Source organism: Halorhabdus sp. BNX81, assembly GCF_029229925.1.
GTDB lineage: Archaea > Halobacteriota > Halobacteria > Halobacteriales > Haloarculaceae > Halorhabdus.
Genome location: NZ_CP107254.1, coordinates 2,290,925 through 2,512,620 on the forward strand (window position 1 = coordinate 2,290,925; position 221,696 = coordinate 2,512,620).

Genomic DNA, 221,696 nt, shown 5'->3' on the forward strand with positions numbered 1-221,696 from the left:
GCTGCTCACCGAGGACGACAGCGCGACCGGCCCGCGGCAATGGGTGGTCTGGAACCCGCCCGAGAAACGGGATGGCGGGGGCCACGGACAGCGTCGGTCCCACCACGTCGAGGCCAAGCGACTGTTCGCCGATCTGGTCCAGCGCGGGTTGCAGACGGCCGTGTTCACGGGTTCCCGGCAGGTGGCCGAGCGCTACGCGACCGAGAGCGAGCGGGAACTCCGCGAACGCGGCGAAGGGGAGCTGGCGACCCAGATCGGCGCGTACCAGGCCGCACTGAGGAGCGACCGCCGCCGGGAACTGGAGGCGGGCTTGCACGACGGGTCGATCCGGGGGGTCTGGACGACGAGCGCACTGGAACTCGGGGTTGACGTCGGTGGGCTGGACGCCGTCATTCTGGACGGCTACCCCGGCACGCGCATGGAAACGTTCCAGCGGGCGGGACGGGCGGGCCGGGGCGAGGACCCCGCGCTGGTCGCCTTAGTGACCGGCGAGGACCAACTCGACCAGTACGTCGCCCGCCATCCCGAGGCGCTGTTCGACCGCGAGCCCGAGCAGGCGCTGACCAACCCCGAAAACGACCAGATTCTCCCGGCACACGTCCGCTCGGCCGCCCGCGAGAACTGGCTGTCGGCGGGCGACGATCGCCACTTCGGCGAGACGTTCCCGGATGTCGTGGCCGATCTCGAATCTCGGGGCGACCTGGAGCGCCGGACGACCGACGCCGGAATCCGGTGGCTCTACGACGGCGGCGGCAGTCCAGCCCACGAAACCAGCCTGCGGAGCGCCGACGATCGGGAGATCAAACTGCGCGAACGTGGCTCGAACGACGTGATCGCGTCGCTGCCCTTCGGCGACGCCCTGCGTGACGCCCATCCGGGGGCGATCTACCACCACCAGGGGACGAAATACGAGGTCGTGGATCTGGATCTGGATCACGACGTGGCGACGCTGGACCGGACCTACGCCGATCAATACACGCGTGTCCTCCACGAGAAGACGATCACCGTCGAGGAGGACCTGCGGGAGAAACCGTTCCCCGGGCGGGCGGACGTGCCGGTCCGGTTCGCCGAGGTGACCATGCACAAGCAGATCACCGGCTTCGAGCGTCACGACGCCCGTTCGGGCGAGGCGATCAGCCGGGAATCCCTGGACGTTCCCGAGACGAGCCTGCGGACGCGGGCGCTGTACTACGCGCTCGACCCCGACTTGGAGCATGAGTTGCGGGCAGCGGGCGACTTTCCGGGCGGGATCCACGCCGCCGAGCACGCCATGATCGCGACGATGCCGCTGTCCTTTCTGTGTGATCGTCGGGATATCGGCGGGCTGTCGACGCCCCATCACCCCCACACCGATCGGAGTACGATCTTCATCTACGACGGCTATCCGGGGGGCGTCGGGATCGCGGAAGCCGGCTACGAATCGATCGGTGACCTGGCGGCGACGACACAGGAGCTAGTTGCTGACTGTGACTGCGAGGACGGTTGTCCGGCCTGCGTCCAGTCACCGCACTGCGGGAACGCGAACGATCCGCTTGAGAAGGGACTCGCGATCGAATTGCTTGACGCGTTGGTCGAGGGAGACAACGCCAGCGAGTAGTAATGCGACCGCCGTTTGCAAGCGAGTCGAATTGGCGACAGCGTACGTGTGACGCTATCGTTCGTTGTCGATACTATCGAGGACGAGTGCCAGGATAACGAACGGGAGCAGATACACGAGCAAGAGTGCAAACAGCCCGATCATCCTGACGAACAGCCCGGACCCACCGGACTCCGTTTGCAGGAAAATCGCGGCGACGAACCAAAGCGTCAACAGCTGGACGATCGGAGCGTCGGCCATACAGCCAGGAACTGTCGACAGCGAATATAAAATTTCTGTTCTATTGGCGGTGAAGCGACCGATGACGCTCGGTTGGTTGCTCGCGATCGGTGCAGTGCTGAGGTTTGGATCGCTTCCGGGGTGCTCAAGCGCGCTCTCCAGTAGCCAATCGAGCGCAGCAGCGGGGTCGCTGGTCGACGGACAGGAGGGCCAGGTGAGGCAGGGTTCCAAGTAACTGGCTGCCGTATGGATCCATATGTCGACCGGTAACGCACGAAAAGACGTCGAGTGCCGTTGCACGCGGTGTCAGTACAACAACAACGGAAGCTGTGGCTACCAGGGTCGCATCTTGATCAATCAAAACGGCGAGTGTGAAGTCATGGAGACGGGCTTCGGTGGCGACCGCGGGCCATTTGGGTAGGCCGAAGGGAACGGCACCGTCCAGTCTCCGATGCGGGCCTGTTGTGGCGTCTCCACTCACAGTCCATCGTTTGTGACTGACCGGCCACGTCAGGTCGAGTACTTAAAAACGGCTTTGGCTATCATGCAAAAGTTGTTTTATTGATAGGATAGATGTACAGATGCTGGAGAACAATTCAGGACGGGCATTCGATTGCCCCCACCCGGATGTCCGGCCTGAATTCCATTCCGGACGACGTACCCCCACCATTCCACGGCACCCTCACACAGGGTCTACCGCTGTCATCCGTCGTCGGGATCTCTGTCTCCAGCGTTTCAGCTCTCAGATACCCGACCCGAATCACTCGTTATCGAGTGTCAACAACGTATTCGTGACCAGTGTTGAGATTCCCCGGCGGAGTCGCTCGGTGGCGGCCTGATCCGAGATGTCGAACTCCGCGGCGAGTTCCTTCGTCGAGATAGTTCGTGGGAGCGAATAGTAGCCTGCCTCGACCGCGTGCGTAAGCGTCTCCCGCTGGACTGGTGTCAGCCCGTACCACGGCCCTGCGTCAGGTTTCGTCGGATTGTAAATCTTCTCGACGGACACCGGGATGTCCTCCTCGATGTAGTACTCCTGAAACGTAGAGAGCGCATCGTAAGTGGGAAATCGAAGCTCGATCCGCCATCGATCGGCGGTCCCGGTCGCATCGAGCAAGGCCGCCCCGATATCGGTAAGTCGATCAAACAGCGATCCGTCGGGCGGCTCCCACTCGAGTGCGTACAGCGTCTCCTCGTCGTGTGTATTGACCGGCGTAATATCACGGACGGATTCGTGTTCCCGAACCGAATTCTCGAAGGACCGCCGCGCGCCGTCGGAGATCCGAACGAACGGGGTCGGCTTCCCCCCGAGGGGGACCATCGTTTCGAGTGTGACCTGTGTGGCACCTTCGACGCGGAGGATCTGCCCCAACTCGAATGCCTCCGAGGGGATTGTGAGCTCGACGATGACACTCATGGGATATTCGCGTCTTCACTGGCAATACCGTTAAAGTCTCCCCGGTAGCGACGTGCTCGCCGACGTTCGGGCATGATGCACCATGCTTTTCGGTAGTACTATCCCTCGCGAGGGGCTACCGGGTGGTACAGAGATGACAGTTGGGCTGGCGAGATCCGCCAGTCAGGCGACGATCCATCGTGACGACCGGTTGCGGCGTCGCCGACCCGAATCGGTCGGCGACTTGCTGTCTTCTGTCCACCGATCATGAACCCCGATCTTCCCGACGACGAACTCACGAATTCCGAGGACTTCGAGCGGACGCTCGGGCGGGTACTGCTCTCGGCACTCGCCGGCGACGTCGACCCGCGCGGATCCTGGGTGTACCGAACTGACGGGGCCGGCCCTGATCTAGAGGTCATGGTCGTCGAACTCGAAGGGCAAAGCGGGAGCGACTAGCCGGTCCGATTCCCGGACAGCCGATCGGGCGCGCATGATTTCTGCCAGAGTTGACAGCCAATCTGTCTTTACTGCCATGGTGTGCCACCTGCTGTCTTCTTGCAATCGGGCATCGGATCAAACGTATGGGAAACACGCCAGTGGGCCATGAACGGGCCGAGCCGAGCGATGACGTGGCACCAGTCGCCCAGCGCCTCGTCGAGAGTATCGACTCACATGCCATATTCATGTTAGACAGCGACGGTGCGATCACGGAATGGCCGCCACCGGCGACAGCAATGTACGGCTACGACGCGGAAAGGGTACTCGGCGAAGACGTGAGTAGCCTGTTCACTGACGGTGACGGGTCTGAAGCCGGCGATCCGCCGGACGGCTTCCTCGATGACGCGACCGAAGGGACCGTCGAGGTCGAGCACTGGCACGAACGCGCCGACGAATCCGTGTTCTGGGGAACGCTGACGCTATCGCCGCTTTCGGGCGACGACGAAGGGTTCGCAGCCATCAGTCACGACGAGACGACGGCAAAGGAGTACGAGCGGATGCTCGAACGCCAGAACGACCGTCTCAAGGAGTTCACGGACATCCTCGCCCACGACCTCCGGAATCCCCTTTCTGTCATCGACGGAAACCTGGCACTCTACGAGGAGACCGGCGACGACGCCCACATCGAGACGATCAAGGAGACGACGGACCGGATGGCCCGCCTCGTCGAAGACTTGCTCCGGGTGGCCCGACAGGGGGATGTCGTCACCGACCCGGAACCGACCGACATCGGCGAAGTGGTCGAGAAGGCCAGACCGGTCGTCGACACCACCGCCGGCGGGACCTTCGTCTATCACGAGGTCCCGACGGTGAGTGGCGACGCGGACAGGCTCTGTCAGCTGTTCGAGAACCTCTTCCGGAACGCCGTGGAACACAGTTCCACGAGCCCTGACTCGCAAGCTCGTCAGAACGCGGTCGAACACGGCTCGGCGAGCCCGGACACCCACACCGGAGGAGGAACACCGGGCAATAGCGGGACGGTGACGATCACCGTCGGACCGCTCGAAACCGGGTTCTACGTCGAGGACGACGGCCCCGGGATTCCGGACGAACAAAAAGAAGACGTCTTCGACCACGGGTTCACGACGAGTGGCGACGGCAGCGGCTACGGACTCTCGGTCGTCCGGACGATTGTCAACGCCCACGGGTGGGACATCCTGGTCACGGACAGCGACACCGGCGGTGCGCGCTTCGAGATCACCGGCATCGACTTTCTGGAGTGACCGGGACGCGACGAGCGTCGACCGTGGTTGTTTAAGGTCCGCCCGTCCGCACCGGGAGACGTAATGACTGTACCCAACGACTACGACGTCGAGGGCGAGGTGTGTGTGATCACCGGCGGGGCAGGCGTGCTGTGTTCGGAAATGGCGATCGCGCTCGGTGAACAGGGCGCGACGGTCGTCGTACTCGACATCGATAGCGAGGGACTCGCCGAGGTCGCCGCGGCGCTTGAGGATGTCGACGCCGAGTACATGACACTGGAGGCGTCGGTGCTCGACCGGGCGGAACTGGACGCGGCGGCGGAGACGGTCGTCGACGAATACGGCCGGATCGACGTGCTCATCAACGGCGCTGGCGGCAACAGCCCCGAGGCGACCACGGACGAGGAGACGGACTTCTTCGGGCTCGACGCCGCGGGCGTCGAGAACGTCTTCAATCTCAACTTCCTGGGGACGTTCCTGGCGTCCCAGGCCTTCGGCGAGTACATGGCCGAGCAGGGCGAGGGCCACATCCTCAACGTCTCCTCGATGAACGCCTTCACGCCGCTGACGAAGATCCCCGCCTATTCGGGGGCGAAAGCCGCCGTCTCGAACTTCACGGAGTGGCTGGCCGTCGACATGGCCCAGAATCACTCGCCAGACATCCGGGTCAATGCGATCGCGCCTGGCTTCCTGCTGACCGAGCAAAACCGCTATCTGTTGCTCGACGACGACGGCGATCTGACCGAGCGTGGCCAGCAGATCATCGATCACACGCCCCAGGACCGCTTTGGCGACCCCGAGGACCTGCTCTCGACCGTGCTCTGGCTGATCGCCCCCGGCTCCGAGTTCGTCACCGGGGCCGTCATCCCCATCGACGGCGGCTTTGCGGCGTTTAGTGGGGTTTAAGGAGAGGGATTTGCGACGGGGCGAGATTTTGCAGTAGTGGTGAGATATGGATTTGGATCGATTGAGACCACTCTGAAAGCCCTCCCCAGTTCCGGTCCCGCGACTCGTTGCGGTCCTCACTACGTTGCGGTCCTTACGTCGTCGAGGTTCCCGGAACTGACTCGCCCTTTCAGTCCACCAGGATTCGGCTGGATAGCCGTCAGAAAGGAGTTCTTTGACCGGCGCTTATCTGAACACCGCCGGACAGGCCTCCGTCATCTATTTGTGGTTGCCAGCGGCCAGTATGACCCATTCAATGAGTCAGGCGACCCTGTCCGACCGGCCGTACGTCAACTCGGCCCTGTTTTCGAGTCACTATCTGGACGAGCGCGTGATCGAGCGCGAGGAGTGGGACTGCGACGAGGAAGCGCGGGAAGCGATGGAGCGCCTCCAGTCGCTCTACGATCTCGAGGGGGGCGTCGTCGACGGGTACGGCGAGGACGCCCTCGTCGACAACTGGATCGACGGGGTGCTCGACGTGCTCGGGTTCGGGACACAGAAGGAGGTTACCCTGCCGGACGGTGACGGCTACGTCGACGAATTGCTGTTTGGCAGTTCGGCCGAGCGTCGCGAGGCCGCGAAGGTGAACCTCGACACGGACGACACGACGGACCTCTTTACGCGCGGGGTCGGACTGGTCGAAGCCAAGCAGTGGGATGCCGACTTCACCGCGGAGTTCAGCGAGCGCCGGCCCTACCGCAACGCCTCCCACCAGATCAAACACTATCTGGAGAAGACGCCAGCGAACATCCAGTGGGGCGTGCTGACGAACGGCCGGAAGTGGCGGCTCTACGGGACCAAGGACTACGAGACCCAAACCTACTTCGAGATCGACCTCCCCGAGATTCTTGAATCAGGTGATCTGGAGGCGTTCAAGTATTTCTACGTCTTCTTCCGGCCGGACGCCTTCCGGAAAACTGCCGGGACGACGTTTCTCGACGAAGTGCGCTCGGAGAGTGAGACTGCCTCCCAGGAACTCGGCGAGGACCTGCAGGACAACGTCTTCACGGCGTTGCGGGTGCTCGGGCGTGGGTTCGTCGAATCGAACGACATGGACATCGATCCCGACGACGAGGCGGCGCTTGCCGAACTCAAAGAGCAGTCGCTCGTGTTGCTCTACCGGTTGATGTTCGTCCTCTACGCCGAGGCGCGCGAGCTAATCCACCCCGAGGAGCCGTCGACCCAGGACGAATACGAGGAGAACTTCAGTCTGGACGCGCTGCGCATGGAGATTCACGACGAGATCGGCGAGGTCGACGAGGGCTTCGAGTCGGCGTTCAGCGAGCACTCGACGACGATGTGGACTCGACTGGAGGACCTGTTCTCGCTGATCGACGAGGGCGAAGAGGACCTCGGGATTCCGGCGTACAACGGCGGGTTGTTCGATCACGACCAGCACGCGTTCCTGACGGACCACGAGGTGAGCAACCGGTATCTCGCGGAGGTGATCTACCGGCTGTCGACGACGGAGAACGACGACGGGCGGTACGTGCTGGCGGACTACGCCGACCTGGACACGCGCCACCTCGGCAGCGTCTACGAGGGCCTGCTGGAGCATCACTTCCGCATCGCGCCGGAGCAGTACGCCGCTGTCTCGGCGGACGGCGGGCAGGTCTGGAAGCCGGCCGGCGAGGTGACAGTCGCCGACGCGGTGGAGACGGTCCCCGAAGGTGGGCTGTACGTCGTCAACGACGAGGGCGAGCGTAAGGCGACGGGGGCGTACTACACGCCCGACTACGTGGTGACGTACATCGTCGAGGAGACGATCGGTCCCCTCGTGGCGGAGATTCACGAGGATCTGCAATCCCAGGGGTTCGAGCGCGGGACCCAGGAGTACATCGGGCCGTTCATCCGGCGGGTGACGGATCTGCAGATCCTCGATCCGGCGATGGGGAGCGGGCACTTTCTGACGCGGGCGACGGAGTACCTCGCCAACGAGGTGATGGTGGAGGTCCGGGAGGTCGAATCGGCGATGGGCGTCGCCATCGACGAACAGCAGATGCGCCGGGACATCGCCAAGGAGTGCATCTACGGCGTGGACATCAACGGCATGGCCGTCGAACTCGCGAAGCTGTCGATGTGGCTGGAGACGCTGGCGACCGACCAGCCCCTGGCCTTTCTCGATCACCACCTCAAGGCCGGGAACTCCCTGGTGGGGTCGGACGTGACGGACGTGCTCAGCGAGGACGACGAGGAGGACGATAGCGGGCAGTTGACGCTGACGCAGGCCTTCGGTCGCGTGCGTCGGGACACCCTGGATCACGTGATGGACCTGATGGCGGACCTGCTGGCGATGGACAACGAGACCTTAGAGGACGTCCACTCGATGGAGGACCTCTACGAGCAGATCCAGGACGACCCACTCTACCGCCGGTTGTTCGAGTTGACGAACGTCCACACCGCCGAGCAGTTCGGGGTGGACGTGCCCGAGGACGCCTACGAGCAGATGGCCGACGCCATCGAGGACGAGGCGGAGTGGGACGAGATTCAAGGGGAAGACTGGTTCGAGGACGCCCAGGCGCTGGCCGACGAGCAGACCTTTTTCCACTGGGAACTCGAGTACCCCGGCGTGTTCTTCGACGAAGACGGGGAAGAGCGTGCGGACGCCGGGTTTGATGCGGTAATTGGGAATCCGCCATACATTAGGATCCATCGTGTTGGACACGATCTTACTGACTATCTATTTGACAGTTATGGCACTTGTTCAAATAAATCAGACCTCTCAATCCCATTCTTGGAAAGAGGATTTAAATTAATCTCACAGAGAGGATTCACCGGCTATATTTCTACTTCACAGTGGGTTTCAACTGATTACGGAGAGAGCGTTCGATCCTTTATGTCCAACGGGAAAGTTGCTAAAGTCCTCGACTTTGGAACGTTACCTGTTTTCAAAGGGATCTCGACCTACCCTGCGATATTCATCTTGTCTGGTTCAGCATCAGAGAACATGGAGTATGCAAAAGTAGAGAATGAATCACAGTTGACTACCGACGCAATTGATCGCTTACAGTTTCGGAAACTATCATATGAGAGATTTGATCGTGAGCCCTGGGTGTTTGATGGTCTTGACCTCCGAGCAACGATTTCAGAGAGATCGAAAACTGCTCCTCTCTCCTCTCTTGGAGAGTTCAAAATTGGCGCATTAACTGGGATGGACGACGTTTTCGTGGTTGATCAGGACACCATTGATGAGCATGATCTTGAAGAGGACTTGATTTTCCCATATGCATATCAAGGAGAAGAAATACAGCGATATGCGACTGTCGAACCTGATGAATTTGTTATTTATCCCTATTCCGAAGGCGACGATGGAGACAGTAAACTTCTCCCAGAACAGGTTTTAGAATCCGAATATCCAAATATCCACTCATACTTTGAGCGTCATAAACAAGATCTTCGAGAAAGGCAGGACTCTAGAAAGTTCTACGCAAAAGGTCCAGATTGGTATCGGTTCTTGCGACAGGGTCGTTTTGACTACATCACCCCGCCTAAGCTACTGATTAAAGGAGTCGCCACACACTCTTGTGTTGGATTTCTTCCTGACGACACTCTTTTCAGCGGGGCAAACTGCCCCGGCCTTATATTAAACTCAGAGAATATATCTCAGGATATACTACTCGGCATATTGAATTCGAATCTTATCTCCGAGTATTTGGTTCAAGTATGTCCTGCAAAGATGCAGAACTATACTCGATTTAATGCGAATAACTTGAACGATATTCCGATTGTTGTCCCAGAACAGGATGTTGCACTAGATATGAGTTCACATCTCTCAGAACAATCTCAGAAAACTCTTAAGGATCTTATCGGCTCCATGGAGACTTCGTTCTATGTTTCGATTGAGAGAGGGTCTGAGGAACTGCGTTCATTGAGAGATCAACTGATTTCGCTTAATCTCTCCCTCCTCGACCACCTCGGCTCCTACTCGGATGGCCCGACCCTCGCGGACGTGGGCCTCACCCAGCCGCCGGAGGGCGCGGCCGACTCGATCCTCACCCAGACCACCGAGGAGCGCCCGAACCTCCGCGTCGGCGAGGCCACGGTCGTCCGGGAGTCGCCCACGGCGGTCGAGATCCGCCTCACAGCGCGGTACAAGCCGGACGATAGCGAGACGCGACCGGCGGGAGCGTCTCGTTCAGATCGAACGGGCGAAGCCCGTGAGATAGCTCATGAGACCGACCAGTGGGGCTACACCGAGACCGAGCCGTTGCCGGCGTTGCGGATTTCGGACCTCACCGCAGCGGAGGCGGACCTGCTCGAGCACTTCGTGCCCGTTGCCGTCGACGAGGCCGGTGGGTTCGCGGACTTCCGCGAGACCGCCACGAAGACCAACTCGCCCGTCGATCGCCTGCGAAAGCTGACGCTGCCCGCCGTCGATGACGTGCAGGCGGGGCTAGAGAGCTACGTCGAGACGAAGGAACGCGCCGACGAACTGGAGGCGAAGCTCGAGCGCACCGACGACCTGATCGATGAAATTGTGTATGAGTTGTACGGGTTGACCGACGAGGAAATCAGGATCGTCGAAGAAGCGGTTGGGGAGTAGCATCAGCAGAGCGGAGTGAGGCTATTGCCGCCGAAAATATGACGTAAGTGCCATTAGAACCCACTACGTCGAATCTTCCAATGTGTGAGACAGCCAGCGAGAAAGGGGATGAGATGGTTCAGGAGACTATCAACCAGGCTGTCGAAGACGTGAAAGCGCTCGACTTTGCGACGTTCGCAGAGGTCACAGAAGCGTTCCGCCGGTAGAACCCAGTCCAAGTGAGAGCCAGGCCAGAGGATGCAAACAGCGTGAAAGCCCCGAGTCGTTCGAGTCGGGAGACTCGCTGCGCGCTTCCCTCACTACGTTCGGTCCAGTGCTTGCTTCGCCTGCCTTCCCCGAACGACTCGCCCCTTTCATTCCCACCCATGTCAGCTGGTTAATCGGCCGACACGGGTGGGAATGAAAGGGGCCGGCCGTCTGCGGGAACCCGGGCGAGACAAGCACCGCAGCAACGCGAGGAGCGCAGCGAGCCCCGGGACCGCAGACGGCCGGGGGCTTTCACGCTGTTCATGGCTGAAATAGCAGTGTCTCCGAACATCACCATATCTCACACCCCAATGAATTAAGCGATCCCCCTCACAACACGGAACCAGTCCAGATGTCGGAACGCCTCCGAGACTTCGTCGCGGACGAACTCTGGCTGGCGATCGGTGCGCTCACGCTGGGAGTCATGATGCTGTTCGACACGGTCGAACTGGAAGCCCTCTCAGAAGTCTCGTTGATCCTCGGCTGGTTCGTGCTGACGCCCCTGTTTCTGTTCTGGGGTGAGGAAGTCGCGGCTGTACTCTTTTCGAGCGACGAGAGTGAATCCACAGATCAAAACGAGGCGGCGATCGAGCGGCTCAAGCGACGGTACGCGGAGGGCGAGATCGACGAGCGGGAGTTCGAACAGCGCCTCGATCGGCTGGTCGCGACTGAGGAAGGAGGTCCGACTGACTACGATGACCTGACGGCGAGCGATCGCTCCAGTGCGTCGACCGGGGCGGATACACGCGACGGTGCCGAGCGAGAGCGCGAGCTGGAGTGAGACGGACGAATCTCCAGGTATCCCACGACGGCAGTCGCTACTGAAGGCTGTTCGCGACGGGAATGGGACAACGCGGATATCAACTCCCTTGTCCTACGTCGCTTGAGAGAGCACATCGCGAAACACGCACTCCTTGGATATCGAACGTCCGCCGAGCGAAGCGAGGCGGTTCACTGCGACGGAGCGAAGCGACCGAGCAGGTGTTTTTGGTCCAGATTTTTGCGAGTCGAGCGGGACCGGAGGTCCCGCTGACCATGCGAACGGACGCTTCGCGTCCGTGAGCAGAAGGGGTTCCCGCAACGAGCCATCGGCTCGTGAGGAAACCCTCCGAAGTAAAAAGGTGGTATAGTGGGCCAAACCGGATTTGAACCGGAGCAAGACGTTCCGGGGACGCTCACTCCGTTCACGTCCCGGGCTGCGACTTGCAGGGTTCAAATCCGCTCGGATCAACGAGTTCGCGCTCACAGGCTCGTCGCTACGCTCCTCGCATTGTTCGCGCAGAATAGTGGGCCAAACCGGATTTGAACCGGTAGCCTCCCGGTTATCAGCCGAGCGCTCAACCTGATTGAGCTATTGGCCCAGGTGAGCGCATCAAGGCGTACCGGAGGGCTACCATTAAGCGTTTCTTTTCGCTCCCGTCGTCACCCTCGTGGCTGGCGATCACTCGGTGCGATCGTCCCCGTCCTCAACGTCGTCGAGGTCCTGGGCCTCACCGATGTCGCGGACCCCATCGTCCGTCGCGCCGCCGATACCCCCGATCCCGCCGGGCCCACCGAATCCACCGGGACCGCTGGAATCACCGCCGACAGGGCCGTCCCCGTCGTCGTTCGGAAAGCCACCGACGTAGACCGAGCCGGTGGCGAACCCGCCGGTCTTCTTTTCGAGGTAGGGCGTGACGACCCACTTCTTCAGTGCGAGGCGGACTGGATATCTGGTCGGCGGGATCACGAGGACGAAGCCGATCACGTCGGTCACCAGCCCGGGAGTCAACAGCAGCGCGCCGGCGATCAACAGGAGCGCGCCGTCGAGCAACTCGTCGGTCGGTGCCTCCCCCTGGAGGACCTTCCGCTGGATCTTCGCGATCGTGTGGCGGCCCTCCGCACGGACGAGCAACATGCCGATCAGTCCCGTCAGCACCACGAGCAACACTGTCGGGACGGCACCCAGCTCACCGGCAACCACGACTAGCATCACCATGTCGACGAGAGGTATCAACAGCAGGAGCGCGATGATCCGGAGCATGCCGCCCCCTACCGGGCGGGGCCTCAAAACCCTTTTCGAGCGAGTGCGACTGCCGGATTACCGGTCGCCGGAGCCGTTCGTCCGCCGGTCGACGCTGCCGGTCTCCGGATCGGGATTCCCACCGCTTGCGTCACCGTTGACCTCGTCGATGAGATCGGCGAAGCGGGCGACGCGCTCGGCGTGAGCGTTGTGCTGGTGGATCGACTCGTCGTTGGACTGCTCCATCCGAATGACAGCATCCGCGGGCAAGCCGGGGAACGTCTCGACGACGCCCTCGGCCAGCGACCGGACGCAGTCCTCGACAAACTTGGCGTCGCTGTGGGCCTCGTAGGTCATGTGATCCTCGTCGGGTCGCTTCGCGAGGTTGTAGATGTGGGCGCTCATCGCATCGCGGGCGACCTCGATGACGTCCCGAAGGTCAAGATCGGGTGCGCCGTCACTTTCGATGGTGAGCGTGGCGTGGCCGCGCTGGGAGTGGCCGGCCTGGGGGACTTCATCGAGGAATGTGTCGATAGTCTCTCGATCGACGTCGAGGTCGTTCAGCGTCTGGCGGGCGCGTGACTCACTCATTCCCTGTGAACAGGGACAGACCGTCATGCCGGTGACACGCGCGCCGAGTTCCTCCCGAGTCCCCTCGTCGGTCGCGGTCGCGGAGGCGATGATGTCGGCAGTGCTCTGGGTCGGGCGGTCGCTTTCGGGCGTGCGCTCGCGGGTGACGTACTCGGCCTCCATGCGCACCTCGGCGCGGTCGGTGTAGTCGTGTTTCCCGAGGAGGCGCTCGGCGGCGTCACCACAGACGTCCTCGACGCGATAGCCGGTGTTGTCGACGGCGGCTTCGAGCGTCTCGTCGATGACCTCCATGTTGCGACTCATGTCCGCCCCTTTCCGCCAGGTGGGGAGGTCGACGAAGACGTCGAACGTCGCCATCAGGACGATCGGTCGTCGGTCCTCGCGGTCGATCTCGACGAGTTTCTCGACACCGGTGACGCCGACGCGGTTGAGTCCGACGGCGACCTCCGGACTGTTCGCCTGCACGTCCGGGAGTTGCTTGCTCATTCGGGTCGTCGTAGGGCTGAATCCCGGTTAGGGCTTTCGAAAGGGGTGGTGCTGGCCGCACTCCAAACGTACCGAAAACCGCGAGACTGAAGTCGGAAATCACTCACTCGAGGTCGACGACGACTTTCCCCTGATGGTCACCACGATCGACGTACCGATAGGCATCCCGGACCGCGTCGAACGCGAATACCCGATCGATAACGGGGTCCATCTCGGCCGTCTCCATGGCGGCGAGCATGCGGTCGAACATCGCGCGACTTCCCACGCCAGTGACACCCTCGACGTCGACGGCTTTCCCCAGGATCGGCCCCGGGTGGACCAGTCCGTCCTGCCCGGCGAGGACGCCGATGAGATGGACGTGCCCGCCGAAACCGACGGCCACCAGGGACTGTTCGAGCGTGCCCGGGCCGCCGACCTCGACGACGTGGTCGACGCCGCCGGTTGCCTCGGCGACGGCTTCGCCCCATTCGGGGGTCGACTCGTAGTTGATCGTCACGTCGGCACCGAGGTCGCGGGCCCGGTCGAGTTTCGCGTCGCTGGAGGAGGTGACGACGGTGCGTGCGCCGTGCATCGTCGCGAACTGGAGCGCGAACGTCGAGACGCCGCCGGTTCCCAGCGCGAGGACCGTCTCGTCGGCACTGAGCCCGCCATCCTCGATCAGCGCTCGCCACGCCGTCAGCCCCGCACACGAGAGTGCGGCACCGCCCGTATACGAGAGGTACTCCGGGAGGCGCGGCAGGCTCTCGGCGGGGAACGTGGCGTACTCGGCGAGGGCCCCGTCGACGTTCCCACCCGTCGTCCGCCGGGTCTTCTCGGGAGTCGCGGGGCCGTCGATCCAGTCGGGGGCAAACGGCGTCGCGACGCGATCACCTTCCGAGAGGCGCTCGACCCCCTCGCCGACCGCGACGACCTCACCGGCCCCGTCGGAGAACGGGACGACCGGGAGACTCGCGCCGGGATACGCGAGGTCGGCGTTGGCGATCGCCAGATCGCGGTAGTTCAGCGACGCCGCGTGGATCCGGACGAGCGCCTCATCGGCGGCCGGGGTCGGCCGGTCGCGATCGACCTGCACGACACCCTCGTAGTCGGTATCGGGTTCAGTGACTTCGTAGGCTCGCATCGGTCTCCGGAAGAAGGGGCGGTTCGTACTTGAGTCCTGTGCCGGGGATTCAGGGGACGACGCCGACGGTCAGCAGCGTGCCGTGCTCGCGGAAGTGCTCGACCATCGCCTCGCGGGTCTTCCAGTCCTCGGTCGGAAACTCCGCGGCGGGCGGGATCTCGACCTCCTCGTCGGGGATCGCCTCCTGTTCGGCGACGTGAAACCCGGCCTCACGGAACGCCTCGCGGTACTCAGCCCGCGACCACCGGGTCATGGCGACGTCGACGTACTCGTCCCATTCGGCGGTGTGGGGGTTGTCCGCGACGTAGTCGACCGCACAGTAGAAGGTCCCGCCCGGGCGCAGGACGCGCCGGAGTTCCCGAAGCGCTTCGACGGGATCGGGGGCGTAGTAGATGGCCTCCATCGAGAAGGCGTGATCGACGCTGTCGGTCCCAAAGGGGAGATGTTGAAAGTCACCCACCAGGAACCCGACGGCCGCGTCGTCGGTGTACTCGCGGGCGTTGGTCGCCATTTGAGGCGAGCGGTCGAGCCCGTAGGCGCGCCCGGCCCCGCCGGCCGCCCGGAGCGCGCGGGCGGCGTAGCCGCTGCCACAGCCGAGATCGAGCACCACGTCGCCGTCCTCGACCGGCATCCGACCGAGCGCGTGTTTGGCCGTGTGCCAGTGTCGTTGTTCCATCCCACGATCCTTCCCTGCCTCGGCCCACTCATCGAAGGCGTCGCCGACGCTCATACGCACACTCGAAGCGCGATCGGCAAAACCCGTTCGTCTCGCGTCCTGATCGGGACCGGGACGTGTGGCCTTTCCCGGCCGTCCGTCGATGGGTATTTGGTGATTGAACGTTTACTCAACGGCGGACACACGACCCATATGGACACCATTCAGGTCCAGGATTTACGCAAGGAGTTCGAGTCGGTCACGGCCGTCGACGGCGTGTCCTTCGCCGTCGAGGACGGCGAGGTGTTCGGGCTACTCGGCCCCAACGGGGCAGGCAAGACCACGCTCATCAACATGCTGGTGACGTTGCTGGCCCCGACCGGCGGCACGGCGACAGTCGCCGGACACGACATCCACACTGAGCGAAACGCCGTCCGGGATAACCTCGGGATCGTCTTTCAGGAGCCGGCGCTCGACGAGGAGCTAACCGGCGCGGAGAACCTGGCATTTCACGGCCGACTCTACGGGATGGACGCCGCGACGCGTCGCAAGCGGATCGACGAGGTGCTTGGCCTGGTCGGCCTCGACGCGGAGCGCGACGACCCGGTCGGGACCTACTCGGGAGGCATGAAGCGCCGGCTCGAAATCGGCCGCGGACTGCTCCACCGACCGACGGTCCTGTTTCTCGACGAGCCGACCGTCGGGCTCGACGCCCGGACGCGCCGGGACACCTGGGAGTACATTCAGAGACTCAACGAGGAATCGGGCGTCTCGATCGTGATGACGACGCACTACATCGAAGAGGCCGAGAACCTGTGTGATCGCGTCGCCATCGTCGACGACGGCGAGATCGTGGCGATCGACACGCCGGGGACACTCAAGGACGATCTCGGCGGTGACGTCGTGACGATGGACGTCACCGGGCCGGTCGACCAGCTTCTGGGCGAGCTCGGCACCCGCGAGTGGGTCGAAGACGCGACCCGGTCCGACGACAGCGTCCGCGTCGTCCTCGAACGTGGCGAGACTCGAATCGCCGACCTCGTCCGGATCGCCGACGACGCCGGGGTCACGATCGACGCGATCGAACACCACGAGACGAGCCTGGAGGCGGTCTTCCTTGCGCTCACCGGGAACACCATCGCGGACGCCGAGGGCAACACCACCCAGGGCGCGGATCCCACACTCGGGGACGGGGCCGATGGGCAACGGGTGACCGACCCCGCCGACATGCCCAACCAAGAACCAGTGCGGACGGAGAGTGACCGATGAACCGCATCGACCCGCGGAGCATCTACGCGCTGTGGCTGCGGGATGTCAAGCGCTTTCTCCGGACGCCCTCGCGGATCATCGGCTCGATCGCGCTGCCGCTGCTGTTTTTGCTGTTCCTGGGCACGGGCTTTAGCGGCGCGGCGATTCCCGGCCTTCCCGAAGACGTCGACTATCTTCAGTTCCTCGTCCCGGGGATGGTCGGCTTTACGATGCTGTTCGGGGCCTCCTTCGCCGGGATGTCGATCCTCTCGGATCAGGAGGTCGGCTTTTTGAAGGAGATCCTCGTCGCGCCGGTGAGCCGGACGTCGATCGTTCTCGGGCGGACCGCCGGCGGGTCGACCACCGCGCTCGTCCAGGCGGTTCTCATCCTCGTGCTCGCGATCCCGCTGGGCTTCCGGCCAGTCAGCCTGCTCTCGTTGCCGCTGGCCGCCGCCTTTCTCGTCGGGATCGCAATCACGTTCGTCGGCTTCGGCATCGCGCTGGCCTCCCAGTTCAGCGACACCGAGGGGTTCGGACTCATCGTCAACTTCGTGATCTTCCCGCTGTTTTTCCTCTCGGGTGCGATGTTCCCGATCGACAGCCTCCCCGAGGTGATCCAGCCGCTGGCGTACCTCAACCCGCTGACCTACGGCGTCGACGGCCTCCGGGCGGTGCTGGTGGGGACCGCCGCGCGATCCGTCGCGATCGACGCCGGTGCCCTCCTCGTCTCTTCGGTCGTGATGGTGCAACTCGGCGCGGCGCTGTTCGAACGCGTCGAGTCAGTCTGAGTCGTGCGCGGTGTCGACGAGTGTCTCCTTGTCAGTACGCGACAGTTGCTTGATCTCGTATTCGCGTGACATCGCGGCCGATTTCGAGTCGAACCCCTCCAGATGGACGAGTTCGACCGGCGTTCGGCCACGAGTGTACTTCGCCCCCTCGCCGTCGTTGTGTTCGGCGACACGGCGCTCCGGGTCGGTCGTGTACCCCGTATAAAAGCTTCCGTCCGCACACGAAAGGACGTAGACGTAGTGGTCGGGGTCGGATCGCGTCATCCGTCGACGCCCTCACAGTTCTGGCGCGCGTTCCCTGGCAGTCTCGGCGATGCCGGCCGTCGATGAACACGCGGGACAGGCGCGCAATCGGCCGTCCGCGTCCGCGAACACCCGTTCGAACTGATCGGAGACGTGTGCGCCACAGTGATCGCACTCGGGCATGGGTGACTGTCGGGGGTGGTGACCGACGTGGTATGTAAGTCATCCACAAGCATGAACAGTGGGGTCTCAGGCGCGCTTGCCGCGAGCGGCGTCGAGTTGGCGGGCTATCAGGCCGGCCTGGGCACCGGCGGTGAAGCCGGCGTCGACGTTGACGGTCGTGAGTGCGGTACAGGACTGCAACATGCCGAGGGCGGCCGCCTCGCCGTCGCCACCCTGGCCGTACCCCGTCGAGACCGGGAGCCCGATCACTGGCACATCGACCAGGCCGGCGACGACGGTTGGCAGTGCGCCCTCCCGGCCGGCGGCGACGATGATCACGTCGTGGGCCCGGATGTCATCGAGGCGATCGAGCAGGCGGGCGATGCCGGCGACGCCGACGTCGTCGATCCGGCCGACGCGGGCACCCATCTCGCCGACGATGGCGGCCGCCTCGCCGGCCGGGATCGCGTCGGAGGTCCCGGCGGTAACGATCCCGACATCGGCGTCGAGTCGCGGCGGCTCGAAGTCGGGGCTATGGCCGACCACCACGTTCGAGCGCTCGCGCCAGCGGATCGTCGTGCCGGGGTGGTCCGCCGCCAGTCGACGGCGGATCGCCGCGACTTGTTCCCCCGTGACGCGGGTGGCGATGACGCGGCCGGTCGTCTCGACGGCCGTCGCCGCGAGGGCGGCGACCTCGGCGGGCGTCTTGCCGTCGCCGAGGATCGCTTCCGGAACGCCACCGCGGACCTCGCGTGCCGCGTCGAAGCGACCGCCGTCGTTGCTGGCATACCCGCGAAGTTCGGCTTCGGCCGCCTCGACGCTGATATCGCCGTCTTCGAGGGCTTCGAGGATCTCTCGCATGCGACACATTCCGGGGCCAGGGTACTCTTAGGCATCGATTCCGTGTGCGGATCGCACACTCGACTGTCCCACACGGAGTCCTCCTTTGACCTTCCAAGCGGGTCTCAAACCCGTCTAACCGTCCCGAGAGCGGGTAGAATTGGGAACGCTTATAAATGATCCTGTGGAACACAACCCTGTATGGCAGACCTAATCGTCAAAGCCGCCGTCAAGGAAGAGCTCGATGACATGAACGTTGCCTCGGACTTCTACGCTGCCCTCGACGACGAGGTCGAGGAGCTGCTCGCCGACGCAGCGCGACGTGCCGAGGAGAACGACCGCAAGACCGTCCAGCCGCGCGACCTGTAAGGTCGTCGCATTCGCGGTTTTCGTTTTCCGTGCCGAATGTCGGTAGTAGTCGCTGATGTCCGACGAGTACTGACGGACTCTTTTAGTGGCCACCCGACGATAAGTGTGACATGTTCGGAACGAGCGGTATCCGCGGGCCAGTCGGCGAGGACGTGACAGCCGAGCTGGCGCTTTCGGTGGGGCGAGCACTCGGTATCGACGCCGACCGCGTCGTCGTCGGTCGGGATCCACGTGAGAGCGGCGAGTTGCTGCTGGACGCAGTAACGGCCGGATTGCGTGAATCAGGCACCGACGTGATCGACCTCGGCGTGGCGGCGACGCCGACCGTCGCGCGCGCCGTTCGTGGCGAGGATGGCGACGCCGGCGTCGTGATCACGGCCAGCCACAACCCGCCAGCGGACAACGGCATCAAGCTCTGGCAGCCGACGACCCAGGCGTTCGATACGGCTCGACAGAATACTATCGCCGACCGGATCGAGTCCGAGGCGTTCGATCTCGTCGCGTGGGACGATCTGGGAACGCGACATCGACGAGACGGCGCGGACGCCCACGTCGAGGCGATCCTCGACGCTGTCTCCGTCACCTCGCCGCCGGACGCCGTCGTCGATCTCGGCAACGGTGCCGGCGCGGTCAGCGTCGAGGCCCTCACCCAGATGGGGTGTGACGTCGAGACGCTCAACGCCCAGCCGGACGGGGCCTTCCCCGGCCGACCCAGCGAACCGACAGCCGAGAACTGTGAGTCCCTGACGGCGCTGGCTCGCGAGACTGGGCGACTCGGGATCGCCCACGACGGTGACGCCGATCGGCTGCGCGCCGTCACCGAAGACGGCGAGTTCCTCAGCGGGGATACCCTGCTGGCGATTCTGGCGCGCGACGCGGCTGCCCCCGGCGAGACGGTCGCCGCCCCGGTCAACACCAGCCTGGCCGTCGACGATTACCTCGCGGCCGACGACATCGACGTCGTTCGCACACGGGTCGGCGACGTCTCCGTGGCCGAGCGGGCCAGTGAACCCGGCGTCGCGTTCGGCGGCGAACCCAGCGGCGCGTGGATCTGGCCCGCCCAGGCACTGTGTCCCGATGGCCCGCTCGCGGCCGCAAAACTGGTCGAGCTCGCGGCCGAGCGCCCGCTCGCCGATCGCGTTGACGACATCGAGGCGTACCCAATTCACCGGGACAGCGTCTCAGTGACGGAAAAAGGCAGAGTGATGGACCGCGTCCGGGAACGCGTCCACGACGACTACGACGACGTCACCACGCTTGATGGCGTCCGTGTGGATCTGGGGGACGCGTGGTTCCTGCTCAGAGCGAGTGGGACACAGCCCCTCATCCGTATCACGGCCGAAGCGCGTGACCCGGAGCGCGCCAGCAGTGTCTTCGAAGAGGCGCGGGAGATCGTCACCCGAACCCAGGGATGAGGGCACTGGGGGGACAGCGGGAACGCGGAACACGGACAGGAGGGCTTATCCGCGCCGGGTCGACCGCGCCTCCCGCACGTCGGCTCCGTCACGGATCTTGTCCTCGCACTGCGGACAGACCCGGGGCTGATCAACTCCGTTCGGCGTAAAAACGCGTGCGTATGCGGCGGTTACGAACGCACCGCAGTTCTGGCAATGCGGCATACGACTTGTTGTTTCTCACTCGTTCCCTTAACTGTTGGTGGTGTGATAGAAGTTACCAACCCTCACGATTTATCGTACTTTTCGGCCGTTCTTACCGGCTCTGCTCAAAACGAGGCCGTCATCGATCCATCAGTCTCCAGTTCGATGACGCCGTCGAACAGCGACCGGAACCGGTCGAGGCGATCTTCGTCGTGGACGCCGCGTGCGAGGTGGAACAACCCGACCGCGTCGTGCTCCCCGAGCAGTTCAAGCAATCGGTCGATAGCTGCCTCAGTCTGCTGTTCGTCAGCGTAGTACAGCATCTCTGTCAGGGAGTCGACACTGATGCGTCGCTTGCCGTCGTGATTCGACAGAAACTCCCGTGTCTCCGCGACGATCCCGTCGAAGTCATCGGGCGCAGAGACGTATCGGACGTCGTCGCTCCGGCGGCGCGTGTACCCGCGCTCGACCGAAAGCGCGTCGAGGATCGTCGCCGTCGACTCGTCGACCTCGTAGTGTTCGATCTTCTGGGACACCTCGCGGGCAGTGGTCCGCGTCGAAACGACCAGGAAGTGATCGGTGTCGGTCGAGAGGAAATCAGTGTCGACGCGGTCGGTTTCTCCAGTGCTCGGGTGAATCAACAGAATGCCCGTCCCGCCCGGGACGGTCTCCGGCGCGCCGTCGATCGCCAGGGTGTAGTCCATCTCTGGCCGTTCTGGGGGCGGGGATCGCCTTAAGGATGCTGTTCCCCGCGATTAGAACACGCTGTCGGCAGTCGCCGCCCCGACGACGCTGAAGATCGCGCCGACGCTGACCACCCGGAGTGTGATCTCGAATTGTTCGAGCAGAGACTCCCCTTGAAGGAACGACGCGGGCGCGTTAAGCAGGATCGCCAGCAGCGCCACCGAACCGAAAGCCACTGAGATAAGCGAGAGAAACCGAAGCGGCAGCCCGGCGACCTCCGCTTCCGAATCCGGGTCGCGGTCGTCGTCGGCCTGATAGAGCGCACCATAGCCAATCACGGCGACGAGGACGGCCGTCGCCAGGGCGTGGACCCGCGTCATTCCCCGGGCCAACGTCCAGACCTCCTCGGTCACGACGAACGGCCCCGCCAACAGGAACCCACCCACGATCTGCTGGGCTGTGTCTGCCAGTTTGTATCGCGGCGGTCCGACCATAGCTACGTGCACACGCCGTCCCGAGTTGAATCCGTCGCTCTCCGGAAGCCTGCCGCCAGGACTCGAACCGATGCAAGACGTTCCGGGTCACTCGCTGACGCTCGCTTCCCGGGCTGCGACTTCCGTGTTCGACCCTGGGGTACGCCGTCCTTGACGATAGCTATCGCTCGGCGATGAAACGCCTCGCAGAATCGTCAAGAGACGCCGTCCCGAGAACTGCGCAGCAGTTCTCGTGGGCCGGAAAATCGCTTCGCGATTTTACGCCGCCGTCAGAGCAAGCTCTGACGTGCCGTGAATTTCACAGAAATTCACGCCGCCGCCAGGACTCGAACCGATGCAAGACGGTCTTGCTCGTTCGCTGCGCTCACTGCGCGAGCTGCGACTTCCGTATTCGAGTCCTGGATGATCTCGTATTCACCGGCGACGATGCTCGGAGCAGACGCTCCTCGCGAGTTGTCGCCGGTAGAAGTACGCCGCCGCCAGGACTCGAACCTGGGACAACCACGTTAACAGCGTGGTGCTCTACCATCTGAGCTACGGCGGCAGACACTCCAGGGTAATCGGAGTTATTTGATAGGGCTTTCGCTTTCGTCCGGTCGCCGGGTGGCGGTCGCGACGCATCGATACGCTTTCCCGTTCCTGCCGGTACGGTTTCTGTATGTCTGAGGAGCTTACGGGCGTTCTCCAGGCGGTTCGACAGCGCGTCGAACCGACCGACGCCGAGCGGGAACGCCTCGACCGGGCGGCAACGGAGGTGATCGACCGGGCCGAAGCGGCGCTCGAGGAGCAAGGCATCGACGGCGACGTCATGCTCGTCGGCTCCACCGCCCGAAACACCTGGATCGCCGGCGACCGCGACGTCGACGTCTTCGTCCGATTCCCACCCGACACTGAGCGCCAACGGCTCGAATCGGTCGGCCTCGACATCGGCCACGCAGTCCTCCCTGACGGCCACGAGGAATACGCCGAACACCCCTACGTCGTCGGGGAAGTCGACGGCTACGACGTCGATCTGGTCCCCTGCTACGACGTCGAGGATGCGACCGCGATCCAGTCAGCCGTGGATCGCACGCCGTTTCACACCGAATATCTCCGGACCCGCCTCGACGACGACCTCGCCGACGATGTCCGGCTCTGTAAAGCCTTCCTCAAGGGAATCGGCGTCTACGGGAGCGACCTCCGAACCCAGGGGTTCTCGGGCTATTTGACCGAACTGCTGGTGCTGGAACACGACGGCTTCCGATCGCTGATCGAGGCCGCGGCCGAATGGCACCCACCCGTCCGCTTCGATCCGGAAGATCACGGTACCGCCACGTTCGACGACGAACTCGTGGTCATCGACCCGACTGATCCCGAGCGCAACGTCGCCGCGGCGCTGTCGACGGCGAACCTCGCCCGCTTTCAGCACTACGCCCGGGAGCTACTCGCCGAGCCACGTGGGTCACTGTTCGACCCATCCGAACCGGAACCGCTCGATCCGGTAGCAGTCCGGGCAGCCTTCGACGAGCGCGGGACCACACCCGTCGCACTCACGTTCGAAACGCCGGCTCTCGTCGAGGACGATCTCTACCCCCAACTCGAGAAGTCACTCGATGGGGTCGGCGGACTGCTCGATCGTCACGGCTTCGACGTGTTGCGATCGGCTGCCTTCGCCGACGAACGGGCCGTGCTCCTGTTTGAACTCGAAGTCGCCCAGCGACCGGCGATCGAGCGCCACGTCGGCCCACCGGTCCACGTTCGCGAGCACGCCGATGGCTTCTACGAGAAATACGCCGACACGGACGTCTACGGACCGTTCGTGAGCGACGATCGCTACGTCGTCGAGCGCGAGCGGGCCTACCGGACCGCGGCCGAGTTACTCGAAAGCGACGCGCTGTTCGATGTCGCACTCGGGACGGATGTCGAGAGTGCTCTCAAGACGGACCATACGGTGCTGATTGGGCCAGCCGTCGGCACACTCGCCGAGACTTTCGGGCGGGAACTCGCCGGCTATCTCGACCCGAAGCCCTGATACACCAGCGAGTCGAGGACGTTCTGTCCCCCGTCGGTCGGCACTGCCTCGATCGACTCAGCCTCCGCACCATTGAGGACCTCGTGAATCTCCCGAACGCCGGCCGAGAGCGTTTCGAGCCCGTAGCCGCCTTCGAGAACGAACGCCAGGCCAGCGCCGATGCGATCGGCGAGGTCGCGAAGTCGCCCGGCGAGAGCGCCGAATCCGACAGTCGAGACCAGCATCCGGGAGATCGGATCGTTCTCGTGGGCGTCGAAGCCGGCACTGGCAATGAGAAGGTCGGGATCGAACCCCTCGAACTCGGGAGCGACGACCTCGTCGTGGACGGCGAGGTAGTCGGCGTCGCCACACCCTGAGGGGAACGGGACGTTGAGCGTCCGGCCGCGCCCGGCGTCGGCCCCGGTTTCGCCAACGTCGCCCGTACCGGGATACAGTCCCTCCTCGTGGAACGATGCGTAGTAGACATCGCTGCGATCGTAGAAGATGTCCTGGGTCCCGTTGCCGTGGTGGACATCCCAGTCGAGGATTGCCACGCGGTCGACGTCCTCGCGGTTCAGAGCGTGCTCGGCCGCGACGGCGGCATTGTTCAGAAAACAGAAGCCCATCGCATCGTCTTCGACCGCGTGATGGCCCGGCGGCCGACCGAGCGAAAACGGAGTTTGGGCCCCATCGGCACCGTCCACTGCCTCGTCTGCAGCCCATGCGGCCAGCGTGGCGCTCGCCACCGCCGCGTCCCAGGTCGCCTCGACGGCGACGGTGTCGGCGTCCCAGTTGCCGCCACCGTTGGCACAGAACTGACGGACGTTTTCGAGATACTCGTGGTCGTGAACAGCCCAGACGGCGTCGCGAGGAATGTCAGTTGCCGGAACGTATTCGACGTTGTCCGAATCAGCGAGGGTCCGTTTGATCGCGCGCAGTCGGTCGGGACTCTCCGGATGCCGACTGCCGGTGTCGTGTTCGAGGCAGATTTCGCGGTAACCAAACTTCATTCAACGTAGTGTGTCAGTTGGGCGTAGAGTTCAACGTCCTCCGCCTTAATCGTTCGGCGGCCGGCGTGCTCGGCGAGCAGCGCCGCCGCGGCCGCGACATCGTCGGCCTCGCGCTCCAGGATCGAGGCCAGCGCGATACGTGCATCCATCGCGACCCGATACCGGTCATCGATATCGAGGCGTGCGATGCGGTCGACCGGCGCGATCGGCAGTTCGAGTGCGTCCTTCTCCGGGACACCCTCGACGCCGAAATCGGTCGCCATCAGCGTCTTCCGTCCGTCGGCGTTGGCCGCCGCGGCGGCGTCGACGGACAGCGCCGCCCCCCGCGACTGGATGCGGCGGGTGAGGGCTTCGGTCGCTTCGGCGCTCACCCGCAGTCCGCCGGCGTTTCGCCGGATGATCGAATCGATAGGGGCAAACGGTAGCTCGACGCTCATACGCCACAAGCGGGCGGTTTCCGTCTTAAGCGTTTCCTCACGCCGCCGACGGATCTAGAACAGTTCCTCGGCGTCGATCTCGCCATCGCGTCGTTGTCCCCGAATCGTAACTTCCTCGCCGAGCCGGACTGACTCGCCGGTGTCGACGGTGACGGTCTCCTCGCCATCGTCGAGGATCACCGGATCGCCCGTCTGGACGACGGTCCCCGTGAACTCGACTGCTTCGGCGTCCCCGCCGGCATCACCCGTCGCATCTTCGTCCGCTGGTTTGCGCTCGCCTGCCTCGTCATCCGCTGTCTTCCCGCCAGCCCCGTCATCGGCGAACGCCGAGAGCCCGGTCGACGCGCTCGCGTCCTGGCCATTGCTGTCGCCCGCAGTGCCTGCATCGTCCGCGTCGGGCGTCGTCGCCATCGACGCGCCGTCTTCGAGGACGACGACCGTCGAGCCCCATCCGGCCGAGGCCTCGAGGTCGTCCTGCCAGCCGTCCTGAATATCCACATCGGCACAGACGACCTCGTCGCCCGGTGCGAGGTCGCGGTCGGCCTTCTCGCCCCACAGCGCCACCCGGATGTCGCCGGTGTCGTCCTGGATCCGGATGTTCTTGACCTGCCCCTCCGAGCCGTCGTCCCGATCGAACGTCCGTGTTGGATCGGTCGAGCGGACGACGCCGCCGATGTCGACCGTCTCCTCCAGCTCGACGGCGTCGATCGGCGTCGTCTCCGGGGCGTACTCGATATCGGCGTCGTCGAGTTCGTCGATCGCCCCCTCCTCGCCGACGTGAACCTCCAGATCGCCCTCGCGTTCCCGGACGTAGCCGTCGACGACCTCGACGGTCGCGCCGGCGTCGATCTCCGTCACGCGGTCGGCGCGCTCGTCCCACAGCGTTACCCGGACGCGGCCGGTCTCGTCGCCGATCGAGAGATTCGCGACCCGTCCCTCCGAGCCGTCGTCGCGGTCGAACGTCCGCACCGGTTCGGTGTCGAGGACGACCCCCTCGACGGTGACGTTGGATTGCCCCATCGTGAGCGCATCGATGGTCTCGCCGTCACCGGGTTCGACGTCGATCGTCGCGTCGAGATCCTGTTCGGCCTGATCGACGCTGACCTCCAGGCCGTTGTAGCCCTCCTGCGGGCGACCCTTCACCCGGAGGACGTCGCCGACTTCGACTTCCCCCTCGTCGACGGCGACAGCTTCCCCATCCCAGAACGTCAGTCGGAGGCTGTCGGTCTCGTCGGCCGCCTCGACGTTGATCACGCGGCCGTCCTCGTCGTCGCCATCACGCTCGAAGGTCCGCAACTCGCCGATCGAGAGCACCTTTGCCAGAAACCGGACCTCCTCCATGCCGGCCTGGACATCGGCGACCGTCTGGGCCTCGTTCTCGGTGAGTTCGTGGGCGATCAGCATCGCGGCCGTCTCCTCGTCGGCCAGTCCCCCCATCTGTTCGACCTTCTCCTCGACGGCTTCCCTGAAGTCCTCCTCGGAGACGTCGGCGTCGAGATCCGCGTATACGTCCTCTATCGCGCCCATCTGTCTACCGAGGCCAGGGTTGCGCTCCGTTTAAGCGTTGTCGTCGACAGTTCGACCCACCGCATTCGGGTGGTTCACTCGCGAAATGGTGAACGGACATGATCGACGCTGGTCGCCCTCTCTGTTAAAAAGGTACGGTGAACCCACCGTCCGGACGGGTGTGGAGCCCCACCCTTTCGACGGGCGTGAAGCCTCACTCCTCGGGTGGCGCCGCACTCGAAGAGCCGTAGGCGGCACTCATACCGAAGCGGTCGCCGTGACTGATCGCAACCTCGGATGGAATGTCGTCCTCGAAGGAAAAGGTCGCCTCGTAGGGGATGTCCACGAGACACTGGCCGCCGACCCCGCCGTCCTCGCACTCCTCGCGGTCGACAGCGTCGACGGACACAGCGAGTCGTTCAGCGTCGGTGTCGTGGGAGACATCACCCAGCTGGGCGCGCTTACAGAGGTCGCTCCCGCGGCGGATCCCCTTGACGACGATCCGACCCTCGTCGGGCTGGAATTCGACGTCGGCGTCGTCCTCGCCCTGGCCACATTTGGGTGCGTGTGAGGTGAACTGGAAGGTGACGCCGTTCATCTCGCCGCCCGCGGTCCAGGCCTGTTCGGCCGATCCGGAATCGGGCGTCGAAATCTCGTCCTCGTCGGGTGTCGACGTCGGGGACTCCCCGTTCGATCCAGTTGTCTCGTCTCCCTCCTCCGGCGTCGCGGTGGGGTCGTCGCCGGATTCGCCACCCTGGTCGTCGGTGGTGTTCGCGGGCGAATCAGTGGGCGAGGGAGTCCCGTCGGGATCTTCGCTCGGTTCGTCGGTCGGCGAATCGGTGTCGTCAGGGTTGTCGGTGCTCGCACCGCCGAGACAACCGGCGAGGAGACCGATCGCACCGGTCGATGCGCCGATCTGGAGGAATCTGCGTCGGTTCATGTTCGTATGGAGGGACGAATGGGAAAAGGGCCTTCCGTAGGGTCAAACGAACGTTTGTTCCGTCCGGCGGATGGGTCGGTGAATCGTAACCCCTTTATTTGCAACCGCGGTAGAGAGAGTCGAGTCCGGGTAGGGTAGTGGACTATCCTCTTGGCTTGCGGAGCCAGGGACCGGAGTTCAAATCTCCGTCCGGACGTTCACTCTTCGCGAGTGCTTCGCATTGCTCAGCACTCGCTCTGTGGTTCACGCCCGGACGTGCCCCACGCTCGCTTCGCTCGCGTGGGACTCCGTCCGGACGCTACATTTTCGCGGACCAAGATCGCGAGCGACTCCTATGTCGCTCGCCTCAGTCCGCGTTATGCGTCAATGACGGAGATTTGAGCAGGGAAGTCACAGCCCGGGAAGCGAGCGTCGGGAGCGACCCGGAACGTCTTCACGAGTTCAAATCTCCGGTCGAACTCCGTTCGACCGTGCTCAGCGCTCATTTCATTCGCGCTGAACTCCGTCCGGACACGTTGGTTCCCGGGTTTATTTCTAAAACGGCGTGGAAGATCATGAACGCACAATGGGTGAGCACTCAGCGTCGTCGGATTCGGACGGTGGAGACAGCCGGGTGAGAACCGCACGGGAGCGACCTCGGCGAGCAGTCGATCGGCGGACGGTCCTCGGGGCGATGGGGAGTGCAATCAGCGTGGGTGCGGCCGGCTGCAGCATGCTCGACGGGGGATCATCCCCGACTGACGCTACCGAGTCCGCGACGCCGACTGACGGGAGTGATGCCCCGACGTCGCCCGAAGCCGCGAGTGCGGAACCGAATGGAGATTCCTGGGATCTGTCATGGAGCGACGAGTTCGACGGCGAGGAGATCGACGAGGCGGTCTGGAGCTTCGAGACGGGGAACGGACACCCGGACGTGCCGGGCTGGGGCAACGAGGAGCCACAGTATTACCAGCGCGAGAACGCGTGGGTCGAGGACGACCATCTCGTCATCGAGGCCAGGGAGGAACACGTCGAAGACGACTACGGCGAGTACGACTACACGTCCAGCCGTTTGCACACACAGGGCACTGTGGCAACGAAGTACGGCCGCGTCGACATCCGGGCACGGCTTCCACGCGGCCAGGGCATCTGGCCACGAATCTGGATGGTGGGGTCGGACGTTGCCTTCGCAGGCTGGCCCGATTGTGGCGAGATAGACATCCTGGAATTCCGCGGTGACGAACCCGAAACCGTTCGCGGGTTCGCCCAGGGTCCCGGCTACACGGGTGCCGACCGTCTCAGGGACAGCTACACCGTCGAGGAGGGGGCGTTAACCGACTCCACCCACGTGTTCTCGATCCGCTGGCAGTCCGACCGGATCGAGTGGTACGTCGACGAAACCCAGTATCACACGGTGAGTCGCGAGACGGTCGAAGACGCCGGCCACGAGTGGGTCTTCGACACCCCCATGTACTTCGTCCTCGCCTTCGCCTGTGGCGGCGACCCGGCGAGCTATCCCGACGAGACCACACCGTTTCCACAGCGGCTGGAGGTCGATTACGTCCGCCACTACGAACGGGTGTGACGACACGGCGACCGTGTCGAGGCGGCGCGCCGTCGCTACGGGTCGAGTCGGTTCCGATACAGCGCTAGCCGGAGGGCAATGCCACCTCGTGCAACTCCCGGATGCGATCGGCGTCGGCAGGGCGACACCGGCGGATCTCCAGTTCTTCAGGCATAGATGGGATGGGCTTCGGCGAGATCGGCCACAGTTTCGCGCGCTCGCTCGCGGACGCCCTCGTCGTCGGGCGCGTCACAGACGTCGGCGATGGCGTCCGCGAGTCGGCGGGTCGCCGCGGCGTCGAACCCGCGTGTCGTGATCGCCGGCGTGCCGATCCGGATGCCACTGGTGACCGTCGAGGATCGCTCCTCGCCGGGGACCGTCGACTTGTTCAGGACGAGACCGACGTCCTCCAGCGCGGTCTCGGCCACCGCACCGGTCAGCTCCGGATGGGTCTCCCGGAAGTCCACCAAGGCGAAGTGGACGTCAGTGCCGCCCGAGACGAGATCGAACCCACGGTCAGCGAGGCGGGCAGCGAGGGCACGAGCGTTCTCGATGGTTTGGGCGGCGTCGGCATCGAATTCGGGTTCGAGCGCCTCGCCAAACCCGGCGGCCTTCCCGGCGATATTGTGCATCAGCGGGCCACCTTGCGTGCCGGGCATGACGGCCTGATCGATCGCGTCGGCGTACGCCTCGCCACAGAGGATCATCCCGCCGCGGCCGGCCCGGATGGTCTTGTGGGTCGAACCGGTGACCACGTCGGCAACGCCGACTGGGGTGGGGTGTTCGCCCGCCGCGACGAGCCCGGTGATGTGCGCGATGTCGGCAACGTGGACGGCGTCGACCGCCTCGGCGATGGCTTGCATGGCATCGAAGTCGACCTGGCGAGGATAGGCCGAATAGCCAGAGACCAGCAGGTCCGGATCGACGGCCTCGGCACGCTCGCGGACGCGCTCGTGATCAAGGCGGCCCGTTTCCACGTCGACGCCGTAGTGGGCGACGTCGTAGACGTCATCGACCATGGTGTAGGGCTGGCCGTGGCTGAGGTGGCCGCCGTGGGAGAGCGAAAGCGAGAGGATCGCATCGCCGGGTTCGAGCAGCGCCTGGTAGGTTGCCAGATTCGCGCTGGTGCCGGAGTGGGGCTGGACGTTTGCGTGTTCGGCGTCGAAAAGGGCTCTGGCGCGGTCGATCGCCAGTTGCTCCACTTCGTCGGCGTACGCACAGCCCGCGTAGTAGCGGTCTCCGGGCGAGCCTTCGGCGTATTTGTTCGTCAGCACCGACCCCTGGGCGGCCAGAACGGCGTCGCTCGCGTAATTCTCGCTGGCGATCAGCGAGAGCGTTTCCCGCTGGCGGTCGCGCTCGCCCGCCAGCGCCGCGGTCAACTCTTCGTCGACGGGAGTCAGGTCCGTCACCATACGACTGGCTGCCCGTCGTACGGGGTTAAGCTCTTGGCAGTAATGCCGTTACAGACGTCACGATCATTACTGTGTCGTCATTATGTCACAGTCGTTAAGGGCGCACGGGGAGGAACACGAACATGGACGTTCCCGAGCGCGTGCACCTGATGCCAGTGGGGTACGAAAACGACCGGATCGCCCTGCCGGCCGAGCGACTGCGAGCCGATCGCGTCGTGCTCCTGCAATACGCCGACGAGACTGACCATCCCTCCTACGCCGACGTCGTTCGCGACCGCCTCGACGCGGCGGGGATCACCCACGAGACAGTCGCCTGTGACATCTTCGACCTCTACGATTCGATCGGGACCGTCGCCCGCCTTGCCAGCGAGTTCGAGGAAAGCGACGTCTACGTCAACCTCGCGTCCGGTTCGAAGGTGACGGCGATCGGCGGGATGATCGCCTGCATGGCCACCGGGGCCACGCCGTACTACGTCCGGGCGGAGCACTACGCCGCCGAGACCGACGGCGATGTCGCGGAGGGGGTCGCCGAGATCGCGGAACTCCCGACCTATCCGATGGACAGCCCCGACCGCCAGCAGGTGGCCGTCATGGCTTTCCTCGACAGCGACGGCCCGGCCGCCAAACGCGACCTCATCGCCTTCGGCGAGGCTGAAGGCCTGCCGTTCGTCGAGGGCGGTGCCGACTCCCGAAAGGGCCAGTACCGACGGCTGGACGCCCGGATTCTCGACCCGCTCGAAGCGCGCGGATACGTCGACAGCGAACAGGCTGGCCGGACGACACGCGTCTCGCTGACCGACCGCGGCAGCGACACGCTTCGGGCGTTCCGCTATCTGATCGAATGAGCGATACGGACAGTCTGTCGGAGGGCCGGAGATGGGGCGTCAGCGGCGGAGTCAGGACAGGTCGATCGTCCGGTCCACGCTCTCACGGAGGGACAGTAGCACCTCGCGCTCGCGTCGGGACACCGGATTTTCGGTCCCGAGTTCGTCGCTGTCGAGGGCGTTGAGGACGGCACAGTGGGCGGGCTCGCAGTAGTCAATCAGCAGCGCGGGATCGTTCGTCTCGTGCTGGAAGGGGATGGTCGCATCGTTGACGAACACCGCCCGTGGCCCCGGTGCGTTCTCGAACAATGTTCGGGCACGCTCCGCATTCTCGCGAGCCAGTGTGACAGCCTCCGCAGCCGAATCGGACGCCGCCCGGGGTGCGTGGGCGTCCAGGACGCCGTGCCAAACACCGTCAGGAATCTCGACGAAGCGGTCCAGCCGACCGCCGAGGATCCGCCCGTCGCGCTCGACTTCCGGCGCGAACTCCAGGACGACGACGCCGTCGGTGCCGTGACGGTCGAGCCAGTCACCCAGCGCCCGTGCCGTGGTTGCCGTCTTGCCGACCTGTGAGGGGCCGACCAGCAGCGTCGATCCCGACAGCGAGATGTCGGTCATGGGACAGTGCCGGCGACCCGTTCCTGGAAGAACTTCACGAGCAGCCCGAGAGTCGCGATCGAAAGGATCACGCCGAAGGAAAGCACCGCGGCGGTGAGGACGTCAACATTCCCGGCGGTCGCTTCACGGAAGAACTCGATGGTGGCCGTTTCACGGAGGAAGTTCGCGGCGAGCCCGCCGGTGACGCCGAGCAGTGCGAGTCCGGCGAGGTTCGCGGCGAGGGAATTCACCCGCGGGACCGCCCCGGAGTTCAGCAGATAGAGGACCACCGCGATCGCAAAGGGCGTCCCGACGGTACCGATCGCGAGGACGAGCACCAGTTGCCCGAGTACCTCGCCGCCGATGAACGCGCCGGGGGCCGACAGCAGGGCGAAGGCGGCGAGCAGTCCACGGTAGCGCGAGTCCTCGACAGTCGTCCCCCAGCCGAGTTTGTCCGCCAGCAGGAACGGCGGGACGATGGTGTTGCCGCCGAGCGTCGAGACGGCCGCACCGCCGAGGCCGAGCAGGAACAGCACCTCGGCGCGCTCGCCGACCAGCGGACCCAGCGCCTCGGCCGCCCCGACGGTCGAGAGGTTCGGGTCCGAGAGGACACTCGCCGTCACGAGGAAGATCGCCACGCTGTAGATGCCGAAGGCCACGAGCATCGAGATCCCGACGTCGAAAGTCGCCAGATCGTACTCGTCGGCCGTCCACTCGCGGGCGCGCATCGTGTAGGAGTGCATCGTGATCAGCGTGATGTGGACCGCGCCGCCCAGCACGCCGGCGGCCACGGCCGCGCTGCCGCCGGGGACCGACGGGACGAGTCCGCGCGCCGCCGCGGCGGGGTCGATCGGCACGACGAAGACGCTCGCGACGAACGCGAGCACGACGGCGCTGACCAGCACCTTCGCGAAGAGTTCGACGAAGCGGTAGCCGCTCCCAGCCAATCCGACGGCGAGGATCACCGCCCAGATGATCCCCCAGATCCCGGCATCCAGCCCAGTGATCGTCGCCGAGACGGATGCGACGGTGTTCATGATCACCAACTGGGCGACGCCGGCGGCGATCACCGCGTCGAGAACCAGGATCCACGCCCAGGAAGTCCCGAGGTGGTCCTCGACGACGCCGACGATCCCGCGCTCGGTCAGCAGGCCGAGTCGCATCGCGAGGTACTGCGCGAACGCACCGGCGAATGCAGAGAGCACGACCACCCACAGCAGGTCGTAGCCATATCCCGCGCCGGCGGCGATCAGACTCGCCATCGTCGCCGGCCCGGCAGCGATCGCCCCAGCGACCCATGACGGCCCCATCTCCCGGAGATGGGATCTGACAGTGCCACTCGTGTCTCTCGATGTTGCCATAATCGAGTGATACCACTAGGTGGTTATAACCGTAGCGGCTTCCGTATCGAGAGACAACAGCGGAACAGATCGGTCTACAGAACTGTGAACTCGGCCCTCACTCCATGTACCCGAGTTGCTGGAGGCGGTCGGCGACTTCCTCGCCGGCCTCACCGCGTCCCCCCTCGTCGATCCGGATCGGCTCGCGGCGACTCCAGTCGGGATCGCCGACGACGATCGGCAGCACCTCGCCAGTCATGTCGTGGGGGACGTCACACCCGGCCGCGACCAGCAGCGTCGGGGCCATGTCGAGAATGCTGATCCGGTCGAGTTGCCCGCTGGCGGTGAAGTCCGGGCCGTTCGCGAGGAAGATGCCGTGGCGGGTGTTCTCGGCCGCCCAGCGGTCCGGGCCGGCCGTGATCTCGCCGCCGCCGACGCCGTCGTTGACGTGGACGCCCGGGCGCATGTCGAGGACGATCTCCGGACCTTCTTCGACGTACGGCCCGGAATAGACGTGCTCGCCACGATAGACGCCGTCGAACAGCGGCCCCTCGCTGTCCTCGACTGCTTTGAGGTCCGCCATCAGCGACTCGCGGACCGATGCGTCGTCGAAGGCGGGGTTGAGATAGATCGGTCCCTGCCCGCTCGCGACGGCCTTCGTCCGGTCGAGGTCGATCGCTTCGAGCTTGCGATCGCGCTTGAGTCCCGCCTGCTGGGGCACGAGTGCCTGGAGGCGTTCGGGGACGACCGTGGCAAGGATGTCGACGATCCCGAGGCGCTTGGCCACGCCGAGGGCGGTCTCCCGATCGAGGCCGACCCGCCGGAGGACATCGTCGACCGTCGCCGTCCGGGCCTGATAGCCGTGCTCGGCGAGCCACTCGTTGACGTAGAACTCCGTCGTGGTGGGGGCGCTGCCGTGGTCGGACATGAGGACGACGTTGAGGTCGTCGATGTCCGCCAGGCGACCGAGGTACTCGTCGACGAGTTGCCACGCCCGATGGGTCGGTTCCGCGTCCCAGAAGAAGTGATGGAGGACGTTGAGATAGAACAGCGTGACGTGGACGAAATCACGCTCGCGCTCCTCGAGCAGCCACAGCGCGACTTCGAAGCGCATTTCGAGAACGTCGAGGATCGCCTCGACCTCGGCCCCACGTTCGTCGTTGCTCGAGAGCAGGGGGTCCGGGTGGACCTGGTAGTCGAAGCGCGATTCGATCTCGGATTCGAGTTCCGGCGGGTGAGTGTAGCCGCCCGAGATCGAGCGGTACTCGCCCTCGACGGCGTCGGGACCGCCGGCGACGATCGACGCGTCGTCGATCTCTCGTGGCGGGTACATCGTCGGCATGTTGACGACACCCGTCGATTGGCCGTCAGCCGCGAGATAGTCCCAGAGTTCGGCGGTGTGGTAGTCGCTGCCGTCGGCGACGGTGATCTCGCCGGCCGCGAGGTCGACGTGCTCGAACCAGAAGACACCGAACCCGCCAGGGTCCTTTCCCGCGGAGTAGCACTTCCAGTTCGGGAAGGTCACGGGCGGGAGACAGCTCTCGGTCTCGGCCCACGAGCCCGAATCCCGGAGTGCGGCGAGGTTCGGGAGGTCGCCGGCATCGATCCAGGGGTCGAGCAGCCGCCAGCTCGCGCCGTCGAGGCCGACGACGACGGTCCGATTGCCGGGCATTGTCTCGCGGGACGCGGGCGAACCACTAGTGGGTTTCGAAGGATCCGCCGGTATGGTGCGTTATCAACGATGCGCCCGTGTGATGCGCCGGGAACGATACGCCTAAGTGATCGCACGGAGGCGATCCTACCGTGCGAACGGTCGCCGTCATCCCCGCGTACAACGAACGTGAGACGATCGAGTCTGTCGTCGACGGGACGAGTCGTCACGTCGAGGAGGTCGTCGTAGTCGACGACGGTTCGACGGACGGGACACCCCAGCTCGCCCGGCAAGTGGGTGCGACGGTGATCGAACACGTCTACAACACGGGCGTCGGTGGCGCAGTCCGGACGGGCTACCGGTACGCCATCCGGAACGACTTCGACTTCGTCGTGCAGGTCGATGCGGACGGCCAGCACGACCCCGAAGAGATTCCACGGCTGCTCTCGGTGGCCGAGGACGCGGACATGGTGATCGGCAGCCGGTATCTCAACGAGAGTTTCCAGGAGTATTCGTGGCTCCGAGACCTCGGGATCCGGTCGTTTACGGCGGTCGTCAACGTCCTGGGCGGCGTCAACGTCACGGACGTCACGAGCGGGTTCCGCGTCTATCGTGTCACCGCCTTGGAACGGTTGTTGCATCGCTCGGACAAACACTGGGCGGTCGAACAGACCCTGGAGGCCGCCAGACGCGAGATGGACATCCGGGAGGTCTCGATCGCGATGCCGACCCGGGAGACGGGGTCCTCGCAGTTCACAGTCGAGACCTTTGCACTCTACCCGCTGCGCATGACCGACGCCATCCTCCGGGTCCTGCTTTTTCGAGATTCATGACCTATAGCCTCGTCAACGTCCTCGCCGTGCTCGTGGGAGTCGCCTTCCTCTGGAACGCCTATCGCCTCGTCGATCGCGGCCGGGAGGATCTTGCCATCCTCGCACTGTCGCTCGTCCTGGGCGGTGGGTTGATCTTCGTCGCGGCCTTCCCGAACACCTTCGAGGTCGTCGCGACGGTGCTGGGTCTCGAATGGAAGGCCCGGGCGATGCTGGTGCTCTCGAACCTGACGCTGTTCGTGGTCGTGACGTATCTGTTCGATCGCCTCGGCCGGCTCGCGGAGCGCGTCTCGACGCTCAACGAGGAGCTGAGCCTGCTCCGGGCCGAACTCGACGAGCGCGATGACTGACCGGCGGGCGGTCCTCTCGATCGACGTGGAACTGTTCTCCCAGACGCCCGCGTACCGTAACGCCAACGGCTCTGCTGAGAGGGAGGGGATCGGTTTCGACGGCCTTTCGTTCCTCAGGGACGCACTCGCCGAACACGACGCGCGATCGACGGGCTTCATCGTCAGCGAACTCGCCGACTCCCATCCCGGGGCGATCCGGGCGTTCGCCGACGCCGGCCACGAAATCGGTTCACATACGCATACCCATCGGCTGCTGTCAGCTCTCGACCCGGCAACGCAGCGCGAGGAGATCGAGCGTTCACGGAAGATGCTGATCGAAACGACCGGCCGGGATGTCCATGGCTTTCGCGCCCCCGCGTTCGATCTGGCCGACGATCACTTCGAAGTGCTCGCGCAAGCGGGCTACACCTACGATTCGAGTATCGTTTCGAGTCGGGCGATCCCGGGCTGGTACGGCGGCGAGTACGACGTCCATCGACCGACGCCGGCCACGGGGATCGACGCCGACGCACCCGCGGATATGCGGGAACTACCGGTCAGCGTCATGCCCGGGCTGCGGCTGCCACTGACCGGGACGTGGCTCCGGTTTTTCGGCCCGCGATATACGATCCTGGGAATGCGATGGCTGGCCCGCCGCGGAATCACGCCGATCCTGTACGTCCACCCCTGGGAGTGCGTGGAGTTGCCCGACGTCGAGGGCGTCCCCTCGCGAGTATACTGGCACACCGGGGCGTGGATGCGCCGGGCCATCGAGCGGATTCTGTCGAGCGACTTCCGGTTCGTTTCGGCCCGTGAGGTTGTGGAGAGTGGGGCAGGCGAAGATGGACCCAAAGCCGACGGTGGTGAGTGATGTGACCGAAAGTCAACTCCGCGACATGGCCGTCACGCTCGCGCAGTACGTGATTGCGCTCGTCGCTCTCGCGTGGGCGGCCTCACAGACTGATCCCGCCGAAGCGGCGTCGTTGCTCGCCGGCCTCGATCCGCTCACGGCGCTGGCGCTGCTCGCTGTGACCGTCCTCGGGCTGCTCGCGCGTTTCGACACGTGGGCGGCGACGCTTGCCCCGATCCAGCCGACCGACCGCCGGACAGCCGGGCGCGTCGACCTGATCGTCAACTTTGTCAACCAGCTCCTCCCGTCGCGGTTGACGGGCCGACTCGCCGCGCCGTTCGTCCTCCGGAGCAAGCTAGGGATCTCCTACGCCGACGCGACCGCCGTCTCCGGCGTCCACACGGCACTGTACGCAGTGCTGTACGGGGCGGTCGCGACCGTCGGGCTCGCCTTGGCCGTCGGGCGCCTCTCGATCGGTCTCGCTACCGTCCTCGCGCTCTCGATCGCGCTCTATCTGCTGGCCGGGGCGGTCGTCCTCGCCGCCGGGACGAACCTCGAACGGCTGGACTGGGTGTTCGGCGGCGTGACGCGCTTGCTCGGCTATCTCCCGAAGGTCGGCGATCGACTCGCTGCCCAGGCCGAAGACGCAGTCTCGTTCACGGCCGACGCGACGGTCGCGTTCCGGAGGATCGCCCTCGATCCGGGCGTCTGGGTCCGGTACACCGCCGGCTGGGTCGTGGCGATGGTGCTCGCACCCGGCGCGCGTGTCCTGTTGCTGTTGGCCGGCTTCGGCGTCGCCTTCGAACCCGCCGCGCTCGTCCCACTCTACCTCGTGATGGCCTACAGCGTGACGCTGTTGCCGCTGACGCCCGGCGGGTTCGGCGTGACAGAAGCGACGACGACGGCGGTCTTCGTCGCGCTCGGCGTCCCGAGTGCGGCGATCGTCCCCGTCGTCTTCGTTGACCGCTTCCTCGGCGTCTACCTCCCGGCGCTCGCCGGGTGGTATCCCGCCCTCGGGATCGATCGGGCGTCGCTCCGGAGTGGCGAAGAAGGGTGACGCGGTCGGGGACCGGCACTCAGAACGGTGGCCCACGGTCCGACCGACACTCGCCAGTCGACTGGAGGATCACCGTGAACTGATTGGGCTGGAGTTCCTGTTCGTCGCCGTGCTGATCGACCTGCGGGACGATCCCGTATGGAAGCAGTTCGAGCAGTGACCCGGGCGTCGGTCGCTGTGGGACGTACGCGGGCGGTCGCGACCCGAACTCCGTGACGATCTCGTAACTGTAGTTACCGTCGAGTAGCCCCCGGATGTACGCCTGTCGCCGTGGCGAGTTCCGGAGGTAGGTGTCGTCGAGATACACCAGGTCGCGATAGGTCAGCATGATGTACTCGGGACAGGCGGTGAACTCGCCTTCCCGGTAGGTCACGGTCGCACCGTGCGGGACAGCGGTGTCCTGGAAGTGCCACCGATAGGACTCGATCGTCTCGTTGTCCCCGACGCGGTCGTCCATCCATGCGGCAGCCTGGTCGCGTGGCATGTCGGCATACCCCGCGACGCCGACGCCGGCGTAGACGCCTGAGGAGATCACTAGGCCGACCGTGAGGACGCGGGCGACAGTTTGCCGACGGTCGCGCAGCCGGACGAGCCAGGTTGCGACGAGGATCGCGAGCAACGGGAACGTCGGCAGGAGGTGGTGGACACGGAAGTCGTGCCAGGGGACGTACAGCGCCAGGAATCCGCCGACCCCGGCCAGGACGAGCAATGTCCCCGCGTTCGCGCGACGGCGACCGGCGCGGACGAGGGCGGCGACGACGCCAGCGACACTCGCGGCGAACAGCGGGAGGCCAAGGCCACTGAAGTAGCCACGGGCGAACCACCACCACACCGGCGCAGTCGGTCCGTGTGGGCTTCCCGGGCGGCTGATGGAATGGCCGCCGATCCGGCTAAGAACCGGTTCGAACGCGCCGACGAGCGTCGTCGGGAGCCCGACCACGATGGCAAGCACGCCAAGCGCCCCACCGATCCCGATCAATCGCGGACGGTACAGCGATGCCGACCAGTCGTCGCTCCCGCGGGCACGAAGCAGGTGGGCGACCACGATCAACCCGATCACGGGGGCGGTCGTGAGTTTGAACGCCATCGCGACGCCGCCGGTCGCGCTCGCGCCGTAGAACGTCCACGTCTCCCCCGATCTGACGTACCAGATCAGCAGATAGAGAGCGATCAACAGGAAAAACAGCGCCGGCATATCCTCGCCGCCCTCGTGGGCGATCGTGAGAAACCCGAAGGTCAACGTCAACAAAAGCGCCGCGAGCCGGCCGGTCGACCGGTCGGCGATCGTCGTCGCGATCCGGTAGGTGAGATAGACCGAGCCGATCGCAAAGGCGACATTGAACAGCCGGATCAGCCCGATGTAGCCGGTCCAGAACCACGCCGGAATCCCGTCCCAGGTCGGGAAGTGACCGAAGTCCCAGCTGATCTGGACGGGGCCCATGATCGCATCGAGGGTGCCGGTCAGGACTGCAACGGCAATCATCGGAATGAGGGCCAGTCCGAACAGGTAAAACGTCGCCCCGAACGGGACCCGACCCCACGCGACGCCCTCCTTGAGTCCCTCGTAGCTCGGATCGGCGACGACCGACCGGAAGGCGACGAGGGGATCGAGCGCCCGGCTCCACTCGTCTCTGGTAGCGACGTTCGGGAGCCGGTGCCAGAACCAAAAGCCCGACAGCACCGCCGCCAGGATGAGCACGGCAGGGAGATACGGGTCCGTCCGAAGGTCGTCGAGGACGCGGGCTTTCGCCCGGCCGAGCAGTGCGCGAACGGGGACCATCTACCGGCCCTTTCCCCGAAGTGTGCAAAAATCTGTCTGACTCGGGCAGCCGGGAGGGCTGCCATCAGTCGGGCACGGGACTGCAGACAGAGGCGTTTTGTCGGAGCAGGCCCGAACGAAGCGCATGGACGCCGCTTTGCGGGCCGGGATCGCGCTCTACAACGCCGGGTACTATCGGATCACCCACGATGCCTGGGAAGCGCCGTGGATCGGGATGGGAGGCCGCCAGGAGCCGAAGGACTTCCTCCAGGGACTCATCCAGTTCACCGTCGCGATCCACCACGCTACCGTCGACAACGAATCCGGCGCTCGCAAACTCGCCGGCCGCGCACAGACGTATCTGGAGGGGTATCCGGAGGAGTACCAGGGCGTGAACCTCGTCCCCGTGCGGGAGTACCTCGCTGCACTCGAAGCCGACCCCGCTCACGTCGAGGACACCGACCCGCCGACGATGACCCACCACGGCGAGGGGGTCGAGCTGACCGATCTGGACTTCGAAGAGACGACGCTGGCTGCCGACGCGATCGCCGAGGTCGAGGGCGACGAGGACCTGCTGGACGCAGCGATCGAGTACGCCGAAGCCGACCTTGAGGCCGGCGACGAGGGCAGTCAGTTCGTTACGTTCGTCTTCGATTACGTCCGGAGCCCGGACGATCGGGGGATCATCCGGCAACGACTGAGCGAGCACGTCGACCGGCGGGAAAGTCGGGAAGCGGACGTCGAGGGACTGTTCGAGTGAGGTAAGTCACCGCCGGAAAAATCGAGCCGCCCGCCACCGGCGCGTCAGTACGCCGGCCGCTGGGCGCGGATGGTCGAGGCGAGTTGCTGTTCCTCGTCGGCGATGAGTTCCGTCAGGTCGTCGGCAGTGACGATCCCGGCGAGTTCCGCCCCGTCGATGACCGGCAGTCGACGGACGCCGCTCTCGCTCATCAGGTTCGTCGCCTCGTAGAACCCGGCGTCTGCCTCGATCGTCTCGAGGTCCTCCGTCATGACGTCCGCGGCCGTCGTTTCAGTCCGGTCGCGTTGCTTGCCGAGCACACGGATGGCAAGATCACGGTCCGTGACGATTCCGACCGGTGTGTCGTCGTCGGTGATGACGACGCTGCCGACGTCTTCGGCATCCATCCGACCGGCGAGTTCGGTGACCGGCGTCTCCGGCTGTGCTGTGACTACGTCGCTTCGGGCGAGGTCTGTTACTGGCATGTGGGCACCCCGTTAGATGTTCAGCCGGCACCAACATAATAGTTCATTATATTTTTCGGAGGGAAAGACTGCGGAGAGAGACGAATCAGCGCCTTAGAACCTCCCGAAGACGAGCGGAAACCGATCAGGCGAACCCGGAAAGGACGCCGCGCCCGTCTGTCCCGCCGATGTCGGCGAGGGCCATCCGTTCGGGATGGGGCATCATGACGGCGACGTGATCGGACTCACCGGTGACGCCCGCGACGGCGTGTTTCGAACCGTTGGGGTTGGCCTCGGGCGAGACGTTCCCCTCGGCGTCACAGTACCGGAACAGAATCCGATCCTCGGACTCCAGGGCGTCGAGGCGATCGTCGCTGATCTCGAAGCGGCCCTCGCCGTGGGCGATCGGTAGCTCGATGACCTCGCCTTCCTCGTACTGACTCGTCCAGGGCGTCTCGCTATTCTCGACGCGGAGGTGGACGTGCTCACACTGGAAGCGCGCGCTCTCGTTGGTGGTGAACGCGCCAGGGGTGAGGGAGGCCTCACACCCGATCTGGGCTCCGTTGCAGATCCCCAGCACGGGCGTGCCATCGTCGGCGGCCGCCCGAACCTCGGCCATGATCGGCGAGTGGGCCGCCATCGCGCCCGCCCGGAGGAAGTCGCCATACGAGAACCCGCCGGGGAGGACGATCCCCTCGGCATCGTCCGGCAGGTCATCCTCGTGCCAGACGAGTTCGGCCGCGACGCCGACGGACTCCAGGGCCTGGACGGTGTCTCGATCGCAGTTGCTCCCGCCGAACTGAATGACGGCGACGGTCATTGGTCCTCGATCGCAACCTCGTAGTCGTGGATGGTCGGATTCGCGAGCAGGCGCTCGGCCATCGCCTCGACGCGGTCTCTGGCCGCCTCGCTGTCGGCTGCCTCCAGATCGATCTCGAAGCGGTCGGCCGCGCGAAGGGCATCGAGCTCGAAGCCGAGCCGTTCGAGCGCCTCCCGGGTCGTCTCCGCCTCGGGATCGAGCACCCCCTGCTTGAGCTTGACGGTCACGGTCGCGGTATAGGTACTCATCGGGTGAAACGCGGATGTCATCCGCGAAAACTCTTGTGACTCACGTCAGCCGGGGTCTACCACAACAGAATCACATACATATTGTGATATGATCGGACGTGCCTGCTCTTCCTTCCCGATTTTTCACGACGGAAACCAAATATCTACAATCGAGACAAGCTTTATTGGCTAGAATATCGTATTTTTAACCCGAAATGGTGATTGATATCCTTCTCGCACCACCGCTCGCATTTGCTATCTTTCTTCTTATAGGTCTGGGTATTGATGATGTGGGTGACCGGATCGCATCCGACCGCGAGAAGACGGACGATGAGTTTCGGACGGCGTGGGCCAGCGGTGAGGAACCGCCGAGCAGCCAGGGACAGCCGCGATATCGGCTCTATCACGTCGGGATCGGCTTTACGATCATTCACGTTGCCGTCTTGCTCGTCGCCACGATCCCGCTTGACGCGAACGGGGCGTTGCTGGGCGTGCCGCTGCTCGCTGTCGTCGGGTTGGCGCTGTTTGCGATCGTCGAAGCGGGTCGACCACAACCAGGGAGATAACACACATGGGACGGATCACCGACTGGGCGCGGAACCGATCGCCGTGGATACTCCACCTGAACTGCGGGAGTTGCAACGGCTGTGACATCGAGACGCTGGACGCGCTGATGCCCAGATACGACATCGAGCGCTTCGGCATCCAGCAGAAGGACACGCCCCGGCACGCCGACATCCTCGTCGCCACGGGGCCGGTGACCAAACAGATGGCTCCCCGGCTGAAGCGCATCTACGAGCAGATGCCCGAGCCGAAGCTGGTGATCGCCGCCGGGTCGTGTGCCGCGACTGGCGGCGTCTTCCAGGACTGCTACAACTGCCACGAGGGCATCGACGACGTGATTCCCGTCGATATGTACATCCCCGGGTGTCCGATCTCGCCCGAGACGCTGATCGACGGGATCGTCACACTGCTAGAAGAGGCTGGCCAGGAGGCCAAAGCCGAGCGCCTCGCCGAGAACAAACCCGAGATCGTCGAAGAAAGCAACCGTATCGACGGGACTGTTCCGACTGAAGCGACAGACCAGCAAGCAACTGACCCGGAGACACAGGAGGGATCGGATGACGCCGAGCCAGCTGAAGCGTAGGCTCGACGACGAACTGTCCGGCCTCATCGCCGCCTCGACGGCACACGGCGACGGTCGCCTGGAGTTCGCCCTCGCAGACCGCAGCGACCTGGTCGATGCAGTCACGACGCTGCAGGAACTGGGCATCACCCACCTCGTCACGATCACCGGCGTCGACGCCGGCGACGAGATCGAGGTGCTGTATCACTTCCTCAAGTACGGCGAGTACGACGACGGCAATCTGGGTGAGGGCGTCGAACTCACGATCCGAGCGACCGTCCCGAAGGACGATCCCACGATCGCGACGCTCACCGACGTCCTCCCCGGCGCGACGCTGTACGAGCGGGAACTCATGGACATGCTCGGCGTCGAGGTCACGGGCCATCCGAACCCCGAGAAACTCTTACTGGCCGACGACTTCGACGGCGGGCCGCCGCTGCGAGCTGAGAACCTGGAGGTGAGCGACTGATGTCCGAAGACGTCTCAGGCACGGAAATTCCGGTCGGTCCCCAGCACCCCTCGCTGAAGGAACCTGCGAACTTCACGCTGACCGTCGACGGCGAGGTCATCACCGGGGCCGATCTCAAACTGTCGTACAACCACCGCGGGATCGAACAGGCCGTCCTCTCGAAAAGCTATCTGGAGAACATCTATCTGCTCGAACGCATCTGTGGCATCTGTTCACACGCCCATACGTCTTCGTTTGTGATCGGCGTCGAGGACCTCCTCGATCTCGATGTCCCCCGGCGGGCGAACTACATCCGGACGCTGATCGGCGAACTCGAGCGCATCCACAGCCACATGCTCTGGCTGGGGGTCGCGGGCCACGAGATCGGCTTCGACACCCTCTGGCAGTACGCCTGGCGCGACCGCGAGATCGTGCTGGACCTCTTAGAGGAGATCACGGGCAACCGGATCCACTACTCGATCAACACGATCGGCGGCGTCCGCCAGGATCTCACAGCGGAGCAACGCGAGACCGTCCTCGAAAAGATGGACGAACTCGAGGAGCGCATCGACTTCTACCTCGAGACGGTCCCCAACGAGGAGACGGTTCGGATGCGGTGTGAAGACGTCGGCACCGTCTCGACCGAACTCGCCCGGGAGTACTGTGCGGCCGGGCCGGTCGGGCGCGCCTCGGGACTCCCTGTCGACGTTCGCAAGGACGCTCCCTACGCTGCCTACGACGAGCTGGACTTCGACGTCATCACGGAGACGGCGGGGGACCTGCTGGCACGCACGACGGTTCGGATCCGCGAGATCGCCGAGAGCATCTCGATCATCCGCCAGGCCGCCGCGGATATTCCAGACGGGGATCTCAAGGCCAGCCCGAAGCCGGTCCAGGCGCTGCTGGCACAGATCCCCGAGGGCGACGTCGTCAGCCGCTACGAGGCTCCGCGCGGCGAACTCATCTACTACATTCGGGCCGATGGCACTGACACGCCCGAGCGCGTCCACATCCGGGTGCCGACGCTCGCCAACTGGCCGACCGTCGTCGAAGCCTTACGCGGGAGTTACATCGCCGACACGCCGATCGTCGTCGCCGGGATCGACCCCTGTATCAGCTGTACCTCCCGGATCGGCGTCGAGACCGACGGCAGCCACGGCGGCGAGGACTCGTTCAACCTCGAGGAATTGCGTGAGTACGGCATGGAATGGTACGACGAGCGCGCCGAGGGTGGCGTGACGGGCGACTCGGAAATCGATCGGGGTGACCGACCGTGAGCCTCGAGATCGACCTCGCGACCGGGTTGCTCTACCTGCTTGTGTTCCCCGGCTTTGCGTTCCTGTTCACCTACGCGCTGGCCGCCGAATACGTCGACCGGAAGCTCTACGCCCGCCTCCAGAACCGCGTGGGGCCGCCGCCGCTGCAGCCGCTGGCGGACTTCCTGAAGCTACTGGCCAAGGAGTCGGCCGTCCCCGAGAACGCGACCGAACGGATCTACCGGGCCGCGCCATTGACGGGGCTGGCGGGCGTGTTGACCGCGATGCTGTACATCCCCGTCTGGAGCGAGACGGCGGCGATGTCCTTCGAAGGCGATCTGGTCGTCGTCCTCTTTTTGCTCTCGTTGCCGTCGTTCTCGCTGTTCTTCGGCGGGTGGTACTCCGGGAACGTCTTCAGCCAGGTCGGGACCACCCGGACGATCACGCAGCTGTTTGGCTACGAGATCCCGTTCTTCCTCGCGTGCTTCGCCCCGGCGGTCGCCGCGGGGACGCTCGAACTGTCGAGCATCGTCGCCTTCGTCGGGTCGAACCCGCTGCACATGCTCGTCTTCGCCCCGGCGTTCGTCATCGGGCTGCTCTCGTTGCAGGCCAAACTCGAGCGCATCCCCTTCGACGCGCCGGAGGCCGAGTCCGAACTCGCGACCGGGGCACTCGCGGAGTACTCCGGCCGGAAACTCGCGCTGTTCCGACTCACGAAGGACGTCGAACTCGTCGTCGGCGCGGCACTGCTGTCGGCGCTGTTCCTCGGCGGTCCCTACCCGGTCGGATCGATCGAGGGGATCGCCGGGGCCGCGCTCGGGATCGCGGTCTTCCTCGTGAAGACGCTCGCGATCGTGACCATCCTCTCGATACTCAGGGGCGTGCTCGCGCGCCTCCGGATCGAACAGGTCGTCGACGTGTTCTATCGGTGGCTCGTGCCGATCGGACTGGTCCAGATCGGCATCGTGCTCGCGGTCGGGCTGTACGCGGAGGGACTCCTATGAGCTTACCAGGCAAACTCCTCCCCGAGGCGCTGAAAACCCTCGGGAAAGACCGGGCGACCGTATCGTACCCCAAAGACAAGCGGACGCTCCCCGAGCGCTTCCGGGGGGCCGTCGAGTTCGATCCCGACCCCTGTACTGGGTGTGGGATGTGTGAACGCCACTGTGCCGCCGACGCGATCGTCGTCGGGACCGACGACGACGGCAACGTCACCTGGGCGTACGACGTGGCCAAATGCATGTTCTGTGGGCAATGTGAGGAATCCTGCCCGACCGACGCGATCGTGATGGGCAAGGACTTCGAGCTCGCGGACGGAGACCGAGAGTCCTTCACGGAATCCTACACCTTCGAACGGTGACGGGTGGCACCCGTCTACTGAGTAGCGCCGAGCACATCGCTCAATTCCGCCACCAGATCGTCGAGTCGCTGCTGGACCGCCGACGACAGGTCCGTCCCGAATTCGATCCGGGCCGGTTCGACGCCAAATAACGCCACGTCGGCGTCCATCTCGCGAGTGAGAAAGGTTTCCAACATCGCCGGGGTTGACTTATGCGACGAAAAGGACTCGCCACCGAGGTCGTCGGACTCGATCCACTTCGAGTCGCCGGGGTCGCCGCCGAAAGCGATAGCGTCGACCAGGACGATCCAATCGGGTTCGAACCGACGGATCACGCCCGTCTGATTCTCGGGCGCGACGCCGCCCTCGATCACGCGGAGTCGGTCGGCCCCGATCCCGTCGAGTCGACGGACAACTTCGAGGCCGACCGCGTCGTCGCCGCGGAGTTCCGAACCCATGCCGACGAGAGCGACGCGATCGGCGGCGTCGATTTGCGGTGGCGTCGTCACAGGTCCAGACAGGACGCCAACCGTCTAAAGCGACTCGTTCAGGATGGACGTTGGTCTCCGGGATGCAGGCGATCGGCGAGCCGATCACGGTCGGGAGCAAAAATGTACGATTCAGCCCCTGGCATCCGAATTAAGTCGAATGATTCAAGAAGTATTCGCCGGAAAACCCACGGTATGTCTGTGATTGCTCGAACGCGACCCGTTCGTCCGGGCCGATACGCGAACGGGGCGAGCGGTGTGCATCGAAAACGCTCGCCGGGAGGACAACCGTGAGCGAGACGGCGCTTGCGGTAGTCCCACTGGTCGCCCTGTTCGCGGGCATCTTCGCGACGTACCTGGTCGGGCGAGTCAATCACGACCGGACGACCGAGGCGACTGGCATCGTCGCGGTCGCGTCGCTGCTCGTCGCGCTCGGGGCGACCTGGACGCTGTGGACGACGTCGCTTCCAGTCGCATACGCGCTCGGCGGGTCCGGCGTGGGCATCCAGGTCACGGCCCTCAGCATCTTCCTGTCGGTCGTGGCGTGCCTGCTCGGGCTGGCCGTCGCGGTCTATGCGATGGCCGGGACGGACGACGAGGGGGCGACCGAACTCTACTATCCACTCGTGCTGGCGGCGGTCGCCGGCGTCGTCGGCATCGGGGTTGCGGCGGATCTGTTCTCGCTGTACGTCTTCTTCGAGGTGATGGCCGTGTCGACCTACGCGCTGGTCCCCTTCGCTGTCTCCCGGGCGAGTGCCGTCGAAGCCGGCTTCAAGTACGTCGTGTTGAACACAGTCGGCTCGCTGCTGGCCATTTTCGGTGTGTCGCTGGTGTATGCCGAGACCGGCGGCACACTCGCCTTTGACCCGGTCGCGGACGCACTGTCGGGCACAACGGAGGTCGCGACCGCCGCCGTGCTCTTCCTGGTCGTCGGTTTCGGCGTGAAGGCCGCGATCGTCCCGCTCCATACGTGGGTGCCGGACGCCTACGCCGAGTCGCCCGCCAGTGCGAGCGCGTTACTCGCCGGCCTGGCGACGCCGGCCGCCGCCGTGGCGATGGTGAAGGCGCTGTCGGTGTTCCCGGGCACGGTCCCGGTCGGCTTGCTGCTGGTCGTCTTCGGCGCGATCACGATGACCGTCGGGAACTTCCTCGCGCTGGGCCAGCGCGACCTCAAGCGGCTGCTCGCCTATTCGTCGATCCCCCACGTCGGCTACGTCATCTTCGGCTTCGGGATCGGTTTTTACGGCGACTTTGGCGTCGCGGTCGATGGTGCACTCTTTCACGTCCTCGCCAACGCCCTCATGAAGGGCGGAGCCTTCCTCGCTGTCGGTGCGATCGGCTACCGGCTCGCGAGTGGGGACGTTGCGAATCCGCGCCACCTCGACGATCTCGCCGGGATCGGCTACCGGATGCCGGTCGCCGCCGGCGCGATCGCGGTCGCGGTGCTGGCGCTGGCCGGCGTCCCGCCGCTGGCGGGCTTCTGGGGCAAACTCCTCATCGTGGTCGGTGGCGCGGAGGTGTCCGGCTGGCTCGGCGTCTCCCTGGCCTTGCTCGTGATCGGCAACTCGTTTCTCTCGCTGGGGTATTACCTCCCGGTTCTCCGGAGTCTCTTCGCCAGCCCGGACGATGCCGTGGGTTCGGCCGCTCGGACGCCGACGCTGCTGGCGCTCCCGATTCTGGCATTGACTGCCGGAACAATTCTGCTCGGGATCGTTCCCTCGGTCGGGTTCGACCTCGTTGAGCCGGCCACTGACGTCCTGCTCTCGGGGGTGATGCCATGACGGCGCTGACGACGGCGGCGCTCGTGGCGACGGTCGGCCTCGCGCTCTCCGCGGTCGCCGCCCGGGACTTCCTCGTCTCGATCCTCTCGCTGTCGGGCGCAAGCGTCGCGCTTGCGGTGTACTTCTATCTGGCCGGTGCGCCGATCGCGGCCGTCTTCGAGGCGGTCGTGGCCGCCGGGCTGGTAACGGTCCTCTTTTTGTTGATGATCAGCCTGACCGACGCCGAGACCGCCACGCTGATCGACCAGCGCAAACTGCCGATCGTCGGGCTCGCACTGGGCGCGTTACTCGGCGTCGGCCTGGTCGTCTGGGGCCTGCTTGGCAGGCTCTCGTCCGGCGGGGGAAGCGAGATGGAACTCGCCGAGGCGCTGTGGAGCCGCCGGTCGATCGACCTGCTCGCGGTGACCGTCCTGCTGTTCGTCGGCGTGCTCGGCATCATCCGCCTCACCGCCGAACGCTTCGACGCGACTGATCGGGCCGTCACGAGTGAAGGAACCCCGATCGGGCGGGGCAGAGAATCCGAGAACACGGAGGGAGAATCATGACTGCACTCGCCTACGGCGTGGCGATCGCGCTACTTGTCCTGGGTCTGGCGGCAGTCCTCAGCGGGGCCAACGCGGTGAAGACGCTGATCGGGATCGAGATCGCCTCGAAGGGCGTGCTCGTGAACTTCGTCGCGACCGATCCGGCCGGCAGCCAGGGGATCGTGATCCTGTTGATCCTGATCGACGCCATCGTCGTCGCCGTCCTGCTGGGGCTGGTCGTTGCGGTGTATCGCCAGTACGGAACCCTCGATATGGACGCACTCGGGAGGTTAACATGGTAACGAATCGACGGACACTGCTCGCATCGACACCCGGTCTGCTCGTCGCCGGTGCACTGGCGCTGGCAGTCGCGCTGGTGGGACCAGGACTCGAAACGCCCGCCATGCTGGCGCTCGGGGCGGTCGCCCTGCCGTTCGTCGGGGCGGCACTGTTGCCGTACGTCGCCGTCGCCGGTGATCGAATCCGGAACGCGGTCGCTGTCGGCGTCGGCGTCGTCACCGCGATGCTGACGCTATCGCTGATTCCGCGAGCGCTATCTGGCGAGCCATCGACCGTCCACTACGACCTGAGGTGGGTGCCCGCCATCGACGTCTCCTTTGGCCTGTATCTGGACGTCCTCGGCGTGATGATGGCGACCATCGCGGGTGTCGTCGGCGCGCTCGCGCTGGTCTTCTCGACGCGCTTCATGGAACGCGAGGGCGGGCTCACGCGCTACTACGTGCTGACCCTGCTGTTCGTCGGCGGGATGATCGGCTTCGCGCTGACCGACAGCCTCGTCGCGCTGTACGTCTTCTGGGAGGTCCTCGGGCTGTGTTCGTTTGGCCTGATCGCCTTCTGGCTCGAAGACGACGCCTCCTTCGCGGCGGGCGTAAAGGCGTTCGTCACGACCCGTTTCGGCGACATCGGCCTGCTGGCCGGGATCGCCACCCTGTACGTCGGCGGCGGGACATTCTCGATCCGTGGGCTGATCGACCAGGCGGCCGCGGGCGCACTGCCGGAGTGGACGCTCGCGGCCGCTGGCGGGCTGTTCATCGTCGCGGCCGTCGGGAAGTCCGCGCAGTTCCCCTTACACGTCTGGCTGCCGGACGCGATGGAGGCCCCGACCACCAGCACGGCGCTGATCCACGCCGCCTGTATGGTCAACGCCGGCCTCTATCTCCTGCTCCGGACGCGACCCATCTTCGACGGAGTGGCGTGGTGGACGACCGCCGTGCTCGCCATCGGGACGATTACGGCCTTCCTCGCGGCCGTGCTCGCGACCGTCGAGAACGACTTCAAGCGGGCGCTTGCGTACTGTACGATCAGCCAGCTCGGGTACGTCACGGCGGCCATCGGACTGGCCGGCGGGGTCCTGCCGGCGACCGCCCACGTCCTGAGTCACTCGATCTTCAAGGCGCTACTCTTTCTCGCTGCGGGGTCGGTCATCTTCGCGCTGGGCGGCACCGTCCACAAGCACGTCGACATGTACGAGTTTCGCGGCGTGGGGAACCGCCGGCAGATGCCGATAACCAACGTCGCCTTTCTGGTGGGGATTCTCGGCTTGATCGGCGTGCCCGGGTTCAACGGCTTCTGGAGCAAGGAGTACATCTTCGCCACGGCGATGGACGGGAGTCCGATCGAGATGGCGGCCTTCGTCGTGCTCGCGATCACGGCCGTGCTGACGGTCGTCTACTCGTTGCGGATCTACTATCTGATGTTCCTCGGCGAGCCGAGCGAGTCTGTCACCGAATCGCCACTGGCGATGACTGGCCCGCTTTCGATCCTGGCTGGCCTCACGCTCACCTCGTGGCTCGCGATCGGCCCGCTCTCGGAGGCCCTGAAGACGTACTTCCCCGGCGCTGACGTTCACGGCTATACGATCATGGAATTCGTCGAGCACACGCTCACCGTCCAGACACTGGCGCTGACCGCCGGGATCCTGGGCGTCGGCTATCTCGGCTTCCACTTCCGGCAGTCGATCAACGACGCCGCCCCCGAGAGCCTGCTGTCGGTGCTCGCGCTGGGCTACGGCTTCGACGCCGTCTACGAACGATGCGTCGCGGCCTACCGCTGGTGGTGTGCCCGGACGCGGGTCATCCAGACTGGCGACCTCAACTACAACGTCGTCGGCATCGTGGTGGCGCTGGTGATCGGCGCGGTCGTGCTGGCAATATGATCTGATTTCGTCTTTTCCGTCGCACTCGTTGATCGAAGACGGACCAGTCTTTTACGGACATTACGAGACATCCTCGACGTACTCACCGATGCCGCCAGTCATCGCGATCTCTGCGGGATCGAGATCGACGTCGAGTTCGTTTGCCAGTGTCTGGAACTGTCGCTTCTCGTCAGTGCCGATTTCACCCTTTGCGGCCGCGACCTGGGCTGCCAGCGCGAGAACTGCCTCCCTGGCCGGCCGCGTTAACAGTGCCGATAGCCCGTCGGTAGCGGCCTCAAGCGAGCCATCCCGCTCGGCCGCCGACTGGATCCGGGACTCGATCTCGTCGGCATCGTACTCGGGGAAGGTTTCGAGGACAGTATCCCGAATCACGGCTGCCTCGGATTGCGAGGGAGTCCCGTCGGCCAACATGACTCGGCAACCGACCTCGATCAATGCATCGACGAGCAGCTCGTCGCCAGTGTTTTCTTCAGGATCGAAATCCGCCCGATCGGTGAGCCAGTCCCGGGGGAGACCGGACTCGGCCAGCGCGGTCGCGAGTGCGTCAGTCGGCCCGCGGTTGTACAGGCTCCGACCGAGATTCCAGACGATCAAGAACGGGTTGACCAGAAACGTCGTGATGCTCCACCAGCCCGTGACCATCGTCTTGGCCGCCGTCCGGCGAAGCCGACTCGACACGCAATCGTGACAGCCAACCACCCGGATCGAGCGCCAGCGGTATAGCAACACCAACCCGGTGAGTTGGTACGCTCGGGTCCCCTCCTCGATGGGGCGTTCGCCGCAGTGTGGGCACGGGATGTTCACGGCCACGGCGTCGTCGGGAGCAGTGACATCCTCGGTCTGGGCCGGATGCTCGGCGTCGTACTTCGAAACAGTGCCACAGGCGTGACACCGTTCGTGACCTGGGTCCCCGATTGCGCCACACGACTGACAGCGGATTCCATAATCCCCTTCGTACGGTTCGTCGCCGAACAATCGACGGAGACGTTCGGGCCACAGCGGCGGGACGCGACGGGAAGACTGTACGTAGTAGGGCTGGCAGATGTACGAACCAATACCGAACAGGATCGGAAACATCGCCACGAGGGCCACCCCCTCCGTCGAATCCAGGAAGCGACTGATCACGTCGGTGCCGACAGCCGCCAGATAGAGGAAGTAAAACCCGATGGCTGCAAGGACCGGAACGGCACCTGTGGCGGGGACCAGCGCCGTCCGGGGGAACCGCCAGGCGATGGTGGCCAGGCCGACACCGAGTCCGGCACCGACGGCAATACCAGCCAACGGCGACCAGATCAATCCCAGGAAAACCCCGACGCCGAGACCGAAGCCCCCGGCCGTGACGAGGGAGCCACCTCTCGGATGATATCGGGCCGCAGCGACTCCCCCGACCGTACCGACGAGCCCACTGGCTACCACTCCGTATCCCGATGCGGCGACGACGCCAAGGAGCGACCCGCCGGCGAAACCGGCGAGGCCAGCCATCACTGTCCGGTAGTTGTAGAACGCGACGTACCCGAGCGCGATAGCGGAACAAATGGCAATTGTCAGACCGATCGTCCCGAGGGCGGCCAGGATCTCAATAACGAGCATAAACTGTTAAATCAGATGTCTCCGTAGTAAATATTATGATCTCGTTACAATATCAGCTGGACTGTTCGGGAATCGATCAGTGTCTTCAGTTCTGAGCGTCTCGGCCGAGTTCCGAACACTCCCGGATACGACAGACATCGCGACCACCGCCGGTCAGCCGGAAAGCGCACCCTTTTTGCTCGCGTGGGCGCCATAGCGTGACAATGATCGCCAGCACGCGACTCGCGAGGTGGTGGCCGTGACCCGTGAGTTCACCGAGATTACTGTGGTCGGCGACGACGAGACGGGGCTGATCGCGAACGTCACGTCGTTGCTGTTCGAGCGCGGTGTCAACATCGAGGATCTGGATCAGGCGGTCCGGGAGGGCGTCTTCCGGATGACCACGATGGTCGACACCAGCGAGATGATCGTCACCGAGGAAACGCTCCGGAACGATCTCCAGGATCTCGCGGCGGAACTCGACGTCGACATTACGGTCCGGTTCCCGAAAGATAGAGAGACCCAGAGCATCGCCGTCCTCGTCACGAAGGAAAGTCACTGTCTGGAGGCGATCTTCGAGGCCTGGGCGAGCGGCAATCTGGGCGCGGACGTCGAGGTCGTCATCGGCAATCATCCCGACCTCCAGCCCCTCGCCGAGAAATACGAGGTGCCCTTCCACGACATCGGCGACGAGAAGGGCACGCCCGACGAGGACGAACTGCTGGACTTGCTTGCGGAGTACGACACTGACCTGATCGTCCTCGCGCGGTACATGCGCATCCTCAGCCCGGACGTCGTCTTCCGATACGAGAACCGAATCATCAACGTCCACCCGTCGCTGCTGCCCTCCTTCCCCGGTGCCTCGGCGTACATGCAGGCCATCGAGGAGGGCGTCCGGATCGCGGGCGTCACCGCACACTACGTGACGACTGACCTCGATCAGGGGCCGGTCATCACCCAGCGGGTGTTCAACGTCCCGCCGGAGGCCACCGAGGAAGAACTCCAGGAGATCGGCCAGCCCCTGGAGGCCGAGGCGCTACTCGAGGCGATCGACCTCCATCTCAACGACGAGATCTACGTCCACCGCGGCCGGACTCGGCTCCGGGAGCCGGAGGAGACCGACGCCCAGCTCGGCGCGCCCGAGCAACTCGACGATCTCAATCCCGACCGGCCGATCGATGGGCTGGGCGAGATCGTCAGCGAGGGCGAGTGAACGAAGTGAACGAGCCCTCGGAATGAACGAACGGGGAACGAAACGACCCGCGAGCAGCGAGGGCGACCGCAGGGAGCCCTCGGAGTAAGCGAGCGGGGAACGAAGTGACCCGCGAGCGAGGCGGACGATGTGAAATCACGGGACAGCCGGCCGCGATGGCTGTCCGGGGAGCAAAGACGAAGAAGGCGGAGCGGATGTTCCGTTATTCGAGGCCGAGATCGGCCAGCGAGTGGGTGTGCTGCCATGCACCGGCGACAGCGTCCACGTCGAAGGTGAGAACGCCGTCAGTGAGTTCGAGCCGGACGGACTCGTCGTCGATCTCCGTGTCGTGGAGGTGGAGCTCAAGCGGCTGACCGAAGTCCGCGACTGCAACCATCAGTTCACCGTTCGCTTCGAGTTTTTCCTGGAGTTCATCAGCGTCCATGATTCGTTTTAGAGGTACGGGAAACAGGCCCAAAAAGATTGCCATACGTCGGATTGAGCCCCGCCAAACGCCGAAGATTCGTAGAAATTTTCGTGGTATTTGTTTTTGGCTCGCCTAAAAAGAGGCAGAGTCGGCTCCTTCTGGAAGGGCTAAACCCCGCTGGTGCTGTAGCTGACATAGTCATGCAAGTAACGCACTACGACACGTGCCAGGAGTGTGGCAGTGACCTCGAATCCCCGACGAGCTACCGGCGTCACGCCTACTGTTCGGGCTGTCAGAACTAGGAGGGCATCGATACCGCTGGCGCTGCCGGCAATGAATTACGGCTGTGAACCAGCTGAGAGCGTCCCCGCCTAGAGACTTCGGGCCGCGTCGATCGCGTCGTCGATGGACGGCGCATCGAAGACTGCCTGGTCGAGATACGCGTTCGTGCCGGCACAGTAGAGATCACGCGCGACGTCGATCACGTGCTGGTCGAGCGGTTCGGGCTCGCGATCGCACAGCGACTTCCAGTCGGCGATCCCCGCCTCGCTCGCCCGCGTTTTGGCTTCGCCGACGGCCTCGACCCATGCTGACTGCGTCCGCTTGTGGTACTGCCGGATGACCTCCTTGCTGACCTCCTGGCCGTCGTAGGAAAAGCGATTCTCGTCGAAGGTCCCCACGACGTCGGCGACGCGGATCTCCCCTTCGTAGTAGAGACACTCGATCTTGCCGTCCTCGTGGACGAACCCTGCCTCCACAGCCTGGCGGTTGAGCAGGTCGTTGACCTCGCGGGCGACCGATTCGAGGTCGGCGACGTTCGCACGGCCGGCGATCCGGTCGGCCTCCGCACGGGAGAGATACCGGTCTTGCTCCTCGTACTTCGTCGAGAACTCGACGACGGGTTCCGGTAACTCGACGGGCTCCTCGGGCCAGGACTCCCGGTCGAGGCCGTGGTCTTCGGGTTCGGATCGCTTTCGCAGACTGGATCCGACGGGGACGGTATTGCGAAAGACGATTTCGAGGGGGATCAGGTAGTTCTCGCCCGCCGCGTCGTGATAGGCGTCGTAGTCGTAGCCGTCGCCGTCGTGGGGCAGATCGGGCACCTGCGTCAACTCGATCGCCATTTCGCGAGGTTGCTCGCCCACGTCGATCGCCGTCTCGATTGACACCGGCTCGCCATCGACGACGACACCCTCGTAGTGGGTGGGGATTCCGTCGTCCTCCAGGGCCTCGAAGTTGGCTGCGCCCATCGTACACAGCGCGGCCCCTTTCTGTGGGATTTCATCGGGCATCTTCCCCCAGTCGAACACCGAGTAGTCGTCGGTGAAGACGAACGCGCCCCGACCAAGGTCGGTCGCGGTCGGCTCGTCGTCGATCCGGAATTCCTTGACGCTGGTCATTGAGTCGGCGTTTCGGGCCGGCGACCTTAGAGGTTGCACATTACGACAAAAGCGGCTGTGGCCGACCGACGAACGCCTGGCCGTCTTCGAGTGGCTTATGTCGCTTGCGCTACAAAGTTCCCGGAGATGAGCGAACCGGAACGCGACGTCGTGGAGTTCGTCCTCACGACGGACGTCTACTCCGAGCGAGAGGATCTCGAACCGGACGATCTGCCGTCGATCTATCGGACCGTCTTCTGGGAAAACGGCACGATCGAGCGGCCACTCGTCCCGACCGTCGAGGCCACCAGTGAAGCGGCCGACGTCGAGGATCCCTGGGAAACCGTCTCGGGACTGATGTTTACCAGTCACGACGACTTCTCCGAGGAGATCAAACTCACCGACCGTGACATGGCCAAGGAGTGGCTACAGAAGCGAATCGAGCCCGACGAACTCCTCGAAAACCCGACGCTGGCGTCGATCTTCGAGGACGAATTCGACGAGGTCAGCTACGAGAAGGCCCGTGAACAGGTCAGACCGGCCCGCGCCGACCGGGCCTGGATCGACAGCCTGCTCGACGAGTACTTCGAGGACGAGGAGGAAGAGGAGATGCTCGACCTCGTGGACATCCGCGCGCCCGAGGAGGTCGACATGCGCCTGGACGATCTCGTGCTCACCGAGGACCAGGAGGGCGAGATCAACAAACTCGTCAAGGCGATCGAGCACCGCGATTACCTCGCGCGGATCGGCCTCCGGGAGATCGGCAAGCTCCTGTTCGTCGGGCCGCCGGGGACCGGCAAGACCAGCGTCGCCCGGGCCTTGGCCCACGAGCTCGACCTGCCCTTTGTCGAGGTCAAGCTGTCGATGATAACCTCCCAGTACCTGGGCGAGACGGCCAAGAACGTCGAGAAGACCTTCGAGGTCGCCAGGCGGCTCTCGCCGTGTATCCTCTTCATGGACGAGTTCGACTTCGTCGCCAAGACCCGCGCCAGCGACGAGCACGCCGCGATCAAGCGCGCGGTCAACACCCTGCTGAAGTCGATCGACGAGATCAGCCTCATCCAGGACGACGTCCTGTTGATCGGCGCGACCAACCATCCCGACCAGCTCGACGCGGCGGCCTGGCGGCGCTTCGACGAGATCGTCAACTTCCCCAAGCCAGACACGGGGATGCGCGCCGACATCCTGCAGGTCGTCACTCGCGACATGGAGATCGACGACTACGATCCGGGAGAACTCGCCGGGATGACCGAGGGGCTGACCGGCAGCGACCTCCGGCTTGTCCTCCGGGAGGCCGTCCTGAACGCGTTGACCGAGGAGCGGACCACGCTCACACAGGAGGACCTGGTCAATGCGGTCGCGAACTTCGAGGAGCGTGACAATCTCAAGAACCTCGACATGATCGAGGGCGATCACGACGCGCTGGTCGCGGGCGGGACGCCGAGTGCGGACGGCGGAGAGGACCACGGTCACGACCACAGCCACTCGGACGACTGAGAGCTCAGGCGGTCGTGACGGAGTCGCTTCCAATACCCTACTGATTCCAGGGGGCGAAATCGGGGTCGATGACGCGGTGTTCCCGATCGATGGCATCGATCGCCGCGATGTCTTCGTCGTCGAGAGACAGCTCGAACGCTTCCAGATTAGCCGCCAGATGCTCGCGGCTGCTGGCTTTCGGGATCGGGACGACGTGCTCTTTCGCGTCGAGCCACGCGAGGCTGACCGCGGCCGGGGAGACGCCGTGTTTCTCGGCGATCTCACGGATCGTCGGGTCCTCGAACACTTCGCCCTGGGCGAGCGGCGAGTACGCGACCAGCCAGTGGTCGTGCTCGCGGGCGTCCTCCCGAAGGCGGTCCTGCTGGAGCAGCGGGTGACACTCGACCTGGTGGGCAGTGATCGGGACGTCCAGAATCTCCCGGGCCTCCTCGAGCAACTCCGGCGTGAAATTCGACAAGCCAATATTCTTGATCGTGCCTTCGTCGTGGAGTTGTTCGAGGGCAGCGAGCGTCTCTTCGGCGTCGTAGGTGTGGGTCGGCCAGTGGACGTACAGGAGATCGAGGGAGTCAGTCCCGAGCCGATCGAGACTCGCCGTCGTCGACTCGATGAGGTCCTCGCGGGCGAGATTTTCGGGATCGACTTTACTCGCGAGGAAAACGGCATCACGATCGACCGACGAAGTGGCGATCCCCTCGCCGACGTACTGTTCGTTGTCGTATCCCTGGGCCGTATCGACGTGACGATATCCGACATCGAGCGCCGTCCGGACGTTCTCGACCCACTGCTCGCGGTTTTCGTCCGAGTAGGTGCCGAGACCGGGGACTGGCAATGTAGCAGGTGGCATCGGCCTGAATTGGCGGCCCGTCGGTTTCGGTCTGGCGGTCGCGACGGGGACAGCGTGTCGCCGACGGTCCAACCGGCGAGCGTTGCCCACCGGGACCGTCACATCCTTAGCCGACCGCCGCTACGCTCCCGTCGATGGAAGTCACGCTGCTCGGGACCGGCGATACGACCGGGACGCCGACGGTCGGATGTGGGTGTGACGTCTGTGAGCAGGCGCGCGATCCCGATGACGCCCTCCGTGAGCAGTTGCGCGACCGCGGTGTCGAGGTCGGCGATCGTGGCGTCGAGCGGACCCGCTTTTCGGTCCACGTCCGCAACGAGCGCACCGACGAGACGCTGCTGATCGACGCGAGTCCCGACTTCCGGACCCAGTTCCTCCGGGAAGACCTCGACGCTCCCGACGCCGCGGTGATCTCCCACATCCACTTCGACCACCTCGACGGGCTGGGCAACTTCTATCGGCTGACGCGGGACATGCCAGTCTACGCAGCCGGCGAGGTTGACCCCGCGACCGGGCAAAGCGTCGCCCAGAGCGTCCGCGAGCGCTACGACTACCTCGACGTGATCGACGTCAAGGCTCGCGATCCATTCGAATCGTTCCGGGTCGCCGGCCTCGACGTCACGCTCGTCCCCGTCGATCACCCGCCGCTTGCGTGTTACGGCCTCGTGGTCGAGGATCCCGAGACGGGCACGAAGCTCTCGCTGTCGGGTGATACGAGTTACGAGGTCCCGCAAGCGAGTCGGGACGCCCTCGCCGGGGCCGACCTGTTGCTCGTCGACGGCATCCTCCCGGCCGATCGGTGTGATACCCACCCGGCCGGCGGGTCACACCACGACGACGGGGGGGTCCCGATGACCTACGGGAGCAAGCACATGACCATCGAGGGGGCGACGCGGTTCGGCGAGGAACTCGACGCCGGCGAGTTGCGGATCGTCCACCTCTCGCACTACCTACCGGTCGAGACGGCCTTCGACGCGCCGCTTGCTGTCGACGGCGAGCGGTTCGTGCTGTGAGAGTGGTCGACGGGGAGCGATTCGTGCTGTGAGAGTGGTCGACGGGGAGCGATTCGTGCTGTGAGAGTGGTCGACGGGGAGCGATTCGTGCTGTGAGAGTATTTGACGAGACGGAGTCCCGACGGGTCCGCAGCTACGGCCACCGCAACGTTCGAGATGCCGATCTTATTGAGAGAGTTGCCCGTTGACGAATCCGTTCACCTGGTGGAGGAGGTCGAGCAGTTCGCTGTCGGCAGCGACACGATATCGCTGCGGTGATGAATCCGCGACGGGTTCGAGGACCTCGAGTGCGCGAAGCAACTCCAGGTGGGTGTATACCGACTGGCGGCTGACACCGGCTTCGGTGGCGAGTTCCGACTTCGTAAATTCGCGTCCCGGGAGCGCGTCCATCAGTGCGTCGAGGATGTAGCCAACGCTCTCGTTCTGTACGATGATCCGCCACCCGCTGGGATACTCGTCGCGCAGTTCGTCCATCGAGGGTATTTCTGTTGTCTTGTCTGGGGGCTGCTGGCTCGACATGGTGTGTTCCCGTTGTCTCAACAATCATGTCGCCGGGTGTTAAATCTGTTGGACACTCATGTCCATCAGAACTGAGCGAGTATAAATAGGAAAGCGAGACAGTGTAGGCAAATGACAGACCCACGGGCGAGATTCGTCTGGAAATTAGCTCGCCGGCATTCGTGGGGGTCGCCGATACCGGCCCGGCAATTGATCCGGCTGGTGGCGGGGTCAGCGGACCACGACGAATTGGCAACCGTACTCGAAGAGGACGTCCTCGAGCTCCCGTTCGTCGTCCGATCCCCCAATGGAATCCATATCCCGAACGGACAGGATGCCCACGTCGCCGCGGCGAACTGGTTACGGGAGAATACGGAACTTGACGATTTCAAGATCAGTGCGACGCTATCGCGCCTGCCGGCGGACTGGCCAGTCAGAAAATGACCGTCACCGACGCCCAACATCTATGTGCTGGCGGGCGAAGGGCCGGCATGGACCTCGATCCGGCGTCGTTGAGTGATGTTCCGGCGGAGAACCCAGCCGTTGCAGTCGCGATCAGTGCCGTGGTCGCCACGGTCGTCTACCTCGCGATCCAGTTGGTGATGGACGGCACGGTCGACCTCGTCGAAACAGCGGCGTTCGTCATCGTTTTCACCGGGGTCTACGCCGCATTCCTCTACCTGCGACGGGAAATTGCGGAGTGAGAACACAGAACGGGTGGCCTACTCGAAGCGATCGAGACCGACCTGCCGGCGCTGTCGGCCGGCCGGATCGCGGACCCAGGGCGACTGCGAATCGCGGACGGACTCGACGTCGACCGCCGGCGGTTCGGCGGACTCGTAGCCCGGGCAGGACTCCCCGCAGTCCTCGACAGGGTTGACGATCCGGTCGTGATAGGCGCAGTACGGCACCGTGGCTGCCGGTTCAGCACCGTCGGGGTCACACCGGGTACACGCCGGCCAGGCGAAGGTCCGCCAGCCCTTGCCGTAGGCCCGCTCGGCGATGCGTCGGCGGGCGCGGGCCTTCGCCGCGGGATCGACCGGCTGGACGGTGGCCTGCCCGGCCTCGCGTTCGATCAACTCGAGGCCCCACTCGTCGGTCGGGAGCGTCGTCGGTTCCCGGAGAACTTCGCGCTCGCCGGTGTCGGGGTCGAACCGCCAGATCCCGACTTCATCGGGAAGGCGATTGCGGTGTGCGCCGGTGACGTGGGAGGCCGTCGCCAGAATGACTTCGTCGAAGAGGCCGAGCGAAACGTCGATCCGGAGTTGGGTCTGGAGGTCGCCCGGCCGGTCGAGGTCGGGCTTGTTCTCGATGCCGAGAAGGCGGTCGAACCACCGCTCGGGATACCGGGCGACCTGCCGGACGTACCGATCCCCGTTCCGGCGCTCGGACTCGAAGAAGGCGGTCTCGACCGCCCGGTCGGCGATCCGATGGCGCTCGTCGGGCCGGCGGTCGGGGAAAACGTCCCGAAGCGGTCTGGCCTGACCGGGGCCGACCGGCGCGTCGATGGCTGCCGGCGGAATGGTCTCGTCGGTGATCGCGGCTCGCTGGTCGAACTCGGGGCCTGGGTCGATGGTCACGATATCCGCGATCCGCCGGCCGTGAACGTGCGCGCCGAGCTGACGGGCGAGCAGGCGCTTGCCGTCCTCCAGGGCTCCACACAGCGCGAGTTCGAAACCGTACTCCCGCACGGGTGACTTTCGGGTGGCGAGGCACAAGAGCATCTCGGCCGGCGAGGCCGGACGGGGCTGGCGGTGGTGTGCCAGCCAGCTATCACCGGGCAGTAGCGTTTTACCGCCCGACGCCGATCCGCGTCACATGGCCACAGTACTCGCGGTCGGGGTGATCGAGACAATGATCGAATCGTTCCAGGCGGACATCATCGGCGCGGTCCCACGGGCGCTCTCCGGGCTGGTGTTTCTCACGGTCGCGTACGTCGGGATCAAGCTCGTCACGACAGTCGTCCGGTCGGTCCTCGAACGGGTCTACCCCGCCGATCAGCGGCTCATCGTCGACTTCCTCCTGCTCGTCGTGGGGACGTTCCTGTGGTTCGGGGCCGGGTTGGCGCTGCTCAACGTCCTCGGCCTGGGGAACGTCGCGGCGAGTCTCGGGACTGCCGCCGGGTTCATCGGGCTGGGTGTCTCGTATGCGCTCTCGAACATGATCGCCGACACCGTCGCCGGCGTCTACCTGCTCAAGGACCCGGACTTCAACAAGGGCGACACCGTGACGACCGCCTCGACGACGGGGACTGTCACGGACATCGGCCTCCGGAAGAGTCGGCTCCGGACCGACGACGGGTTGGTCGTCCTCGCCAACCGCAACGTCGAGTCCGGTTGGACGTACCGATCTGGCCCCGACAAGGAGTGAGGGGGCAGCTTTCGGGCGCTTCGTGACGGCGATTTCGAAGTGACGAATTTCCCGCTGCGCCGGACCAGCGGGCCGAGAACAGTACCTTTATGACTGCCAGGCGGGAAAGATCGGTCACGATTACTCTGGAGATGACAGGAAACAACGGACACCCGGAGGTGAACATCGGACTCGTCGGGCACGTCGACCACGGGAAGACGACGCTCGTCGAGGCTCTCAGCGGGGAGTGGACGGATCAGCACTCTGAGGAGATGAAACGCGGGATTTCGATCCGGCTGGGATACGCCGACGCGACGTTCCGGCGCTGTCCGGAGTGTGAGGACTCCGCGGCGTACACCGTCGCCGAGGAGTGTCCCGAACACGACGTCGAGACCGACGTCCTACGGACGGTCTCGTTCGTCGATGCGCCCGGCCACGAGACGCTGATGGCGACGATGCTCGCCGGCGCGGCCATCATGGACGGGGCCGTCCTGGTCATCTCGGCGACCGAAGACGTCCCGCAGGCACAGACCGAGGAGCACCTGATGGCGCTTGACATCATCGGGATCGACAACATCGTCGTCGCCCAGAACAAGGTCGATCTGGTCGACGCCGACCAAGCGCGACGGAACTACGAGCAGATTCAGGAGTTCATCGACGGGACCGTCGCCGAGGACGCACCGATCGTCCCGATCAGTGCGGGCCAGAACGTCAACATGGACCTGCTCATCGAGGCCGTCGAGGAGGAGATCCCGACGGAGGACCGGGATCTCGATGCCGATGCCGAGATGCTCGTCGCCCGGAGTTTCGACATCAACCGCCCGGGGACGACCTGGGACTCGCTGTCGGGCGGCGTGCTGGGCGGGAGTCTCGCCCAGGGCAGCCTCGAAGCCGACGACGAGATCGAACTCCGACCTGGCCGCGAAGTCGAGGAGGGCGGCCAGACGGAGTGGCGACCGGTCACGACGACGGTCCGGTCGCTGCAGGCCGGCGGCGAGGGCGTCGATGAGGTGACGCCCGGCGGGCTATTGGGCGTCGGGACGGGACTCGATCCCTCGCTGACGAAGGGTGACGCGCTGGCGGGCCAGATCGCCGGCCCGCCCGGCACGCTCCCCCCAGTCCAGGAGGAGTTCACGATGGACATCCAGTTGCTCGACCGGATCGTCGCCGAGGACACCGACGAAGTCGAGGAGATCTCGACGGGCGAGCCGCTCATGCTCACGATCGGGACGGCGACGACCGTCGGGTCGGTCACGAGTGCCCGCGACGGCGAGGCCGAAGTGGCGCTGAAACGGCCGGTGTGTGCCCGCGAAGGGGCGAAGATCGCGATCAATCGCCGGATCGGCGCACGCTGGCGGCTGATCGGCGTCGGGACGCTCCGTGAATGACTGCGGTGCTTGATACCAACGCACTGATGATGCCGGTCGAATGTAACGTCCGCGTCTTCGAGGAACTCGATCGGGTGATCGGCGAGACGGACCTGGTCGTCCCCGAATCCGTCGTGGCGGAACTCGATCGGTTGTCCGACGGTGGCGGCGAGGAGGCGACGGCGGCGAGCGTCGGTCGCGACCTCGTCGAGCGGTGTCGGGTCGTCGATCACGACGCGACAAACGCCGACGATGCGGTGCTGGAACTCGCCCGCGAATTAGAGGCTTACGCGGTCACCAACGACGGGCCGCTCCGCGAGGCTCTCCTCGCTGCGGACGTTCCAGTAATTGGTTTAAGGGGCCGGAACAAACTCGCGATCACTCAACCATAACATGTACAAACGGGTTCGATTGCGCGACACGGTCGAGGTACCGCCCGAGCATCTGGCAGACGTGACGCCGGGGCTCGTGAAACGACTGCTACAGGAGAAACTCGAAGGCCGCATGGACGAGGATGTCGGCAGCATCGTCAGCGTCACGGAGGTCCACGACATCGGCGAGGGGGCGGTCGTCCCCAACGAGCCCGGCGTCTACTACGTGGCCGAGTTCGACGCCCTCACCTTCGATCCCCAGATGCAGGAGGTCGTCGACGGCGAGGTCGTCGAGGTCGTCAACTTCGGCGCGTTCGTCGGGATCGGCCCGGTCGACGGACTCCTCCACGTCTCTCAGATCTCCGACGAGTACCTGGCCTACGATGGCGAAAACCAGCAACTCGCCTCCCGGGATTCCAACCGGACGCTCACGGTCGGGGACTCGGTGCGCGCCCGGATCGTCACCAAGTCCATCGACGAGCGCAACCCGCGGGATTCGAAGATCGGTCTGACGGCCAAGCAGGTCGGCCTGGGCAAACACGGCTGGCTCGACGAGGAGCGCAAGGCACGCGCGGAGACGGGTGAGAGCTGATGGCCGATCGGTACGTCTGCCGGGAGTGTCATCGGGTGCAGGACAACCCGGAGGCCGACGTCTGCCAGGGCTGTGGGTCGAGTTCGCTCACCGAAGACTGGGCCGGCTACGTCATCATCACCCACCCCGAGGAGAGCGAGATCGCCGCGGAGATGGAAGTCACCGAACCCGGCAAGTACGCGCTGAAGGTTCGATAGACCGTGTCGGAGGAGCCATCGACGCCGCCTGCGGGCGAGTCGGCCGACCTGGAGGGAGAGATCGTTCTCTCCCTGCCCGAGTCCCAACGAAGTGCGCTGAAAGACCCCTTTGGCCCCGTTTTCACGGACGCCGAGTCGTTGCTGGCGCAGGCGGGCGACCCCCTGATCGCGGTCGGTGACATCGTCACCTATCATCTGCTCGAGGCGGGCCGACCGCCGGACGTGTCACTGATCGACGAGCGAACCGAACGGAGTGCCGTCGATGCCGAGATCAGAGAGCGGATCGTCGGCTGTGATCCGGGCGAGGACTGGTACGACCACCGGATTCACATCGAGAACCCGCCCGGAACGTTGACCGCTGGCCTGCTTGAAGCACTGGTCGAGGCACTCAGCCGCGAGAAACCGTCGACCATCGTCGTTGTCGACGGCGAAGAGGATCTCGCGACAGTGCCGGCAATGGTGCTCACCCCGCCCGGTGGAAGCGTCGTCTATGGCCAGCCGGGCGAGGGCATGGTCCACGTCGCCGTCGACGCGGAGATGGCCGACCGTGCGCGGTCGATCCTCTCGCGGATGGACGGCGATCACGACCGGGCGTTCGAGTTACTCGGCGTCTAGACCGGACACGGGGACCGACGACTAGGCCTCGAAGTGCCTGACGCCGTGAAACTCGAAGCGTGCGCCCCCGTCCTCGTTGTCAGTGAGTTCGATCGTCCAGTTGTGGGCGTCGGCAATGGTCGCGATGAGCGCCAGTCCAAGCGTCGAGGTATCCGACCCCGAAAGGCCCGGCTGAAAGACCGCCTCGTGCTGGTCGGCCGGGATGCCGATGCCGTCGTCGGCCACAAAGAACCCCTCGTCGTCGGACAGCGCACCGACCGTGATCGTGATGTCGTCGGTTCCGTCACGGCCATGTTCGATCGCGTTTGCAAACAGGTGATCGAGCAACAGCCGAAGTCGACCGGGATCGACGTAGATCCTCGCGTCGGTCGATACCTGGAGTGTCGCACCGTCGCATTCGTGGTTCGCCCAGACGTCCCGGGCGATTTCAGCGAGGGGGACGTGATCGAGATCCGTCGCGGGTTCGCCCTGCCGCATCACGGTGATGATGTCGGCGACGAGAGCGTCGATACGATCGAGTGCGCGCTCGACGGCGGCGAACTGATCGGTCTCGTCGGTTTCCCGGGCGACCTCCAGCCGGCCCATCGCCACCGAAAGCGGGTTCCTGATGTCGTGACTCACCATCGTCGCGAGGCGTCTGAGCCGCTCGTTTTGTCGCTGTAATTGGCGTTCGTACTGCTTGCGCTCGGTGATGTCCTGGGTCACGCCGACGGTTCCGACGATCGCCCCGTTCCGGTCGTACCAGGGGACTTTCGTCGACATGACGGTCGTTCCGACGCCGTGCTCCCCATATGACGCCTGGACGCGCTGCTCGACGGACTCACCGGTCTCGATGACAGCCTGTTGGTCCTCGGTACTCTCGGCGGCGAGCCCAGACGAGTACAGGTCGAAGTCAGTCTTCCCGACGATGTCGTCCGGATGGTGGTGACGCTTTCCCTCCGGGTTCTCGATGTACGGCGGGCCGATCATGTCGAGCAACGCATCGCTGACAGCGACGTGGCGACCCTTGCGGTCCTTGACGTACACCGACATCGGGACGTTCGCGAGCAGCGAGTCGAGTATCGACTGCTCACGGCGAGTCGTGACGTGTTCGTCCACGAGGGATGCGAGTTCCGAAAGCAACTCGACGCGGTCGACGTCCGGCGGCACCGTGAACTGACTCGTCGCCCCGTCGGGAGCCACCGCATCCAGCGCCGGCAGTTGCCCGACGGTGACGACGATGATCGGGACCGAGCCGACGCGATCCTGGATCTCGTCGATCCACCTGCTAACATCGGTGTCCGTGTCTGTTTCGACGACGACACAGTCGACCGATACCCCATCGGCTGCCGCCGAGCGAACAGTCTCCCAGGACCGGAGGACGAACGGGCGGTCGGACCCGTTCCACCGCTCTACCAGTGTCTCGGCAGCCGGCCCACGATAACCCACGACTGGCGCGTCGTTCAGCACCGACGTAGCGGATGACAGGACACCACCACCTGATTACCAACTGTAGTGTAGGTCCCTGTTTAACCCTTCTGGCAGGATTGCGTGGGTCGGGGGCTGATATTGTGACATGGGAACGACCGGCGACACGAAAGTGACCCAAATATACGGGGATATCGGTTCAAGGATGCATCACGAAAACATGAATAAAAAAGTCCGTGATGCATTCCGGCCTTGTCGATAAAGAAGTCGTGATGCATCACGAGATCGGTCACAGGCCGTTTTCACGCGCTGGGAATAGCGCTGTCATTTACTATCGTTAGGATCCCTTCTCCCGGTGTGAACCGAATCGCAATCCCACTATATAGGGGGTCAAAGCAGAGATGACCGACGGCTGGAACATCGTCGTCTGCGTCAAGCAAGTGCCTGATGCCGCGGAGGTTTCGATCGATCCCGACACGGGGATCCTCAACCGAGCGGACGCGGAGGCAGTGATGAACGCGCCGGACTACAACGCCGTCGAGGCGGCCCTGGAGGTCCGTGACGAAGTCGGCGGCACGGTCACGGCCCTCACGATGGGGCCGGCAAGTGCCCACGAAGTCCTTCGTGGGGCTGTCGCGATGGGTGCCGACGACGCCGTGTTGCTGACCGATCGGGCCTTCGGCGGCAGCGACACCTGGCCGACGAGCCTCGCGCTGGCCCGGGCAGCCGAGGAGCTCGACGCCGACGTCGTCTTCGGCGGCGAGGAAACCACCGACTCCTCGACCGGGCAGGTCCCGCCGGGGATCGCCGCCCACAACGACTGGGCCCAACTCACCTACGTCGAGGACCTCGAACCCCGCCCCGACGAGGACCAGCTGGTCGCGAAACGCGACGTCGAGGGCGGCTACGAGCGAGTCGCCGCCGATCTTCCGGTGGTCGTCGCCATGGAGTTCGGCGAGAACCAGCCCCGGACGGCGGGGCTCCACCGGAAAATCTACGCCGAGACCGACTTCGAGCCGGTCGAGTGGTCAGCCGCCGATATCGACGTCGAAGACGAGGTCGGGCTGGCCGTCTCGCCGACGCAGGTCGGCGGGATGGCGACCGCCGAGCCGGTCCCGCGCGAACAGGAAAAGGTCGACGACGTCGAAGAGATCGCCGACCAGATCGCGGAGGTGCTCTAAATGGCCGCTGGAGCGAACGCCGATACGGCTGCCGAGGTCGACGCCCACAGCGACGTCTGGGTGTTCGTCGAACAGCACGACGGCGAGGTCGCGAAGGTCGCCTGGGAGTTGCTCGCGAAGGGGCGGGAGCTCGCTGACCAGAAGGACGAGGACCTGGTCGCGCTCGTCATGGGCGAGGACATTCGCGAGACGGACATCCCACAGCAGGCGATCGCCCGGGGCGCGGACCGCGTGCTCGTGGCCGACGATCCGATCTTCGAACCCTATCGCGCCGATCCCTACGGCGAGCAGTTCCGTCACCTCGTCGAGCAGCGCAAGCCGGACATCGCCCTGATCGGCGGGACCCACACCGGCCGGGACTTCGCCGGTCGGGTCGCCGTGCCGACTCATGCCGGCCTGACCGCCGACACGACGGAGTTGGAGATCACCGACGAGCGCTACGAGATGCGCCGCCCCGCCTTCGGCGGGGACGCCCTGGCGACGATCATCTGCCCGAACCACCGTCCACAGATGTCCACCGTTCGCCCCGGCGTCTTCGACACGCCCGAGCCCGACGAAAGCCGGGAAGGGGAGGTCGAGGACGTCGAGACCGTCGTCGGCGAGGACGAAACCCTCACCGAAGTGCTCGAACGCGAGGTCGGCGACGTGGCCGACATCACGGACGCCGAAGTCGTCGTCGCCGGCGGGATGGGGCTGGAGGGGGATTTCGATCCCCTCTGGGAACTTGCGGACCTGCTCGGTGGGGAAGTCGCGGCAACGCGGGAGGCCGTCGAGGAGGGCTGGATCGAACCCGCCCGCCAGGTCGGCCAGACCGGCAAGACCGTCCGGCCGAAACTCTACATCGCCGTCGGGATCTCGGGAGCCATCCAGCACGTCGAGGGGATGGACGACTCCGAAACGGTGATCGCCATCAACAACGACGGCAACGCGCCGATCTTCGAGAACGCCGATTACGGCATCGTCGCCGACTACGCCGAGGTGCTGCCGGAACTTATCGAACTACTCCGTGAGCGACTCGACGACACACCGGAGGTGTCAGCATGAGTACCGACGCTCAGTCAGGCGAGGACGCCGGCGTTGAACCCGAACCCAAGGAGAGCGAGGGGCCGCCGATGCCCCAGCCGACCAGCGAGACGCCCAACTACGACGGCGAGTTCGACGCGATCGTCGTCGGGGCCGGACTCGCGGGGAGTGCCGCCGCGCTGACGATGGCCGAGGAGGGCCTGGACGTGATCATGCTGGAGCGGGGCAACGCCCCCGGGACGAAGAACGTCTTCGGCGGGATCATGTTCACCCCGCGCATCCGCGAGCTGACGGACTTCGACGACGCGCCCAAAGAACGGTTCGTCGCCGAGAAGACCTTCTCGATGCTTAGCGAGGAGGGTGACGCTACCGAGGTCTCGATGCAGCCGGCGGCCTGGAAAGAGGAACCGCACAACGACTCCTGGATGGTCCTCCGGGGTGACTTCGACGAGTGGTTCGCCGAGCAGGCCGTCGAGGCCGGCGCGACGCTGCTCACCGAGACGACCGTCACTGATCTCGTTCGCGAGGACGGCACCATCGCGGGCGTCGAGACCGACCGCCCGGACGGACGGCTGCACGCGCCGACGGTCGTCCTCGCCGAGGGGGCCAACTCGCTGGTCAGCGAGGGGGCCGGCCTGGCCAAGCCCCAGGAGCGCACGGACATCGCCGTCTCCGCGAAGGAGGTCCGAAAATACGACCGCGAGACCATCGAGGATCGCTTCCACCTCACCGACGACGAGGGTGCGGCGATCCACTACTTCGGCGACGGCGCAGTCGGCGACGCGGTCGGCGGCGGGTTCATCTACACGAACAAGCGGACGCTCGCCATCGGCGTCGTTTACTCCATCGAGGACGCCGTTCACGATGAGCGCACCCCCGACGACGTGCTCGACGACTTCAAGTCCCACCCGGCGGTCGCGCCGCTCGTCAAGGGCGGCCGGATGGTGGAATATTCCGCCCACGCGATTCCGGAAGGCGGCCCGGATGCGATGCCCGATCTCGTCCACGACGGCGCGGTGATCACCGGCGACGCCGCCGGATTGGTGCTAAACAACGGCCTGCACCTCGAAGGGACGAACATGGCCGTCGAGAGCGGGTATCACGCCGGAAAAGCGGTCGCCGATGCAGTGGCGTCCGGTCGGACGGACGCCGCGGCCCTCGCCGACTACGAGGACGACCTCACCGACTCGTGGGTGATGGACAACCTGAACCACTACGGGTGGTTCTTAGACGCCGCCGCGGAGGACAAGGAGTTCCTCTTCGACGACCTGCCGCGGGCCATCGCCGACGCCGAGACCGACTACTTCCGGATGAACGACGAACCGAAGACCCGCCACACGAAATCCGCCCGCAAGCGCCTCGTCGGCGCGATGGGCGGGTACCTCGGCGCGGCGAAGAAAGCCTGGAAATACCGCAAGATGTTCATCTAGACCAATGAGTGCACAACCCGGAACCCCCGACGTCGAACAGCCATCGATCGAAGACCGCCTCTACACCGTCAAGTACGAGGACCCCGGCGAGTCCCACCTCGACGTGGAACTGGCCGGCATCTGCGAGGAGAAGTGCGTCACCCAGGACTGCGTCTCGGTCTGTCCCGCCAACGTCTGGCGGATGGAGGGTGACGACGGCGTCCCAACCATCGCCTACGAGAACTGCCTCGAATGTGGCAGTTGCCGGTGGGCCTGCTCACATGGCAACGTCGTCTGGGAGTACCCAGAGAACGGCAGCGGCGTCTCCTACAAGTTCGGATAGTCCTGAATCGTCGGACGACGACGTTATCGTTGCGCTGTTTCCGGTTTGCACCGTCCGAGGCGAGTCGTCGATCCGCCCAGAATTGATAGCTGTCTGCAAACATATGGCCCCCCATGGCCACACAGTCGTCTGCCGATCTGCTCGCGTCGTCGATCCAGCGAACGATTCTCGGGGTCTTGCTGGCGATGGTGTGGGTCGGGCTGGGAGTCACAGTGCCGGCAGTGCTCGGTGGAGGAGTGCCCGGGACGATCGCGGTGGTGGTGCTGACAGTGCTGTTCGTCGCGGCGCTCGTTGCGTTGTTCGTCGAGGGGATTCGCGAGGGTCAAAAGGGATAGTTTCATACGACCGACGCGTGAGGAGTCGCCTGAACGATGGGACTCTTCAGACGCATTTCGATCGGGTTCGGACTGGCACGGCGCAGTGGTCGGGTATTGCGGGCACACCCGAATCTGCTTGCGTTCCCGCTGCTGGGTGGGCTCGCCGGCTTGGCGTTCGTCATGACGGTCTTCGGTGGGTTGTTCGTGGCCGATCTCGGATCGGGGGTAGTCATGTACGCCACGCTGTTCGTCGTCTACGTCGTCGAGACGTTCATCGCCTCCTTTTTCACGGCGGCGTTGGTCGCCGCGACGCGAGAGACCTTCCGGGGAGAGGAGCCCACGGTCCGGGCAAGTCTGGCCATCGCCTGGGAGAAGCGCTGGCAACTGCTGGCGTGGTCGGTCATCGCGGCGGTCGTCGGGGTGATCATCCGGGGAATCGAAGAGTCGAGTGAGATCGGCGGGACGATCCTGGCAGCGGTGTTTAGTTTCGCCTGGGGCGTCATGACGTACTTCATCGTCCCCGTGATCGTCTTCGAGGAGCCCTCGATCACGGGCATGTTCAAGCAGAGCGGCCGGACGATCAAGCGCACGTGGGGTGAATCCCTCGGGACGCTCTCGGCGATCAGTATCGTCACCGTCCTGCTCGTCCTCGGCGGGTTGGGGGTGGCGGTTGTGACGTTCCTGACAGTCGGCAGCACGGGCCTCCCGGGGCTCGTGGCGACAGTCGTGATCGGCGGCGGGGCGGTCCTGCTGGCATTCCTCGTCGGCCAGGCACTGACGGGCGTCGCCAAGACGGCGCTGTACGTCTACGCGACCGACGAGGAGGCTCCGGAGTTCTTCGAGGATATGGACTTCAGTCAACTTGGCGGCGGGAGTCAACGCTCGGCCGGGATGGCCGGCGGTCGGATCTGAGCGACGACGCGCAGGGACACACGGCACCGCCGGGGTCATATCACCCCAGCGCCACGTCCAGATACAACATCACGAGCACGCCGGCCATCGTCCCGAGCGTCGCGACGCGTTCGTTGCCACGAGTGTGAGTCTCGGGAACGATCTCGTCGCTGATGACGAACACCATCGCACCCGCCGCAAAGCCCATCGCGTAGGGAAGGAGAGGGGCAACGACAGTCACGGCGAGTGCGCCGAGAACGGCCAGCGGAATCTCGACGACGCCCGCTCGGATCCCGGCGACGGCGGCGTAGAGTCGCCGATCGAGACCGGCGTTGATGGCGGCGATCGAGACGGCGAGTCCTTCGGGGATATTCTGGATTCCGATCGCCAGCATGAGCGCCAGGGCAGCGCCGACGTCACCCGAGCCGAACCCGACGCCGACGGCGAGCCCCTCGGGAATGTTGTGCAGCGTGATCGCGAGGATGAACAGCACGACGCTCGCGACCCGTGGATCGTCGATCGGAAGCTGCTCGGACTGGCCGGCCGCGTCCGCCCGCTTGCGGCCCGTCAACAGGATGTGGGCGTGGGGGACCAGGGCGTCACCGCGATCCAACACGAGGACGCCCAGGGCGATCCCGATCAGGACCGGGAGCGGCCGGAGCAACCCGTCGGCGGCGACACCCGGCACCAGGATCTCGGTCGCGTCGATGCCCGGGACGATCAGGCTGGTGAACGCCGCGGCCATCATCACGCCGGCGGCGAATCCCAGCGCGCCGTCCAGGGCACGTTCGCTCGGATCGCGCCAGACCAGGACGAGCGACGCGCCAAGCAGGTTGAGCGCCGCGATGACGACACCGCCGATCAGCGCCTGGACGAGCCGGTTCTCGCCCACGAGATCGACGAAGAGACCAGTCACCATCGCCGATCGTTCCCAGGAGTGATCATCGTGTTAGCACTCGTCGGGTCGATATTTGAACCTTGTCCGTCGAGCGGACGTCGCTCCCAGAGAAGCCTGGACGCGGACAGTTTCGTCGGTTCTGTAATCAGCCGTCACCGTCGTGCAGCGCCCGGAGCGGCGTCACCCGTGGACCGCTGTCGGTCACCGTGACCCGTGCCTCGACGCCGAACACCTCGGCCAGCAACCCCTCAGTGATCACCGCCTCGGGGGGGCCGCGATCGTAGACCGCCCCGTCCCGCAACGCGACGACGTGATCGGCGTACCGGGCCGCCTGCTCGATGTCGTGAAGGACGATCCCGACCGTGACCTCCCGCTCGTCGCGGAGTCGCTCGACGATCCCCATCACCTCCAGCTGGTGGTGCATATCCAGAAACGTCGTCGGCTCGTCAAGCAGGAGAACGTCGGTCCCCTGGGCCAGCGCCATCGCGATCCAGACGAGTTGTTGCTGGCCGCCGCTGAGGCTACCGACCTCGCGGTCACGCAGGTGGCCGACCCCCGCCAGGTCGATCGCCTCGTCGATCGCTTCCCTGTCAGCCTCCGTGAGCGACTCGAAGAACCCCCGGTGTGGATACCGCCCGTGCCCCACCAGGTCCGCAACCGAGAGGCTGTCGGGTGCGACGTTCTCCTGAGACAGCAGTCCGAGCTTGCGGGCGAGTTCCTTCGCCTCCAGCGTGTGGACGTCCGTCCCATCGAGCAGAACGGTCCCGTCGTCGATGGAGAGCTGGTCGGCGAGGCCGGAAAGCAGCGTACTCTTGCCGCTGCCGTTCGGGCCGATCAGCGCCGTCACCTGCCCGGGCGGGAGTCTGATCGTCACGTCGTCGATCACTGGCTCCTCGCTCCCGGGATAGCCGGCGACGACGTCCTTGCCGAGGAACTCGCTGGCGTCGGGGGAAGGGTCGCCGTGATCAGCGTCGTTCTCACCGGTGGCGTCCCCGGCAATTTCGCCGGTGGTTCCGGAGGGTGGCTGTATCGCCTGGCTTCCGCCATCCGTCTGTGGTGTGTCTTCGTCCATCAGATCTCACCCATCGATTCCTGTCTGCGCATCAGATACAGAAAATACGGCCCGCCGACGAGCCCGGTCACGATCCCGACAGGGATCTGGACCGGCAGGGCGAGTCTGGCCCCGACATCGGCGGCGACCATCAGCGCCGGGCCGACGAACAGACAGCCGATCATCAGCTTCCGGTAGTCGCTACCGACGATGTTGCGCACCATGTGCGGGACGATCAACCCGACGAACCCGACGATACCCGCGACGGCGATGCTCGCCGCGGCCGCGAGGACGGCCACGCCCGAGAGCGCAAAGCGGACGCGTTCGACGCGCATGCCCAGCGAACTTGCGGTTCGCTCGCCGAGCAGGAGGACGTTCAGCTGTCGAGCACTGAGGACGGCAAGTACCAGCGCCAGCACCGACCATGGCAGGACCATCCGGACCTGCTCCCACTCAGTGCCAGTCAGCGAGCCAGTGATCCACGCGATCGCCGACTGGACGATCCCGAGATCATCAGCGAAGAAGAACATGGCCCGCTGGAGGCTGCCAAAGACCGTGCTGACGATCACGCCCGCAAGCACCAGCCGGACCGGCGAGGTGCCGTTCTTCCAGGCGATGGCATAGACGATCACGAACGCGAGGACGCCCCCGGCCGCGGCGAACACCGGCAACAGCATCGACGTGCTGACGTGGAGTTCGGCGACGAGCAACGGGACGACGAACGTCACGCCGGGGATCGCGACGAGCGTCAGGAGGATCGCGAGCCCGGCCCCGGAGGACACCCCGAGGATGAACGGGCTCGCGAGTTCGTTGCGCGTCACGGCCTGGAAGATCGCCCCCGAGACGGCCAGATTCATCCCGACGAAGACGGCGACGATCACCCGCGGGATCCGCATGTTCCAGACGATCAGGCTCTGGTTCGAGAGTTCGGGAAGTTCGCCACCGAGCAGGAACCCCTGCCAGGCCTGGAGACTGAACAGCACTTTCGGGTCGGAGACGGCCGCCCAGGCCTCACCCCACGTCATCGCGAAGTCCCCGTAGCGGATCTGGACGAACCCGGCGACCAGCACCACGACGACGCTCGCGAGACAGAGCGAAAGCAATGCGCTGTCGACGCGATCGAGCCACCCCAAGCGCGAGGCGACCCGGTCGCGCGTCGTCGGTTCGCCCGCCATGGTCAGGTGTCCACCTCCAGGGTGTCCCGGTCGGCCGCGATCTCCGCGGCGCGTTCGAGGACGAGTTCGTCCTCGAGGTGCTCGAGCAATCGCCGCTGGCCGCGGTCGGCCGTCGATTCGATCTCCGCCTCGGAGCGATACGCCGCGAGTCGACGGTCGATCTCCCGTTCGCGGAGTGCGACGTAGCGGCGGCGATCCACCTCGCGATCGGCGGGCCACCGGTCGGCGAACACCCCTCGCCAGGTCTCGCGCTCGCCCCACTTGTCTTCGCGCGATGACTCGGGGCGGACCCAGTCGTAGTAGGGGGCGAGCGCGGGCGGGTACCCCTGATCGCAGCGGACGGCCTCGACGACTTCGATCCCGACACGCGCGCCGCGACCGGCGGCCACGATCGCCTGTCGATCCGCCGCTCTCGAGGGCGAGGCGATATATAGGCCGTCGACGGGTGTCCCGCCGTCACGATCGGGATACGAGCGGTCGAGTCTGGTCCGGCCGTCGGCCCCGTCGAGCGTCTCGAAGGCGTCGTCTTCCAGAACAGGCCGGAGATATTCCCCGCCGTAGCGCGTCGCCGCGACGACCCGGTCGGCGGTGTGGGTGTTTCCAGCCGCCGTCTCGACGACGAATCCGGAGTCATCCGAGCGGTGTTCGACACGTTCGTCCGGGCGATCGATCCGTTCGACCAGTTCCGGGACGACATCACAGCCGGCTTCGGTGGCGTGGTCCTCGAACAGTGTCGACAGTGTCTCCACGCCGATGCTGACCGGGAATCCGGGGTAGTTCTCGACGACGGCGCACTGCTGGAGGGATGAGCGCCCGCGGTCGCAGACGAGCGTGTCCAGCCCGTACCGGGCCGTGAACACGCCAGCCGAACAGCCGGCAGGGCCGCCGCCGACGACGATTACGTCGTAGTCGGTGGCCGCCGTGCCACCTTCTCCGCCGTGACCGGCGCTCGTCGTGTTCGTGTGCCCGCGCCCGTCACGTTCGGTACTCGTCGCGTGACTCGATTCCTCGTGGTCGGTCATCGCTATCGGTCTCCGGTGATCGTCCCAGCGACGCGATGGTGATCGAATAGCTGTTCGTCCGCCGAGAGGTCCGGATACGGACCGGACTCGTAACGTGGCCACGTACCGAACTGCTCGGGATAGAGCTGTTTTGCGCCCATCTCGAGTTGGAAGAGGTTCATGAGGGGGCCCTGATGTCTCCCGCCCTGGGCGTAGATCCGGTCGTTCCGGACGGCGCTGACCGCACTGGCGACGGGATCCTCGGCGAGGGTCTCCCGGATCGCAGGCATGTCGTGGTCGTCGACGATCCCGCCGAGGATCACGAGGACATCCGGATCGGCTTCGAGCAGTCCCTCGTAGTCGATCTGGGTGCCGCTGCCGACGGCGTCGTCGTCGGCGAAGGCATCGACCGCGCCGAGCGGCCGGGTATGGGCAGCGTGATAGCCCGGGCCGTTCACGTCGTAGACCCACATCGTGTCGTTGCTCGTCGAGGGGAGGACCATCGTGACTGTCGGCCGCTCCGATTCCGGCGGGAGCCCCTCCCGAATCGTCGCCACCAGCGCCTCGTGCTCGCGTCGAAGGGCCTCGTAGCGCTCTTGTTCCCGAAGGACCGAGGCGACGTGGCCGAAGGTTTCCCAGAGCGTGTAGTACTCGTAGCTGTCGGCGTAGGCTTCGGGTGGTGTGGCGTGTTCGGCGCTGAACTTGTTGCCGAACCACGGCGCGACGCGTTCTGCGACCTCCTCGACATCCGCGCGCTCCCACTTGCCCATCGTGACCACGTGAGCGGGATCGGCGAGGTGAACGTCGCTGTCGAGGTCGTAGAGTTTCTCCTTGCTCGGGTTCCAGGAGTCATAGCAGTCGCTCCAGTCGACGGAGACGCCATCGAGTGGTGCGGTGATGGCGTCCATCAGCGAGTTCGTGTACTCGACGGCGTAGACGGCGTTGACATCGTCGCCCCGACCGAGGGCCAGCGCCATCTCGGCGTAGGGATTCATGATCGTGAAGATGTCCTCGGGGGTCTCCTCGAAGGGCACTTCTCCCATGGGGGCCATCGAGACAGAATATTCGCCTGCATCTTCGTCACCGTCCTGCTGGTCCGTCTGTGTCGCGGTTTCGTCGGTCGGTGTCGTCGATTCGGTCGGCGTGGCGGTCGCCGTCGGATCTGCCTGGCTGTCGGTCCCCGTGGGTGTCTCACCTGCCGGCGTCTCGGTCCCGTCCCCGTCACCCAGACAGCCGGCCAGCAAGCCACTGCCCAGAAGCGCCGTTCCGCTGGCGAGCCACGCGCGTCGAGTCAGTCCGGCGTCCCCATCTTCGTCCGCCGGGAATCGGTCGTCGGACATTTCAGAACTCCCCATTGACGACATCGGCAACGCGTTCACGGTCGAACAGTTCCGCCTCGACGCCGTAGAGGTGGCGGGCGGTCCGCTCGGTCAGGACCATGTTCGTGATCGGCCCCTGGTAGAGCCCGCCGGCACGGTAGACATCGCCGTTGTCGACGGCGGTGAGTGCGCTCGCCGTCGCGTGTTCCTCCAGGGAGGCGACCACAGTGTCCTCGAACGCGGATTCCGAGAGACCCTCGTATCCACGCAGGAGGAGGACTTCGGGGTCGACATCGAGCAGGGTTTCGAGATCGATCGCCGCGCGACTCCCGTGGAAGTCCTTGATGTCGGTGCTCGCCAGGGCGTCCCTGACCTTGAGATCGTGGAGGTGCTTGAACCCGGTACCCTCGCCGATGACGTAGGGGTAGAACTCCACGGGCTGGTCGCCGACGCCCCAGAGGACGGCGACTTCCGGGCGCTCGCCCTGACCGGGGACAACCGGCGCGAGGTTGGACTGAAAGTCGTCGTGGATCGCCTCGAAAGCCTCGAAGTACTCGGTGCGCTGGAAGACCTGCGCCAGCTTCTCGAAGGCCTCATAGAGCGTGTAGTAACGGTAGTCGGAATGCCAGGGATAATGCTGGGCGTAAATACAGTTGCCAAAGAAGGGGCCGACGTCGCGTTCGATCGCGGCGATGTCCTCGTCGTCCCACCCGCTGAAGCGGTTCATCAGGAAATTCGGGTCGATGACGTGGATGTCGGCATCGAGGGCGTAGAACCGTTCCTGGCTGACGCTGTCCTGGTAGAGTGAGACCATCTCGCTCTTGTCGACCGAGACGCCCGGAATCGCGTCGTAGTAGTCGGTGTGATATCGGTTCGTCAGCCAGACGGCCTTCGGGGGTTCCAGGCCAAGCGCGATTCCCATGTCCGCCCAGCTGCCGTTGTTCGCGACCCAGGTCTCAGGGACTCCCTCGAAAGAGACCTCGCCGACCGGTACGAGCGAGACGGAATACGACTCGGACGGCGACTCACTGGCAGCAGGCGTGTCCGTTGCCGTGGTGTCAGTCTCCGTTGGCGTGTCTGTCGGTGTTTGGGTCGCCGTGTTTGTCGGCGTAGCACCTTCAGAAGTATCGTCGTTCGTGCCCAGACAACCGGCGAGCAGACCGCCGGCGATCGCCGCGCCACTGTACTGCAACAAACGTCGTCGAGTCGGCGTTCGGTCTCCGTCGTGTTCGGGCTGCATATGAATTAGGGCAGCCTAAAAACATAAGACACTTTCGAAAATTTTGGCTCGCCTAAAACCCGAGTGAATGATCAGTACAGACGATCACAACGGCTATCACTGTCCAATCCAGGTGACGCGAGAACGGGGAACTGCGTGGCCACTGAGCCCCCCTACCGGCTGATTCGACGAGATCGGGGCCACTGATCGATGGCTGGACGTAACTGGCATCGCTCCGCCCAGCCATAGATTGATTAGCTATCCCTTCTAATCGATCATGAGGAAGCATGAAAGCATTTGTTATGAGCGAAATCGGCGAGACGGCGATCATCGAGAAGGAGCGGCCCGAACCCGGTCCCCGGGACGCGATCCTCGAACCCACGGAAGGACTAATCTGTACCTCCGATTGCCACACGGTCCACGGTGCGATCGGCGAGCGTGAGGATCTGACACTCGGTCACGAGGTCGTCGGCGTCGTCGACGAGATCGGCAGCGAGGTCGAGCACTTCGAGGCGGGCGACCGTGTCGCCGTCGGCGCGATCACGCCCGACTGGAACTCCCTGGCCGCCCAGGACGGCCATCCTTCCCAATCGAACCAGGCACTCGGCGGGTGGAAGTTCGCCAACGTCAAGGACGGCACCTTCGCCGAGTACGTCCACATCAACGACGCCGACGGGAACATGGCGAAGATCCCCGAGGGCGTCAGCGATCACGAGGCGGCCTACGTCGCGGACATGCTTTCGACTGGCTTTGCGGGCGCAGAGCGCGGCGACATCCCGATGGGCGGGACCGTCGCCGTCTTCGCCCAGGGCCCCGTCGGCCTCATGGCGACGAAAGGGGCCGAACTGCAGGGTGCCGGCCGGATCATCGCTGTCGAGACCGTGCCCGAGCGCAAGGAACTCGCCCGCGAGTACGGCGCGACCGACGTCGTCGACTTCGGCGAGGTCGACGCCGCCGAGGAGATCATGGACCTGACCGACGGCGAGGGCGTCGACGTCGCCATCGAGGCCCTGGGAGCCGACGAGACATTCCAGGACTGTATCAAAGTCACCAAGCCCGGCGGCACGGTCTCGAACGTCGGGTATCACGGCGACGGCGAGTTCCGCCACATCCCGCGGGCGGAATGGGGCGTCGGCATGAGCGAGATCGACATCGTCAACGATCTCTGTCCGGGCGGGCGGCTGCGCATCCAGCGCCTGCTGCGCTTGCTCGATCAGGGCAAGGTCGACCCGACGAAGATGACCACCCACGAGTTCGAGTTCGACGATATTCAGGAGGCCTTCGAGATGATGGAGACGAAGGAAGACGGGATGATCAAGCCGCTGATCCACTTCTAGGCCGGTTCGACGGCCTTCGTCGTGGGGATCACCCGTCCGAGATCGTTCAATTTCGGCGTCGTGAATCACGTCACTCGGCATCGGGGAGGATGACCGACACTGTGGTTCGATCACCCCGTCGTTCGTAGCCGAGTTCGCCGCCGTAGCTTTCGACCAGCCATTTCGCCAGCCACAGCCCCAGTCCGCTGCTGTGTGAAAGCTGGGAGATGGGCCGATCGTCGAAGACCGCCGCCCGGGCGAACTCCGGGATCCCCGGGCCGTCGTCGGTGATCGTCGCAACGGCCTGCTCGCCGTCATCGTGGGCCGCGATCCGGATGGTCGAGCGTGATTCGGACCGTGGGCGCGTGACAGTCGGCGGTGTGGGATTGTGCTCAACGGCATCCTGACGAGCCTGCGAGTCAGGGGTCGTGGAACCGTGTTCCACGGCGTCCTCCGGAGCCTGCGACGGAGGGCTTGTCGAGCCATGCTCGACAGCGTTTTCGACGAGCGCGTCGAGCGCCTCGAAGAGACGGCGATCGCCAGTGACGGGGAGTGTCTCGGGGAGATCCGTCTCGAAGGCAACCGCCTCCGCTGACACGGCGTGTCGATCGACGACGTTCCGGAGTGTGCTCGCCAGGTCGACTGTGGATCGGTCGGGCGACCCGTCGCCGAGGATGTCCCTGACGCGTCCCGCCGCCGCGCTCAACTCCTCCAGATCGTCGGCGGCGGCCCGGATGCGCGTGAGGTGGGCTCGCAGATCGTCGTCCTCGATCACATCGAGAAGCGCATCCGTCGACAGCAGGATCTGTGAGAGATCGTTCCGGAGGTTGTGTCGGAGGACCCGATGGAGGACCTCGTGATGGCGCTGCTGGCGGTTTCGGTCGGTGATATCGGTGTAAATCGCCAAGCCGTGACTGCCCCCCTCGTGCTCGAAGGGGACGCCGCGGTACCGAAACTCCCGCAAGCCGTCGGCGGTCTGGCGGGTGACCGTCGCCCAGTTGGCCTCGCCATCGGCAGTCCGCTGATCGAAGGTCGCGGCCTCGCCCGTTCGGTGGGTTGGAACGATGAAGTCGTTGAGCGACTCGCCGACGATCGTCGCGCGGTCGTACCCGAAGGTTTCGACGAATCCGGGATTGACCGTCCGGACGACGGGGACGTTCTCGACCATCTCGATCTCGGCGACGGCGTCCTCCGTGAGTTCGAACAGGAGCCCGTATCGATCGGGCGCGTCGGTCATGCGCTCGGGGGCGTCGTATCATTCGTTCGGGGCACGACCGCGACCGATCCCGGGCGATCACCGGTCCGGAGCGCGCCCCGAACCGGCGTGTCGGCGGTGGGATCGGTGTCGACGGTCAGGACGCGACGATCGCCGGACACGTCGAGGGTGAACGCCTGATCGGCGGCCCCGACGTAAAACGAGGCGACCGACGCCGCCACAGCCCCGCGATCGACGACGTTGAGGACCGTGTCGGTGGCCTCGAAGATCCCCTCGTCGTTCTCGAAGCGGGCCGCGCGGGCGGCCTCCTCGCCCAGTGTCGCGATCTCGCCGGCGATGTTACCGACGATCAGCAGTGGCTGCTCGCGCCGCCGGTCGGTCTCGCGGTTGACCGCGCCGAGCGACCGGGCCCCAAGATCGAAGACGTTCGTGTCGGACTGCCAGGTGTCGAACGCATCGAGAACGAACAGCCGATCGTTCGCCAATGTCGCCGAAAGGGAGACGTCCCGATGGGCGAGCGCACCATCGAGCGTCTCACGATCGAGCCCGGGCGGCGGCGTCACCGAGACGGCGTTGCCGGTGGCGATCGCCCCGGCGACGAGCCCCGCGATCAGGTCGGCGATCGCCACATCCGAATACTGGAGGACGACCTGCCCGCCCTCGATCAGCCCGCCAGTGAGATCGTCGAGTCCGTCGAGCCCCGTCGAGATACGCGCGTGGTCCCGGTCGGTCGTGACGCCCGAAAGCGCATCGCCGACTTCCCCGAGCATCGTCGTCTGTTCGGCCCGGCTCTCCCGGATCGAAGAAATATTGCCCCGGATCGACTGTGCACGGTCGGCGACGTCTTCGGCCGTCGTGGCGATCTGTTCGCTGGAGGCGGCCAGATCGTCAGTCGCCGTCGAAACGGACTGGACATCCTGGGCGGTCCGGTCGACGGAATCCGAGACAGCCTCGAAGCGCTCGACGGCGGTCCGAACCGACGAGACCCCGGTCTCGATCTCCTCGACAGTCGTTTCCAGGGCGTCGACGGTCTCGTCCGTCGCAGTTCGCACTTCGGTCAGGCTCGTTTCGATGGCGTCGGCCTGCTCGCGTGATTCCGCGGCCAGGCCCTTGATCTCCTCGGCGACGACGGCGAACCCGTCCGCCGAGTCGTCGTCGGCGCGTGCGGCCTCGATCGAGGCGTTCAGCGCCAGCATGTTCGTCTGCTCGGCGACGTCGTCGATGCCGGCGACTGCCTCCTCGATGGCCGCGATGCGATCCTCGAGCCGGCGCACCTTCGCGGCCAGGTCCGAGCTGGTCTCCCGGACGCTCCGCACGACAGCCATCGCTTCCGTGGCAGCGTCGTGTCCCTCAGCGGCACGCTCACGAGCGTCGGAACTCTGTCGGGCAACCTCGTCTGCGGTCGCCGCGACTTCCTCGATGGTCGCACTCAGCTCCGAGACCGCCTCGACAGTGCTCGCCGCCTCCTCGGCCTGTGTGGCGGCGCTCTCGTCGATCGAGGAGAGTTGCTCGTCGACATCGGCCGACGTGGCTCGAAGCACCTCGATCGCCCCCTGGGCCGTCGCGATCGGGCGGTCGTTCGTCCGGTCCGATCCGTCGGTCGTGCTGTCCGCCGTCCCCCTCATGCAAACCCCTCGTCCAGTTCGGTTCTCGTTCCGTTCGGTTCGTCCAACTGAGACGTCGTTACAGCACACATTCGCACACTGAATCGGGACGAACCGGGAATAGTTGAAACTGCGCGGGCGCGTCAAATCTTGCCCGGCCGACCGGGGAAACTCCACAGGTCGACAGTTTCCGACCGGCCGACCGGGTCGTTCCGAAGGGCGTTTATCCCTCGCCCGGCGACCGGAAGACAATGCGCGTGACGTTTCTCGGGACGAGCGGCGCGGTGCCGACGACCGAACGCAACCCTTCGGGAGTGATGGTCCGCCGGGAGGGCGAGCGACTGCTCTTTGACTGCGGCGAGGGGACCCAACGCCAGATGATGCATTTCGGGACGGGCTTCGACGTTGCGCACATCTTCGTCTCGCACATGCACGGCGATCACGTGCTGGGCATCCCCGGCTTGTTGCAGACGATGGACTTCAACGACCGCGAGGACCCGCTGGCGATCCACGCGCCACACGGGACCCGGTCTCGGCTGGAGGAGCTTCTCTCGGCGACCGGCGATCGGCCGTCCTATCCCCTCCGAATTACCCAGAACGGCCCGGGTGACGTGGTGCTCGACGCCGAGGGCTACGAGGTCCGCACGATCGAGACCGAACACCGGACCCAGTCGCTCGGCTTCGCACTGGTCGAAGACGACCGGACGGGACGTTTCGACCGGGAAAGGGCCGAGAACGAACTCGGGATCGAGCCCGGACCGAAGTACTCGAAACTCCACGCGGGGGAGCCAGTCGAACACGACGGGCGAACGATCCAGCCCGAGGAGGTCGTCGGCCCGCCGCGGCCGGGTCGGACGGTCGTCTACAGCGGCGATACTCGCCCCGTCGAGGCGGTCCGCCGAGCCAGCGAGGACGCCGACCTGTTGATCCACGACGCGACCTTCGCCGACGACCGGGCCGAGCGCGCCCGGGGGACCGGCCACTCGACGGCGCGGGAAGCCGGATCGCTGGCAGCCGAAGCCGGCGCGAAGCGCCTCGCGCTGACGCACATCTCGACGCGATACGCCGGACAGGCCGACCGACTCGAAGCGGAGGCCCGCGAGGCGTTCGGCGACGCCGCCTTCGTCGCAAGTGACGGCCAGGCGGTCGATGTCCCGTACCCGGATGACACACGAGACGAGTGACATCCCGGACAATGTCCGAGACGGGGAGTAAGATGTTCACACGGTCTCACGGATCACAGAACAATTACACCACCGTATCCACAGACTAGGGCAATGGCAAAACAGCGGGCCGACGCCGCCGTCGCGAGGGCGCTCGGTTCGATCTCGCCGTGGGGCGTTCGCCTCGCCTGTGGTGGCGTTATCGCGGCGGCAGGACTGGCGGGCATTCTCGTCCCGCTGGTCCGTCTGTTCGCCACGCCCGGCGGTGTTTCCGGTCCGGTCGCGGGTGTGCTCGTCCCGGCCGTGTTCGGTCTTGTCGTTCTCGCCAGTGGCTACTGGCTCGGGGGGAGCGACCTCGACGGATCGCTGGCTGCTGCGGTCATGGTATGGTGGTTCCTGGGGACTGCCTTCGGTGCGTTCACGGCACTCGGCCTCGTCGGCTATCAGATGGCGGCGGGCCTCGGTGTGGCCGACGCGGCGATCGTGCTCAGCGGGATCGCCTCTATCGGCGGCGTCGGTGGCCTGCTCGTCGGTCACTACGACGCCCGGAGTCAGCGTCGCCGACGCGAACTCGAACGCGAACACGAGCGGCTCGCCGACGAACGCCAGAAGCTCGCGCTCCTCAACCGGATCGTCCGCCACGACATCGGCAACGACCTCCAGATCATCAGCGGCATGAGCAGCCACCTCGAAGCGTACGTCGATCCCGATGGCCGTGAGCATCTCGATCGGGTACAGCGAACCACGGAAGAGGCCATCCAGTTGACCGAACAGGTTCGGGCGTTCGTGGCGTCGCTCGACGAGAACGAACCTTCCGAACGCCGCCGAATCTCCCTCAAGCGCGTGCTTGACACCCAGATCGAAAACACCCGGGAAGTCTACCGGGAAGCGACAGTCACCCTTGCGGGCGAGGTTCCGGACGTCGCGATCCACGCCGACGAACTCCTCTCGACGCTCTTTCACAATCTGCTCTCGAACGCAGTCGAACACAACGACCGGGACAGTCCGTCCGTCGAACTGTCGGTCGAACGCGACGCCGAAACGGTCGCCGTCTCGGTGGCCGACGACGGCCCGGGCATCCCCACCCAGGAGCGTGAGCGCCTCCAGGCCGTCGACACCAGTCCGGATCCAGCAGGCGAGTCAGGGCTCGGGTTGTACATCGTCGGCATGCTCGTCGATCGCTACGGCGGGACGATCGCGATCGACGACCGGGAGTCCCGTGGGACGGTTGTCACGGTCAACCTGCCGATCGCCGACGGCGAATAGCACCCCTCGACATCACGCTCGGGACGCCGACGGCAAGTTGCCAGCCCCCCGACGCGAACCGACACCCGTTACTGTCATCTGTGCCGGCGTGGAATGAAACGGCATGGAGCTTTCACACGTCGCGATATGGGTGACCGACCTCGACCGATCCCTCGACTTCTACGAGGCATTGGGCTTCGAGCGGGCGTGGTCGTTCACCGCAGACGGCGTCGAGAACGTCTACGTCAGCGGTGACGGTGGCGAACTCCAGTTGCGTCACGATCCCGACCGAACGACGCCGATCGCACCGACGCGGGCCGACACCGACCACGTTGCGCTGGGTGTCGAGGACGAAGCTGCTGTCGAGGCGGCTGTCGAGCGGAGCCGCGACGCTGGCGGCTCGGTCATCGACGGCCCACACGTCGTCGAACCGGCCGACGCCTACGCCGCCTTCGTCGAAGACCCCGACGGCTACACCCTCGAGTTCGTCACATCGCTGGAGGGAGACCAATGACTGATCCGCGCCTCGCGCTCGTCTTCGACGACGGGTATCGCAGCGACTTCGACATGCTTCGACCGGCACTCGCGGACCTCGACGCCCCCATGACGCTGGCGATCGTCCCCGGGTGGCTCGGCGGCGAGGACCACATCACAGCCGACGAACTCGCGACGCTCGCCGCCGAGGGACACGAAGTCCTCTCACACGGCCGCCGTCACCGCTACCTGGGAACCCATCGGGTAACGGCGGACGCGTCGGCTGGCGACCGTCGAGTTACCCTGGACAACCACGTCTTCCCCGATGACGACCACGGCGTCTACGTCGGCGACACCTACGAGATCACCAACGGCGAAGACGCCGAAACGCTGACCCTTGCCGAGAAATTGGGCACCGACGACGAACCGATCATGGAATTCGAGACGGCGATTTCGGGCGATTACACCGCCGGCGAAGCGGTCGTCCGCCCGACGATGGCGACCATCGAGGACGAGATCGTCGGCGTCCGCGAGGAGTTCGACGACCTGGGCTTCGATCCGACGGGCTTTGTCTTCCCGTATGACGCCACTGACCCGCGAGCTTGGGACGTCGCGAGCGAGGAATACGACACCATCGCGAACGCCGGAGTCAGGTCGCTGCCGAACCCAGCAGGGACGCTTCCGACGAACTGGCGACGGTACTACCTCCAGACGAGCCATCAGACCCGGCCGGAACTCGCGGCGTACCTCGATACGCTCGCCGAGCAGGGTGGCGTGGGGATTCTCGCGGGCCACAGCGACTGGGAGTCGGTTCCCGAAGAGCGCGTGATCTGGACCGTCGAGGCCGCCCGCGAGCGCGGGATCGAAGTGACGACGCTCCACGAGGCAGCCGAGCGCTAAACGAAGCACTACCGTCTCACTGGCGGTGTTCAGATAAGCACCGAGTAAGAAGCCTGTTTTCTCTGCTAATCAGCCAAATCCTGGTGGAATGAAAGGGCGAGCCAGTTTCGAGAACCCCGACGAAGTAAGCACTGCAGGGCGCGAAGCGCCCGAAGCGCGCAGCGAGTCGCGGGACCGAAACTGGCGAGGGCTTTCAGAGTTGTCTCACTCTCGGCAGATCCTTATCTGAACACTACCGTCTCACTTCGGCGAGGTTTCAAGACCCAGGAGCGCCTATACCTCTGTAATGGCGACCCAGCAGTATCGAATCGTCTCCGCGGAGGACTCGGAGATTCACGGGGAGCCCCACATCGAGGGGAGCCGCGTCACGGTCCGAGATGTGCACGCACGCGTCGAACAGCGCGGACTCGCCCCCGAACGAGTCGCCGAGCGGTACAACCTGGACATCGCAGACGTCTACGAGGCACTCGCGTATTATCACGCCAATCCCGAGGAGATGCGACGGGTCGAGAAACGCCACGACCGAGCCGCCGCCGAGGCCAGAGAGCGGTCGTCGCTCACGCCACCCGACAGCTGACCGATGGCGTATCGGCTCATCCTCGACGAGAACGTCGAGCACGAGGTGGCCCATCGGCTCGGGAACTACGGCCACGACGTCGAGCACGTCGATTTTGTACCCGAGCTCGGGAAGGGGACTGCCGACCAGCCGATCGCGCGGTATTCACTCGACACCGATCGCGTGATCGTGACGTACGACGACGACTTCGTCCTCGAGGTGGACGAAGGCCAGTATCGGGCGGTGTTGTATTTCGACGACGCGGCGCTGTCCGTCGAGCAGGTCTCGGACATCATCCACACTGTTTCTCGGAACTACCCACAGGAAGCGTTGCAGGGCCTCGAGTACGTCGGCGAGGAATGGCTCTGAGCGACGGCCCGGTCACCTCTCACCGCGAATGGAATACGCTCCGTGGGTGAAAACCGTCTCTGTATATTTGACTCAGCCTGCCCGAGTCGCGCCCTGTGTCCCCCATGAGAGGACTGACTGTTGCAGATCGTGCGAAATCAACGTGCCTCGTTCCCGACAATCGGCATCATGAGGAATTTTAGCGCCCGCGGCGTCATGGGTTTATACTGCTGAGACACCTAGGTACCACCGTGCAACGGACGGCTGCCCTGGACGACGTGATCTTCGGCGTGGACGTCCAGAGCGGGGACGTGCGGGGGGATGCGCCCTCCTACGCGCTGGTCATCTTCGACGGCGAGAGCATCGACCGGGACGTGGTGAGCCGCCGGAAACTGCGGCGACTCATCGAGGACGAAGAGCCCGCCATCGTCGCCACGGACAACATGTACGAACTCGCCGCGGACAAGGACGCCCTCGTCCACTTCCTCCGGGAATTGCCCGACGGAACCCGGCTCGTCCAGGTGACCGGCGACGAGCAGCCCGAACCGCTCTCCAGGGTCGCCTCCCGCCACGGCGTCCCCTACGGCAAAGACCCGATGAAAGAGGCCGAGGCCGCGGCCCGACTCGCGGCGGGCAACGTCGGTTACGCGGTGTCGGCGTTCTCCGAAACGACCGAGGTGAAGGTCTCCCGCGGCCGCTCGACCGGCGGCGGTGGGGGCTGGAGCGAGGACCGCTTCACCCGACGGATTCACGGTTCGGTCAAGAAGCTCGCCCGCGAGGTCGAACGCGAACTCGAGGCCGCGAATCTCGAATACGACCGCAATGTAACCGAGAAGTACGGCGGCTTCTCGAACGCGATCTTCGAGGTCGAGGCCCCACCGGAAGACATCCCCGTCTCGCGGGAACGGTCGGGCGACACCAGGATCGAGATCGAGCGCGAGCGCTTAGAGGGCATCGAGTTCGAGCCGCTGGCCCACCGGCGCGATCACGTCGTCGTCGGCGTCGACCCGGGGACGACCACCGCCGTCGCCGTCGTCGGACTCGACGGCGAGGTCCTTGAGGTCCACTCGACCCGGACTGCGGACACCGCCGCAGTCATCGAGTGGATCATCGAACGCGGGCGGCCGATCGTCGTCGCCGCGGACGTCACGCCGATGCCCGAAACCGTCGAGAAACTCCGCCGGAGTTTCGACGCGGCCAGCTGGACACCCGACAGCGACCTGCCCGTCGACGAAAAACTCCACCGGACGCGCGAGGAAGCCTACGACAACGACCACGAACGCGACGCCCTGGCGGCCGCCCTCGAGGCCTTCGACGATCACGAAGACCAGTTCGAGCGCGTTGCCGCCAAGGTCCCGCCGCGCGAGGAGGTCGGTCCCGTCCTGGCCCGCGTTGTCGCCGGCGAGGAGTCCGTCGAGAGCGTCCTGGACGACCTCGCGGACGACGACGGCGAACCCCCGGAGCCGACCGAACACACCCCACGCGAACTCACCGCCGAGGAGAAGCAGATCAAGCGCCTCCAGGACCGGGTCGACCGACTCGAGTCCCACGTCGCGGATCTCAACGAGACGATCGAAACGAAAGACGGGACGATCAGCGACCTCCGGGACAAACTCGAATCGGCCCGCAGCGAGCAGCGAGCGGAGACCCGCAAACGGCGGGAAGTGACCCGCCTCGAACGCGAGAACGACCGCCTCGAACGCGAACTACAGAGCGAGCGTGAGCGAGTCGAGGACCTGGAGGGCAAGCTCGAACGGCTGAAAGCGCTCTGGAAGCTCGACCACTCCAATTTCGCCGAGGTCGAGGAGACCAAGGAGGGGCTCGTCCCCGTGAAGGTCGTCGAGAAGTTCACGACCGCGGCGATCGAGGACGCCGACGACCGGTTCGGACTCGCGGAAGGCGACATCATCCTCTTCCGTGACGCGACGGGTGCGGGCCGCTCGACGGCCGAGCGACTGGCTGATCTCGACCCACGGCTCGTCCTCCGAACGGGTGGTCTCTCGGACGTCTCCGACGAAGTGCTCTTCGAGGAGGACGTCCCGGTCGCGCCGGCCGAGAACGTCACCGTCCAGGAGGTCGACGAACTCGCCGTCGCCCGCGAACGTGAGGTCGAGGAAGCCATCGAAGAGTGGAAAGAGTACGCGAGCGAGCGCAAGAAGGCCCGGACCGCGGAGATGGTCGACACGCTGATCAGCGAACACCGGGCGTCGGGCCACGGCGGCAGCGTGTGAAGGTGTCGTCCGGGCGAACGTTTTTGTCCCCCGAAGTCCCGGTCGATATCGAGAGATGTCCCAGGACGTCACGCTGGCAGTCGGCGACAGCACGTATCCCGGACGACTGAACACGCCCGAGGAGCCTTCAGATCGCGGGATACTGATCGTTCCCGGCGCGGGACACGGGCCGTTCGGCGACGTGTTCCTCCGTTTTGCCCGGAGAGCAGCCGAGGACGGACACTACGTTGCCCGATTCGAGACGTGGATATCCCCCAACGACCTGGAGGCTAAAACCGACGAAGACTTCCGGGCGGAACTGGCGGCCGGCGTCGAGTTCCTTCGTTCGCGGGGCTGTTCGACGATCACGGTCGTCGCCAAGAGTTTCGGCGGCCGAGTGGCTCTAGAGCACCTGCCGGACGGCGTCGATCGGCTGGTACTGTGGGCTCCCGCAGTCCTGGCCGAAAACGCCGAGAACGTCCCCGAAGACGCCTGGGATCACCTGCCAGCCGTGACTCCCGGCGAATTCGGCGTCGACGTTCTGACTCGGATCCTCCAGGGTGACGACGACGGCATCCCCGTCGACAGTGCCGAGCGGATCGCCGAAGGATTGCCAGACGGCGAACTCGTGGTCCTCCCCGACGAGGATCACTCGTTTTTGCGTAACTATACACGCGTCATCGAGGAGACGGTAGCGTTCTTGCCGGAGTGACGGCAGTCGGCGGCGAGTCACCGGGATCCGTCTGTCTTCGGGGTGAGAATATTTGTGTCTCAGAACACGAGGATATCTCATGGAACAATTCGTCGCCGAGAACCTCGATCGGTACGGAGACACCCAGGGTGTCCTGCCCGAGCGGCTGGAGGACTTCGGTGAACAGTATCGCGAGCAGGGATACCTGACGCGCGACCAGCTGTACGAACTGGCCTACGAGACCGCGACCCGGAGCGCCTATCACGTCGAGTCCAACCCCGAAGCGCGCTGTATCGAAGTGACGCGAAACGTCCGAACAGTCGAAGGCGATTTCTCGAAGGTGCAGCTGCTCTCCGGCCTCTCGGGATTCAAAGCCCCCGTCGCCTCGGCGGTTTTGACGGCGCTGGATCCCGAGCGCCACGCCGTGGTGGACACCCGCGTCTGGGCCGCCCTAGAACGGCTGGAGTATCTCGACGGGCGCAAGGAGAACTTCGACGCCGCCGACTACGTGACGATGATCGAACCGATCCGCGAAATCGCCGACGAGACAGGGTATTCACCGGCAGACGTCGGCTACGCGCTGTTCGCCTACGACGACCACGTCCGGGAAGGCACACTTCACTGACTGTCCGTCGTGAAGACTCGGATAAGCGCGCTGAATCGAACGGCGTCGGACCTTACTCAGGGCCAGGTTCCTCGGGAGTCGATTCGCCGCCACGTAGTTTGGCGGCGACGACGGCGATGGTTGCAAACAGTACAGCACCGACAGCGAGTTTCTTTTTCGAACGCATACTCGGCCGTTGGTCGCTATGGGATATAAACCGACGACCAGAGCTTCCGAGCCAGCAGTACGGGGGATCAAGGACCGTGGTGCCGACGAGTTGTCCGCCAGTCGGTCGCTGTGATCACCAAACGGAATTCTTAGGCCCGCCGATCACCCAGGACGGCTATGCGCGATCACTTCGAACTCCAGGCGTACGACGCCATGGGGCGGCTCGGCGAGTTGACCGTCCCGCGGGCGGACGTCACCGTCGAGACGCCCGCACTGCTGCCGGTCATCAACCCCCACCACGAGACGATCGATCCCGGACGGCTGGCGGAGTTCGGAGCCGAGATCCTGATCACGAACAGCTACGTGATCTACGGGAGCGACGAGGTCCGAGAGCCGGCGCTCGACGATGGATTGCACGACCTGCTGGATTTCGACGGCGCGATCATGACCGACTCGGGATCGTTTCAGCTGGCCGAGTACGGCGAGATCGACGTCAATACGACTGAGATCCTCGAATTCCAGCGTGAGATCGGATCGGACATCGCGACGCCGGTGGACATCCCGACACCGCCCGACGCCGACCGCGAGCAGGTCGGCCGGGAGATGGAGACGACACAGGCTCGACTCGAAACGGCCGCCGACTTCGACGCCGGGGAGATGCTGCTCAACGCGCCAGTCCAGGGGGCGACCTACCCCGATCTTCGGGAGCAGGCCGCTCGGGACGCGTACGCGACGGGGCTCGATGTCTTTCCGATCGGCGCGGTCGTCCCGCTGTTGAACGATTACCGGTACGCCGAGATAGTCGACGCCGTTGCCGGGGCCAAGCGCGGCCTGGGCGAGGACGCCCCGGTCCACCTCTTCGGCGCGGGCCATCCCATGATGTTCGCCCTCGCCGTCGCGGCCGGCTGTGATCTGTTCGACTCTGCCGCCTACGCCCTGTACGCCCGCGACGGCCGATATCTGACCGTCCGCGGGACCGAACACCTCGACGAACTCGAACACTTCCCGTGTGAATGCCCCGTCTGCTCGACCCGAACTCCCGCGGAGCTGCGCGACCGGCCGACTCACGAGCGCACCAAACTGCTGGCCGAGCACAACCTCCACGTCTCCTTCGGCGAAATGCGCCGTATCAAGGGGGCGATCCGGCAGGGGAATCTGCTGGAACTTGTCGAGACCCGCGCTCGCGCCCACCCGACAATGCTCGACGGCTACCGGGCGCTGCTCGACCACGCCGAACAGCTCGAACGCACCGACCCCGCCTCGAAGGACGCCTTCTTCTACCTTTCGGGGGAGAGCGCCGACCGCCCGGAGGTCCGGCGACATCACGATCGACTCGCGCGGCTGTCACCGCCCGCGGACCTCGTGCTCGCGGCCGATCCCGACGCTCACGCTGGATCGGACGCCGACGTCTGGGCGGTCGAGCCTCCCTTCGGGCCGGTCCCGCGTGGCCTCGATCAGACCTATCCACTCACGGCGGAGCTGCCCGAGCGACTCGACGGCCGGGCCTACCGGGCCGCTGCTCGTGGCGTGAATCGTCTCGCCGAGACGAGTGACGCCGCGATCACGCTCGTCGACGACGGCTGGCCGGCGAGCGCACTCGACCTCGTCGCCGAGGGCGTGGACATCGACACGACAGTCGAAGAGTGACAGACGCTTACCGGATCGCTCCGCTGGATCGACTGCCGGCATCGCCGAACCCGGTAAGGTCTGACAGCACCCGTGCGTTTTCCCGTCGGGTCGCCGTTTCGCCAGTATGAGTCAGTTCGACCGGACCAAAGAGTCCGGCAACGAATCGGGGGCAGGGACCGAGACCGGTCCGGGACCGGCCCGGACCGAGTCGCGGATCCCGCCGGCGGAGGTCTTTTCCATTCTGGGCAACGACACGCGGGTGGCCATCCTCCGGGCCATGCTGGAACTGGACGCGGACGAGCAGCCGGTCAGCTTCACGGCCATCTTCGAGCAGGTCGACATCGCCGACAGCGCCAACTTCAGCTACCACCTCGAGAAGTTGACGGGTCATTTCGTCGCCCAGCGCGAGGACGGCTACGTGTTCCGGTATCCCGGCCGGAAGGTCGTGAGTTCGATCTTCACCGGGACGCTGACCGAGCGCGCCCAGCTCGGCTTTTTCCCCGTCGATGGGTCCTGTTATGCCTGTGATAGATCTCTGCACGGGTGGTACGTCGACGACGAACTCACCATCGGCTGTATCGACTGTGGGACGATCCAGGTCAGCTACCCGTTCCCCGCCGGCGGCCTCGACGACCGCACGACCGAAGACGTCCTGGAAGCTTTCCAGCACTACGTCCGTCACCACTACTGTCTGGCCGCCGACGGCGTCTGTCCGGAATGTACCGGCTCGATCGAGTCGGATCTCGTGGCCGACCCTGACGAGGACGACCTGGAGGTCGCCGTCGAACACGTCTGTCAACGCTGCGGGTACCGCCTGGAGTCAACCGTCGGTATCACGCTGCTCGATGTCGCCGACGTCCTGGTGTTTTTCTCCGAGCGCGGGGTCGATCTGAACGCGACGCCGTTCTGGCACTTCGACTGGTGCGTCAGTGACAAGCGAACGGAGATCGTCGACGACGAGCCGCTCCGTGTCCGGCTGACTCTCCCCTGTGCAGGCGACGAACTCCGCGTCCTGCTCGACGAAACCGTCTCCGTGATCGACACTGCAGTCGTCGAACGCCTCCCGGAGTAAGCCGGCTCAACAAAGTATCAAAAAATAAACTGTAGTTGGGTGGAGGAAGGGCTCATACCGGTCGAGTCCGTAGTCGTGGATATGACGCAGTCACTGACTGGACGGATGGCATCGACGACCCAGGCGAGCGGACGGAGTACTCGGTAACGATGGTCGACGCCGAGCAGTTCCGGGCCGTCCTCGGGCAGTTCGCGACCGGCGTGACCGTCGTGACGCTGCCGGGCGACCCGCCCCACGGCATCACCGTCAGCGCCTTCGCCAGTCTGTCGATGGACCCGCCGCTCGTGTTGATCTCGCTCGACCACGACACCGACGCCCACCGGCGACTCGCCGACGGGGACGACGACGGGTTCGCCGTCAACATCCTCGCCCGCGACCAACGCGAGGTCGGCGAATTCTTCGCGGGGATGACCGACGATGGCGATCCCCTCGCCGAAGCGACCGACGCGCCGGCCACGGGTGCACCCGTCTTCGACGACGACCTCGCGTTCGTCGACTGTTCGGTGTACGATAGCTTCGAGGCGGGCGATCACACGGTCTACGTCGGGAAGGTCGAAGCGGCCGAGTTGTTGAACCCCGAGGCCGACCCGCTCACGTATCACCGCGGCGAGTGGGGCACGATTCCGGCGGCGGCGGACAACGCCTGACTACCCAGCGAAGCCACTTTTCGAAAGCGAACGACGCCAGCCCACCGCGAGCCACGACTATCTCGACCGTCGCCGTAGTCGGGTGAGTCACGGCCGCGGCGTTGCATCCTGTCTTTCGCGAAAAAATGCCCACTGCAGTGTGTTCGAGACGACGTCGCGTATCTACTCGAACAGTTCGACGGCCTGCTCGAAGCGCGCGGCGGGTTCCTCCCAGTCGACGACCTCGAAGAAGTTCTCGACAAACTCGCCGCGGGCGGGCCCGTAGTCGTGGTAGTAGGAGTGCTCCCAGACGTCCAGCGCCAGGACGGGGTGGCTGCCCCAGAGCGCGCCCTGGTCGTGTTTGTCGACGACGACATTGCGAAGCTGGTTGCTGAACGAATCGTAGACCAAAAGCGCCCAGCCGCCGGCCCCGCTGGCGGCGGCCTCGAACTCGCCCTTCCAGGCGTCATAGGAGCCGAAGTCCTCCTCGATTCGCTCGCGGAGGTCGCCCGCGGGTTCGTCGCCACCCTCCGGGCTCATCGACTGCCAGAAGAGGTCGTGCAGGACGTGGCCGGAGCCGTTGTGCGTGACGTTGCGGATCGCGCCGGCCGAGGAGTCGAACTCACCGGCCTCGCGGTTCGCCGCGAGGGTCTCCTCGGCGGCGTTCCAGCCGTTGACGTAGCCCTGATGGTGGGTGTCGTGATGCCAGCGCAGTACCTGCTCGGAGATGTGCGGTTCCAGTGCGTCGTAGTCGTACGGTAGCGGCGGTAGCTCGTAGTCGCTCATGTTACGCATTTCCGAGTAATGCGTGGGACGGATATGAACGTTCTCTGTAGCGGATTTTAGAAGGATACTTGATATTCAAATTTCGTCTCTTGAACGGTTATTGGCGGATATAGGCCATCGATACGAAATACCTATACTCGTTTTGATTGTTTTCACTTGCCGCAACGGAATGCCGGATATGGTCGAATCAGATCAGATAGCGTATATATGGCGTATCGCCGGGCTGAGACAGACGATCGGGAGGGCGGCGGATCGGTTTCGGACTGAGAGCGTTCGGGACTGGAAAGATAGTTGTGAGCGCGTCTCCGAATGGGTTCCATGACCGAGTATTTCGAAGTGATCGACCGGGACGGGGCCGCCAGGATCGGCGACCTCCGGCTGGCCGCGTCGATCACTACGCCGGCGCTGATCGACGACGTGCTCGTCGACGCCGGTGACCTCTGGACGGAAGATCGCCAGGTCCCCGATGGCAGCGACGACGAGTTGACGGTCCTGCCCCACCGCGGGTTCCCGGCCGGGACGCCCGAGGAAGTCCAGACGGCCTTCGACCCCGCCGTCCCGGACGTCGAGTATCCCAGCGCCGCCGTCATCTCCCCGGAGACGGCTGCCGATCACGGCACCGACGCGTACGTCCTCGCCGGCGGGGCCGGCCTGGTCGGCCACAGTGAGGCGTTCGTCGACGCTATCGTCGAGACTCGGGAGTCGATCCCGCCGGATGCCGGCCTCTACCTTCCGGGCGTCGCCACGCCCGGCAACGTCGCCACCCTCGCGTACGCCGGGGTCGACCTCTTCGACACGGACCGCGCCGTCGTCCGTGGGACCCAGGGGTGGTATCTCACCCGCGACGGCGAGTATCGCCTCGCCGACCTCGACGAACTCCCGTGCTCGTGCCCGGCGTGTCAGCAGGCTGTCGAGGACTTCGACCGCGAGGACTGCGTCGAGCACAACGAACGCGTCCTCGACGCCGAGCTCCGGACCGTCCGCAACCGGATCCGTGATGGGGAACTTCGGGACTACATCGAGGGCCAGGCCCGCCACGAGCAGTGGCTGACTGCGACGATGCGGCGACTCGACGACGAGTACACCTACCTCGAACAGCGCACGCCGCTGCTCCGGAAAGCCGAGATCACGGCGTCGACCGACGACACGCTCCGGCGGGTCGAGATCCAGCGCTTCGCCGAGCGCGTTACCGACCGCTATCGCAACCGCTTCGATGCCCCCCTCGTTCTGGTGCCGTGCTCGGCGACGAAGCCATACAGCGACTCCCAGAGCCACGGCCAGTTCCGCGAGGCGATCAACTACCGCGGGCACGTCGCCTCGATGACCTCGCCGATCGGCGTCGTCCCCCAGGAACTCGAACTTACCTACCCGGCCCAGCACTACGACACCGTCGTCACCGGCCGGTGGTCCGAGACGGAGATCGAATTCGTCGCGGATGTGCTCGAAGCCTACCTCGCCGCCAACGACTACCCGCGCGTGATCGCCCACGTTCCCGAGGACTACCGGGCGATCACCGAGCGCGTCGAGAAGCGCCTCGACCGGGAGTTCGAGTACACCGTCGCCGATCACCCCACGACCGACGAATCGCTCGCGAACCTCTCGAAAGCGCTCGCGGGCGAGCAAAAGTACCGCAAGCGCGAGCGCCAGCACAACGTGATTCGCGCCATCGCCGACTACCAGTTCGGCGCGGGCGCTGGCGACGAACTCTTCGGGGACTTCAGCGTCGAGAGTCGCTATCCGAAGCTCCGGGTTCGAGACGACGACGACGAGCAACTCGCCGCGATGGTGCCCGAGTACGGCGTCCTCGCGCTGACGCTCGCCGGCGCTCGACAGTGGGTCGACGCTGACGTCCCGACCAAGCGCGTCGAAATCGACGACTTCGTCCCCCACGGCAGCGTCCTGGCGCCGGGGATCCTCGACGCCGACGAGTCGATCCGGGTCGGTGACGAAGTGGTCTTCGAGGGGCCCTCGGCGTTCGCGATCGGCCGGGCGAACATGAGCGGGCCGGAGATGGTCGCCAGTTCGCGGGGGATCGCCAGCGAGGTCCGCCACGTCGAAGAGAAATGAGCGCGGGGGCCCGGCCGGTCGATCGACCGCTACGGTGGCTGATCGTCATCGTCGTCGCGGCGATCCTCTTCGTCGCGGCGGTCGTCGAACCTTCGTCGGATATCGCCCGATCGGGACCGTTCGGCCTGCTCACACAGGCGACCTGGCTGCACGTCTTCGGCTACGCCTTTTTCAGCCTGACGCTGGTGTACGCACTGCTGGATACGCCCGACGAGCCGACGCTCCATCCAGCGGTCGTCCCCATCATCGTCGTCGCCTACGGCATCCTGCTCGAACTCGTCCAGATGTTGATCCCCTACCGCTCCTTTGGCGTGGGGGACATCCTCGCGGACGCGGTCGGGGCCGTCGTGGTGGTCGCCGTGTGGGCCTACGGCCGGGCCGCGCTGGCGGCGCTCGGGTTTCGCCGGTCGTGAGATGATCTTGATGGGATCATCGATCACAAGGTAGGGACGCAGGGGCTTTAGGGACTGACCGGCTATCCGTTTCCAATGAGCCAGCCGAGTCCGGACGTCTACGAGCAGGGACGGGGCATGGATGCCCACAATAAGGTGATGCGGGAGATCCGCTCCCGCAACGACGCCTCCTACGAGCCCGACGAACCAACCCGGGTCTGGATCGACCGGGACAACACGCCCGACGGCGTCGTCGATTCGCTGACGATCGTCCTCAACACCGGCGGGTGTCGGTGGGCCCGGGCCGGCGGCTGCACGATGTGTGGCTACGTCGCCGAGAGCGTCGACGGCGGGACGGTCGCCCACGAGGACCTCCTCGCCCAGATCGACGCCGCTCTGGAACAGGAACGCGAGACCCACGACGGCACCTGCCGGCAGGTCAAGATCTACACGTCGGGAAGTTTCCTCGACGAGCGCGAGGTCCCCGCCGAGACCCGGCAAGCCATCGCCGACGCCTTCGGTGATCGGGATCGGATCGTCGTCGAATCGCTCCCGGACTTCGTCGATCGGGAGAAGATCGCGGACTTCCGCGAGCAGGGCCTTGCCGTCGACGTGGCGATCGGTCTGGAGACGGCGACCGACCGGGTCCGCCACGACTGCGTGAACAAGTACTTCGACTTCGCCGACTTCGAGGACGCCTGCGCCGAGGCCCTCGCCGCCGACGCCGGCGTGAAGGCCTATCTCCTCATGAAACCGCCGTTCCTCAGCGAGAGCGAGGCCATCGAGGACATGATCTCCTCGGTCGAGCGATGTGCGGCCGTCGATGGGTGTCACACCGTCTCGATGAACCCGACAAACGTCCAGCGCTACACGATGGTCGAACAGCTCTATTTCGACGGCGGCTACCGCCCGCCATGGCTCTGGAGCGTCGCCGAGGTCCTCCGGGAAACGGTCGAGGAGGACGTCACCGTCGTCTCGGACCCCGTCGGCCACGGCAGCGACCGCGGGCCGCACAACTGCGGGGAGTGTGACGAGCACGTCCAGACGGCGATCAAGGACTTCAACCTCCGGCAAGACCCGAGCGTGTTCACGCAGGTCGAATGTGAGTGCGAACGAACCTGGGATGTCGTCCGCGAGCGCGAGAAGAGCTACTCGTTGCCGCTCGCGCAGTGAGTCAGGTCGAGTCGTCGGTGACGGCCATGATCCGCGGCAGGGCTTCGTCACGGATCAGCTTCGCCCCCGCGATCAAGAGGAGCGCGCCGACGACGATTTCCCAGACGCCGACCATCTGCTGGCCGGCGGTGAGGTTTTCGAACCCGGCGGATTCCGCGATAAATCCCACGAGCGTCAGCACGCCGGCCAAAAGCGCCATCGCGACGCCAGTGAGTTGCTCGACTACAACATCTAACATACACCCTCCTACGAGAACCGGCGATTATGACTCTTTTCGTTCCGTCGTCGGGCCGAGGACGTGCTCGCCAGCCTGCTGATGCGTTGAGCGACCATCGTGCCCGATCCGGGCGACGCGTGACGAAATCGTTATATTTTCTCCCGAGATATGCGACGAAGATGGCACCTACTCGGAATATAAACTATGCATCGTGGACGAAAAACAGCTTTCTCCTCGGCGTTGCCCTCCTGTCGATCGGCGCGTTGGGCCACATCGTCGGTCCAGCACTCGTCGGTCAGTTAGAGGGGTGGGTATCGACGCTGCTGCTCGACCTGGAAATCCTCGGCGTGTTGATCGGCCTGATCGCGCCGCTCGTGTTCGGCATCGTGCTCCCGCTGACGGAGTAGCGGCCTGGCTCACGGCGACGGTCGAGACAAAAATCAGCCCAGCTCAGAAGAACGCGGCCGCTTCCGTGGCGTAGTCCTCTGGCGGCACGTCGACGACGCTCTCGTCGTGGAGCGTGGCGAAGAACGGTGAGTCCGACCAGTAATATTGCTCGAAGACCGCCCGGGCGACCAGGTCGATCACCGGCGGGTTCGCCGGATCGCCGTCCTGGAGCGTGATCGCGAGGTTGAAGCTGTTGTGGCCGGCCGACCCGTAGTACTGGAGGCCGTTGACGATCCCGGCCGCCAGGTCCTCGACGACCGGATCGGTCGGATCGGGGACGTCCACGCCCGGCGCGACGCCGCGGACGTGGCGGTGGTGTTTGGGCGCGTACGGCGCGACCCACTCGACGGCGCCGGTCGAGCCGATGTATCGGTCGGTCTCGGTCGTCTCCGAGACCGAGTCCTCCCAGTAGGAGGCGTCGTGTTCCTCGCGGTAGGCGCGGGCCGCCTGGGCGCGGTCGGTCTGGAGGTTCGTCCCGCACTCGTCGACCAACGTCTGCATGTGGGGATGGATGATGCTGCTGCCGGCCGGCCGCAGGAAGTTCATGTTGATCGAGGCGTACTCGTCAGCGGCGTCGGACTCGAAGGCGGTGGTGACGAACTCCAGGGCAGCCGCCAGCCCGTCGGTGAACTGCTGGACGGTGAACTCGTCGATCGGGACGTAATGATCCTCGGTCAGGACGACCACGTTGGAGTGGTCGCCGTAGGGGTTGAGGTTGGGGAACGATGTCGCCTCGCCCCACTCGCCGCGGTCGAACCCGACCCAGTCAGGATAGGTCGGCGTCGCCTCTGTGACCATGTCGGGACAGAAAAAACACCCTTCGCTGTCCCCGACGACGGCATCGATGTCGGGGTCGCCCTCCGGCCGGACGAAGTTCTCCGAGACGATCCGTGACTGGCGTCCTGTGAGCGGATCTTCGCGGATCTCGGTCTCGACTGAGACCTCCTCGAAGTCCTCCAGCGGACTGTGGAACCACGTCGTCTGTGTAGCGGGGTCGAAGTCGAACGTCATCGATTCCGACTATACGGAGAGCGCTAAAAAAGCTACCCGCAGCGCGTCCGGGCCACGCGTTGTAACCGGACGCGACGAGTTACAGCCAGGACCCGGCGGTTTTTGGGACGGGCGGTCGTTCACTCGGATATGCCAGACTGCGTGTTCTGTGCGATCGTCGACGGCGAACTGCCGAGTCACACCGTCCACGAGACCGACGACGCCCTTGGGTTTCTGGACGCCAACCCGCTCGCGAAGGGACATACGCTCGTGGTTCCCAAGGACCACCACGAGCGACTCGATGACCTCCCCTCCGAGACGGCGACGGGGTTCTACGGGGCAGTTCACGAGGTCGTCCCGGCCGTCGAGGCGGCCCTCGACGCACCGGCGACGACCGTTGCCGTCAACAACGGCGAGTCCGCGGGACAGGAAGTCCCCCACGTTCACGCCCACGTCGTCCCGCGCTTTCCGGACGACGACGCCGGGCCGATCCACGCACTCTTCGACGATCGCCCACACCGTTCAGCTGCCGAGCAATCGGACCTCGCTACCGTGATTGCCGCCGAGATCTGACTTTCGGCAACCTCAGTTTACAGTAATATCAATAGATTAATTACGTTGAGTTGTCTTTTCATAGTTGCTGTGCACGCTCCAGGCACATCGGGGGAATGCCCGGAATGTTCGGGGGAACTGATGCGTGACGGTCGTGAAGCGATCTGCCAGGACTGCGGGCTGGTCGTCTCGGAAGTGCAGGTCGACCATGGACCGGAATGGCGATCGTTCGATGACGACTCGACCGACCGACGACGGACCGGACCGCCGATCTCGCGGTCGCGTCACGATCACGGGTTGTCAACCCGGATCGGGCGTGATCGTGGCGCACCGCCGCGACGCCGACGCCGGATCGCGCGGTTGCGCCGCCAACATCGTCGGTCCCAGACGTCTTCGAAGGCCGAGCGGAACCTGATGTACGGCATCATGGAGATCCGCCGGCTCGTCGGCCGGTTGTCACTGTCTCGAAACTTCCGTGACGAGGCGTGCGTCCTGTTCGAAACAGCCCAGGGGGACGGGCTGTTGCACGGGCGCTCTATCGAGGGGATGGCTGCCGCCGCGGTGTACGCCGTGTGTCGCATCGCCGGCGTCTCGCGGACGATCGAAGAGATCACGACGGTCGCCCATGCGAGCGAAAGCGAACTCACAGTGGCCTACGCTGCCATCAACCGCGAACTGGGGCTGGAAACCGGGCCGATCGATCCCCGGGAATACCTGCCCCGGTTCGCCAGTCGGCTCGACCTCCACGTCGACATCGAGCGTCGGGCTCGTGAACTCGCGGCGTTCGTCTCCGAGGAGAATCTGGCCGGCGGCCGTGCGCCGAGCGGGGTGGCAGCAGCGTGTCTATATACGGCGGCCTGTGAGCGGAACATCGACGTCACGCAACGCGAGGTTGCGGATGTCGCCGGGGTGGCACCCGCAACACTCAGGTCGACGTATCAGGACGTGCACAGCAACGCCTAACGCGCACAAGCGGCGGAGAACGGGGGAGTAGAAACCGGTCGTAGAGACGATCAGGTCGTCCGGAGATGGTCGGTACGGGGTTCGTACACCTCGCCTTGCTGTTTGAGCTTCTCGATCTCGTGTTCGGCCTTTGAGGCCTCCATCCCGACCTCCTCGGCGCGCTCGATCACCACGTCGACGGGTGCGCCCTCGTCGTACTCTTCCTCGATATCGGCGATGATCCCGCGGATGTTCTTGATCCGATCGCGCTGTGACTTGGAGGTGCCCGTCTCGACCACGTCAGCGTCGAGTTCGCCCGTCTCCGGGTCGATCCCGATGTCCTCCAGCGACGAGCGGACGATCCCGATGACGCGTTCGGCGTCTTCCTCCTCGACGGTATCCGAGAGTCGCACCCTGGCGCTTGCCTCGGCGAGCCGCACTAGCGCCTCGAGTTTCCGGGCCGTGACGGGCACCGGCGCGTCCTCGCCCGAGCCCTTCGTCCGCAACTCGACGTAGAAGTCCCGGATCGCGGCTTTGGCCTCCTCGGTCATCGTCGGGAAGCAGTCCCGCTTGGCGAAGGCGACGTACTTCCGGAGGAGTTCGGGGTCGATCTCCGGGGCGACCGTGTCGGTGACGTTCGCGACCTCCTCGGCGCTGTAGTCCGAGGTACTGTTTTGCTCACGGTGGGTGTTGAGTTCACCCGCGTAGTTCGTCCGGAGGATGTGCTCGGCCAGTTCGGCGTCCGCCTCCTCGTCGGGCTCGTCGGTGACGGTGAAGATGAGGTCGAACCGGGAGATGAGTGCCGGCTCGAGGTCGATCTGCTCGCCGATCGGCTCGTACTGGTCGAAGCGGCCATACTTGGGGTTTGCCGCCCCGAGCAACGAACAGCGGGATTTGAGTGTGGCGTTTATTCCAGCCTTGGAGATGCTAATACTTTGTTGTTCGAGGGCTTCGTGCATCGCCGAACGATCTTCGGAATTATGAACGACCATTCCGTTGGCGAGGAAATTGTGGGTGCCTTCGACAGTCAGGTCGTACACTGAATCGTAGTCGTGGTCCGGGACGCTCTCGACGTGTTCCACCGTTCGAAGCCCGATATCGCCGAGTCTGGATTCCGCCGGGCCAAGGCGATCGGATGAGGTGTCGATTTGGGCTATTCCACCGTCAGTTGCCATCTCTGAGCCTTCCGGGACGAAAACGAGATCGCCCGGTTGCAGGTCTTCGGCAGGTGTCTCGACTCTCCCGCGGGCCTGTTCGATGAAGAACGGATGATCCGGCGTGACAGTCACTTCTTCGCCAGTCGAGAGCGTCACCTCGTGGAGTGTCTCGGGTGCGTCGTACTCGTGGATGGCCGTCACCGGGCGTTTCGTCAGCGTATTATCGTCGGTCATCGTCCACACGTCGAGATCGACATCCCGTATCGTGCGCCCGTTCGGGAGTTCCTCGATGGAGCCCGCTTCGGCAGCCTCGATAGCCAGTTCGCGTATTCGTCGTTGTCCATCACCCGTCTGCACGAGAGTATTTCCGATCACACAGCGCATCTTGTCTAACTCGTCCACTGCCGCGATCCCGCGATCGGCCAGCACCAGTGCGCCGGCTTCGAGCGTCCACTGTTGGCCGTCCCCGAAGTCGTCCCTCACAGCCGCAGCGGTGTTGTGCGTGACCAGTCCGTTGCCGAGGAAGTTGTGCGTCTCCGGGACGGTCAGGTCGAAGACTTCCTTCTCGCCCGTGTCGACGGCGGCGACGACCTCCTCCCACCGGAGATCGGCCTCGACGGCCTCCTCGACGAGCGGTTCGACCGGCCCGAGATCGATGTCCGCGAGCATCGATCTGGCGCGAGCCCGGCCCGGGTTGTCGCCGCGGTTGACGTTCTGATAGTAGTCGCCGGCAACACCGTCGACGGCGGCGAGCGCCGACCCAACCGGAATCTTCTCGCGCTGGCGTCGCTCCTCACGGACGATCTCCTCGAGAGCGGTCTGTTTCTCCACACTCTCGAAGCCGATCGCCTCGGCGTAGTTGTCGATCTCCGCACCGTACAGCTCCAGGAAGTACTGGACGTGGCCGGATTCGATCTCGTGGCCGTTGGCCAACTCGGACGTTCCGCGTCGATCGCGCTCCCGGTTTCGAGCCTTCACACTGTAGGACTCCAGCATGAGCTGGACCTGCTCGGCCAGCGTCTCGCTGATCGTCGACAACAGGACGCTCGACCCACCGTTCTCCCCGCGCACCGAGACCGAACCGTCGGCGTCCATCAACCCGCGGAGGAACGCGTCTCCGTGTTCCGCGACGGTGAGTTCAGGAGCGAGTGCGAGGTCTTTTTTCGGACTCTCCATGCCGGCGTTTTCGAACAGTCGAGCAATCGTGACGCTGTTGACCCGAATGCAGGGCACGCGATCGTCCTGGCGTTCGATCGCCGGCCGCTTGTCGAACTTCGCTTCGAAGATGTCGGCCGCTCGTTCGAGCAGCGCCTCGTTTCCGTTGGAGATCCGAACCATCCCGCGATTCCCGTCGCGGCGGTCCAGTGAGATGTCGCCGTCGCCGAAGACGAGCCCGAGCAGGTACATGAGGTCCGCGTCGAAGGTCTCCGGGATCGTGATGCTGTCGCCGTGCCGGACCATCAGGCGCTCGAAGTCGACGGCCGACCGTGTCGCGTCGATGGCCTCGAGCATTCGATCGAGTTTCTCCAGCGGAACGTGGCGGTTCTTCAGGTGAGCGTAGATGAAGTCCTCTGAGAGATCCAGGGCGTCGGCCGCATCCCGGAGGGTGCCGAATTCCTCGGTGAGTTCCGTCCGGAGGAACTCGATGGACTCCTCTGTAAGCCTCACTTTCTCCGTCGAAAGCGTCAAGAAATCCCGGACCTCGACTGCGGAGCGATCGAGGTCTGCAAAGCGCGGTGCGGCGATGAAATCGCCGGCCTCGACATCCGAGATTTCGGTCCACTCGATCCCCTCGCTCCCGCAGGTCAACACCGGCGTGTTCACCGAGGCTTCGAGTTCTTTGCCGTACTCGGTCTCGATCCGGCGGGTCGGCTTCTCGGGCATCCGCCAGACGTGACTCGACGTCCGGGCATCCATCTCGCCGTCGTCTCTGTCGAACGTCTGGACGTCGATCGCTCGCTCGGCAGCCGTTTCGGTGGCGACTGGTTCCGGGAGTTCCTGCGTCACGACGTCCCGAATCTGTCTGAATCCGTCCTCGGTCTGGATCCGGGTGTCTCCAGTGACGCACAACCCTGCCGAACTGGATCCCTTCCCCGAGGTGAAAACTGATCGTGGTGCGATATGTCGGATATACTGGAGAATCTGTGAATTGTGAGAGACGACACCGTTGGAAACGTAGCTGTGGGTCCCCTCAACTTCGAGGTCGTACACCCACTCATCGTCGGGTTCGACCGTTTCGATCGAGGAGATGCGATCCCAGCGAACGTCGTTCGTCGCGAGATCGCCCAATCGGTCGACAGTGGGTTCGACGGCGAGTGCCTCCTCGAGTCGGTCGCTGACGACCCCGCTGGCGGCGACTGTCTCACCGCCGTCGGGTGCGACCGCGTTGCGCTCGTAGTAGCTGATCGCCGTCTGGGTGACGTCCATCCCATCGGCGAGCGATTGCTGTGAGATCCCGAGTTCGTCCCGCAGTTCGACGATCGTCTCCCAGTCCTCGCCAGCCAGCCCGTCGCGCTGGTCTTTCAGCCACGCGAGTCGCTCCTCGAACGCATCGACGACGGCGCGGAGCGATTCGCGACTCGGGTTTCGGTCGCCGCGCTCGTAATGCTGGTAGGTGGTTCTGGGAACGCCGCAATCTGTTTGTGTGAGCGCGAGAGCTTCACGGACTTCACGTAGCGTTTCCGAAAGGCCTGGAATGACGTCTGTATTCGTGTTCGATGGTGTGTCTGTGAACGCACGTGACGCCGTTGCTTTTCGGTCGGTAACAAATCCGATTCGATCCACGTACGTGCGGAAATCAGTCCCACTGATCCGAAGACGGTAACTTCCGTTCTGTCGGGATTCGAGATGTGCGTTGATGCCGAACGCGAGAAGGAGCGCTTGGACACCGTCTAGCAGTTCCCGACTCATTGAGGCGACAGCGATTTCACGCTCCTTCGGTGAGACGGTCCCTTCGCTGTCGACGTATGCGCGCAAGAACGCCCGCTTGTTTTCGAGAGATGCACGGAAGAGAGGATCCGGAACGCGCTGTTCGGCGGATCGTTCGTGGATAGCCGGTTCGAGTTCGTGGAGGAAATCGACGAACTCAACGGATGAACATGTGACGATATCGACGGAATCACGGGTGTGATGTGCACGTCTCGTGGTCCGCAACCCCAACGACTCACAACAGGCAGACACGTCCTCGAGGATTTCTTCGTCGGCATTCGTGACGACGACCGATCCGTTAGATTCGCTATCAGTCACGTGTCCTTCCGCGATTATGTACCCGAGTAAGCGCGAAAGACGTGGTGTGATCTCGGACGGTGTCTCGAGGTGATTCGCCAGATCTCGATCGACCGTATAATGTGATATCGATAGTCGATCGTCTCCACTCTCAGCTAACCGACGAGGGGCCGCAAGAAAGTCCCCCTCAGCCAACGTTTCTGCCGTGCGGGGTTCGAGACCGAGGCCAGATTGGACAAACAATGGATGAGACGGCGTCACGGTTACTTCACGACCGCTTCGACTTCGAATAGTGTACAACTTCTCGGGGGCCTCCCGCTTCCAAACCTTGGTTACTCGCTTTCGCGTGACTGTTCCATCGTGTCCGAGCGTTTGTACCTGGAAGTCAGTCGTATCGTACCATCCATCGTCAACAGGAACAGGATCGTCGAGATTCGATTCGACGATGTCTCCCAATGCTCGCCGTGTCCCATCGGCCAGTGTCACATTAGTGTCATATTTCTGGCACTTACCTGTACCAGGGTCCCCGATTAGAAGCACGTGGAGGTCCCCCCGAATCCGAGACTCGTCAGGCAGATGTTTTGTCACGCCAGAGAAGAGTTGGAGCGCGATCGCGAGTTTCTCCTGGTCGTAGCCGTAGATCGAGGGCGCGATGGAGTCGGTCATCTGCTCGTAGATGTCCCGCTCCTCAGAGAGGGCGACAATCTCCTTTTTGTCGTCTTCGTCGATGTCCATCTCCTCGAACTCCTCGTCCTCGATCTCGACGCTGACGCCGTTCATGTAGACGTCGAACATGGCCGACTTCTCGCGGTCGTTGCCACGCTGATCGAGTTTGAGCACGCCGGTCACCCGGACGTGATCGCCCGCGGTGACGTGGCCGGTGATGTCGTCCTCGATGTTGACGTCGATGTTCTGGGGCGTCTCCCCGCCACGCAGCCCTTCCGGGGATTCCTGCACCCGGAGCTTCTGGGCGTCGATGAACTCCGATTGATCAAAGTTGATCCGGAAGGGCCCCTGGCGTTCACAGCCCTGGCACTCGTGTGGTTCCTGGAAGTCGCCGGTCGATTGGGGGATGCGAGTGAGCGTGCCACAGCGCTGGCATTCGAAGGCGGCGTCGGTGATCTTGGGTCTGACCTCGGTGGCCTTCCGGATGATGCCCTGGATGCTGACGAGTTGGCCGCGGTGGTCGGCTCGAATATCCCGGATGTCCGTGGATTCCGGGAGGTTGGTCATCCGGACGTGAGCCTGGCCGAGCTTCACGTCGATCGGCAGGTCAAAGAGTCGGAGGGCCTCCTCGGCGTACTCCTGCAACTGGTCGGGTTTGTTGCGGTAGTCCTCCGCCAGGTCGGGGTCGAACCGGTAGAGGTCCTGGTAGTCGACGAACAGCGACTTCTGGTCGTTGGGGTATTTCTGGGCGAGCTCGCCGATCTCGTTGCGGTAGTAATCGCGATAGAACTCCTCGAAGAGATCGATGAACTCCGTGTTCTCCGCGCGAGCCATTATAATAGCCACTGTTGAGCGCACTGCCCCAAGAAGGTTCGCAAACCAGGGTGGAAGTGGACGGACGGCAAAAACAAAACGACGGCGGCGACCGACGCGTCCTCACTCGATGGCTTCGAACCAGTCCTCGACGCGGCCCGGCGGGGCCTCGGCGAGCTCGGCGACGGTCTCGCGATCCGAGGCGGCCAGGTCCTCGACGGTCTCGATGCCGGCCGCCCGGAGGCGCTCGGCGTAGGTCGGGCCGATCCCGTCGACGGTCTCGACGTCAGGCGAGCCGCGGGACCGGTCGCTGAACCACTCGGCGACCTGGGGCCAGACATCCTCGTGAGTGCTCGAGGAGACGGCCATGCCGACGTGGCCCGTCGAGTACTCGATGATCTCGGTGTCCTCGCTGGGGATGACGTCGTTGAACGGCTTGCTCGCCGTCGGCGGGACGAGATGATCGTACTCGCCGACGATCTGCAGGACCGGCATGTCGATGTTCCCGATGTCGACGTGCTGGTCACCCAGATAGAGTTCGTTCTCGTAGAGCTTGTTACCCTGGTAGATGTCCTCGAGGAACTGGGCGTAGGTCGCGCCGGCGACGTCGACGCCCTCATCGAGCCACCGTTCCATCCGTGCGAAGTTCTTCACGAAATCCTCGTTGTCGAGGTTCTCGACGAAGCGGACGTACTTGGTGACGTAGTTGTCGATCGGATCCATCAGGGCAAAGCCCTCGTCTAAGAACTCCGAGGGGACGTTCCCGAACGTCTCGATGACCTGCCGGGGATCGTAGTACGCCTCGGCACCCCACTGTTCGAGGACGCCGCCCGACTCCTCGAAGTGCAGTCCGGTGGCCATCAGTCCGAGAGCATTGATTTTCTCGGGATGGAGGGCGCTGTACATTACGCTCATCGTCCCGCCCATGCAGTACCCGAGGATGTTGATCGCGTCCTGGCCCGAGCGCTCCCGAACCGTGTCGACGCAGTTGTCGATGTAGCGCTCGACGTAATCCTCCAGGGTAAGGTGCTGATCGAGCCGCGAGGGCTCGTTCCAGTCGATGAGGTAGACGTCGTGGCCCCCTTCCAGCAACCGACGGACGACCGAGCGGTCGGGCTGGAGATCGAGGATATATGGCTTGTTGATCAGCGCGTAGACGATCAAGATCGGAACGTCCTCGCGTTCGTCCTCCGGAACGTCGATGCCTGCCGCCTCGGGATCGTAGTGGAGGAGTTCGAGTTTGTTCTCCTCGTAGACGACGTCGGCAGGTGTGGTGCCGACCTCGACGTCGGCCATCGTTTCGAGACGGTCGTCGAGCACCTCGGCGGTCTCGCCGGCTGCAGTCATCTCCTCGAGCGCCCGGCGTTGGACGTCCATCGCGGCACTCATTGGGTCTGGCATGTCGATCACTCCTCTACGGCCTCGAGAACACGGTCGAGTTTCTCCTCGACCGCGTGCTGACGGCGTTCGAGTTCGACCAGCCGTTCGCCGACTTCCTCGACGTCCCCGCGGGTCGGAAAGCCAAGGTCCGCGATGGCCTCCTGGCTGAGGTCGTCGGCCTCCTGGCGCATCTCGAGCATGGACTGGATGAGTTGGCCGTTGGCGGCAGCAAACGCGCTCGTGCCCATGATCTCCTTTGCGGCCTCGTTGGCCGAGGACAGCCAGATATCACGGAACTCGGTGGGATCAACGTCCTCGCCCTGAGCCGCGTCGGCCGACCGTTCGAACATCCGTTCGGCGGCGTCCATCCATACCTCCGCCGCCTGGTTGTACCCCTCCATGCCCTCGGTGAGTTCGTCGTCTTCCATCACCGAATCCGACAGAGTTTCCGACCAGGACTCGACGAACGCCGCCTGGGCCTGCATGTTCTGCTCGACCGATTCGGCGACGGCCTCGTTCATCTCCTCGACCATCTCACTGTACTCCGCGCCGATGTCCGCGTTCTTATCGCTCATGGTTTATCACGTGTGCGCTGGTAAGAAAAAACTACGTCCCTCTCAGGCGTCGACGGCCTCGGCGGCCTGTTCCTGAACGTCCTGAATCTGCTCGCTGACTTCCTCGACTTGTTCCTGGAGGTCCGCTACCTGATCGGCCATCCCCTCGACGGCTTCGACCGACTGCGTCTCTAAGTCCTCGTGGGCCTCGATCAGCATCGAGATCTGATCGTCGAGGGCGGACAGCGAATCGGCGGTCATCTCGTCGTAGGCCTCGGCACCCTCACCGAGTTCCTCCTCGACGGCGTCGAAGGCCTCGGCGTGGTTCTCAAGCAGGAATTCGAACTGCTCGTCGACGGTCGAGCGCAGTTCCTCGACGGCCGGCTCGACGCCGGGGACGCTCGATTCGATCGCATCGAGGTACGTGTGGACGGCCGTCTGGCTCAGTTCGACGCCGCGACGCTGGACGGACTCCTGACTCTCGAAACTCCCCATGACGGCTTCGTTCATCCGCTGCTGGAGGGAGACGGTCTGTTCGAGGGCCTTCTGGCTCTGTTCGATGGTTGCGCGCTGTGCTTCGAAGACGGTCGTTACGGGCGTGGTGTAGTCTGCCATTGTTAGTCACTCCGGTTGCGTTTGACCGGGAGGACGACGGCCTGGACGATGTCGCCTTCTTCGATGTCCAGCGCCTCGCGCTCGGCATCGGGGATGGAAAGCCGACCGCCGCTCTGCACACGGGTCTTGAACGTCGCCAACTTACTCATCGTCCCGATCTGGTTCATGTCCAGTCCGGTCGCGCCCCCACCAGTCATCTGGCGAAGTAGCTCCTGCTGTTGTTCGAGCGCCTTCTCGCTCGCTTCCGTGAACATCGTCGGCGGCCATGGGAAGCCGTCGTCCTCGTCTGTCATCGGTCAACTGTAGATAGTCCTTTCAGATACTTAAGCTTTCCTCTCAATACCATTGAAAACCATTAGATGGCAGCGAACGCACGACTCGTCCAATAGTGCAGTTGCCACCGGGGGCGATCGGCCGATCACAGTCCTACGGCCCACCACATCCGGAGTGATACACCGATCGAAGACATCGCCATCCCGGCCCACGCTCCGGAGGCGATCGACCGATGGGGCTGTAATGGCGGGAATATACATATCTATAGTATATTCAAAATGTATATAATCGTGAACTACTTGGCATTGGATTTCGTTACTGGAAATGGAATTGATACTATGGTGGGTACGAGCCCTGTGTCCTTGGTGGAGGGGACAACCGATTACAGATCCGTCTCGTGGGCAAAACGGAGCGAAGCAACGCGTGTGGCGTTGGACCGGCCCGGTCAGCACACCCGACCGATCAGACCAGCAGACGTAGGCAGGCCCGACAGGGAGGACGTGTCTGACCCGGACGGACCAGCACAGACTGGAACCCATTGGGGTTTCCCACGAGAGCAATGGTTGATGCGCTGATCGTTGAGGACGACGAGACGACCCGGTCGGTCCTGGCCGAGCGGCTAGCATCCGACGGCTTCAAAGCAGTTGCCAGACCGTTCGCCAGTGAGTGTCGCCAGTTCATCGCGAACAACGGCCCGCCGGAGGTGTTCGTCATCGATGCCGTCCTCCCGCGGGCGGATGGCGTCGCGTTCGGACGAGAACTCGCTGACGGGTACTCCGGGACCGTTGGGGTGTTTCTGTTCAACTATCGTAGCCGGGTCGATCTGAGCCTGTCAGGACAGGACGCGACTCTCCTGGCAGTGTCTGAGCGCCCGGGACTGGAAGTCTTTCCATCGGTCGACCCGGAGCGGATCGCCCAGCGAATGTGGAGGTACGTATGATCGAAGGAGCCGTTGCGGACGCATATCGGCTGTTCGCTGTCCTATCGGCTGCCGGGTTGGTGACGACGGGGACCCTTCTCGTAGCGATCTCGGTGATCCGTCATTACCGGGATCGCTACGTCGAATCCGTGATCGGGGACCTCCGGCCGGAAATCGTCGCGCGGGCCACAAGCGACGATCCTGAGTGGGTGCCGTGGATTACCGAGCTCTCGTTTGTCGAGCGATACGTCCTTCGCAGGGAGACCCGAAAGCAACTGGAGAGCGTCTCAGGGGCCTACCGGGAAAATATTTCGACCCTCGCTGTCGCACTCGATATCGACACTCGAGCCCGCCGACAGCTTGCCTCCGATAATGAAACGCACCGACATCGCGGACTCGTCACGCTGTTGTTGCTCGACGCCAGGCTTGATGTCGATCGTGCCATAGCCACTGCCGAGACCCAGTATGAGCGGGCAATAATCGCAAGACATATGCAGGATTCCGGCGATCAGTCCCGTGCGGTTGAACTCCTGGTAGAGCCGGGAGAACCGCTTCCCGGGTTCGCATTGTACACACTATATCATATCGTCCGTCAGAACCCCGCGACCCTCATCCGTGAGACACCGGCCTGGAAATCATGGGACACCACGCTGGTCGTCCAACTGCTCTCGATCCTGCGTCGCGTCGAGTGGGTTGAGACACCGGAAGTCACGTCGTGGCTCCGGGTATGCCTGAGCGCCGATTCGCCGGCGATCCGGGCTGGGGCCGTCAACGCGTTGGAACCGTACATCTCAGCCACCGGAAGCGTCCCACCCCGTCTCGATATCGACAGCGTGCTCCTCGATCCATCGATACGGGTCCGTGCTGCGGCGTTTCGTCAGCTGTCCGACGTCGATGATCTCCGGACCCAGGAGTTGATTCGTTCGATCGCGGATCGCGAACCGAGCAAAATCGGACGACACGTCGTGGCCACGGAGCTCGATCGAAACCACCCCGAGACGGACATCCAACCGCCCCGATGGTCGATCAACTGGCGGGCACCCTGGGATCTCGAATGGGAGAACCAGCCGCTTCTCGCGCCCGAGGAGGGCGAGGCAGAACGGCGGGAGGTCCGAATCTAATGTGGCTGCTCGATACGTTTCTGCCGGTGATCGGCATCACGTTTTTGGTGGTGATCTGTGGGTCGTATCTGCTCATCCATCTAGCGGCAGTGATTCGAATGCGAAAGCAAGTAACTGGTCGGGCCTGGGAGCCGGTCTATGACGTGCTCGAGGATCCACTGGTCCCCGATATCGCCGTCGTCGTTCCGGCGTACAACGAGGAAACCGTGATCGTCGAGAGTGTGCGGTCGTTCCTGAATCTGAACTACCCGAACTTCGAGATCGTCGTCGTCAACGACGGCTCGACTGATGGGACACTTGCGGTACTCGACGAGGAGTTCTCGCTGACGGAGTTGGAGGTTCCACCGATGCTGTCGGATGCACCCTGTGAACCAGTCCACGGCGTCTACCAGTCGAACGCCGTCGAGAATTTGCGCGTCGTCGACAAGGAAAACGGCGGAAAGGGCGACGCCCACAACGCGGGTATCTGGCTCACGGACAGCGAATTGTTCTGTATCGTCGACGCCGATACGATCATCCAGCCGACCTGCCTTGCGAACATGGTCCGGCCGTTCCTCGAACATCCGGACGAAATGGTTGCGGTGGGTGGCCCCATCCGCGTCGCCAACGGGTCGACCATCGACGAGGGACTGATGACACGGCCACAACTGCCCTCGAACCTGCTGGCGGGCCTCCAGCAAGTCGAGTACATTCGGGCGTTTTACTCCGGTCGACTCGGCCTCGATCAACTCCGGAGCCTCATTCTTATCTCGGGCGCATTCGGCCTGTTCCGGACCGATCTGGTCCGTGAGATGGGTGGCTACGATGAGGACTCGATCGTCGAGGACATCGAGTTCACAGTTCGATTACACCGCCACCTGATCGATCGGGATCGCCCCTATCGTGTTGGCTACCTGCTTCACCCGCTCGTCTATACACAAGTGCCTGAGGACATCGCCACACTGGCGAACCAGCGCCGCCGCTGGTTCCGTGGGCTCGTTGAGACGATGGTCAAACATTACGACGCCATGTTCGATCGGCAGTACGGCCGGATCGGCATGTTCGCGCTCCCGTTTTTCTGTATCGGTGAGGGGATCGGGCGGATCCTCGAAGCGATCGGATACCTGCTGTTGCCAGTGATGTTGGCCGTCGGTGTAGTCTCGCTGAAACCCATTTTGTTCGTGTTCGTCGGCACGATGTTTTTCGGTGTGTTGTTGACGTGGATCAGCATCTTCACCGAAGTCTGGAGTTCGGGACAGTACGGCCATCCCCGACAGGTGCTCAAGCTCATGGGCCTCGCCGTGGTGGAGTTCATCGGCTATCGCCAGTGGCGAACGTTCGTGGCCGTCCAGGGACTGTTCGAATATGTCCGCGGCGAGAACTCGTGGGGTGAAATGGAACGGTCCACCCTGAACACCGATTGAGGGCTCGCTTCACGGATCGATACATACGGCGGTGACCTCCCACGCCGATTCTGTCGATTACCCCACAGTTTTGTATCAGGCCATCGAAACACCAGGCGAAATGAGCGATACACCGGACACAGCACTCGAAGGCGGTACCGATCTCCCCGAATGGGAGTGGAGTCGAACCGTCGAAAACAGCGACGCCGTCGGCGTCGGCGATACCGTCACCTTCAGCAAAGAGATCACCGACGACGACGTCACCAGTTTCGCCAGGGCCAGCGGCGACACCAACCCGCTCCACCTTGAGGACGAGTACGCGGCCGAAACGCGGTTCGGCGGCCGAATCGCCCACGGCATGCTGGTCGGGGGCCTCATCAGCGCTGCACTGGCGCGGTTCCCGGGCACCGTGGTCTACCTCTCCCAGGAGTTCGAATTCAAAGGCCCCGTGGGGATCGGCGACCGGGCGACCGCCGAAGTCGAAGTCGTCGATACCCTTGATGGCGGGCGGTATCGACTGTCGACGCAGGTTCTCGTCGCGGACGAAGTAGTCATCGACGGCGAGGCTGTCGTGTTGATCGACGAGGAACCCGCCTGAGGGGAGCAGTCCGGGGCTACTTCTCGACCACCAGCATCGCAACACGTTCACACACGAGATCCGACAGCGTCGCGTCGGTCGCGGCCCGTTCAGCGTCGGTGATGTCGAAGAAATCGGCGATCAGTTCTGGGTCAGAGAGTCCAAGCGTCTCGGCCGACCCAATACATTCCATCGCCTCGACGACCGTGCGGGCGGCCCGTTCGCGTTCGGTCACGCTGTCGCCCCCGCCCGCGCTCTGCCGGCCACCCACGGCGTGACAGACGACGACCGCCGGCTGCTCACCGCGGGAGACGCCCATGGTCAGGGCGTCCTGGATCTGGCGGCGACCGGCCGCGTACAGCAGGATCTCGACGCCGGGATCGCGGGCGATCATCTCATCTCGCGCGTGTGCGCGATCGGCCAGTTCGCAGGCCCGTCTGAGGTGCTCGCGACCGGCGACGTATCGCGCGTCGAACGCCTGGACCGCCACGCCGTGCTCGTTGCCGATCGCATCGAGTCGATCGAGAAACGCGTCCAGCTCGTCGATCCGAAGCGTCCCTTCGATTACCTCCATCAGAAGTCACCCAGGCTTGACTGATCGGCAGCGTCGTCCTCGTCACCGTCCCGTTCGGCGGTGCCAGCGCCGTTGGCGGCTGTCTCGCCGTCGCCGCCCCCCGCCGTCGAGGGGGTCCCGTCCGGTTCGACCGGCGTCACCTCGTCCATCGAGGGATCGCGATGGCCGGCATTTTCCAAGATATTCTGGGCCGTTTTCTCCCGGCCGCGAAGTGCCCCAAGCACGACACCCTTCTCTGCCTCCCGGAGGTCCTCGCGGGACTCGATGCCGGCGGCGAACAGTCGGCGGGCGCGCTTGCGACCCACGCCGCGGACGCCCGCGAGGTCGACGAGTTCCGCCCGGACGCCGTGTTCGACGCGCACGCGAGCCTCCCGGATCGCCGGCGTCACGTCCAGGCCAACCTCGCCGGCCAGCCGCTCGGCGGCGTTGAGCAACCACGACGCCGTCTCGACCTTCCCACGGATGTCGCCCGGCCCGACGCCGTAGCGCTCGGTGATGGTTCCCTCCTCGACCTCGTCGGCCCAGTCTTCGAGGAGTCGGGCGGTCTTCAGCGCCGACAGCCAGTCCTCGAAGCGACCCTCCTCGAACTCGCTTGGCATCGCGCCGAGGAACTCCGCTTCGCGCTCGTAGGCTTCCATGGAGTACTCCTCCTCGTCACCAGACCGGAGGTAGAGTTCGTACATGTCCGGCGTCCGGGAGACGAGGTGGTACAGCCCCATCGCGGTCGGCTGGGGGGTGTCGTCAGTGTCGTCGGAGTCACCGATGTCGTCGCCCGCGTCCGACACCAGTTCGCTGGCCGGCTCGAAGCCCGGCGGCTCGTCGTCCCGCTCCCCGTCGTGGGGTGATCGAGTCGATCGCTCCCCGGCCGTTCGCTCGAACTCGCGCAAGCCGTCGAGCATCTCCGCCGCGCTCATCGGGTCGAGGTAGAGTCGCGAGACAGTCTGGCCGATGGATGTGGCCCGAAGGGTGCCGTCCCCGTCGTCTTCGCGCGTGAGGAAGTCGTTGGCCTCCAGATAGGCGATCACCTCGTCGACGACCGTCTCCAGGCGGCCGCCCTCGGTCGTCTGGCTGGCATAGAGCGTGGCTTCGAGGAAGTCCAGCAGCCCCGCGCGGGAGTTTGCGAACCCCGAAGCCACCGTTGAGAGAATGTGCGTCCGGAGTGCGGGTTCGGCGGCGAGTTTCGACTGGACGGGTTCGGGGTCGGCCCAGACGTAGCGCTCGAACAGTTCGTCGAGTTCGTCGTGGCTGCTCGCCAGCAAGAGGGCCTCCCCGTACGGATCCAGCCCGGGGCGGCCGGCCCGGCCCATCATCTGGTGAACTTCCAGCACCGAGAGGGGCTGCATCCCGCCCGCAGTCCCGTCGTAGCGCCGCCAGTCCCGGACGACGACGCGCCGGGAGGGGGTGTTGACCCCGGCCGCCAGTGTCGGGGTCGCCGAAATAACCTTCACGAGACGCTCCTGGAAGACGTCCTCGACGAGCGAACGATGTTCCCGGGAGAGCCCGGCGTGATGGAAGGCCGCGCCACCCTCGACAGCGTCGGCCAGATCGTCGCTGGTCTCGGTGTCGCTGACATCGCGGATCTCCGCGGCGATCTCGGCGAGTCGCTCGCGTTCCTCGCCATCGAGGTGCGGTTCGGTCGTCGACGCGAGCCGGCGGGCCGCGGCCTCGGCGTTCCGCCGTGAGTTGACGAACACCAGCGTCGAGCCGTCGTCCTCCAGCGTGTCCCGCACGATGGCTGCCGTCTGCTTCTCGCTATCCCTGACCGGGAGGCGCTTCTGGTTGCCGTCTTCGAGATGGAGCGCCTGCCCGTAGTGGACGCCTTTTTTCAGGTCGATGGGCCGCCAGGTCGAGTCGACGAGTTCGGCGTCGAGCCACTCGGCGAGCGCGTCGGCGTTGCCGATGGTCGCCGACAGCGCCACCGTCTGAAGGTCCGGGTTGCGCTTTCGAAGTTTGGCGAGCGTGACCTCCAGGGTCGGGCCGCGCTCGCCGTCGTCGACGAGGTGGACCTCGTCGGCCACGACGCAGTCGAGGTCGTCGATCCATGGCGCATCGTTTCGCACGAGGGAATCGACCTTCTCGCTGGTGGCGACCACGACGTCTTTATCGGCGAGCCACCCGCCGTCGCTCTCGTAGTTGCCCGTCGAGACGCCGACCTCCAGGCCGTAGGCCTCGAACTGTTCGAACTCGGTGCGCTTCTCGCTGGCGAGCGCCCGGAGCGGCACGATGTAGAGCGCGGTACCGTCAGTTTCCGCTGCGTGGTCTACACCTTCGTCGCCGGCTTCATCGCCTTCCCCGTCCGTGATCGCCGAGAACATCGCGAGTTCGGCGATGAGGGTCTTGCCACTGGCCGTGGGCACGCTCGCGACGAGGTTCGCCCCATCGGTGACGCCCCGTTCGACGGCCTCGGCCTGTGGTGGATACAACTCCTCGATGCCCTCCGCCTGCAGGTGCTCGGGCAACCACGCGGGTACCCCCGGAATGTCCGCAACGTCCATTGGGCATGTTTTGGGTCGGCCCCCGGTTTAAGGGTTCGTCTGTCGGCGGAGAGTCTTATGTATGGCCGGCCCCGAGGGAGGCCCATGCGCATTGAATTCGACCGCGAGACTTGCATCGGGATGTTCCAGTGCGTCGTCGAGTACGATGCCTTCGAACGGGACGAGGACGCCGGGAAAGCCGTGCTCGTCGATGGCGAGGAGACGGACGACGGCATGGTGACACTCGACGTGGCGGCGGACGAGGAACTCGACGCGAAGTTCGCCGCCCGGACGTGCCCGGTCGACGCGATCACGGTCTACGACGACGAGGGCGAGCAGTTGGTGCCGTGAGTTTGTAGAAAGCTATATTTTGTCGTGTCCGCTGACAACTCGTATGGCACCGACTGTTCCAATCATCGCGGAGACGAACGAGAAGCTCGAACAGTTACAGGGAGAAATCGAACGCGAGACGGGCCACAGCGTGTCGAAAAATGAACTCCTCGATCGGATGGTCGATCGGGCGTTCGAGTCGAAATCGGAGCTGATCGAGTCGTTTCGAGCGGAATAATCGAGTCTGCAGCGGCCTGAACGCCCTCACTCGATCGTCAGCTCGGTCTTCTCGGCGACCTCGTCGGCTTCTTCGAAGTCGCCGCCGCCGAGCAGGCCGCGGGTGGCCTTCTTGCCCCATTCGACGGCCGGCTGGACGAATGCATCGACATTGTAGAGTTCGCCCGCGAGGATCGTCGCCGCCTCCATGCTGTAGAGCAACTCGCCGATCGCCGCCTCGTCGACGCGGTCGATCTCGATGCGGACGTTCGGCAGTCCCGCATTCGCGAGGCTGGCCTCCGTCGCTTCGAACTCGGCGTCGATCAACTCGCCCAGCGTCGAGCCACCGAGATACGAGAGTCCCGCCAGGTCTGTCTCGGGAATCGTCGTGTCCGCCCGCTCTTTGGGTCGAATGAACGTGACCATCTTGTCGTGGGGGCCGGCCCGGTAGAGCTGGAGCTGGGAGTGCTGGTCGGTCGCGCCAAGCGCCCGGACGGGCGTCTGGCCGACGCCGTCCTTGCCGACGCTCTCGGCCCACAGCTGTGAGTACCATTCGGCGTAGGTCTCCAGGGATTCGGCGTAGGGCAGCAGGACGTTGATGCCGGCACCGCGCTGGTCGAGCGCGTAGTTGACCGCGCCGTATGCGTAGGCGGGCGAGTCGAACAGCGAGGGGCCGAGCGCGTCGTCGGCGTCACGGGCACCGTCGAGGATCGCCTCGATGTCGTGGCCCTGCAGTGCGGCTGCCGCGAGTCCGACCGTCGAGAGCACCGAAAAGCGGCCGGGAACGCCGTCAGGAACGGGAAGCGACGGCAGGTCGTGTTTCTCGGCGAGATCCCGGAGGTTGCCCTCCGGTCCGGTCGTGACCCAGGTTCGTTCGGTCCAGTCGACCCCTGCGTCTTCCATCGCCTCGCGCACGACGAGGAAGTTCGACAGCGTCTCGGCGGTCATTCCGGATTTGGAGACGACGTTGAGTGCGGTCTTCGAGAGGTCGATGTCGTCGAGATGATCGGCGACCCACTTCGGATCGACGTTGTCGAGATAATAGGCGTCGACATCACTGTCCAGGGCGGCCGAGATCGTCGCCGCGCCCAGCGCGCTGCCGCCGATCCCGACGTTGATCAGCGTCTCACAGTCCGCGAAGGGTTCGACCGCTTTCTGAATCGCGTCGACGTCGACGTTCTCGGGCTGGTTCAGCGTCGCGTAGCCGTGTTCGTCGTTCGCTCGGCCGTCCTCGATGCGGGCGTGGGCCGCGGCGACGCGATCGTCGAGTCGTTCGAGCGCTTCACGGGGAATCCCCGGCGTGGCGACCTCGGCGAGTGCGTTTCCGATGTCTACCTGCATACGAACGTCATCCAGTGGCTCCCACCTACCTTTGTCGATCAGCGCTGGCGGAGTGGCTCGACTACTGCAATTCGATCTTGTGGACGAACGCCAGTTCGCGGATCTCGTTGAGCAGGTCGCCCGGCACGGCGTCGTCAGTGATGACGTACAGCCGTGGCTGGTCGGTGAACTCCGGGTCCTCGGTGATGACCTGCCGGATGGAGATGTCCCGGTCGGCGAGGAGTTCGGTCACGGTCGCGACGATGCCGGACTCCTCGGCCTCGCGGACGGCGACGGTCATCACCGCCAGATCCAGCACCGGCGCGAGGTCCATCAGGCTCGGGATCGCCGAGATGTTCTGAAAGATCCGCCGCAACTGCGGGTCCTCCAGAATGGCATCAGTCGTCGCGTCGACGACCCGCCGGTCGACATCCACCTCGCGAGCGATACCCGTGTTCGGGATCTCGATCCCGCCCGAAACGACCCGGCCGTCGTCGTTGACCGAGAAGCCACGTTCGAGTAGCAGACGGATGACCCGCTGCTGGCTCGGACTGTCCTCGAACTTTTCCATGATCGCTTCGAAGGAGGCGGACTGGTCGGCTGTCATAACTGCCCCTTCGTCGAGGGAGCGTCGGCGCGCCGGTCGTCGATCCGGGTCGCGTCATCGAGTGCCCGGGCCAACCCTTTGAACAGCGCCTCGACCTCGTGGTGGGCGTTTTCGCCCTCGACGCTCGCGTGCAGCGTGAGGCCGGCGTTCATCGCAAGCGAGCGCAGGAAGTGCTTCGCCATGACACTGGTGAACTCCCCGACGGTGGCCTGGGAGAACTCGCCCTCGAAGTCGAAGTAGGGGCGGCCGCTCACGTCGACGACGACGCTCGCGACGGCCTCGTCTAAGGGGACCCGCCGGTCGGCGAAGCGGTCGATCCCGCGTTTCTCGCCCAGCGCTTCGGTGAACGCTTCGCCGAGCGTGATCGCGACGTCCTCGACGGTGTGGTGGTCGTCGACAGCGAGATCGCCGTCACATCGGACGGTGAGATCGAACAGGCCATGCGTCGCGAAGGCATCGAGCATGTGGTCGAAGAAGCCGATCCCCGTCTCGACGGTCGACTCCCCGTCGCCGTCGAGATCGAGGGTCACCTCAATGTCGGTCTCGCCCGTCTCGCGGGTGACTGCGGCGGTCCGGTCGGTCATGGATCGATACACACCCCCCTCGTATTTGGTGATTGTGCCTCCGAGCGCGGGATCTCGGGAGCCGAATCATGCACCGCGGAACGGCGTGTCCCTAGGTGGTGGATTGTTCGCTCCCGGCCGCAAACGAGAACGGGAGAAAGGCGATCGTGGCGTATCGGAGCACGTCCGTGTCAGTGTCGCCCGTGATCGTCACCGTGGCTCCGTCGGCGGCAACCGTCGGGTCGGGGACGTTCAATAGGGTTTCCTGCGCCCATTCCGTCACCGCCTCCTCGTCGACGACGGCCGCGTCCTCGAAGACGAGAACCGCTTCGATCGACGCTGTTTCCCCGGTGAAATCGTAGCCGAACCCCTCGGCGACCTGTCCCTCGATGGTTCCGTCCTCGACGTCCGTCCGCTCGTGGCGGTCGTGCTTGGTCGCCGAGAGGAACGTCGCATCGGCGAGTGTAGTCACGACCGACTCGATTGCCGGTGTGGTTTCGACGTGTCGCGCTACAGCCCCCTGTCGAGCATCGACGACAGTTCGAACGGCCGGGTCGAACCCGCAGACGAGCCAGCCGTCACCGGCCGCATACGACAGGTCGCCGTCGCTGAACACGACGACCTCGCCGTCGTCGTTGCGCCGGAATTCATCGCCGACGGCGTCGACGACATCGCCCTGATCGAAGTCGCCGACCGTGATCGAGGCCACGAGTCGCCCGAGGTGATCGACGCCCCGTGGAACCGCATTTATTTCGGGAGTTCCAAGGAAGACGATGTCGTCAACCGCCCCGTACTCGATTCCGAACTCCGAGTGCGAAACGCCGTTTCGGGCCGGGATTTCGACGTCGAACTGGGAACGGGCGTCTTCGGATAGCGACTCTACCTCGGAACGGAGGGCTGCGGCGTCGACGCTCCAGACGGTATACTCGTTGTCCCGGAGCGTTGGGCCGTACTCGCTCACTGCCGTCGCTTGCGGTACGAACCGCTCCACAGGATGGGGGTCCACACCGCCCGTTCCGGGGATAGCTGTACACCCGGCGAGCGCTGCAGTCAGCACCGTCCCTGAACCGAGAACGAAACCACGTCGATCGACCATACCGACGACGTAATCTGGCGGAGTAATATGTTTTACCGTCGTAAGGAAATCCCGGGTGAGACAGTGCTACTTCCCTGACCGCACGGTGTCGCTCCCCGAACCCGTCCCGGGTCGAGATCAAGCGCCGGACGACGGGGATGGATGAGGGAACACCGATTCCGGTGGCGACCGGGAAGTACATGACAAGTCAGGTACCCGTCGCCGGCTCACTCGACGGCGGCGATCGCCTCTTGCAGTGTGAACGCGCCCTCGTAAAGTGCGCTGCCGACGACGACTGCCGCCGCGCCAGCGTCTTTCAGATCGCGAACGTCGTCGATGGTCGCCACGCCGCCGCTGGCGATCACGGGGATGTCGACGGCCTCGACGACGCGTTCGACGGGCCCGGTCCGGACACCTGCCAGTTGCCCCTCGACGTCGACATCCGTGAAGAGGATGCCCACCGCGCCCAACTCGGCGTACCTGCCGGCGGCTTCGGCCGGATCGAGACCGGTCGATTCGGTCCACCCCGAGACGACGACCTCGCCGTCGCTGGCGTCTAAGCTGACGAGCACGCTGTCCGGATGGGTCTCGCTGATCTCGGCGACGATCTCGGGATCCTCGACGGCGGCCGTCCCGAGGATGACGCGATCGACGCCCGCATCGAGGAGGGCCCGGGCGTCCTCGGCCGTGCGAATGCCGCCGCCGAGTTGGAGGTCGACATCGACGGCTGCCCGGATCGCCGCGATGGCGTCGGCGTTGGCGCGTTCGCCCTCGAACGCACCGTCGAGATCGATCAGGTGCAGGGTTTCCGCGCCCGCCTCGACCCACCGTTCGGCCGCGCTGACGGGGTCGCCGTACGTCTTGCCAGTCCCGCGCTCGCCGCCGACGAGCTGGACGACCTGCCCGCCCTGCATGTCGACTGCCGGGATGACCGTAAAGTCCGGGAACATGCGCCTGGATCGGCCGGCACAGGGGGAAAACGTATCGATCGAAGCCGCCCTGACCCACCATGAGAACTTCCAAAAGGTATGAAAAGTACAGCTATATAGCCCTCCCTTTTTGAAATCATATTTGAAATTGGGAGGACGGCGATTAATAGGCCCCAGAAGATAACAAGCCCAAAGTGAAACAGTCGTTCCCCCGAACACCGACGTGAGGGGTCGACGTGTTCCACTGATAGTGAGACCCATGCCACCGACAGATGACGACGTGATCGATGCACAGCGACGGGGTCGGGTCGATGGCTCGACCCTCACCGACGAGATCGGGATCGACCGGGAAGAGATCTCCTGGCGAAAGGGCTTCACCCAGTTCGACGAGAAAGACGCGAGGCGGCTGGCCGACATGGAGGCGGAGTTCGATGAGCTCGCCGACGAGCTCGCCGGGGAGTTCTACGATCACCTCCAGGAGTTCGGTGACGCCGTCGACGTGATGGGGCGCTCCAGCAAGGGTATCGAGGCACTCAAACGGACCCAGTCGGCGTACCTCCGGGCGCTAGGGGACGGCGAGTACGGCCAGGACTACTTTGATCGTCGAGCCAGGATCGGCAAACTCCACGACATGCTCGAAATGGGGCCGAAGTTCTACCTCGGGGCCTATGTCATCTACTACCAGGGCATCATGGAGATGATCGCCGACGACGTCAAAGCCGAACTCGCCGGGCAAGGGGAGCCTGCCGGCAACGACACGGACGAACTGAACCCCGAAGAGGCGGTCGACGCGGTCGTCGAACGGTCGCTCTCGGCGCTGAAGTTGCTCAACCTCGACCAGCAGGTGGCGATGGACACCTACATTCACGCCTACAACCAGCGTGTCGAGGCGGAACTCGACCGTCGACGGACAGTCGCCAGCGAGGTCGAGACGGCAGTCGACGAAACACAGGCGGCGGCCGACGACCTCGCAGACAGCGCGGGGCAGATCAGTTCGATCGCCGACGAACAGGTCGACAGTGTCAGCGAAGTCTCGGGGGAAGTCTCGAACATGAGTGCAACGATCGAGGAGATCGCGGCGACGGCCGACGACGTCGACGCGACAAGCGCCGAGGCCGAGCGCCTCGCTGAAGACGGACGGGACGCAGCCACCGACGCGATCGACGTCATGCAGGCAGTCGACGACTCTGCGGCGGACGTCGCCGAAGACGTCGACCGCCTGCAGGATCGCGTCGGCGAGATCGACGAAGTCGTCGAGGTGATCAACGACATCGCCGAGCAGACGAACATCCTCGCGTTGAACGCCTCGATCGAGGCCGCCCGTGCCGGCGAGGCCGGCGACGGCTTCGCCGTCGTGGCCGACGAGGTCAAGAGTCTTGCCGGGGAGTCCCAGGAACACGCGGGCGAGATCGAGGAGATGGTCGCGGCGATTCAGGACGACACCGACGAGACCGTCGAGAGTCTCGCAGAGACGACCGAACAGGTCCAGGACGGTATCGCCCGCGTCGAGGCCGCCATGGAGAACCTAGAGGACATCGTCGAGGCCGTCACTGAGACGTCCCGTGGCATCCAGGAAGTCGCCGAAGCGACCGACGACCAGGCCGCAAGCACCGAGGAAGTCGCCTCGATGGTCGACGAACTCGTCGGCCAGGCCGAGACGATCGCCGAGGAGGTCAACGACATTGCGGCCGCAAACCAGGAGCAATCCGCCAACGTCCGTCAGATCCGTGAATCGATCCGGGAATTGAACCGGGAATCGTAACCGGACGGGCGCTCGTTCACACCTCGATTTCTCATATAAGTATATTTGCCCCAGTCTCTGGAGGCGTGTACCCCGAACTGTGCAATTCCGGCATCTAATCGCCGCTGTAGCCATTATAGTGCATTTCATTGGTTTCGTGATTGCGTTGTCGTCGGTCCACGAGTCGATCGAAACCCGCACACTTATATAGAACCACAGACAAACATGCTACCGACTTATGAGCCAGCGCATGCAGGGACAGCCGATGATCGTCCTCGGCGAGGATGCGGATCGCCTCAAGGACGAAGACGCCCAGAGCCACAACATCTCGGCCGCCCGCGCGGTCGCCGAGTCGGTCCGCTCGACGCTCGGACCGAAGGGGATGGACAAGATGCTGGTGTCCTCGATCGGGGACGTCACCGTCACGAACGACGGCGTGACGATCCTCGAGGAGATGGACATCGAGAACCCGACGGCGAAGATGATCGTCGAGGTCGCCCAGACCCAGGAGGACGAGGCCGGCGACGGCACGACGACGGCAGTCTCGCTCGCGGGCGAGCTCCTGAAAAACGCCGAGGAGTTGCTCGAACAGGACATCCACCCGACGTCGATCATCCGCGGGTACGACATGGCGGCAACGCAGGCCCGCGACGAGATCGACGACATCGCGGTCCCGGTCGAGCCCGACGACGAGGAGATGCTCAAAAGCGTCGCGGCGACGAGCATGACCGGCAAGGGCGCGGAACTCAATCTCGATCTCCTCTCGGATCTGGTCGTCGAGACGGCCCAGGCCGTCGCCGTCGACGCCGAGGACGGCTCGACGGTCGTCGACCTGGAGTTCGTCGACATCAAAGCCAAACCCGGCCGACCGGTTGCTGATTCCCAGCTCGTCAATGGCGGAACCATCGACACGGATCCCGACCACGAGGACATGCCGGAAGAAGCCGAAGACGCCGACATTCTGCTGCTCGATGCACCCTTTACGGTCAACGAAATGGAGAACGACGCCCAGCTCAGCGTCGACGATCCCGAGCAGCTCCAGGAATTCATCGAGCAGGAAGAACAACAGCTTCGGGAGAAGGTCGATGCGGTCGTCGATGCCGGTGTCGACGTTGTGCTCTCGAAGAAGTCGATCGACGAGATGGCCCAGCACCTGCTCGCGCGGGAGGGGATCCTCTCGATCAGCCAGATCAAGCGCAGCGACATCGAGTTCCTGAGCGAAGTCCTGGGGACCCAGCTCCACTCGGACCTGGACTTCGAGACGCTCTCGGACCAGGATCTCGCGACGGGCGACATCACGCGTGACCCCGAAGACGGCTGGTATATCGTCGAAAGTGACGACAGCCACGGTGTGACGCTGGTGGTCCGCGGGTCGACCGAGCACGTCAGTGACGAACTCGAACGCGGCATCACCGACGCGCTCGACGTCGTCGCGGCGACGATCTCCGACGGCCGGGTACTGGCCGGCGGCGGAGCGACCGAGGTCGAACTCGCCGGCCGACTCCGGGAGTACGCCGACGGCGTCAGCGGTCGCGAACAGCTCGCCGTCGAGGCCTTCGCCGACGCCTTCGACCTCATCCCGCGCGTGCTCGCGGAGAACGCCGGACTCGACTCGATCGACACGCTCGTCGAACTCCGGGCGGCCCACGAGAATGGCGACGGCCACGCCGGGCTGGACGTCTTCGACGGCGATGTCGTCGATACGTTCGAGGCAGGCGTCGTCGAACCGGCCCACGCGAAGTCCCAGGCGGTCTCCAGTGCGGTCGAGGCCGCGAACCTCGTGCTCAAGATCGACGACATCATCTCGGCCACCGCGCTGGGTGAGGACTACGAGGACGAACAGGAAGGTCAGGGCGGCGGCATGGGCGGTATGGGCGGCGGCATGGGCGGTATGGGCGGCATGGGCGGCATGATGTAAGCGGGGTTCCGTCCTGCCGTCGACGAACAGCGGCTGATCGACATCCTTTTCGAGGTCGCCGAAACCAGGCACCGAGCCGCGGCGAAGGACGTGTGGATATCGGATGGTTCAGACCGGCCCGTTGAGAGTGACGCCACCGCGATCAGAAATTCCGTTTGCAGTATAGAATCGCGACGCCGCTGAGAAGCGCAAACGTCCCGAGACCGAACGCGTTGAGCGCAGAAACGACGTAGACGGCCGAGGTCGGATCCAAAATAAACAGGTATGGGACCGTGAGCAACAGAAAGAACAGCGAAAACGCAAAGATATAGAAAAACTGCATCCGACGATCACAGATCTCAACCATGAACATCGATGGCCCGTCCGTCATGATTCATCCTCCCACTCGAAGGCGGTCTGGCCCGTGGACATGCGTATGAGTCTCGCCTTCGGTTGAAAAAACGTTTCCCCTTGGCGTCTGTGGTATATCTGTTCGCACACGCACACGCGAGAACACCGTTGGGAGATGCGTACCCATCTGCTACAAGTTATTTTTCTTACAAATTATACGTATTACATTACGCTGAGAGAGGATCGGCTTCGAGACGCGCCGATAAGAAACAGTTCTGGACCGAATGACCCCACATCACGTTCCCCCGTGGTTTCGTTATTAGAATATCGGAGTGAAATTATAATGGAAAGCTTTATTAATGTCTGATTGAGAATATCGTACCATGCGGAGACCCAATAATCCGCTGGATGAACTGTCCAGACGCCAATATGTTCAAGCGATCGTCGCGGCCAGCGTCGCCGGTGTCGCTGGGTGTGGCGACGACGGGAGCGGCAACAATACCGGGGAAGAGAACGGCAACGGGGGCACCGACGAAGGCGGGGAAGAGCCCGTCAGCCAGACGTTCAACGTCGTCGACAACAACGTCCTCGAGCAGGCCAACATGAGTACCTGGCAGACGGGAGACGCCTCTACCGGGAAAAACTGGATGACGGAACTCTCATCCGCCCGGACCCAGGAGATCGACATCATCATCGACGGCCACACGTACTCGATGCCCCACGTCGACGGGCTCGAAGAGGTCGAGATCCCGGCGATGATCACGGATTACACCGCGGAACCGCCGTACGACATGTACAACACGTACAACCAGGACCTCTACTACTGGGACGAGGAGACGCCCATCGACGCCGAGGCCCGGGTTGAACACGACTACGTCTACTACGGGTACGACGGGCTGATCTTCAACGCGGACGAGGCGTTCAAGTCCGAGGCCGTCGAGCAGTTCCGACATCACTTCTGGTACAATGATGGCACGCGGCGGCTGGAGCCACGCAACTCCAACGCGCCGACGGGCGAATCCGAACTCCCGGACGACGGTACCAACGCCTACGTCATGCAGAGCGACACCGTCGAAGGTGTCGCCCAGACCGAGGCGATGCCGATGCACCCGTCGTTCACCACGCCGTACGCCGAGAAGTACGCGGACACGGCAAATCAGGAAGCGATGACCGAGGTCACCAACGAACTCGAGGGTGACAGTATCTCCGTGGGACGATACGCCGACGAGGGCTGGGGCGGCGGTCCCTACAAGATCGAGTCCAGCGACGACGTCAGCGGGACTGAAGTCCTGATGAAGCTTCGTGAGGACCACCCCAACGACCACATCAACATCCCCGAACTCCGGATCCAGTTCGCGACCGAGGACCGCGCACAGATCGTTCGCTCACGTGGACAGGTCGACCTCGAAAACGGCGTCCTGCCGGAGTCGACGGGGTCGATCAACCGTCAGTCCGTGCCGGACCACATCCAGGAGATCTCCCGGTGGCTCCAGGTCGGCGGGGACAACCTCATCTTCAACTTCAACAACAAGCACCTCGGTCGCCTGTGGGTCCGACGTGCGGCCGTCGCCGCGATCGACTGGAACCAGGTCGGGGCCAACGGCTGGGGGCCCGAAGTCTCGGAAACCAACCCCCACCACACCGGACTGCTCGAGACCGTCAGCGAGGGGAACTTCGATGACGAATTCCTCGACAGTCTCTACACCTACCCGATCGAAGCCGATCAGGAACTGGCCGCCGAGTGGATGCGGAAGGCCGGCTACGAGAAACAGTCCGGGTCCTGGGTCGGACCGGACGGCGACAGTCCGGACTGGGACCTGACGTTCAACTCCGGGGAATCCTCCTGGATCGGTGGCGTCCAGACCGTCATGGCGAACCTCGAGGACTTCGGCCTTGGCGTCACGCTCGACGGGCAAGCCTGGGACACCTACACCGATCGACTCTCGCCGCCGGACTACGATTACGACATCGCGCTGCAGTGGGCGAACTTCCAGACGATCACCGGTGCCTACGACTACAACGGCGCGTGGTGGTCGAACCCGCTGCTCTCGGGCAGCCCCGACACGGCTCCGTACTTCGACCTGCAAGAGGAAAACGAGGTCGACGGGCTGGGCCGGCCTGTCCAGGAGGTCCCGCTCCCGTCGGAAGTCGGCTCGATCGAGGCACCGGATGGCTCCTACAAGGTGCCCGACAGCATTCCGGGCGGCGCGGACACCTACGACATGAAGACCGTGACCGAGAACCTACGCGAGCCCGGGATCGACATCGAGGAGGTGCGCAACCGGGCGAAAGTCGCCGCACGGTACTTCAACTACTACCTCCCGAACTTCGTCTTCCACTCCTACTACAACGGAGTCTACGGCGACGTTCGCGGGTTCAACTTCCCGCCACACGATCACGAGATGTGGGGCCACACCAAGGAGTACGGGTCACGCAACTACAGCGTGATCGCCGGGATGCCCCAGCTCAAGTACGACACGAACTTCCCCGATCCGCCCGCGGATCACAAGGAATAACGCTCGAAACGGTCTCACCGGTTCGCTGATTTCCGATCGCGTTCGGTTTTTTCGCGTTCGACGTCAGGAGGTGCTCCTGTCGCTTTGGTCCGGTCGCCTCACGCTACGTCCACAGAGAACCAGCACGTCGACACCGTCGAGGACGACCGACCTCGATTGCCGTCGACGATACGAGAGGGGGACGAGTCGATCACCGGTCGGCGAGCGCATCCGCCGCGGCTTCCCGGACGAAGGAGACGTCGTCCTCGGAAAGCGCCTCTAATTCCGCCCGAACGTCGGCGATCGCATCGGGATCCCGATCGGCGGCCAGCGCCAGCAGCGATGCGGCACTGGCCCGGACCGGTGGTGAATCGTGGTCGAGCAGATCGGCGATCGCCTCGACGTGATCGAGCGCGGCCGACGCGACGGAATCGCTCGCGACGGGACTGATAGCCGTAAGCGCCTGCGATGCGCTGGCCCGGACCATCGGCACATCGTCGAGACAGTCAGCGATCGCCTCGACGTGTGCATCGACTGCGCCGGGGTCGTCCTCAGCGAGGGGAACCAACACGTCGAGGGCGACCTGGCGAACCTGGGGGTCGGGATCCGCAAGCAGGGCCAGGAGGTCGTCGACGGCGGGTCGAACCACGTCTGGGTCGACAGTCGCGATCCCGAAGACGGCATGCCCGGCGGCCTGTCGCTCGCTACGTTGCCGTTCGCGGGCTCGCTCGGCCATGTCGTCGACGCGCGAACCACGGTCGGGTGCCTGTCGCCGGACTGTGGCATCGATCCCGACGTCGACATCGCCCGCCGATAGCAGGATCTCAACGAGCCGGTCGGCCGCCGGCACGACTGCCTCGGGCCGTTCCATCGAGACGACAGCCAGAAACCGGACCGCATGAGCCCGGACGTGATCGGTGTCGGCGTCGAGGAACGCCATGACGTCCTCGACGTACGCCTCACAGGCGGCAGGGTCAGTGCGGGCCGCTTCGACGAGGGCTTCGAGGGCGTTCCATCGGACGATCGGATACGAATCACTGAGAAGGTCAACAAGAACGTCGGCCGCCGCCAGGACCGGGTCGCCCGAGAGCGACTCCGCGTAGATCGCACTCGCCCCGGCCCGGACCTCACGGTCGGGGTCTTCGAGCAACGCGGCGATCCGGTCGACGCGGGCGGTCAGGACTGACGGATCCCGGCGGGCGAGTATTTTGAGGCCGTCGAGGCCGTACCGACGGAGTGTCGGATCGTCAGCCCCGAGCATGGTATCGAACTCGGATGCGTCCGCAGGATCCGGGTCCGAGCGGGTCTCCCGAAGGAGCGTCGTGGCACGCTCACGTCGATCGTCGGTCATTACCACATAGCTCGACTGCCGGCCCAGTAAACGCTGTCGCTCGCGTCGACGGAACATCCGGTGGACGACCGTGCCGAACCGGACCGTCGGCCGGGACCACCCGCGAACTACCGGAAACCTTTTCGTCCATATGGTAATTTATATGCCACGAATTGGACACAGTAAAAAGGAGTCGATGACGGAAAATATAATAGGTGGAATTCACCATATACGTGCATAGCATGGGTTACTACACACGTCGTATCGCACAGGCGGTAATAACGCTGATCGCCGGGACGTTCATCACGTACGCGTTATACCGGATGATGCCCGGGAGCCCCCTTGATTCGATCATGGCGGACCTCATTCAACAGCGGATCGGACAGGGGCGGCCGCCGGATCCATCGGAGATCGCTGCGCAGGCCGAACGGATGACGGGAATCAATCCCGATTCGGGGATCATCGAAGGGTTCCTCGGGTACACCTCCGACATCGTCCTGAAACAGAACTTCGGGGAGTCTATCTACTACAACCAACCGGTCTTTGACATCCTCTTCCGGGCGATGCCGTGGTCGGTGTTCATCAGCGTCTACGGCCTCCTGCTCGGATACACAGCCACTATCGTCATCGGTGCGGTCATGGCGTGGTACGAGGGGACCAAGATCGACTCGGGACTCGTCGCGTACGTCCTGGCGATGAACTCGATTCCCTACTACGTCGTCGCGGTCGTGATGCTCGTCTTCCTGGGGTACCAGTGGGAACTTCTCCCGAAAGGCGGGAAATACCCGCCGACTGCCGAACCAGGGTTCAACGTGGAGTTCATGGTCGGCCTGGTCCGGTACGGGGCGATGCCCATCCTCTCTAGTTTCGTGGTCGGCTTCGCATCCGGGTCGCTCAACATGCGGGGGAACGCGGTCCGGGTCATGGGGTCGGACTTCATCCGGTCGGCGAAGATCCGGGGGATCAGCGTCAACCGGATCCTGACGCGGTATCTCACGCGGAACGCCATCCTGCCGATCTACACCGGCATGATGATGGGGATCGCGAGGCTGTTCAGTTCGAACGTCATCACCGAACGGATCTTCCAGTACATCGGGCTGGGATACTACACGTTCGAGGCGCTGGAACGACAGGACTACCCGCTGATGATGGGGGCGTTCCTGTTTTTCACCTTCATCACCATCCTCGGGATCCTGTTTGCCGACCTGACGTACGGGCTGATCGACCCACGTGCAGGAACCGGTTCCACACGGGAGAGTTTCTAACATGACTGACAACGAAACGGAGATGCGGACGGACGGTGGGACGGCAGAAGAGATGATCTTCGGGACGGGCGAGGATCTAGAGGCGGCCCGGATGTCGACCCGGGAGCGTCTCAGACGGTTTGTCGACCGGTACATCCTCGCTCCGCTCCGGATCGGATGGAGCGACTGGCGGACCCGCGTCGGCGGGCTCGGCATCCTGTTTTACATCCTGATGGGGACGGTCGGTGTCGTGCTCGTCAAAGAGCCAGAACTCAACGAGGGGCCGCGGAAGCTGCCCGCGTTCATCGACTGGTCGGTGCCGCTGGGGACCAACTCCAACGGTGAGGGGATATTCGGCCTCATCGTCCACGCGACGCCCGCAATGTTGAAGATGGCGACGGGTGGTGCACTCACGACAGTACTGGCCGGCGTCATCATCGGTTTCATCGGCGGGTACAAAGGCGGCATCGTCGATCGGATCATGATGACCATCACCGACATCCAGGCCGTCCTGCCCGGCCTGCCGCTGATCATCGTGCTGTCGGGAATCTTCGCAGATTCGATGCGGGACCCCTTCGTCGTGGGGGTCGTCCTCGCCATCGACACCTGGCCCGGACTGGCGCGTGCGATCCGGTCACAGGTGCTGACGCTGCGTGAGGAGGATTACGTCGAGGCAGGCCGGTCACTGGGGCTTTCCTCGTCGACGATCATCAGACAGGACCTGTTCCCGCAACTCGCCCCATACATTCTGGTGAATATGGCGGGCGCAGCGACACGGGTCCTCAAGGCCTCGGTCGCGCTGTATTTCCTGAGTATCCTTCCGGTCTCGACGCTCAACTGGGGCGTCATCATGAACAATGCCTACGACCAGGGACAGGCAGTCTCACAGATCGGGGCCGCGGGCCACTGGTTGTTCTTCCCCGCCGTTGCCCTCTCGGGGATGACGTTCGTGTTCGTGCTGTTCGCACAGGGGCTCGACCGGGTGTTCAACCCGCGACTCCGTGCCCGCCACGCACAGACCACGCCAGACGAGGATGACGAGCCACAGGCCAGTGGTGAGGTGATGTAGGTGCTGGAAATACCGGCACACACGATCGAGCGAATGGTACTGGAGCAGCCCAACGAGAGCCGGAGGTGCTAAGCATGGCAACCGAAGAACAGACGCAGTACGGACGGCAGGCATCGGCCGGGGATATCATCCTCGAGGTCGAGGACGCGACCGTGCGCTTCGACCTGGAACGCGGACAGTCGACAGTGCTGGATCACGCCAGCCTCGACATCCGCCGCAACGAGATCATCGGCATCGTCGGCGAGAGTGGCAGCGGCAAATCGATGTTCGCCGCCTCGCTGCTCGACGTCGTCGAGGATCCCGGGCTGTTGACCGGGGACATTACTTACTACCCGGAGAACCCGGAGACGCTCCCGCGGGGGATCACCACCGACGCGAACGGCGCGGTCGACATCCTCGAGTTGAACGACGAGCAGAAACGGCGCTACCGGTGGGAGGAGGCCGCGATGGTCTTCCAGGGCGCGATGAGTTCGTTCAACCCCACGATGAAGATCGGGGACCACTTCAAGGAGACTATCCGCGCACACGACGCCGATTTGGACGAGCGAATGACCCACGCCCGGGACCTCTTCGATGCCTTGCACCTCGATGCGGATCGGGTGCTTGGCGCCTATCCACACGAACTCTCGGGTGGGATGAAACAGCGGGCGCTGATCGCGCTCAGCCTCGTCCTCGAACCGGAGATGCTGGTGATGGACGAGCCGACCGCGGCCCTGGACATGCTGATGCAGCGGTCGATCATCGCAATGTTGCGGGAACTCCAGGAGGAGTTCGAGCTGACGATCCTGTTTATCACCCACGACCTGCCGCTGGTGGCCGGACTTGCCGATCGACTCGCCGTGCTGTACGCCTTCGAGTTCGTCGAGGTCGGCACGGCGTATAAGGTCCTCAAGAACGCCTCTCATCCCTACACGAGGGCGCTGCTCAGGTCGCTGCCGAGCATCGACTCGGTCGTCGAGGAGATGCAACCGATCGAGGGGTCGGCCCCCGACCCGGTGAGTATCCCGTCGGGGTGTCGATATCACCCGCGGTGTCCGATCGCCGACGAGCAGTGTACGGTCGAGGACCCGGAGCTGATGGACGTCGAGGACGAACAGGTAGCTGCGTGCTTCTATCCGGAGGAGTCACGGGAAACGATCACGTACAATCTACACGCAGGCGTCTTAGAGGAGGATATGTAACATGAGCGAAACTGAATCAGACGAACCACTGCTCTCGATGGACGACGTCGAGGTCCACTTCAAGCCCGGCGGCATCATCCGGAGCGCACTCTCCGAGGAGGTCGTCCGAGCCGTCGACGGCATCTCCCTGGACATCGAGGAGGACGACATCATCGCGCTGGTCGGCGAAAGTGGCTGTGGGAAAACCACACTCGGCAAAGCCGCGATCGGCCTCCAGCGACCGACCGGCGGGTCAATCAAGTACCGCGGCCAGGACATTTGGGACGCGAAGGATCGGGCCGACGACGTGAAGATCCCGAAGGATACGATCCAGCAGGCGCTCCAGATCATCCATCAGGACCCCGCGAGCGCGCTCAACTCTTCGCGACGGGTGCGTGCGTCGCTGGCTGACCCACTCAAGAAGTGGCGCAAGGAGCTCGGGCCCGACGAGCGACTCGAGACGATCTATCACTACCTCGAATACGTCGGGATGACGCCGGTCGAGGACTACGCCGAACGGTTCCCCCACCAGCTGTCGGGTGGCGAACAGCAGCGGGTCGTCCTCGGGCGGGCGCTGTTGACGAATCCCGACCTCGTGCTTGCGGACGAGGCGGTCTCGGCGCTGGACGTCTCCCTGCGCGTCGAGATGATGGACCTGCTGCTCGAACTCCAGGAGATGTTCGGGACCTCCTTCGTGTTCGTCTCCCACGACCTGGCGAACGCCCGCTATCTCACGAAGAAGTCAGACGGCCGTATCGCCGTGATGTACCTCGGGGACATCGTCGAGATCGGCGGCCCCGACGAACTCATCGAGAACCCGACCCACCCCTACACGAAGGTGTTGCGGTGGTCGACGCCGCCGGCCGATCCGGACGTGGCCAGCGAGACCATGCACATGCAGCCGCCGGTTCGCCGGATCGACATTCCCGATCCGTCCGACCCGCCGGAGGGCTGTAAGTTCCACACCAGGTGTGAGCACGCCCGCGAGGTCTGTAAAAAGCAGGAACCGGACATGTACGACGCCGACGGCACCGAGACGAAGTGCTTCCGGGCGCTGGACAACCACGAGTACTGGCAAAGCGAGGAACTCACGGACCGCGAGGAACTCGGCTTCACCTCGAGCCTCGAAGACGAAGAGCCTGCGGACGACTAGAGCCCACCCGCCTTTTTTGTCGCCGTGTTTGTGGACGAAAAAACAGATTTATAGCCGTCGAGTGGCCTCCTAGACAATATGGCACAACAGGCTGGCGACCCGACGCTTTCGGTGCTCTCGGATGAGTCCCAGCGCATCGACGGTCGGGACGCGCGTTCGATGAACCTGACGGCGGCCCAGGCGATGGGCGAGGCCGTTCGGACGACACTCGGCCCGATGGGAATGGACAAGATGCTCGTCGATTCGACGGGCGACACCGTCGTCACGAACGACGGCGTGACGATCTTAGACGAGATGGAAGTCGAGCACCCGGCGGCCGACATGGTCGTCGAAGTCGCCCAAAGTCAGGAGCAGGCGGTCGGCGATGGGACGACCTCGGCCGTGATCCTCACGAGCGCACTGCTCCAGGCTGCCGAGGAGCTACTCGACAACGATGTCCACCCGACAACGGTCGCCGCCGGGTTCGAGCAGGCAGGCGAGCACGTCGAGGACGTCCTCGATGACGTGGCGATGGACCTCGACGTCGACGACACGGATGTCCTCGAAGCGATCGCGTCGACGGCGATGACCGGCAAGGGGGCCGAATCCGAAAAGGACCACCTCACGTCGCTCGTCGTCGAGGCGATCCGGACGGCCGTCCGGGAGGACGGCACAGTCGATCGTGACGCGATCACGATCAAGCCCTTCGCGGGCGGCAACCTCGCGGACTCCCGGCTGGTCGAGGGCGTCACGATCGACAAGAACCCCGCCAACGACGCGATGCCGAGTGACTTCGAAGACGCCAACGTCCTCATCTACGAGGGGGCGATCGAGACACCGGAACTCGAGACATCCACCGAGACCACCGTCTCGAATTTCGACGACGTCACGGAGTACGTCGAACGGGAGCGGGAGGCACTTCAAGAGGACGTCGATCGCGTTCTCGATACCGGTGTGGACGTGCTGTTGACCGAAGGCGGGATCGACGATCCGGCCCAGGAGCTGCTCGCCGAGGCAGGCGTCATGGCGCTGCGCCGGGTCGACGACGAGGACCGACGCCGACTCGCCGAGGCGACGGGTGCCTCGCGGGTCTCCGATCTCGAAACCGCGACAGCTGCGGATCTGGGCGAGGCCGGCACGGTCGGCCAGGAGCGGATCAGGATGCCGCTGTGGCGTGGCGACGCCCGACCCGAGCGGATCACTTCCTTCACCGACGTCGACAGCGTGGCTGGAACGATCGTCCTCCGGGGTGGGACCGACCACGTCGTCGACGAGGTCGAACGTGCCCTCGAGGATAGCCTCGACGTGCTCGCGGCGGCCATCGAGGACGGCGAGATCCTTCCGGGTGCCGGGGCCGTCGAAATCGAACTCGCCCTCGCACTCGAAGACGCAGCCGACGGGATCGGTGGGCGCGAGCAACTCGCCGTCGAGGCGTTCGCCGACGCGCTCGACATTTCGCCACGGACGCTCGCGGAGAACGCCGGCCACTCCCCGATCGACGCGCTGGTCGACCTCCGGGCGCGCCACCACGATGGCGACAGCACCGCCGGGGTCGACGCCGAGACCGGTGCACTCATCGACGCAGTCGAACACGGCGTCGTCGAACCCCGTCGCGTGAAGGCAACGGCGATCGACGCCGCGATCGAGGCGGCACGGATGATTCTCCGGATCGACGACGTCGTCTCCGCCGGCGACCTCTCGACCAGCGGCGACGACGATGGCGGCGCACCCGGAATGTAGCGCCCTCAAGGAACCACTCGATGCTGTCGTCGACTTGCGGTTTCGACGCCGACCCGTGTGCGGATCGGCTGGACTCCACAAGATACAAATACCCGATTACGTATGTTTGAACTATGGTAGAGATTCGGGCACTCAATTCGGCCAGGCAGGAAGCGACCGGGATCCAGATGGTACTGTTGGCCGTCTGGTACTGGACGAGCAGTCACGTTTCGCTGACGGTTGCCATCTTCGGGGCACTGTTCATGGTGTTCGGTGCGTTGGTCCTCCAGGGAGTCAACAACGTCCTCGCCGGCATGTTCGGCGTGTGGGGCTTTTCGTTTATCCTCCTGGGGCTGTTTTTCGACATCCTCCTTCGGTTCATCGCTGCCTGGCAGAAACGGCAGGCGTCGGCCTGACGGACAGGTTCCGAAACCCCACGGACCGGTTTTCTCGGCCGCTGATTGTCGCCCAGTTCGCTGTTCGCTGAACGGTCACCACGCTTAACTCGGTCGTTTTCGTACCCCGAACGGTATGACCGGCCACCCGGGACCGACCGAACAGTACCGACGGATCCGCCGACTCGAAACGGGTTGGCGATTCCACCAGGGCGAGATCGACGGGGCGGCCGCCCCCGATTTCGACGACGCCGAGTGGCGATCCGTCGACGTGCCACACGACTGGAGCATCGAGGGACCCTTCGACCCGGACAACCCGGCGGGCGCGGCGGGGGCGTTTCTGCCCGGGGGCGTCGGGTGGTACCGTCGCTCGCTCCCGAGCGACGTCGAGGGCGAGACCGTCTACCTCCGCTTTGACGGCATCTATCGAGACAGCGACGTCTATCTCAATGGCGAGCACGTCGGCAACCGGCCGAACGGATACACGAGTTTCAATCACGACGTCAGCGGGGTCGAGAGTAGCGAGACACTCGCCGTCCGGGTCGACAATACCGACCTGCCGAACTGCCGGTGGTACTCCGGCTCGGGCATTTACCGGCACGTCCACCTGATCGAGACCGCACCACTCCACGTTGTCCCGTGGGGCACAGACGTCCGCACGCCGGCCGTGACGGACCGTCGTGCGCGAGTGGACGTCCACACCACGGTCGCCAACGACGCCGAGGAGGGGGCCGTCTGTACGCTCTCGACGACTGTCTACGACCCGGCGGGCGAGGTCGTCGCCGAGGCCGCGACCGAGCAGCGACTCGCCGCCGGACAGCAACACACGTTCGAGCAGGAACTCGCCGTCGCGGATCCCGCGTTGTGGTCGCCGGAGACGCCCGAACGGTATCACGTCCGAAGCGTCGTCCACCGCCAGGACCCGGACGGGACAGCGGAGACGGCGGGCGAAGCGGTCGACGACTACGTGACGCCCTTCGGAATCCGGACGGTCACGTTCTCGGCCGACGAGGGGTTGTTGCTCAACGGCGAGCCGATGACCCTCAAGGGAGTCAACCTCCACCACAGCGCCGGGGCGCTCGGGGCCGCCGTGCCCGAGCGTGCGCTCGAACGCCGCCTGGAGACCCTCGCCGAGATGGGCGCGAATGCCATCCGGACCGCCCACAATCCGCCCCAGCCCGAACTCCTGGATCTCTGTGACCGCATGGGCTTTCTGGTCATCGACGAAGCGTTCGACAAGTGGCGTCACGAGAAGACCGGGAAATTCTTCGACGACTGGTGGCGCGAGGATCTCGAAGCGATGATCCGCCGGGACCGCAACCACCCGTCGGTGATCGCCTGGAGCGTCGGCAACGAGAGCTACGACCACGGCGACCCGGGAATGCTCGACGATCTGGAAATGCTGGTCGAGGCAGCCAACGACCTCGATCCGACGCGGCCGGCGACCTACGGCAGCCCGGCCTGGGGCGACGGGCGCGAGGGGATCCTCGAGAACGCCGAAGCTGTCGCCGAGCGGGTCGATCTCTTCTCGGGCAACTACATGGAACACCACTACGACGACCTCCGCGAGCGGGGCGTCGACGTGCCGATCGTCGGTTCGGAGTGCCGGCCGTTCTTCCGGGGGTCGGGCGACGATCCGCTGGCGTTCGTCCCGGAGAACCCGTGGTTCGACGTCGCCGAGCGCGACGATGTCGTCGGGCAGTTCATCTGGAGCGGCTTCGACTATCTCGGAGAGGCGCGCGAGTGGCCGAGCAAGGGCTGGCCGACCGGCTTGATCGACACCTGTGGCGTCCCCAAGCCGCCGGCCGCCTTCCATCGGAGCGTCTGGAGCGACGAACCGATGGTCGAGATCGCGGCGTTCGATCCCGCCCGCGAGCGCGCGCCGGCCCGGCCGGCGTGGTCCTGGCCGGCGCTCGCCGGTCACTGGACGTTCCCCGACCGCGAGGACTCCCGCGGGTTCGTCCACGTCGTGACGTTCACCAACGCCGAGACGGTGACGCTCTATCAGAACGACGAGCGCCTCGGCGTCCAGCACCTCGCGGACAACCCCGACCACATGATCGAGTGGTACGTCCCCTACGAGTCGGGGACGTTGCGGGCCGTGGCGGAGACCGACGGCGAGGTCGTCGCGACTCACGAACTCCAGACGGCGGGCGAGCCCGCCCAGGTCGAACTCGATCCCGACCGCGAGGCCATCACGGCCGACGGGCAGGATCTGGTGTACGTCGACGCGCGGATCGTCGACGACGGGGGCGTCGTCGTGCCGCGGGCCGACCACGAGATCGAATGCTCCGTCAGCGGCGCTGGCGACCTCGCCGGCGTCGACAACGGCGACCTGGCCAGCAACGAGTCCTACACCGACTCCCGGCGGTCGGCCTACCACGGAACGGCGCTGGCGATCGTCCAGGCCGGGCGTGAATCCGGCGAGGTGAGGATCACGGCCGACGTCGAGGGCCTCGAGGGCCTCGAGGGCGACGAAGTGACGATCCCGGTTCAGGCCCCGGAGTGAGCGTCTCTGTCTTCCGGATTGATCCAAATTCGTTCGGTCTGTCCACATTGATTGCGTGGTATTGTGTATATCGCAAAATATAATTGCGCTGTAGCTGCTAGCGAAGGTACGATGTCAATACTCGACGACGACGATAGAGCGGAAGTCTCGGAGCTACTCGAAGACATGGACGAGCCGATCGACATCCACGTCTTCACCCAGGACGATTGTGAGTACTGTGAAGAGACGGTGGCACTGGTCGAGGACGTTGCCGATCTCAGTGACGCGGTCGAGATGGGCGTCCACGACATGGACGACCCGCTGGCGAGCGACCTCGGCGCTGATCGCTACGAGGGCGGCCCCGTGACGGTCATCACCCGCGAGGATATCGATGGCGTCCGGTATTTCGGGATCCCCTCGGGTCAGGAGTTCAGTTCGTTCCTCCAGGACATGATCACGGTCTCAACCGGCGAGCCCAATATTGACGAGAGCGTCCTCGAAGAGATCGCCGAAATCGACGACCCGGTCGAGATCACCGTCTTCGTGACGCCGACCTGCCCGCATTGCCCGAAGGCAGTCCAGACGGCGCACAACTTCGCCGTGGCCAACGAGAACATCACCGCCAACTCGGTCGAATCCCAGGAGTTCATGGAGCTCTCCGAAGAGTTCGGCGTCCGGGGCGTCCCTCAGATCAACGTCAACGGGACCGACGGCGAGTTCACGGGTGCGCTCCCGCCCCAGCAGTTCCTCCAGGAAGTCAAGGGCGCGCTATAAGCCACCCAACCAACGGCCGGTCGACCGATCGAACCCCTTAATCCCCCTGCCGGCCTATCCTCGAGTGGCAGCGGGAGCCCGGCTCCCGTGCCCGGGACGTGCGTTCCGACAGCGTCGGAACGCGGCCAACGGGCATGAGGAAAGTCCCCCCACCGTCCGGGCAGGCGACCGGGCGCAAGCCCGGGGCGGGAGACCGCCGGCGCTGGAACAGAAACGAGACCACTCGCCCCGACCGATGAGGTGTGTGACCCCTGAGTGACAAAGTGCGGTCGATCCCCGTCGCAAGGCGGCCGGTCGGCCGGGCGAACAAACGACGGGAAGCCCAACCCACCGAGGGCGCGTCGCGACGTGGAACCCTACGGGCCCCACGCTCGCGACGAACTGGGCGCGCCATCCGGCGCGTCGACGGGCGAGAACGGATGGAACGGCGAATCCTCGCCGGTGCAAGTCCGCGTGACTGGTAGCCCGGACACGACGCGGACGCGTAGCCGAATGCCGACAACAGAAGGGGGCTTACTCCCCGCAGCCACCGTTTCTACCTCAGGAGTGGTGAGGCTGACCAGGATCGATCGCTGCCGTGACCCACTCGCTTATCCGGGAGCCACCGCTACGGACGCGTATGCCCGAAACACTCGAAGTCGCCTGCGAGAACGACGATTGCGAACTCGACATGGTCGAACTCCACTACACCTACGACATGCCCGAGGACGTCACCGTCGCGGACTTCCAGTGTCCCTACTGCGGGGAGACGGAACCACTCCGCAAGATCGAGGTCTGACGGCGAAAACGAGCGGTCACCGTCTGTGTGTCGCTCGCCGCTCAGAGATCCTCGATCGCCACCGCGATCGCGTCGTAGTCCGGGAACTCCGGCCATTCCGCCGCGACCCACGCGTATTCGACAGTCCGGTCTCCGTCGATGAGGAACGCGGCCGGGCGGGGCTCGCTGACGCCCGCCATCCCGTCGAGATCGTGGACGATGCCGTAGGTCTCGGCAACACCATTCTGTGGGTCGCTGAACAGCCGATAGGGCAGGGATGCCTCCGCGATGAAGTCCTTGTGCTCGTAGGGCGAGGAGATCGAGAGCCCGACGACGGTCAGGTCGTCGTCGCTGCCCCACCCGCGGTCGGTGATCTCGTTCCAGATGTACGTCGCCGGGAAACTCCCGTCCATCGGGAAGAAGACGAGCAGGACGGGACCGTCGGCCGTGAGATCTGACAGCGCGACGTCCTCCCAGTACTCGTCGGTGACCAGCGGGCGCTCGAAGTCCGGGGCCGCTTCGCCGGGCTGGGGATGCTCGGCCGGGCCGAGGTCGACGACGTCGAAGGGCAACTCCATGTCAGGCCTCCCCGTAGGTCCGATCGAGGTACTGGACGATGCGCTCGCTCTCGCTCATCGTCACGCCGGTCCGGTCATCGACGATCACCGGGACCGCGCGCTGGCCGCTGACCCGCTTGACGGCGTTGCGCTCGGAGTGCAGCGGCTCGACGAAGCGTGACTGATAGTCCAGGTCGTATTCCGAGAGCGTCCGCGCAACGCGCTCACAGAACGGACAGGCCTGGAGTCGGTACAGGGTGATGGTCGCGTCGCCTTCGTCGGACGCGTCGGTTGTGGACTCGCTCATGGCGTTCTATGCTGGCTTGGGGCGAGCAACGGGTAAACACTGTGCTGGCTGCAGTTTTCGAGGACGGTACGAAACGCCGCCATCAACCGGGTGGTGTTTTATTAAACAGGTCGCGGTTGCGAACAGCCAGAAAGCCCCCGCGCTCGCAGCTCCCGCGACTCGCTGCGCTCCGGTGGGTGCTTACGTCACCGGGAGAGCGAAGCTCTCCCGAGCCACGCGGCAGAGCCGCGGACGCCGGGGGTCGCTGCGAGCGCGGCCCCTTTCAGTCCCGCCCGATTCCGGTTGATCAGCCGGCCTGGGCGGGACTGAAAGGGGCGAGTGGCTCCAGGAAGACGGCCGACGCTAGACGCGAGGCGGCAGAGCCGCCTCAGCACGCGCGAACGGGCCTGTGGCCCGTGAGCGGACACCGTGGTTCGAGAGAGCGAAGCTCTCTCGTCATCACGAAAGGCGCAAAGCGCCTTTCGAACGACAACGAAGTGAGGAGCGTGGTTCGAGACGGACTTCGTCCGTCTCGTCATCCCGGAAATCTTCGATTTCCGGAGACAGCGAGGTCGTCGGACGGCGTCGCCGTCCGACTGTCCGAGGGACCGGCGGTCCCTCGCTACCCTCGACCGGAGCCACTCGGGGCTTTCTGGCACTCACATTCCATTCCTGCTAAACTAAACGCTACGACCAACCGAGGCCAAACCGTCATGTAGCTCCCGCCCGGACCCGAGTTATGGACGTACTGATTATCGGCGGTACTGGCGTCATCTCGACCGGCATCACGCGACAACTCGTCGAGGCAGGCCACGGCGTGACGATCTTCAACCGCGGAGAGACTGACATCGACATCCCCGATGCAGTCTCGGAGATCCACGGGGATCGCTTCGATCACGACGCGTTCGAATCGGCAGTCGCGGACGTCGAGGTCGACGTCGTCATCGACATGATGTGTTTCGGGAGCGAGGACGCCGAAAGCGATATCCGGGCCTTCGCCGGGGAGATCGAGCAGTTCATCTTCACCAGTACGGTCGACGTCTATCACCGCCCGCCCGAGCGTAATCCGGTCACTGAGGACGCCGCGCGCGAGCCGCCGGTCAGCGACTACGCCGAGGGCAAGGCCGCCGCCGAAGATCGCTTCCGGGAAGCAGAGGCCGAGGGTGCCTTCGACGTAACGATCATCCGCCCGTGGAGCACCTACGGCGAGGGCGGGGGAATCTTCCACACCTTCGGCGGCGGGACCTACTACATCGAACGGATTCGCCAGGGCAAACCCATCGTCGTCCACGGCGACGGCACCTCGCTGTGGGGCTCGTGTCACCGTGACGATGTCGCCGCGGCGTACGTCAACGCCGTCGGCAACGAGGTCGCCTACGGCGAGACCTATCACGTCACCAGCGAGGAAGTCATCACCTGGAACCAGTATCACCGCCGGGTGGCGGCCGCGCTCGACGCACCGGAGCCCGACCTCGTCCACATCCCGACTGACGTCCTCCGGGAGGTTGCGCCCGACCGCACGGAGATGCTCCGGGATCACTTCCAGTACAGCACGGTCTTCGACAACAGCAAGGCCAAACGCGATCTGGACTTCGAGTACACGGTTTCCTTTGAGGAGGGCGTCGAACGGACCGTCGCATGGCTCGACGAACACGACGGGATCGAGGTCGGCGAGGGTGACGCCTTCGAGGACGAACTTGTCGAGGCATGGCGGGCGTCGGCTGAGGACTTCCTCGCCAACTTCGAGTGAAGGACAGCGCCAGAATGTCGCATGTCGAACCCTATAAATAGCTGTCTATCATTATTACTCATCACTGATGGATTCGAACACGCTCGATCTGTCCCCGCCACACCAGAGCGCGTTGACGACCCTGGTCAACGAGTATTCGGAGTCCGAGTCTCCGGTCAAAAGTGCCCGGATAGCCGAGAAGGTAAACCGAACGGAAGGGTCGGTCAAAAATCAGATGCGGAAGCTGTCAGCGCTCGGACTCGTGGATAGCGTCCCGGGGCCACGTGGCGGATACAAGCCAACCGAGATGGCCTTCCAGGCGCTCGAGCGCGACCAGGAGGCCGACGGCGAGAAGGTCGTCGTCGCCCAGAACTACGAGCGCGTCGACGTCACTGTCGACGAGGTCACGCTCACGAACGTCCACCACCCGACCGACTGTCGTGCCCGGGTGCACTTCCAGAGTATTCTCGAGGAGATCGAGATCGGCGACGCCCTCGCCGTCGGCCCAACGCCCGAGTTCGACCTCGTCGTGGTCGGCGAGGTGATCGAGATACTCGGCACCGGTGACGAGGTGATCCTCGAAATCGGCAAGATGGAAGCACCGTTCGTCGACGAGGGGCTATAAGAGGGTCGCCGGAACAGTCAGGCCGTCGCGGTTGCCGCGAGCGCTTTCTCGATGTCGTCACCGATTTCGTCGACGAGCGCCGGCACAGCCTCGCTCACGGCGTCGGTCATCCCCTCGCCGTACTCGAACGGGTTCTCGACCTCGATCGCGAAGATCGTGATCTCGGGCATGGATTGCCCCATCGCCTCGCCGAGCGTCTGGAGCGTCCCCAGCCCGACGTTGTGGGTTGCCAGCCCGCCCGAGTCATCGCCCGGCTCGACCTCGCTCGGGGAGAACTCGTAGTAATCGCCGGGAGTTCCGCCGTCGGTCTTGATCGCGTCGACGAGGAACACCCGGTCGTACCCGCTGAGTTCCTGGATGAGCATGAGCCGGCCGGAGGTGTAGGTCTCGACGTCCAGCCGGTCGCCAAAGCGCTCGCCGAGCGCTTCCGTGACGTCCAGACCGACCACGTCGTCGCGCTTGATATCGTTGCCCAGGCCGAGTAAGAGTGCGTTCATGATGGGGATGCGGTGTTGTGGTGTCGTGTCGTGGGACGGTGTCGTGGTGTCGTGTCCGCCGTTCTCAGCGACTCGTCGAGGCGACCGTCTCGCCGCCCTGTTCGAGTTCGAGTTCCAGAGGCATTTCGCCGATGGCGTGGGTCGAACACGACAGACACGGGTCGTAACATCGGATGACGCTCTCCATCTTGTTGAGAATGTCCTCCGGGATTTCGGGGCCCTCGACAAACTTCTCGGCGGCCGAGAGCACGCCGCGGTTCATCGCCCCGTTGTTGTGCGTGGTGGCGACGATGAAGTTGGCGTCCTCGACGATCCCGCCGTCGTCGATCGTGAACTCGTGGATGAGCGTCCCCCGTGGAGCCTCGATGACGCCGACGCCCGTGCCCGCTTTGGGCTTGGTCGGGACGTTCGTCGCGCCCTCGTAGACATCATCGTCTTCGAGGAGCTCCTGGATGCGCTCGACGCAATAGAGCATCTCGATGAGCCGCGCCCAGTGGTAGTACGTCGAGCGTTCGTGGACGGCCCCCTCGGCCGCGTCCATGAACTCGACCCACTCCTCGCGGGCCTGCGGGGTCGCGATGTCGTCGACGGCGTTCAGGCGAGCCAGCGGCCCGACGCGGTACTGGCCGTCCTCGAACCCGCGCTCCTTGTAGTAGGGGAACTTGAGGTAGCTCCACTCCTTGGAGCGCTCGGCGATGATGTCCCGGTACGCGCCGTCGTCGATCTCTTCGAGTTGGTCACCACCCTCGTCGACGAGCCGGATGTCGCCGTCGTAGTGTTCGAGGCCACCCTCCTCAGTCACGAGGCCCATATAGCCCGTCGGGTAGGTGGCATAATCCAGCGTGTCGTCGTCCATGTCCTCGAAGATCCCCTTCAGGAGGTCGATCGTCTCCCGAAGGTATTCGGGGAGGGGCTGGCTCTCTTCGAGCAATTCCTCGCCGTCTTCGCGGTCGAGCGTGTTCGAAACGCCCCCAGCCACCGCGAAGTCGGGGTGGACCTTCTTCTCGCCCAGCGCGGCGATGACGTTCTGGCCGAAGCTCCGCAGGTCGATCCCGCGTTCGGCCAGCTGTGGATTCTCGTTCAACACGCCCTCGATGTTACGCTCGGCGGGGTCGGCGTCGTAGCCAAGCACCAGGTCCGGACTGGAGAGGTAGAAGAAACTCAGGGCGTGACTCTGGAGCACCTGCCCCATGTGGAGCAACTCCCGAAGCTTGTGGGCGCTCTCGGGGACGTCGGCATCCATGACGTCGTCGGCGGCCTTCGCCGCGGCCAGTTGGTGGCTGACCGGGCAGATGCCACAGATGCGGGCCGTGATCTCGGGCATCTCCCAGATGGGACGGCCCTCGACGAACTCCTCGAAGCCACGGAACTCCGTGACGTGGAACTGTGCGTCCTCGACGCTCCCCTCGTCGTCGAGGTGGATGGTGATCTTGCCGTGCCCCTCGACGCGCGTGACCGGATCGATTACTTCCTTCTTGCTCATGTTTTCCTCGTTAGTCGTACTGCAGTTTGTCGCCTTCGATCTCGGGGGTTTCCCCACGTGCCAGTGCTTCGAGGCTCTCTTTCATGACGTCAGCGTCGGGCGGACACCCGGGGACGTAGACGTCCACGTCGATGTACTCGTCCAACGGTCGGGCGTCTTCGAGGAGTTTCGGAATACCTTCGTCATCTCCGAAGGGCACCTCGCTCTCGTCGTCGGCCTCGCCCATGAAGGTCTCTTCGAGCATCTCGTCGCGATCCTGATAGTTTCGCAGGGACATGATGCCACGGAGTGCCGCACAGTCCCCCCAGGCGACGACGGTGTCACAGTGTTCCCGGAGTGCCTCGGCGACCTCGACGTTCTCCTCGTTGGTCACGACGCCCTCGGCGATGCCGATGTCGGCCTCCGGGACGCCTTTCTCGTCGACGATCATGTGGCTGGCGACGATGTCGACGTCCTCGACCAGATCCACGAGACCGTGGTCGATGTTCAGAAACTCCATGTGACAGCCCGAACAGCCGCCGAGACACACCGTCGCGACGGTCGTCCGGTCGTTGTCCTGGGCTTCCGCGTCAGTCTGTGCGCTCATGCGGCCACCTCCTGTAGTTCCGCGATGATCTCACGGTCGGAATCGATCTCCCCCCGCGGGTCGAGAACGCGCTCGACCGCGCGCTGGTCGTCGTCGGCGTCGACGGTCGTCCCCTCACGCTCGAACCAGTCCAGCGCGGGAAGGACGATATCGGCAATCTCCGTCAGCGCCGACTCACGAGTGGCCTGGACGATCACCGTCTCGGCCCCCCGGGCGAGTTCGATCTGACGGTCAAGATCCTCGCCACGGTCGTCGGCGGCCAACAGGTACGCGACCTCGGCGTCGGCTTCGAGGTCGTCAGTCGGGACGTCCGCGACCGCGCGGTTACGCCCCGGCCCGAGGCTGAGGACATCGTTGTCGCTGGTCGCCGCGAGTCCGAAGACGTCGACCATCGTCTCGGCGTCGTCGACATCCGGCCCGAGGACAAACGTCGCATCCCCGGACAGTTCCAGGGACACGTCGACGACATCCTCGATAGCCGCGTCCGCAAGCGCCTCGGTCCCCGCCTCGAAGACATCGGTCACCTGCTCGGTGACCGTCGCGGTCGGGGCATCGAGTTCGATCGAGTGATCCGCGAACCGTTCGAGGCGATCCGTCCCGTCGTCGATCGTAACCAGCGTCGTCTCGCCGTTGGCCGCCCGGCGGACGTAGGAAGCGACGACCGGATGGGTTTCGACGATCCCCGTGTCGTAGACGACCAACGTGTCGCTGTCCTCGATGTCGTGCAGCGAGTCGACGAGGAGATCGGCCGTCTCGACGTCGAGTTCCGCTTCGAGGGCCGCGAGGACGTCCGATTCGAGTGCGGCGCGTTCGGCCCCCGGAATCTCCACGCTGGCGTCGTATTCGGAAAGCGTCTCGGACAGCGCCTCCAGGGTCTCACGTGGCAGGCGATCGGAGGCGAACGCGTTGACGCCGTTGGCCTCGGTCAGGGCCGTCCTGGCACGGTCGATCGCGTCCGCGAGGTCGACCGTCTCGCCGTCAACCCGCGGCTCGGTGATCCGCTCGCGGCCGTCGGCGAGCAACTCGAAGCGCCCCATCTCACACAGCTGCCCCCCGGCCGGGCCGTCCTCGTTGCCCTCGATCTTGACGATCCGCCCGGAGTTAGTGAAGACCTCGAGCTCACAGCCGACCGAGCACTCGCTGCAGGTCGTCGTCTCGACCTCGCAGTCCCGTTCCCGGCCCTTGTAGGCGCTGAGTGGGCTGTACAGCGCGCCGGTCGGACACGCCTGGACGCATGATCCACAGGAGATACAACTGGACTCGCCAAGCGGGACGTCGTCGTCGGCGACGATCGTCGTCTCCCGGCCCCGGTTGCCGAAGTTCAGCGTCCCGTTGCCGACGATCTCGTCACAGGTCCGGATACACCGTCCACATCCGATGCACCGATCCAGATCCATCGTGACGTACTCGTTTGAGGTGTCCGGCTCGATATCGGGGTACTCCAGGGGAACGCGACTGCTGTCGAGGCCGGCGCGGTTGAACATGTCCTCGAGTTCGCAGTCGCCCTCCATCTCGCAGTACATGCAGTAGTGGTTCTGGTCGGCGAACATCATCTCCAGCATCGTTCGCCGGTGGTTCCATAGCTCGTCGGTGTCGACGGAGATGTCCATGCCGTCCTGGACGGCGGTCGTACACGCGGTCTCGTTGCGCTCGCCGTCGACCTCGACGAGGCACATCCGGCAGGCCCCGACGTTCGAGAGGTTCGCGTGCTCACACAGTGTCGGAATGTCGATACCGGCCTCCCGGGCCGCCTCCAAAATCGTCTGTCCATCGCGTGCCTGTACCTCCCGGCCGTCGATTTCGAGAGTGACGCCCGTCTCGGCCTCACTCTGGGTTGCCTTGCTCATGCTATCACGTCCTCATGTCGATGGCGTCGGTCGGACACGCCTCGACACACTGTCCACAGCCGACGCAGGTTTCCGGATCGATCGTGTGTGCCTCGCCGGTCTCCCCGGAGATGGCGTCGACCGGACAGACGTCGACACACTGTCCACAGCCGACACACTCCTGGGCGGCGATCTTGTACGTGCCCGCGTGATCCCCGCCGCCGATCTCGCACTCGCCGGCGGGACACTCGTCGTCGTAGATGTGGGCCTCGTACTCGTCCCGGAAGTGTTCGAGCGTGCTCAACACCGGGTTGGGCGCCGTCTGGCCCAGCCCACACAGGGAACTCTCGGCGATCGTCTCGCCGAGTTCCTCTAAGCGATCGATGTCGCCGGGTTCGCCCTCGCCGTTGGTGATGCGCTCGAGAATGCGCAACATCTTGTGGGTCCCGATCCGGCAGGGCGGACACTTGCCACAGGACTCGTCCTGGGTGAAATCGAGGAAAAAGCGCGCGACGTCGACCATACAGGTCTCGTCGTCCATCACCACGAGACCACCCGAGCCCAGCATCGCCCCCTCCTCCTGGAGGGAGTCGAAGGTGACCGGCATGTCCAGGTGTTTCTCCGCGAGACACCCGCCGGAGGGCCCCCCGATCTGTACCGCCTTGAACTCCTTGTCGCCCTCGATACCGCCGGCGACGTCGAGGATCTCCTGGAGGGTCAGTCCCATCGGGATCTCCATCAGCCCCGTCGCCGAGCAGTCCCCGGAGACCGCGAAGGTCTTGGTACCGGGGCTGTCCTCGCTACCGTACTGTTTGAACCACTCGGCACCGTTGGTGATGATCAGCGGGACGTTAGCCAGGGTCTCGACGTTGTTGATCGTCGTCGGCTTGTCCTCGAGGCCGGACTGGGCGGGGTAGGGTGGACGCGGGGACGGCCGGCCGGCCCCGCCCTCGATGGAGGCCATCAGCGCCGTCTCCTCGCCACAGACGAACGCGCCGGCTCCCTTCTCGACCTCGAAGTCGAAGTCGAAGCCGGTGCCCATGATGTTCGTCCCGAGGTAGCCTTCCTCGTAGGCGTCCTCGATGGCCTGCTGGATGCGCTCGACCGCAAGCGGGTACTCCGCGCGGAGGTAGATGATCCCGTCGTTGGCACCGGTGGCGTAGCCGGCGATAACCATGCCCTCGATGACGCGGTGGGGATCGCCCTCGACCAGACACCGGTCCATGAACGCCCCGGGGTCGCCCTCGTCACAGTTGGCGATGACGTATTTCTCGCTGGCGTCTTCCTGGTGGGCAAACATCCACTTGTTGCCCGCCGGGAACCCGCCGCCACCACGACCACGGAGGCCGGCGTCCTGAACTTCCGCGTAGACGTCTTCGGGGTCCATCTCGGTGAGGACCGTCTGCATCGCCTCGTAGCCGCCGGTGGCCTCGTACTCCTCGACGCTCTCGGGGTCGATGCGCCCACAGTTGCCCAACGCCAGACGGCGCTGCTCGGAATAGAACGGGATGTCGTCGGTCCGGGACTGGCGTTTGCCGGTCTCGTCCTCGAAACAGAGGTCCTCGATGACCTCGCCGTTCCGGATCGTCTTCTCGACGATCTCTTCGACGTCGTCGACGTCGACCTGCGTGTAGAGGACGTTCATCGGGTCGATCCGGACGAGCGGACCGAGTTCACAGAACCCGTGACAGCCACTCTTCTTCGGTTCGACACCGAGTTCCTCGTGATCGATATCGCCCTCGCTCCAGGAAAGAGCGACGTTGTCGACCCCGGCGAGCGCGTCGATCTCCGCCCGGAGTGCCTCGTACACTTCGTCGGAGCCAGAGGACATACACCCGGTTCCCTGACAGACGACGACGCGGATCTGTCCGTCGACAGTGTCGATATCGGTCGGTCGCTGGAGTACTTCAGCCATGATCACTCACCTCGCTCGCTGTATTCCTCGATGATCGTCTCGGCGTCGTCAGGCTCGATCGGTCCGTGGACATCGTCGTCGACGGTGACGACCGGCGCGAGTCCACACGCCCCGACACACCGGACGTGCTCGATCGTGAACTTCCCGTCGTCGGTGACCTCGTCGAGGCCGACGCCGAGTTCGTCCTGCAACTCGTCGGACACCGCATCGGCCCCCGCCACGTGACAGGCTGTGCCGGTACACACCCTGATGCTGTAGTCGCCCCGTGGCTCGAGGTGGAACTGCGAGTAGAACGAGGCCGTACTGTAAATGTCGGCGAGTGACTTCTCGCAGTGATGGGCGATCAGTTCGAACGCGAACTTCGGCAGGTAGCCGTATTCGTCCTGAACCTGTTGGAGTGCCGGGATGACACCGCGTTTCTCCGGGCGAACGTCCGTGAGTATCTCCTCGACCGTCTCGATCTCCTCGTCACAGACGTCCTCGACCCCGGCGTCGGCCGGAATGATGTCCGAATCGGCCCCGATTTCGGACTCCTCCGACTGCAACGATTGCTTGACGCGTTCTAGCGTTGCCATATAAGAGAGTCTTACCGGTACATCCTGTAAAGGAATGCACCGTATTCTCACTCCATGAAAACATATATGGTAGAATGTGATGGACTGGTCGCGATTCAAGATCCATCCGGGATGTTGGACGAGAGAAGCTATTCAGAGGGCACACGGATATTTGTTATGTGAACAGCTCCCAGGATTGAAGAATATTGGCAAACATAGCCACCGGTCGGGGGACACGGTCCGGACCCAAAAAAGGTTAAGCGGGTGCCCCGAGAAGGAGGGACATGCCGCCGTCTCGCCGCGTTCTCGTGTTGGTGGGTCTGTTCGGAGCGATAGTCACGCTTGCGGTACTGACGCTGTGGAGTGTCTTCTGGACGGTCTTTTTTGCCATCACGGTGGCGTACGTCCTGTATCCGGTGCGGCGTCGACTGTCGGCCAGGGGGGTCGGCCCCCGAGTCGCCGCAGGCCTGAGTACGGCTGTCGCCTTTGTGGTGGCCCTGGGCGTGCTTACACCCCTCGGATACGCGGTATACGTTCGGCGGTCCGTCTTCTTCGAGCTGATCGAAAACCTTCCCGAGGAATTCTCCGTGACAGCGCTGGAAACGACGTATACGGTCGACCTGTCGACGATGATCCAGACGGCACAGCAACTGGCCGAGGACGTGGCGATCAGCGCGGCGAGTGCGGCACCAGCGCTCGCGTTGAAGTTCTTCCTGTTCGTTCTGCTGGTGTACGCGCTGTTGCTCAAACCGACCATGCCCGCACGGGCACTCCGTCGAACCGTTCCCGTCGAGTATCACGATATCGTCGAAGCGCTCCACGAACGACTCCAGGACACGCTCTTCGGGCTATACGTCCTCCAGGGGGCAACCGGTGTGGGGACGTTTCTGATTGCGCTGCCGGTGTTTTTCGTCCTCGGGTACGACGCGACGCTCACGCTCGCCGTTCTGAGCGGCGTGCTGCAGTTCGTGCCGATCATCGGGCCGAGCGTGTTGATCGGCGTGCTCGTCGTCACCGAAGTCCTCGCCGAGAACGTCACAGGGGCGATCCTCGTGGGGACGGTCGGGCTCGTGTTCGTCGCCGGTTTGCCGGACGTGCTCATCAGGCCGCGGCTCTCGGAAGTCGCCGCCGATCTACCGGGGAGTCTCTACTTCATCGGGTTCACCGGCGGGATCCTCTCGACGGGGGCGATCGGGATCATCGCCGGACCGGTCGTGGTGGCGCTGCTCGCGGAATCGGTGGAACTGCTGGCATCGGAACAACACCCCGACGCCGAGGCCTGACGGCCGCAGGATCGAGAGTGACCTACTCGACAGTCTCGATCGGTTCGCCCGCAGCCTCCCACTCCGTCAAACTTCCCTCGTAGAAGGCAAGGTTCCCATAGCCCAGGTGCTGGAGAACGACGTAGGTGTGGCTGATCCGCCGGGCAGTATTGCAGTAGAGGACGATCCGGCTGTCGGGCGTGATCCCCTTCGGTTCGAGGATCGCCTCAATCTCCTCGCGTGGTTTGATCCCGCGCGTCTCGTCGTCGACGAGGTCCCGCCAGTCGAGCTGGACCGCGCCGGGGATGTGTCCCTCCTCGTATTCCCATCGCTCGCGCGTGTCGACGATCACCGCGTCGGTGTCGATGGCCGCCGCGACGGCTTCGCGACCGACCAGCGTCGACTCGGCCGGTCGATCGACTTTGTACTCGGTGAGAGTTACATCGGGCACCTCGTCGGTCGTCGGGTGGTCGCGCTGCCAGGCGCTGAAGTCCCCGTCGAGCAGATGCAGCCGGTCGGGATCGTGGCCGTACAGCTCCGCAGTCACGAGAAACCGCGCGGCGAAGACGCCGTGGGTGTCGTCGTAGGCGACGATGTCGTCCTCGGGTGCGATCCCCGCATCCGACAGCAGGTCGGCGAAGACATCCTCGCCGGGCAACATGCCGTCGTCGCCCTCGCTGGCCCGGAACGAATCGAAGGGGATCGAGACCGCACCGGGCAGGTGGCCGATGCCCTCGTACTCCCAGGCGTCCCGGACGTCGACGAGGCGGACATCCGACAGTCGATCGGCGACCCAGGCTGTCGAAACGATATCAGTCATTACCTGCCGTTCGCTCGCCCGTGATTTGAACGTGTGGACGCCACCCCCACCTGCCAGTGCTCGGAGATAGCGGAAACATTTGCATGTCGGGGGGACGCCCCAGCCGTCCCAGCGCGGGTTCGACGGGCGGGCATGGGTTCGTGTTCGACCGACGTATCGAGTACTGCCGCCAGACGGCAAGACCTGCCACTACGGGCGAGGAGTGGCCGTACCTGCCGATACGTCAGCAGCTTTATTAGTCCCGTGTGTAGGGTAGGATGCATCATGACTGAGTACGCAAACGACGTTCTCGTCTCCGCGGACTGGGTCGAGGACAACCTTTCGGAATTCGAAAGTGACGATCCGGCGCATCGACTGGTGGAAGTAGACGTCGACACCGAAGCATACGACGAGGCTCACGCCCCCGGCGCGATCGGGTTCAACTGGGAGAGTCAGCTCCAGGATCAGACGACGCGGGACATCCTCAGCAAAGAGGACTTCGAGGACCTGCTGGGTTCCCACGGCATCAGCGAGGACTCGACGGTCGTCCTCTACGGTGACAACTCCAACTGGTTTGCCGCCTACACCTACTGGCAGTTCAAGTACTACGGCCACGACGACGTGAAGCTGCTCGACGGCGGTCGCGAGTACTGGGTCGAGAACGACTATCCGACGACGAGCGAGGTGCCCGACTTCTCGGCCGTCGAGTACGACGCAAGTGGGCCGCGAGAATCCATCCGTGCGTATCGCGAGGACGTCGAGAACGCCATCGAGCGTGGCCTGCCGCTGGTCGACGTTCGAAGCCCAGAGGAGTTCCGCGGCGACATCCTCGCGCCGCCGGGCCTCCAGGAGACCGCCCAGCGCGGCGGTCACGTCCCGGGTGCCCAGAACATCTCCTGGGCGGCCGTCACGAACGACGACGGCACGTTCAAGGACTTCGACGAGCTGGCAGAGCTCTACAGCGACTACGGCATCGACGGCGACTCCACGACGGTCGCCTACTGCCGGATCGGCGAGCGCTCCTCGGTCGCCTGGTTCGCCCTGCACGAGCTGCTGGGCTACGAGGACGCCATCAACTACGACGGTTCCTGGACCGAGTGGGGCAATTTGGTTGGTGCCCCGATAGAGAAGGGCGAGGCTGAGTGAACGCAGTGAACTCCGCCTCGAAGTGAGGCGGGGAACGAAGTGACCCGCCGAACAGGGCAAGGCAGACGACTGACGCGAGACGCGACCGCAGGGAGCGTCTCGGTAGGAGCGAGCGGGCTTTTGGCCCGCGAGCAACGAAGTGAAGGAGTCCACCTCGAAGTGGGACGGCGACTGTCTGCGTCGATTCGCCATTGTCCAATCCAAGACACAGCCGGTGATCCGAAGATCAAGCAGGGTAGAGCAGATGAGACACTTCGTTTTTGGTCACTTCATACCGTCCTAATGCGTCAAGATGATTCAGCGACACGTTAGGACGGCGGACGGGACATGGATCGTCGTGGATACGCATGCCGAGGAACAAGCCGTCTACATCTACGAGCAGTGAGTCCAGTGGATATGCGATCGAAAATCGACCGTTTTTGACGTGAGAGAGGGGAAAACAACTGTATCGGACAGCTTCGTGCCGGAAGTGGAACGAATACTCTTTCCATTCGGGGAACCTGGGCTCTCGCATGGCCGGAAAATCCGACTTCGGGCAAGAGCTCGAAACGCAGACGGACGCGTACCTCGATACCCTCAAGGACTGTCTCGGGTTGCTCCCACAGTTACTCGAAGAGTACGAGGCCGGTGAGGACTTCGAGGCGACCGTCGAGCGCATCGGCGAACTGGAGAGCGAGGGCGATACGATGATCCGCTCGATCATCAGTTCGATCACGAACTCCGACCCCGAGGACATGGGGCTACTCAACACCCGGATCAACTACAACCAGTCGGGACTCATCGAGTTCTACAAGCAGGTCGACTCGCTGGCGAACGTCACCGAGCGCATCGCCGACGAGATCGCCATGATGCAGCCGCCGACTGACACCGACTGTTACCAGGGACTGCGCGAGATGGCCGAACACGTCGCCGACATGACCGAGACCCTAGAGGAGGTCGTCGAGCGCTTCGTCCACGGCCTCGGGACGACCAGCGGCTCGGACACCCTCTACGGTGAGATCAAGGCGATCCGGGACATGGAGAGCCGATGCGATTCGATCAAAAACGACGTCATCCGGACGGCCTTCGCCGACGAGGGGACCGCGGAGGCGCTGATGTACCGTGAACTCGCCATTCTCTTCGACGACCTCGCCAACACGATGGAGGACGTCACCGACCAGATCATCGTCATCGCGAGCGACGAGCCGGGGCTGGTCACCGAAGTCGATCCAAGCGAGGAATAGCGCACCGAGACGGACGCCGACTTTCGGCACGAACGGCCGCGACCATCGGTTTTTATCAGTCATGCACAAAAACTGCCAGCCGCATGACCGACGACAACCCGCTGGCGGATGCACGCGTTCGCAGGCTGATCGGCCTCTCCGGTGCTTTCGCACTCGCGGCGATCGCGATCCTGTTTCTCGATGGGACGATCCGGTGGGTCGTCCTCGGGATCGCCGTCCTCGACGCGATCGTGACGCCGTACATCCTTGGGTTGGCAGTCGAGAACGCTGAGGACGGGGACGACCAAGAGGTGGAGGAGTACGGCTTCTCGACCTGACTCTCGACCCGAACTGTTCGTCGAGTCGAATCGATCGCGGGCGGAACGATTCGCAGTTCGGCCGTGAGCCCGTTCGTGACTCCGGCGCACCAACGATACCCGATCCAAACTGGACACGGGACGGTCGTTTCCAGGTGGTCGACGGAGATTGCCCGCCACTTCTCTCCCCTACTTCGGGTCGATGGAGAAGTGACTCTCGCTCGACATCCATGAAAAACCCGCCGCGTCGCCAGCACCCCTAGAATACGTGCAAGCCGTGAGCGTCTCGACCGTGTTCGAGAAGGTCCTCCGTCGTTTCGAAGGACGCACCACAGCTACAGGTGTGATACCCCGACTGGGATTGCTGGCTTGTCGCCATACACAACAGTGAGAGCGGAACCGTAATAATTGTTTATGTAGGTTTGTTACCGATGCACATACGTCATGGTATCCAGTCACAATATGTCGTGACCAGCGAGAAATTCACGAATTTCGATAGGGGCTGGTCTATACCCTAGTAATTCCCTACATTCGTTTGATTTCATTTGTCTCCGGGATCACCGTCGACTCGACGCTGGCGTCGAAGCTGGAGATGATAGTTCTTATAGCCGGCCTCGGCCAATCAATCCCAATGACAGTCTTCGGAATCGTGGGGCTGCCGGGCAGCGGGAAGAGCGAGGCCGCGGCGGTGGCCCGCGAGCTGGACGTGCCGGTCGTCACGATGGGCGACGTGATCCGGGGGGCGTGTCGCGACCGCGGACTCGACCCGGCGACCCACCACGGGGAGGTGGCGAAGGCACTCCGGGCGGAGAACGGCCCCGCCGCCATCGCCGAGGCGTCGCTCCCCCACATCGAGGACGGACTCGAAGACAGCGAGCACGTCGTCGTCGACGGGATCCGGTCGGACGTCGAAGTCGAACGCTTCCAGGCGGCCTTCGGCGGGGATTTCCTGCTCGTCAGCGTCGAGGCCCCATTCGAGACGCGGGCCGACCGGCTCGACCTCCGCGGCCGGGATGCGAGCGTCGAGGACGGGGGCGAGAGCCTGCAAGACCGCGACGAGCGCGAACTCGGTTTCGGCATGGGCGAGGCCATGGAGATGGCCGACGTCACGATCACGAACACCGGAAGCCTCGCGGACTTCCAGGAGCGCATTGAGACACTATTGACCGACGGCCCGTCGGCGCTGGCCGACGACGAGCGTGTCGAACTCGCGGAGGGAAACGCATGAGCGAAGTCTACAGCGTCGACGTCGAGATCACGGCCCCCGTCTACGACACCGAGGTGACCGACCGGGTCGCCGACGCGATCACGAACGTCTTCCCGAACGCCGATGTCGAGCAGCGACCCGGCGAACTCCACGCCGAGACGCACGATCTAGCGCACTTTTCGGAACTCCTCCACCGGCGGGAAATCCTCGACACCGCACGGGGCGTGTTCTTCGACACGCTGCAGGGCGATCGGTTCAGCTTCACGCTGAAGAAACAGGCGGCCTTCGAGGGCGTGGTGACGTTCTCGGTCGGCGAACCCGACGAACTCGGCGAGATCCACGTCAGCGTCCGGGTGGAAGAGCCCGACGTGGAGTCGTTCATCGACCACATCGCACCGCCGACCCAGGACGGCCGGCCGATCGATCCCGACAGGAGCGCCTAACATTACGTCGACTCATGCGGGTACAGAACTGATTATTGCCACATACAGCTGGAACGGCTGCTGGATTGCTCAATGAGAAGTTCGAAAACGTACGCTAGTGATCAGCAGATATTATTTTTCAGCGATCGTCTTCGGTGAATCCGACGGCTTCCGACTCCCGAAGGTCGCCCTCCTGTTGTCGTCACTCCTCGTCATCGCCGCCTGCATCTTCCGCTTTACTGCCACCCTTTTGGATGTATTCGAGTTCCATCCGGGCACCGTCTTCCCCCTCGATCACGCCGTCAGCTTCCGTCAGATCCCCCCTCGGCTTTGCGTTCTGTTTCTGATTCTCTGTTGCCATTGTTCTTGACAAGATTTTCGGCTTCAATTGTTAAGTAGTCTTTGACGCCGATATAATACGCGACAATCCCGCCAGCGGCCCCAAATACTGCCAGAATCGGCCACTGAAAAATCGAACCGATTTCGAGGACAGAAACGACAAGGAGGATTCCGGACGTGAGCAGGTAGATCAATCCAGCCATCAGCACGGCAAGTGCTTTCTTGAATCGGCTCGCATTCTTGAAAATCACCGTTTTGTTTTCACGGACTGCCTTACTGTAGGTTCGCAACATAATATCGATATATTGCTGGCTCTCGACCTGATAATTCGCCATGTAGCTTCCGACCGAGGCTGTGGGTCCATGGATGATCGTGCTACTCAGATAGGTAGTGATACTTAACAGAAGGGCAAGAAGAAACGTCACGAGTGAAAGAGCAAGCATCACGAAAAACGGTATTGACGTATCTGAAAGCTGAACGATCTCCGTCGTTACTCCGAGAGAAACGGCTGTGAGGGTGAGACTAAAGAGAATTCCGATTAACTTCGCTGTATTCGAGGCTTTGTTATCGATTTCGTTGATGGAATTCATCTGCGTATTGAGCATATCGTGATACCGACGGAGGAGATCTACTTCGGGATCAAACTCGTCGTCGCTCCCACTCATCATATTCCATTTACACATACCCTATATAAAACATTGTGAATGACGTTTCACCCATCACGGACAGCGTGGATTTCCAGAAATTGAGTCAGAAGACCCGTAGATCGAAGAAGAGAAACATAGCGGTGAGAATTATCAGCCAATCCTCTCATGGGGACGGCCATCTACTTCGACCTGGACGGGACACTACTCACGTTCGCAGAACCGTACGAGGAGGTCGTCGCGGACGTTCTCGCGGACTACGTCACCGAACCGAGCGAGGCAGCCGAGACGTACTTCGCGACGTTCGACGAGCACTTCGACGCACTCGAATCCGACCCCTACCGGGCCGGGATGGTAGCCGTCTGTGAGCACGAGGACATCGAGGCCGACGCCGACCCGGATGCGCTGGTCGACGCCCTCCGCGAGGCCGAGTGTGAGCGCACGCAGGTCAGCGACGACGCTCGCGCAAGCCTCGACGCGCTCGGCGACGCGAACGCGCTGGGCGTGTTGACTGACGGCGTCGCCGATTTTCAGCGCGCCAAGCTAGAACACCACGATCTGCTTTCGTACTTCGAGACCGTTATCGCCTCGTACGACGTCGGCGCACACAAGCCCGACGCGGCGATGTTCGACCGCGCACGCGAGGCGATCGAGGCCGAGCGCTACGTCATGGTCGGGGACAGCGACGCCGATATCGACGGTGCCCGCGCGGCCGGATTTACGCCGGTCCGGGTCGAGCGCGGCGAGGACGTACCGGACTTCTGGAGCACGCTACGGGCGCTGGCCTGAGCGATGTCGGGGCCTAGACAAGCACTCTGACGACGACGAACAGCACCACCACCCCCAGCACGTCACAGACGTTCGTGACGACGGGGATCACCACGTCGTCGGGGTCGAGTTCCAGCCGGTAGGCGACGTACGTCGCCACGACGGTCACCGCGACGGCCAGCACCGACAGCACCGCGCCGCTGGTGACGGCGACAGCCAGCACCGTCGTCACCGGGAGCGAGGGGCCGCCGGTGAGGACGCCCAGTCCCCAGGCACCGACGCCGATCACCGGGAAGACCGTCAGCGCGAGCGCGACCGTGGCAACGGCGTTGCCCAGCAATCGATCGTCGTCGACGGCAAAGGTGAGCGTCCCGAGGTGAAACGCCGTCGAGAGCCGCGCGGCGAGGATCGATCCGAGGTTGCCCGCCGTGCCGATGGTGACGGGCACGAGAATCAGGAGGGATGGATAGGCCAGCAGATCGGCCTCGAAGGTTTCCAGGACGAGGCCGCTACCGATCTCGATCGTGGTCAACACGAGCAAGACCGGTAACATCGCCCGCGTGATCGCCCGCACCGTCCAGGCCGTGCGGGCCACGGTTAGCCCACCCCCCAGATGACCACCCTGGCGGCGATCAGCAGGGCGGCCATCCCGAAGACGTCGCCCGCGGTCGTCACCAGCGGGCCGACCAGCGTATCGGGGTTATATCCGCGCCGGAAGCCCGCAAAGACGACCACGACGACGGTCGTCGCCAGCGCGATCCCGGAGAGCAACCCGGAGATGACGGCGACAGTCACGAGGACTGGCAGGCCGGCGGCAGGCCGGGCCAGCCAGGCAAGCGCGGCCGTCGCGACGACCGCCGCGAAGGCACTGGCGAGCAGGCCGTTTCCGATCGCCGCCGCCACTGCCCGGAGGAGTCGGTCGTCAGCATCGCCCAATCGCGGTTCGAGAAACCCCTGGTGGAGCGCGGTCGCGATCCGCGCCCCAAGCGAGCCATAGACGTTCCCCCGGGTGGCGAGCAACGCCGGAACCAGAACGAGCAACCCGTCGATGGCAGTGAGTTCCGCCCGCATCCCGCCGAGGACAACGCCTGCGAGCAGGCCACCCACGAGGCTCGCAGACAACGCCGGCAGCCCCTCTCTGTAGGCCCTGACGGCGACCTCGCGGACAGTCATTGCCGGACAGACGGTCGGCCACCTCAAAAAACGACCGAGTGGATTGGCGCCACAGTAGCGAGCAACTCTGTGTGTCTCTCACCCACTGTTCTCACTATCTTGGAAAGATTGCGAAATACTATAAACTCGGCGGCCCAATCATGACCTGTGAGACACCAATGACAGGATATGCAGTCGTGCTTGCATCCGGCGAGTTAGAGCGCGTACAGGCGGTCAGCATGATCAGTTCGATCGCAGCCTCCTCGGACATGCCGGTTCAGGTGTTCGTGACGATGAACGGCCTTTCGGCCTTCGAGAAAGACCGCGTCGAGAGCGGTGACTTCCAGGTCGCCGGGCCGGCCGGCGAGGCGATGCTCGAAGGCGGTGGCGACGAGGTCCCGCTGTTCACCGAACAGCTCGAGCGTGCAAAGGGGATCGGTCCGCTGGAGGTCTATGCCTGTGAGATGATCATGGATCTCATGGGGACTGATCTCGACGATTACGTCGACATCTTCGACGACACGCTGGGCGTCGCCGGCTTCCTGAATCGTGCGTCCGACAAACAGGTGCTGTTCGTCTGAGGTGACTATCATGAGTGACACACCAACCCCCGACGTCGAGATCGATTCCCGCGGTGCAGCCTGCCCCGGTCCGCTGATGGACCTGATCGGCAAGGTCAAAGAGGTCGAGGCAGGGACGACGATCGAGTTGCTCACGAGCGACGAGGGCTCGAAGAACGACGTACCCGAGTGGCTCGAGGAGGCCGGCCACGAGTTGCTCGAAGTACAAGCGGAAGACGACTACTGGGCCATCTACATCGAGACCACATGACCGAAGACATCGTCGTCGTCGGTGGCGGCACCGGCGGCACCGTCCTGGCGAACCGCCTCGCCGAGAAACTCGGTTCGGCGATCGACGCCGGCGACGCCAGCGTGACCGTGATCAACGACGGCGAGCACCAGCACTACAAACCCGCCTACCTCTACGTCCCCTTCGGGAAGAAGACCGTCGAGGAGGCCAAACGACCGCTTTCGGATCTCCTCGATCGACGCGTCGATCTGCGCGTCGACCGCGTGACGGAGATCGACACCGACGACAAGGCCGTCGCGCTCGAAGGCGGCGAGTCACTCGCCTACGACCACCTGGTGCTCGCTACAGGCGCGAACCTCGATCCCGAGGCAGTCCCGGGTCTCGCGGAAGGCGGGCATCACTTCTACGGCCCCGAGGGTGCCGAGTCCCTGCGGGACGAACTCGCCGATTTCGAGGAAGGTCACCTCGTGCTGTCGGTCATCGGCGTCCCGCACATGTGTCCGGCGGCCCCCCTGGAGTTCGTCTTCATGGCCGACGACTGGCTCCGCAAGCGCGGGCTCCGGGAGGACGTCGAGATAACCTACACCTATCCCATTCAGCGGGCCCACGGCCTCGAATCCATCGCCGACTGGGCGACGCCCAAACTCGACGAGCGGGACATCACCCTCGAGACGTTCTTCAACGCCGAGGCGGTCGATCCCGACGAAGGAGTCTTAGAGACGATGGAGGGCAACGAGCTCGAGTATGATCTCCTCGTCGCCATCCCGCCACACACGGCCAGCGATCTCGTGAGTGAGGCCGGCCTGGGCGATACCTGGGTCGAGGTCGACCGCGCGACGCTGGAAGCCGAACACGCCGAGGACGTCTACGCCATCGGTGACGTCGCCGACGTCCCGACGAGCAAAGCCGGTAGCGTCGCCCACTACGAGGCGGGCGTCGTCGCCGACCGCATCGCCAGCCGGGTTCGCGGGGAGACGCCAACCTCGGTCTACGAGGGCAAGACGGTCTGCTTCATCGAGACGGGGATGGACGAGGCCACCTTCGTCGAGTTCGGCTACGGTAGCGAGCCGACGATGCGCGAACCCTCGAAACCCGTCCACTGGGCGAAACTGGGGTACAACGAGTCCTACTGGCTGACCGCCAGGGGACTCCTGTGAGGTGGTTCGCGTGAGCGATTCCGAATCGGAACCGACGGATGGCGCAACCGAGCGGACGGACGACGCGACCGAAGCTGGCACCGACCAGCCTGCGGATCTCGAATCCCTGGTCGCGGACAACCCCGAAGAAGTCGCCCGATTGCTCGAACGCCTCGGGCTGGTCAACGACCTGCTGGACGCCGCCGACGTCGCCACGTCGGCGATGGACGACGAGATGGTCCAATCGCTGGCCGGCACGGGCACCAATCTCGCGATGGCCGCCGACGGCATGGCGACCGACGAAACCGTTCAACTCGGCGAAGCGGTCGGCGAAAATGCCGACGACCTCGCCGAGGGCGTCGAGACGGTCGCACAGCTCCAGCGGACGGGGACGCTCGACGATCTGCTGGAACTGGCCGAGTTGGCCTCGCTTGCAAGCGCAGCCATGGACGACGAGATGGTGATGTCCCTGGCCTCGACCGGAACCAGACTGGGCGAGGTCGCCGACACCGCCGCGGACGACGACGTCGCCCGTGGGCTGGAAGACGTGCTGGCTGCACTCGGCGAGGCGAGCAGCGACGACCCCGAGCGAGTCGGCGCGATCGGGCTGGTGAAGGCCGTCCGGGACCCGGACGTCCAGGCCGGACTGGGCGTCGTGATCGCCCTCGCTCGGGCGCTCGGACAGCAGACGCGCGATCGACCCGAGGCCTGACTCGCGCGGTTCGGCCGGCGGGTAACGGCAAAACTTACTGCAATGCCACGAGAGTGGCGGGCATGGAGCCACGATTGACGGTCATCACGCTCGGCGTCGAGGACCTCGACCGGTCGGTCGAATTCTACCGCGACGGACTGGGATTCCCGGTCCTCGAACGGATGGGCGAGTTCGTCGCGTTCGAACTGAACGGCTTTGCGCTCGCGCTGTATCCACGCGACGACCACGCCACGGGAGCGAACCTCGATCCCGCGGAGACCGGCACCGGTGACGTCTCGCTGGCACACAACGTCGAGACGCGCGCGGAAGTCGAGGCACTCATCGACGAAGCGGCGGCGGCCGGGGCGACGATCACCAAGCCACCGGCAGAGACGGCCTGGGGCGGTTACTCGGCGTACTTCACCGACCCGGATGGTCACCTCTGGGAGGTCGCGACGGGTGCCGAAGTGTTCGAGCGCTTCGTCTGAGAGTGTGACCGATCGCAGCCCGTCACCGGGGCGGGTTTGCTGGTGACGAGATAGATCCTGCGGATTCACCCCTAGGATTAATATAACAGGAGAGAACAGTAAGAACAATGGACGGATTCGGGGCCGCCATGGAATCTGATCCGGTCGCGGACCCGCGATTCCGTCCGACGACACCGGGTGGCCAAATGGCGACCACGGACGGCCGGCGACGCGAAATACTGCTCGAAGGAGGTGAACGGATCCATGGAGAATGAAGCCGTCTTCTCGGAGTTACTGGGCGATCGCGTCGGTGAATCGGCGATTTACCTCCTCGTCGTGGGGTTACTCGGGGTGATTGCGGGTGAAAACGTTCTCGAGATCAGCTATCCGCCGATCCGCGTGACGGGCGCATACCTCGCAGTGGCGGTCCCCGCCGCGCTGCTCATCGCGTACCGGAACCGCGGCTTGCTCGTCGTCTACGCGGCGATCGTGGTCCCGGTTACCGCCGCCGACACTGGATTCTCCGTGCTCGTGTTTCTCTACAGGCTGAGTGCGCCGATCTACCTGTTCGGTTCGCACTGGATCGGCTTCACCGTGCTGGTCTATGCGGTCGCCCGAAGCCTCGCCCGGCTACGACGGGATCACCGACCCGCGCCGATCGAAGGGCGACTCCTGCATAGCGACTGGCGCGTGACTGCCCTTGGATGGGTAACCGGCGCAATGATCGGCGTTCTACTCGTCACTCCACCGTTGCGCGTCGTACTCGAAGGGGTGCTGTTCGGGTGGCTTGCAGTGAGTCTGCTGGCCGGGTGGCTCCTTATCCGCTACGGCGGGGGATTGCTATCCGTCGTCGGGCTCTTTTCCTGGTCACCCGGGCTGGCGGTCGCGGTCGGCGGCGATCCACTCGCCGTGCTCGCACACCTCGGCAGGGCACTGGGCGCAGCTGGGACGGGTGCGCTCGTCGTGGTCGTGATCGTCGTCGCGGTCGATCGAGTGTCGGCGTTCTTCGATGTCCAGTCGGTGGTCGATACGGCCCTTGAAATGACGGTCGACCAGGCGACTGCCGGTGGCACGGACGCCAGCGCCGAGGAGACAATGGCGTCGCTCCGCGAGCAGGCACTCCGGATCGGGGCCGGCGCTGTCCCCTGGCTCGCGCTGGTTCCGGCGGCACTCCTCGGCGAGCCGAAGGGGGCGGGGCCGACGGTGCTCGTCGGGTATGCGACGATCGTCGCGGTCGGGCTGGGTGTCGCAACCGTCGTGACGACGCTGCCGTTCGCGGGATGGGGACGAACCCTCCTTTCGCGGACGAGTTTGGGACCACTGGACGAGCGAGCGCGACAGCAGTTCGCCGCCGGCGCGCTCCTGGGGCTGTTCATCCTGCTTGTGGTGGCGTTCGGCGGCGGTCCAGCAAGTGGAATACCGTGAGTGCAATCGCCGGTCCGACCAACAGGGCGAACGGGGAGGTAGTAAACGCGACGAGGACGAGCGGCGAGACGAGAACGAGAGCCACCACCGATAGGCGCGCGTCGTCGATGAACCGGGTAACGAGAAAGATCACTGTGAGTACTACCAGCGTCCCGACGAGCAGATCCGGCAGCCAGTAGAGCACTGCGAACGGCCAGGGAAGCCAGTAGTTGCTGACGGCCAACGCGCCCACGAGACCGACCGCGGACGTACCGAGTACTTCGAGCCACCGCACGGGACGGAAAAATGTGACCACCGCGAGCGGGAGGAGCACCCAGATCGCGATGAGGACTGGCGACAGGAAATACAACACACCGAACAGCGCGAACGACCAGCGACAGTCGCCGGCGTCGATCGGTAATTCGGTTGCAGCCCCGGTGTACTGTCCATAGGGTGTGTACCGATAGACCGTTCCGTCCGAGTCGAGCACGTTCCAGCCACCGTCGGGCCGGGTGATCGCCGCCGGGTCGGAAAGCTCGCTACCCATCGACCAGGTCGACCGCACGGACGGATCGCCGTCCGGATCCTCGATACGGGCAACCGTCTTTCCCTGGAGAACCTGGACGTCGCCGTCGATAGCACTCACGCCGTCGGCCGAGACGTGCAGCGTCGCCGTGCGTTCCCAGGTGTCGCTATACCGGTAGAGGACATCGCCCAGGGCAACCCACCATCGTCCCGCATCGTCTCTAGCAATACCTCCCTCTCCGTGCCGCACTCCAGTGGACGACGGCAGATCGATCGAGCGGTTCGTCGGCGCCCAGTCCGGTCCGAACACGTGGACGCGGTCGGTCGTGAGTACGTACCACTGATCGTCGTCCCCGCGTTCGAGACCGAGTATTGACGGCTCCGAATGGTTTGCGGGCACGGAGACGGTATGGCTGTCAGCGACTGATCGCCGATCCGGAAGGTGGTAGATCGTCACGTTGCCGTCGTATCGCTCCACGGGAATCCACCACCCGCCCGCGTCGTCGACGTGGATGCCGACAGCAGGCTCGGGAAAACAACTTATGGCTGCGCCCGGACCGACCGCAATGGCCCCACCGAGGACACAGAGGACGGCCACGACGATGAAGGCACCCCGTTGCACAATGATCGAACAATCAAAGAGCACTCACAAATCAATTTCGGCTGAAACGAGTTGATTTTAGACGATCGCAGCGTCCCGAAATCGGATCGGAGCGGGGGGATCGGGTGCCGGCCGGGCCAGCGATCGATCCCGCGAGCCTTCCCTGGGACGCAAGCTACAAACGCTCGCCACCGATAGGAACGGTCATGACTGACGAGATCGAACACCGTCGACTCATCATCGCCGGCTCGGGCACCGCCGGGCTGACAGCCGCGGTCTACGCCGGGCGGGCGAACAACGATCCGCTCGTCCTGGAAGGCGACGAACCCGGCGGCCAGCTCACCTTGACAACGGACGTTGCGAACTTCCCCGGCTTCCCGGAGGGAATCAACGGCACGGAGCTGATCAACCGCATGAAAGAGCAGGCCAAGCGATTCGGGGCCGACGTCGAGACGGGATTCGTCGAGTCGATCGACGATTCCTCGCGGCCGTTTCGAGTCGAACTCGCCGACGGGACGGTCTACACCTGTGACGCCTTCATCGCCGCCAGCGGCGCGAGCGCACGCACCCTGGGCATCCCCGGCGAGGGCGATCTGATGGGCTACGGCGTCTCGACGTGTGCGACCTGCGACGGCGCGTTCTTCCGGGACGAGGACATGCTCGTCATCGGTGGGGGCGACGCCGCGATGGAGGAGGCTTCCTTCCTGACGAAGTTCGCCGACACGGTCTATCTCGCCCACCGCCGCGAGGAGTTCCGCGCTGAGGACTACTGGGTCGACCGAATCACCGAACACGTCGACGCGGGCGACGTCGAGATCATGCGCAACACCGAGGCGACCGAGATCCACGGCTCCCGCGAAGATGGGATCGAAGGCGTCTCGTTGATCCGCCATCCCGATGGCCACCCCAAGGAGAAACTTGACTCCGAACAGGCAGAGGAGGTCGAGCACTTCGAGCACGACGTCGGCGCGGTCTTCCTCGCGATCGGCCACACGCCCAACACCGGCTATCTGGAGGACACCGACGTCGAACTCGACGAGACGGGGTACATCCGGACCGTGGGCGGCCACGGCGGCGGTCAGACGAAAACGGACGTCCCCGGCATCTTCGGGGCAGGCGACGTCGTCGACTACCACTACCAGCAGGCCGTCACAGCCGCCGGGATGGGCAGCCAGGCCGCCCTGGACGCCGACGACTATCTCGAAGAGCAGGCAGAGGCCGAAGCCGCCGAAACAAGCGTCGCCGAGACCGACGACTGAAGCCGATCCGAGTCGATATTTTCCACGGCTTTCGCCGCGCTCGGTCTCCGCGGCTTTCGCCGCGCTCGTCACCCTGATACGCGTCGCGACCCTACAGGTGGTATGGAATCTGCGACGTTCGGCGGCGGGTGTTTCTGGTGTACCGAGGCCGCGATGAAGGAACTCGACGGCGTCGCCTCGGTGACATCCGGGTACGCCGGCGGGCACGCCGAGAACCCCAGCTACCGGGCAGTCTGTTCGGGCGACACCGGCCACGCCGAGGTGGTGCAGGTCGAATACGACCCGGACGTGATCGCCTACGATGAGTTGCTGGAGGTGTTCTTCGCCACACACGACCCGACCCAGTTGAACCGCCAGGGGCCCGACGTAGGGACGCAGTACCGCTCGATCGTCCTCTATCACGACGAGACCCAGCGCGAGACGGCCGCCGCCTACATCGACGCGCTCGACGCCGAGTACGACGACGAGGTCGTGACGGAACTCACACGGCTGGAGGAGTTCTATCGCGCCGAGGAGAAACACCAGGACTACTTCGAGAAGAACCCCTCAGACGCCTACTGTCAGATGCACGCCGCGCCGAAGGTCGAAAAAGTCCGTGAACGGTTCGAACAATTACTGGCCGACTGATGCCTGCCATATTCACAACAGCTTTATTTATCAACCGAACGTTTTCCATAGTATGAGTACAGACGTGGACAATCCCGGCGACGAACGGACGCCGCCGGTGAACATCTCGCTGTTTCTCGGGGAAGATGATGACCGGTGGATCGCACGCGATGAGGACACTGGCGTCACCTCACAGGGACAGACCCGACAGTCCGCGCTCGAAAATCTAGACGAAGCAGTGGCTGGCTATCACGGTGCAGGCGATGCACCGACCGACGGAGAGCTGCGGGATCTCGGTATCAAACCGGAGCAAAACGAACCCGGTTCTCTCGACGATTCTGACGTTTTTGAGTAAGTCGGTGAACATGTCCCGAGGACCGTTCTCCGGTGAAGCAGTGGTGAAAGTGATGGTAAACAGTGGGATCTACGTGTGGGATCGGACAAATGGCGACCACGCTATTCTCCGGTGGGAACCGCCAGAAAACCACGATACGGACGCCCGGACCGTGCCCGTGCCACTGCACGATGAAATCGATACTGGAACCCTTCGGAGTATCGCGGAGCAGGCAGGTGCGAAGGACTTCGAGAAGTTCTGTGAGTGGATCGATCGGAATCGGTAATCGAGCAATTTCTTTGTGTTCGACCGTGGTGAGTATTTCTACCGCATCGAGGAGAACCACCAGGACTACTTCGAGAAGAACCCCTCAGACGCCTACTGTCAGATGCACGCCGCGCCGAAAGTCGAGAAAGTGCGCGAACGGTTCGAGGAACTGGTTGCAGAGGTCTGAGAGCTCTGGTTCCGTACTTACGACCGACCGTGAGGACGAAGTCGTGACCGACGTCAGTCCTGCTTCTGCCCATAAGCACGAGAGATTTTCTCTCGATCGACGGGTGACGTGATAGCGGATGGTATTTGCGAAAATGCCTTTTTCGACGATAACTATATACTCCCGGTAGTTGAACAGTGGCGAACATGGCAAATGCTGGTACCGTCGCGGTAGCCGTGATCGGACTGGTCGGAGGACTGGTCCTGGTCAGGTGGGGCTACACGATCGCCAGGTGGCGAGAGATCATCGACGCGATCGGCCGGAAACGCGCCGGGCGAGTCGAACCGGCCGACTGGCACGTCGGGCTCGTGAAATCAGTCGGCGTCGTGCTGGTCGTCTACAGCTCCGTGATCGTCATTGGCTTTCTCCTCCAGTGACGCACCCGCACTCAGGGATGGGAGAAATACGCGACTAGCTCGTCGTCCTCGCCGACATCCATCGGATCACTCGCCTCGGGAACCGCGTCGAGACGCGCAAAGCCGATGCGGACGAACTGGACCATCTCGTCGGCCCCGTGAGTAAGCAGTCCCGGTTCGACGTGGCCGGTGACGTCGCCCTCGGTCGTCCGGAGTCGGGCAGAGACGCCCGTCGCCGCCGGCACCCAGTGGATCACGTCCACGTCACCCTCCCGGACCACGTCGATGTCGTCGTCGGTGTATTCGAACGCCCGCTCGCCCGTCCGGCGGACACAGCCGTATCCCTTCAGCCAGACAAGTTCTCCCTCCGGCGGCAGGTCCTCTTCCTCGATCAGGACCGCCCCACCGACCGGGATCGTCCGTTTGCCGCGCTCCTCGTGGTCGGGGTGGATCGGCGGCTGGCCGCGCTCGGGCCCACCCGAGAGGTCCATCTCGACGCCGTCCCGGACGAAGAAGGCCCGGTCGGCGTCGTCGTCGATGCGTTCGCGGTTGGCCGCGTAGACCGACGACATTGCCAGGTCGACGTTGCTGGTCGAGGTGCCGAGTTCGGTCATCGCGTCGACGATGGCCTCGCCGCGAATGCCCCGCCGCCGGAGGCTAGCGATCGTCGGGGCCCGTGGGTCGTCCCAGCCATCGAGATCGCCCGCCTCGATGAGTTCCTTGATGGTCGAGGTCGACATGGGAACGTCGTATTCCTCGACCTGGACGTGGCCCCAGTGGATGACCTCGGGGTACTCCCAGTCGAAGTAGTCGTAGACGAATCCCTGGCGCTTGGCGGAGTCCTGGAGGTCGATCCCGCGGATGATGTGGGTGATGCCCGTGAGATGGTCGTCGATCCCACTCTGGAAGTCGAGCATCGGCCAGCAGCGATAGTCTTCGGCTTCCGGGCGAGGATGCGGGGTGTCGATGAGGCGGAAGGCGACCCAGTCCCGGAGCGCGGGGTTCTTGTGTTCGATGTCGGTCTTCACGCGAAGCACCATCTCGCCGGGATCGTACTCGCCGTCGACCATCGCGTCGAACTCCTCGTGGACGGTCGCGGCGTCCTTCTCGCGGTGCGGGCAGGCCTCGCCGTTGTTTTTCAACTCGGAGAACGTCTCGCCCGGACACGAGCAGGTGTAGGCCCCGCCGAGATCGATGAGGTCCCGCGCGTAGGCGTAGTAGGTCTCCAGTCGGTCGCTGGCCTTGAGCACGCGATTCGGCGTGAACCCGAGGTACTCGATCGCATCGAGGATCTCGTCGTAGGCATCGAGGTCAGGTCGCTTGGTCTCGGGATCGGTGTCGTCGAACCGGCAGACGAAGTAGCCGTCGTAGCGGTCCTTGTACGAGCCCACGACTGCGGCCATCCGGGCGTGGCCGATGTGCCAGGGACCGTTTGGATTCGGCGCGACCCGCATCCGAACCTCGTCGTCGTCCTCGACGTTGGGCAGGTCCGGCAGTGCCTGCTCGTCTGCCTCCTCCTCGGCGTCGAGTTCTTCGACCCGTTCGGGCGCGAGTTCGGCGAGTCGCTCGCGTTTCTCCCCGGTCGAGAAGTCGTTGACGCGTTCGACGACCGGGGCGATGACACCGGGGATCTCGTCGCCGTGCTCCCGGAACTCCGGGTTCTCGCCCATTAGCGGCCCCATAATGGCCCCGACCTGGGCGTCGCTGTCGTGTTTCAAGGCGTTGAACAGCGCGTCGGCCTCGGCGGCTTCCTCGACGCGCTCGCGAAGGTCTTCGTTCATTACCTGGCGGTTGCAGGGCGGTCGTCAAAACGTCGTCGGGATACAGATATACCGTCAGATCTCCCCATACGGTATCGCCGGCGATACCAGGGACTGCCGCTATTCTTGATCGTTAGATGACTCGTCCTGCTGTCCACTGATATGAGAGCTGATCAGTAGAATGAACCCAATAGCTGCGGGGAATAGGCTAATTGCAACGTAAAACGTTGCACTTGGACTGCTATTACTTACGCCCACTGCGATACTAATACTGACGATATAGATAGCAAAGACTATCCATGGTGTCCCGTCTCTGCGCCCACTGTCGGTTGACATGCTACTGTTCATAAGTGGTTTCGCTCACAAGACACGGAGGTCTCGAACGTTGGATATACTGGTAAGTCCGTGTAATTCCAATAGTCCGCCGGCGAATAGCGATTATAAAATTCGTGGAAAAGACTTACGGACAGCATCTTTTCATCATCTTCTGCATTCTTGATCCACCTCTCCCCCATATTTTCAAGTTCAACGAACTGGTTTTTACCTTCTTTATCCAGTAATTGGAATGGGGAAGATGGATACGTATATGTGTGGGCCACGGTCTCATTTGGAACGGACTCGATCTCACGAGCAATATGCGGGACGTCGTAGGACGCCGAAACTCCGCCTTGTACTCCTCCAGGCGTGTACGAGGCGGACATTGACCAGTCAAGTGAACCGGTTTTCGGTGTCGTCGGTCCCCAATCGGTTATTTCGTACCCGCCGGACTCATTGTCGTCCCAGTCTTGCGTTATCGTCGTCTCGTTGTTCTCGGTACCATCCCATCCCGCAGCGTATGTAGTACCGGGATAGATTCCTGCCCGTGGGGTACAGGCGATGTAGTTTTCGCCATCTCGACTGTCGTTTTTCACTTCCCACATTTCGACGAACAAGTCCACCTTACCAGCCTCTTTTATTTCTCCATTGTCCAATTCGGCAGAGACGGTATCTTTCACAGTTGTCGTTCCAATCCGAGACCATTCTGGTTCTGGCATTGTCATTTCCCTCCGTTTTCCGCAAGAAATTGCTCGATCGACTCATGTGCGTTACGTTCCTGTTGTTTCCGATAGTCACCCGGAGACTTGCCTTGCGTTTCTGCAGGCCGCTTGCTTCTGGCACTATGCGTGGACGCCTGCTGGAGGGATTGTTTCGATTCGCCCCGGATTTCGGCGATGGGCTGTGGCTCGCTCACACGGAAAATTCGTTCAATCGGTGCACCGTTTTTGACCACAAGAGCGTACCCAGCTAGATATCCCTCCTCCGGAGTTGGATCACTTGCAAGCACGATCTGGTCAGTTTCACTGGCTCCGTTCTCTATACCATCCAAGGCTTGCGTTCTGGCGTTATCGATGTGCTTTTGTTTCACTGGTTGACGACGAGTTCCTTTGACACCCACAGGTTCGGGCGTCGACTCCGCCGAGACACCAACGGGTATCGAACTGATGCCGATGGTTGCTGCAGTCGCTTTCAAAAAAACCACGACGGTCCGATGTTGCGGGGATCAATCTGTCGTGAGACATCAATATAATACGCATTGCCCATATACAAAAGAATTACTAATTGATACTATAGCGTTTTATAATAGCATTTGTGTGGATGAAGATCGGGATTCTAGTCGTCGCTAATCCAGTAGTGACCGGCCAACTAGAATCCACCAACTGCATATAGAGGGTCCCGATCAGCCAGCGCTATCAGATCGATATCCGGTGTCGAGAAAATGTCCGGGTCGCCGGTCAGTACTCGCGTTCGATCAGGAAGTCCGCGATCCCTTCCAGCAGATCCCGGGACTCGTTGTCGGGGAGCACTTCGAGGTTCCGTTTGCCGTCCCTGATGAGTCCCTCGGCCGTCTCGCGGGCGAAGTCGATACTGCCGGCTTCCTCTAGCTCGGCAACGGCCTCGTCGATGGTCGCCTCGTCGACGGCTTCGACGTCGTCGGTCGGGACGAGATTTTCGACGTCGACGCCCTGATTGCGGGCGTGGACGGTGATGATCGTGCGCTTGTTCTCGACGAGGTCGCTGCCGCGCTGCTTGCCCAGCTTTTCGCTCGGCGTCGTCAGATCCAGCAGGTCGTCCTGGATCTGGAAGCCACGCCCGATGTTGAGGCCGTACTGATAGAGCGGATCGACGTAGTCGTCCTCGCCCATCAGGATCGCGGGGATCGACGCCGCGGCGGCGTACAGCACTGCGGTTTTGAGTTCGACCATCTCCAGGTAGTCCTCGGTCGTGACCGTCTCGTCGGTCTCGAACTCGATGTCCATCGACTGGCCCTCACAGATCTGGGTACAGGTCGTCGCGAGTTCCGACAGCGCCCGGACCGACCGGTCGCCGGTCGACCCGGTTTCGAGCATGTTCTCGAAGGCCTTCGCGTAGAGGGTGTCGCCCGCGAGAATCGCCGTCGAGAGGTCGAACTCCCGGTGGACGGCCGGGACCCCGCGACGCATGTCGTCGTCGTCCATGATGTCGTCGTGGATGAGGGTAAACGACTGGATGATCTCGATACTCACCGCGGCGGACATCATGTCGATCGGGCCCTCGGCAGCCGGGAACTCCCGATACGGCTCGCTCCGCGGGGGAACGTCGGCGATCGACTCGGCTACGAGCAGCAGGATCGTCGGCCGGAGTCGCTTGCCGCCGGCGTCCAGCAGGTACCGCGAGGCCTCATAGAGCTTCTTGGGCTCGACGACCGGGAGGTTCTCGGGAATCGCGTCGTTGACCTGCCCGCGTCGCCACTCGATCGCCTCCATGACCGCCTGCGAGTCGACAGTATCCGTCATCGGCAACGGATTATTCGACCAGGGTGATCACGTTACCGTTTCGCGTGACGTGCAGGTCCTCGCCGAGCTCGTAGCCCTCGCTCTCGGCGAGTTCGACGTACGGCGCGAACCCACCCATGCTCTGGTGGGCCGGGATGATGTGTTCGGGTTCGAGTGTGTTGAGCATCTCGTAGTGGCCCTCGCGGTTGAGGTGACCCGAGACGTGGACCTCGTCGTAGATGCGGGCCCCCTGCATCTTCAGCAGCGTCTCGCTCTGGTAGCGCTGGCCCTCGTTGGTGGGTTCGGGGATCACACGGGCCGAGAAGATGACCTTGTCACCCTCCTCGAGTTCGTAGGGCGTGTCGCCACGGCCCATCCGGGTGAGCATCGCGCGCGGTTCGCCCTGGTGGCCGGTGACGATCGGCAGGAAGTTCTCCTTGCCCTCGCTCATGATCCGCTTGAACGTGCGGTCGACGGACTTGCGGTGACCGTACATCCCCAGGTCCTCGGGGAACTCGACGAAGTCGAGTCGTTCGGCCGTCCCGGAGTACTTCTCCATCGAGCGACCGAGAAGAACGGGCTGGCGACCGATGTCGTCGGCGAACTCGACGAGACTCTTCACGCGGGCGATGTGAGAGGAGAACGTCGTCGCGACGATCCCGCCGTCGTAGTCCTCCATGCTGTACATGACGTCCTTGAGGTGTTTTCGAGCGACGGACTCACTCGGCGTTCGCCCCTTCTTGCCGGCGTTCGTACAGTCCTCGATGTAACAGAGGACGCCTTCGTCGCCGAGTTCGCCGAAGCGCTCCATGTCGATCGGGTCGCCGACGACCGGATCGTGGTCCATGCGCTTGTCCAGTCCGTAGACGACCGCGCCTTCGGGCGTGTGGAGGACCGGGTTGATCGCGTCGATGATCGAGTGAGTTACGTTGACGAACTCGAGTTCGACGCCGTCGTCGCCGATCGAGGTCGTCGCGCCGGCGTCCATCTTCACGAGGTCGTTCTCGACGCCGAACTTCTCCTCGCCCTGGATCTGCTGTTTGACGAGTTCGATCGTAAAGGGCGTCGCCATGATCGGTGCGTCATAGCGGTGGGCCAGCTTGCTGATCGCACCGATGTGATCGAGGTGGCCGTGGGTCGGCACGATGGCCTTGACGTCGCCCTCGATCTCGCTCATGACGCGATCGTCGGGGATCGCGCCCATGTCGATCAGGTCCAGGCTGTGCATCCGCTCGGTCTCGACGTTGTCGTGGATCAGGACCTTCGAGAGGTTCAGGCCCATGTCGAAGATCACGACGTCCTCGCCCGCCCGCACCGCAGTCATCTGTCGTCCCACTTCCTCGTAACCGCCAATGGTGGCAATCTCGATTTCCATAGTTGTTCCTCCGAGTGGGCCACCCGACGGAGGTTCCCAACGTCCGACAGCACGGTGCTATCGAGTGTGTCGGCAGCGTCGACCGCCATCCGGATCGACCGGACTGACTGGGGCGCGAGCCAGCGTTCCTCACTGGCCCGCGACCCGGCGACGACGTGGGCAAGCAGTGCCCGACGCCGTCGCGACGATCGCATTCGACGTCCATCCGTCGGCCGCCGGTCCGTACGGGCGGCCGAGCGCTCGGTTACTACCCGGTATGTGGCGCGGCGGTAAAAACCGTGCGGGTTGGGGCCAACGCCGAAATTACCCCTGTTCGTCGTCGCTATCCGTGGATTCGGGCACTGAATCCGCGCTTTCCACCGCCGCGTCCGAGGACGCACCAGTCGTCTCATCGCGCTCCTCGGCCGTGTCCGCCGGTTCGTCGGCGGGGGCCTCGGGCTCGAAATCGTCCGGGGCAAGCGGGTCATCCGCTTCCGGAGTCGGATCGGAACCGTCAGCCGACTCCGGGATGGCATTGTCGTCCTCGGAGGTGTCGGTATCGCCAGTCACGTCGGTGACGGGCGCATCGACCGCGGCGGTATCCGTTGGCGGAGACACGTCCGTCTCGACAGCCCCTGTGGTGTCCCCCGATTCGACCTCGCGGGTCGACTCGGACGCATCGATCGCACTGCCACTCACCCACTCGTCGTCACCCGACTCGTCACGATCCGCTGGCGGGGCCCCGTCGGTTTCGGTCCTCAACCGGTCCCGTTCGCTGGCTGGCGATTCGACGGGTTCCTCCTCGGAAGTGGCTCGTCGATCCGGTGGCTGGCTCGTCGGTTCGGCCCCCTCGGCCGGGGGTTCGGGCGCACCTGAGGACGCCCTCCGGGCTTCTTCGGGCCCCTCCTCGCCCTCCAGGTCGCGTTCGACTTCACGAATCCAGTGCTCCTCGTCGGGTTCCGTGGGCGCACGTCGTTCCGATGTCGATTCCGCAGCCGGTTGCGCCCGCGTGCGGTCTCGCTGGGGTCGGTGTGGCTGACCGCCCACCGGCGCACGCCCGGCCCGTCGCCGGGCACGGTTCCGCTCGGCTGGGTCGGAAACGGGTTGTTCGGCTGGGCCGTCGTCAGTCCCGTCTTCGCCGGCCGGTTCGAGGCTTGCGGCCTCGATGCCGACCCGGACGCCATCGGCGACGATCGCGAGGACGATCATGAAAAATCCGGCGAGCAAGACGAGTGCGCCGACGGCGAGAAGCCCCGCGCCGGCGAGCAGTTTCACGCCGACATCGGGTGCCCGCCCGCCGGGCATCCACCCGGGAACGTCACGGAGGAGGACAAGCCCACCACCGGCGACGGCACCGCCGGCGACGGCGACCGCCAGAAAATACCCGAACAGTCGCACCCAGTAGCGAAGACTCTCTTTGACGCTGATCGCAACCATGTCGGGGCCAACGCAAACCGGAGGGAAGTAAATTTCGGGGAGTTGCACAGCGAGCGACGCGATCGGTCACTCGATCAGTGTGCCGGGATCCTCGCCAGCGAGAAACGCCGCCAGGTCCGCGGGGCCGAAGATCGACGCCGGGGTCTCCAGGTCGAGCAAGGCACGCACTTTCCCGGCCATACCGCCGGTGACGTCGGTCGCCTCGCTCTCCCCGAGGGCGTCGCCAACGGCCCCGACGTCCGCGATCCGGTCGATCACCGCCCCGGACGAATCGAGGACGCCCGGCACGCCCGAACAGAGCCCGATCCGGTCGGCCCCGAGCGAGCGGGCGAGAGAGACGACGATCTCGTCGCCGCTCAGGATCGTCGCGCCCGCGCCGGCCTGGACGACCACGTCGCCGAAGAGGACGGGCACGAACCCCTCGGCTTGCAGGCGCTCGACCACAGCAGTCGGCAGGGTCGTCTCGCCGGTTTCGTCCCGGGAAGCCACCGAGAACGGGTCGACCGGAAGGGCGGACACGCCGGCTGCCTGGAGGGCCTCGACCACGTGATCGTCGAGCCGGCGCATGGCGTCGTGGATAGCGTAGACGCCCACCGCGTCGTGGGTGCCGTCCGTCGTGGTGACGCCGTGAGCCTCGGCGTGGTGGTGGCCGAAGCTCCCGCCGCCGTGGACGATCACGAGGTCCTCGACGTCGGCCGCCCCGATGGCCTCGGCTGCCGCCGCGAGCGCCTCGTTATCGACGGTCTCGGGCGTGTCCTTCGCCGTGATGACGCTGCCACCGAGTTTGAGGATCGTCGTCATGCGGACTTACCCCCCGGAACGCCACGAGCGGTCATCGGTCCTCCACCTGGACCCCCTCGGTGTCGAGTTCCGCCCGGAAGGCGTCTTCACAGCCTGGCGTGTACCGGAGGGCGGTCTCCGTGCCGTCAGTGTCGTCGAGCGCGACGATGCAGCCGCCACCGCCCGCACCGGTGAGTTTCGCGCCGCGGGCGTCGGCGTCGCGGGCGGCCCAGACCATCGCGTCGAGCGACCGCGAGGAGACCCCAAGCGCCGCGAGTAGTCCGTGGTTGAAATCCATGAGTCGACCGAGTTCGTCCAAATCTTCGTCGGCAAGTGCGTCCTCGCCGCGACGGACCACGTCACCGATCGCTTCGACAGTATCGGCCGCGAAGTCGTACTCCTCGCGCAACCCGCGAACGCCCGAGACGAGCGCGCCCGTATCGCCGGATCCCCCGTCGTAGCCGATCACGAACGGCAGGTTCGGGACGGCATCGAGTCGCCGGCAGTCGTCGCCCTCGACGCGGACGGCCCCACCCATCGCCGAGCAGAAGGTGTCGGCCCGCGAGGCCTCCCCGTCCTGAACGGCACGTTCGACCTGGTAGGCCCGATCGGCGATCTCCTCGGAGTCCAAGGTAACGCCGAGCTCACGGGTCGCGGCGTCGATCGCGGCGACCACAACCGCCGCCGAGGAGCCGAGTCCAGCACCGAGCGGGATCGCACTGTCGATGTGGACGTCGAAGCCCGCGTCGGGCCGGCCGGTCGCGTCGCGGGCCTGCTCGATCGCCTCGTTGACGTAGCCCATCGCCGCCTCCAGCAGCGGTTGCTCGACGTCGACGTCCGGCGTTCCCGCCGTGTCCCCGCTGTACTCGACAGTGAAGCCATCGAGTGTGAGGTCGCCGGCATCGACCCGGAGCGCTTCGTCGTCTCGAAGTGTCGCCGTCACCGACGCGCGGCGCTCGATCGCGCAGGGGACGGCGGGTTCGCCGTAGACGACGGCGTGCTCGCCGAAGAGATACACCTTGCCCGGGGCGCTCGAAGTGACCATGGTAGGGGTTGGAACAGCGACTGCCAAGGGCGTTCCGGAGTCCCCGCTCAGATATCTGTCTCCCGAGCGAGATAACGGCCGAGAAGTCCACCGAGGGCACTGAGCCCGACGCTGTACACCAGGGCAAACATGAGCACGATGATCCCCAAGATGCCAAACAGAGCCGTGATCGAGCCGGCCGTTCCGAACGCCGGCAGGAACGGAATGATCGTCGCCAGCAGCGTCAGCGCGAACACCAGCGGGATCGCAGCGATGAGCCCCGACAGTGCTCCGACCCGGATTCCGGCCGACTCGTCACCGCCCTGGAGATATCCCGCGACGGCCCCGCCGACCAGCGGTGAGAACGGTACGAACGTGAAGACGACGGTAGCGACCGCCCCAATGACCGCATTGAGCAACGTATTACCTTCAGCCATGCGTTCGGGATTGCCGGCTGTCGACAAGAAACTTCCCCCGGACGGCGTTGGCCGCCCGCGGTGGCCTTACTCGTCCTCGCTCATCTGTTCGCCAAGCCGGCGACCGAACTGGTACCCCTTTTTCGAAATCGCGTAAAAAATGACGCTCCCGACGGCAACCCCGGCCAGTATCGCCAGCACAGTCGGCCCCGACACCGAAATGTCGACGACGGAGACGACGGCTCCGAAAAGGACAACGACGACAGCCGTCCACGCCATCGCTTTCCAGGTTTCCATACCCCCACGTATGCCGACCGCGTCCGTATAGGTGTCGGCTTGTACCGACGGTCCCGTCGTAGCATCCGTGTGGCCACATCCATATAGTGGTCGCGCCCGTAGACTCCGTATGGCACCGACGCTCGTTTACGACGACGACTGTGGCTTCTGTACGCGGTCCGCGAGGTTTGTCGCTCGCCACGGGGCCGTCGAACTCGTCGGCTTCTCCGAGCTGTCGCCGTCGCTTCGCGACCGGCTTCCGCCGGACTACCGGACGTGTGCACACCTCGTGACTGAGGACGCCGTCTACTCGTGTGGCGAATCGATCGAGCGCGCGCTGGCCGAAACGGAACTCGTCCCGGCCCCGCTGTTTGGCGTCTTCCGGGCGCTTCCGGGATACCCCTCCCTCCGGGAGTGGGGCTACCGCCGGATCGCGGAAAATCGCGGGCCGATCGGTCGGTTGTTGCCGTAGTGCCGACGTGGCTAGGGGAAACACTGTCGACGAGCAGGTGCCCGCCCGTACCTTCTTGGCCGTCGGCCCCCTTGCTTCGGGCATGGAACACGTAACCGTCGCCGGCACCGAGGTTCCCGCTCTCGGCATCGGTACCTGGCAGATGGAGCCCGAGACCGCCTACGACGCTGTCAGCGACGCGCTCGACGTCGGCTATCGACACGTCGACACCGCCCAGCTCTACGAGAACGAAGCCGGTGTCGGCCGAGCGATCGCCGACGCCGACGTCGAGCGCGAGGACATCTTCCTCACGACGAAGGTCAATCCCCGCCACCGATCGGTCGAGTCGATCGTCGACAGCGTCGCGGACAGCCTCGCAGCGCTCGGAACTGAGTACGTCGATCTACTGCTGATCCACTGGCCGAACCCCCTGGCCGATCTCGAAACGGTGATGGACGGCTTGAACGAGGCCGTCGATCGCGAGATGGCCCGCCACATCGGCGTGAGTAACTTCGGGAAAGACCGACTCGACCGTACGCGTGAACTCTCCGACGCGCCGATCCTGACTGACCAGGTCCTGTTTCACCCCTGGTGGCCACAACGGGAGTTGCTCGCCTACTGCCAGCGCGAGGACGTCATGCTGACGGCCTACAGCCCGCTGGCCAACGGCGCGTTGCTGGACGACGCGTTGCTCGAAGAGATCGGCGAGCGCTACGGCAAGACCGGCCCACAGGTCGCGATCCGGTGGGCGACCCAGCACGAGAACGTCGCCACGATCCCGATGTCCACCTCCCGGGAACACATCGCCGAGAACCTCGACGTCTTCGACTTCAAACTCACGCGCGCGGAACACGACCGCGTGACGCGGCCGTCGTACCTCCAGACCGGGAAGGCGCTGTTCGGCGGGATGCTCAGCGGGTGAGCTGTTTGACCGTGTCGTCGCCGGTCGCTTCGAGAACATCGTCGTAGGCTCGTCGCTCGGCAGCATCCATCGCGTCAGTCCGTCGTAAGGCCGCCGTGAGTTCATCGGTCGAGAGATCGCCGCGGTCCCAGGCGCGAAGCGACGTTCGCACAATCGCAGTCGCCTCGGAAAGTTCCAGGAGTGCGGTCCTGCCGTCCCTTCCGAGCGATTCGAGGGCTTCGCGGCCCGTTTCGCCGGTCGCCCGCACGACGCGAGCGGCTTTCGAGGCGGACTTATAGACGACCCCGTTGTCATTGATCCAGCCAAAGTGTCCGAGTCCAGTTCGCGCAACTGCGCTGTCGTCCGCAGGCGGACGGGCTGGGATACCTCGCTTAAGCGATTGGCTATCTGGCCGGTGTCGAGATCCGCGTCGGGAAGGCGGCCGTTGACCCGGCCCGCAAGCGCCATCGTCTTCGTCGAGATGCCGGCCTTCAGCGACGTTTTCGCAGCCTCCAGCGCCCGCATCGCTTTGCCGATCCGTGTACTCGACGAGGAGAGGCGACTGACGACAGCACTCGTGCCCTTGTCTCCGACAGCAATCGAGACACCTGTCACGGTCACGTATCCCAGATATCACGATGTAGCGGCTACTGATTCATCGTCAGACGCACCCGGTGGCCGACCAACCTCGACTATAGCCCATACACAATTGGGACCGATTCCAATTATTTTATACGGGTGCGACGCCAATCGTTATGGGAATGCATCGAGGTGACGCGAACGCGACATTCCCGGCGTCGAACGGGCCCGTCACACGGGACCGATCGATCCGGGCTCAAACCGGAATTCCTGCGACACGAGGGGAACGATGTTCACGGGCATAATCGAGGACGTCGGATCCGTCGAGGCCATCGACCGGCGGGCGAACGCGCTCGTCCTGACAGTCCACTCGACGGAACTGACCGACCTCGAACTCGGCGACAGCGTCGCGGTCAACGGCCCGTGTCTCACCGTCGTCGAAATCGACGAGTCGGCCGAGACGTTCACCGTCGAGGTGACGCCCGAGACCTACCGGCGGACCAACCTTCGGGAGCTACAGCCGGGCAGTCCGGTCAACCTCGAGTCGGCGCTGCAGTTGAACGACGGCCTCGACGGCCACCTGGTGACCGGTCATATCGACGGGACCGGCGTCGTGACCGATCTCCGCCGCGAGGAGAAGGCCCGGATCTATTCGATCCGACCGCCGGAGAAATTGTTGCCCTACCTCGCCGAGAAGGGGTCGGTGGCGGTCGACGGCGTCAGTCTGACGGTCGTCGACGTCGATCGGACCTTCAGCGTCTCGATCACCGATTACACGGAAGACGAGACGACCCTCACTGAGACCGGCGTCGGCGACGAGGTCAACCTCGAAGTCGACGTGATCGCGCGGTACGTCGAGCGGTTGGCCGGGGAAAGCGAAGGAGAGACGGACCTCATGCGTAAACTCGAAGAACTCAATCAATGACAGTCATCGAATCGGATCGGGATCGCTCGCGCTTCGACGACATCGAGACCGCGATCGACGCCATCGAGGACGGCGAGATGATCCTGCTGGTCGACGAAAAGAGCCGTGAAGACGAAGGCGATCTGTACGTCCCGGCCGAAGCAGTCACACCGGAGCACATCAACTTCATGCTCAAGCACGGCCGCGGACTGGTCTGTGCGCCGGTCGCCCCGGAGATTACCGACCGCCTCAGCCTCGAACAGATGGTCCCTACCTCGGAGAACACCGAAGAGATGTCCACGCGCTTCACGGTCTCGGTCGACGCTGCTTCGACGGGGACTGGGATCTCGGCGTACGACCGCGCCGAGACGATCCAGGCCCTGGTCGATCCCGAGACCGAGCCGGCTGATCTCGACAAACCGGGGCACATCTTCCCCCTGGAGGCCAAATCCGACGGCGTCCTCGACCGGGAGGGGCACACCGAAGCGGCGGTCGACCTCGCGAGAATCGCCGGCTATCGGCCGGGCGGCGTGATCTGCGAGGTCGTCGACGACGACGGCACGATGGCCCGGGAGGACCGTCTCATGGAGTTTGCAGACGAACACGGGTTGCCGATCGTGACCGTCGCCGACGTCCTCGAATATCGCCACCTGACGGAGACGCTCGTCTCCCGGGAGGTCGACACTCGCCTGCCGACCGAGTTCGGCACCTTCGACATGTACGGGTACGACTACCGCGGGGAAACTCACGTCGCCCTGGTCAACTTCGAGGACGTCGATCCCGCGACCGACCGGCCGCTCGTCCGGATCCACTCGAAGTGTCTGACCGGCGACGCCTTGCACTCCCTGAAGTGCGATTGCGGGTTCCAGCTCGAAGAGACCATGCAGCGCATCAGCGAGGAGGGCGGCGTCCTGTTGTACCTCGATCAGGAGGGACGCGGGATCGGCCTGCTCAACAAGCTCAAAGCCTACGAGTTACAGGAGCACGGCTACGACACCGTCGAGGCTAACGTCGAACTCGGGTTCGAACCCGACGAACGCCGATTCGACGCTGCCGCCCAGATGCTCAGGGACATCGGGCTGGACCGCGTGCGCCTGCTGACGAACAACCCGCGGAAGGCCGCCGCGCTCGAGCGGTTCGACTTCGATGTCGAGATCGACGCCCTGCAGATCGAACCCAACCCCGAAAACGAGGCTTACCTCGAAACCAAAGCCGAAAAGCTCGATCACCAACTCGACGTATTCAACTCCGACTGAAGACGATCGCGCAACGCCACACTTACCACCCGACACAACACTCTACAACCCATGACAGACTACGACGTCACCGAACTGGAAGGCGAACTGGACGCGAGCGGACTGACCATCGGTATCGTCCTCAGCCGCTTCAACGACCTTATCACCGGAAAACTGCTCGACGGCGCGCTCGATACGCTCACCCGTCACGGCGCGAGTGAGGACGACATCGACGTGGCCCGGGTCCCGGGTTCCTTCGAGATCCCGCTCGTCGCAAAGCGAATGGCCGAAAGCGGCGACTACGACGCCGTCATCGCACTCGGTGCGGTCATCCGCGGCGAGACGCCACACTTCGAATACGTCTCCAACGAGGCGACCAAGGGGGTCGCCAAGGCGACCCTGGACACCGATGTCCCGATCTCCTTCGGCGTGCTCACGACCGACACGACCGAGCAAGCGATCAACCGCGCGGGCGTCAAGCAGGGAAACAAGGGCAGCGAGGCCGCCGAGAGCGCCATCGAGATGGCGAACCTCCTCGGCGAGTTCTGAGCTGACGACGCTTTCAGCGTGGAGTCCGCCGGCCAAGAGGAGTTCCCGATAGTGCATCCCACGGATGCTTTTGTCCGGGAATCCCCAATCGGGAGTGATGACAGTCGTTCTCGCAGGCGTCGGCGCGGATCAGTCAAACGTCGGCCGAAACCTCCCGCTGTACGACGACGGGACCTTCGAGTACATCCCGATCCCGGAGAAGACGCCCGAAACCGACGAATCCGAGACGTTCGGGACCTGGCCGCTTCGGAACGGCGGCGTCGCCGCAGATCTCCTCTCGAAGATCCGGCCGGCTCCGGGCCGTGAGGAAGAGTGGGTCACCGATCCCGACCGGATCGCCGACTGGCCACTCCATCGGGATCCGAACTTCGATGCGCTCACCTACGGCGAACACCGCGGCAGCGCCGATCGGCGACAGGGATACGTGCGGCTGCTCGAAGCGCTGGATCCCGGCGATGTCGTCGGGTTCTACGCCGGACTCGCGCCGCCCGGGGGGCATCCACACCGATACCTGATCGGGTATTTCACCGTCGAATCGGTCCTCACGACCGCCGGACGCTCCCCGGCGGAGAAACGGGATCTCCTCGCCGACCATCCCGAAAACGCCCACACCAAGCGGGCCGACGAAGGCACACTCTACTACGATCGGGTCGGTGCCGAGGACAAGTACGTCGCCATCGTCGCGGGCCGCGAGCCCGGCGGCCTCTTCGACCGTGATCCGATTCGCCTCAGCGAGCGCTACGTCAAACCGGGCAACGAGCGCGTCGGATATTACCTCCGCGAGGAGATTGCCGACGAGTGGCACCTGCGTGCACCCGACGCCGATCCCGTCGCACTGACCCGGAAACCAGCCATGTGTTTCGATCTGTCGGGCGGGGCGTTCCGGGATCGCGTCGGGATTCCGGGAACGCGCTAAGACGTATTGCTGATCTCGAACCAAGAAGTTGTCTCCGCCAGACTTAATACTTTGATGCGGCTAAATCCGACAACAATGCAGACCGATGTCATGGAGGACTATCTCAAGGTAATCTATCGGCTCGAGCGCGAGGATGGCACGCCGGTCGGCACGTCGGCCATCGCCGACGCCCTGGACGTGACGGCCCCGACGGCCACACGGATGCTCGAAAAGCTGGCCGACGAGGAGTTGATCGAACGCGAGAAGTACAGCGGCGTCGAATTGACCGAGCACGGGCGGGCGATTGCACTCGAAACGGTTCGTCATCACCGACTGCTGGAGGCGTACCTCGTCGAACACCTCGGCTACGAGTGGGAGGAAGTCCACGACGAGGCCGAGCGGCTGGAACACCACATCAGCGAATCCTTCGAGGAGCGCATCGCCGACCTGCTGGGCCATCCACCGGTCGATCCCCACGGCGAGCCGATCCCGGGCGTGGATCTCGAACCGCCGGCCGCCGCCGACACCCGTCCGCTGTCGGCGTGTGAAGCCGGCGAAACAGTCGTGGTCGCGACCGTCCGGGACCGCGACGAGGAGACCCTGCAGTACCTGGCCGAGAGCGGGATCGTCCCCGGTCGGGAAGTGGCGGTGACCGATGTCACCCCCGTCGACGTCTACGTCCTCGAACACGACGAGGGGACCCAGCATCTCTCGGCAGCGGTCGCCGAGTCCGTCTACGTCGAGACGCCGCCTGCGGAAGGGGAGTCCGTGCCGGAGGAGGTGCCCGGACTATGACGGCGTACCTTGAGATCCTCGTCGTCGCGTTCGGCATGCAACTGGCTGTGCTCCCGGGCGAGAAGGTCCAGTTCATCATCGCCGGCCTCTCGACGCGATACCATCCGCTGGTCGTCGTCTCGGCCGCCGGGACCGCCTTCGCCGGGTGGACCGCCCTGGAGATCGGTTTCGGCAACGCGCTCCAGAACGCGCTTCCCGAGATATATCTCACCGCGTTCACGGCCGGACTGTTCGTGCTGTTCGCTGCGCTGATGATCCGGTCGGCCCCCGACCCCAGTGACTCGACGGCCGAGACCGACGGTGGCGTCACAGAACCGGTCGGTGAACTCGACGTCTCGCTTTTCGGTTACAAGGTACCGGCGTTGCTCGGCGGGTGGCTTCCGATCTTCGCGATGATGGCCGCCGGCGAGTTCGGCGACAAGACCCAGCTCGTGACCATCGGGCTGGCAGCCGACTACGGCGCGACCTCGGCGATCTGGGTCGGGGAGATGTTGGCGATCATCCCGATCAGTCTGCTGAACGCGTACTTCTTCCACCGGTTTGCCCATATGGTCAATCTCCGGAAAGCACACTTCGGCGGCGCGGCGCTGTTTGGCTTTTTCGCCGCGGACAACGTCCTGAAGATCGTGGCCGGCTTCTCGCTGTGGGAAGCGATCATCACGACGGTCTCGACGGCCGTGCTGGCGGCAATGTGAACGAAAGCGGCCGGTCGACCCCGCACTCGGGGCAGTCTCGTGGGCTTCTCACCCGATGATGTTTTCCAGAACCGTTATGCATCTGTCTTTCGTATTTTCATGCTGACTGCTCGACCGGTGGGCAACTCGAACACACGGACGGAACGGTGCGAGAAAAGGGGATACACATGACTCAGACCGGAACCGACGCGACGGACGTATCGCTCGAAGAACTCTCCCGTTCGGTCACGCGGACCGGCGGCAAGTACCTCTGTGGCCTGCTGCAGTGTTCGCTGGCTGATCGTGAACAGGTCGCGACTGGCGATCTCGCCGAATACCTCGACGTGAGCCGGGCAAGCGTCACCGAGATGGTCGAAAAGTTCGGCGATGGCGACCTCGTCGATCACGAACACTACAAGGGAACAACGTTGACCAATACGGGGGAAACTCTCGCGCGCCACCTACAGTGGCGACGCTGTGTAACAGAACAGTTTTTCGAGACCGAACTTGACCTCGACGTCGATGTCGACAACGCCTACCGAATCGGGTTCGAACTCCCCGACGCCGGTGCCAACCGGCTTGCCGAGTTAGTCGACCATCCCTGCGATCGGACATGCCAGGCGACCGAACCCGACGAGTGTGCCAATCTCACGATCGGGTCGGCGTGAATAGCTTGGCGCACCGTCACCCGAACACACCACAGGAGGGGGCGTCTCGACTGTCTGATCCAAACGGAACGAGAGGGCGTTATAAAACGTCTTAGCCGTTTTCTGGCCATGATAAAATGTCATTGAGATACCAATCATCGGGTAAAACGAGCTGAAACGGCCCGAAGGCTCGCCGGGTTATATGGAGGTACCGCGCAATGGGTCAGATACACGCGACGGTGTCCCCGATGTCAAATTCGAACCCCTCACTCGCCGACCACACGCCCCCAACCAGCGCACAGCACGGCAAACGCCGCCTCCTCGAACCCGTCCAGGGCGTCGCGTTCTGGGCGTCGATCGCGCTCCCGTTCGTTCAGGTACCCCTCCTGCTGTCAGGACTGCACGACTGGACCGCGGTGCTGGCCTTTGGTAGCCTGCTCGCCCTCAACGTCCTGACGCTTTACGTCGGCCACACCTACGGCCGCGAGTAACGCGAGCGTGCCGGTCACCTCCATCCCTCCAGCCGGCGTTGGTCTCGCGGACGCCTCCCGGTTATGAGAGATCAGGATGACAACGAACCCGAGAGGCATTGGGATGTCGATGGGCTACCCCAGGTCGCGCCGAGAGCCAGAAAGGCGATACGGGTTCGATAGCGCACGGTCGGCGTTCGATCTAGGGGCACCTACTGGTTTTCATCTCAGGCAGCAGGCGGCGATGCCTTTCAGCGCTCGTTTCGCTCGTCGTCAAGCGCCGTGAGGATGTCCTGGCGAGTCACGATCCCGACCAGTTCGCCGTCTTCGAGGACCGGCAGCCGGTTGATGTTCCGGGATGTGTCGGCCAACAGCCCCAGGAGGTCATCAAGATCCGCGTCGGGGTCGACGGTCACCACGTCTTCGGTCATGACCGTGCTGACCGGTTTGCGGGCGCTTTTGACCATGTCGATGCCGACGTCGAGGTCGTCCCACGACAGATCGAAGCCGTAGGTCCGACTCTCCAGGAACGGCGGGAACCCGATCGGGATCCACAATACTCGATTCGAGGGCTGGAACATGTCGACGAGGTCCTCCTCGGTGACGACGCCGACGACGGCCCCGTCCTCGACGACCGGAAACCCGTTGAAGTCGGCGCGGGCCAGTCGGGTCAGGACGTCGCTGATCTCGTCGTCGGGGGCGACCGTCTCGACAGCGTCGGTCATCACGTCGCGGGCACGGATCATGGTCCGACGCACACGCCCCGAGGCCGTATGCATTCCGGTGAGACGAACCGGAGCGCACAACAGGAAGGCTCATTACGCTCCCGTGACAGGATTTTCACAATGGCCTCGACGTGGAAGCGTGACTTCGCCAGCGGACTGATCGTCATCACGCCGCTTTTGGTCACCGTGATCGTCCTGCTGTGGCTGTACAATCGGCTCGAAGGGATCCCACTGCCGATCGAGCCTGCGCCACTCCGGGTCGTGCTGACGATCGTCGTGTTCGTCCTGCTGGTGTTCGCCGTCGGGTACCTGATGCGGACCGCTGTCGGATCGATTCTCGAGGACGCGATCGACGACCTCATGAACCAGCTGCCGGGGTTGCGCGTGGTCTACAACGCTTCGAAGATGGCAGCCGAAACTGCGCTCTCGGGCACCGACGAACTCCAGGCACCCGTCAAGCTCGAAGTCTGGGACGGGATGCGGATGACCGCGTTCCTGACCGGCAAAACTACCGAAGACGGGCGCGACGTCCTCTTTTTGCCGACGGCACCCAACATCACGACGGGGTTCGTCGTCGAGGTCGAGCCCGAGCGATACACGGAGGTCGACGAGCGTGTCGAGGACGCGCTGACCCGGATTCTCAGTGCCGGCTTCGGTGAAAGCGACGAAAAATCGATTCAGGTCGACGTCGAGGACGTCGTCAGTGAGGTTGGAGAGAGTGACGGCGGAGAGGGCGACGCCGACTGACGCGTCCCGCCCGGAGATCAGACGTACGTGAACCACTCCTCGCGGTCGCCGGACTCGACGACGTCGAAGAACGCCTGCTGGATCTCGTCGGTGACCGGGCCTTTCGTGCCCGGGCCGATCTCAGTGTCGTCGACGCTCCGGATCGGCGTGACCTCCGCCGCCGTCCCCGAGAAGAACAGCTCGTCGGCGGTGTAGAGTTCGCCCCGGGAGATGGTCGCGTCGGCGTGGACCGTATAGCCCCGCTCCTCGGCGAGGTCGATCACCGTCTGGCGCGTGATGCCGTCGAGGTTCGACTCGGCGAGACCGGGCGTGTGAATCTCGCCGTCCCGAACGAGGAAGAGATTCTCGCCAGGGCCTTCGGCGACCTGCCCCTCCTTGTTGAGGAGAATGGCCTCGGTGTAGCCGTTCTCCTCGGCCTCTAAGCTCGCCAGCACGCTGTTGACGTACGGCCCGGTGGTCTTTGCGTTGGTCGGGATCTGGCTGGAGGCGAACTTCCGCCAGGAGGAGATCGCCACGTCGACGCCTTCTTCGAGTGCCTCTTCACCCAGGTACGCGCCCCACGGCCAGACGGCGATGGCGACCTTCACGGGGGCGTCACCGGGGTTCAGCCCGAGCATGTCGTAGCCGTAGAAGGCGATCGGGCGGATGTAACAGGAGGGCAGGTCCTCGCGCTCGATGAGTTCGAGCGTGGCCTCGGTGAGTTCCTCGCGGTCGAAGGGGATCTCCATCCCGTAGGGTTTGGCCGACTGATAGAGCCGATCGAGGTGCTCGTCCCACCTGAAGATCGCCGCGCCGTTGTCGGTGTCGTAGCTCCGGACACCCTCGAAGACGCCCGTCCCGTAGTGGAGTCCGTGCGTGAGGACGTGCACTTGCGCGTCCTCCCAGTCGACGAATTCACCGTCCATCCAGATCGTCCCGACGTCCATGTCCTCGAAACTCATACTCGCGCAAAAGCACCCCTCCGTTAAGAGTGTTCACGGTTCGTGTGGCTCAGGACCGGCCGATCACCGCTCGTGAACGTGGACCGTCACGACATCGCCGTCCTCGACGCCGAGTTCCGTCCTGAGTTGATCGGGGGCGATGATCTCCAGTTCGGCGTCGTCGTAATGCGTCCGCTCGGGCGAGACGACGTGAGCACCCTCGTAGGTGGCGGTATCGCTTTCGAGGGTGATCGGGTAGCAGTACGCCGGGCCATAGGTCCGGTCGCCGTCTTCCCAGCCATCGATCTGGACCGGATCGAGGGCGTTCATCCGCGCCCGGGCGCGGGCACTCCGGTCGTCCAGCGTGAGGTTGAAGGTGCCAGGATATGGCTCGTACCCGAGTTTGTCGACGAACTGTCTATGATACCCCGACAGCGAGACGTAATGGCGACCCTCGCCCATGCCACTCTCGACTGAGCCCGACAGCGTGACGCCGATGCCGTGCTCGAAGATGCGCTGGTACTCGGCGTACTCCTCCTGGAGGAGGCGCTCGCCGTCGTCGGTGACCCGGACCCACTGGCCGTCGCTGACGATCTCCCGGGCGACCAGATCGGCGTCCTCCAGGCGCTGGAGGCGGCGCGAGGCGGTCTGGGTGGAGGCGTCGAGTTTCGACGCGAGGCCGGAGCCGGTGATCTTGGCGTCGCCGTCGACCGCGCCGGCCAGCGCCAGCAGTTTCAGCGTCGCCAGTTCGGCGTATCCGATCGACTCGTCCGGGAGGTCTGCCATCGCCGCCGGCTTGGACGGGATTACGGATAAACACACCGGGAGCGGCGACGGGCGTTCCCACGGACAGGGCTATAGGGATAGAAAAGGAGTCCAGTATTCGCACACGCACCTATTAGGGTACAGTCAGGACGGCCATGCGAGAGATAAGACGTGAATCTCGCATAGAATGTTCTCCAGAAGCTGTCCCCTTCGAGTACTCAGTAAAGGCGAGTAGTGTAGCAGAAAAGGGTGCCGGTCTAGACAAAATATTCACAAGAAATTTATCACGAGATAGTGTACTCTGATTCATGTCCGTGATCGGTCCCCTCCGAGCTGAACCGTCACTCCGTCGCCCGGTTTTCGCTTGCACCGTGTTACTCGCGGTGATCCTGTTCGGCGAACGTATCGTGGTATCCACCCTTGAGGGGATTGTCAACGGTGCAGGCGATTTTCCGCTGTGGCTTCCTCGACTCGGAACGCTCGGAGAGACCTTCGTTTACTATCTGTTATTCTTCGACTTCCTCAAATTCGTCGTACTCCCGATAACGCTCATGTGGATCGCATACGCTTACGGTCGCTACAGTGCGGACCAATCTTGAGGAGCGATCTAACGCTCTATACGCACATCTATCTAGCCGGCTATTTCACTGTTGAAGACGGGTAAAGAAATGTAGCTGTTTGCTGGATACACGCTCTCTACGCAGCACACCGATTTTCGTAGTCCAAGGGCCTGTAACCTTTCTGAGTCAATATGTCTGCTACATCTCACGACCGGCCGCCCTTCGGTGTCCAGTCGGCCGTCGCCCCTTCGTCCCAGAAGTCGCTGTCGGGCGCGAGTTTCTCGACCCAGGTGTCCTCCTCCCGGGCGAGCATCGCGACACGGGAGTCCGTCGACTCCTTGATGACGTCGTGATCGGGCAGGAACTCGCCGACAGCTTCCGTGAAGGCCACCACGTCGTCGTGGTCGGGCATCGCCGTGCGGTCCAGCCGACCACGGGAGTGGCCGACGTGCATGTAGGCCTTCAACTCGTAGAAGTCGACGTCCGCGCGATCCGCCATCGCGGCGTACCACGCCGGCCGATGCATGTTGTAGCCGTCGATCAGCGTCGTCCGGAGGACCGTCCGGGTGTCGTCCTTCGCGGCGAGGACGTCCAGCGTATCGATCAATCGCTCCCAGGCGTCGTCCTCAACCGCCTTGACGACGTCGTCGAACGTCCGGCGGTCCGCGGCGTCGACCGAGACGTACAGCTGGGTGGGATCACACTCCGCCAGCATCTCCGGGTCCGTTCCGTTCGAGACGAGGAAGGTCGTGATCCCGCGATCGTGAAAGGCCTCGATGAGTTCGGGCAGGTGGGGGTACAAGGTGGGCTCGCCGTCGAGGGAAATTGCAACGTGGCGGGGTTCCATGGCCTCCTCGAAGCGCTCGCGCGGAACGTCGTCGTTGCCGCCGTAGCCCGAGAGGAGCTTGCGCTGGAGGTCGATCGAGGCGTCGACGACCGCCTCGGGATCGTCCCAAGCGACGTCGTCGAGTTCGTAGGTGTGGCCGGCGTGATCCCGCCAGCAGAAGACACAGCGCTCGTTACACCGGACGACGGGCGTCATCTGGATGCAGCGATGCGATCGAATGCCGTAGAACGCGTACTTGTAGCACCGGCCCTCGCCCTGGAGTGCGTTGTCGGTCCACCCGCAGGTCTGGGCCGCGGTGTGGCCCTCGCTGTGGTAGTCGGGATCGGTGACCTGGCGGGCGTCGTCAGTCATTGCAGTTCGGTAGTCTATCGAGGCGCAAAAGGGTACGGAAAGCCACAGTCCCGAGATGTAGTCTCCCTTCCGAGTGCCTTACTGGAGTTCGTCGACGAGCGCCGTGACCGCTTCGTCGACGATACCGCTCTCCAGACGGCCCTGCCAGAAGTCGATGTCCTCACTGTCGATCGATTGGACGCCCCACGGGACGATCCGACTCGTCTCCGGTGTCCCGCCACGAATCCAACTGTCCTCGGGGATCTCGATAAGTCCGTCCAGCCAGGATTTCGTGGTCAGCGTCACCGCGATGTACTGCTCGCCGTGGAACGGCCGTCCCTCGTGATTGGAGAGAACGAGCCACGGACGAGCAGCTTCGTCGCCCTTGAACGGATCGTCACCGAAGACGACGTCGCCCCGCTCGAAGATCGGGGCGGCTTCCTTATCAGTCACTGCTCGCTCTCCGTGCTCGGATGGGATTCGCTGGGGGCGTGCTCGCGCCATGCATCCTTCTCCTCCGCACCGAATTGCTCGTTGAACAGGGCAGTCGCTCGCTCGTAGCCACTGTACCCGTCAAGTCGATCGGCATCGTCGGTCACCGCCCAGTACGTCGCCTTGTGTTCGACGAGATCGCGGTCCTTCAATCGCGACAGCGCAGTGCTGACTGCGCCTTTTTCGATCCCCGTTTGAGAAGCGATCTCCTGGGCCTCGAACGCACGGTCCTCGTGCGCAGCGAGGAATCCCAAGACCTGATCGGGGGCGGAGAGCCCCTCGAGTTCCTCCTCGCGTGTGTTCTCGAAGGTTTCCCGATCGATGGACATGGATGAGTGACCGTACGTCGTCGACTGTAAAGAATGTTAGGAGTGAAAGCTATGAAAATGGCGTGAGTGACGACGAACCTATACAGGAAAGCACGCTTCAGGTCGATTGCCGGCCCGTGGCGGTCGGTATGGCGGAACGAGCCGAGGACATCGAGTTCGTCGGATCTCGGAGAGAATTTGTCGAGACCGGCCAGATGGGGACTGCGGTGCGATCTACAGATACTGAATCGATTGATCGTCGTCAGAGCGGTGTTGTAAGTGCTCGTCGACGACTTTCACCACGTCTCCGATCTGTCGTCCAGCCTGTCTGACGTAAATTATTCCAGTGTGCTCCAGTCCTTCGCCCTTGACGAGTGAGAGAAAGTCGTCGTCGAAAGTCAACAGGAGCCAGTCGTTCTCGACGGCGTATCGCAGTTGTTCACGGTCAGGTTCACCGAGCGTTCCCTTCTCTCGCGGTATGGATCGTCCAGCCACGCCGGCGAAGTCCATCAGCGACGGGGATCCACATGCTCTCGTCACAGTACACCGATCGGGTCATGCCGGGGTCGGCTCCGAGGACGGCGATCGGAAGTCCTCGATGTGGTCGTAATAGTACGCCAGCGCTCGGTGGACGTCCGCGAGCGTGAGATCGGGATACAGTTGCGTGATCTCGTCCGGATCGTAGCCGCTGTGTTCGTACGCCGAGGCGATATCCTTCACCCGGATCCCTGTTCCCTCGACCGTCGGCGTGCCATCACTGTGGTCGGGGTCTCGAACGATTCCCATACTGACTCTTTGGACGCTCTGCAACTTCAACTTGCGGTCGCATGGAGTCGCTGACCAGAAGTATGCTGATCCAGTTTTCGAGCTCGTCACTGGTGGCAAGCCCGGTTCTGCTCGTCAACAGCAGCCTACTACTCCCCGATCGAGATCATGCCCTTGATCGCGTCGTCGTCATCGTGGGCGCGCTCGAAGGCTTCCCTGACGTTGGCAAGCGGTTCGGTGAAGTCGGCGATCCACTCGATCTCGGCGGCACCCTCGGCCAGCAGGTCGATCGCCGGGCCATAGCGGTTGGCGTCCCGGAACGAACCCAGCACGTCGAGTTCGTTGGTGATGATCTCTAAGGCGTCGACCTCCACCGTCGCCTCGTCGGCCAGGCCGATCATGACGACCGTGCCGCCGCGACGGGCCGCGTCGATCAGCGCCTCGACGTCGGGTTCTGAGTCGGTCGCCTCGAAGACCACGTCGGCACCCCGGCCGTCGGTGTATTCCTCGACGGTCGCGGCGAAGTCGCCCTCGCGGACGTTGACCGTTGCGTCCGCGCCGTGTTCTTCGGCGCGTTCGAGTTTGCTGTCGACGATGTCGCCGACGATGATATCGGTCGCGCCCGCCGCCCTGGCAGCCTCCATCGTGACCGAGCCGACGGTCCCGCCGCCCAGGATCGCGACGGTGTCGCCGTGGCCGACGCTCCCCCGGCGGGTCGCGTGGAGGCCGACCGCGAAGGGTTCACACAGCGCGCCCTCGACCTGGGAGACGCTGTCGGGGAGAACGTGGGCGAGGTTCGCCGGCCAAGCGACGTACTCCGCGAACGCGCCGTCAAAGGGCGGCGTGGCCATGAAGTCGACGTTCGGACAGAGGTTGTACTCCCCGCGGCGACAGTGCTCGCACGTGCCACAGACGATGCCCGGTTCGAGTGCGACGCGGTCGCCGACGTCGATTCCCTCGACGTCGTCGCCGACCGCGGCAATGACGCCCGCGCTCTCGTGGCCAAGCAGGAGCGGGTCCTCGACGACGTAGTCGCCGATCCTGCCGTGCTCCCAGTAGTGGACGTCGGACTTGCAGATGCCGACGTCGGTCATCTCGACGAGCACCTCGTCGCTCGCCGGCGTCGGTCGCTCGCGCTCCTCGAACTCGAACTCGAGATCTTCAGTGAGGACTGCCGTCTGCATGGCCCGAGATTGCTGGGCCAGCGGTATATAACCCACAGACTACGATCGAACAGGTCACTCGAAGTGTCGTTCGTTCCGATGAACGCCGTACCCTCCGGGATCCGGGCTGCTCGCTTCGCCATCTCGTAATCCCTATGGTCGCCGGTGGAATACCGTGGGTATGTTCCTGACATTCCGCGACGAGGTCGAGGCCGCACTGTCCGAGGCACTCTCGGCGCTCGACCTGCCGACCGACGATCTGGGGATCGAACGCCCCCCGGAAGACGTCCCGGCGGTCCTGGCATCCAGCGCCGCCTATCGACTCGCCGACGTGGCGGGCGCACCGCCACCGAAGATCGCCGCCGACATCGTGGGCGAGATCGACCCAGCCGAGTACGACTACGTGGGAAGCGTCCAGACCCAAGGCCCCTACGTCAACTTCCTGCCGAGCGATCGGTACTTCGAAGGGACGCTCGAAGCCGCCCAGGCAGACGACTACGGCACGCTCGAAGCCACCGGCGACTCCGTCGTCGTCGAGCACACCAGCGCCAACCCGACCGGCCCGGTCCACGTCGGGCGGGCGCGCAACCCCATCGTCGGCGACGCACTGGCTCGTGTCCTCGAATACGCCGGCAACGACGTCGAGCGTCACTACTACGTCAACGACGCCGGCCGCCAGATCGCCGTCTTCACCTGGGCCTACGAGACTTTCGACGAAAGCGACCTCCCCGAACCCGAGCGTGAGTCCCCCGAGTACGAGATGGTCCGGTACTACCGGAAAGCCAACGACTACCTCGAGGAAGCCAGCGAATCGGAGCAGGAAGCCGCCGAGGACGAGATCGGGGCGATCCTCCAGGGCTTAGAGGAGGGCGACGAGGAGACCTACGAGCGCGTGAGCGAGGTCGTCGACACCGTGCTGGGCGGGATGACCGAGACCCTCGGACGGCTGCCCGCCGAGTTCGACGAGTTCGTCAAGGAGACCCGATTCATGCGCGACGGGTCGACCGACGACCTCGTCGATCGCCTCAAGGAACTCGACGCCGCCGTCTTCGAGGAGGACGCCTGGCAACTCGACCTGCCGGACTTCGAGAAGAACCTCGTCTTCCTCCGGTCGGACGGGACCTCGCTGTACACCACACGAGATCTCGCCCACCACGAGTGGAAGTTCGACAACTACGATCGGGCGGTCACGGTGCTCGGCGAGGACCACAAGCTCCAGGCTGATCAACTCTCCTCGACGCTGGAGCTACTCGGTCACGACACCGACCGCCTCCAGCAGGTCTTCTACTCGTGGGTCAACCTGCCCGAGGGCGGCATGAGTACCCGCGAGGGCACGGGTGTCGACCTCGACGACCTGCTCGACGAGGCGATCGATCGTGCTCGCGAGGAGGTCGAGGACCGCCTCGAGGACCGCCAGCGGAGCGACGACCTCGACGGGGCGGACGTCGAGCGCATCGCCCACCAGGTCGGGATCGGGGCCGTCCGGTACGACGTCGTCGCCAAACAGCCGACGAAGGGCATCACCTTCGAGTGGGACCGCGCGCTGGACTTCGAGGCCCAGTCCGCGCCGTACGTCCAGTACGTCCACGCGCGGTGTTGTGGTATCATCGACGAAGGGAAAGACGCCGGCTACGAGGTGCCCGAGACGGTCAGTGCGGCGACGCTCACGACCGACGAGGAGCGGGACCTGCTGCGTGCGATCGCGCGGTTCCCCGGCGTGATCGAGCGGGCGGCCGATGAACTCCGGCCGCACGTCGTCGCGACGTATACCCGCGACATCGCCGAGGCGTTCAACGCCTTCTACCGGGAGTGTCCCGTGCTGGACGCCGACCCGGAGACACGGGCGGCCCGGCTGGCGCTGGTCGCCGCGGCGCGAACGACCGTCGCCAACGCCCTCGACGCGCTGGGTGTCGAGGCACCGGATTCGATGTAAGACAGGTTGGGAGAAGAGATCCCCGCCGGAACGGACGTCTCAGCGACCGAAAACGCCGAAGACGCCGCCGGACTCTTCGTCGTCGGCCTCCTCGCCGTCTTCGTCTTCCTCGTCCTCGGGGAACCAGACGGTGTCCTGTTCGTCGATGGATTTCGCTGGTTCACCGATCAGGACAGCTTCGAGAATCTCGCCGAGCCGTCGGTAGGCCTCCGCCGCGGGGCTGTCGGGGGAGTTCAGCACCAGCGGTTCCTCGGTCGTCGCCTCGGAGTCTTCGGGGACGATGGCGAGCAGGTCCGCCCCGAGATCGTCGGCGACGAGTTCGACGTCTTCCGGGCCGGTCGCCCGCGTCAGGATCGACCCGATGACCTCGCCGTCGACGCGCTCGGCCAACCCCGCGGTCTTGTTCGCGTCGCCGACCGCGACGCTGTCGGGCGTCGTGACCAACAGGACGCTATCGGCCAGCCCCAGCGGGACCGTGGCCTCGTGACTCAGCCCCGCGCCGGTGTCGATCAACACGACGTCGTAGGCGTTACTCAGCGTCTTGATGACCTTCCGAAGTTTGGCGGGATCGGCGTCGGCGAAGGCCTCCAGGCTCTGCTCGCCCGGGACGACCGTCAGCCCACCGGGCGCTTCGGTCAGCGTGTCGCTGACCGCGGCGCGCTCGGCGAGCACCTCGTGGAGACTGCTGTCGTACTCGACGTCGACCATCGCCGCGAGGTTCGCCATGCCGAGGTCGGCATCGACGACGACGACATCGTACCCTGCGTCCTCGAGTGCGACACCGACATTGACGGCTGTCGTCGTCTTCCCGACACCGCCCTTGCCGCCTGCGACAGTAAAGACGTGCCCCGTCATTCGCGTGTTTTGATAGTCACGAGGCAAGCATATAAAGCCCCGCGTCCGTGCAGTTTCCGTGCAGTCGAACTGATCCACGTGTCGGGTGGGGAGACAGTCGCTTGCACCGTCCCGGACGACCCACGCCTACCGGTCAAATGGGACGGCGCACGCAAGCCCGCCGAGTGGGACGACCCACACCTGCCGGCCGAGACGTGCATGCGAGCGGCTGACGGGCGCGGTCAAAGCATACTTACCGGTCATCCGACTAGAGACGCGTAATGAGTAGCCAGGAAGGGCACGGGGAACAGAGTGACCGCCAGAAATACGAGTTCCGGAAAGTGATCGAGGAACTCGAAGACTACGACGGCAGCGGCACCCAGCTGGTGACCATCTACGTACCCGACGACACGCTGATCAGCGACGTGGTGGCCCACGTCACCCAGGAGCACAGCGAAGCGAGCAACATCAAGTCCAAGGACACCCGGACGAACGTCCAGGACGCGCTAAAAAGCATCAAGGACCGACTCCGGTATTACGACAACAAGCCGCCGGAAAACGGCCTCGTGCTGTTCTCCGGAGCCGTCGACACCGGCGGTGGCCGGACGGACATGATCACTCGCGTCCTCGAAAGTCCACCCCAGCCCGTCCAGTCGTTCCGCTATCATTGCGACTCTGATTTCCTGCTCGAACCGCTGGAAGGCATGCTCGAGGACAAGGGCCTGTTCGGCCTGATCGTCCTCGATCGCCGGGAGGCCAACGTCGGCTGGCTCCGGGGCAAGCGCGTCGACCCAGTCAAGTCCGCCTCCTCGCTCGTTCCCGGCAAGCAGCGCAAAGGTGGTCAGTCCGCACAGCGCTTCGCCCGGTTGCGGCTGGAAGCGATCGACAACTTCTACCAGGAGGTCGCGGGCATGGCCAACGACCTGTTCGTCCCCGAGCGCCACGATCTCGATGGCATCCTCGTGGGCGGGCCCTCGCCGACGAAAGACGAGTTCTTAGACGGCGATTACCTCCATCACGAAATCGGCGACATGGTGCTGGGGAAGTTCGACGTCGCCTACACCGACGAGTCGGGACTGCACGACCTCGTCGACGCCGCCGAGGACGTTCTCGCCGAACACGAGATGCTCCAGGACAAGCAGGTCATGGAGCGCTTCTTCAAGGAACTCCACGACGGCGATCTGGCGACCTACGGGTTCGACCAGACCCGCCAGAACCTCATGATGGGGTCGGTCGAACAACTCCTCATCAGTGAGGATCTCCGAAAGGACGCCGTCACCTACGAGTGTCCGAACGGCCACGAGGAACACGAACTCGTCGACCGAAGCACCGAGACCCCGGCACACACCTGTACGACCTGCGGCGAGACCGTCGAGACTGGTGAACGGGAGGACGCCATCGAACACCTGATCTCGATCGCCGAACAGCGCGGGACCGAGACGGTCTTCGTCTCGACGGACTTCGAGAAGGGCGAACAGCTACTGACGGCCTTCGGCGGCGTCGCCGGTATTCTGCGGTACTCGACGGGTATCTGATCGGGTTGCCAGTCGGGAGCGTCGAAAAGTGCCACGTCGGCACGGGGAATGCCGACACGGCGTCGAGACAACGCCAGTGGGTTGGGGATCGGTCGTCGAATGGCGTCTCGGGCGTTCGGTGCGGACGCAGGGTTCTGCCTCCGCACACAACAGTATGGCTTGAGAGTAAGTATACACGATGCCTAACTGATTGGGTACTACAGCTCACAGCAACTGTTCGAGTTGGCGGCGTCGCCCCTCGAGGTCGACCGACGGCTCGACACCGTCGGCGATCGACAGCCGGTCGATCACGAGCAGCGGGTCGACGCCCGCGCGTTCGACGTTCGCGAGCAGCGCCGAGATTTCCTGGCGGTGGATCGCGAGCGAGGAGAGCAACCCGACGACGAGTGCCATCGGGATCGCAGCCTCGGACTCGGCCGGAAAGGAATCGTCGATCCGCCGGAAGTCCGACGACTCCTCGGGCGGGTCGGCGACTGGTCTGAGCTCCAGACAGCGGGGACAGATTGCCGCACCGGGGTCCTCGCCGGGGAGGTACTCCCGCAAGTCGGCTGGAACGGCGAACGCGAGCATCCGGGAACCACATGCCGGACAGTCCATGCCTGACGTACGCGGACCCCGGGCAAAAAGGTACGCCGTGGGGTGACCACGCCCGCCGTGGCAGGGCAGCCCTGACGGTCAGCCGTCGCCGGAGCACATTTGAGGTCAGGGTGAGAAGCGTTCACTATGGCCGAACGTCCGCTGAAGCAGCGATTCGTCCTCGACACGTCGGTGTTCATCACGCCGGAGATCCGGGAGGACGACGAGGACATCGAAGAGGCCGTCGATCGCCTGCTCGACCTCGTCGCGGCGGCGAAACTCGAACACAACATCTCGTGTTACATGCCGCCCTCGATCAACGACGAACTCACGACGATGCTCAGAGATCGGGACGTGAGCACCGAGACGATCGCCAAACTCGACACCTGGGTCATCACCAAGAGTCCGGCCCAGTACGAACTCATGATCCCGGCCGAAATCGTCTATGGATTCATCGACGAGATGAGCGAGCGGGTCAACCGCGGCCTTCGAGTCTCGGAGAAGGCCGTCCGCAAAGCCGAGCAGTCACGCGACGAGCAGGAGACGGACAGCGAACACATGAGCGAGGTCGACCAGGTCATCTCGGATCTCCGGGACGAATATCGGCGGGCACTCCGCCAGGGCGTGCTCGACTCCAGAGAGGACTTCGACCTGTTGATCCTCGCGCGCGAACTCGAAGCCGGCGTCGTCACGGAAGATACCGGCATCATCAACTGGGCCGAGGACTTCGGTCTGCGGTATCTGCGGGGACGGTCGTTCCCGTCGTTACTCGAGGAGTATTTAGCGGCAGGTGAGCGGATCGACTGAGCAATCGTCGCGCCTGCGGGCGATTCTCGATTTGAAATTTGACACTCTCGGTTTCGGTCGGCGTATTATTTGCGAAAGCCATAATACCGCAAAGCCAGTGGCTCCAGTACCGACTACGCTATGGGACGCCATCACGCTATATATCGGCCGACACACACGAACGGGGTCGTACCGGGAGATCGACTACAGCGGAGATCGTCCACCCAGCCATGATCGTGGGCGTACCGACAGCGTCCGGCGATGAAACCCGTGTCGCAGTGGTCCCCGGGGTCGCCGAGGACCTCCTCGAGGATGGTCACGAAGTACTCCTCGAAGCCGGGGCCGGCGAGACCGCCGGGTTCGACGACGACGCCTATCGCGAGGCAGGCTGTGACGTCCTCGACGACCGGGCGGCGGTGTTCGATCGCGCTGACGTCATCTTCGAGGTGGAAGCGTTGGGCGCAATCGAGGACGGGGACGCCACCGTCTATCGCGAGGGACAAACCGTCATCGGGTTACTCGGGCCCTACGACGTCGATGACGACGTTCTGGAGGCACTGGCCGAACGGCAGGTTAGCACGTTCGCGCTCGAACTCATCCCGCGGATCAGCCGCGCCCAGAGCATGGACGCGCTGTCGTCGATGGCCAACCTCGCGGGCTACAAAGCGATGGTGCAGGCCGCGAGCGAACTCGACAAGCTCGTGCCGATGCAGATGACCGCGGCGGGAACCGTCCAGCCCGCCGACGTCTTCGTGATCGGCGCGGGCGTCGCCGGCCTCCAGGCGATCACCACTGCTGACCGACTCGGGGCGTCGGTCCGGGCCTACGACATCCGGCCCGAAGCCGCCGAGGAGATCGAAAGCGTCGGGGCGGACTTCGTCGAACTCGATGTCCACGCCGACGACGCCGCCGACGAGGAAGGTCACGCCCAGGAGATGGACGAAGAGTTCTACCGGAAACAGCGCGCCCAACTCGCCGAGGTCGTCGCCGAGGCCGATGTCGTCATCACGACGGCGGCGATCCCGGGTGGACCGGCCCCCCGGCTCGTCACTGAAGACGCCGTCGCCGCAATGGATCACGGCTCCGTCATCGTCGACCTGGCCGCCGACGGCGGGGGCAACTGCGACGTCACCCAACCCGACGAACGAGTCGAGTACGAAGGGGTCACGGTCTTTGGGCCGACGAACCTGCCCTCGACGCTGCCCCGGACGGCGAGTGAGCTGTACGCCAACAATCTCCGGAATCTCTTCGAGCTTCTGGTCGAGGAGGGCGAGTTGACGATCGACATCGACGACGAGATCGTCGACGCGACGCTGCTCACCCACGACGGAACGGTCAGAGCCCCCCACGAGGACGATAGCGAGTCCGACGGGGGCGATTCGAGTGACGGCGGGGAGGAGGCCACCGACGCGGACGACGAGCACGGTGACGACACGAATGGAGACAGACAGAACCAAACGACCGATGGAGGGAACGATGCGTAAGTCACCCCGCGGCGGGACAGCCCACACAAGGAGGGCAGAGCCATGAGTCTCGTCACCAACCTTACGCTGTTCGTGCTCGCGGCCTTCCTGGGCTATGAGATCATCACCCAGATCCCGACGAACCTCCACACGCCGCTGATGTCAGGCTCGAACGCCATTTCGGGGATCACGCTGCTGGGCTCAGTGCTGGTCGCCGGCTCGGGCGAGACCACGCTGGCGACCGTCCTTGGCTTTCTGGCGGTCGTGATGGCGACGATCAACGTCGTCGGCGGCTATCTCGTGAGTCACTTCATGCTCGCGGAGTTCAACCAGGGTGGTCGCTGAGATGGCCGACGGTGTTCTCGGGAGTCTCCCGCCGGCGGCGATCGAACTCGCGTATCTGGCCGCAGCGATCCTGTTCATCCAGGGGCTGCGGGACATGACCCACCCGCGGACGGCGGCCCGTGGGAATCAGCTCTCCTCGGGCGGGATGTTCCTGGCCGTCCTCGCGACGGTGCTTTACTTCGAGATCGTCTCGCCGCTGTTGCTGGCCGCAGCGCTCCTGATCGGCGGGTCGATCGGCGTCTGGCTCGCCGTCAGCGTCGAGACCACGGAGATGCCACAGCTGGTCGGGCTGTTCAACGGGTTCGGCGGCGGGGCCTCGGCAGTGGTCGCCGGGGCCGAACTGGTCGACACCGTCGATCCCGCGACAACTGCATCCCTCTCGGCCGATCTGACGGTCTCGGCGGCAATCGCCGGCATCATCGGGTCGGCGACGCTGTTCGGCAGCCTTATCGCCGCCGGAAAGCTCCACGGCATGGTCGGCGACCCGCCTCTCAGCGGGACGGCCGGCCAGGCACTCCAGGGACTCTTCCTGCTCGGGGCCGTCGTCGCCGGCGGGTTCCTGGTGGTCCAGACCGGAATCCTTGGGGGCGATCCGTTGACAACGTGGCTCCCCTCCTACTGGGTGCTGGTAGCCGCGGCGTCGGTGTTCGGCATCGTCTTGGTGTACCCGATCGGCGGCGCGGACATGCCGGTCGTGATCGCCCTGTTGAACTCGATGTCCGGGCTCGCGGCGGCGACCACCGGGTTCGTGCTGGACAACACGGCGCTGATCGTCGCGGGGACCCTGGTCGGCGCGGCCGGGCTCATCCTCACGTTCATCATGTGTGAGTCGATGAACCGCCCGCTACTGGACGTCCTCTTCGGGACCATGGGCGGCGACGACGAAGATGTCGAAGACATCTACGAAGGCAACATCACCGAGACCTCGCCCGAAGAGGTCGAAATGCTGCTCGAAGTCGCCGAACGGGTCGTCGTCGTCCCGGGCTACGGGATGGCCGTCGCCCAGGCACAACACGCCGTCGCGGAACTCGCGGAACTCTTAGAGGAGGACGGCGTCGACGTCGAGTTCGGCATCCACCCCGTCGCGGGCCGGATGCCGGGGCACATGAACGCGTTGCTGGCAGAAGCTGACGTGCCCTACGACAAGATGCGGGAACTCGAAGAGATCAACCCGAAATTCTCCCAGACCGACCTGGTGATCGTCACCGGGGCCAACGACGTGGTCAACCCCTCGGCCAACGAAGACGAGAACAGCCCGATCGCGGGCATGCCCGTGCTGGAAGTCTGGGACGCCGGGACCGTCGTGGTCAACAAGCGCAGCCTGAGTTCCGGCTTCGCTGGCATTCCGAACCCCCTGTTCGCGAAGGACAACACGAGTATGCTGTTTGGCGACGCCCAGGCGTCGATGCAGGACCTCGTCAGCGCGTACAAGGAAAACCGGTAGCTAGCGCCTCCTCATCGGTGGCGTCCCCTTCGCTCACACATCGATCGCTCCCCAGTTTCGTTCGCACCGAGTTCTTCCCGTCCGTAGTCGTCCGTCCAGTCGATCAAACGGCATCCGACCTCCACGAACGACCAACTGGCCCAAACGAAACCACCGCCTTGCCAAATAAATTATCCATTACGGAAAGAGATAGATCCAAATCGACAAAATATGATTGCGTGTTCGGGAACCTTTAAGTAGTTCCCACCAGTACGTTGTCGTGTATGAGCCAGAGCGAGCACGTACTCAAGACGGCAGGCGAGGTCGAAGGATCCGACGGACTGCGAATGGACGCGGATCGCGCCGAGGAGATCGTCGACGCACTGAACACGGACCTGGCAGCGACGTACGTCCTCTATCACCAGCTTCGCAAGCACCACTGGAACGTCGAGGGCGCGGAGTTCCGTGACCTCCATCTGTTCCTTGGCGACGCGGCCGAGAACGCCGAGGCCTTCGCCGACGAACTCGCCGAGCGTGTCCAGGCACTGGGTGGGGTGCCCCACGCCAGCGGCGCGACGCTGGAGGCCGAGTCCCCCGTCGAACCGGAAGACGAGAACGTCTACGACATCCGGACCTCTCTCGAAAACGATCTGGAGATGTACGGCGACATCATCGAGACCCTCCGGGAGCACGTCGAGCTGTTCGACAACCTCGGCGACCCGACCACGGCGGAGATCATCCGCGAGAACATCGTCACCGTCGAGGAGGACGCCCACCACATCGAGCACTACCTCGAGGACGACACGCTGGTCACCGCCGACGCGATGGAGTAACGCGGCGCTGCGTTTCAGTCACTGATCGATCCCGTCGGCGATCGTCGACGCGACCCGGGCGTTCGTCCGGTGGTCGATCGCTTTTGTCTCGAAGATTGCACGCGCACTCGCGAGTGCTGACTCGTCGCGTTCGAAGGAGAGACCCGGGTACTCGACAGCGGTCAGGACGAGCGCTTCGGGCGCAGCCGGCGCGACGCCCGCGGGCCCCTCAACCGGGTCGTCCCCGAGCAGCCGCTCGATCCGGTCGGTCCCGGCCGCCCCGCTGGCGACGGCGTCGATGACGGTGACGGCCCGTCGGACGAACTGTCGGGGGAACCCGTCAGCGCGGAGCGTGACGACCAGGAAGTCCCCTTCTCGCCGTAGATCCCCGGAGAGATCCCGGACGGTCCCCGTGTCGTCGGGCGTGAAGTTGTGAAAGTCGTGTTCGCCGGTGAGGGCGTCGAGTGCCTCTTTCGCCCGCGACAGCGAGGCGTCCGGCGCGTGGAGGTGATAGGTGTACTCGCGGGCGACGGCGTCGTGGGTTGCGTGAAACTCGGCGGGAGCCTCGGCGCTCGCCCAGGCACGGACGTCGGCCGGGAGTTCGCTGTTGAGCGCCGCCGGCGAGAGCCACTCCGGGCAGTCGAAGGCGACGGTCTGGGCGAGCGCGGAGACGCCGGCGTCAGTCCGTCCGGCAGCGGCGTATCCCGGCGGAACATCGTTTGCGGACGTATCGAAGACTTCGAGATCGGCGAGCGCGTCGAGGATCGCGTCCGAGACGGTCGCCACGTCGGGCTGGCGCTGGAAGCCGTGGAACGGGCGGCCGTCGTAGGCGATCCGGAACGCCCGTCGCGAAACGTCGGTCACGGGTCGAGTTCGACGGAGCGGACCCTTCGAGGTTTCGACACCGTCTTCCCTCCCGTGGGCGTCGCCGGCATCTCAAGGGTCGTTCGTCGAATCGGATCGTCCGCTGTTCGCTGAAACCATCCGATGGACGCCGTACCCGCCGACGCCGGCGAACAGTGCCAGTCCCCCCACGACGGGGATCGAGACGTCGAAACCACCACCAGAATCCTCATCGAGCGCGTAGACGTGTCCATCGGGGCTTCCGATGTAGACGCTGCCATCGGCAACGACCGGCGAGGAGTAGTGGATATCAATCGACCCGACAGTCCAGCGTTCCGTCCCGTCAGTCCCGTCAAGGGCATACAGCGTCGACTCGACGTTCCCGACGTAGACAGTGTCGTCCGCGACGGCCGGTGCCGTATTGACAGTTCTCCCCGTCCGGTAGGACCACTCCTCGTGAACCTTGCTCGCATCGATCGCGTAGACGTGTTTGTCCCCCGAACCGACGTACACCGTCCCGTCCGCGACGGCCGGCGACGACCAGATCCATCTGCCCGTCCGGTAGGTTCGCTCCTCGCCCGTCTGGAACGTCCACTGCTCCGTGCCATCGTCAGCGTCGATCGCATAGACGGCCCCCCTGTCGCCACCGATATAGACGACCCCGTCGGCGACTGCCGGCGACGACGCACGGATTCCGCCCTCGGGTTCGAACTCCCATCGGCGTGTGCCGTCTTCGGTATTGATCGCATAGAGGCGATAATCGCTGGCGACGTAGACAGTCCCGTTGCGGACGGCCGGTGACCCGGACGGTCCTGCTCTCGTTCCCGTTCCGTACGTCCACTGCTCGACCCCGCTGGCGGCGTCGATAGCGTACAGCAGCCGGTACTTGCTGCCGATAAAGAGCGTCCCATCGGCGAGGACTGGCGAACAGCGGACACTATATGGGGTTTCAAACGTCCAGACTTCGGTGCCGTCCGTCGCGTCGACAGCGTAGACGTTCCCGTCAGTACTTCCGAAATAGACGACCCCATCCGCGACTGTGGGCGAGGAATAGATGTTCAGTTCGGTCTGGAATGTCCATTCCTGGGAGCCGTCCGCAGCATCGAGGGCGTACATCTGTCCATCGGCGCTGCCGACGTAGACCGTCCCGTCGACGACCGCCGGGGCCGACTCGTAGTAGTGCCCCTCGATATCGGCCCGCCAAGCCACGCCGGCGCGTTCGGTCGGTCCTGTATGCCCGCGAGCGTGGCCCGTGTTCCCGTTGTCGTATCCGAGCTGCCCCCAGTCCTCCCCAGTAGTGTCCGCTGTCCCATCGGAGGCGGTGGTCGAACCGATTTCGGTCACTCCGAGCCCTGCGATCGTCTGTAGATATTGCCGTCGAGTGGGGACCATCAGCTGTTTCATCTCCCCCAAAGATCGTGCCCGTTGAAATAATTTCTGACTAACATTTCGGCCTGCAACGCACGGATTCCGGGGGATATTTCGCTTTGACGCACGGATCACCGAGCGATGAACGTCGGCTTCGACCTCGACGGCGTCCTCCTGGACTCGGCGGCCGATCTCGCGTGGCTCGACCGCGGACTCGACGCCGCGTTGGCCGAACTCGACATCGAACAGACCGAGTCCAACCGGCGAAAACTCTACCCCGACGCGCTGGCTGACCTCGAAGCCGTCGCTACCGAGTTCGATGTCGAACCGGACCGCCTGTGGGCGGCACGAACCCGCAACTACACCGAGGCGAAGATCACAGCCATCCAGTCCGGCGAACTCATGCCCTTCGAGGACCTCGACGCCATCGAGCGCGTGACCGACGAAACGCTGTTCTGCGTGAGTAACTCCCCCCAGGAAGTCGTCGAGGCGTTCCTCGAAACCACGGGCTACGACGAGGCGTTCGACGTGGCTGTCGGTCGCGGGCAATCACGGAAAGCACTCGATCGACTCAAGCCCGATCCGGCGATGTTCGAGCCGGTCGCCGACGCGCTGGGCGAGGGCGAGTACGTCTACGTCGGCGACCGCGACAGCGACCGCGAGTTCGCCGCCCGGACCGGCATGGGCTACGTCCATCTCGATCGTCGCGAGCGGACGCTCGCCGAGGCGGTCGAGACGATCGAAGACGAGGCCTGGGAGTCCCCCAACGGTACAGCGGTAGACGCGGAGTCGACGCCCGAATCGAGGTGAAGGATTTTGGGCCGGCAGTACGTATTGGGTGCCAGTGGCTGACACCGACCGACCGAGAATCGAGTCGCGATCGCGTCGACTGCTCGCGTATCTGGGGCACAACCGCGATCAGTTGTTCGTCGACGCGGCCGTGTTGCTATCGTGGATCATCGCCTCGGCGGCCGCCTTTCGCTGGCTGACGCTCCCCCAGTGGGCACATTACCTCGTGCTGTTCGTCGGCATCGCCGTCTACGCGAAACTCACCCCGGCGTGGGAGCGACCGTATCGGAGCCCCGATTGATCAGACCGGCAGTGGCGTGTGACGCAACAGTGGCAGCAGCGTCGCCACGAGCCACAGTAAAACGCCGAGACGGACGTGACTCACCTGCTCGGGATCGCGGCGTTCGTCGCGTGAACTCCCGGCGGCGATCAGCCCGAGCGCGACCGCCAGCGCACCGCGGTAGACGAGCATCGTCAGCGAGAGGTGTGAAACCCCCAGATACGAGTAATCGAGGAGGACTGCGGCCACGAACCCGAGCGACGCGCCGGCAAAGGCCCGCGGGCGATCGAGCTGTCGGGCAAGCAGGTACGTCACGGTCGGAAGGCCGACGAAGAGAACGGGATAGAGCCCAAAGGCGATCGTCTTCGGCGTAACGTCGAGTGCGCGCTCGAGTTGGATACCGAGCACTCGGACCGAAAGTGTCACCACCACGATGCCGGCAGCAAGAAGGAGCGTCCGGCTATCCTGTGTGGGAACCCGCTCGCGAACACTCGAAGCAACGCCCGAGAGCCGGGCGGTGAACGCGCCGAGGAGAACGACTGGCAGCACGGACGCGACGCTCACGCCGAGGTCACGGAGGTCGACGATCGTCAACCAGCGATCGAAGTCAGACTGGTCCCCTCCAACGGGTATCCGCCGGATCTCGGGCGCACTCGACCCGGCGACGAGTTCGCGTTCGAGATGGGACTGTGACTTCTCGACGCTCGTGACGACGTGTCTGCCCATGAACCAGTCCCAGTGTTCGTGGTGGGCCTGCATCGCCGTCCACTCGCCGTCGCCGTCGGGGGACGTGTACGCCCGGATGTGGTGACGGCTCCCGAGGTAGGTGCCGTCGTGGACCTGGTAGTCGACGGTGAGCCACTCGCCGGCCGTCCCGTCACCGCCCGCATCGGCCAGGTAGACGTACCGGTTCGAGCCGGTCGTGAGATCCCACTGGACCGCCGGATCTGTCGCCTCGGCAGCGGTCGGATCCGCGGCGATCGGCTCCGTCGGTTCGTCCGTGACGTTCCAGTCAGCCATGTCCCGCCCGAGGAACTGCCCGCGGACGGCCGACGGATCGCCGTAGACGAGTGCGTTCAGCGCGAGCGTTGCCCGATCGAAAGAGTAGCCCGTGCTCGTATACGACCATAGCTGTCGATCAGTGTCTTCGAGCGAGAGATACGTCGGTTCGACAGCGGACTCGCCGACGGCTTCGGTCACGACGAACGAGCCCAACGATCCGGCCAGGAGCACGGCTCCCAGGACGACCAGCGCCGTCGCCGGACGGAGTTCGACCGCCATCGACGCGATCTATGGTATCGACACCCAAAGAAGTGTTCGTCAGCGAACGGACCTCAGTAGACGACAGCAGCTCAGACGAGATCGTCGTACGTGGGCCGGTCGTGGTCGCCGGGGAAGTCCGCGACCGGCACCTGAACCTGGTCGCCCGAGGCCATGTCCTTGATCGTGATCTCGTCGTTTTCGAGATCGCGCTCGCCGACGATGATCGCCGTCTCGGCGTTGATCGAGTCGGCGTAGTCGAGTTGTCCGCCGAAGGATCGATCGGAGACGTCGGTCTCGACGACGTGGCCGCGTTCCCGGAGCTCGCGAGCGATCCGCGACGCGACCGAGCGGGTCTCGCCAACCTGCAGGACGTAGTAGTCCGTCGAGAGTTCTTCTTCCGGCCAGACGCCGGCGCGCTGGAGGAGAAGTGGCAGCGTCGAGTTCATCACGCCCGGCGCGACGCCGACCGCCGGGGTGGGCTGGCCGCCGAAGCTCTCGATGAGGTCGTCGTAGCGGCCGCCGCCGAAGACCGCCCGCGAGACCTCGCCCACGGAGTCGAAACACTCGAAGACGACGCCCGTGTAGTAATCGAGTCCGCGAGCCGTCTCCAGGGAGATCGTCGTGTACTGTCGGACGCCGAAGTCCTCGGCGGCCGCGAGGACGGCTTCGAGATTCTCGACGGCGTCGGCGACGCGATCTGTGCCCGCGAAGTCGGTCAACTCGTCGAGGTCGTCGGTCGCCAGCAGGGCGTCGAACTGTTCGGCCTGATCATAGGAGAGCCCGGACTCCGTCAGGAGATCGTAGTACTCCGCTTCCTCGATCTTCGCGCTCTTGTCGACGGCCCGGATCGCGGCCCGCTGATCCACGTCGGCGTCGAAGGCCTCCAGGAGACCGCCCAGAATGTCACGGTGGGAGACACGGAAGTCGAAATCGTCGGCGTCCAGCCCGAGGTTCGTCAGCGCGTCGGCGGCGAAGGCCAGAATTTCGGCGTCGGCCTCGGGTTCCTCGCTGCCGAAGATGTCGACGTTGGTCTGGTAGAACTCCCGGAAACGGCCCTGCTGGGGTTCCTCGTAGCGCCAGAACGGCCGCGTCGAGTACCACTTGATCGGTTTCGAGAGGGCCTGTTGTTTCTCGACGACCATCCGGGCGACGGTGGGCGTGAGTTCGGGCGTCAGCGCCACGTCGCGGCCGCCCTGGTCCTCGAAGCTGTAGAGGTCCTCGGTGATCTCCTCGCCGCTCTTCTCGACGTACATCCGCGTCTCCTCGATAGCGGGCGTCGCGATCTCGCGGAACCCGTACCGGGCGGCGGTGTCCTCGACCGTGTCGATGACCTCCCGGTGGGCCGCCATCTCCGCGGGATAGAAGTCGCGAAACCCTTTGATACCGTCGTACATACCACCGCGTTCGGCCAGCGGGCGTTTGAACCCTTCCTTCCGGTCGCGTCGGGAACACCGACGGATACTCTATTCCGTAGGCGACCAAGTCAGTCCTGTCTGTCGCCGTGGTTGGATCGGTTCTCGATCGGATCGACGGCAGTCTCCATCCACGTCTCGATGGTATCGTCGGAAAAACCGCCGTCGATGGCGTCGGCCGTGGCAGCTCCGAGAAGACCGGCGGATGCGGCGGCGTGCTCGGCGTCGGCAATCGTCCAGAAGCGGTCGCGATGGTCGATTGGTCTCATGGAAGGAACTCGTCCGGAAGATACTTCGAGCAATCGACCGGGATCGCTTCCCATGCTGCCGTGATCGCTTGATACCCTGTCCAGCCTTCCCCCTGGAGTATATCACCGCATGCGTTACAGAACGCTTCTTCTGTACACGCTTCCTGCTCTAACAGAAGGTAGAGAAGAAACGTCGGGGCAACTGCTCTTCCTGTCTCTGTATCGGCGTCATCGAATACTCGATTGATGGATCGTCGTCCGTGTTTGTCCATCAGGATCGCGAAGCGATATTCGTCCAGATGTTGTTCGATTTCGGTCTGCAGTGACGTTTCCCCGGCATCTTCGCCGTGTGGGCGCGGAACGCACGTGACGACTGTGAATGACTCATTTGTGTTGTCGTCGAACGGTTCCCGGGCAATCTTGCTTCCATAATGCAGCCGCCACTCCCTTGTTCCTTCGGGGGCGTGCGCCGAGGTTTCTGAAATATGACGAGACAGCTCTTGATAACAGACATTCGTCGTCGTAATCTGGAGAGTATCAACGATGGCTTCCCAGAGATCTGTGTTCGCGACGGCGATCAGCGCATCTGTGTCAGCAATGACTGGATGGCGTTGTTCGTCTCCCGCCATCCCTATTCCTGATAGACGCCACTCGTGTCGAGTTCCATCGCGTCCTCGAAGGCGGCCGCCTCCCGCTCGATCTCCGCGATGCCGTCCCCGATCAGCACCTCCGCCACCTCCTCGGAGATTTCGCCCTGCTCGTATCGGCGGTGGATTTCGATCTTTTCTTCGTCCGACAGCGTTTCTCGGAGCTTCTCCTTGAGGCCTTCTCGGGCCAGTTCACTGACGTTGATGCCGCCGAGACGGATCTGATCGACGACTTTCGAGGCCGCCTTCTCGGTCTCCCCCCGGAACTGGACTTTGTCGTTGTTTGCGGCCATCCTACTCTCATTTCTACCCCCACCGCAATAGATGTTATGACGCGCCATCCATGTCATTACAGCTGCCTGCATCAGGCACGAGCGTGCAACCGGTAAGCAATAGAGTTCAAGAGGATACGACTGGCTGGAGACTCACTCCCGCCGTCCACGCACGACCGACTGGACGTGCTCGGGGAAAATTTCGCCAATTGCGTCCTCGCCGTACTCATCCGCCAGCACGGCTCTGAGCTCGTGCTCGTAGTCGCCCTTCGCCAGTTGTTCACTCGGCCCCGTCTCGATCCGGAGCAACTCACCAGCCAGATCGTCGATCGTCTCTCGACCGTAGCCGGCGAGTGGCGCGACGTACTGGACGCCGTGACGGTCTTCGAGACTCTGCGCAACTGATCGCGACACCGTCGGCGCACGGTCGTCCCGCCGGGTCCCGTCTCCCACAGCATCGAACCCGACCTCGGCCACGGCTTCGAGGGTCGCTTCGTGGACCTGCTGGATGCCGTTGCGTGGATAGCCATCGTCGACCATCCGCTCGATTGCGTCCTCGGCGACGGCGCGGTCGAGTTCGACGGTCTCGTGGGCGAAACCAAGGGACTCGGCTGCCTCGCGGGCGTTCTCGGCGGCGTCGGTCACGCCGAACGTGGCCGCCACGAGCGTGACGTCGAAGAAGGGGTCAGCGAGCAACGCCGCGAGCGCGGAGTCCTTGCCCCCGCTGAACGAGAGCGCGAGTTCCATTACCGGCGTTTGATGTCGAAACTCTTGGAGTCAGGCGTCAGCTCCCGGAGGAGCTCTTCCATCTTTTCGTCGTCGATCTTGCCCTGGATACGGCCGCTCTGGGCGATCGCGACGAGTTGACTCTCGACCTGCTCGGCGACCTGCGGCTTGGACATCTTCAGCGTGTTGAGCCGCTTGCGGGCGTCGTCAGTCAGGTGCTGGCGCAGGACGGCCTTCTTCTGGGCATCGGCGCGCTGTTGGGCCGCTTCACGGGGGTTTCCACCACCCTCCTGTTGGGCCTGGTCGCGAAGCTGCTCCATTTTCTCCTCGCGAAGCTGTTCGAGTTCGTCGTCGGATGGCTCGCCACTCATGGTTGTAGATAGGTTGTCGATTCCGGGGGAAAACGATTTCGCTACTCCGCGACCGATGTCGCGGTCGCCGGGCGGAAACGGCGAGTGCTAGGCGTAGCGTTCGAGTTCCGGTCGGTCGAGATCCTCGATGACCGCTTCGGCCGTCTCGTCGAGCAGAGCCTGTCCCTCGGCGGTGATGCGTCGGCCCTCGCCCTCGGCGGTCGAGACGTAGCCGGCGTCTTCGAGTTGCTGGAGCGCCGTCCGGACGATGTTGCGACTCCCGTCAACCTGGTGTTTCGGACGAACCTGATAGCGGTTGGTTCCCTGCTTGGTTCCGCCGTAGGCGGTCGCGAGCGTACCGACGCCGACCGGGCTGTCGACGGCGACCTTCCGGAGGAGGCTCGCGGCGCGGGTCTCCCAGAAGTCCTCCTGCTCGGGTGCCAGTTCGCGACCGGTGCCGGTGGTGGTGAAAGTGAGCCATTCGGGCGCTTCGATCGCACTGTCCTCGGCAAGTTCCTCGGCCACGGCCTCGATGAGATCCTCGGCCGGGACGTCGTAGAGCGTCGTCATTGACGTATCCTTCCCCGTGGCGTCATTTAAGCGCATCGTTGTCCGGAAGGTCGTCTGGGCCGCGTTCACACGCCAAGGGTGCAACCCAGTCGTTACGAAGATCGATAGCGTTCTCCCAGAATGGCTGCCGTACTGCCCCCGACGAGCATGGTGAGCCAGTAGGTCGAAAGTCGGTAGATGACGACGCCCGCGCCGGCAACCGACGCGGAGAGCCCCGTCGTCGAGACGACCAGCGCGATAAAGGCAGCCTCGATCCCACCGAGTCCGCCGGGCAGTGGTGTGATTGCCGCGATGGAGGCGACCGGGACGACGACCAGCATCGCGACGAACGGGACGACGTGGCCGAGCGACGCCATCGACAGCCACAGCGCCGTCGACAGCGACAGCCACCCCGCTGTCGAGTACAGCGAGGCGAGCGCGAGCGTCCGGCGACTCCCGGCGACCCGATCGATCGCGGTGAAAAATCCCTCGATGCTATCCTCGACAGCGTTGCGTTCCGGGGGTTCGATCCGCGGGAGCACGTCGCCGACGCGGCGAATCACCGGCGTCAACAGGGCAACGACCACACGCTCGATCTCGTAGCGGTATCGCCATCCGAGCAGCGTCGCCCCGAGGAACGTTGCCGCGAGCAACCCGACCGCGGCCGCCGCGAAGTAGAGATTCTGATCCAGGTTGGCTGACTCGACGGCGAACGCGCCGAGTCCGATCGTCGCCAGCCCGATCGAAGGCACGAAGTGGAGCGTATCGACGCTCGCGATCGCAGCCAGGCCGGTCTCGTAGTCGCTATCGGCGGCCTCCGAGACGAGCAACGCAGCGACGGGTTCGCCGCCAGCCTGTCCAAAGGGCGTGATGGCGTTCGAGAAGACGGCCGAGGAGAACACCGGGATCGCAGTCCGGGCGGGAACCGGTGATCCGAGCGCACCGAGGACCGTGTGCAGCGACATCCCCCAACAGGACAGCCAGACGAAGGTCATCGTCACGACGGCGAGGACCAGCGGGAGGCGGGCGCGCGAAAGATGGCTCACCAACGCGTCGATACCGACCGCCCAGAACAGCAATCCGAGTACGGCGAGCGCACCGGCGAACCCGGCCAGCGTCGTCTTCCGATCGCCGTTCATGGCCGCGACTCACGAGTGGGGGCGATTTGAACCCACCGGAACCGGGTGACTGTCTCGACCGGGCCAGGCCGACGACGCTCCGGACTGATCGATCGCCGGGCGTATTACGAACGGGACCGAATCCCGGCCATGGACGAGCGGAGCGCACTGGGGCTGATTGCCGAGCATCTGGATCCCGCGGGCGACGACGCGGCAGTCGTCGACGGACTCGTCGTCACGATCGACATGCTCCACGAGTCGACGGACTTCCCTACCGGGACGACCCGTTACACCGCCGGCTGGCGGGCCGTCGGCGCGTCACTATCGGACGTCGCCGCGATGGGCGGCGAGGCGACGGCGGCGGTCGCGGTCTACGGGGCACCGACGTTCGAGGGCGAGGCGATCACGGCGTTCGTCGACGGGGCGCGGGACGTCTGTGCGGCAGTCGACGGTGCCTACGTCGGTGGCGACCTGGACGAACACGACGAGTTCACGGCGGCGACCGCAGCGGTCGGGCGAGCCGACGATCCCGTATTGCGCTCGGGTGCGTCCCCCGGCGATATCGTCTGTGTGACTGGAACGCTCGGCCGAAGTGCGGCCGCGCTCGGCTTCTTCGACGCGGGCGAGCACGACCGGGCCAACGACCTGTTCCGGTTCGAGCCGCGGGTCGCCGCCGGACGCGCGCTCGCCCCGTACGCGAGCGCGATGATGGATTCCAGCGACGGACTCGCCCGCTCGCTCCACCAACTCGCCGAGGCCAGCGACGTGGGCTTCGCCGTCGAGTCGCCGCTGCCGATCGACGACGCACTCGTCGAGATTACCGATCCGGAGGAACGCCAGGAGCTAGCCGTCTCCTTCGGCGAGGATTTCGAGCTCGTGTGTACGATCCCGGAGGAAAAACTCGACGCCGCTCGCGAGGCGTCACCGACGGAACTCACGGCGATCGGCCAGGTGACCGACGACGGAGCGGTAGCACTCGACGGCGAGCCCCTTCCCGATCAAGGATACACGCACGGCGAATCGGGCTGAGCGGGGCGAACGGACGCCGCTCAAACGTAGCCCAGCGACTCCAAGCGCTCCTCGACGTCGCCGTCGTCGGTAGTGGCCGATCGCGTCTCTCCGCCGTGAATCTCCCGTCGCACCTCGAAGGGGAGTTCGACCCAGGGGACGGCGGTGAGTTCCTCGTCGGCGATCCCGGGCGGATGGCCGTAGATATCGATCGGCAACGGCGAGACGCGCTCGCCGAAGAGGTTGCCGTGGTCGCTGGTGACGACGGTCTTGCCGTCGAGTGCCTCGACGAGTCGCTCCACGGCAGGGAGTGCACGCTGGAGGTTCTCCTCGTAGGCGTCCCAGACCTGGTCCTCGTCGGCCACACCGGCGTCGAGACGCTCCCAGGCCGAGGGATAGGCCCGATCCTCGCGGCCGTCGAGAAAGGAGCCCTGCGCGGCGAGATCCGCCCCCGCCTCACCGATGAAGGGGTAATGAGGTTGCATGTAGTGGACGATAAGCCGCTTTTCCGGGTACGTCTGGGCGACATCGAGTGCGCGGTCGGTCATCGTCTCGGGCAGGACCGTGTCGGTTTCCTCGTCCCAGCCGTCTCGCCAGACGTGTTCGACGTGGGCGAAGTCACCGCCGTGATTGGCCACCTGCGGGCTCGCAGTCACGTAGACGGTGTCGGGATGATCGCCGGCGAAGTTCTTCGAGAGGAAATCGCTGGTGTGACTCGCGTTGGAGTTGACCCGCTCGGCCGGCACGGAGAACGGGTTGTTCGCTTCGAAGACGTCGTACCGACAGGCATCGAGGACAACGAGCGTGTCCCAGTCGCGGTCGGCATAGGAGATCGTCTCGTAGTCCTGGCGGACGAACGGCCGGACGAGCCGGGCTTTGAGTTCGCGTTTGAGGACGCTCGCTGTCGAGAACTCGCTGGGGAGCCATCGGATGAACGACGCGATCGGTTCGGGGAGAGAGACCACGGGTAGTGGTCCCAGCTACTGGGCACTGCCCGAAAAGCGTATCGCGTTCGCGTCAGCCGCCGGCATCCCGCGTGGTCGGGAGCTCACGCCAGCACGATCTCGATCGGGATCGGCATGAAACACAGCGCCCCGAGTGCGAACGTGAGTGCCGCGATCGCCAGCCGCCCGACTCCGAGGGAGTCCTCGCGGAGCGGCGTCGCCGAGCCGGCCCGAACCATGACCAGCGCGAGCACGCCCCAGATCCCCCAGAGAATGGTCGACTGGGTGTACTCCGTCAGGAAGTACAACCCGCCGGCCATCGCGAACAGAACCCCGGGAACCGCCGCGGCGACCGTCTCCTGGCGCGGTCCAAGCGTTGCCCGAAGGATGTGCCCGCCGTCGAGTTGACCGACGGGGATCAGGTTGAGGAAGGTCACGAACATGCCGACCCAGCCGCCGAAGACGACCGGGTTGACAGCCAGCCCCTCGCCGTACCCGGTCGGCTGGCCGACGAGATCGGCCAGCAACGTGAGCAACAGCGGATCGTTGAACCGGATCGAAGCGCCCCCCTCGGCCGCCTGGATGGCCTGCTCGGGGACCGCGATCGGATCGAGATGGAGACCGATCACCGTCACGGCCATCGTCGCGGCGAGGCCGGCCAGCGGGCCGGCGACGCCGATATCGAAGAGGGCTTTCCGGGACGGGATCTGCCCGCGCATCCGAATGACCGCCCCCATCGTCCCGATCGGCGGCGGGACCGGGATGAAGTAAGGGAGACTCGCGTCGACACCGTGGTAGCGACTCATTACGTAGTGGCCGAGTTCGTGGGTCGCAAGGACGCCAAGCACGGCGGCAGTAAAGGGCCAGGCCCGGAGCAAGTTGAGCGGGTCACCCGCGATATCGATGTAATACCACATCGTCCCCGCATACAGCGTCGTTGCGACCGTGAGGACGAACATGACGAGATTGCCCCACGGGATGCCGTCGATACCGGGAGACTCCGGCTCGGCGACCAGGGCATACGGCGCGGGGCTACCGTCGCCGTGACGCCGCGTCACCGAGACGTCGTATCCCCGCTGGGCGAACAGCGGCGCGACCTCCTTCGAGAGGTCTCCCGCCGGGATCAGCGGCTCGCCGATGTATCTAATCTCGTCGTCGTCACGTTCGACCCGGTAGACGTGAAACACCGACGTCAACGCCCCAACACTGGGAGGGCTACGCGACGGCTCCTCGGATGACATCTACGTGGCTCTGAAGAGTTGGTGACGTAAAACACCGACGCCCGTGCGGGGAACCAGCGGGGCCGGGGGCAGGGCAGAGCAGTGAGTCAGGCCGCTTCGACGCGCCAGGTGGTCGCACTCGTATACGACCACTTCTCGACGTGGAGGTCCGGAGCCGATTCGCTGAGTTTGACCATGATCGCGCCGATCTCCTTGGGCGAGAGGTCAACCTCGTCGGCGATGAACTTGCTCTTGAAGTACATCTCGCCGTCGTCGGCTTTACGCTTCAAGAACGCGCGTAGCCGCTGTTCCTTGCTGGCAGTCGACTCCTCGCGTTCCGGGGAGGGCGTTGCTTGTGCGCTCATGTGAATTACCTCGATTTTGTGTATCGACTACAGCTACATATAAAGGGGAGAACATTCGGGTTGCTTCGGGACGTTTCAGTCGTTTGTGGGGGTGACGGCTACGTTTTAGGACCTTTTTAGAACAGTCGATATATTTTATAGACTTTTCTTAGACTTTCTTTCATATATGAAATATTGATTTTATCTCGCCCGTATGCGGTCCCCAGGGCGTCGAAAACGCCCGGGTTGCCGCCGAGAACCATGTCCAGAGAGCGTCGCGCGACGAGAGGGGCGGGACGCGCTTGATAACCCTTAAGAGTGAATCGGGGTTACGCCGATTCAATGAACGTCGTCGTCTCTATCGGTGGAAGCGTGCTCGCGCCCGATCTCGATGCTGACCGCGTGGCCGGTTACGCCGACGCACTCGCAGCGTTGGACGCCGCAGGACACGAAGTCAGCGTCGTCACCGGCGGTGGAACCGTCGCCCGGGAGTACATCGAGGCCGCCCGGGCACTCGACGCCAACGAGATGGAACTCGACCACATGGGGATCGCCGTGACGCGATTGAACGCCCGACTCCTGATCGCAGCACTCGGCGAGCGCGCCGCGCCCGAACCGGCCGAAACCTACGAGGACGGACGGGAAGCACTCCGGCGCGGCGACATCCCGGTCCTGGGCGGAACCGTCGCCGGGCAGACGACCGACGCCGTCAGCGCCGCCTTCGCCGAATACGTCAACGCCGACCTGCTAGTGTACGCCACGAGCGTCCCCGGCGTCTTCGACGCCGACCCCGACGTGGATGCTGAGGCCACCAAGTTCGAGACGCTTTCCGTGGGTGAACTCGTCGACGTGATCGCCGATATCGAGATGAATGCCGGGTCCAACGCGCCGGTCGACCTCCTGGCGGCGAAACTCATCGAGCGATCGGGTATCCGGGCGATCGTCCTCGACGGCAGCGATCCCCAGCGAGTTCGCGAGGCGGTCGAAGACGACGCCCACGACGGGACCGAGATCGTTCCGAACGGAGAAGCGTGAGGCGTATACGATGACATACATCGGAAACATCGTGGGTTCGGAGGGCGAAGGACGATGACCGAACAGAACCCCTACGCCACGATCGAGGACGGCACGGCGACGTTCTGGGCCGACGCCGTCGCCGACGCGATCGAAGCGCGCGATCCGGATGAGCCGATCGTCATCAAGGGTGGCGTCTCGCCGTCAGGTGTCCCACACATCGGGCACCTCAACGAGATCGTCCGGGGGTACGTCGTCGCCGAGGTATTGCGCGAGCGCGGTCACGAGGTCCGACAGGTGTTCACCAGCGACGACAAGGACCGCCTGCGGAAGATCCCCCGGCGACTCGCCGACCTAGAGTGGAACGTCGTCGGACTCGGCGAAGTTGACGCCGGGGCGCTCGGCCGGAACCTGGGCAAGCCCTACACGTCGGTTCCCGATCCCTTCGGATGCTGTGACTCCTACGGCGCACACTTTACGACCCTGCTGGCCCGGAGCGCGGAGTTGCTCGATGTCCCGATCGAGGTCGTCTCGAACACCGAACTGTACGCCGAAGGCGACTTCGAAAACCTGACGCGTCACGTGCTGGAAAACCGAAATCGCGCGCGCGACGTTCTCAGTGACTACCAGGCGAGCGTCGACGACGACTACGTCCCCTTCCAGGTCGAATGTTCGTCCTGTGGCATCCTGACCGACGGAGTCACCGACGTCGACCCCGCGGCCGGGACGGTCGCCTACGAGTGCTGTGACGTGACGGTCGGCGAGGAGACCATCGAGGGCTGTGGCCACGACGGCGAGGTGAGCCTGCGCGAAGGCAAACTCCCCTGGCGCTTCGAGTGGCCGGCCCAGTGGGACGTCCTCGGTGTCGACTTCGAGCCCTTCGGGAAGGACCACGCCGAAGGCTCCTGGCCCTCCGGTGTCGACATCGCCCGGAACGTCCTCACCGTCGAGCCGCCGGTGCCGATGGTCTACGAGTGGTTTACCCTCGACGGCGAGGCGCTGTCCTCGTCGTCGGGCAATATCGTCACCGCCGCCGAGGTGCTCGAGCTGGTCGAGCCGGCCGTCCTCCGGTATTTCTTCACCAAGGACCCGCGCAAGCAGCGGGACTTTTCGATCGCCCACCTCGACCAGCTCGTCGACGAATTCGACCGGCTCGAAGCCGTCTACTTCGGCAAGCAGGACGCCGACGAGGCGGAACGAGAACGAGCCGAGCGGGTGTATCCGATTGCCGTCGACGAGCCGCGCGAGGAGCGGATTCGCATCCCCTACACGTTCGCAGCGGTGCTCGGGATGACCGACGATCCCGATCTCCGCGAGGAGATCGCCCGTCGCGAGGGGCATATCCCCGACGACGCCCCGGAATGGGCGGTCGAGGAGGCACTCGAACGCGTCGATCGCGCTCGCGCGTGGGCGCGCCGGACCGACAACGCGTTCAACTACGATCTCAAGCGCGAGGAGTTGCCCGACGTGGACTTCGACACCGGAACGGGGGCCGCCCTCGACGACCTCGCGGAGTTCGTCGCAGCCGGCAACGACGGCGAGGCGATCCAGGCAAAGATCTACGAACTCGCCGACGAATACGACCTCGAAGTGAGTGAGTTTTTCGCGGCTGGCTATCGATTGCTGTTCGGGCTCGAGGAAGGACCCAAGCTCGGGCCGTTCCTGGCGAAACTCGACCAGGCGTTCGTCGTGGATCGGCTGCGACGCGACCGATAACGGTCGGTTAGACGTATCGTCACACGGGTCAGGTTCGTGTCGTCGCCGCCGGGCTGTGGAATGTGAATTCGTAACGCAATCCTCTTTGCGGGAGAGGGCATCCCCACACGTAATGGTCGATACGCTCACGCTGGTCCTCGCGGGCGTTCTTGCGTACTCCCTGGGAGCGATGGCCTTGCAGCGTCGCGGCTTTCTGCCATCCTTTCTCCACGTCTCGGGGCCGATCACCACGATCCATACCAAGCGTGGCCGGGCGTTTCTCGACTGGCTCGCCGGTCCCAAGCGGTTCTGGCGAGCTTTCGCAAACGTGGGGGTCGGATTCGCGCTGTTCGTCCTGGTCGGGATGTTCCTGACAGTCCTGTTTTCGGGATTCATGAGCCTCCAGCAACCGGGTGCGAACCCGATCCAGGAGCCGAAAAACGCCCTGGTCATCCCGGGCCTCAACGACTTCCTCCCGCCCGCGGCCGCGCCGGAGATCATCTTCGGGTTGCTCGTCGGCATGGTGGTTCACGAAGGGGGCCACGGCTTGCTCTGTCGGGTCGAAAACATCGACATCGACTCGATGGGCGTTGCCCTCCTGACGATCATCCCGCTGGGCGCGTTCGTCGAACCCGACGAGGAGAGTCGGGCCGAAGCCGACCGCGGCGCCCAGACCCGAATGTTCGCAGCCGGGGTGACCAACAACTTCGTCGTCACGGCGCTCGCCTTTCTCCTGCTCTTTGGCCCGGTCGCGGGCTCGATCCAGGCCGTCGGGGGCGTCGCCGTCGGCGGCGCACTCCCGGGATCGCCGGCCGCCGACGCGTCCCTCGGGGAGGGTGACGTGATCACGGGGATCAATGGGACCGAAGTGACCAACCAGTCGACGCTGACCGACGCACTCGGGAACACCGAGAGCCGGACGGTCGCGGTGTCCCTCCACGGCGGCGAGACCAAATACATTCAGCGGTCGGTGTTCGTCACCGTGGCCCTCCTCGAGGGGCCGCTTGCCGTCGATGAGGGCGACACGATCACGAGCGTCAACGGGACGAGTGTCCACACCGTCAGCGGGCTGGTCGAGACCATCGAGAACCGGTCGG

Annotated in this window: 233 protein-coding genes, 3 tRNA genes, 1 other RNA gene and 1 pseudogene (2 of these 238 running past the window's edge); 131 read left to right on the top strand and 107 right to left on the bottom strand. The window is 64.3% G+C overall.

Annotation, left to right across the window (positions count from 1 at the left end; all coding sequences use genetic code 11):
* A protein-coding gene (locus HBNXHr_RS11525) for a DEAD/DEAH box helicase (RefSeq protein ID WP_275882236.1) crosses the window boundary here: on the top strand, window positions 1-1,597 show its 3' portion. The gene continues 731 nt to the left of window position 1, outside the view; the window shows 1,597 of its 2,328 coding nt (coding positions 732-2,328); its start codon lies off the left edge, out of view; the stop codon is at window positions 1,595-1,597.
* A gap of 54 nt (window positions 1,598-1,651) precedes the next feature.
* Here the strand turns inward: HBNXHr_RS11525 and HBNXHr_RS11530 are convergent, their stop codons facing one another.
* Together HBNXHr_RS11530 and HBNXHr_RS11535 are read right to left on the bottom strand one after the other, a co-directional pair.
* Window positions 1,652-1,837, bottom strand: a complete 186-nt coding sequence (locus tag HBNXHr_RS11530; RefSeq protein ID WP_275882237.1) for a hypothetical protein — start codon at window positions 1,835-1,837, stop codon at window positions 1,652-1,654.
* Window positions 1,838-2,576: 739 nt separating this feature from the next.
* Window positions 2,577-3,230 carry a helix-turn-helix domain-containing protein gene (locus tag HBNXHr_RS11535; protein WP_275882238.1) on the bottom strand — a complete coding sequence of 218 codons (654 nt, stop codon included), beginning with the start codon at window positions 3,228-3,230 and terminating at the stop codon, window positions 2,577-2,579.
* 246 nt (window positions 3,231-3,476) lie between these two features.
* On the opposite strand from HBNXHr_RS11535, the gene HBNXHr_RS11540 reads away from it, so the two are divergent.
* From HBNXHr_RS11540 to HBNXHr_RS11565, 6 genes are all read left to right on the top strand, one after another.
* Window positions 3,477-3,668: a hypothetical protein gene (locus HBNXHr_RS11540; RefSeq protein WP_015790003.1), complete on the top strand. Its 192-nt coding sequence runs from the start codon at window positions 3,477-3,479 to the stop codon at window positions 3,666-3,668.
* 125 nt (window positions 3,669-3,793) lie between these two features.
* Entirely contained in the window at window positions 3,794-4,933 is a 1,140-nt protein-coding gene (locus HBNXHr_RS11545) for a PAS domain-containing sensor histidine kinase (RefSeq protein WP_275882239.1), read from the top strand.
* Window positions 4,934-4,996: 63 nt separating this feature from the next.
* Window positions 4,997-5,818: an SDR family oxidoreductase gene (locus HBNXHr_RS11550; RefSeq protein ID WP_275882240.1), complete on the top strand. Its 822-nt coding sequence runs from the start codon at window positions 4,997-4,999 to the stop codon at window positions 5,816-5,818.
* Window positions 5,819-6,113: 295 nt separating this feature from the next.
* Window positions 6,114-10,400: a DNA methyltransferase gene (locus HBNXHr_RS11555; RefSeq protein ID WP_275882241.1), complete on the top strand. Its 4,287-nt coding sequence runs from the start codon at window positions 6,114-6,116 to the stop codon at window positions 10,398-10,400.
* 80 nt (window positions 10,401-10,480) lie between these two features.
* Window positions 10,481-10,606: a hypothetical protein gene (locus HBNXHr_RS11560; protein ID WP_275882242.1), complete on the top strand. Its 126-nt coding sequence runs from the start codon at window positions 10,481-10,483 to the stop codon at window positions 10,604-10,606.
* A 392-nt stretch (window positions 10,607-10,998) separates the two neighbouring features.
* Entirely contained in the window at window positions 10,999-11,427 is a 429-nt protein-coding gene (locus HBNXHr_RS11565) for an SHOCT domain-containing protein (protein ID WP_275882243.1), read from the top strand.
* Window positions 11,428-11,933: 506 nt separating this feature from the next.
* Here the strand turns inward: HBNXHr_RS11565 and HBNXHr_RS11570 are convergent.
* The 5 genes from HBNXHr_RS11570 to HBNXHr_RS11590 form a co-directional block, all read right to left on the bottom strand.
* Window positions 11,934-12,007, bottom strand: a tRNA-Ile gene (locus HBNXHr_RS11570).
* 80 nt (window positions 12,008-12,087) lie between these two features.
* Entirely contained in the window at window positions 12,088-12,669 is a 582-nt protein-coding gene (locus HBNXHr_RS11575; protein WP_275882244.1) for an FxsA family protein, read from the bottom strand.
* Window positions 12,670-12,726: 57 nt separating this feature from the next.
* The gene (mptA, locus tag HBNXHr_RS11580; protein ID WP_275882245.1) at window positions 12,727-13,725 is read right to left on the bottom strand and encodes a GTP cyclohydrolase MptA; all 999 of its coding nucleotides are present in this window, start codon (window positions 13,723-13,725) and stop codon (window positions 12,727-12,729) included.
* A gap of 103 nt (window positions 13,726-13,828) precedes the next feature.
* Window positions 13,829-14,845 carry an NAD(P)-dependent alcohol dehydrogenase gene (locus tag HBNXHr_RS11585; protein ID WP_275737365.1) on the bottom strand — a complete coding sequence of 339 codons (1,017 nt, stop codon included), beginning with the start codon at window positions 14,843-14,845 and terminating at the stop codon, window positions 13,829-13,831.
* 49 nt (window positions 14,846-14,894) lie between these two features.
* Window positions 14,895-15,575, bottom strand: a complete 681-nt coding sequence (locus HBNXHr_RS11590) for a class I SAM-dependent methyltransferase (protein ID WP_275882246.1) — start codon at window positions 15,573-15,575, stop codon at window positions 14,895-14,897.
* 138 nt (window positions 15,576-15,713) lie between these two features.
* Here HBNXHr_RS11590 and HBNXHr_RS11595 point away from each other — a divergent pair, with 138 nt between their 5' ends.
* Together HBNXHr_RS11595 and HBNXHr_RS11600 are read left to right on the top strand one after the other, a co-directional pair.
* Window positions 15,714-16,769: an ATP-binding cassette domain-containing protein gene (locus HBNXHr_RS11595; protein WP_275882247.1), complete on the top strand. Its 1,056-nt coding sequence runs from the start codon at window positions 15,714-15,716 to the stop codon at window positions 16,767-16,769.
* A complete protein-coding gene (locus HBNXHr_RS11600; protein ID WP_275882248.1) occupies window positions 16,766-17,536 on the top strand; it encodes an ABC transporter permease in 771 nt (256 codons plus the stop codon). Before HBNXHr_RS11595 ends, HBNXHr_RS11600 begins: the two co-directional genes overlap by 4 nt.
* On the opposite strand, the gene HBNXHr_RS11605 is transcribed toward HBNXHr_RS11600, so the two are convergent.
* The 3 genes from HBNXHr_RS11605 to larB form a co-directional block, all read right to left on the bottom strand.
* Window positions 17,528-17,800, bottom strand: a complete 273-nt coding sequence (locus tag HBNXHr_RS11605) for a GIY-YIG nuclease family protein (protein ID WP_275737369.1) — start codon at window positions 17,798-17,800, stop codon at window positions 17,528-17,530. The genes HBNXHr_RS11600 and HBNXHr_RS11605 overlap by 9 nt on opposite strands.
* Before the next feature lie 12 nt (window positions 17,801-17,812).
* A complete protein-coding gene (locus HBNXHr_RS11610; protein ID WP_275737370.1) occupies window positions 17,813-17,962 on the bottom strand; it encodes a hypothetical protein in 150 nt (49 codons plus the stop codon).
* A 66-nt stretch (window positions 17,963-18,028) separates the two neighbouring features.
* Complete coding sequence (gene larB / locus HBNXHr_RS11615; protein WP_275882249.1) at window positions 18,029-18,802, bottom strand: nickel pincer cofactor biosynthesis protein LarB; 774 nt, start codon at window positions 18,800-18,802, stop codon at window positions 18,029-18,031.
* A gap of 180 nt (window positions 18,803-18,982) precedes the next feature.
* Between larB and HBNXHr_RS11620 the strand changes: the two genes are divergently transcribed.
* Together HBNXHr_RS11620 and glmM are read left to right on the top strand one after the other, a co-directional pair.
* Window positions 18,983-19,150, top strand: coding sequence for a DNA-binding protein (locus HBNXHr_RS11620; RefSeq protein WP_008528199.1), 168 nt, complete (start codon window positions 18,983-18,985; stop codon window positions 19,148-19,150).
* Window positions 19,151-19,260: 110 nt separating this feature from the next.
* On the top strand, window positions 19,261-20,565 hold the full coding sequence (gene glmM / locus HBNXHr_RS11625) for a phosphoglucosamine mutase (RefSeq protein ID WP_275882250.1): 1,305 nt from the start codon (window positions 19,261-19,263) through the stop codon (window positions 20,563-20,565).
* A 308-nt stretch (window positions 20,566-20,873) separates the two neighbouring features.
* Here glmM and HBNXHr_RS11630 read toward each other — a convergent pair whose 3' ends face one another.
* The 3 genes from HBNXHr_RS11630 to HBNXHr_RS11640 form a co-directional block, all read right to left on the bottom strand.
* The gene (locus HBNXHr_RS11630; protein WP_275882251.1) at window positions 20,874-21,452 is read right to left on the bottom strand and encodes a hypothetical protein; all 579 of its coding nucleotides are present in this window, start codon (window positions 21,450-21,452) and stop codon (window positions 20,874-20,876) included.
* Between the two features lie 51 nt (window positions 21,453-21,503).
* Entirely contained in the window at window positions 21,504-21,926 is a 423-nt protein-coding gene (locus tag HBNXHr_RS11635) for a DUF2391 domain-containing protein (protein ID WP_275882252.1), read from the bottom strand.
* Between the two features lie 471 nt (window positions 21,927-22,397).
* A tRNA-Asn gene (locus tag HBNXHr_RS11640) sits at window positions 22,398-22,470 on the bottom strand.
* 114 nt (window positions 22,471-22,584) lie between these two features.
* Here HBNXHr_RS11640 and cca point away from each other — a divergent pair.
* Window positions 22,585-23,937 carry a CCA tRNA nucleotidyltransferase gene (gene cca / locus HBNXHr_RS11645; RefSeq protein WP_275882253.1) on the top strand — a complete coding sequence of 451 codons (1,353 nt, stop codon included), beginning with the start codon at window positions 22,585-22,587 and terminating at the stop codon, window positions 23,935-23,937.
* On the opposite strand, the gene HBNXHr_RS11650 is transcribed toward cca, so the two are convergent.
* The 4 genes from HBNXHr_RS11650 to HBNXHr_RS11665 all read right to left on the bottom strand — a co-directional run bounded on the left by HBNXHr_RS11650 (window position 23,916) and on the right by HBNXHr_RS11665 (window position 27,809).
* A complete protein-coding gene (locus HBNXHr_RS11650) occupies window positions 23,916-24,926 on the bottom strand; it encodes a histone deacetylase (protein WP_275882254.1) in 1,011 nt (336 codons plus the stop codon). The two genes, cca and HBNXHr_RS11650, sit on opposite strands and share 22 nt — an antisense overlap.
* Window positions 24,923-25,363: a histone gene (locus tag HBNXHr_RS11655; protein WP_275737377.1), complete on the bottom strand. Its 441-nt coding sequence runs from the start codon at window positions 25,361-25,363 to the stop codon at window positions 24,923-24,925. The genes HBNXHr_RS11650 and HBNXHr_RS11655 overlap by 4 nt, the downstream gene beginning before the upstream one ends.
* Before the next feature lie 54 nt (window positions 25,364-25,417).
* Window positions 25,418-26,890 (bottom strand): single-stranded DNA binding protein, encoded by a 1,473-nt coding sequence (locus tag HBNXHr_RS11660; protein WP_275882255.1) that lies wholly within the window; start codon window positions 26,888-26,890, stop codon window positions 25,418-25,420.
* A 193-nt stretch (window positions 26,891-27,083) separates the two neighbouring features.
* Window positions 27,084-27,809 (bottom strand): hypothetical protein, encoded by a 726-nt coding sequence (locus tag HBNXHr_RS11665; protein ID WP_275882256.1) that lies wholly within the window; start codon window positions 27,807-27,809, stop codon window positions 27,084-27,086.
* Window positions 27,810-27,932: 123 nt separating this feature from the next.
* On the opposite strand from HBNXHr_RS11665, the gene HBNXHr_RS11670 reads away from it, so the two are divergent.
* Window positions 27,933-28,005, top strand: a tRNA-Arg gene (locus HBNXHr_RS11670).
* A 417-nt stretch (window positions 28,006-28,422) separates the two neighbouring features.
* Entirely contained in the window at window positions 28,423-29,373 is a 951-nt protein-coding gene (locus HBNXHr_RS11675; protein ID WP_275882257.1) for a glycoside hydrolase family 16 protein, read from the top strand.
* Between the two features lie 146 nt (window positions 29,374-29,519).
* Here the strand turns inward: HBNXHr_RS11675 and glyA are convergent, their stop codons facing one another.
* On the bottom strand, window positions 29,520-30,764 hold the full coding sequence (glyA, locus tag HBNXHr_RS11680; protein WP_275882258.1) for a serine hydroxymethyltransferase: 1,245 nt from the start codon (window positions 30,762-30,764) through the stop codon (window positions 29,520-29,522).
* A gap of 122 nt (window positions 30,765-30,886) precedes the next feature.
* Between glyA and HBNXHr_RS11685 the strand changes: the two genes are divergently transcribed.
* Window positions 30,887-31,609: a DUF6293 family protein gene (locus HBNXHr_RS11685; protein WP_275882259.1), complete on the top strand. Its 723-nt coding sequence runs from the start codon at window positions 30,887-30,889 to the stop codon at window positions 31,607-31,609.
* A 51-nt stretch (window positions 31,610-31,660) separates the two neighbouring features.
* Here HBNXHr_RS11685 and HBNXHr_RS11690 read toward each other — a convergent pair whose 3' ends face one another.
* The 3 genes from HBNXHr_RS11690 to HBNXHr_RS11700 form a co-directional block, all read right to left on the bottom strand.
* A complete protein-coding gene (locus HBNXHr_RS11690; protein ID WP_275882260.1) occupies window positions 31,661-32,206 on the bottom strand; it encodes a hypothetical protein in 546 nt (181 codons plus the stop codon).
* Window positions 32,203-33,546 carry a divalent metal cation transporter gene (locus tag HBNXHr_RS11695; RefSeq protein WP_275882261.1) on the bottom strand — a complete coding sequence of 448 codons (1,344 nt, stop codon included), beginning with the start codon at window positions 33,544-33,546 and terminating at the stop codon, window positions 32,203-32,205. The genes HBNXHr_RS11690 and HBNXHr_RS11695 overlap by 4 nt, the downstream gene beginning before the upstream one ends.
* Window positions 33,547-33,643: 97 nt before the next feature.
* The gene (locus HBNXHr_RS11700; protein WP_275882262.1) at window positions 33,644-35,197 is read right to left on the bottom strand and encodes an alkaline phosphatase family protein; all 1,554 of its coding nucleotides are present in this window, start codon (window positions 35,195-35,197) and stop codon (window positions 33,644-33,646) included.
* A 131-nt stretch (window positions 35,198-35,328) separates the two neighbouring features.
* Here HBNXHr_RS11700 and HBNXHr_RS11705 point away from each other — a divergent pair, with 131 nt between their 5' ends.
* From HBNXHr_RS11705 to HBNXHr_RS11720, 4 genes are read left to right on the top strand one after another with little or no spacing between them, the layout of a single operon-like run.
* A complete protein-coding gene (locus tag HBNXHr_RS11705; RefSeq protein WP_275737387.1) occupies window positions 35,329-36,009 on the top strand; it encodes a glycosyltransferase family 2 protein in 681 nt (226 codons plus the stop codon).
* Window positions 36,006-36,356 (top strand): DUF2304 domain-containing protein, encoded by a 351-nt coding sequence (locus HBNXHr_RS11710; protein ID WP_275737388.1) that lies wholly within the window; start codon window positions 36,006-36,008, stop codon window positions 36,354-36,356. Before HBNXHr_RS11705 ends, HBNXHr_RS11710 begins: the two co-directional genes overlap by 4 nt.
* The gene (locus HBNXHr_RS11715) at window positions 36,349-37,206 is read left to right on the top strand and encodes a polysaccharide deacetylase family protein (protein ID WP_275882263.1); all 858 of its coding nucleotides are present in this window, start codon (window positions 36,349-36,351) and stop codon (window positions 37,204-37,206) included. The genes HBNXHr_RS11710 and HBNXHr_RS11715 overlap by 8 nt, the downstream gene beginning before the upstream one ends.
* Before the next feature lies 1 nt (window position 37,207).
* On the top strand, window positions 37,208-38,242 hold the full coding sequence (locus HBNXHr_RS11720) for a lysylphosphatidylglycerol synthase transmembrane domain-containing protein (protein ID WP_275882264.1): 1,035 nt from the start codon (window positions 37,208-37,210) through the stop codon (window positions 38,240-38,242).
* A gap of 19 nt (window positions 38,243-38,261) precedes the next feature.
* On the opposite strand, the gene HBNXHr_RS11725 is transcribed toward HBNXHr_RS11720, so the two are convergent.
* Window positions 38,262-40,022 (bottom strand): glycosyltransferase family 39 protein, encoded by a 1,761-nt coding sequence (locus HBNXHr_RS11725; RefSeq protein WP_275882265.1) that lies wholly within the window; start codon window positions 40,020-40,022, stop codon window positions 38,262-38,264.
* Between the two features lie 124 nt (window positions 40,023-40,146).
* On the opposite strand from HBNXHr_RS11725, the gene HBNXHr_RS11730 reads away from it, so the two are divergent.
* Window positions 40,147-40,761: a DUF309 domain-containing protein gene (locus tag HBNXHr_RS11730; protein WP_275882266.1), complete on the top strand. Its 615-nt coding sequence runs from the start codon at window positions 40,147-40,149 to the stop codon at window positions 40,759-40,761.
* A gap of 44 nt (window positions 40,762-40,805) precedes the next feature.
* On the opposite strand, the gene HBNXHr_RS11735 is transcribed toward HBNXHr_RS11730, so the two are convergent.
* The 3 genes from HBNXHr_RS11735 to purS form a co-directional block, all read right to left on the bottom strand.
* Complete coding sequence (locus tag HBNXHr_RS11735; RefSeq protein ID WP_275882267.1) at window positions 40,806-41,225, bottom strand: CBS domain-containing protein; 420 nt, start codon at window positions 41,223-41,225, stop codon at window positions 40,806-40,808.
* Between the two features lie 124 nt (window positions 41,226-41,349).
* Complete coding sequence (purQ, locus tag HBNXHr_RS11740; RefSeq protein ID WP_275737394.1) at window positions 41,350-42,024, bottom strand: phosphoribosylformylglycinamidine synthase I; 675 nt, start codon at window positions 42,022-42,024, stop codon at window positions 41,350-41,352.
* Window positions 42,021-42,272 carry a phosphoribosylformylglycinamidine synthase subunit PurS gene (purS, locus tag HBNXHr_RS11745; protein WP_275882268.1) on the bottom strand — a complete coding sequence of 84 codons (252 nt, stop codon included), beginning with the start codon at window positions 42,270-42,272 and terminating at the stop codon, window positions 42,021-42,023. Before purS ends, purQ begins: the two co-directional genes overlap by 4 nt.
* Window positions 42,273-42,541: 269 nt before the next feature.
* On the opposite strand from purS, the gene HBNXHr_RS11750 reads away from it, so the two are divergent.
* From HBNXHr_RS11750 to HBNXHr_RS11775, 6 genes are read left to right on the top strand one after another with little or no spacing between them, the layout of a single operon-like run.
* Window positions 42,542-42,817 carry a hypothetical protein gene (locus tag HBNXHr_RS11750; RefSeq protein ID WP_275737396.1) on the top strand — a complete coding sequence of 92 codons (276 nt, stop codon included), beginning with the start codon at window positions 42,542-42,544 and terminating at the stop codon, window positions 42,815-42,817.
* A gap of 5 nt (window positions 42,818-42,822) precedes the next feature.
* Complete coding sequence (locus HBNXHr_RS11755; RefSeq protein WP_275882269.1) at window positions 42,823-43,398, top strand: NADH-quinone oxidoreductase subunit B family protein; 576 nt, start codon at window positions 42,823-42,825, stop codon at window positions 43,396-43,398.
* Window positions 43,373-43,846 carry an NADH-quinone oxidoreductase subunit C gene (locus HBNXHr_RS11760; RefSeq protein ID WP_275882270.1) on the top strand — a complete coding sequence of 158 codons (474 nt, stop codon included), beginning with the start codon at window positions 43,373-43,375 and terminating at the stop codon, window positions 43,844-43,846. The genes HBNXHr_RS11755 and HBNXHr_RS11760 overlap by 26 nt, the downstream gene beginning before the upstream one ends.
* Window positions 43,846-45,102 carry a nickel-dependent hydrogenase large subunit gene (locus HBNXHr_RS11765; protein ID WP_275882271.1) on the top strand — a complete coding sequence of 419 codons (1,257 nt, stop codon included), beginning with the start codon at window positions 43,846-43,848 and terminating at the stop codon, window positions 45,100-45,102. Before HBNXHr_RS11760 ends, HBNXHr_RS11765 begins: the two co-directional genes overlap by 1 nt.
* Window positions 45,099-46,085: a complex I subunit 1 family protein gene (locus HBNXHr_RS11770; protein ID WP_275882272.1), complete on the top strand. Its 987-nt coding sequence runs from the start codon at window positions 45,099-45,101 to the stop codon at window positions 46,083-46,085. Before HBNXHr_RS11765 ends, HBNXHr_RS11770 begins: the two co-directional genes overlap by 4 nt.
* Complete coding sequence (locus HBNXHr_RS11775; protein ID WP_275882273.1) at window positions 46,082-46,441, top strand: 4Fe-4S dicluster domain-containing protein; 360 nt, start codon at window positions 46,082-46,084, stop codon at window positions 46,439-46,441. Before HBNXHr_RS11770 ends, HBNXHr_RS11775 begins: the two co-directional genes overlap by 4 nt.
* Window positions 46,442-46,455: 14 nt before the next feature.
* Here HBNXHr_RS11775 and HBNXHr_RS11780 read toward each other — a convergent pair whose 3' ends face one another.
* Window positions 46,456-46,929: a hydrogenase maturation protease gene (locus tag HBNXHr_RS11780; RefSeq protein WP_275882274.1), complete on the bottom strand. Its 474-nt coding sequence runs from the start codon at window positions 46,927-46,929 to the stop codon at window positions 46,456-46,458.
* A gap of 269 nt (window positions 46,930-47,198) precedes the next feature.
* Between HBNXHr_RS11780 and HBNXHr_RS11785 the strand changes: the two genes are divergently transcribed.
* The 4 genes from HBNXHr_RS11785 to HBNXHr_RS11800 are packed head-to-tail and all read left to right on the top strand — an operon-like array spanning window position 47,199 to window position 51,389.
* A complete protein-coding gene (locus tag HBNXHr_RS11785; RefSeq protein ID WP_275882275.1) occupies window positions 47,199-48,689 on the top strand; it encodes a proton-conducting transporter membrane subunit in 1,491 nt (496 codons plus the stop codon).
* On the top strand, window positions 48,686-49,234 hold the full coding sequence (locus HBNXHr_RS11790) for an NADH-quinone oxidoreductase subunit J (protein WP_275882276.1): 549 nt from the start codon (window positions 48,686-48,688) through the stop codon (window positions 49,232-49,234). Before HBNXHr_RS11785 ends, HBNXHr_RS11790 begins: the two co-directional genes overlap by 4 nt.
* Entirely contained in the window at window positions 49,231-49,515 is a 285-nt protein-coding gene (locus HBNXHr_RS11795) for an NADH-quinone oxidoreductase subunit K (protein WP_275882277.1), read from the top strand. Before HBNXHr_RS11790 ends, HBNXHr_RS11795 begins: the two co-directional genes overlap by 4 nt.
* Window positions 49,509-51,389 (top strand): NADH-quinone oxidoreductase subunit L, encoded by a 1,881-nt coding sequence (locus HBNXHr_RS11800; RefSeq protein ID WP_275882278.1) that lies wholly within the window; start codon window positions 49,509-49,511, stop codon window positions 51,387-51,389. Before HBNXHr_RS11795 ends, HBNXHr_RS11800 begins: the two co-directional genes overlap by 7 nt.
* A gap of 60 nt (window positions 51,390-51,449) precedes the next feature.
* On the opposite strand, the gene HBNXHr_RS11805 is transcribed toward HBNXHr_RS11800, so the two are convergent.
* Window positions 51,450-52,979 carry a TerB family tellurite resistance protein gene (locus HBNXHr_RS11805; RefSeq protein ID WP_275882279.1) on the bottom strand — a complete coding sequence of 510 codons (1,530 nt, stop codon included), beginning with the start codon at window positions 52,977-52,979 and terminating at the stop codon, window positions 51,450-51,452.
* A 229-nt stretch (window positions 52,980-53,208) separates the two neighbouring features.
* On the opposite strand from HBNXHr_RS11805, the gene HBNXHr_RS11810 reads away from it, so the two are divergent.
* A complete protein-coding gene (locus HBNXHr_RS11810) occupies window positions 53,209-54,171 on the top strand; it encodes a formyltetrahydrofolate deformylase (RefSeq protein WP_275882280.1) in 963 nt (320 codons plus the stop codon).
* 202 nt (window positions 54,172-54,373) lie between these two features.
* On the opposite strand, the gene HBNXHr_RS11815 is transcribed toward HBNXHr_RS11810, so the two are convergent.
* Both HBNXHr_RS11815 and HBNXHr_RS11820 read right to left on the bottom strand, forming a co-directional pair.
* Complete coding sequence (locus HBNXHr_RS11815; protein ID WP_015789955.1) at window positions 54,374-54,595, bottom strand: hypothetical protein; 222 nt, start codon at window positions 54,593-54,595, stop codon at window positions 54,374-54,376.
* A gap of 353 nt (window positions 54,596-54,948) precedes the next feature.
* On the bottom strand, window positions 54,949-55,977 hold the full coding sequence (locus HBNXHr_RS11820; RefSeq protein WP_275882281.1) for a phosphoribosylaminoimidazolesuccinocarboxamide synthase: 1,029 nt from the start codon (window positions 55,975-55,977) through the stop codon (window positions 54,949-54,951).
* A gap of 126 nt (window positions 55,978-56,103) precedes the next feature.
* On the opposite strand from HBNXHr_RS11820, the gene HBNXHr_RS11825 reads away from it, so the two are divergent.
* On the top strand, window positions 56,104-57,453 hold the full coding sequence (locus HBNXHr_RS11825; protein ID WP_275882282.1) for an ATP-binding protein: 1,350 nt from the start codon (window positions 56,104-56,106) through the stop codon (window positions 57,451-57,453).
* A 37-nt stretch (window positions 57,454-57,490) separates the two neighbouring features.
* On the opposite strand, the gene HBNXHr_RS11830 is transcribed toward HBNXHr_RS11825, so the two are convergent.
* Window positions 57,491-58,297, bottom strand: a complete 807-nt coding sequence (locus tag HBNXHr_RS11830) for an aldo/keto reductase (protein WP_275882283.1) — start codon at window positions 58,295-58,297, stop codon at window positions 57,491-57,493.
* A 134-nt stretch (window positions 58,298-58,431) separates the two neighbouring features.
* On the opposite strand from HBNXHr_RS11830, the gene HBNXHr_RS11835 reads away from it, so the two are divergent.
* Window positions 58,432-59,310: an MBL fold metallo-hydrolase gene (locus HBNXHr_RS11835; protein ID WP_275882284.1), complete on the top strand. Its 879-nt coding sequence runs from the start codon at window positions 58,432-58,434 to the stop codon at window positions 59,308-59,310.
* A gap of 165 nt (window positions 59,311-59,475) precedes the next feature.
* Here HBNXHr_RS11835 and HBNXHr_RS11840 read toward each other — a convergent pair whose 3' ends face one another.
* Window positions 59,476-59,784: a winged helix-turn-helix domain-containing protein gene (locus HBNXHr_RS11840; protein WP_275882285.1), complete on the bottom strand. Its 309-nt coding sequence runs from the start codon at window positions 59,782-59,784 to the stop codon at window positions 59,476-59,478.
* Window positions 59,785-60,030: 246 nt separating this feature from the next.
* On the opposite strand from HBNXHr_RS11840, the gene HBNXHr_RS11845 reads away from it, so the two are divergent.
* Complete coding sequence (locus tag HBNXHr_RS11845; RefSeq protein WP_275882286.1) at window positions 60,031-60,252, top strand: hypothetical protein; 222 nt, start codon at window positions 60,031-60,033, stop codon at window positions 60,250-60,252.
* 47 nt (window positions 60,253-60,299) lie between these two features.
* The gene (locus HBNXHr_RS11850; RefSeq protein ID WP_275882287.1) at window positions 60,300-60,512 is read left to right on the top strand and encodes a hypothetical protein; all 213 of its coding nucleotides are present in this window, start codon (window positions 60,300-60,302) and stop codon (window positions 60,510-60,512) included.
* Window positions 60,513-60,530: 18 nt separating this feature from the next.
* On the opposite strand, the gene HBNXHr_RS11855 is transcribed toward HBNXHr_RS11850, so the two are convergent.
* Window positions 60,531-61,499, bottom strand: a complete 969-nt coding sequence (locus HBNXHr_RS11855; RefSeq protein ID WP_275882288.1) for a DUF5787 family protein — start codon at window positions 61,497-61,499, stop codon at window positions 60,531-60,533.
* Between the two features lie 127 nt (window positions 61,500-61,626).
* On the opposite strand from HBNXHr_RS11855, the gene HBNXHr_RS11860 reads away from it, so the two are divergent.
* From HBNXHr_RS11860 to HBNXHr_RS11885, 6 genes are all read left to right on the top strand, one after another.
* Window positions 61,627-62,178, top strand: coding sequence for a mechanosensitive ion channel domain-containing protein (locus HBNXHr_RS11860; RefSeq protein ID WP_275882289.1), 552 nt, complete (start codon window positions 61,627-61,629; stop codon window positions 62,176-62,178).
* 131 nt (window positions 62,179-62,309) lie between these two features.
* On the top strand, window positions 62,310-63,545 hold the full coding sequence (locus HBNXHr_RS11865; RefSeq protein ID WP_275882290.1) for a translation initiation factor IF-2 subunit gamma: 1,236 nt from the start codon (window positions 62,310-62,312) through the stop codon (window positions 63,543-63,545).
* Window positions 63,542-63,916 carry a PIN domain-containing protein gene (locus HBNXHr_RS11870; protein WP_275882291.1) on the top strand — a complete coding sequence of 125 codons (375 nt, stop codon included), beginning with the start codon at window positions 63,542-63,544 and terminating at the stop codon, window positions 63,914-63,916. Before HBNXHr_RS11865 ends, HBNXHr_RS11870 begins: the two co-directional genes overlap by 4 nt.
* Window position 63,917: 1 nt before the next feature.
* Window positions 63,918-64,487 (top strand): DNA-directed RNA polymerase, encoded by a 570-nt coding sequence (locus HBNXHr_RS11875; protein ID WP_275737418.1) that lies wholly within the window; start codon window positions 63,918-63,920, stop codon window positions 64,485-64,487.
* The gene (spt4, locus tag HBNXHr_RS11880) at window positions 64,484-64,684 is read left to right on the top strand and encodes a transcription elongation factor subunit Spt4 (protein WP_345799513.1); all 201 of its coding nucleotides are present in this window, start codon (window positions 64,484-64,486) and stop codon (window positions 64,682-64,684) included. The genes HBNXHr_RS11875 and spt4 overlap by 4 nt, the downstream gene beginning before the upstream one ends.
* Window positions 64,685-64,687: 3 nt before the next feature.
* Window positions 64,688-65,299: a GTP-dependent dephospho-CoA kinase family protein gene (locus HBNXHr_RS11885; RefSeq protein WP_275882292.1), complete on the top strand. Its 612-nt coding sequence runs from the start codon at window positions 64,688-64,690 to the stop codon at window positions 65,297-65,299.
* Between the two features lie 21 nt (window positions 65,300-65,320).
* On the opposite strand, the gene HBNXHr_RS11890 is transcribed toward HBNXHr_RS11885, so the two are convergent.
* Window positions 65,321-66,727, bottom strand: a complete 1,407-nt coding sequence (locus tag HBNXHr_RS11890) for a PAS domain-containing sensor histidine kinase (protein WP_275737421.1) — start codon at window positions 66,725-66,727, stop codon at window positions 65,321-65,323.
* A 380-nt stretch (window positions 66,728-67,107) separates the two neighbouring features.
* On the opposite strand from HBNXHr_RS11890, the gene HBNXHr_RS11895 reads away from it, so the two are divergent.
* The 6 genes from HBNXHr_RS11895 (at window position 67,108) to HBNXHr_RS11920 (ending at window position 71,891) form a co-directional block, all read left to right on the top strand.
* Window positions 67,108-67,887 carry an electron transfer flavoprotein subunit beta/FixA family protein gene (locus HBNXHr_RS11895; protein WP_275882293.1) on the top strand — a complete coding sequence of 260 codons (780 nt, stop codon included), beginning with the start codon at window positions 67,108-67,110 and terminating at the stop codon, window positions 67,885-67,887.
* Window positions 67,888-68,931: an electron transfer flavoprotein subunit alpha/FixB family protein gene (locus HBNXHr_RS11900; RefSeq protein WP_275882294.1), complete on the top strand. Its 1,044-nt coding sequence runs from the start codon at window positions 67,888-67,890 to the stop codon at window positions 68,929-68,931.
* Window positions 68,932-68,999: 68 nt separating this feature from the next.
* On the top strand, window positions 69,000-70,340 hold the full coding sequence (locus tag HBNXHr_RS11905; RefSeq protein WP_345893726.1) for an FAD-dependent oxidoreductase: 1,341 nt from the start codon (window positions 69,000-69,002) through the stop codon (window positions 70,338-70,340).
* 4 nt (window positions 70,341-70,344) lie between these two features.
* Window positions 70,345-70,662, top strand: a complete 318-nt coding sequence (locus HBNXHr_RS11910) for a 4Fe-4S dicluster domain-containing protein (protein ID WP_275737425.1) — start codon at window positions 70,345-70,347, stop codon at window positions 70,660-70,662.
* A gap of 113 nt (window positions 70,663-70,775) precedes the next feature.
* On the top strand, window positions 70,776-70,997 hold the full coding sequence (locus HBNXHr_RS11915; protein WP_275882296.1) for a hypothetical protein: 222 nt from the start codon (window positions 70,776-70,778) through the stop codon (window positions 70,995-70,997).
* Between the two features lie 36 nt (window positions 70,998-71,033).
* Window positions 71,034-71,891: a DUF6159 family protein gene (locus HBNXHr_RS11920; protein WP_275882297.1), complete on the top strand. Its 858-nt coding sequence runs from the start codon at window positions 71,034-71,036 to the stop codon at window positions 71,889-71,891.
* A gap of 40 nt (window positions 71,892-71,931) precedes the next feature.
* On the opposite strand, the gene HBNXHr_RS11925 is transcribed toward HBNXHr_RS11920, so the two are convergent.
* The 6 genes from HBNXHr_RS11925 to HBNXHr_RS11950 all read right to left on the bottom strand — a co-directional run bounded on the left by HBNXHr_RS11925 (window position 71,932) and on the right by HBNXHr_RS11950 (window position 78,554).
* On the bottom strand, window positions 71,932-72,789 hold the full coding sequence (locus tag HBNXHr_RS11925) for a ZIP family metal transporter (protein ID WP_275882298.1): 858 nt from the start codon (window positions 72,787-72,789) through the stop codon (window positions 71,932-71,934).
* Window positions 72,790-72,913: 124 nt separating this feature from the next.
* Window positions 72,914-73,840 carry an ABC transporter ATP-binding protein gene (locus tag HBNXHr_RS11930; protein ID WP_275882299.1) on the bottom strand — a complete coding sequence of 309 codons (927 nt, stop codon included), beginning with the start codon at window positions 73,838-73,840 and terminating at the stop codon, window positions 72,914-72,916.
* Window positions 73,840-74,994 carry an iron ABC transporter permease gene (locus tag HBNXHr_RS11935; protein WP_275882300.1) on the bottom strand — a complete coding sequence of 385 codons (1,155 nt, stop codon included), beginning with the start codon at window positions 74,992-74,994 and terminating at the stop codon, window positions 73,840-73,842. The genes HBNXHr_RS11930 and HBNXHr_RS11935 overlap by 1 nt, the downstream gene beginning before the upstream one ends.
* A gap of 2 nt (window positions 74,995-74,996) precedes the next feature.
* Window positions 74,997-76,016 (bottom strand): NAD(P)/FAD-dependent oxidoreductase, encoded by a 1,020-nt coding sequence (locus HBNXHr_RS11940; RefSeq protein ID WP_275882301.1) that lies wholly within the window; start codon window positions 76,014-76,016, stop codon window positions 74,997-74,999.
* Between the two features lie 2 nt (window positions 76,017-76,018).
* The gene (locus tag HBNXHr_RS11945; RefSeq protein ID WP_275882302.1) at window positions 76,019-77,335 is read right to left on the bottom strand and encodes an ABC transporter substrate-binding protein; all 1,317 of its coding nucleotides are present in this window, start codon (window positions 77,333-77,335) and stop codon (window positions 76,019-76,021) included.
* Window position 77,336: 1 nt separating this feature from the next.
* On the bottom strand, window positions 77,337-78,554 hold the full coding sequence (locus HBNXHr_RS11950) for an ABC transporter substrate-binding protein (RefSeq protein ID WP_275882303.1): 1,218 nt from the start codon (window positions 78,552-78,554) through the stop codon (window positions 77,337-77,339).
* 266 nt (window positions 78,555-78,820) lie between these two features.
* On the opposite strand from HBNXHr_RS11950, the gene HBNXHr_RS11955 reads away from it, so the two are divergent.
* Window positions 78,821-79,870, top strand: coding sequence for an NAD(P)-dependent alcohol dehydrogenase (locus HBNXHr_RS11955; protein WP_345893711.1), 1,050 nt, complete (start codon window positions 78,821-78,823; stop codon window positions 79,868-79,870).
* 70 nt (window positions 79,871-79,940) lie between these two features.
* On the opposite strand, the gene HBNXHr_RS11960 is transcribed toward HBNXHr_RS11955, so the two are convergent.
* Together HBNXHr_RS11960 and HBNXHr_RS11965 are read right to left on the bottom strand one after the other, a co-directional pair.
* Entirely contained in the window at window positions 79,941-81,086 is a 1,146-nt protein-coding gene (locus HBNXHr_RS11960; protein ID WP_275882305.1) for a PAS domain-containing sensor histidine kinase, read from the bottom strand.
* Window positions 81,083-82,690 carry a methyl-accepting chemotaxis protein gene (locus HBNXHr_RS11965; RefSeq protein ID WP_275882306.1) on the bottom strand — a complete coding sequence of 536 codons (1,608 nt, stop codon included), beginning with the start codon at window positions 82,688-82,690 and terminating at the stop codon, window positions 81,083-81,085. The genes HBNXHr_RS11960 and HBNXHr_RS11965 overlap by 4 nt, the downstream gene beginning before the upstream one ends.
* Window positions 82,691-82,920: 230 nt before the next feature.
* Here HBNXHr_RS11965 and rnz point away from each other — a divergent pair, with 230 nt between their 5' ends.
* The 12 genes from rnz to HBNXHr_RS12025 all read left to right on the top strand — a co-directional run bounded on the left by rnz (window position 82,921) and on the right by HBNXHr_RS12025 (window position 94,376).
* Window positions 82,921-83,853: a ribonuclease Z gene (gene rnz / locus HBNXHr_RS11970; protein WP_275882307.1), complete on the top strand. Its 933-nt coding sequence runs from the start codon at window positions 82,921-82,923 to the stop codon at window positions 83,851-83,853.
* 93 nt (window positions 83,854-83,946) lie between these two features.
* Entirely contained in the window at window positions 83,947-85,098 is a 1,152-nt protein-coding gene (locus tag HBNXHr_RS11975; RefSeq protein ID WP_275882308.1) for a HAMP domain-containing sensor histidine kinase, read from the top strand.
* Between the two features lie 103 nt (window positions 85,099-85,201).
* Window positions 85,202-85,591: a VOC family protein gene (locus HBNXHr_RS11980; RefSeq protein WP_275882309.1), complete on the top strand. Its 390-nt coding sequence runs from the start codon at window positions 85,202-85,204 to the stop codon at window positions 85,589-85,591.
* Window positions 85,588-86,451, top strand: a complete 864-nt coding sequence (locus HBNXHr_RS11985; protein ID WP_275882310.1) for a polysaccharide deacetylase family protein — start codon at window positions 85,588-85,590, stop codon at window positions 86,449-86,451. Before HBNXHr_RS11980 ends, HBNXHr_RS11985 begins: the two co-directional genes overlap by 4 nt.
* A gap of 286 nt (window positions 86,452-86,737) precedes the next feature.
* Window positions 86,738-87,028 carry a DUF433 domain-containing protein gene (locus tag HBNXHr_RS11990; protein ID WP_275882311.1) on the top strand — a complete coding sequence of 97 codons (291 nt, stop codon included), beginning with the start codon at window positions 86,738-86,740 and terminating at the stop codon, window positions 87,026-87,028.
* Between the two features lie 3 nt (window positions 87,029-87,031).
* Entirely contained in the window at window positions 87,032-87,376 is a 345-nt protein-coding gene (locus HBNXHr_RS11995; protein ID WP_275882312.1) for a DUF5615 family PIN-like protein, read from the top strand.
* Window positions 87,377-87,606: 230 nt separating this feature from the next.
* A complete protein-coding gene (locus HBNXHr_RS12000) occupies window positions 87,607-89,586 on the top strand; it encodes a DUF460 domain-containing protein (protein WP_275882313.1) in 1,980 nt (659 codons plus the stop codon).
* A gap of 55 nt (window positions 89,587-89,641) precedes the next feature.
* The gene (locus tag HBNXHr_RS12005; RefSeq protein ID WP_275882314.1) at window positions 89,642-90,277 is read left to right on the top strand and encodes an alpha/beta hydrolase; all 636 of its coding nucleotides are present in this window, start codon (window positions 89,642-89,644) and stop codon (window positions 90,275-90,277) included.
* A 79-nt stretch (window positions 90,278-90,356) separates the two neighbouring features.
* Window positions 90,357-90,881 (top strand): hypothetical protein, encoded by a 525-nt coding sequence (locus HBNXHr_RS12010; RefSeq protein ID WP_275882315.1) that lies wholly within the window; start codon window positions 90,357-90,359, stop codon window positions 90,879-90,881.
* 324 nt (window positions 90,882-91,205) lie between these two features.
* The gene (gene tgtA, locus HBNXHr_RS12015) at window positions 91,206-92,675 is read left to right on the top strand and encodes a tRNA guanosine(15) transglycosylase TgtA (RefSeq protein WP_275882316.1); all 1,470 of its coding nucleotides are present in this window, start codon (window positions 91,206-91,208) and stop codon (window positions 92,673-92,675) included.
* 106 nt (window positions 92,676-92,781) lie between these two features.
* On the top strand, window positions 92,782-93,729 hold the full coding sequence (locus HBNXHr_RS12020) for a helix-turn-helix domain-containing protein (protein ID WP_275882317.1): 948 nt from the start codon (window positions 92,782-92,784) through the stop codon (window positions 93,727-93,729).
* A gap of 149 nt (window positions 93,730-93,878) precedes the next feature.
* Window positions 93,879-94,376 carry a flavin reductase family protein gene (locus tag HBNXHr_RS12025; RefSeq protein ID WP_275882318.1) on the top strand — a complete coding sequence of 166 codons (498 nt, stop codon included), beginning with the start codon at window positions 93,879-93,881 and terminating at the stop codon, window positions 94,374-94,376.
* A gap of 162 nt (window positions 94,377-94,538) precedes the next feature.
* Here the strand turns inward: HBNXHr_RS12025 and sod are convergent, their stop codons facing one another.
* On the bottom strand, window positions 94,539-95,141 hold the full coding sequence (sod, locus tag HBNXHr_RS12030) for a superoxide dismutase (RefSeq protein ID WP_275883721.1): 603 nt from the start codon (window positions 95,139-95,141) through the stop codon (window positions 94,539-94,541).
* A 318-nt stretch (window positions 95,142-95,459) separates the two neighbouring features.
* Between sod and arcS the strand changes: the two genes are divergently transcribed.
* From arcS to HBNXHr_RS12045, 3 genes are all read left to right on the top strand, one after another.
* Window positions 95,460-97,208: an archaeosine synthase subunit alpha gene (gene arcS, locus HBNXHr_RS12035; RefSeq protein ID WP_275882319.1), complete on the top strand. Its 1,749-nt coding sequence runs from the start codon at window positions 95,460-95,462 to the stop codon at window positions 97,206-97,208.
* Window positions 97,205-97,621: a VanZ family protein gene (locus tag HBNXHr_RS12040; protein WP_275882320.1), complete on the top strand. Its 417-nt coding sequence runs from the start codon at window positions 97,205-97,207 to the stop codon at window positions 97,619-97,621. The genes arcS and HBNXHr_RS12040 overlap by 4 nt, the downstream gene beginning before the upstream one ends.
* A 75-nt stretch (window positions 97,622-97,696) precedes the next feature.
* Window positions 97,697-98,773: an archaeosine biosynthesis radical SAM protein RaSEA gene (locus HBNXHr_RS12045; protein ID WP_275882321.1), complete on the top strand. Its 1,077-nt coding sequence runs from the start codon at window positions 97,697-97,699 to the stop codon at window positions 98,771-98,773.
* 1 nt (window position 98,774) lies between these two features.
* Here HBNXHr_RS12045 and HBNXHr_RS12050 read toward each other — a convergent pair whose 3' ends face one another.
* Window positions 98,775-99,011 (bottom strand): hypothetical protein, encoded by a 237-nt coding sequence (locus tag HBNXHr_RS12050; RefSeq protein ID WP_275737453.1) that lies wholly within the window; start codon window positions 99,009-99,011, stop codon window positions 98,775-98,777.
* 158 nt (window positions 99,012-99,169) lie between these two features.
* On the opposite strand from HBNXHr_RS12050, the gene HBNXHr_RS12055 reads away from it, so the two are divergent.
* Window positions 99,170-99,397 (top strand): hypothetical protein, encoded by a 228-nt coding sequence (locus tag HBNXHr_RS12055; RefSeq protein ID WP_275882322.1) that lies wholly within the window; start codon window positions 99,170-99,172, stop codon window positions 99,395-99,397.
* A gap of 43 nt (window positions 99,398-99,440) precedes the next feature.
* Here HBNXHr_RS12055 and HBNXHr_RS12060 read toward each other — a convergent pair whose 3' ends face one another.
* Window positions 99,441-100,448, bottom strand: coding sequence for a hypothetical protein (locus tag HBNXHr_RS12060; RefSeq protein ID WP_275882323.1), 1,008 nt, complete (start codon window positions 100,446-100,448; stop codon window positions 99,441-99,443).
* A 129-nt stretch (window positions 100,449-100,577) separates the two neighbouring features.
* Here HBNXHr_RS12060 and HBNXHr_RS12065 point away from each other — a divergent pair, with 129 nt between their 5' ends.
* The gene (locus HBNXHr_RS12065; protein WP_275882324.1) at window positions 100,578-101,000 is read left to right on the top strand and encodes an HIT domain-containing protein; all 423 of its coding nucleotides are present in this window, start codon (window positions 100,578-100,580) and stop codon (window positions 100,998-101,000) included.
* Window positions 101,001-101,069: 69 nt separating this feature from the next.
* On the top strand, window positions 101,070-101,942 hold the full coding sequence (locus HBNXHr_RS12070) for a transcription initiation factor IIB family protein (RefSeq protein WP_275882325.1): 873 nt from the start codon (window positions 101,070-101,072) through the stop codon (window positions 101,940-101,942).
* A 50-nt stretch (window positions 101,943-101,992) separates the two neighbouring features.
* Here HBNXHr_RS12070 and HBNXHr_RS12075 read toward each other — a convergent pair whose 3' ends face one another.
* From HBNXHr_RS12075 to HBNXHr_RS12095, 5 genes are all read right to left on the bottom strand, one after another.
* Window positions 101,993-107,803, bottom strand: a complete 5,811-nt coding sequence (locus HBNXHr_RS12075; protein ID WP_275882326.1) for an LAGLIDADG family homing endonuclease — start codon at window positions 107,801-107,803, stop codon at window positions 101,993-101,995.
* 102 nt (window positions 107,804-107,905) lie between these two features.
* A complete protein-coding gene (phaC, locus tag HBNXHr_RS12080) occupies window positions 107,906-109,183 on the bottom strand; it encodes a class III poly(R)-hydroxyalkanoic acid synthase subunit PhaC (protein WP_275882327.1) in 1,278 nt (425 codons plus the stop codon).
* A gap of 5 nt (window positions 109,184-109,188) precedes the next feature.
* Complete coding sequence (locus HBNXHr_RS12085; RefSeq protein ID WP_275737460.1) at window positions 109,189-109,737, bottom strand: poly(R)-hydroxyalkanoic acid synthase subunit PhaE; 549 nt, start codon at window positions 109,735-109,737, stop codon at window positions 109,189-109,191.
* A 42-nt stretch (window positions 109,738-109,779) separates the two neighbouring features.
* Window positions 109,780-110,331 (bottom strand): hypothetical protein, encoded by a 552-nt coding sequence (locus tag HBNXHr_RS12090; protein ID WP_275737461.1) that lies wholly within the window; start codon window positions 110,329-110,331, stop codon window positions 109,780-109,782.
* Window positions 110,332-110,333: 2 nt separating this feature from the next.
* Window positions 110,334-110,624: an AbrB/MazE/SpoVT family DNA-binding domain-containing protein gene (locus HBNXHr_RS12095; RefSeq protein ID WP_275737462.1), complete on the bottom strand. Its 291-nt coding sequence runs from the start codon at window positions 110,622-110,624 to the stop codon at window positions 110,334-110,336.
* 539 nt (window positions 110,625-111,163) lie between these two features.
* On the opposite strand from HBNXHr_RS12095, the gene HBNXHr_RS12100 reads away from it, so the two are divergent.
* The 4 genes from HBNXHr_RS12100 (at window position 111,164) to HBNXHr_RS12115 (ending at window position 114,624) form a co-directional block, all read left to right on the top strand.
* On the top strand, window positions 111,164-111,544 hold the full coding sequence (locus HBNXHr_RS12100) for a hypothetical protein (protein WP_275737463.1): 381 nt from the start codon (window positions 111,164-111,166) through the stop codon (window positions 111,542-111,544).
* Window positions 111,541-112,644, top strand: a complete 1,104-nt coding sequence (locus tag HBNXHr_RS12105; RefSeq protein ID WP_275882328.1) for a hypothetical protein — start codon at window positions 111,541-111,543, stop codon at window positions 112,642-112,644. The genes HBNXHr_RS12100 and HBNXHr_RS12105 overlap by 4 nt, the downstream gene beginning before the upstream one ends.
* Window positions 112,644-114,047, top strand: coding sequence for a glycosyltransferase (locus HBNXHr_RS12110; RefSeq protein ID WP_275882329.1), 1,404 nt, complete (start codon window positions 112,644-112,646; stop codon window positions 114,045-114,047). The genes HBNXHr_RS12105 and HBNXHr_RS12110 overlap by 1 nt, the downstream gene beginning before the upstream one ends.
* Window positions 114,048-114,147: 100 nt before the next feature.
* The gene (locus HBNXHr_RS12115) at window positions 114,148-114,624 is read left to right on the top strand and encodes a MaoC family dehydratase (protein ID WP_275737466.1); all 477 of its coding nucleotides are present in this window, start codon (window positions 114,148-114,150) and stop codon (window positions 114,622-114,624) included.
* Between the two features lie 16 nt (window positions 114,625-114,640).
* Here the strand turns inward: HBNXHr_RS12115 and cgi121 are convergent, their stop codons facing one another.
* Window positions 114,641-115,177: a KEOPS complex subunit Cgi121 gene (cgi121, locus tag HBNXHr_RS12120; RefSeq protein WP_275737467.1), complete on the bottom strand. Its 537-nt coding sequence runs from the start codon at window positions 115,175-115,177 to the stop codon at window positions 114,641-114,643.
* A complete protein-coding gene (locus tag HBNXHr_RS12125; RefSeq protein WP_275882330.1) occupies window positions 115,177-117,672 on the bottom strand; it encodes an ATP-dependent DNA helicase in 2,496 nt (831 codons plus the stop codon). The genes cgi121 and HBNXHr_RS12125 overlap by 1 nt, the downstream gene beginning before the upstream one ends.
* Window positions 117,673-117,756: 84 nt before the next feature.
* Here HBNXHr_RS12125 and HBNXHr_RS12130 point away from each other — a divergent pair, with 84 nt between their 5' ends.
* Window positions 117,757-118,002: a ferredoxin gene (locus HBNXHr_RS12130; RefSeq protein WP_015789866.1), complete on the top strand. Its 246-nt coding sequence runs from the start codon at window positions 117,757-117,759 to the stop codon at window positions 118,000-118,002.
* Between the two features lie 43 nt (window positions 118,003-118,045).
* Window positions 118,046-118,219 carry a hypothetical protein gene (locus tag HBNXHr_RS12135; protein WP_275882331.1) on the top strand — a complete coding sequence of 58 codons (174 nt, stop codon included), beginning with the start codon at window positions 118,046-118,048 and terminating at the stop codon, window positions 118,217-118,219.
* Window positions 118,220-118,245: 26 nt separating this feature from the next.
* Here the strand turns inward: HBNXHr_RS12135 and HBNXHr_RS12140 are convergent, their stop codons facing one another.
* The 5 genes from HBNXHr_RS12140 to hisA form a co-directional block, all read right to left on the bottom strand.
* Window positions 118,246-119,538, bottom strand: a complete 1,293-nt coding sequence (locus HBNXHr_RS12140) for a glucose-6-phosphate isomerase (protein ID WP_275882332.1) — start codon at window positions 119,536-119,538, stop codon at window positions 118,246-118,248.
* A 61-nt stretch (window positions 119,539-119,599) separates the two neighbouring features.
* On the bottom strand, window positions 119,600-120,124 hold the full coding sequence (locus HBNXHr_RS12145) for an amino acid-binding protein (RefSeq protein ID WP_015789863.1): 525 nt from the start codon (window positions 120,122-120,124) through the stop codon (window positions 119,600-119,602).
* On the bottom strand, window positions 120,121-120,708 hold the full coding sequence (hisB, locus tag HBNXHr_RS12150) for an imidazoleglycerol-phosphate dehydratase HisB (protein WP_275882333.1): 588 nt from the start codon (window positions 120,706-120,708) through the stop codon (window positions 120,121-120,123). Before hisB ends, HBNXHr_RS12145 begins: the two co-directional genes overlap by 4 nt.
* 91 nt (window positions 120,709-120,799) lie before the next feature.
* A complete protein-coding gene (locus HBNXHr_RS12155; RefSeq protein WP_275882334.1) occupies window positions 120,800-121,783 on the bottom strand; it encodes a hypothetical protein in 984 nt (327 codons plus the stop codon).
* Window positions 121,784-121,989: 206 nt separating this feature from the next.
* Entirely contained in the window at window positions 121,990-122,712 is a 723-nt protein-coding gene (gene hisA / locus HBNXHr_RS12160) for a 1-(5-phosphoribosyl)-5-[(5-phosphoribosylamino)methylideneamino]imidazole-4-carboxamide isomerase (RefSeq protein ID WP_275882335.1), read from the bottom strand.
* Window positions 122,713-122,950: 238 nt separating this feature from the next.
* Here hisA and HBNXHr_RS12165 point away from each other — a divergent pair, with 238 nt between their 5' ends.
* Window positions 122,951-124,453, top strand: coding sequence for a globin-coupled sensor protein (locus tag HBNXHr_RS12165; protein ID WP_275882336.1), 1,503 nt, complete (start codon window positions 122,951-122,953; stop codon window positions 124,451-124,453).
* Between the two features lie 229 nt (window positions 124,454-124,682).
* Window positions 124,683-126,350: a thermosome subunit beta gene (gene thsB / locus HBNXHr_RS12170; protein WP_275883722.1), complete on the top strand. Its 1,668-nt coding sequence runs from the start codon at window positions 124,683-124,685 to the stop codon at window positions 126,348-126,350.
* Between the two features lie 142 nt (window positions 126,351-126,492).
* On the opposite strand, the gene HBNXHr_RS12175 is transcribed toward thsB, so the two are convergent.
* Window positions 126,493-126,720: a hypothetical protein gene (locus HBNXHr_RS12175; protein WP_275882337.1), complete on the bottom strand. Its 228-nt coding sequence runs from the start codon at window positions 126,718-126,720 to the stop codon at window positions 126,493-126,495.
* A gap of 343 nt (window positions 126,721-127,063) precedes the next feature.
* Here HBNXHr_RS12175 and HBNXHr_RS12180 point away from each other — a divergent pair, with 343 nt between their 5' ends.
* Window positions 127,064-129,196 carry a hypothetical protein gene (locus tag HBNXHr_RS12180; protein WP_275882338.1) on the top strand — a complete coding sequence of 711 codons (2,133 nt, stop codon included), beginning with the start codon at window positions 127,064-127,066 and terminating at the stop codon, window positions 129,194-129,196.
* Window positions 129,197-129,386: 190 nt separating this feature from the next.
* Here HBNXHr_RS12180 and HBNXHr_RS12185 read toward each other — a convergent pair whose 3' ends face one another.
* On the bottom strand, window positions 129,387-130,526 hold the full coding sequence (locus HBNXHr_RS12185; RefSeq protein WP_275882339.1) for a hypothetical protein: 1,140 nt from the start codon (window positions 130,524-130,526) through the stop codon (window positions 129,387-129,389).
* Between the two features lie 221 nt (window positions 130,527-130,747).
* Between HBNXHr_RS12185 and HBNXHr_RS12190 the strand changes: the two genes are divergently transcribed.
* From HBNXHr_RS12190 to HBNXHr_RS12235, 10 genes are all read left to right on the top strand, one after another.
* Window positions 130,748-131,770: an ABC transporter permease gene (locus HBNXHr_RS12190; protein WP_275882340.1), complete on the top strand. Its 1,023-nt coding sequence runs from the start codon at window positions 130,748-130,750 to the stop codon at window positions 131,768-131,770.
* Window position 131,771: 1 nt separating this feature from the next.
* Window positions 131,772-132,818, top strand: a complete 1,047-nt coding sequence (locus HBNXHr_RS12195) for an ABC transporter permease (RefSeq protein ID WP_275737480.1) — start codon at window positions 131,772-131,774, stop codon at window positions 132,816-132,818.
* 74 nt (window positions 132,819-132,892) lie between these two features.
* A complete protein-coding gene (locus HBNXHr_RS12200) occupies window positions 132,893-133,999 on the top strand; it encodes an ABC transporter ATP-binding protein (RefSeq protein WP_275737481.1) in 1,107 nt (368 codons plus the stop codon).
* 1 nt (window position 134,000) lies between these two features.
* Window positions 134,001-135,131 (top strand): ABC transporter ATP-binding protein, encoded by a 1,131-nt coding sequence (locus HBNXHr_RS12205; RefSeq protein ID WP_275882341.1) that lies wholly within the window; start codon window positions 134,001-134,003, stop codon window positions 135,129-135,131.
* A 78-nt stretch (window positions 135,132-135,209) separates the two neighbouring features.
* The gene (gene thsA / locus HBNXHr_RS12210) at window positions 135,210-136,850 is read left to right on the top strand and encodes a thermosome subunit alpha (RefSeq protein ID WP_275882342.1); all 1,641 of its coding nucleotides are present in this window, start codon (window positions 135,210-135,212) and stop codon (window positions 136,848-136,850) included.
* A gap of 113 nt (window positions 136,851-136,963) precedes the next feature.
* Window positions 136,964-137,245 (top strand): hypothetical protein, encoded by a 282-nt coding sequence (locus HBNXHr_RS12215; protein WP_275882343.1) that lies wholly within the window; start codon window positions 136,964-136,966, stop codon window positions 137,243-137,245.
* Window positions 137,246-137,360: 115 nt separating this feature from the next.
* Window positions 137,361-139,733 (top strand): glycoside hydrolase family 2 TIM barrel-domain containing protein, encoded by a 2,373-nt coding sequence (locus HBNXHr_RS12220; RefSeq protein WP_275882344.1) that lies wholly within the window; start codon window positions 137,361-137,363, stop codon window positions 139,731-139,733.
* Between the two features lie 111 nt (window positions 139,734-139,844).
* Complete coding sequence (locus HBNXHr_RS12225) at window positions 139,845-140,486, top strand: thioredoxin family protein (RefSeq protein ID WP_275882345.1); 642 nt, start codon at window positions 139,845-139,847, stop codon at window positions 140,484-140,486.
* 66 nt (window positions 140,487-140,552) lie between these two features.
* Window positions 140,553-141,014, top strand: an RNA gene (gene rnpB / locus HBNXHr_RS12230) — RNase P RNA component.
* Window positions 141,015-141,105: 91 nt separating this feature from the next.
* On the top strand, window positions 141,106-141,264 hold the full coding sequence (locus tag HBNXHr_RS12235; RefSeq protein WP_015789847.1) for a hypothetical protein: 159 nt from the start codon (window positions 141,106-141,108) through the stop codon (window positions 141,262-141,264).
* Window positions 141,265-141,305: 41 nt separating this feature from the next.
* Here the strand turns inward: HBNXHr_RS12235 and HBNXHr_RS12240 are convergent, their stop codons facing one another.
* Window positions 141,306-141,821 (bottom strand): redoxin domain-containing protein, encoded by a 516-nt coding sequence (locus tag HBNXHr_RS12240; protein WP_275882346.1) that lies wholly within the window; start codon window positions 141,819-141,821, stop codon window positions 141,306-141,308.
* Window position 141,822: 1 nt separating this feature from the next.
* On the bottom strand, window positions 141,823-142,107 hold the full coding sequence (locus HBNXHr_RS12245; protein WP_275882347.1) for a glutathione S-transferase N-terminal domain-containing protein: 285 nt from the start codon (window positions 142,105-142,107) through the stop codon (window positions 141,823-141,825).
* A gap of 718 nt (window positions 142,108-142,825) precedes the next feature.
* Between HBNXHr_RS12245 and HBNXHr_RS12250 the strand changes: the two genes are divergently transcribed.
* Together HBNXHr_RS12250 and HBNXHr_RS12255 are read left to right on the top strand one after the other, a co-directional pair.
* Window positions 142,826-143,836 (top strand): NAD-dependent epimerase/dehydratase family protein, encoded by a 1,011-nt coding sequence (locus HBNXHr_RS12250; RefSeq protein WP_275882348.1) that lies wholly within the window; start codon window positions 142,826-142,828, stop codon window positions 143,834-143,836.
* A 67-nt stretch (window positions 143,837-143,903) separates the two neighbouring features.
* The gene (locus HBNXHr_RS12255; protein ID WP_275737934.1) at window positions 143,904-144,440 is read left to right on the top strand and encodes an Rrf2 family transcriptional regulator; all 537 of its coding nucleotides are present in this window, start codon (window positions 143,904-143,906) and stop codon (window positions 144,438-144,440) included.
* Between the two features lie 17 nt (window positions 144,441-144,457).
* Here the strand turns inward: HBNXHr_RS12255 and HBNXHr_RS12260 are convergent, their stop codons facing one another.
* The 6 genes from HBNXHr_RS12260 to HBNXHr_RS12285 form a co-directional block, all read right to left on the bottom strand.
* Window positions 144,458-144,937: a hydrogenase maturation protease gene (locus HBNXHr_RS12260; protein WP_275737932.1), complete on the bottom strand. Its 480-nt coding sequence runs from the start codon at window positions 144,935-144,937 to the stop codon at window positions 144,458-144,460.
* Window positions 144,938-145,001: 64 nt separating this feature from the next.
* A complete protein-coding gene (locus HBNXHr_RS12265; RefSeq protein WP_275737930.1) occupies window positions 145,002-146,420 on the bottom strand; it encodes a Ni/Fe hydrogenase subunit alpha in 1,419 nt (472 codons plus the stop codon).
* 10 nt (window positions 146,421-146,430) lie between these two features.
* Window positions 146,431-147,006 (bottom strand): NADH:ubiquinone oxidoreductase, encoded by a 576-nt coding sequence (locus HBNXHr_RS12270; RefSeq protein WP_275882349.1) that lies wholly within the window; start codon window positions 147,004-147,006, stop codon window positions 146,431-146,433.
* The gene (locus tag HBNXHr_RS12275; protein ID WP_275737927.1) at window positions 147,003-148,853 is read right to left on the bottom strand and encodes a 2Fe-2S iron-sulfur cluster-binding protein; all 1,851 of its coding nucleotides are present in this window, start codon (window positions 148,851-148,853) and stop codon (window positions 147,003-147,005) included. Before HBNXHr_RS12275 ends, HBNXHr_RS12270 begins: the two co-directional genes overlap by 4 nt.
* A 4-nt stretch (window positions 148,854-148,857) precedes the next feature.
* Entirely contained in the window at window positions 148,858-150,747 is a 1,890-nt protein-coding gene (locus HBNXHr_RS12280) for an NADH-ubiquinone oxidoreductase-F iron-sulfur binding region domain-containing protein (protein WP_275882350.1), read from the bottom strand.
* Between the two features lie 2 nt (window positions 150,748-150,749).
* Complete coding sequence (locus HBNXHr_RS12285; protein WP_275737923.1) at window positions 150,750-151,322, bottom strand: NAD(P)H-dependent oxidoreductase subunit E; 573 nt, start codon at window positions 151,320-151,322, stop codon at window positions 150,750-150,752.
* A gap of 263 nt (window positions 151,323-151,585) precedes the next feature.
* Here HBNXHr_RS12285 and HBNXHr_RS12290 point away from each other — a divergent pair, with 263 nt between their 5' ends.
* Window positions 151,586-152,584 (top strand): AI-2E family transporter, encoded by a 999-nt coding sequence (locus HBNXHr_RS12290; protein ID WP_275737921.1) that lies wholly within the window; start codon window positions 151,586-151,588, stop codon window positions 152,582-152,584.
* Between the two features lie 22 nt (window positions 152,585-152,606).
* Here the strand turns inward: HBNXHr_RS12290 and HBNXHr_RS12295 are convergent, their stop codons facing one another.
* Complete coding sequence (locus tag HBNXHr_RS12295; RefSeq protein WP_275882351.1) at window positions 152,607-153,383, bottom strand: rhodanese-like domain-containing protein; 777 nt, start codon at window positions 153,381-153,383, stop codon at window positions 152,607-152,609.
* Between the two features lie 264 nt (window positions 153,384-153,647).
* On the opposite strand from HBNXHr_RS12295, the gene HBNXHr_RS12300 reads away from it, so the two are divergent.
* The 5 genes from HBNXHr_RS12300 (at window position 153,648) to HBNXHr_RS12320 (ending at window position 157,677) form a co-directional block, all read left to right on the top strand.
* The gene (locus HBNXHr_RS12300; RefSeq protein ID WP_275882352.1) at window positions 153,648-154,508 is read left to right on the top strand and encodes a sulfurtransferase; all 861 of its coding nucleotides are present in this window, start codon (window positions 153,648-153,650) and stop codon (window positions 154,506-154,508) included.
* Window positions 154,509-155,020: 512 nt separating this feature from the next.
* Window positions 155,021-155,731, top strand: a complete 711-nt coding sequence (locus HBNXHr_RS12305) for a DUF47 family protein (protein WP_275882353.1) — start codon at window positions 155,021-155,023, stop codon at window positions 155,729-155,731.
* Between the two features lie 83 nt (window positions 155,732-155,814).
* Window positions 155,815-156,048 (top strand): hypothetical protein, encoded by a 234-nt coding sequence (locus HBNXHr_RS12310; RefSeq protein WP_275882354.1) that lies wholly within the window; start codon window positions 155,815-155,817, stop codon window positions 156,046-156,048.
* A 610-nt stretch (window positions 156,049-156,658) separates the two neighbouring features.
* Window positions 156,659-157,255, top strand: a complete 597-nt coding sequence (locus HBNXHr_RS12315) for an AAA family ATPase (RefSeq protein WP_275882355.1) — start codon at window positions 156,659-156,661, stop codon at window positions 157,253-157,255.
* Window positions 157,252-157,677, top strand: coding sequence for an RNA-binding domain-containing protein (locus tag HBNXHr_RS12320; RefSeq protein WP_015789828.1), 426 nt, complete (start codon window positions 157,252-157,254; stop codon window positions 157,675-157,677). The genes HBNXHr_RS12315 and HBNXHr_RS12320 overlap by 4 nt, the downstream gene beginning before the upstream one ends.
* A gap of 281 nt (window positions 157,678-157,958) precedes the next feature.
* Here HBNXHr_RS12320 and HBNXHr_RS12325 read toward each other — a convergent pair whose 3' ends face one another.
* Window positions 157,959-158,660 carry a hypothetical protein gene (locus HBNXHr_RS12325; RefSeq protein WP_275882356.1) on the bottom strand — a complete coding sequence of 234 codons (702 nt, stop codon included), beginning with the start codon at window positions 158,658-158,660 and terminating at the stop codon, window positions 157,959-157,961.
* A 147-nt stretch (window positions 158,661-158,807) separates the two neighbouring features.
* Between HBNXHr_RS12325 and HBNXHr_RS12330 the strand changes: the two genes are divergently transcribed.
* The gene (locus tag HBNXHr_RS12330) at window positions 158,808-159,428 is read left to right on the top strand and encodes an HAD family hydrolase (protein ID WP_275882357.1); all 621 of its coding nucleotides are present in this window, start codon (window positions 158,808-158,810) and stop codon (window positions 159,426-159,428) included.
* A gap of 13 nt (window positions 159,429-159,441) precedes the next feature.
* Here the strand turns inward: HBNXHr_RS12330 and HBNXHr_RS12335 are convergent, their stop codons facing one another.
* Window positions 159,442-159,960 (bottom strand): magnesium transporter, encoded by a 519-nt coding sequence (locus HBNXHr_RS12335; RefSeq protein ID WP_275883723.1) that lies wholly within the window; start codon window positions 159,958-159,960, stop codon window positions 159,442-159,444.
* 44 nt (window positions 159,961-160,004) lie between these two features.
* Complete coding sequence (locus HBNXHr_RS12340) at window positions 160,005-160,580, bottom strand: magnesium transporter (RefSeq protein ID WP_275882358.1); 576 nt, start codon at window positions 160,578-160,580, stop codon at window positions 160,005-160,007.
* A gap of 158 nt (window positions 160,581-160,738) precedes the next feature.
* On the opposite strand from HBNXHr_RS12340, the gene HBNXHr_RS12345 reads away from it, so the two are divergent.
* The 6 genes from HBNXHr_RS12345 to HBNXHr_RS12370 all read left to right on the top strand — a co-directional run bounded on the left by HBNXHr_RS12345 (window position 160,739) and on the right by HBNXHr_RS12370 (window position 165,088).
* Entirely contained in the window at window positions 160,739-161,140 is a 402-nt protein-coding gene (locus HBNXHr_RS12345) for a DsrE/DsrF/DrsH-like family protein (protein WP_275737901.1), read from the top strand.
* A 10-nt stretch (window positions 161,141-161,150) separates the two neighbouring features.
* Complete coding sequence (locus tag HBNXHr_RS12350; RefSeq protein WP_275737899.1) at window positions 161,151-161,390, top strand: sulfurtransferase TusA family protein; 240 nt, start codon at window positions 161,151-161,153, stop codon at window positions 161,388-161,390.
* A complete protein-coding gene (locus HBNXHr_RS12355) occupies window positions 161,387-162,526 on the top strand; it encodes an FAD/NAD(P)-binding oxidoreductase (RefSeq protein ID WP_275882359.1) in 1,140 nt (379 codons plus the stop codon). Before HBNXHr_RS12350 ends, HBNXHr_RS12355 begins: the two co-directional genes overlap by 4 nt.
* A 10-nt stretch (window positions 162,527-162,536) precedes the next feature.
* On the top strand, window positions 162,537-163,217 hold the full coding sequence (locus HBNXHr_RS12360; RefSeq protein WP_275882360.1) for a DUF1641 domain-containing protein: 681 nt from the start codon (window positions 162,537-162,539) through the stop codon (window positions 163,215-163,217).
* A 62-nt stretch (window positions 163,218-163,279) separates the two neighbouring features.
* Entirely contained in the window at window positions 163,280-163,684 is a 405-nt protein-coding gene (locus HBNXHr_RS12365; RefSeq protein ID WP_275882361.1) for a VOC family protein, read from the top strand.
* Between the two features lie 243 nt (window positions 163,685-163,927).
* Window positions 163,928-165,088: a hypothetical protein gene (locus tag HBNXHr_RS12370; RefSeq protein WP_275882362.1), complete on the top strand. Its 1,161-nt coding sequence runs from the start codon at window positions 163,928-163,930 to the stop codon at window positions 165,086-165,088.
* Here the strand turns inward: HBNXHr_RS12370 and HBNXHr_RS12375 are convergent.
* Window positions 165,036-166,214 carry a hypothetical protein gene (locus HBNXHr_RS12375; protein ID WP_275882363.1) on the bottom strand — a complete coding sequence of 393 codons (1,179 nt, stop codon included), beginning with the start codon at window positions 166,212-166,214 and terminating at the stop codon, window positions 165,036-165,038. The genes HBNXHr_RS12370 and HBNXHr_RS12375 overlap by 53 nt on opposite strands.
* A 185-nt stretch (window positions 166,215-166,399) precedes the next feature.
* On the opposite strand from HBNXHr_RS12375, the gene HBNXHr_RS12380 reads away from it, so the two are divergent.
* The 6 genes and pseudogenes from HBNXHr_RS12380 (at window position 166,400) to HBNXHr_RS12405 (ending at window position 169,262) form a co-directional block, all read left to right on the top strand.
* A complete protein-coding gene (locus HBNXHr_RS12380) occupies window positions 166,400-167,452 on the top strand; it encodes an FAD-dependent oxidoreductase (protein WP_275882364.1) in 1,053 nt (350 codons plus the stop codon).
* A gap of 102 nt (window positions 167,453-167,554) precedes the next feature.
* The gene (gene msrA / locus HBNXHr_RS12385; RefSeq protein WP_275882365.1) at window positions 167,555-168,079 is read left to right on the top strand and encodes a peptide-methionine (S)-S-oxide reductase MsrA; all 525 of its coding nucleotides are present in this window, start codon (window positions 167,555-167,557) and stop codon (window positions 168,077-168,079) included.
* 52 nt (window positions 168,080-168,131) lie between these two features.
* A complete protein-coding gene (locus HBNXHr_RS12390) occupies window positions 168,132-168,413 on the top strand; it encodes a type II toxin-antitoxin system HicB family antitoxin (RefSeq protein ID WP_275737884.1) in 282 nt (93 codons plus the stop codon).
* Between the two features lie 10 nt (window positions 168,414-168,423).
* Window positions 168,424-168,678 carry a type II toxin-antitoxin system HicA family toxin gene (locus HBNXHr_RS12395; protein ID WP_275737882.1) on the top strand — a complete coding sequence of 85 codons (255 nt, stop codon included), beginning with the start codon at window positions 168,424-168,426 and terminating at the stop codon, window positions 168,676-168,678.
* Between the two features lie 30 nt (window positions 168,679-168,708).
* Window positions 168,709-168,846: pseudogene (locus tag HBNXHr_RS12400) on the top strand (peptide-methionine (S)-S-oxide reductase); the annotation flags it as partial.
* Between the two features lie 185 nt (window positions 168,847-169,031).
* A complete protein-coding gene (locus HBNXHr_RS12405) occupies window positions 169,032-169,262 on the top strand; it encodes a hypothetical protein (protein ID WP_275882366.1) in 231 nt (76 codons plus the stop codon).
* An 11-nt stretch (window positions 169,263-169,273) separates the two neighbouring features.
* Here HBNXHr_RS12405 and HBNXHr_RS12410 read toward each other — a convergent pair whose 3' ends face one another.
* From HBNXHr_RS12410 to HBNXHr_RS12455, 10 genes are all read right to left on the bottom strand, one after another.
* Entirely contained in the window at window positions 169,274-171,022 is a 1,749-nt protein-coding gene (locus tag HBNXHr_RS12410) for a glutamate--tRNA ligase (RefSeq protein ID WP_275882367.1), read from the bottom strand.
* A 323-nt stretch (window positions 171,023-171,345) separates the two neighbouring features.
* Window positions 171,346-172,035 carry a hypothetical protein gene (locus tag HBNXHr_RS12415; RefSeq protein ID WP_275882368.1) on the bottom strand — a complete coding sequence of 230 codons (690 nt, stop codon included), beginning with the start codon at window positions 172,033-172,035 and terminating at the stop codon, window positions 171,346-171,348.
* 2 nt (window positions 172,036-172,037) lie between these two features.
* Complete coding sequence (locus tag HBNXHr_RS12420) at window positions 172,038-172,511, bottom strand: hypothetical protein (RefSeq protein WP_275882369.1); 474 nt, start codon at window positions 172,509-172,511, stop codon at window positions 172,038-172,040.
* A gap of 262 nt (window positions 172,512-172,773) precedes the next feature.
* Complete coding sequence (locus tag HBNXHr_RS12425) at window positions 172,774-173,814, bottom strand: polyprenyl synthetase family protein (protein WP_275882370.1); 1,041 nt, start codon at window positions 173,812-173,814, stop codon at window positions 172,774-172,776.
* 10 nt (window positions 173,815-173,824) lie between these two features.
* On the bottom strand, window positions 173,825-175,168 hold the full coding sequence (locus HBNXHr_RS12430; protein WP_275882371.1) for a ribonuclease J: 1,344 nt from the start codon (window positions 175,166-175,168) through the stop codon (window positions 173,825-173,827).
* Window positions 175,169-175,471: 303 nt separating this feature from the next.
* Complete coding sequence (locus HBNXHr_RS12435; protein ID WP_275882372.1) at window positions 175,472-176,584, bottom strand: hypothetical protein; 1,113 nt, start codon at window positions 176,582-176,584, stop codon at window positions 175,472-175,474.
* Between the two features lie 66 nt (window positions 176,585-176,650).
* Complete coding sequence (locus HBNXHr_RS12440) at window positions 176,651-177,385, bottom strand: isopentenyl phosphate kinase (protein ID WP_275882373.1); 735 nt, start codon at window positions 177,383-177,385, stop codon at window positions 176,651-176,653.
* 31 nt (window positions 177,386-177,416) lie between these two features.
* On the bottom strand, window positions 177,417-178,409 hold the full coding sequence (mvk, locus tag HBNXHr_RS12445; protein WP_275882374.1) for a mevalonate kinase: 993 nt from the start codon (window positions 178,407-178,409) through the stop codon (window positions 177,417-177,419).
* A gap of 47 nt (window positions 178,410-178,456) precedes the next feature.
* Window positions 178,457-178,825 (bottom strand): DUF5518 domain-containing protein, encoded by a 369-nt coding sequence (locus tag HBNXHr_RS12450; protein ID WP_275737839.1) that lies wholly within the window; start codon window positions 178,823-178,825, stop codon window positions 178,457-178,459.
* A 66-nt stretch (window positions 178,826-178,891) separates the two neighbouring features.
* Window positions 178,892-179,101, bottom strand: coding sequence for a hypothetical protein (locus tag HBNXHr_RS12455; RefSeq protein ID WP_275737837.1), 210 nt, complete (start codon window positions 179,099-179,101; stop codon window positions 178,892-178,894).
* A 109-nt stretch (window positions 179,102-179,210) separates the two neighbouring features.
* On the opposite strand from HBNXHr_RS12455, the gene HBNXHr_RS12460 reads away from it, so the two are divergent.
* Together HBNXHr_RS12460 and HBNXHr_RS12465 are read left to right on the top strand one after the other, a co-directional pair.
* A complete protein-coding gene (locus tag HBNXHr_RS12460; protein WP_275882375.1) occupies window positions 179,211-179,552 on the top strand; it encodes a DUF393 domain-containing protein in 342 nt (113 codons plus the stop codon).
* 82 nt (window positions 179,553-179,634) lie between these two features.
* Window positions 179,635-180,453, top strand: a complete 819-nt coding sequence (locus tag HBNXHr_RS12465) for an aldo/keto reductase (RefSeq protein WP_275882376.1) — start codon at window positions 179,635-179,637, stop codon at window positions 180,451-180,453.
* On the opposite strand, the gene HBNXHr_RS12470 is transcribed toward HBNXHr_RS12465, so the two are convergent.
* Complete coding sequence (locus tag HBNXHr_RS12470) at window positions 180,443-180,700, bottom strand: hypothetical protein (RefSeq protein ID WP_275882377.1); 258 nt, start codon at window positions 180,698-180,700, stop codon at window positions 180,443-180,445. The two genes, HBNXHr_RS12465 and HBNXHr_RS12470, sit on opposite strands and share 11 nt — an antisense overlap.
* Window positions 180,701-181,300: 600 nt before the next feature.
* Here HBNXHr_RS12470 and HBNXHr_RS12475 point away from each other — a divergent pair.
* From HBNXHr_RS12475 to HBNXHr_RS12510, 8 genes are all read left to right on the top strand, one after another.
* Complete coding sequence (locus HBNXHr_RS12475; protein ID WP_275882378.1) at window positions 181,301-181,936, top strand: riboflavin synthase; 636 nt, start codon at window positions 181,301-181,303, stop codon at window positions 181,934-181,936.
* On the top strand, window positions 181,933-183,171 hold the full coding sequence (ribB, locus tag HBNXHr_RS12480; RefSeq protein ID WP_275882379.1) for a 3,4-dihydroxy-2-butanone-4-phosphate synthase: 1,239 nt from the start codon (window positions 181,933-181,935) through the stop codon (window positions 183,169-183,171). Before HBNXHr_RS12475 ends, ribB begins: the two co-directional genes overlap by 4 nt.
* A 51-nt stretch (window positions 183,172-183,222) precedes the next feature.
* Window positions 183,223-183,699 (top strand): 6,7-dimethyl-8-ribityllumazine synthase, encoded by a 477-nt coding sequence (ribE, locus tag HBNXHr_RS12485; protein ID WP_275737824.1) that lies wholly within the window; start codon window positions 183,223-183,225, stop codon window positions 183,697-183,699.
* 97 nt (window positions 183,700-183,796) lie between these two features.
* The gene (locus HBNXHr_RS12490; protein ID WP_275882380.1) at window positions 183,797-184,615 is read left to right on the top strand and encodes a hypothetical protein; all 819 of its coding nucleotides are present in this window, start codon (window positions 183,797-183,799) and stop codon (window positions 184,613-184,615) included.
* 75 nt (window positions 184,616-184,690) lie between these two features.
* The gene (locus HBNXHr_RS12495; protein WP_275882381.1) at window positions 184,691-185,389 is read left to right on the top strand and encodes a metal-dependent transcriptional regulator; all 699 of its coding nucleotides are present in this window, start codon (window positions 184,691-184,693) and stop codon (window positions 185,387-185,389) included.
* Window positions 185,386-186,084 (top strand): TMEM165/GDT1 family protein, encoded by a 699-nt coding sequence (locus HBNXHr_RS12500; RefSeq protein WP_275882382.1) that lies wholly within the window; start codon window positions 185,386-185,388, stop codon window positions 186,082-186,084. The genes HBNXHr_RS12495 and HBNXHr_RS12500 overlap by 4 nt, the downstream gene beginning before the upstream one ends.
* 167 nt (window positions 186,085-186,251) lie before the next feature.
* Entirely contained in the window at window positions 186,252-186,731 is a 480-nt protein-coding gene (locus HBNXHr_RS12505) for a metal-dependent transcriptional regulator (RefSeq protein ID WP_275882383.1), read from the top strand.
* 197 nt (window positions 186,732-186,928) lie between these two features.
* Window positions 186,929-187,201 (top strand): hypothetical protein, encoded by a 273-nt coding sequence (locus HBNXHr_RS12510; RefSeq protein ID WP_275882384.1) that lies wholly within the window; start codon window positions 186,929-186,931, stop codon window positions 187,199-187,201.
* Between the two features lie 230 nt (window positions 187,202-187,431).
* On the opposite strand, the gene HBNXHr_RS12515 is transcribed toward HBNXHr_RS12510, so the two are convergent.
* Complete coding sequence (locus HBNXHr_RS12515; RefSeq protein WP_275882385.1) at window positions 187,432-187,926, bottom strand: CBS domain-containing protein; 495 nt, start codon at window positions 187,924-187,926, stop codon at window positions 187,432-187,434.
* A gap of 99 nt (window positions 187,927-188,025) precedes the next feature.
* On the opposite strand from HBNXHr_RS12515, the gene HBNXHr_RS12520 reads away from it, so the two are divergent.
* Window positions 188,026-188,652, top strand: a complete 627-nt coding sequence (locus HBNXHr_RS12520) for a DUF502 domain-containing protein (RefSeq protein ID WP_275882386.1) — start codon at window positions 188,026-188,028, stop codon at window positions 188,650-188,652.
* Window positions 188,653-188,669: 17 nt separating this feature from the next.
* Here HBNXHr_RS12520 and HBNXHr_RS12525 read toward each other — a convergent pair whose 3' ends face one another.
* The gene (locus HBNXHr_RS12525) at window positions 188,670-189,593 is read right to left on the bottom strand and encodes a branched-chain amino acid transaminase (protein WP_275882387.1); all 924 of its coding nucleotides are present in this window, start codon (window positions 189,591-189,593) and stop codon (window positions 188,670-188,672) included.
* 63 nt (window positions 189,594-189,656) lie between these two features.
* Complete coding sequence (locus HBNXHr_RS12530; RefSeq protein WP_275737802.1) at window positions 189,657-190,358, bottom strand: CTP-dependent riboflavin kinase; 702 nt, start codon at window positions 190,356-190,358, stop codon at window positions 189,657-189,659.
* A gap of 287 nt (window positions 190,359-190,645) precedes the next feature.
* Between HBNXHr_RS12530 and HBNXHr_RS12535 the strand changes: the two genes are divergently transcribed.
* On the top strand, window positions 190,646-190,936 hold the full coding sequence (locus tag HBNXHr_RS12535) for a hypothetical protein (RefSeq protein WP_275882388.1): 291 nt from the start codon (window positions 190,646-190,648) through the stop codon (window positions 190,934-190,936).
* 166 nt (window positions 190,937-191,102) lie between these two features.
* Here the strand turns inward: HBNXHr_RS12535 and twy1 are convergent, their stop codons facing one another.
* The 6 genes from twy1 to HBNXHr_RS12565 all read right to left on the bottom strand — a co-directional run bounded on the left by twy1 (window position 191,103) and on the right by HBNXHr_RS12565 (window position 194,823).
* Window positions 191,103-192,095, bottom strand: a complete 993-nt coding sequence (gene twy1, locus HBNXHr_RS12540) for a 4-demethylwyosine synthase TYW1 (protein ID WP_275882389.1) — start codon at window positions 192,093-192,095, stop codon at window positions 191,103-191,105.
* Window positions 192,096-192,173: 78 nt separating this feature from the next.
* The gene (locus tag HBNXHr_RS12545; RefSeq protein WP_275882390.1) at window positions 192,174-192,527 is read right to left on the bottom strand and encodes a type II toxin-antitoxin system PemK/MazF family toxin; all 354 of its coding nucleotides are present in this window, start codon (window positions 192,525-192,527) and stop codon (window positions 192,174-192,176) included.
* On the bottom strand, window positions 192,524-192,895 hold the full coding sequence (locus HBNXHr_RS12550) for a helix-turn-helix domain-containing protein (protein ID WP_275882391.1): 372 nt from the start codon (window positions 192,893-192,895) through the stop codon (window positions 192,524-192,526). Before HBNXHr_RS12550 ends, HBNXHr_RS12545 begins: the two co-directional genes overlap by 4 nt.
* A gap of 213 nt (window positions 192,896-193,108) precedes the next feature.
* Window positions 193,109-193,384: a DUF5615 family PIN-like protein gene (locus tag HBNXHr_RS12555; RefSeq protein WP_275737790.1), complete on the bottom strand. Its 276-nt coding sequence runs from the start codon at window positions 193,382-193,384 to the stop codon at window positions 193,109-193,111.
* Between the two features lie 45 nt (window positions 193,385-193,429).
* Complete coding sequence (locus tag HBNXHr_RS12560; RefSeq protein ID WP_275737788.1) at window positions 193,430-193,660, bottom strand: DUF433 domain-containing protein; 231 nt, start codon at window positions 193,658-193,660, stop codon at window positions 193,430-193,432.
* Between the two features lie 128 nt (window positions 193,661-193,788).
* Entirely contained in the window at window positions 193,789-194,823 is a 1,035-nt protein-coding gene (locus tag HBNXHr_RS12565) for an NAD(P)-dependent alcohol dehydrogenase (protein ID WP_275882392.1), read from the bottom strand.
* 160 nt (window positions 194,824-194,983) lie between these two features.
* Between HBNXHr_RS12565 and argS the strand changes: the two genes are divergently transcribed.
* Window positions 194,984-196,735, top strand: a complete 1,752-nt coding sequence (gene argS, locus HBNXHr_RS12570) for an arginine--tRNA ligase (protein ID WP_275882393.1) — start codon at window positions 194,984-194,986, stop codon at window positions 196,733-196,735.
* Window positions 196,736-196,774: 39 nt separating this feature from the next.
* Here the strand turns inward: argS and HBNXHr_RS12575 are convergent, their stop codons facing one another.
* On the bottom strand, window positions 196,775-197,590 hold the full coding sequence (locus HBNXHr_RS12575; protein ID WP_275737781.1) for an AAA family ATPase: 816 nt from the start codon (window positions 197,588-197,590) through the stop codon (window positions 196,775-196,777).
* A gap of 260 nt (window positions 197,591-197,850) precedes the next feature.
* On the opposite strand from HBNXHr_RS12575, the gene prf1 reads away from it, so the two are divergent.
* Window positions 197,851-199,104: a peptide chain release factor aRF-1 gene (gene prf1, locus HBNXHr_RS12580; protein WP_275882394.1), complete on the top strand. Its 1,254-nt coding sequence runs from the start codon at window positions 197,851-197,853 to the stop codon at window positions 199,102-199,104.
* A 204-nt stretch (window positions 199,105-199,308) separates the two neighbouring features.
* On the opposite strand, the gene HBNXHr_RS12585 is transcribed toward prf1, so the two are convergent.
* Window positions 199,309-199,701: a DUF6276 family protein gene (locus HBNXHr_RS12585; RefSeq protein WP_275882395.1), complete on the bottom strand. Its 393-nt coding sequence runs from the start codon at window positions 199,699-199,701 to the stop codon at window positions 199,309-199,311.
* A gap of 126 nt (window positions 199,702-199,827) precedes the next feature.
* On the opposite strand from HBNXHr_RS12585, the gene HBNXHr_RS12590 reads away from it, so the two are divergent.
* The 5 genes from HBNXHr_RS12590 (at window position 199,828) to dpsA (ending at window position 204,530) form a co-directional block, all read left to right on the top strand.
* Complete coding sequence (locus HBNXHr_RS12590) at window positions 199,828-200,487, top strand: RNA ligase partner protein (protein WP_275882396.1); 660 nt, start codon at window positions 199,828-199,830, stop codon at window positions 200,485-200,487.
* Between the two features lie 209 nt (window positions 200,488-200,696).
* Entirely contained in the window at window positions 200,697-201,950 is a 1,254-nt protein-coding gene (locus HBNXHr_RS12595; protein ID WP_275882397.1) for a Re/Si-specific NAD(P)(+) transhydrogenase subunit alpha, read from the top strand.
* Between the two features lie 42 nt (window positions 201,951-201,992).
* Window positions 201,993-202,274 (top strand): NAD(P) transhydrogenase subunit alpha, encoded by a 282-nt coding sequence (locus HBNXHr_RS12600; protein ID WP_275737769.1) that lies wholly within the window; start codon window positions 201,993-201,995, stop codon window positions 202,272-202,274.
* Between the two features lies 1 nt (window position 202,275).
* A complete protein-coding gene (locus HBNXHr_RS12605) occupies window positions 202,276-203,718 on the top strand; it encodes an NAD(P)(+) transhydrogenase (Re/Si-specific) subunit beta (protein ID WP_275737767.1) in 1,443 nt (480 codons plus the stop codon).
* 263 nt (window positions 203,719-203,981) lie between these two features.
* Window positions 203,982-204,530, top strand: a complete 549-nt coding sequence (gene dpsA / locus HBNXHr_RS12610; RefSeq protein WP_275882398.1) for a DNA starvation/stationary phase protection protein DpsA — start codon at window positions 203,982-203,984, stop codon at window positions 204,528-204,530.
* 18 nt (window positions 204,531-204,548) lie between these two features.
* Here dpsA and truA read toward each other — a convergent pair whose 3' ends face one another.
* Window positions 204,549-205,373 (bottom strand): tRNA pseudouridine(38-40) synthase TruA, encoded by an 825-nt coding sequence (gene truA / locus HBNXHr_RS12615; protein WP_275882399.1) that lies wholly within the window; start codon window positions 205,371-205,373, stop codon window positions 204,549-204,551.
* A gap of 72 nt (window positions 205,374-205,445) precedes the next feature.
* Window positions 205,446-206,756: a PQQ-binding-like beta-propeller repeat protein gene (locus tag HBNXHr_RS12620; RefSeq protein WP_275882400.1), complete on the bottom strand. Its 1,311-nt coding sequence runs from the start codon at window positions 206,754-206,756 to the stop codon at window positions 205,446-205,448.
* A 105-nt stretch (window positions 206,757-206,861) separates the two neighbouring features.
* On the opposite strand from HBNXHr_RS12620, the gene HBNXHr_RS12625 reads away from it, so the two are divergent.
* On the top strand, window positions 206,862-207,530 hold the full coding sequence (locus HBNXHr_RS12625; RefSeq protein ID WP_275882401.1) for an HAD family hydrolase: 669 nt from the start codon (window positions 206,862-206,864) through the stop codon (window positions 207,528-207,530).
* Window positions 207,531-207,564: 34 nt separating this feature from the next.
* Window positions 207,565-207,810, top strand: a complete 246-nt coding sequence (locus tag HBNXHr_RS12630) for a hypothetical protein (protein ID WP_275882402.1) — start codon at window positions 207,565-207,567, stop codon at window positions 207,808-207,810.
* Here HBNXHr_RS12630 and HBNXHr_RS12635 read toward each other — a convergent pair whose 3' ends face one another.
* The 9 genes from HBNXHr_RS12635 to HBNXHr_RS12675 all read right to left on the bottom strand — a co-directional run bounded on the left by HBNXHr_RS12635 (window position 207,811) and on the right by HBNXHr_RS12675 (window position 214,395).
* Window positions 207,811-209,070, bottom strand: coding sequence for a hypothetical protein (locus HBNXHr_RS12635; protein ID WP_275882403.1), 1,260 nt, complete (start codon window positions 209,068-209,070; stop codon window positions 207,811-207,813).
* A 71-nt stretch (window positions 209,071-209,141) separates the two neighbouring features.
* On the bottom strand, window positions 209,142-210,446 hold the full coding sequence (gene hisS / locus HBNXHr_RS12640; protein ID WP_275882404.1) for a histidine--tRNA ligase: 1,305 nt from the start codon (window positions 210,444-210,446) through the stop codon (window positions 209,142-209,144).
* Window positions 210,447-210,535: 89 nt separating this feature from the next.
* A complete protein-coding gene (locus HBNXHr_RS12645) occupies window positions 210,536-210,733 on the bottom strand; it encodes a hypothetical protein (RefSeq protein WP_275882405.1) in 198 nt (65 codons plus the stop codon).
* Window positions 210,730-211,341 (bottom strand): hypothetical protein, encoded by a 612-nt coding sequence (locus HBNXHr_RS12650; RefSeq protein WP_275882406.1) that lies wholly within the window; start codon window positions 211,339-211,341, stop codon window positions 210,730-210,732. The genes HBNXHr_RS12645 and HBNXHr_RS12650 overlap by 4 nt, the downstream gene beginning before the upstream one ends.
* Before the next feature lie 2 nt (window positions 211,342-211,343).
* A complete protein-coding gene (locus tag HBNXHr_RS12655) occupies window positions 211,344-211,652 on the bottom strand; it encodes a hypothetical protein (protein ID WP_275882407.1) in 309 nt (102 codons plus the stop codon).
* Between the two features lie 132 nt (window positions 211,653-211,784).
* A complete protein-coding gene (locus HBNXHr_RS12660; RefSeq protein WP_275882408.1) occupies window positions 211,785-212,378 on the bottom strand; it encodes an asparagine synthase-related protein in 594 nt (197 codons plus the stop codon).
* Entirely contained in the window at window positions 212,378-212,728 is a 351-nt protein-coding gene (locus HBNXHr_RS12665; RefSeq protein ID WP_275882409.1) for a DNA-binding protein, read from the bottom strand. Before HBNXHr_RS12665 ends, HBNXHr_RS12660 begins: the two co-directional genes overlap by 1 nt.
* An 87-nt stretch (window positions 212,729-212,815) precedes the next feature.
* A complete protein-coding gene (locus HBNXHr_RS12670) occupies window positions 212,816-213,277 on the bottom strand; it encodes a 30S ribosomal protein S19e (protein ID WP_275737741.1) in 462 nt (153 codons plus the stop codon).
* 92 nt (window positions 213,278-213,369) lie between these two features.
* Window positions 213,370-214,395: a lysylphosphatidylglycerol synthase transmembrane domain-containing protein gene (locus HBNXHr_RS12675; protein ID WP_275737739.1), complete on the bottom strand. Its 1,026-nt coding sequence runs from the start codon at window positions 214,393-214,395 to the stop codon at window positions 213,370-213,372.
* Between the two features lie 129 nt (window positions 214,396-214,524).
* Here HBNXHr_RS12675 and thiL point away from each other — a divergent pair, with 129 nt between their 5' ends.
* Window positions 214,525-215,403 carry a thiamine-phosphate kinase gene (thiL, locus tag HBNXHr_RS12680; RefSeq protein WP_275882410.1) on the top strand — a complete coding sequence of 293 codons (879 nt, stop codon included), beginning with the start codon at window positions 214,525-214,527 and terminating at the stop codon, window positions 215,401-215,403.
* Between the two features lie 20 nt (window positions 215,404-215,423).
* Here thiL and HBNXHr_RS12685 read toward each other — a convergent pair whose 3' ends face one another.
* The 3 genes from HBNXHr_RS12685 to HBNXHr_RS12695 all read right to left on the bottom strand — a co-directional run bounded on the left by HBNXHr_RS12685 (window position 215,424) and on the right by HBNXHr_RS12695 (window position 217,911).
* Window positions 215,424-216,347, bottom strand: a complete 924-nt coding sequence (locus HBNXHr_RS12685) for a hypothetical protein (RefSeq protein WP_275882411.1) — start codon at window positions 216,345-216,347, stop codon at window positions 215,424-215,426.
* Window positions 216,348-216,430: 83 nt separating this feature from the next.
* Window positions 216,431-217,567: a site-2 protease family protein gene (locus tag HBNXHr_RS12690; protein ID WP_275882412.1), complete on the bottom strand. Its 1,137-nt coding sequence runs from the start codon at window positions 217,565-217,567 to the stop codon at window positions 216,431-216,433.
* A gap of 86 nt (window positions 217,568-217,653) precedes the next feature.
* Entirely contained in the window at window positions 217,654-217,911 is a 258-nt protein-coding gene (locus HBNXHr_RS12695; RefSeq protein WP_275737732.1) for a hypothetical protein, read from the bottom strand.
* Window positions 217,912-218,232: 321 nt separating this feature from the next.
* Here HBNXHr_RS12695 and pyrH point away from each other — a divergent pair, with 321 nt between their 5' ends.
* The 3 genes from pyrH to HBNXHr_RS12710 all read left to right on the top strand — a co-directional run.
* A complete protein-coding gene (gene pyrH, locus HBNXHr_RS12700) occupies window positions 218,233-218,925 on the top strand; it encodes a UMP kinase (protein WP_275882413.1) in 693 nt (230 codons plus the stop codon).
* A gap of 54 nt (window positions 218,926-218,979) precedes the next feature.
* Window positions 218,980-220,620, top strand: coding sequence for a lysine--tRNA ligase (lysS, locus tag HBNXHr_RS12705; RefSeq protein ID WP_275882414.1), 1,641 nt, complete (start codon window positions 218,980-218,982; stop codon window positions 220,618-220,620).
* A gap of 112 nt (window positions 220,621-220,732) precedes the next feature.
* A protein-coding gene (locus HBNXHr_RS12710; protein ID WP_275882415.1) for a site-2 protease family protein crosses the window boundary here: on the top strand, window positions 220,733-221,696 show its 5' portion. 797 nt of this gene lie beyond the right edge of the window; 964 of the gene's 1,761 nt are visible here — the first part of the coding sequence; the start codon lies at window positions 220,733-220,735; the stop codon falls past the right edge of the window.

Coding starts and splice junctions, on each gene's coding strand:
- HBNXHr_RS11900 (WP_275882294.1), top strand. CDS start 67,888: ATGGCCGCTGGAGCGAACGCCGATACGGCTGCCGAGGTCGACGCCCAC.
- HBNXHr_RS12250 (WP_275882348.1), top strand. CDS start 142,826: ATGGACGTACTGATTATCGGCGGTACTGGCGTCATCTCGACCGGCATC.
- HBNXHr_RS11755 (WP_275882269.1), top strand. CDS start 42,823: ATGGGACGGATCACCGACTGGGCGCGGAACCGATCGCCGTGGATACTC.
- HBNXHr_RS12005 (WP_275882314.1), top strand. CDS start 89,642: ATGTCCCAGGACGTCACGCTGGCAGTCGGCGACAGCACGTATCCCGGA.
- ribE (WP_275737824.1), top strand. CDS start 183,223: ATGACAGACTACGACGTCACCGAACTGGAAGGCGAACTGGACGCGAGC.
- HBNXHr_RS12355 (WP_275882359.1), top strand. CDS start 161,387: ATGACCGAAGACATCGTCGTCGTCGGTGGCGGCACCGGCGGCACCGTC.
- HBNXHr_RS11790 (WP_275882276.1), top strand. CDS start 48,686: ATGACGGCGCTGACGACGGCGGCGCTCGTGGCGACGGTCGGCCTCGCG.
- HBNXHr_RS11830 (WP_275882283.1), bottom strand. CDS start 58,297: ATGCCACCTGCTACATTGCCAGTCCCCGGTCTCGGCACCTACTCGGAC.
- HBNXHr_RS11560 (WP_275882242.1), top strand. CDS start 10,481: ATGTGTGAGACAGCCAGCGAGAAAGGGGATGAGATGGTTCAGGAGACT.
- HBNXHr_RS11735 (WP_275882267.1), bottom strand. CDS start 41,225: ATGCCAGTAACAGACCTCGCCCGAAGCGACGTAGTCACAGCACAGCCG.
- HBNXHr_RS11535 (WP_275882238.1), bottom strand. CDS start 3,230: ATGAGTGTCATCGTCGAGCTCACAATCCCCTCGGAGGCATTCGAGTTG.
- HBNXHr_RS12130 (WP_015789866.1), top strand. CDS start 117,757: ATGCGCATTGAATTCGACCGCGAGACTTGCATCGGGATGTTCCAGTGC.
- HBNXHr_RS12255 (WP_275737934.1), top strand. CDS start 143,904: ATGGATTCGAACACGCTCGATCTGTCCCCGCCACACCAGAGCGCGTTG.
- HBNXHr_RS11865 (WP_275882290.1), top strand. CDS start 62,310: ATGACAGGAAACAACGGACACCCGGAGGTGAACATCGGACTCGTCGGG.
- HBNXHr_RS12625 (WP_275882401.1), top strand. CDS start 206,862: ATGAACGTCGGCTTCGACCTCGACGGCGTCCTCCTGGACTCGGCGGCC.
- HBNXHr_RS12185 (WP_275882339.1), bottom strand. CDS start 130,526: ATGACCGACGATCGACGTGAGCGTGCCACGACGCTCCTTCGGGAGACC.
- HBNXHr_RS11985 (WP_275882310.1), top strand. CDS start 85,588: ATGACTGATCCGCGCCTCGCGCTCGTCTTCGACGACGGGTATCGCAGC.
- HBNXHr_RS12220 (WP_275882344.1), top strand. CDS start 137,361: ATGACCGGCCACCCGGGACCGACCGAACAGTACCGACGGATCCGCCGA.
- HBNXHr_RS11545 (WP_275882239.1), top strand. CDS start 3,794: ATGGGAAACACGCCAGTGGGCCATGAACGGGCCGAGCCGAGCGATGAC.
- cca (WP_275882253.1), top strand. CDS start 22,585: ATGTCTGAGGAGCTTACGGGCGTTCTCCAGGCGGTTCGACAGCGCGTC.
- HBNXHr_RS11725 (WP_275882265.1), bottom strand. CDS start 40,022: ATGGTCCCCGTTCGCGCACTGCTCGGCCGGGCGAAAGCCCGCGTCCTC.
- HBNXHr_RS11650 (WP_275882254.1), bottom strand. CDS start 24,926: ATGAAGTTTGGTTACCGCGAAATCTGCCTCGAACACGACACCGGCAGT.
- HBNXHr_RS12695 (WP_275737732.1), bottom strand. CDS start 217,911: ATGAGCGCACAAGCAACGCCCTCCCCGGAACGCGAGGAGTCGACTGCC.
- HBNXHr_RS12110 (WP_275882329.1), top strand. CDS start 112,644: ATGTGGCTGCTCGATACGTTTCTGCCGGTGATCGGCATCACGTTTTTG.
- purS (WP_275882268.1), bottom strand. CDS start 42,272: ATGAGTACCTATACCGCGACCGTGACCGTCAAGCTCAAGCAGGGGGTG.
- HBNXHr_RS12075 (WP_275882326.1), bottom strand. CDS start 107,803: ATGGCTCGCGCGGAGAACACGGAGTTCATCGATCTCTTCGAGGAGTTC.
- HBNXHr_RS11990 (WP_275882311.1), top strand. CDS start 86,738: ATGGCGACCCAGCAGTATCGAATCGTCTCCGCGGAGGACTCGGAGATT.
- HBNXHr_RS12620 (WP_275882400.1), bottom strand. CDS start 206,756: ATGAAACAGCTGATGGTCCCCACTCGACGGCAATATCTACAGACGATC.
- HBNXHr_RS11795 (WP_275882277.1), top strand. CDS start 49,231: ATGACTGCACTCGCCTACGGCGTGGCGATCGCGCTACTTGTCCTGGGT.
- HBNXHr_RS12335 (WP_275883723.1), bottom strand. CDS start 159,960: ATGTTACCGGTCTTGCTCGTGTTGACCACGATCGAGATCGGTAGCGGC.
- HBNXHr_RS12095 (WP_275737462.1), bottom strand. CDS start 110,624: ATGACAGACGAGGACGACGGCTTCCCATGGCCGCCGACGATGTTCACG.
- HBNXHr_RS11940 (WP_275882301.1), bottom strand. CDS start 76,016: ATGACCGACCACGAGGAATCGAGTCACGCGACGAGTACCGAACGTGAC.
- HBNXHr_RS11860 (WP_275882289.1), top strand. CDS start 61,627: ATGGCCACAGTACTCGCGGTCGGGGTGATCGAGACAATGATCGAATCG.
- HBNXHr_RS12550 (WP_275882391.1), bottom strand. CDS start 192,895: ATGTCCATCGATCGGGAAACCTTCGAGAACACACGCGAGGAGGAACTC.
- HBNXHr_RS12025 (WP_275882318.1), top strand. CDS start 93,879: ATGGTCGACGCCGAGCAGTTCCGGGCCGTCCTCGGGCAGTTCGCGACC.
- HBNXHr_RS12425 (WP_275882370.1), bottom strand. CDS start 173,814: ATGACGGATACTGTCGACTCGCAGGCGGTCATGGAGGCGATCGAGTGG.
- HBNXHr_RS12275 (WP_275737927.1), bottom strand. CDS start 148,853: ATGAGCAAGGCAACCCAGAGTGAGGCCGAGACGGGCGTCACTCTCGAA.
- HBNXHr_RS11895 (WP_275882293.1), top strand. CDS start 67,108: ATGACCGACGGCTGGAACATCGTCGTCTGCGTCAAGCAAGTGCCTGAT.
- HBNXHr_RS11905 (WP_345893726.1), top strand. CDS start 69,000: ATGCCCCAGCCGACCAGCGAGACGCCCAACTACGACGGCGAGTTCGAC.
- HBNXHr_RS12055 (WP_275882322.1), top strand. CDS start 99,170: ATGGCACCTACTCGGAATATAAACTATGCATCGTGGACGAAAAACAGC.
- HBNXHr_RS12590 (WP_275882396.1), top strand. CDS start 199,828: ATGGCCGAACGTCCGCTGAAGCAGCGATTCGTCCTCGACACGTCGGTG.
- HBNXHr_RS12650 (WP_275882406.1), bottom strand. CDS start 211,341: ATGGCGGGAGACGAACAACGCCATCCAGTCATTGCTGACACAGATGCG.
- HBNXHr_RS11805 (WP_275882279.1), bottom strand. CDS start 52,979: ATGCTCGTTATTGAGATCCTGGCCGCCCTCGGGACGATCGGTCTGACA.
- HBNXHr_RS12260 (WP_275737932.1), bottom strand. CDS start 144,937: ATGAACGCACTCTTACTCGGCCTGGGCAACGATATCAAGCGCGACGAC.
- HBNXHr_RS12605 (WP_275737767.1), top strand. CDS start 202,276: ATGGCCGACGGTGTTCTCGGGAGTCTCCCGCCGGCGGCGATCGAACTC.
- HBNXHr_RS11555 (WP_275882241.1), top strand. CDS start 6,114: ATGAGTCAGGCGACCCTGTCCGACCGGCCGTACGTCAACTCGGCCCTG.
- HBNXHr_RS12050 (WP_275737453.1), bottom strand. CDS start 99,011: ATGTTAGATGTTGTAGTCGAGCAACTCACTGGCGTCGCGATGGCGCTT.
- HBNXHr_RS11530 (WP_275882237.1), bottom strand. CDS start 1,837: ATGGCCGACGCTCCGATCGTCCAGCTGTTGACGCTTTGGTTCGTCGCC.
- HBNXHr_RS11685 (WP_275882259.1), top strand. CDS start 30,887: ATGGACGTTCCCGAGCGCGTGCACCTGATGCCAGTGGGGTACGAAAAC.
- pyrH (WP_275882413.1), top strand. CDS start 218,233: ATGAACGTCGTCGTCTCTATCGGTGGAAGCGTGCTCGCGCCCGATCTC.
- mvk (WP_275882374.1), bottom strand. CDS start 178,409: ATGGTCACTTCGAGCGCCCCGGGCAAGGTGTATCTCTTCGGCGAGCAC.
- HBNXHr_RS12395 (WP_275737882.1), top strand. CDS start 168,424: ATGTCCCGAGGACCGTTCTCCGGTGAAGCAGTGGTGAAAGTGATGGTA.
- ribB (WP_275882379.1), top strand. CDS start 181,933: ATGACAGTCATCGAATCGGATCGGGATCGCTCGCGCTTCGACGACATC.
- HBNXHr_RS12215 (WP_275882343.1), top strand. CDS start 136,964: ATGGTAGAGATTCGGGCACTCAATTCGGCCAGGCAGGAAGCGACCGGG.
- argS (WP_275882393.1), top strand. CDS start 194,984: ATGTTCCTGACATTCCGCGACGAGGTCGAGGCCGCACTGTCCGAGGCA.
- HBNXHr_RS11820 (WP_275882281.1), bottom strand. CDS start 55,977: ATGACCAGCGTCAAGGAATTCCGGATCGACGACGAGCCGACCGCGACC.
- HBNXHr_RS12340 (WP_275882358.1), bottom strand. CDS start 160,580: ATGACTGTCCGCGAGGTCGCCGTCAGGGCCTACAGAGAGGGGCTGCCG.
- HBNXHr_RS12665 (WP_275882409.1), bottom strand. CDS start 212,728: ATGAGTGGCGAGCCATCCGACGACGAACTCGAACAGCTTCGCGAGGAG.
- HBNXHr_RS12135 (WP_275882331.1), top strand. CDS start 118,046: ATGGCACCGACTGTTCCAATCATCGCGGAGACGAACGAGAAGCTCGAA.
- HBNXHr_RS12315 (WP_275882355.1), top strand. CDS start 156,659: ATGACAGTCTTCGGAATCGTGGGGCTGCCGGGCAGCGGGAAGAGCGAG.
- HBNXHr_RS12655 (WP_275882407.1), bottom strand. CDS start 211,652: ATGGCCGCAAACAACGACAAAGTCCAGTTCCGGGGGGAGACCGAGAAG.
- HBNXHr_RS12165 (WP_275882336.1), top strand. CDS start 122,951: ATGCCACCGACAGATGACGACGTGATCGATGCACAGCGACGGGGTCGG.
- HBNXHr_RS12465 (WP_275882376.1), top strand. CDS start 179,635: ATGGAACACGTAACCGTCGCCGGCACCGAGGTTCCCGCTCTCGGCATC.
- HBNXHr_RS12555 (WP_275737790.1), bottom strand. CDS start 193,384: ATGGACTTCGCCGGCGTGGCTGGACGATCCATACCGCGAGAGAAGGGA.
- HBNXHr_RS11630 (WP_275882251.1), bottom strand. CDS start 21,452: ATGGACTACACCCTGGCGATCGACGGCGCGCCGGAGACCGTCCCGGGC.
- HBNXHr_RS12300 (WP_275882352.1), top strand. CDS start 153,648: ATGACTGAGTACGCAAACGACGTTCTCGTCTCCGCGGACTGGGTCGAG.
- HBNXHr_RS11695 (WP_275882261.1), bottom strand. CDS start 33,546: ATGGCAACATCGAGAGACACGAGTGGCACTGTCAGATCCCATCTCCGG.
- HBNXHr_RS12330 (WP_275882357.1), top strand. CDS start 158,808: ATGGGGACGGCCATCTACTTCGACCTGGACGGGACACTACTCACGTTC.
- HBNXHr_RS12495 (WP_275882381.1), top strand. CDS start 184,691: ATGCAGACCGATGTCATGGAGGACTATCTCAAGGTAATCTATCGGCTC.
- HBNXHr_RS12290 (WP_275737921.1), top strand. CDS start 151,586: ATGCCGCCGTCTCGCCGCGTTCTCGTGTTGGTGGGTCTGTTCGGAGCG.
- HBNXHr_RS12430 (WP_275882371.1), bottom strand. CDS start 175,168: ATGGAAATCGAGATTGCCACCATTGGCGGTTACGAGGAAGTGGGACGA.
- HBNXHr_RS11660 (WP_275882255.1), bottom strand. CDS start 26,890: ATGGGCGCGATAGAGGACGTATACGCGGATCTCGACGCCGACGTCTCC.
- HBNXHr_RS12325 (WP_275882356.1), bottom strand. CDS start 158,660: ATGAGTGGGAGCGACGACGAGTTTGATCCCGAAGTAGATCTCCTCCGT.
- HBNXHr_RS12535 (WP_275882388.1), top strand. CDS start 190,646: ATGTCCGTGATCGGTCCCCTCCGAGCTGAACCGTCACTCCGTCGCCCG.
- HBNXHr_RS11825 (WP_275882282.1), top strand. CDS start 56,104: ATGAGCGAACCGGAACGCGACGTCGTGGAGTTCGTCCTCACGACGGAC.
- HBNXHr_RS11730 (WP_275882266.1), top strand. CDS start 40,147: ATGGACGCCGCTTTGCGGGCCGGGATCGCGCTCTACAACGCCGGGTAC.
- HBNXHr_RS11950 (WP_275882303.1), bottom strand. CDS start 78,554: ATGCAGCCCGAACACGACGGAGACCGAACGCCGACTCGACGACGTTTG.
- HBNXHr_RS11590 (WP_275882246.1), bottom strand. CDS start 15,575: ATGAGCGTCGGCGACGCCTTCGATGAGTGGGCCGAGGCAGGGAAGGAT.
- HBNXHr_RS11975 (WP_275882308.1), top strand. CDS start 83,947: ATGGCAAAACAGCGGGCCGACGCCGCCGTCGCGAGGGCGCTCGGTTCG.
- HBNXHr_RS11930 (WP_275882299.1), bottom strand. CDS start 73,840: ATGGACGAAGACACACCACAGACGGATGGCGGAAGCCAGGCGATACAG.
- HBNXHr_RS12140 (WP_275882332.1), bottom strand. CDS start 119,538: ATGCAGGTAGACATCGGAAACGCACTCGCCGAGGTCGCCACGCCGGGG.
- HBNXHr_RS12180 (WP_275882338.1), top strand. CDS start 127,064: ATGCGGAGACCCAATAATCCGCTGGATGAACTGTCCAGACGCCAATAT.
- HBNXHr_RS12245 (WP_275882347.1), bottom strand. CDS start 142,107: ATGAGCGAGTCCACAACCGACGCGTCCGACGAAGGCGACGCGACCATC.
- HBNXHr_RS12455 (WP_275737837.1), bottom strand. CDS start 179,101: ATGGAAACCTGGAAAGCGATGGCGTGGACGGCTGTCGTCGTTGTCCTT.
- HBNXHr_RS11635 (WP_275882252.1), bottom strand. CDS start 21,926: ATGGTCGGACCGCCGCGATACAAACTGGCAGACACAGCCCAGCAGATC.
- HBNXHr_RS11550 (WP_275882240.1), top strand. CDS start 4,997: ATGACTGTACCCAACGACTACGACGTCGAGGGCGAGGTGTGTGTGATC.
- HBNXHr_RS12635 (WP_275882403.1), bottom strand. CDS start 209,070: ATGGCGGTCGAACTCCGTCCGGCGACGGCGCTGGTCGTCCTGGGAGCC.
- HBNXHr_RS11850 (WP_275882287.1), top strand. CDS start 60,300: ATGGACCTCGATCCGGCGTCGTTGAGTGATGTTCCGGCGGAGAACCCA.
- HBNXHr_RS11995 (WP_275882312.1), top strand. CDS start 87,032: ATGGCGTATCGGCTCATCCTCGACGAGAACGTCGAGCACGAGGTGGCC.
- HBNXHr_RS12460 (WP_275882375.1), top strand. CDS start 179,211: ATGGCACCGACGCTCGTTTACGACGACGACTGTGGCTTCTGTACGCGG.
- HBNXHr_RS12415 (WP_275882368.1), bottom strand. CDS start 172,035: ATGCCAGAACCAGAATGGTCTCGGATTGGAACGACAACTGTGAAAGAT.
- HBNXHr_RS11760 (WP_275882270.1), top strand. CDS start 43,373: ATGACGCCGAGCCAGCTGAAGCGTAGGCTCGACGACGAACTGTCCGGC.
- HBNXHr_RS11595 (WP_275882247.1), top strand. CDS start 15,714: ATGGACACCATTCAGGTCCAGGATTTACGCAAGGAGTTCGAGTCGGTC.
- HBNXHr_RS11800 (WP_275882278.1), top strand. CDS start 49,509: ATGGTAACGAATCGACGGACACTGCTCGCATCGACACCCGGTCTGCTC.
- hisA (WP_275882335.1), bottom strand. CDS start 122,712: ATGTTCCCGGACTTTACGGTCATCCCGGCAGTCGACATGCAGGGCGGG.
- HBNXHr_RS12490 (WP_275882380.1), top strand. CDS start 183,797: ATGACAGTCGTTCTCGCAGGCGTCGGCGCGGATCAGTCAAACGTCGGC.
- HBNXHr_RS12670 (WP_275737741.1), bottom strand. CDS start 213,277: ATGACGACGCTCTACGACGTCCCGGCCGAGGATCTCATCGAGGCCGTG.
- HBNXHr_RS12440 (WP_275882373.1), bottom strand. CDS start 177,385: ATGACGACGATCCTCAAACTCGGTGGCAGCGTCATCACGGCGAAGGAC.
- HBNXHr_RS11965 (WP_275882306.1), bottom strand. CDS start 82,690: ATGAGGGGGACGGCGGACAGCACGACCGACGGATCGGACCGGACGAAC.
- HBNXHr_RS11935 (WP_275882300.1), bottom strand. CDS start 74,994: ATGGCGGGCGAACCGACGACGCGCGACCGGGTCGCCTCGCGCTTGGGG.
- HBNXHr_RS12020 (WP_275882317.1), top strand. CDS start 92,782: ATGAGTCAGTTCGACCGGACCAAAGAGTCCGGCAACGAATCGGGGGCA.
- HBNXHr_RS11575 (WP_275882244.1), bottom strand. CDS start 12,669: ATGCTCCGGATCATCGCGCTCCTGCTGTTGATACCTCTCGTCGACATG.
- HBNXHr_RS11925 (WP_275882298.1), bottom strand. CDS start 72,789: ATGGTGACTGGTCTCTTCGTCGATCTCGTGGGCGAGAACCGGCTCGTC.
- HBNXHr_RS12410 (WP_275882367.1), bottom strand. CDS start 171,022: ATGAACGAAGACCTTCGCGAGCGCGTCGAGGAAGCCGCCGAGGCCGAC.
- HBNXHr_RS11870 (WP_275882291.1), top strand. CDS start 63,542: ATGACTGCGGTGCTTGATACCAACGCACTGATGATGCCGGTCGAATGT.
- glyA (WP_275882258.1), bottom strand. CDS start 30,764: ATGGTGACGGACCTGACTCCCGTCGACGAAGAGTTGACCGCGGCGCTG.
- HBNXHr_RS11605 (WP_275737369.1), bottom strand. CDS start 17,800: ATGACGCGATCCGACCCCGACCACTACGTCTACGTCCTTTCGTGTGCG.
- HBNXHr_RS11775 (WP_275882273.1), top strand. CDS start 46,082: ATGAGCTTACCAGGCAAACTCCTCCCCGAGGCGCTGAAAACCCTCGGG.
- HBNXHr_RS11765 (WP_275882271.1), top strand. CDS start 43,846: ATGTCCGAAGACGTCTCAGGCACGGAAATTCCGGTCGGTCCCCAGCAC.
- HBNXHr_RS12040 (WP_275882320.1), top strand. CDS start 97,205: ATGAGCGCGGGGGCCCGGCCGGTCGATCGACCGCTACGGTGGCTGATC.
- HBNXHr_RS11585 (WP_275737365.1), bottom strand. CDS start 14,845: ATGCGAGCCTACGAAGTCACTGAACCCGATACCGACTACGAGGGTGTC.
- HBNXHr_RS11980 (WP_275882309.1), top strand. CDS start 85,202: ATGGAGCTTTCACACGTCGCGATATGGGTGACCGACCTCGACCGATCC.
- HBNXHr_RS11565 (WP_275882243.1), top strand. CDS start 10,999: ATGTCGGAACGCCTCCGAGACTTCGTCGCGGACGAACTCTGGCTGGCG.
- HBNXHr_RS12225 (WP_275882345.1), top strand. CDS start 139,845: ATGTCAATACTCGACGACGACGATAGAGCGGAAGTCTCGGAGCTACTC.
- HBNXHr_RS12195 (WP_275737480.1), top strand. CDS start 131,772: ATGACTGACAACGAAACGGAGATGCGGACGGACGGTGGGACGGCAGAA.
- dpsA (WP_275882398.1), top strand. CDS start 203,982: ATGAGCCAGAGCGAGCACGTACTCAAGACGGCAGGCGAGGTCGAAGGA.
- HBNXHr_RS12645 (WP_275882405.1), bottom strand. CDS start 210,733: ATGAGACCAATCGACCATCGCGACCGCTTCTGGACGATTGCCGACGCC.
- HBNXHr_RS12450 (WP_275737839.1), bottom strand. CDS start 178,825: ATGGCTGAAGGTAATACGTTGCTCAATGCGGTCATTGGGGCGGTCGCT.
- HBNXHr_RS12515 (WP_275882385.1), bottom strand. CDS start 187,926: ATGATCCGTGCCCGCGACGTGATGACCGACGCTGTCGAGACGGTCGCC.
- HBNXHr_RS12235 (WP_015789847.1), top strand. CDS start 141,106: ATGCCCGAAACACTCGAAGTCGCCTGCGAGAACGACGATTGCGAACTC.
- prf1 (WP_275882394.1), top strand. CDS start 197,851: ATGAGTAGCCAGGAAGGGCACGGGGAACAGAGTGACCGCCAGAAATAC.
- thiL (WP_275882410.1), top strand. CDS start 214,525: ATGGACGAGCGGAGCGCACTGGGGCTGATTGCCGAGCATCTGGATCCC.
- HBNXHr_RS11655 (WP_275737377.1), bottom strand. CDS start 25,363: ATGAGCGTCGAGCTACCGTTTGCCCCTATCGATTCGATCATCCGGCGA.
- sod (WP_275883721.1), bottom strand. CDS start 95,141: ATGAGCGACTACGAGCTACCGCCGCTACCGTACGACTACGACGCACTG.
- rnz (WP_275882307.1), top strand. CDS start 82,921: ATGCGCGTGACGTTTCTCGGGACGAGCGGCGCGGTGCCGACGACCGAA.
- HBNXHr_RS11875 (WP_275737418.1), top strand. CDS start 63,918: ATGTACAAACGGGTTCGATTGCGCGACACGGTCGAGGTACCGCCCGAG.
- hisS (WP_275882404.1), bottom strand. CDS start 210,446: ATGTACGACGGTATCAAAGGGTTTCGCGACTTCTATCCCGCGGAGATG.
- HBNXHr_RS11945 (WP_275882302.1), bottom strand. CDS start 77,335: ATGTCCGACGACCGATTCCCGGCGGACGAAGATGGGGACGCCGGACTG.
- HBNXHr_RS12175 (WP_275882337.1), bottom strand. CDS start 126,720: ATGACGGACGGGCCATCGATGTTCATGGTTGAGATCTGTGATCGTCGG.
- HBNXHr_RS11955 (WP_345893711.1), top strand. CDS start 78,821: ATGAAAGCATTTGTTATGAGCGAAATCGGCGAGACGGCGATCATCGAG.
- HBNXHr_RS11700 (WP_275882262.1), bottom strand. CDS start 35,197: ATGCCCGGCAATCGGACCGTCGTCGTCGGCCTCGACGGCGCGAGCTGG.
- HBNXHr_RS11620 (WP_008528199.1), top strand. CDS start 18,983: ATGGCAGACCTAATCGTCAAAGCCGCCGTCAAGGAAGAGCTCGATGAC.
- HBNXHr_RS12265 (WP_275737930.1), bottom strand. CDS start 146,420: ATGAGCAAGAAGGAAGTAATCGATCCGGTCACGCGCGTCGAGGGGCAC.
- HBNXHr_RS11715 (WP_275882263.1), top strand. CDS start 36,349: ATGACTGACCGGCGGGCGGTCCTCTCGATCGACGTGGAACTGTTCTCC.
- HBNXHr_RS11840 (WP_275882285.1), bottom strand. CDS start 59,784: ATGGACGAACTGCGCGACGAGTATCCCAGCGGGTGGCGGATCATCGTA.
- HBNXHr_RS12125 (WP_275882330.1), bottom strand. CDS start 117,672: ATGGACGTTGCGGACATTCCGGGGGTACCCGCGTGGTTGCCCGAGCAC.
- HBNXHr_RS12045 (WP_275882321.1), top strand. CDS start 97,697: ATGAGCCAGCCGAGTCCGGACGTCTACGAGCAGGGACGGGGCATGGAT.
- mptA (WP_275882245.1), bottom strand. CDS start 13,725: ATGAGCAAGCAACTCCCGGACGTGCAGGCGAACAGTCCGGAGGTCGCC.
- HBNXHr_RS12560 (WP_275737788.1), bottom strand. CDS start 193,660: ATGGGAATCGTTCGAGACCCCGACCACAGTGATGGCACGCCGACGGTC.
- HBNXHr_RS12100 (WP_275737463.1), top strand. CDS start 111,164: ATGGTTGATGCGCTGATCGTTGAGGACGACGAGACGACCCGGTCGGTC.
- HBNXHr_RS12520 (WP_275882386.1), top strand. CDS start 188,026: ATGGCCTCGACGTGGAAGCGTGACTTCGCCAGCGGACTGATCGTCATC.
- HBNXHr_RS11540 (WP_015790003.1), top strand. CDS start 3,477: ATGAACCCCGATCTTCCCGACGACGAACTCACGAATTCCGAGGACTTC.
- thsA (WP_275882342.1), top strand. CDS start 135,210: ATGGCACAACAGGCTGGCGACCCGACGCTTTCGGTGCTCTCGGATGAG.
- HBNXHr_RS12060 (WP_275882323.1), bottom strand. CDS start 100,448: ATGACGTTCGACTTCGACCCCGCTACACAGACGACGTGGTTCCACAGT.
- HBNXHr_RS12190 (WP_275882340.1), top strand. CDS start 130,748: ATGGGTTACTACACACGTCGTATCGCACAGGCGGTAATAACGCTGATC.
- HBNXHr_RS12600 (WP_275737769.1), top strand. CDS start 201,993: ATGAGTCTCGTCACCAACCTTACGCTGTTCGTGCTCGCGGCCTTCCTG.
- HBNXHr_RS12660 (WP_275882408.1), bottom strand. CDS start 212,378: ATGGAACTCGCGCTCTCGTTCAGCGGGGGCAAGGACTCCGCGCTCGCG.
- glmM (WP_275882250.1), top strand. CDS start 19,261: ATGTTCGGAACGAGCGGTATCCGCGGGCCAGTCGGCGAGGACGTGACA.
- HBNXHr_RS12690 (WP_275882412.1), bottom strand. CDS start 217,567: ATGTCATCCGAGGAGCCGTCGCGTAGCCCTCCCAGTGTTGGGGCGTTG.
- HBNXHr_RS12675 (WP_275737739.1), bottom strand. CDS start 214,395: ATGAACGGCGATCGGAAGACGACGCTGGCCGGGTTCGCCGGTGCGCTC.
- HBNXHr_RS12365 (WP_275882361.1), top strand. CDS start 163,280: ATGGAGCCACGATTGACGGTCATCACGCTCGGCGTCGAGGACCTCGAC.
- HBNXHr_RS12505 (WP_275882383.1), top strand. CDS start 186,252: ATGACTCAGACCGGAACCGACGCGACGGACGTATCGCTCGAAGAACTC.
- arcS (WP_275882319.1), top strand. CDS start 95,460: ATGACCGAGTATTTCGAAGTGATCGACCGGGACGGGGCCGCCAGGATC.
- HBNXHr_RS12575 (WP_275737781.1), bottom strand. CDS start 197,590: ATGACGGGGCACGTCTTTACTGTCGCAGGCGGCAAGGGCGGTGTCGGG.
- HBNXHr_RS12595 (WP_275882397.1), top strand. CDS start 200,697: ATGATCGTGGGCGTACCGACAGCGTCCGGCGATGAAACCCGTGTCGCA.
- phaC (WP_275882327.1), bottom strand. CDS start 109,183: ATGCCAGACCCAATGAGTGCCGCGATGGACGTCCAACGCCGGGCGCTC.
- HBNXHr_RS12145 (WP_015789863.1), bottom strand. CDS start 120,124: ATGACAGCCGACCAGTCCGCCTCCTTCGAAGCGATCATGGAAAAGTTC.
- HBNXHr_RS12390 (WP_275737884.1), top strand. CDS start 168,132: ATGAGTACAGACGTGGACAATCCCGGCGACGAACGGACGCCGCCGGTG.
- HBNXHr_RS12510 (WP_275882384.1), top strand. CDS start 186,929: ATGGGTCAGATACACGCGACGGTGTCCCCGATGTCAAATTCGAACCCC.
- HBNXHr_RS12240 (WP_275882346.1), bottom strand. CDS start 141,821: ATGGAGTTGCCCTTCGACGTCGTCGACCTCGGCCCGGCCGAGCATCCC.
- HBNXHr_RS11690 (WP_275882260.1), bottom strand. CDS start 32,206: ATGACCGACATCTCGCTGTCGGGATCGACGCTGCTGGTCGGCCCCTCA.
- HBNXHr_RS12205 (WP_275882341.1), top strand. CDS start 134,001: ATGAGCGAAACTGAATCAGACGAACCACTGCTCTCGATGGACGACGTC.
- HBNXHr_RS12565 (WP_275882392.1), bottom strand. CDS start 194,823: ATGCAGACGGCAGTCCTCACTGAAGATCTCGAGTTCGAGTTCGAGGAG.
- HBNXHr_RS12475 (WP_275882378.1), top strand. CDS start 181,301: ATGTTCACGGGCATAATCGAGGACGTCGGATCCGTCGAGGCCATCGAC.
- HBNXHr_RS11815 (WP_015789955.1), bottom strand. CDS start 54,595: ATGGACGCTGATGAACTCCAGGAAAAACTCGAAGCGAACGGTGAACTG.
- HBNXHr_RS11960 (WP_275882305.1), bottom strand. CDS start 81,086: ATGACCGACGCGCCCGATCGATACGGGCTCCTGTTCGAACTCACGGAG.
- HBNXHr_RS12305 (WP_275882353.1), top strand. CDS start 155,021: ATGGCCGGAAAATCCGACTTCGGGCAAGAGCTCGAAACGCAGACGGAC.
- lysS (WP_275882414.1), top strand. CDS start 218,980: ATGACCGAACAGAACCCCTACGCCACGATCGAGGACGGCACGGCGACG.
- HBNXHr_RS12295 (WP_275882351.1), bottom strand. CDS start 153,383: ATGACTGATATCGTTTCGACAGCCTGGGTCGCCGATCGACTGTCGGAT.
- HBNXHr_RS11600 (WP_275882248.1), top strand. CDS start 16,766: ATGAACCGCATCGACCCGCGGAGCATCTACGCGCTGTGGCTGCGGGAT.
- HBNXHr_RS12530 (WP_275737802.1), bottom strand. CDS start 190,358: ATGGCAGACCTCCCGGACGAGTCGATCGGATACGCCGAACTGGCGACG.
- HBNXHr_RS11835 (WP_275882284.1), top strand. CDS start 58,432: ATGGAAGTCACGCTGCTCGGGACCGGCGATACGACCGGGACGCCGACG.
- twy1 (WP_275882389.1), bottom strand. CDS start 192,095: ATGACTGACGACGCCCGCCAGGTCACCGATCCCGACTACCACAGCGAG.
- HBNXHr_RS12500 (WP_275882382.1), top strand. CDS start 185,386: ATGACGGCGTACCTTGAGATCCTCGTCGTCGCGTTCGGCATGCAACTG.
- HBNXHr_RS12280 (WP_275882350.1), bottom strand. CDS start 150,747: ATGGCTGAAGTACTCCAGCGACCGACCGATATCGACACTGTCGACGGA.
- HBNXHr_RS12085 (WP_275737460.1), bottom strand. CDS start 109,737: ATGAGCGATAAGAACGCGGACATCGGCGCGGAGTACAGTGAGATGGTC.
- HBNXHr_RS12010 (WP_275882315.1), top strand. CDS start 90,357: ATGGAACAATTCGTCGCCGAGAACCTCGATCGGTACGGAGACACCCAG.
- thsB (WP_275883722.1), top strand. CDS start 124,683: ATGCAGGGACAGCCGATGATCGTCCTCGGCGAGGATGCGGATCGCCTC.
- hisB (WP_275882333.1), bottom strand. CDS start 120,708: ATGACCGACCGGACCGCCGCAGTCACCCGCGAGACGGGCGAGACCGAC.
- purQ (WP_275737394.1), bottom strand. CDS start 42,024: ATGACCGTCGCCGTCATTCAGTTCGGCGGGAGCAACTGCGATCGAGAC.
- HBNXHr_RS12380 (WP_275882364.1), top strand. CDS start 166,400: ATGACTGACGAGATCGAACACCGTCGACTCATCATCGCCGGCTCGGGC.
- HBNXHr_RS12350 (WP_275737899.1), top strand. CDS start 161,151: ATGAGTGACACACCAACCCCCGACGTCGAGATCGATTCCCGCGGTGCA.
- cgi121 (WP_275737467.1), bottom strand. CDS start 115,177: ATGGAGGTAATCGAAGGGACGCTTCGGATCGACGAGCTGGACGCGTTT.
- HBNXHr_RS12585 (WP_275882395.1), bottom strand. CDS start 199,701: ATGGACTGTCCGGCATGTGGTTCCCGGATGCTCGCGTTCGCCGTTCCA.
- larB (WP_275882249.1), bottom strand. CDS start 18,802: ATGCGAGAGATCCTCGAAGCCCTCGAAGACGGCGATATCAGCGTCGAG.
- HBNXHr_RS11665 (WP_275882256.1), bottom strand. CDS start 27,809: ATGAACCGACGCAGATTCCTCCAGATCGGCGCATCGACCGGTGCGATC.
- HBNXHr_RS12105 (WP_275882328.1), top strand. CDS start 111,541: ATGATCGAAGGAGCCGTTGCGGACGCATATCGGCTGTTCGCTGTCCTA.
- HBNXHr_RS12155 (WP_275882334.1), bottom strand. CDS start 121,783: ATGGTCGATCGACGTGGTTTCGTTCTCGGTTCAGGGACGGTGCTGACT.
- HBNXHr_RS12065 (WP_275882324.1), top strand. CDS start 100,578: ATGCCAGACTGCGTGTTCTGTGCGATCGTCGACGGCGAACTGCCGAGT.
- HBNXHr_RS12320 (WP_015789828.1), top strand. CDS start 157,252: ATGAGCGAAGTCTACAGCGTCGACGTCGAGATCACGGCCCCCGTCTAC.
- HBNXHr_RS11610 (WP_275737370.1), bottom strand. CDS start 17,962: ATGCCCGAGTGCGATCACTGTGGCGCACACGTCTCCGATCAGTTCGAA.
- HBNXHr_RS12435 (WP_275882372.1), bottom strand. CDS start 176,584: ATGGTTGCGATCAGCGTCAAAGAGAGTCTTCGCTACTGGGTGCGACTG.
- HBNXHr_RS11915 (WP_275882296.1), top strand. CDS start 70,776: ATGGCCACACAGTCGTCTGCCGATCTGCTCGCGTCGTCGATCCAGCGA.
- HBNXHr_RS11910 (WP_275737425.1), top strand. CDS start 70,345: ATGAGTGCACAACCCGGAACCCCCGACGTCGAACAGCCATCGATCGAA.
- HBNXHr_RS12310 (WP_275882354.1), top strand. CDS start 155,815: ATGACCGACGACAACCCGCTGGCGGATGCACGCGTTCGCAGGCTGATC.
- HBNXHr_RS12270 (WP_275882349.1), bottom strand. CDS start 147,006: ATGAGCGCACAGACTGACGCGGAAGCCCAGGACAACGACCGGACGACC.
- HBNXHr_RS12200 (WP_275737481.1), top strand. CDS start 132,893: ATGGCAACCGAAGAACAGACGCAGTACGGACGGCAGGCATCGGCCGGG.
- HBNXHr_RS12345 (WP_275737901.1), top strand. CDS start 160,739: ATGACAGGATATGCAGTCGTGCTTGCATCCGGCGAGTTAGAGCGCGTA.
- HBNXHr_RS12525 (WP_275882387.1), bottom strand. CDS start 189,593: ATGAGTTTCGAGGACATGGACGTCGGGACGATCTGGATGGACGGTGAA.
- tgtA (WP_275882316.1), top strand. CDS start 91,206: ATGCGCGATCACTTCGAACTCCAGGCGTACGACGCCATGGGGCGGCTC.
- HBNXHr_RS12090 (WP_275737461.1), bottom strand. CDS start 110,331: ATGGCAGACTACACCACGCCCGTAACGACCGTCTTCGAAGCACAGCGC.
- HBNXHr_RS11920 (WP_275882297.1), top strand. CDS start 71,034: ATGGGACTCTTCAGACGCATTTCGATCGGGTTCGGACTGGCACGGCGC.
- msrA (WP_275882365.1), top strand. CDS start 167,555: ATGGAATCTGCGACGTTCGGCGGCGGGTGTTTCTGGTGTACCGAGGCC.
- HBNXHr_RS12405 (WP_275882366.1), top strand. CDS start 169,032: ATGGCAAATGCTGGTACCGTCGCGGTAGCCGTGATCGGACTGGTCGGA.
- HBNXHr_RS11710 (WP_275737388.1), top strand. CDS start 36,006: ATGACCTATAGCCTCGTCAACGTCCTCGCCGTGCTCGTGGGAGTCGCC.
- HBNXHr_RS12115 (WP_275737466.1), top strand. CDS start 114,148: ATGAGCGATACACCGGACACAGCACTCGAAGGCGGTACCGATCTCCCC.
- HBNXHr_RS12285 (WP_275737923.1), bottom strand. CDS start 151,322: ATGGCAACGCTAGAACGCGTCAAGCAATCGTTGCAGTCGGAGGAGTCC.
- HBNXHr_RS12370 (WP_275882362.1), top strand. CDS start 163,928: ATGGAGAATGAAGCCGTCTTCTCGGAGTTACTGGGCGATCGCGTCGGT.